The 230,686-nt window shown below is 41.7% G+C and carries 192 protein-coding genes and 6 tRNA genes (2 of these 198 only partly in view); 79 read left to right on the forward strand and 119 right to left on the reverse strand.

The window, feature by feature from the left end; genetic code table 11:
* Together QYC40_RS12925 and QYC40_RS12930 are read left to right on the forward strand one after the other, a co-directional pair.
* Positions 1–595, forward strand: partial view of a TatD family hydrolase gene (locus tag QYC40_RS12925; RefSeq protein WP_301990569.1) — the 3' portion only. It extends 200 nt beyond the left edge of the window; 595 of the gene's 795 nt are visible here — the last part of the coding sequence; its start codon lies off the left edge, out of view; it ends in the stop codon at positions 593–595.
* Between the two features lie 6 nt (positions 596–601).
* Complete coding sequence (locus QYC40_RS12930) at positions 602–1,624, forward strand: asparaginase (RefSeq protein WP_301990570.1); 1,023 nt, start codon at positions 602–604, stop codon at positions 1,622–1,624.
* Here the strand turns inward: QYC40_RS12930 and QYC40_RS12935 are convergent.
* The 10 genes from QYC40_RS12935 to QYC40_RS12980 all read right to left on the reverse strand — a co-directional run bounded on the left by QYC40_RS12935 (position 1,611) and on the right by QYC40_RS12980 (position 15,891).
* Complete coding sequence (locus QYC40_RS12935; RefSeq protein ID WP_301990571.1) at positions 1,611–2,912, reverse strand: folylpolyglutamate synthase/dihydrofolate synthase family protein; 1,302 nt, start codon at positions 2,910–2,912, stop codon at positions 1,611–1,613. The genes QYC40_RS12930 and QYC40_RS12935 overlap by 14 nt on opposite strands.
* A 15-nt stretch (positions 2,913–2,927) precedes the next feature.
* Positions 2,928–3,749 carry an energy transducer TonB gene (locus QYC40_RS12940; protein ID WP_301990572.1) on the reverse strand — a complete coding sequence of 274 codons (822 nt, stop codon included), beginning with the start codon at positions 3,747–3,749 and terminating at the stop codon, positions 2,928–2,930.
* 63 nt (positions 3,750–3,812) lie between these two features.
* Positions 3,813–4,220 carry a biopolymer transporter ExbD gene (locus tag QYC40_RS12945; RefSeq protein WP_301990573.1) on the reverse strand — a complete coding sequence of 136 codons (408 nt, stop codon included), beginning with the start codon at positions 4,218–4,220 and terminating at the stop codon, positions 3,813–3,815.
* Between the two features lie 30 nt (positions 4,221–4,250).
* Positions 4,251–4,949, reverse strand: a complete 699-nt coding sequence (locus tag QYC40_RS12950) for a MotA/TolQ/ExbB proton channel family protein (RefSeq protein WP_301990574.1) — start codon at positions 4,947–4,949, stop codon at positions 4,251–4,253.
* Between the two features lie 33 nt (positions 4,950–4,982).
* Entirely contained in the window at positions 4,983–6,059 is a 1,077-nt protein-coding gene (locus tag QYC40_RS12955) for a hypothetical protein (RefSeq protein WP_301990575.1), read from the reverse strand.
* Positions 6,060–6,095: 36 nt separating this feature from the next.
* A complete protein-coding gene (locus tag QYC40_RS12960; RefSeq protein WP_301990576.1) occupies positions 6,096–7,823 on the reverse strand; it encodes a TonB-dependent receptor in 1,728 nt (575 codons plus the stop codon).
* A gap of 12 nt (positions 7,824–7,835) precedes the next feature.
* Complete coding sequence (locus tag QYC40_RS12965; RefSeq protein ID WP_301990577.1) at positions 7,836–10,865, reverse strand: tetratricopeptide repeat protein; 3,030 nt, start codon at positions 10,863–10,865, stop codon at positions 7,836–7,838.
* Positions 10,866–11,165: 300 nt separating this feature from the next.
* Positions 11,166–12,104 carry an aspartate carbamoyltransferase catalytic subunit gene (locus QYC40_RS12970; RefSeq protein WP_286652249.1) on the reverse strand — a complete coding sequence of 313 codons (939 nt, stop codon included), beginning with the start codon at positions 12,102–12,104 and terminating at the stop codon, positions 11,166–11,168.
* Positions 12,105–12,132: 28 nt separating this feature from the next.
* Positions 12,133–12,678: a bifunctional pyr operon transcriptional regulator/uracil phosphoribosyltransferase PyrR gene (gene pyrR / locus QYC40_RS12975; protein ID WP_149526964.1), complete on the reverse strand. Its 546-nt coding sequence runs from the start codon at positions 12,676–12,678 to the stop codon at positions 12,133–12,135.
* 192 nt (positions 12,679–12,870) lie between these two features.
* On the reverse strand, positions 12,871–15,891 hold the full coding sequence (locus QYC40_RS12980; protein WP_301990578.1) for a DUF2723 domain-containing protein: 3,021 nt from the start codon (positions 15,889–15,891) through the stop codon (positions 12,871–12,873).
* A 258-nt stretch (positions 15,892–16,149) separates the two neighbouring features.
* Between QYC40_RS12980 and QYC40_RS12985 the strand changes: the two genes are divergently transcribed.
* Positions 16,150–16,220, forward strand: a tRNA-Gln gene (locus tag QYC40_RS12985).
* An 83-nt stretch (positions 16,221–16,303) separates the two neighbouring features.
* Here the strand turns inward: QYC40_RS12985 and QYC40_RS12990 are convergent.
* The 5 genes from QYC40_RS12990 to QYC40_RS13010 all read right to left on the reverse strand — a co-directional run bounded on the left by QYC40_RS12990 (position 16,304) and on the right by QYC40_RS13010 (position 24,829).
* On the reverse strand, positions 16,304–18,082 hold the full coding sequence (locus QYC40_RS12990) for an FG-GAP-like repeat-containing protein (protein WP_301990579.1): 1,779 nt from the start codon (positions 18,080–18,082) through the stop codon (positions 16,304–16,306).
* A gap of 1 nt (position 18,083) precedes the next feature.
* Positions 18,084–19,649 (reverse strand): RagB/SusD family nutrient uptake outer membrane protein, encoded by a 1,566-nt coding sequence (locus QYC40_RS12995; protein ID WP_301990580.1) that lies wholly within the window; start codon positions 19,647–19,649, stop codon positions 18,084–18,086.
* 2 nt (positions 19,650–19,651) lie between these two features.
* The gene (locus QYC40_RS13000; RefSeq protein ID WP_301990581.1) at positions 19,652–22,948 is read right to left on the reverse strand and encodes a SusC/RagA family TonB-linked outer membrane protein; all 3,297 of its coding nucleotides are present in this window, start codon (positions 22,946–22,948) and stop codon (positions 19,652–19,654) included.
* A gap of 143 nt (positions 22,949–23,091) precedes the next feature.
* Positions 23,092–24,108 carry a FecR family protein gene (locus QYC40_RS13005; RefSeq protein WP_301990582.1) on the reverse strand — a complete coding sequence of 339 codons (1,017 nt, stop codon included), beginning with the start codon at positions 24,106–24,108 and terminating at the stop codon, positions 23,092–23,094.
* 145 nt (positions 24,109–24,253) lie between these two features.
* Positions 24,254–24,829 (reverse strand): RNA polymerase sigma factor, encoded by a 576-nt coding sequence (locus tag QYC40_RS13010; RefSeq protein WP_301990583.1) that lies wholly within the window; start codon positions 24,827–24,829, stop codon positions 24,254–24,256.
* Between the two features lie 620 nt (positions 24,830–25,449).
* Here QYC40_RS13010 and QYC40_RS13015 point away from each other — a divergent pair.
* Positions 25,450–26,406: a ribose-phosphate pyrophosphokinase gene (locus tag QYC40_RS13015; RefSeq protein ID WP_301990584.1), complete on the forward strand. Its 957-nt coding sequence runs from the start codon at positions 25,450–25,452 to the stop codon at positions 26,404–26,406.
* A gap of 477 nt (positions 26,407–26,883) precedes the next feature.
* Complete coding sequence (locus QYC40_RS13020) at positions 26,884–27,480, forward strand: 50S ribosomal protein L25/general stress protein Ctc (protein ID WP_301990585.1); 597 nt, start codon at positions 26,884–26,886, stop codon at positions 27,478–27,480.
* A 168-nt stretch (positions 27,481–27,648) separates the two neighbouring features.
* Here QYC40_RS13020 and QYC40_RS13025 read toward each other — a convergent pair whose 3' ends face one another.
* From QYC40_RS13025 to azu, 5 genes are all read right to left on the reverse strand, one after another.
* The gene (locus QYC40_RS13025; RefSeq protein ID WP_301990011.1) at positions 27,649–28,458 is read right to left on the reverse strand and encodes an IS3 family transposase; all 810 of its coding nucleotides are present in this window, start codon (positions 28,456–28,458) and stop codon (positions 27,649–27,651) included.
* 35 nt (positions 28,459–28,493) lie between these two features.
* Complete coding sequence (locus tag QYC40_RS13030; protein WP_301990012.1) at positions 28,494–28,892, reverse strand: transposase; 399 nt, start codon at positions 28,890–28,892, stop codon at positions 28,494–28,496.
* Between the two features lie 455 nt (positions 28,893–29,347).
* Positions 29,348–30,070, reverse strand: a complete 723-nt coding sequence (ric, locus tag QYC40_RS13035) for an iron-sulfur cluster repair di-iron protein (protein ID WP_301990586.1) — start codon at positions 30,068–30,070, stop codon at positions 29,348–29,350.
* 1 nt (position 30,071) lies between these two features.
* Positions 30,072–32,312: a nitric-oxide reductase large subunit gene (locus QYC40_RS13040; protein WP_301990587.1), complete on the reverse strand. Its 2,241-nt coding sequence runs from the start codon at positions 32,310–32,312 to the stop codon at positions 30,072–30,074.
* A gap of 79 nt (positions 32,313–32,391) precedes the next feature.
* Entirely contained in the window at positions 32,392–32,937 is a 546-nt protein-coding gene (azu, locus tag QYC40_RS13045; protein WP_301990588.1) for an azurin, read from the reverse strand.
* A gap of 367 nt (positions 32,938–33,304) precedes the next feature.
* Here azu and pth point away from each other — a divergent pair, with 367 nt between their 5' ends.
* Entirely contained in the window at positions 33,305–33,868 is a 564-nt protein-coding gene (pth, locus tag QYC40_RS13050) for an aminoacyl-tRNA hydrolase (protein ID WP_149526975.1), read from the forward strand.
* 93 nt (positions 33,869–33,961) lie between these two features.
* Here the strand turns inward: pth and QYC40_RS13055 are convergent, their stop codons facing one another.
* Positions 33,962–36,094, reverse strand: coding sequence for a M56 family metallopeptidase (locus tag QYC40_RS13055; protein ID WP_301990589.1), 2,133 nt, complete (start codon positions 36,092–36,094; stop codon positions 33,962–33,964).
* 4 nt (positions 36,095–36,098) lie between these two features.
* Positions 36,099–36,461, reverse strand: coding sequence for a BlaI/MecI/CopY family transcriptional regulator (locus QYC40_RS13060; RefSeq protein ID WP_301990590.1), 363 nt, complete (start codon positions 36,459–36,461; stop codon positions 36,099–36,101).
* A gap of 300 nt (positions 36,462–36,761) precedes the next feature.
* On the opposite strand from QYC40_RS13060, the gene QYC40_RS13065 reads away from it, so the two are divergent.
* Entirely contained in the window at positions 36,762–38,048 is a 1,287-nt protein-coding gene (locus QYC40_RS13065; RefSeq protein WP_301990591.1) for a citrate synthase, read from the forward strand.
* 485 nt (positions 38,049–38,533) lie between these two features.
* Here the strand turns inward: QYC40_RS13065 and QYC40_RS13070 are convergent, their stop codons facing one another.
* Positions 38,534–38,989, reverse strand: a complete 456-nt coding sequence (locus QYC40_RS13070) for a T9SS type A sorting domain-containing protein (RefSeq protein ID WP_301990592.1) — start codon at positions 38,987–38,989, stop codon at positions 38,534–38,536.
* A 208-nt stretch (positions 38,990–39,197) separates the two neighbouring features.
* Between QYC40_RS13070 and QYC40_RS13075 the strand changes: the two genes are divergently transcribed.
* Positions 39,198–41,138, forward strand: coding sequence for a KUP/HAK/KT family potassium transporter (locus QYC40_RS13075; protein ID WP_301990593.1), 1,941 nt, complete (start codon positions 39,198–39,200; stop codon positions 41,136–41,138).
* A 123-nt stretch (positions 41,139–41,261) separates the two neighbouring features.
* Here the strand turns inward: QYC40_RS13075 and QYC40_RS13080 are convergent, their stop codons facing one another.
* Both QYC40_RS13080 and QYC40_RS13085 read right to left on the reverse strand, forming a co-directional pair.
* Positions 41,262–42,956: an amino acid permease gene (locus QYC40_RS13080; protein WP_301990594.1), complete on the reverse strand. Its 1,695-nt coding sequence runs from the start codon at positions 42,954–42,956 to the stop codon at positions 41,262–41,264.
* A gap of 43 nt (positions 42,957–42,999) precedes the next feature.
* Entirely contained in the window at positions 43,000–43,683 is a 684-nt protein-coding gene (locus QYC40_RS13085) for a hypothetical protein (protein ID WP_301990595.1), read from the reverse strand.
* Between the two features lie 92 nt (positions 43,684–43,775).
* On the opposite strand from QYC40_RS13085, the gene tyrS reads away from it, so the two are divergent.
* Positions 43,776–45,059 carry a tyrosine--tRNA ligase gene (tyrS, locus tag QYC40_RS13090; RefSeq protein ID WP_301990596.1) on the forward strand — a complete coding sequence of 428 codons (1,284 nt, stop codon included), beginning with the start codon at positions 43,776–43,778 and terminating at the stop codon, positions 45,057–45,059.
* 56 nt (positions 45,060–45,115) lie between these two features.
* Here the strand turns inward: tyrS and QYC40_RS13095 are convergent, their stop codons facing one another.
* Complete coding sequence (locus tag QYC40_RS13095) at positions 45,116–45,826, reverse strand: DUF4397 domain-containing protein (protein ID WP_301990597.1); 711 nt, start codon at positions 45,824–45,826, stop codon at positions 45,116–45,118.
* Positions 45,827–45,968: 142 nt separating this feature from the next.
* Between QYC40_RS13095 and QYC40_RS13100 the strand changes: the two genes are divergently transcribed.
* Both QYC40_RS13100 and QYC40_RS13105 read left to right on the forward strand, forming a co-directional pair.
* A complete protein-coding gene (locus tag QYC40_RS13100; protein ID WP_301990598.1) occupies positions 45,969–48,581 on the forward strand; it encodes a DNA translocase FtsK in 2,613 nt (870 codons plus the stop codon).
* A 2-nt stretch (positions 48,582–48,583) separates the two neighbouring features.
* On the forward strand, positions 48,584–49,225 hold the full coding sequence (locus QYC40_RS13105; protein ID WP_301990599.1) for an outer membrane lipoprotein carrier protein LolA: 642 nt from the start codon (positions 48,584–48,586) through the stop codon (positions 49,223–49,225).
* 631 nt (positions 49,226–49,856) lie between these two features.
* Here QYC40_RS13105 and uxuA read toward each other — a convergent pair.
* Entirely contained in the window at positions 49,857–51,026 is a 1,170-nt protein-coding gene (uxuA, locus tag QYC40_RS13110; RefSeq protein WP_301990600.1) for a mannonate dehydratase, read from the reverse strand.
* A 13-nt stretch (positions 51,027–51,039) separates the two neighbouring features.
* Positions 51,040–51,861 carry an SDR family oxidoreductase gene (locus QYC40_RS13115; RefSeq protein WP_301990601.1) on the reverse strand — a complete coding sequence of 274 codons (822 nt, stop codon included), beginning with the start codon at positions 51,859–51,861 and terminating at the stop codon, positions 51,040–51,042.
* A gap of 144 nt (positions 51,862–52,005) precedes the next feature.
* On the opposite strand from QYC40_RS13115, the gene QYC40_RS13120 reads away from it, so the two are divergent.
* Complete coding sequence (locus QYC40_RS13120; RefSeq protein ID WP_301990602.1) at positions 52,006–52,995, forward strand: sugar kinase; 990 nt, start codon at positions 52,006–52,008, stop codon at positions 52,993–52,995.
* Complete coding sequence (locus QYC40_RS13125; RefSeq protein ID WP_301990603.1) at positions 52,982–53,647, forward strand: bifunctional 4-hydroxy-2-oxoglutarate aldolase/2-dehydro-3-deoxy-phosphogluconate aldolase; 666 nt, start codon at positions 52,982–52,984, stop codon at positions 53,645–53,647. The genes QYC40_RS13120 and QYC40_RS13125 overlap by 14 nt, the downstream gene beginning before the upstream one ends.
* A 3-nt stretch (positions 53,648–53,650) precedes the next feature.
* On the opposite strand, the gene QYC40_RS13130 is transcribed toward QYC40_RS13125, so the two are convergent.
* The 16 genes from QYC40_RS13130 to QYC40_RS13205 all read right to left on the reverse strand — a co-directional run bounded on the left by QYC40_RS13130 (position 53,651) and on the right by QYC40_RS13205 (position 69,272).
* Positions 53,651–54,307, reverse strand: a complete 657-nt coding sequence (locus tag QYC40_RS13130; protein WP_301990604.1) for an MgtC/SapB family protein — start codon at positions 54,305–54,307, stop codon at positions 53,651–53,653.
* 193 nt (positions 54,308–54,500) lie between these two features.
* Positions 54,501–58,778 carry a DNA-directed RNA polymerase subunit beta' gene (gene rpoC, locus QYC40_RS13135; RefSeq protein WP_149526991.1) on the reverse strand — a complete coding sequence of 1,426 codons (4,278 nt, stop codon included), beginning with the start codon at positions 58,776–58,778 and terminating at the stop codon, positions 54,501–54,503.
* 72 nt (positions 58,779–58,850) lie between these two features.
* Complete coding sequence (rpoB, locus tag QYC40_RS13140) at positions 58,851–62,660, reverse strand: DNA-directed RNA polymerase subunit beta (RefSeq protein WP_301990605.1); 3,810 nt, start codon at positions 62,658–62,660, stop codon at positions 58,851–58,853.
* A 162-nt stretch (positions 62,661–62,822) separates the two neighbouring features.
* A complete protein-coding gene (gene rplL / locus QYC40_RS13145; protein ID WP_099365876.1) occupies positions 62,823–63,200 on the reverse strand; it encodes a 50S ribosomal protein L7/L12 in 378 nt (125 codons plus the stop codon).
* A 79-nt stretch (positions 63,201–63,279) separates the two neighbouring features.
* Positions 63,280–63,798 (reverse strand): 50S ribosomal protein L10, encoded by a 519-nt coding sequence (gene rplJ / locus QYC40_RS13150; protein ID WP_301990606.1) that lies wholly within the window; start codon positions 63,796–63,798, stop codon positions 63,280–63,282.
* A gap of 2 nt (positions 63,799–63,800) precedes the next feature.
* Positions 63,801–64,499 (reverse strand): 50S ribosomal protein L1, encoded by a 699-nt coding sequence (gene rplA, locus QYC40_RS13155; protein ID WP_149526994.1) that lies wholly within the window; start codon positions 64,497–64,499, stop codon positions 63,801–63,803.
* A 22-nt stretch (positions 64,500–64,521) separates the two neighbouring features.
* A complete protein-coding gene (gene rplK / locus QYC40_RS13160; RefSeq protein ID WP_149526995.1) occupies positions 64,522–64,965 on the reverse strand; it encodes a 50S ribosomal protein L11 in 444 nt (147 codons plus the stop codon).
* Positions 64,966–65,227: 262 nt separating this feature from the next.
* On the reverse strand, positions 65,228–66,226 hold the full coding sequence (locus tag QYC40_RS13165; RefSeq protein WP_301990607.1) for a glycoside hydrolase family 18 protein: 999 nt from the start codon (positions 66,224–66,226) through the stop codon (positions 65,228–65,230).
* A 215-nt stretch (positions 66,227–66,441) separates the two neighbouring features.
* Positions 66,442–66,987 (reverse strand): transcription termination/antitermination protein NusG, encoded by a 546-nt coding sequence (gene nusG / locus QYC40_RS13170; protein WP_149526997.1) that lies wholly within the window; start codon positions 66,985–66,987, stop codon positions 66,442–66,444.
* Positions 66,988–67,007: 20 nt separating this feature from the next.
* A complete protein-coding gene (gene secE, locus QYC40_RS13175) occupies positions 67,008–67,202 on the reverse strand; it encodes a preprotein translocase subunit SecE (protein ID WP_149526998.1) in 195 nt (64 codons plus the stop codon).
* A gap of 23 nt (positions 67,203–67,225) precedes the next feature.
* Positions 67,226–67,296 (reverse strand) — tRNA-Trp (locus QYC40_RS13180).
* Between the two features lie 245 nt (positions 67,297–67,541).
* Complete coding sequence (gene tuf, locus QYC40_RS13185) at positions 67,542–68,729, reverse strand: elongation factor Tu (protein WP_301990608.1); 1,188 nt, start codon at positions 68,727–68,729, stop codon at positions 67,542–67,544.
* 71 nt (positions 68,730–68,800) lie between these two features.
* A tRNA-Thr gene (locus QYC40_RS13190) sits at positions 68,801–68,872 on the reverse strand.
* 88 nt (positions 68,873–68,960) lie between these two features.
* Positions 68,961–69,033 (reverse strand) — tRNA-Gly (locus QYC40_RS13195).
* Between the two features lie 60 nt (positions 69,034–69,093).
* A tRNA-Tyr gene (locus tag QYC40_RS13200) sits at positions 69,094–69,174 on the reverse strand.
* Positions 69,175–69,199: 25 nt separating this feature from the next.
* Positions 69,200–69,272, reverse strand: a tRNA-Thr gene (locus tag QYC40_RS13205).
* 285 nt (positions 69,273–69,557) lie between these two features.
* Here QYC40_RS13205 and QYC40_RS13210 point away from each other — a divergent pair.
* The gene (locus tag QYC40_RS13210) at positions 69,558–70,727 is read left to right on the forward strand and encodes a BamA/TamA family outer membrane protein (protein ID WP_301990609.1); all 1,170 of its coding nucleotides are present in this window, start codon (positions 69,558–69,560) and stop codon (positions 70,725–70,727) included.
* A 642-nt stretch (positions 70,728–71,369) separates the two neighbouring features.
* Here QYC40_RS13210 and QYC40_RS13215 read toward each other — a convergent pair.
* From QYC40_RS13215 to proS, 11 genes are all read right to left on the reverse strand, one after another.
* Positions 71,370–72,602, reverse strand: coding sequence for an IS256 family transposase (locus QYC40_RS13215; RefSeq protein WP_301990610.1), 1,233 nt, complete (start codon positions 72,600–72,602; stop codon positions 71,370–71,372).
* Positions 72,603–72,962: 360 nt separating this feature from the next.
* Positions 72,963–74,282, reverse strand: coding sequence for a PAS domain-containing sensor histidine kinase (locus QYC40_RS13220; protein WP_301990611.1), 1,320 nt, complete (start codon positions 74,280–74,282; stop codon positions 72,963–72,965).
* A gap of 1 nt (position 74,283) precedes the next feature.
* Positions 74,284–75,639, reverse strand: coding sequence for a sigma-54 dependent transcriptional regulator (locus tag QYC40_RS13225; RefSeq protein ID WP_301990612.1), 1,356 nt, complete (start codon positions 75,637–75,639; stop codon positions 74,284–74,286).
* A 16-nt stretch (positions 75,640–75,655) separates the two neighbouring features.
* Positions 75,656–76,969, reverse strand: coding sequence for a TolC family protein (locus tag QYC40_RS13230; protein ID WP_301990613.1), 1,314 nt, complete (start codon positions 76,967–76,969; stop codon positions 75,656–75,658).
* 203 nt (positions 76,970–77,172) lie between these two features.
* A complete protein-coding gene (locus tag QYC40_RS13235) occupies positions 77,173–77,982 on the reverse strand; it encodes an IS3 family transposase (protein ID WP_301990011.1) in 810 nt (269 codons plus the stop codon).
* Between the two features lie 35 nt (positions 77,983–78,017).
* Positions 78,018–78,416, reverse strand: a complete 399-nt coding sequence (locus QYC40_RS13240; RefSeq protein WP_301990012.1) for a transposase — start codon at positions 78,414–78,416, stop codon at positions 78,018–78,020.
* Between the two features lie 70 nt (positions 78,417–78,486).
* Positions 78,487–79,104, reverse strand: a complete 618-nt coding sequence (locus QYC40_RS13245) for a hypothetical protein (protein WP_301990614.1) — start codon at positions 79,102–79,104, stop codon at positions 78,487–78,489.
* A gap of 173 nt (positions 79,105–79,277) precedes the next feature.
* Complete coding sequence (locus QYC40_RS13250; RefSeq protein ID WP_301990615.1) at positions 79,278–79,532, reverse strand: hypothetical protein; 255 nt, start codon at positions 79,530–79,532, stop codon at positions 79,278–79,280.
* A gap of 75 nt (positions 79,533–79,607) precedes the next feature.
* A complete protein-coding gene (locus tag QYC40_RS13255; RefSeq protein ID WP_301990616.1) occupies positions 79,608–80,756 on the reverse strand; it encodes a cystathionine gamma-synthase in 1,149 nt (382 codons plus the stop codon).
* A 29-nt stretch (positions 80,757–80,785) separates the two neighbouring features.
* A complete protein-coding gene (locus QYC40_RS13260; RefSeq protein ID WP_301990617.1) occupies positions 80,786–81,574 on the reverse strand; it encodes a GDP-L-fucose synthase in 789 nt (262 codons plus the stop codon).
* Between the two features lie 3 nt (positions 81,575–81,577).
* Positions 81,578–83,050, reverse strand: a complete 1,473-nt coding sequence (proS, locus tag QYC40_RS13265; protein WP_301990618.1) for a proline--tRNA ligase — start codon at positions 83,048–83,050, stop codon at positions 81,578–81,580.
* Between the two features lie 174 nt (positions 83,051–83,224).
* Between proS and QYC40_RS13270 the strand changes: the two genes are divergently transcribed.
* The 3 genes from QYC40_RS13270 (at position 83,225) to QYC40_RS13280 (ending at position 86,678) form a co-directional block, all read left to right on the forward strand.
* Positions 83,225–84,376 (forward strand): hypothetical protein, encoded by a 1,152-nt coding sequence (locus QYC40_RS13270; protein WP_301990619.1) that lies wholly within the window; start codon positions 83,225–83,227, stop codon positions 84,374–84,376.
* Positions 84,377–84,454: 78 nt separating this feature from the next.
* Complete coding sequence (locus QYC40_RS13275) at positions 84,455–86,017, forward strand: hypothetical protein (protein WP_301990620.1); 1,563 nt, start codon at positions 84,455–84,457, stop codon at positions 86,015–86,017.
* Between the two features lie 466 nt (positions 86,018–86,483).
* Entirely contained in the window at positions 86,484–86,678 is a 195-nt protein-coding gene (locus QYC40_RS13280) for a hypothetical protein (RefSeq protein WP_301990621.1), read from the forward strand.
* A gap of 50 nt (positions 86,679–86,728) precedes the next feature.
* On the opposite strand, the gene QYC40_RS13285 is transcribed toward QYC40_RS13280, so the two are convergent.
* Positions 86,729–88,081 (reverse strand): nodulation protein NfeD, encoded by a 1,353-nt coding sequence (locus tag QYC40_RS13285; protein WP_301990622.1) that lies wholly within the window; start codon positions 88,079–88,081, stop codon positions 86,729–86,731.
* A 38-nt stretch (positions 88,082–88,119) separates the two neighbouring features.
* Here QYC40_RS13285 and QYC40_RS13290 point away from each other — a divergent pair, with 38 nt between their 5' ends.
* From QYC40_RS13290 to QYC40_RS13300, 3 genes are read left to right on the forward strand one after another with little or no spacing between them, the layout of a single operon-like run.
* The gene (locus tag QYC40_RS13290; RefSeq protein WP_301990623.1) at positions 88,120–88,869 is read left to right on the forward strand and encodes a hypothetical protein; all 750 of its coding nucleotides are present in this window, start codon (positions 88,120–88,122) and stop codon (positions 88,867–88,869) included.
* Between the two features lie 9 nt (positions 88,870–88,878).
* Entirely contained in the window at positions 88,879–89,781 is a 903-nt protein-coding gene (locus QYC40_RS13295; RefSeq protein WP_301990624.1) for a LysM peptidoglycan-binding domain-containing protein, read from the forward strand.
* Positions 89,782–89,789: 8 nt separating this feature from the next.
* Positions 89,790–90,419: a uridine kinase gene (locus tag QYC40_RS13300; RefSeq protein WP_301990625.1), complete on the forward strand. Its 630-nt coding sequence runs from the start codon at positions 89,790–89,792 to the stop codon at positions 90,417–90,419.
* A gap of 200 nt (positions 90,420–90,619) precedes the next feature.
* Here QYC40_RS13300 and QYC40_RS13305 read toward each other — a convergent pair whose 3' ends face one another.
* Positions 90,620–91,846 (reverse strand): MFS transporter, encoded by a 1,227-nt coding sequence (locus tag QYC40_RS13305; protein ID WP_301990626.1) that lies wholly within the window; start codon positions 91,844–91,846, stop codon positions 90,620–90,622.
* Positions 91,847–91,957: 111 nt separating this feature from the next.
* Between QYC40_RS13305 and QYC40_RS13310 the strand changes: the two genes are divergently transcribed.
* The 8 genes from QYC40_RS13310 to QYC40_RS13345 all read left to right on the forward strand — a co-directional run bounded on the left by QYC40_RS13310 (position 91,958) and on the right by QYC40_RS13345 (position 100,690).
* Entirely contained in the window at positions 91,958–92,458 is a 501-nt protein-coding gene (locus tag QYC40_RS13310) for a hotdog fold domain-containing protein (RefSeq protein ID WP_301990627.1), read from the forward strand.
* Between the two features lie 10 nt (positions 92,459–92,468).
* Positions 92,469–92,897: a transposase gene (locus QYC40_RS13315; protein WP_301990628.1), complete on the forward strand. Its 429-nt coding sequence runs from the start codon at positions 92,469–92,471 to the stop codon at positions 92,895–92,897.
* 6 nt (positions 92,898–92,903) lie between these two features.
* Complete coding sequence (locus QYC40_RS13320; protein WP_301990629.1) at positions 92,904–93,545, forward strand: SCO family protein; 642 nt, start codon at positions 92,904–92,906, stop codon at positions 93,543–93,545.
* Positions 93,545–93,970 (forward strand): cytochrome c, encoded by a 426-nt coding sequence (locus QYC40_RS13325; protein WP_301990630.1) that lies wholly within the window; start codon positions 93,545–93,547, stop codon positions 93,968–93,970. Before QYC40_RS13320 ends, QYC40_RS13325 begins: the two co-directional genes overlap by 1 nt.
* Positions 93,971–94,406: 436 nt before the next feature.
* Positions 94,407–94,985: a TetR/AcrR family transcriptional regulator gene (locus tag QYC40_RS13330; RefSeq protein ID WP_301990631.1), complete on the forward strand. Its 579-nt coding sequence runs from the start codon at positions 94,407–94,409 to the stop codon at positions 94,983–94,985.
* A gap of 9 nt (positions 94,986–94,994) precedes the next feature.
* A complete protein-coding gene (locus QYC40_RS13335) occupies positions 94,995–96,326 on the forward strand; it encodes a TolC family protein (protein ID WP_301990632.1) in 1,332 nt (443 codons plus the stop codon).
* Positions 96,327–96,350: 24 nt separating this feature from the next.
* Positions 96,351–97,490, forward strand: a complete 1,140-nt coding sequence (locus QYC40_RS13340) for an efflux RND transporter periplasmic adaptor subunit (RefSeq protein WP_301990633.1) — start codon at positions 96,351–96,353, stop codon at positions 97,488–97,490.
* Positions 97,491–97,519: 29 nt separating this feature from the next.
* Positions 97,520–100,690, forward strand: coding sequence for an efflux RND transporter permease subunit (locus QYC40_RS13345; RefSeq protein ID WP_301990634.1), 3,171 nt, complete (start codon positions 97,520–97,522; stop codon positions 100,688–100,690).
* A gap of 473 nt (positions 100,691–101,163) precedes the next feature.
* Here the strand turns inward: QYC40_RS13345 and QYC40_RS13350 are convergent, their stop codons facing one another.
* Positions 101,164–101,631 carry a hypothetical protein gene (locus tag QYC40_RS13350; RefSeq protein WP_301990635.1) on the reverse strand — a complete coding sequence of 156 codons (468 nt, stop codon included), beginning with the start codon at positions 101,629–101,631 and terminating at the stop codon, positions 101,164–101,166.
* Between the two features lie 205 nt (positions 101,632–101,836).
* Positions 101,837–103,330 (reverse strand): WG repeat-containing protein, encoded by a 1,494-nt coding sequence (locus tag QYC40_RS13355; RefSeq protein ID WP_301990636.1) that lies wholly within the window; start codon positions 103,328–103,330, stop codon positions 101,837–101,839.
* Between the two features lie 439 nt (positions 103,331–103,769).
* Here QYC40_RS13355 and QYC40_RS13360 point away from each other — a divergent pair, with 439 nt between their 5' ends.
* Together QYC40_RS13360 and QYC40_RS13365 are read left to right on the forward strand one after the other, a co-directional pair.
* Complete coding sequence (locus QYC40_RS13360; RefSeq protein WP_301990012.1) at positions 103,770–104,168, forward strand: transposase; 399 nt, start codon at positions 103,770–103,772, stop codon at positions 104,166–104,168.
* Positions 104,169–104,203: 35 nt separating this feature from the next.
* On the forward strand, positions 104,204–105,013 hold the full coding sequence (locus QYC40_RS13365; RefSeq protein WP_301990011.1) for an IS3 family transposase: 810 nt from the start codon (positions 104,204–104,206) through the stop codon (positions 105,011–105,013).
* 62 nt (positions 105,014–105,075) lie between these two features.
* Here the strand turns inward: QYC40_RS13365 and QYC40_RS13370 are convergent, their stop codons facing one another.
* Both QYC40_RS13370 and holA read right to left on the reverse strand, forming a co-directional pair.
* On the reverse strand, positions 105,076–105,645 hold the full coding sequence (locus QYC40_RS13370; protein WP_301990637.1) for a hypothetical protein: 570 nt from the start codon (positions 105,643–105,645) through the stop codon (positions 105,076–105,078).
* A gap of 7 nt (positions 105,646–105,652) precedes the next feature.
* Positions 105,653–106,660, reverse strand: coding sequence for a DNA polymerase III subunit delta (gene holA / locus QYC40_RS13375; protein ID WP_301990638.1), 1,008 nt, complete (start codon positions 106,658–106,660; stop codon positions 105,653–105,655).
* A 288-nt stretch (positions 106,661–106,948) separates the two neighbouring features.
* Between holA and QYC40_RS13380 the strand changes: the two genes are divergently transcribed.
* The 6 genes from QYC40_RS13380 to QYC40_RS13405 all read left to right on the forward strand — a co-directional run bounded on the left by QYC40_RS13380 (position 106,949) and on the right by QYC40_RS13405 (position 112,367).
* Entirely contained in the window at positions 106,949–107,308 is a 360-nt protein-coding gene (locus tag QYC40_RS13380) for a type I restriction enzyme HsdR N-terminal domain-containing protein (RefSeq protein ID WP_367652281.1), read from the forward strand.
* 53 nt (positions 107,309–107,361) lie between these two features.
* Positions 107,362–108,060 carry an ATP-dependent Clp endopeptidase proteolytic subunit ClpP gene (clpP, locus tag QYC40_RS13385; protein ID WP_149525205.1) on the forward strand — a complete coding sequence of 233 codons (699 nt, stop codon included), beginning with the start codon at positions 107,362–107,364 and terminating at the stop codon, positions 108,058–108,060.
* Between the two features lie 5 nt (positions 108,061–108,065).
* Complete coding sequence (clpX, locus tag QYC40_RS13390) at positions 108,066–109,316, forward strand: ATP-dependent Clp protease ATP-binding subunit ClpX (protein ID WP_301990640.1); 1,251 nt, start codon at positions 108,066–108,068, stop codon at positions 109,314–109,316.
* Between the two features lie 66 nt (positions 109,317–109,382).
* The gene (locus tag QYC40_RS13395; RefSeq protein WP_301990641.1) at positions 109,383–110,204 is read left to right on the forward strand and encodes an AMP nucleosidase; all 822 of its coding nucleotides are present in this window, start codon (positions 109,383–109,385) and stop codon (positions 110,202–110,204) included.
* Between the two features lie 48 nt (positions 110,205–110,252).
* Positions 110,253–111,617 (forward strand): pyridoxal-phosphate dependent enzyme, encoded by a 1,365-nt coding sequence (locus tag QYC40_RS13400; RefSeq protein WP_301990642.1) that lies wholly within the window; start codon positions 110,253–110,255, stop codon positions 111,615–111,617.
* Between the two features lie 45 nt (positions 111,618–111,662).
* Positions 111,663–112,367, forward strand: coding sequence for an FkbM family methyltransferase (locus QYC40_RS13405; protein WP_301990643.1), 705 nt, complete (start codon positions 111,663–111,665; stop codon positions 112,365–112,367).
* A gap of 28 nt (positions 112,368–112,395) precedes the next feature.
* On the opposite strand, the gene QYC40_RS13410 is transcribed toward QYC40_RS13405, so the two are convergent.
* The 8 genes from QYC40_RS13410 to QYC40_RS13445 all read right to left on the reverse strand — a co-directional run bounded on the left by QYC40_RS13410 (position 112,396) and on the right by QYC40_RS13445 (position 122,034).
* The gene (locus tag QYC40_RS13410; RefSeq protein ID WP_301990644.1) at positions 112,396–112,698 is read right to left on the reverse strand and encodes a septum formation initiator family protein; all 303 of its coding nucleotides are present in this window, start codon (positions 112,696–112,698) and stop codon (positions 112,396–112,398) included.
* Between the two features lie 128 nt (positions 112,699–112,826).
* Positions 112,827–114,125: a phosphopyruvate hydratase gene (gene eno, locus QYC40_RS13415; RefSeq protein WP_260045409.1), complete on the reverse strand. Its 1,299-nt coding sequence runs from the start codon at positions 114,123–114,125 to the stop codon at positions 112,827–112,829.
* A gap of 343 nt (positions 114,126–114,468) precedes the next feature.
* Positions 114,469–115,569, reverse strand: coding sequence for a glutamine-hydrolyzing carbamoyl-phosphate synthase small subunit (carA, locus tag QYC40_RS13420; RefSeq protein ID WP_149525198.1), 1,101 nt, complete (start codon positions 115,567–115,569; stop codon positions 114,469–114,471).
* Between the two features lie 412 nt (positions 115,570–115,981).
* A complete protein-coding gene (gene rseP / locus QYC40_RS13425; RefSeq protein WP_301990645.1) occupies positions 115,982–117,292 on the reverse strand; it encodes an RIP metalloprotease RseP in 1,311 nt (436 codons plus the stop codon).
* Positions 117,293–117,311: 19 nt separating this feature from the next.
* The gene (locus tag QYC40_RS13430; protein WP_301990646.1) at positions 117,312–118,475 is read right to left on the reverse strand and encodes a 1-deoxy-D-xylulose-5-phosphate reductoisomerase; all 1,164 of its coding nucleotides are present in this window, start codon (positions 118,473–118,475) and stop codon (positions 117,312–117,314) included.
* Positions 118,476–118,485: 10 nt separating this feature from the next.
* Positions 118,486–119,274, reverse strand: a complete 789-nt coding sequence (locus tag QYC40_RS13435) for a hypothetical protein (RefSeq protein ID WP_301990647.1) — start codon at positions 119,272–119,274, stop codon at positions 118,486–118,488.
* Positions 119,275–119,421: 147 nt separating this feature from the next.
* Positions 119,422–121,542, reverse strand: a complete 2,121-nt coding sequence (locus tag QYC40_RS13440; protein WP_301990648.1) for a S9 family peptidase — start codon at positions 121,540–121,542, stop codon at positions 119,422–119,424.
* Positions 121,543–121,695: 153 nt separating this feature from the next.
* Positions 121,696–122,034 carry a DUF3276 family protein gene (locus QYC40_RS13445; protein ID WP_149525193.1) on the reverse strand — a complete coding sequence of 113 codons (339 nt, stop codon included), beginning with the start codon at positions 122,032–122,034 and terminating at the stop codon, positions 121,696–121,698.
* Between the two features lie 271 nt (positions 122,035–122,305).
* Between QYC40_RS13445 and QYC40_RS13450 the strand changes: the two genes are divergently transcribed.
* From QYC40_RS13450 to QYC40_RS13465, 4 genes are read left to right on the forward strand one after another with little or no spacing between them, the layout of a single operon-like run.
* Positions 122,306–123,187, forward strand: a complete 882-nt coding sequence (locus QYC40_RS13450) for a LiaF domain-containing protein (RefSeq protein WP_301990649.1) — start codon at positions 122,306–122,308, stop codon at positions 123,185–123,187.
* Positions 123,188–123,195: 8 nt separating this feature from the next.
* Complete coding sequence (locus QYC40_RS13455; RefSeq protein WP_301990650.1) at positions 123,196–124,233, forward strand: sensor histidine kinase; 1,038 nt, start codon at positions 123,196–123,198, stop codon at positions 124,231–124,233.
* On the forward strand, positions 124,230–124,970 hold the full coding sequence (locus QYC40_RS13460) for a LytTR family DNA-binding domain-containing protein (protein ID WP_301990651.1): 741 nt from the start codon (positions 124,230–124,232) through the stop codon (positions 124,968–124,970). The genes QYC40_RS13455 and QYC40_RS13460 overlap by 4 nt, the downstream gene beginning before the upstream one ends.
* A 53-nt stretch (positions 124,971–125,023) precedes the next feature.
* A complete protein-coding gene (locus tag QYC40_RS13465) occupies positions 125,024–126,427 on the forward strand; it encodes a serine hydrolase (RefSeq protein ID WP_301990652.1) in 1,404 nt (467 codons plus the stop codon).
* A 315-nt stretch (positions 126,428–126,742) separates the two neighbouring features.
* On the opposite strand, the gene purN is transcribed toward QYC40_RS13465, so the two are convergent.
* Complete coding sequence (gene purN / locus QYC40_RS13470) at positions 126,743–127,318, reverse strand: phosphoribosylglycinamide formyltransferase (protein ID WP_149525189.1); 576 nt, start codon at positions 127,316–127,318, stop codon at positions 126,743–126,745.
* 138 nt (positions 127,319–127,456) lie between these two features.
* On the opposite strand from purN, the gene QYC40_RS13475 reads away from it, so the two are divergent.
* Positions 127,457–127,954: a peroxiredoxin gene (locus QYC40_RS13475; RefSeq protein ID WP_301990653.1), complete on the forward strand. Its 498-nt coding sequence runs from the start codon at positions 127,457–127,459 to the stop codon at positions 127,952–127,954.
* Positions 127,955–128,104: 150 nt separating this feature from the next.
* On the opposite strand, the gene QYC40_RS13480 is transcribed toward QYC40_RS13475, so the two are convergent.
* Complete coding sequence (locus QYC40_RS13480; RefSeq protein ID WP_301990654.1) at positions 128,105–129,286, reverse strand: esterase; 1,182 nt, start codon at positions 129,284–129,286, stop codon at positions 128,105–128,107.
* Positions 129,287–129,505: 219 nt separating this feature from the next.
* Between QYC40_RS13480 and purH the strand changes: the two genes are divergently transcribed.
* The 7 genes from purH to rimK all read left to right on the forward strand — a co-directional run bounded on the left by purH (position 129,506) and on the right by rimK (position 136,941).
* Positions 129,506–131,032, forward strand: coding sequence for a bifunctional phosphoribosylaminoimidazolecarboxamide formyltransferase/IMP cyclohydrolase (gene purH, locus QYC40_RS13485; protein ID WP_301990655.1), 1,527 nt, complete (start codon positions 129,506–129,508; stop codon positions 131,030–131,032).
* A gap of 280 nt (positions 131,033–131,312) precedes the next feature.
* On the forward strand, positions 131,313–132,545 hold the full coding sequence (locus tag QYC40_RS13490; protein WP_301990610.1) for an IS256 family transposase: 1,233 nt from the start codon (positions 131,313–131,315) through the stop codon (positions 132,543–132,545).
* A 642-nt stretch (positions 132,546–133,187) separates the two neighbouring features.
* A complete protein-coding gene (locus tag QYC40_RS13495) occupies positions 133,188–133,763 on the forward strand; it encodes a hypothetical protein (RefSeq protein WP_301990656.1) in 576 nt (191 codons plus the stop codon).
* A gap of 8 nt (positions 133,764–133,771) precedes the next feature.
* The gene (locus QYC40_RS13500) at positions 133,772–134,251 is read left to right on the forward strand and encodes a DNA-deoxyinosine glycosylase (RefSeq protein WP_301990657.1); all 480 of its coding nucleotides are present in this window, start codon (positions 133,772–133,774) and stop codon (positions 134,249–134,251) included.
* Between the two features lie 98 nt (positions 134,252–134,349).
* The gene (locus tag QYC40_RS13505) at positions 134,350–135,528 is read left to right on the forward strand and encodes an AIR synthase related protein (protein ID WP_301990658.1); all 1,179 of its coding nucleotides are present in this window, start codon (positions 134,350–134,352) and stop codon (positions 135,526–135,528) included.
* A 7-nt stretch (positions 135,529–135,535) separates the two neighbouring features.
* Positions 135,536–135,967, forward strand: coding sequence for a RimK/LysX family protein (locus QYC40_RS13510; protein WP_286651956.1), 432 nt, complete (start codon positions 135,536–135,538; stop codon positions 135,965–135,967).
* A 38-nt stretch (positions 135,968–136,005) separates the two neighbouring features.
* Complete coding sequence (gene rimK, locus QYC40_RS13515) at positions 136,006–136,941, forward strand: 30S ribosomal protein S6--L-glutamate ligase (RefSeq protein ID WP_301990659.1); 936 nt, start codon at positions 136,006–136,008, stop codon at positions 136,939–136,941.
* Positions 136,942–137,174: 233 nt separating this feature from the next.
* Here rimK and QYC40_RS13520 read toward each other — a convergent pair whose 3' ends face one another.
* The 9 genes from QYC40_RS13520 to QYC40_RS13560 all read right to left on the reverse strand — a co-directional run bounded on the left by QYC40_RS13520 (position 137,175) and on the right by QYC40_RS13560 (position 147,662).
* A complete protein-coding gene (locus QYC40_RS13520; RefSeq protein WP_301990660.1) occupies positions 137,175–138,041 on the reverse strand; it encodes a glycerophosphodiester phosphodiesterase family protein in 867 nt (288 codons plus the stop codon).
* A gap of 22 nt (positions 138,042–138,063) precedes the next feature.
* Positions 138,064–138,660 carry a histidine phosphatase family protein gene (locus tag QYC40_RS13525; RefSeq protein WP_301990661.1) on the reverse strand — a complete coding sequence of 199 codons (597 nt, stop codon included), beginning with the start codon at positions 138,658–138,660 and terminating at the stop codon, positions 138,064–138,066.
* Positions 138,661–140,094, reverse strand: a complete 1,434-nt coding sequence (locus tag QYC40_RS13530; RefSeq protein WP_301990662.1) for an FGGY-family carbohydrate kinase — start codon at positions 140,092–140,094, stop codon at positions 138,661–138,663.
* Positions 140,095–141,543 carry an FGGY-family carbohydrate kinase gene (locus tag QYC40_RS13535; protein ID WP_301990663.1) on the reverse strand — a complete coding sequence of 483 codons (1,449 nt, stop codon included), beginning with the start codon at positions 141,541–141,543 and terminating at the stop codon, positions 140,095–140,097.
* Positions 141,544–141,545: 2 nt separating this feature from the next.
* Positions 141,546–142,556, reverse strand: coding sequence for a 2-hydroxyacid dehydrogenase (locus QYC40_RS13540; protein WP_301990664.1), 1,011 nt, complete (start codon positions 142,554–142,556; stop codon positions 141,546–141,548).
* 32 nt (positions 142,557–142,588) lie between these two features.
* Positions 142,589–143,821: an MFS transporter gene (locus tag QYC40_RS13545; protein WP_301990665.1), complete on the reverse strand. Its 1,233-nt coding sequence runs from the start codon at positions 143,819–143,821 to the stop codon at positions 142,589–142,591.
* A 199-nt stretch (positions 143,822–144,020) separates the two neighbouring features.
* Positions 144,021–144,950: an endonuclease/exonuclease/phosphatase family protein gene (locus QYC40_RS13550; RefSeq protein WP_301990666.1), complete on the reverse strand. Its 930-nt coding sequence runs from the start codon at positions 144,948–144,950 to the stop codon at positions 144,021–144,023.
* A 15-nt stretch (positions 144,951–144,965) separates the two neighbouring features.
* A complete protein-coding gene (locus QYC40_RS13555) occupies positions 144,966–146,360 on the reverse strand; it encodes an FAD-dependent oxidoreductase (RefSeq protein ID WP_301990667.1) in 1,395 nt (464 codons plus the stop codon).
* Between the two features lie 33 nt (positions 146,361–146,393).
* Entirely contained in the window at positions 146,394–147,662 is a 1,269-nt protein-coding gene (locus tag QYC40_RS13560) for an MFS transporter (protein ID WP_301990668.1), read from the reverse strand.
* Between the two features lie 151 nt (positions 147,663–147,813).
* Here QYC40_RS13560 and QYC40_RS13565 point away from each other — a divergent pair, with 151 nt between their 5' ends.
* The 4 genes from QYC40_RS13565 (at position 147,814) to QYC40_RS13580 (ending at position 154,874) form a co-directional block, all read left to right on the forward strand.
* Positions 147,814–148,578 carry a DeoR/GlpR family DNA-binding transcription regulator gene (locus QYC40_RS13565; protein WP_149525172.1) on the forward strand — a complete coding sequence of 255 codons (765 nt, stop codon included), beginning with the start codon at positions 147,814–147,816 and terminating at the stop codon, positions 148,576–148,578.
* Between the two features lie 298 nt (positions 148,579–148,876).
* Positions 148,877–151,918 (forward strand): TonB-dependent receptor, encoded by a 3,042-nt coding sequence (locus QYC40_RS13570; protein WP_301990669.1) that lies wholly within the window; start codon positions 148,877–148,879, stop codon positions 151,916–151,918.
* Positions 151,919–151,924: 6 nt separating this feature from the next.
* A complete protein-coding gene (locus QYC40_RS13575) occupies positions 151,925–153,685 on the forward strand; it encodes a RagB/SusD family nutrient uptake outer membrane protein (RefSeq protein WP_301990670.1) in 1,761 nt (586 codons plus the stop codon).
* Positions 153,686–153,779: 94 nt separating this feature from the next.
* On the forward strand, positions 153,780–154,874 hold the full coding sequence (locus tag QYC40_RS13580; RefSeq protein ID WP_301990671.1) for a metallophosphoesterase: 1,095 nt from the start codon (positions 153,780–153,782) through the stop codon (positions 154,872–154,874).
* A gap of 67 nt (positions 154,875–154,941) precedes the next feature.
* Here the strand turns inward: QYC40_RS13580 and rplT are convergent, their stop codons facing one another.
* The 4 genes from rplT to thrS form a co-directional block, all read right to left on the reverse strand.
* Positions 154,942–155,286 (reverse strand): 50S ribosomal protein L20, encoded by a 345-nt coding sequence (rplT, locus tag QYC40_RS13585; RefSeq protein WP_093098929.1) that lies wholly within the window; start codon positions 155,284–155,286, stop codon positions 154,942–154,944.
* A 103-nt stretch (positions 155,287–155,389) separates the two neighbouring features.
* Positions 155,390–155,590: a 50S ribosomal protein L35 gene (rpmI, locus tag QYC40_RS13590; protein WP_301990672.1), complete on the reverse strand. Its 201-nt coding sequence runs from the start codon at positions 155,588–155,590 to the stop codon at positions 155,390–155,392.
* 34 nt (positions 155,591–155,624) lie between these two features.
* On the reverse strand, positions 155,625–156,152 hold the full coding sequence (infC, locus tag QYC40_RS13595) for a translation initiation factor IF-3 (RefSeq protein ID WP_149525167.1): 528 nt from the start codon (positions 156,150–156,152) through the stop codon (positions 155,625–155,627).
* Positions 156,153–156,199: 47 nt separating this feature from the next.
* Positions 156,200–158,125, reverse strand: a complete 1,926-nt coding sequence (thrS, locus tag QYC40_RS13600; protein WP_301990673.1) for a threonine--tRNA ligase — start codon at positions 158,123–158,125, stop codon at positions 156,200–156,202.
* Between the two features lie 489 nt (positions 158,126–158,614).
* Here thrS and QYC40_RS13605 point away from each other — a divergent pair, with 489 nt between their 5' ends.
* Both QYC40_RS13605 and QYC40_RS13610 read left to right on the forward strand, forming a co-directional pair.
* On the forward strand, positions 158,615–159,238 hold the full coding sequence (locus QYC40_RS13605; protein WP_301990674.1) for a 7-carboxy-7-deazaguanine synthase QueE: 624 nt from the start codon (positions 158,615–158,617) through the stop codon (positions 159,236–159,238).
* Between the two features lie 32 nt (positions 159,239–159,270).
* Positions 159,271–161,169 carry an OmpA family protein gene (locus tag QYC40_RS13610; protein WP_301990675.1) on the forward strand — a complete coding sequence of 633 codons (1,899 nt, stop codon included), beginning with the start codon at positions 159,271–159,273 and terminating at the stop codon, positions 161,167–161,169.
* Between the two features lie 16 nt (positions 161,170–161,185).
* Here QYC40_RS13610 and QYC40_RS13615 read toward each other — a convergent pair whose 3' ends face one another.
* Both QYC40_RS13615 and QYC40_RS13620 read right to left on the reverse strand, forming a co-directional pair.
* Positions 161,186–162,256, reverse strand: coding sequence for a Gfo/Idh/MocA family protein (locus QYC40_RS13615; RefSeq protein ID WP_301990676.1), 1,071 nt, complete (start codon positions 162,254–162,256; stop codon positions 161,186–161,188).
* An 11-nt stretch (positions 162,257–162,267) separates the two neighbouring features.
* Entirely contained in the window at positions 162,268–163,527 is a 1,260-nt protein-coding gene (locus QYC40_RS13620; RefSeq protein WP_301990677.1) for a Gfo/Idh/MocA family protein, read from the reverse strand.
* Positions 163,528–163,643: 116 nt separating this feature from the next.
* Here QYC40_RS13620 and QYC40_RS13625 point away from each other — a divergent pair, with 116 nt between their 5' ends.
* The 4 genes from QYC40_RS13625 to QYC40_RS13640 all read left to right on the forward strand — a co-directional run bounded on the left by QYC40_RS13625 (position 163,644) and on the right by QYC40_RS13640 (position 169,007).
* Complete coding sequence (locus QYC40_RS13625; RefSeq protein WP_301990678.1) at positions 163,644–164,909, forward strand: DUF819 domain-containing protein; 1,266 nt, start codon at positions 163,644–163,646, stop codon at positions 164,907–164,909.
* Between the two features lie 220 nt (positions 164,910–165,129).
* Entirely contained in the window at positions 165,130–166,017 is an 888-nt protein-coding gene (locus tag QYC40_RS13630) for a TonB-dependent receptor (RefSeq protein WP_301990679.1), read from the forward strand.
* A gap of 30 nt (positions 166,018–166,047) precedes the next feature.
* On the forward strand, positions 166,048–167,925 hold the full coding sequence (locus tag QYC40_RS13635) for a TonB-dependent receptor (protein ID WP_301990680.1): 1,878 nt from the start codon (positions 166,048–166,050) through the stop codon (positions 167,923–167,925).
* A 20-nt stretch (positions 167,926–167,945) separates the two neighbouring features.
* A complete protein-coding gene (locus QYC40_RS13640; RefSeq protein ID WP_301990681.1) occupies positions 167,946–169,007 on the forward strand; it encodes a phytase in 1,062 nt (353 codons plus the stop codon).
* 96 nt (positions 169,008–169,103) lie between these two features.
* Here QYC40_RS13640 and QYC40_RS13645 read toward each other — a convergent pair whose 3' ends face one another.
* Entirely contained in the window at positions 169,104–170,906 is a 1,803-nt protein-coding gene (locus QYC40_RS13645; RefSeq protein ID WP_301990682.1) for a fimbrillin family protein, read from the reverse strand.
* A 1,118-nt stretch (positions 170,907–172,024) separates the two neighbouring features.
* Between QYC40_RS13645 and QYC40_RS13650 the strand changes: the two genes are divergently transcribed.
* From QYC40_RS13650 to QYC40_RS13670, 5 genes are all read left to right on the forward strand, one after another.
* Complete coding sequence (locus QYC40_RS13650; RefSeq protein WP_301990683.1) at positions 172,025–172,468, forward strand: thioesterase family protein; 444 nt, start codon at positions 172,025–172,027, stop codon at positions 172,466–172,468.
* Between the two features lie 63 nt (positions 172,469–172,531).
* The gene (gene rsmI / locus QYC40_RS13655; protein ID WP_260039474.1) at positions 172,532–173,197 is read left to right on the forward strand and encodes a 16S rRNA (cytidine(1402)-2'-O)-methyltransferase; all 666 of its coding nucleotides are present in this window, start codon (positions 172,532–172,534) and stop codon (positions 173,195–173,197) included.
* 39 nt (positions 173,198–173,236) lie between these two features.
* Positions 173,237–174,025, forward strand: coding sequence for a PH domain-containing protein (locus QYC40_RS13660; protein WP_301990684.1), 789 nt, complete (start codon positions 173,237–173,239; stop codon positions 174,023–174,025).
* 4 nt (positions 174,026–174,029) lie between these two features.
* Positions 174,030–175,637 carry an apolipoprotein N-acyltransferase gene (lnt, locus tag QYC40_RS13665; RefSeq protein WP_301990685.1) on the forward strand — a complete coding sequence of 536 codons (1,608 nt, stop codon included), beginning with the start codon at positions 174,030–174,032 and terminating at the stop codon, positions 175,635–175,637.
* A 37-nt stretch (positions 175,638–175,674) separates the two neighbouring features.
* Positions 175,675–176,808 (forward strand): cysteine desulfurase family protein, encoded by a 1,134-nt coding sequence (locus QYC40_RS13670; RefSeq protein ID WP_301990686.1) that lies wholly within the window; start codon positions 175,675–175,677, stop codon positions 176,806–176,808.
* 277 nt (positions 176,809–177,085) lie between these two features.
* On the opposite strand, the gene QYC40_RS13675 is transcribed toward QYC40_RS13670, so the two are convergent.
* Together QYC40_RS13675 and QYC40_RS13680 are read right to left on the reverse strand one after the other, a co-directional pair.
* Positions 177,086–177,502, reverse strand: a complete 417-nt coding sequence (locus QYC40_RS13675) for a copper resistance protein NlpE (RefSeq protein WP_301990687.1) — start codon at positions 177,500–177,502, stop codon at positions 177,086–177,088.
* 65 nt (positions 177,503–177,567) lie between these two features.
* Positions 177,568–177,900, reverse strand: coding sequence for a tetratricopeptide repeat protein (locus QYC40_RS13680; protein ID WP_301990688.1), 333 nt, complete (start codon positions 177,898–177,900; stop codon positions 177,568–177,570).
* A 292-nt stretch (positions 177,901–178,192) separates the two neighbouring features.
* On the opposite strand from QYC40_RS13680, the gene QYC40_RS13685 reads away from it, so the two are divergent.
* The 4 genes from QYC40_RS13685 (at position 178,193) to QYC40_RS13700 (ending at position 182,076) form a co-directional block, all read left to right on the forward strand.
* Positions 178,193–178,924: an electron transfer flavoprotein subunit beta/FixA family protein gene (locus tag QYC40_RS13685; protein WP_301990689.1), complete on the forward strand. Its 732-nt coding sequence runs from the start codon at positions 178,193–178,195 to the stop codon at positions 178,922–178,924.
* A 23-nt stretch (positions 178,925–178,947) separates the two neighbouring features.
* Positions 178,948–179,922: an electron transfer flavoprotein subunit alpha/FixB family protein gene (locus QYC40_RS13690; protein ID WP_301990690.1), complete on the forward strand. Its 975-nt coding sequence runs from the start codon at positions 178,948–178,950 to the stop codon at positions 179,920–179,922.
* Positions 179,923–180,025: 103 nt separating this feature from the next.
* Complete coding sequence (locus QYC40_RS13695) at positions 180,026–180,673, forward strand: bifunctional nuclease family protein (RefSeq protein WP_301990691.1); 648 nt, start codon at positions 180,026–180,028, stop codon at positions 180,671–180,673.
* A gap of 32 nt (positions 180,674–180,705) precedes the next feature.
* Positions 180,706–182,076 carry a nucleoside permease gene (locus QYC40_RS13700; RefSeq protein WP_301990692.1) on the forward strand — a complete coding sequence of 457 codons (1,371 nt, stop codon included), beginning with the start codon at positions 180,706–180,708 and terminating at the stop codon, positions 182,074–182,076.
* Between the two features lie 399 nt (positions 182,077–182,475).
* Here the strand turns inward: QYC40_RS13700 and QYC40_RS13705 are convergent, their stop codons facing one another.
* A complete protein-coding gene (locus QYC40_RS13705; protein ID WP_301990693.1) occupies positions 182,476–183,636 on the reverse strand; it encodes a hypothetical protein in 1,161 nt (386 codons plus the stop codon).
* A 70-nt stretch (positions 183,637–183,706) separates the two neighbouring features.
* A complete protein-coding gene (locus QYC40_RS13710; protein ID WP_301990694.1) occupies positions 183,707–186,445 on the reverse strand; it encodes a TonB-dependent receptor in 2,739 nt (912 codons plus the stop codon).
* Between the two features lie 176 nt (positions 186,446–186,621).
* Between QYC40_RS13710 and QYC40_RS13715 the strand changes: the two genes are divergently transcribed.
* From QYC40_RS13715 to QYC40_RS13725, 3 genes are read left to right on the forward strand one after another with little or no spacing between them, the layout of a single operon-like run.
* Positions 186,622–187,269 (forward strand): ABC transporter ATP-binding protein, encoded by a 648-nt coding sequence (locus tag QYC40_RS13715; RefSeq protein WP_301990695.1) that lies wholly within the window; start codon positions 186,622–186,624, stop codon positions 187,267–187,269.
* Between the two features lies 1 nt (position 187,270).
* On the forward strand, positions 187,271–188,752 hold the full coding sequence (locus QYC40_RS13720; protein ID WP_301990696.1) for an FtsX-like permease family protein: 1,482 nt from the start codon (positions 187,271–187,273) through the stop codon (positions 188,750–188,752).
* A gap of 1 nt (position 188,753) precedes the next feature.
* Positions 188,754–189,236: a hypothetical protein gene (locus tag QYC40_RS13725; protein ID WP_301990697.1), complete on the forward strand. Its 483-nt coding sequence runs from the start codon at positions 188,754–188,756 to the stop codon at positions 189,234–189,236.
* On the opposite strand, the gene QYC40_RS13730 is transcribed toward QYC40_RS13725, so the two are convergent.
* The 10 genes from QYC40_RS13730 to QYC40_RS13775 all read right to left on the reverse strand — a co-directional run bounded on the left by QYC40_RS13730 (position 189,233) and on the right by QYC40_RS13775 (position 198,661).
* Positions 189,233–189,946 (reverse strand): 16S rRNA (uracil(1498)-N(3))-methyltransferase, encoded by a 714-nt coding sequence (locus QYC40_RS13730; protein ID WP_301990698.1) that lies wholly within the window; start codon positions 189,944–189,946, stop codon positions 189,233–189,235. The genes QYC40_RS13725 and QYC40_RS13730 overlap by 4 nt on opposite strands.
* Before the next feature lie 12 nt (positions 189,947–189,958).
* On the reverse strand, positions 189,959–191,272 hold the full coding sequence (locus QYC40_RS13735; RefSeq protein WP_301990699.1) for a hemolysin family protein: 1,314 nt from the start codon (positions 191,270–191,272) through the stop codon (positions 189,959–189,961).
* A complete protein-coding gene (locus QYC40_RS13740) occupies positions 191,262–191,885 on the reverse strand; it encodes an inorganic diphosphatase (protein WP_301990700.1) in 624 nt (207 codons plus the stop codon). Before QYC40_RS13740 ends, QYC40_RS13735 begins: the two co-directional genes overlap by 11 nt.
* Before the next feature lie 8 nt (positions 191,886–191,893).
* Positions 191,894–192,436, reverse strand: a complete 543-nt coding sequence (locus QYC40_RS13745; protein WP_149525137.1) for an inorganic diphosphatase — start codon at positions 192,434–192,436, stop codon at positions 191,894–191,896.
* A gap of 6 nt (positions 192,437–192,442) precedes the next feature.
* Entirely contained in the window at positions 192,443–193,102 is a 660-nt protein-coding gene (locus QYC40_RS13750) for a DedA family protein (RefSeq protein WP_301990701.1), read from the reverse strand.
* 81 nt (positions 193,103–193,183) lie between these two features.
* Positions 193,184–193,594: an HIT family protein gene (locus QYC40_RS13755; protein WP_301990702.1), complete on the reverse strand. Its 411-nt coding sequence runs from the start codon at positions 193,592–193,594 to the stop codon at positions 193,184–193,186.
* A gap of 179 nt (positions 193,595–193,773) precedes the next feature.
* The gene (gene greA, locus QYC40_RS13760) at positions 193,774–194,247 is read right to left on the reverse strand and encodes a transcription elongation factor GreA (RefSeq protein WP_149525134.1); all 474 of its coding nucleotides are present in this window, start codon (positions 194,245–194,247) and stop codon (positions 193,774–193,776) included.
* A gap of 133 nt (positions 194,248–194,380) precedes the next feature.
* Positions 194,381–195,094: a response regulator transcription factor gene (locus QYC40_RS13765; protein ID WP_149525133.1), complete on the reverse strand. Its 714-nt coding sequence runs from the start codon at positions 195,092–195,094 to the stop codon at positions 194,381–194,383.
* Positions 195,095–195,110: 16 nt separating this feature from the next.
* Positions 195,111–196,769, reverse strand: a complete 1,659-nt coding sequence (locus tag QYC40_RS13770) for a sensor histidine kinase KdpD (RefSeq protein ID WP_301990703.1) — start codon at positions 196,767–196,769, stop codon at positions 195,111–195,113.
* An 8-nt stretch (positions 196,770–196,777) separates the two neighbouring features.
* Complete coding sequence (locus QYC40_RS13775; protein ID WP_301990704.1) at positions 196,778–198,661, reverse strand: S9 family peptidase; 1,884 nt, start codon at positions 198,659–198,661, stop codon at positions 196,778–196,780.
* Positions 198,662–198,757: 96 nt separating this feature from the next.
* Here QYC40_RS13775 and QYC40_RS13780 point away from each other — a divergent pair, with 96 nt between their 5' ends.
* Positions 198,758–199,051, forward strand: a complete 294-nt coding sequence (locus QYC40_RS13780) for a DUF4286 family protein (protein ID WP_301990705.1) — start codon at positions 198,758–198,760, stop codon at positions 199,049–199,051.
* 4 nt (positions 199,052–199,055) lie between these two features.
* On the opposite strand, the gene QYC40_RS13785 is transcribed toward QYC40_RS13780, so the two are convergent.
* From QYC40_RS13785 to QYC40_RS13810, 6 genes are all read right to left on the reverse strand, one after another.
* Positions 199,056–199,451 carry a DUF983 domain-containing protein gene (locus QYC40_RS13785; RefSeq protein ID WP_301990706.1) on the reverse strand — a complete coding sequence of 132 codons (396 nt, stop codon included), beginning with the start codon at positions 199,449–199,451 and terminating at the stop codon, positions 199,056–199,058.
* Positions 199,452–199,736, reverse strand: coding sequence for a hypothetical protein (locus tag QYC40_RS13790; protein WP_301990707.1), 285 nt, complete (start codon positions 199,734–199,736; stop codon positions 199,452–199,454).
* A 31-nt stretch (positions 199,737–199,767) separates the two neighbouring features.
* Positions 199,768–200,472, reverse strand: coding sequence for an RluA family pseudouridine synthase (locus QYC40_RS13795; protein WP_301990708.1), 705 nt, complete (start codon positions 200,470–200,472; stop codon positions 199,768–199,770).
* A 110-nt stretch (positions 200,473–200,582) separates the two neighbouring features.
* Positions 200,583–201,575: an MlaD family protein gene (locus tag QYC40_RS13800; protein WP_301990709.1), complete on the reverse strand. Its 993-nt coding sequence runs from the start codon at positions 201,573–201,575 to the stop codon at positions 200,583–200,585.
* A gap of 8 nt (positions 201,576–201,583) precedes the next feature.
* Entirely contained in the window at positions 201,584–202,360 is a 777-nt protein-coding gene (locus QYC40_RS13805) for an ABC transporter ATP-binding protein (protein WP_301990710.1), read from the reverse strand.
* Positions 202,361–202,366: 6 nt separating this feature from the next.
* Positions 202,367–203,125, reverse strand: a complete 759-nt coding sequence (locus QYC40_RS13810; protein WP_301990711.1) for an ABC transporter permease — start codon at positions 203,123–203,125, stop codon at positions 202,367–202,369.
* Positions 203,126–203,341: 216 nt separating this feature from the next.
* Between QYC40_RS13810 and QYC40_RS13815 the strand changes: the two genes are divergently transcribed.
* The 4 genes from QYC40_RS13815 to QYC40_RS13830 all read left to right on the forward strand — a co-directional run bounded on the left by QYC40_RS13815 (position 203,342) and on the right by QYC40_RS13830 (position 212,975).
* A complete protein-coding gene (locus QYC40_RS13815) occupies positions 203,342–204,871 on the forward strand; it encodes a DUF6600 domain-containing protein (RefSeq protein ID WP_301990712.1) in 1,530 nt (509 codons plus the stop codon).
* Between the two features lie 211 nt (positions 204,872–205,082).
* Positions 205,083–206,261, forward strand: coding sequence for a nicotinate phosphoribosyltransferase (pncB, locus tag QYC40_RS13820; protein ID WP_301990713.1), 1,179 nt, complete (start codon positions 205,083–205,085; stop codon positions 206,259–206,261).
* Positions 206,254–206,964 (forward strand): bifunctional 2-polyprenyl-6-hydroxyphenol methylase/3-demethylubiquinol 3-O-methyltransferase UbiG, encoded by a 711-nt coding sequence (locus tag QYC40_RS13825; protein ID WP_301990714.1) that lies wholly within the window; start codon positions 206,254–206,256, stop codon positions 206,962–206,964. The genes pncB and QYC40_RS13825 overlap by 8 nt, the downstream gene beginning before the upstream one ends.
* Positions 206,965–207,182: 218 nt before the next feature.
* The gene (locus tag QYC40_RS13830) at positions 207,183–212,975 is read left to right on the forward strand and encodes an alpha-2-macroglobulin (RefSeq protein ID WP_301990715.1); all 5,793 of its coding nucleotides are present in this window, start codon (positions 207,183–207,185) and stop codon (positions 212,973–212,975) included.
* Between the two features lie 117 nt (positions 212,976–213,092).
* Here the strand turns inward: QYC40_RS13830 and QYC40_RS13835 are convergent, their stop codons facing one another.
* The 5 genes from QYC40_RS13835 to QYC40_RS13855 form a co-directional block, all read right to left on the reverse strand.
* Complete coding sequence (locus tag QYC40_RS13835; RefSeq protein WP_301990716.1) at positions 213,093–215,333, reverse strand: sodium-translocating pyrophosphatase; 2,241 nt, start codon at positions 215,331–215,333, stop codon at positions 213,093–213,095.
* Between the two features lie 120 nt (positions 215,334–215,453).
* Positions 215,454–217,355 carry an ATP-dependent DNA helicase RecQ gene (locus QYC40_RS13840; protein ID WP_301990717.1) on the reverse strand — a complete coding sequence of 634 codons (1,902 nt, stop codon included), beginning with the start codon at positions 217,353–217,355 and terminating at the stop codon, positions 215,454–215,456.
* Positions 217,356–219,401 (reverse strand): ComEC/Rec2 family competence protein, encoded by a 2,046-nt coding sequence (locus QYC40_RS13845; protein ID WP_301990718.1) that lies wholly within the window; start codon positions 219,399–219,401, stop codon positions 217,356–217,358.
* Positions 219,398–219,967 carry a hypothetical protein gene (locus tag QYC40_RS13850; protein ID WP_301990719.1) on the reverse strand — a complete coding sequence of 190 codons (570 nt, stop codon included), beginning with the start codon at positions 219,965–219,967 and terminating at the stop codon, positions 219,398–219,400. Before QYC40_RS13850 ends, QYC40_RS13845 begins: the two co-directional genes overlap by 4 nt.
* Positions 219,968–220,003: 36 nt before the next feature.
* Positions 220,004–221,356 carry a helix-hairpin-helix domain-containing protein gene (locus QYC40_RS13855; protein WP_301990720.1) on the reverse strand — a complete coding sequence of 451 codons (1,353 nt, stop codon included), beginning with the start codon at positions 221,354–221,356 and terminating at the stop codon, positions 220,004–220,006.
* Between the two features lie 377 nt (positions 221,357–221,733).
* Between QYC40_RS13855 and QYC40_RS13860 the strand changes: the two genes are divergently transcribed.
* Entirely contained in the window at positions 221,734–222,396 is a 663-nt protein-coding gene (locus tag QYC40_RS13860; protein WP_301990721.1) for an NAD-dependent epimerase/dehydratase family protein, read from the forward strand.
* An 84-nt stretch (positions 222,397–222,480) separates the two neighbouring features.
* Here the strand turns inward: QYC40_RS13860 and gyrB are convergent, their stop codons facing one another.
* Positions 222,481–224,439, reverse strand: coding sequence for a DNA topoisomerase (ATP-hydrolyzing) subunit B (gene gyrB / locus QYC40_RS13865; RefSeq protein WP_301990722.1), 1,959 nt, complete (start codon positions 224,437–224,439; stop codon positions 222,481–222,483).
* 211 nt (positions 224,440–224,650) lie between these two features.
* Here gyrB and QYC40_RS13870 point away from each other — a divergent pair, with 211 nt between their 5' ends.
* Positions 224,651–225,259, forward strand: a complete 609-nt coding sequence (locus QYC40_RS13870) for an OmpH family outer membrane protein (protein WP_301990723.1) — start codon at positions 224,651–224,653, stop codon at positions 225,257–225,259.
* Between the two features lie 501 nt (positions 225,260–225,760).
* Positions 225,761–226,666, forward strand: a complete 906-nt coding sequence (locus tag QYC40_RS13875; protein WP_301990724.1) for a CorA family divalent cation transporter — start codon at positions 225,761–225,763, stop codon at positions 226,664–226,666.
* Here QYC40_RS13875 and tsaB read toward each other — a convergent pair.
* The 5 genes from tsaB to mscL all read right to left on the reverse strand — a co-directional run bounded on the left by tsaB (position 226,661) and on the right by mscL (position 228,863).
* On the reverse strand, positions 226,661–227,371 hold the full coding sequence (gene tsaB / locus QYC40_RS13880; RefSeq protein ID WP_301990725.1) for a tRNA (adenosine(37)-N6)-threonylcarbamoyltransferase complex dimerization subunit type 1 TsaB: 711 nt from the start codon (positions 227,369–227,371) through the stop codon (positions 226,661–226,663). The two genes, QYC40_RS13875 and tsaB, sit on opposite strands and share 6 nt — an antisense overlap.
* Before the next feature lie 7 nt (positions 227,372–227,378).
* On the reverse strand, positions 227,379–227,633 hold the full coding sequence (gene yidD, locus QYC40_RS13885) for a membrane protein insertion efficiency factor YidD (RefSeq protein WP_301990726.1): 255 nt from the start codon (positions 227,631–227,633) through the stop codon (positions 227,379–227,381).
* The gene (locus QYC40_RS13890; protein ID WP_367652282.1) at positions 227,596–228,024 is read right to left on the reverse strand and encodes a ribonuclease P protein component; all 429 of its coding nucleotides are present in this window, start codon (positions 228,022–228,024) and stop codon (positions 227,596–227,598) included. The genes yidD and QYC40_RS13890 overlap by 38 nt, the downstream gene beginning before the upstream one ends.
* A 39-nt stretch (positions 228,025–228,063) precedes the next feature.
* Positions 228,064–228,222: a 50S ribosomal protein L34 gene (rpmH, locus tag QYC40_RS13895; protein ID WP_301990728.1), complete on the reverse strand. Its 159-nt coding sequence runs from the start codon at positions 228,220–228,222 to the stop codon at positions 228,064–228,066.
* 233 nt (positions 228,223–228,455) lie between these two features.
* A complete protein-coding gene (gene mscL / locus QYC40_RS13900) occupies positions 228,456–228,863 on the reverse strand; it encodes a large-conductance mechanosensitive channel protein MscL (protein WP_301990729.1) in 408 nt (135 codons plus the stop codon).
* A 353-nt stretch (positions 228,864–229,216) separates the two neighbouring features.
* Between mscL and QYC40_RS13905 the strand changes: the two genes are divergently transcribed.
* On the forward strand, positions 229,217–229,861 hold the full coding sequence (locus QYC40_RS13905) for a response regulator transcription factor (RefSeq protein WP_301990730.1): 645 nt from the start codon (positions 229,217–229,219) through the stop codon (positions 229,859–229,861).
* Positions 229,862–229,900: 39 nt separating this feature from the next.
* Here QYC40_RS13905 and QYC40_RS13910 read toward each other — a convergent pair whose 3' ends face one another.
* Positions 229,901–230,686, reverse strand: partial view of a sugar phosphate isomerase/epimerase gene (locus QYC40_RS13910; RefSeq protein WP_301990731.1) — the 3' portion only. The gene runs 354 nt beyond the window's last position; only the last 786 of its 1,140 coding nucleotides appear in the window; its start codon lies beyond the right edge, outside the window — the gene reads right to left on this strand; it ends in the stop codon at positions 229,901–229,903.

Consider the following 230,686-nt stretch of genomic DNA (forward strand, 5'->3'; position numbering starts at 1 on the left):
TTTTGCGATGCTGGGCTTGCATCCCTGCAGCGTGAAAGAAAATTACCTGGATGAGCTTGCGACAATTCGTGAGGCCATCAAGGAGCATAAAATATATGCGATCGGCGAGATCGGTATTGACCTTTATTGGGACAAAACAACGCTCGCTATTCAGCAGGATGCTTTCGCACAACAGATCGAATGGGCTAAGGAAATGGGCCTACCAATCAGTATTCATTGTCGGGAAGCCTTTGATGAGGTCTTCGAGGTATTGGACAGCCATAAAGACGAGCGCCTGTTTGGTGTTTTCCATTGCTTTACGGGCGATGTGCAACAAGCAAACCGCGCGATAGACCTTGGCTTTAAATTAGGGATTGGTGGCGTTGTGACTTTTAAAAAGGCGGGCTTAGACCTGGTCTTGAAAGAGGTTGCTTTAGAGCATGTGATCCTTGAAACGGATGCGCCTTATTTGGCTCCTGTCCCCTATCGCGGTAAAGAAAACGAAAGCAGCTATCTATTGCATGTAGCACAAAAGGTAGCCGATATTTACGAGCGTCCATTGTCGGAGATCGCAGAAATTACAACACAGAATTCAAAAGATTTATTTAGTATATAAAAGTCCATGCATAATATCTTTATTATCTACACCGGGGGAACAATCGGTATGGTGAAAGACCCTGAATCGGGCACCTTTATTCCCTTCGATTTTGAGCTTATCGAGAAAAATCTACCTGATTTAAGTCGCCTTAATTATAAATTGACGGTGCATTCGTTCGAGCCTATTATCGATTCTTCCAATATGCGCCCTAGCATTTGGTTAGAAATGGCGGAGCTGATTAGAGACAATTATGAGCTATACGATGGTTTTGTTATTCTACACGGCTCGGACACAATGGCTTACTCGGCATCCATGTTGAGCTTCCTGTTGGAAGGTTTGCAAAAACCTGTCGTTTTATCTGGATCGCAGCTACCGATTGGCGAAATCAGAACCGATGCGCGTGAGAATTTGATGACAGCCTTGGAAATCGCATCGGCAAAGAAAGACGGGCGTTCGATTATCCAAGAGGTTTGTATCCTGTTTGATAATAAGCTGTTCCGTGGGAATCGTTCTTTTAAATACAATTCGGATAAATTTGAAGCTTTTAGGTCGCCAAATTATCCTGTACTTGCGGAAGCTGGAATACACATTCGTTATAACGAGGAAGTGTTACAGGATAACACTGGAAAAGAATTTATCAGCCACCATAATATCGACGATCGTGTAGGCGTATTGAAGCTATTTCCAGGCATTAACAAGACCACAATCGAGGCGGTATTGAATTCGGATGTGCGCAGCATCGTGATGGAAACATTCGGATCTGGTAACACGATGACGGATGAGTGGTTCTTGGATTTGTTGAAAAATGCGGTCGATAGCGGCAAGAATATCCTTGACATTTCTCAATGTAAGGTAGGGTCTGTTGAATTAGGTCGTTATGAGACCTCTCAGGGCCTTCAATCTATCGGCATACTCAATGGCTATGACATGACTTTTGAAACCGCTGTAACGAAGCTAATGTACTTACAGGGTGAATTGGAAAGTCAGGAAGAAGTGGCCTATTGGGTGCAGCAAAGTATTCGTGGTGAGCTAACTAAAAATGATTAGTTAGCACATCAGCGACTACAAAGGTACTTCCACCTATAAATATCAATTCCTTTTCTTTTGACGCTTCTTTCGCAGCTAAGAATGCTGCTGATATGCTAGGATAGCTTTGGCCTTGCAAGCCGAAGGTTGCTGCAAGTTCTTTGAGCTGATCTGCTGGCATGGCGCGCGGCATGTCCGGAGCCGCAAAATAGTATATGGCATCTTTCGGTAGCTGCGGCAAGATATGGGATAAATCTTTATCCTTCATGGCACCAAATACGAAGTGAAGTTTCTCGTAGGATAGGGTTGCTAAGTTGGCTAGCACCTCCCGAATACCATCCTCATTATGTCCGGTATCACATATAATCCATGGATTAGTGCTTAACGTTTGCCATCTTCCTCGTAAACCTGTAGAATCTTGTACATGGCTTAACCCATAAGCGACCTGCTCTTCGGGCAAGTTGAAACCCATCGCACGAAGCTGATCGATAGCACACAACACTCCTAGTATATTCTTTTGCTGATATCCTCCAGCAAGATCCAAATGCCAAGACTTCTCGCTGTTATCGGCTTTATTGGCAATGCTTAAATGCAAGCCATCAGCTCTTCTTTCTAAGCCATCGACTTGATAATAATCATTGGCGAAATAAAGCGGAGCATGACTTTCCTTAGCCTTCTCTATAAATACATGCTGTATGGACTCCTGACGTTCAGAGATTACTACAGGTGTATTCGGCTTAATAATTCCGGCCTTCTCCCCTGCAATCTCTTCTAGGGAATCTCCCAAAATATTCATATGATCCATACCAATGTTGGTGATCATACAAAGCTCTGGATTGATAATGTTGGTACTGTCCAGGCGACCGCCTAACCCCACCTCGATGATGGCTATGTCGACTTTTTCCTTCGCAAAGAAATCAAATGCCATCGCAACTGTGACCTCAAAGAATGAAGGTTTGATCTCTTCGATCAATGCTAAATGATCGTTGATAAATTCGATCACCCTTTGCTCCGGCATCATTTGCCCATCGATACGGATCCGCTCTCTGAAGTCAACAAGATGTGGGGATGTGTATAGCCCAGTCTTATAACCTGACGCGGCAAATACCGAGGCCATCATATGTGAAGTAGAACCCTTCCCATTTGTGCCGGCGATATGGATAGATTTAAATTGCTGTTGTGGATTCCCTAGCGCCTCGCAGAATAGCAAGGTTTTATCTACATCGGGATTGATAGCCGAAGCGCCATCACGAGTAAACATAGGTAATCGAGCATATAAATACTCGATTACCTCTGTAAATGTTTTCATATGAATAATGAATTATTATCTAACTCTGAATCTGAAGGTAAGTAATCCAGTTTGAGAATTCGGAGCATTTGGAAGCTCATTTAAACGTGCGTTTTGAACGGCGTTTATACATTTCTGGATTAATCGGTAATCGGCAATGGTTGTTCCCTTCGCTTGGCGCGCTCTAAGGACATTACCTTTGTTGTCTACCGTAAATTCGATTTTGACAACGCCAGTCTGCTGGCCATTATCCTCAATCTTCGGAGGCACTGTAAATCGTCTGTTCTCTAAAGAGAGCATCATATTACCAAATCCTGAACCGCCTTCACCGTAGTTGCTAGCCAATGGGTCACCTAGATTAGAACCTTGGTTACCTGGCGTAGATCCTGTACCATCTCCAGTACCCTGCGCGTTATTCTTCTTGCCTTTGTATAAAGCGTTCGGATTAACAGCGGGTGTTGCATTCTTTTTCTCGGCAGTTGTTTGCTCAGCTACAGCTTTAACAGGCTTCTCAGCCTTGTTTACAACCGGCGCATCTTCTACATCCTGCGTAGCTACAGCTTTGTCTGCTGTTTGTTGAGAGGGTGTAGGTATTGGCGTTGAAGTAGGATCTATTTTATCTGGACGGACATTGTTGGCATTTTCATCCATCGAAGGCTCATCGACACTCATGTAGTCATCGCCCATACCCTCCGGAGAAGTACCATAGTTTACAATAATTCCTCCCATCCCATATTCCGGAAGGTCTTGTGTAAATACAATGAAGAATCCGATAGCGAGAAGCCCCGCCATTACCAAAGACGATATACCTAAAGCCTTTGGTAGATTATTTTCTTCTTGATACTGATTGTAATACATATCCTTAATGCTGTCCTTTTTCGACCCTTATAAACTAGAAACGTTTAAATAGGCCGGGTTATTTTAGTCTTTCTTAGGTTCTGTTGCCAAAACCATCTTCACTTTCAATCTATTCGCGATGTCCATAACAGAGATAACGTTCTGAATAGGCACTGTGCTATCCGCGTAAAGCATGATCGTCAATTCCTCACCAGTAGCCATATTAGACTGTATCATCTGCTCCAAGGACTCCAACGGTACTGCTTGTTTGTCGACGTGATATAACAGATCACTCGTAATGGAGATGGTCATTGTTTTCTTCGCCACAGATTGCTCACCTGCACTGGATTTAGGTAAAAGCAATTTTACCACCTGCGGGTTAGATACTGCTGAAGCCAACAAGAAGAACAACATCAGAAAGAACATAATGTCATTCAGCGCTGCTGTATGTACTTCTGCAGAAGGTTTATTTCTTCTATTGCGTAAATTCATTTTTTGTTTTTCAAGGGTTTTCCAAAAGGATTACATACTTGGCTCATCCAATAAATCGATAAACTCGATTGCATCAGTCTCGATGCGAAGGATTAAGCGCTCAACCATCATGTTTAGAATGTGGTAGCCAATATAAGCTAAGATACCAATTGTTAAACCTGATGCCGATGCAATCATTTTTACGTATAGACCTCCTGATACCGAACCAATATCGATACCACCAGCAACTTCTACATCACGGAAGATCTGAATTACCCCGAAGATCGTTCCTACGAAACCAAGCATCGGTGCAATACCAGCGATAATCCCTAAGATATTGATGTTCTTTTCTAAGCGAGAAACTTCCAGTTTGCCCTGGTTTTCGATAGCGCCTTCGATATCCTTAATCGGACGACCAACGCGAGTCAAACCTTTTTGCAACATGCGCGATAATGCTGAGTTCGAAGAACGACATACAGCCATTGCTGCGTCCAATTTACCTGAAAGCACATTGCTTTTCACTTGCGCTAATAAACCACCCTCAGACTTTCCAGCCTTGCTAATGGTGATATAGCGTTCGAAGAAGATTACTAATCCTAAAAAGAACAGTAAAATGATCGGAATCATGATCCATCCACCTTTCATCAAAAGCTGAATTAGGTTTAAATCCTCCTGGGTAGCTAGGGCTACAGTTTGTTGTTGAACTTGATTTAAGGTATCAACGGTGATAGGGTTCTGTACTAATGACATAATTAAATAGTATGTATGCTGTTTTGATTGATTTTACTTATTTATAGGTCCTGACCATGCGTCAGAAACATATCGCTTCTGCACATAACGTAGTGCAGAGTCTGCTTGTTCTTTTGTTTCGTAAGAGTCCCAGATCACCTTTTTAAGGTTCTTAGCCAACTTACTAGGAATTACCCGAACAGAAGTAATGCCTGCTTTATTAAAAGATTCCGCTTGCTCATAAGCTTGCGCTAGTGTTCTATGTGAACCAATAACGACTTGATAGTGATGATTTGCAGGAATCAATGGTTTATTCGTTGTAGGTACAGTACGCTGTGCTGTATCAACAAGAGTCGTATCTGCAACTTGACTTAATGTATCTATACGTTGGTTTACAGCAGTATCAACATTCGATACAGGAGCATTCGCTAATGTACCTGTATCGGTGGATGGCACCTCCGCTGTTGTTTGTCCAGTGCGATTGATATAGAACAAGCTTCCGATAATGGCTAATGCCACTATCGCGGCAACCATATACCATACAGTCTTATTTGAGGATTTCACTTCTGGCTCTAGGAGAACTTCTTGTTCTTCAGCTTGTGTTGGCTCTTCTAAAATTGGAGACTCCTCTTCTTGAATTCGCGTTTCAGTTAGCTCTTCCTCGATTAATTCTTGTTCCTCCTGCTGAACAGGTTCTTCAGTAAGAATTTCAGCAGCAATAGGAGTTTCTAATACTTCCTCTTGCACGCCTTCAACAGGTTGCAAATGAAATCCTGAAAGATCTTCTGCTTTGAAAACTAAAGAATTTCCATGCTTGATGAACTGACCTAGGTGACTTAAAACACCGACGCCATGATCTTTGATTTCCTCCAGTAATTGAATTACCTGCTCTTCTACCTTTTGCTCAGCATCAGTCCGAGACAATTGAAGCGATTGCTGAACATAGTCGACAAAATCAACACCATCAGTAGACTTTGCATCGAATTCCAAATAAGTAACAGGCGGAAGATACATTGCTCTTCTCTCGTCATAGACGGAAGAAGTATGTATACGCTTAAAGGTACCTAAGCCTTTCACAAAGACTTCGTTCCTGCGTTTTAAAAGTTGATGAATGTATTTTCCTAAATCCATTATTGCACTAAAGCTGCAAAGTTAAAGTTTGTCTGCTTAAAACGAAAAATTAATACCGCCTAATATATTAAATCCTAGCTTCGGATAATATAAATAGCGAGAGTACTCCGTGTTAAAGATGTTATTAGCTTTCACAAAAATACCCAATTGTTTAGTCGCTTTATATTCTGCACCTGCGCTTAAATCGAAGAACGATGGAATTGAAGTCTTCGAGTAAGTTGCAGATGGCGAAGTTACGTTGGTAACCTGATCAGTCGTGTAGCTATATTCTCGAGCCGTAGCATTTCCATGGAACAGTGCCTCAGCGTCGATGTATAATTTCTCCGAAATATTGAATCTTGCATTAGCAGCTAAACGCATCTTTGGTAAATGCCAAGCTTCTTCTTGCGATACTGTTGTGTAGTTATCAATATTCAAACGACCACCCAAGTTAACCAATTCTGATAAACGAACGTTGATCTCTCCTTCGATTCCTACATGCTTCAATGCCTTATCGCCATCGCCATCATATACTAAATCAAATTGAAACGGACGATCTACATTATTAACAAACATTGGCAATCCTTCAACCTGTCTGTAGAAGGCTTTTACTTTATAACCAAAGGTCGCTCCTGCGTTTCCTTTAATACCACCATACACATTCATCCGTTCTACCGTATTCATGATGTTTGGCGTCAATCCTAAATATGGATTTGTTTTCGTGAAGCTTCGGAATGATCCTTTCTCCACACCGCCTTTCACACCACCAAAGATGTAAAAGTAGCCCGGTACCAGCGAGAAGTCAATCTCTGCAACAGGGAAAATATTAAATCTGGAACTATCGCCAAATTCTGATACGATATTCGCTCCTAAGGTAATATTGTAATTGTCTCCCTTGAATTTGATATAAGGATTCGCATTTACAATCGAATTATTCAAATTACCGTCAGGTGTATTAACTCCACCAATGCTATTGAAGTCCAATGCCACGTTCGCTCCGACATTGAACGTACGAAGGCGCTTATTCAGGTAACCTGATAAGGCGATCGAATTTTCTTTGCCATCAAACTTATCTTTGTATGTATAAGCATCCGCTTTAACAGAGTAGCTTAATGCATCCTCGTTAGCTGGATCAAAGTTGCTGGTCAGCTCTCCTGAGAAATAGATATCATTAAAGCGTTGCGCTTCGCGCGTTGGATTTAAGTTTTTATTATCAACGTCCATTGGGATACCGTAAAAACGAGTTCCAAAACCGTTATAACCAATTAATCCGTTCACAGTAAACATAGGGAATATGCGTCGACCGAAAACCCCAACCTCTTGTCTGGAGAACTTCTGATCATCCAAATTACCCTTTTGGTTCAGGTGTTTTACAAAACCTCCAAAACGTATATCCTCATAATCTTCAACTGCGAAATAAGCTTCACCAAGGATGGTACCTAAATTACCCACTCCCAACTTCACATAATTACTGTTATGGTCTACTATTCTAGAAAACGGAGTTTCCATTATTTTCAACTCACTTAAGCCCGTGTTGATATCCAATTTCTTATCCGGAACATTGCCATAATTCAACTTTGGCATATACTCTCGCTTGTTGGTCATATCAGGACTACGACGGATTTTTACCGCATCAGCAAGAATAGGACGGTAGTCACGAACAATATCAAATGAATCCAAGGTTACTGGGCGATTCGTGGTATCACGCTGCGCATATGCTTGTGATCCCATGGCCAATAACAGGGCTAGTAGTCCAGACTGTTTTACTATAGTTTTCAACTTCATCTTTTCCTATTCTTATTTAATTGTTGCTAATAGTTTCTTTGCTTCATCCAACACACCATCTGTTGTGTTTTCGTAGTTATCAATGATACTTTCTAAGGTTGACTTCGCTTGGAATTTATCGTCCTTGCCAATGTAAGCTTTCGCCATTAGGATAAATCCTTTTGCAACCCAATAATCGTATGATGAGAAAGAATCCGAAATATCCATTGCTGATTTGATAGCGCCGTCATAATTCTTGTTCTTCACCTGCTGTTCAGCAACAAGATAGCGTGCTTCCGCGCCAGTTTCTGTCTTCGATTTTAAAGCCGCTAAGTTCAGCTCTTTCATACCATCCGAACCTTTGCTCGTCGATAAATATGCTTTCGCTGCATACAAATGTGCTTTAGCAATATCCTCTTCTGAAGCTTTACCATACTTCTTGATGATATTCGCATAGTTCAGCGTCTCTGTATAATCGCCGATATTGTAATAACTAACCAGCAAGTTGTTCACCGCCCAGCCGTAGTTCTCTTTATATTCGGATGTCAACTCTAACTTCTTCAACACTTGAACAGCTTCGTTATAAGCCTTGTTGCGCAAGTGTAACTTCGCAACAGATACCAATGTACGCTCCGTATAAGCCGAAGTCCAGTCGTTCATAATGATGTTGAAGTCATGCATTGCTTCTTTATCTTTTCCTAAAGCCGCATTGGACTCCGCGCGCAAGAAACGAGCATGTTTCTCCTGTATAGGCTTAGGGAATTTATCGAAGTAAGCATTTACAGCCTCGACAGTCGCTTGGTGGTTTCCACGATCAAACAAGGTGCGTGCTACAGAGAATGCATGTGCATCCTGCTCCGCGGTACTTAAGTCGCCAATATTCGTGCTTGTTGCATAACGGATGTAGCCTGAAGCATCACCTTTATCCAAATAAATATTCTCGATAGAAGCCAAAGCTTGTTTCGCTTCATCCGTTGTCGGATACTGATTAACAACGCGTTGGAATGTCGCTAATGCGGCATCATTATCATCTTTATTGTATTGTACTAAACCGATTGTAGTCAGCGCTCTTGGTACATAAGAACTTCTAGGGTATTGCTCTACCATCTTCTGGAGACCAGTGATTGCAAGATCATGCTGCCCCATCAAGAAATACGTGTATGGCACTTCGAAAGCAACATCATCTGCATAATTTGATTTCGGATATTTCGACATCACCGAATTTAAGGTCTCGATCTTGCCTTGGTTGTTTCCTTGAAGACCCAACAAGATACCTTTTTGGAATAAAGCGTAATCCTGGCTCTGTGCTCCCGACGCAATTAAACGATCGTAATAATTTGCTGCTTTGCTGTAGTTCTTAATGGCTAAGTAAGAGTCAGCCGCACGTGCCATCGCATCGTTTCTTGTATTCAAATCGATGCCATCTTTACCCCCCCCGGATAAGAAACGTTCGAAATAGTTCGCTGCTGTACTGTAGTTATCCGCACGGAAAGCCGCATAGGCTAAAGCATAGTTTGCATAGTTATAAACATCCGTTTTACGTGCTGCTGGCAGTTGCAAGAACTTATTGAAGTTAGCAACCGCTTCTTTATACTTACGAACTTCATACATAGCTTCCGCTTTCCAGTAGGTTGCTAAAGCAAAAATCTCCTCATCGTGACGGTTCGCTTCCGAACGCATGAACATGGAAATCGCATTCTCAAATGCTCGTTCGTTATAATATTCCAAACCGCGGTAGTAAGTTACCTTTTGGTATGCCGCGTTCGCTTCTTTACTTCTTCTATCAAGATCTTCTAACACGTCCACCGCTGCACGGTAGTTCTTCGTGCTCAGCAACACCTCCGCTAATAGCGTCTTCGCTTCTTCATTGCGTTTCGATCTTGGATACGTTTTAATATATTCCTGAACCGCATCCAAAGCCACTTGGTGGAATTCCAAATCATACGAAAGCTTCGCATAATTGAATAACCCCTCCTCTTTCAATTGTGGGTCAAAATCTAATTTCGAAGCACGGAAGAATGCATTTCTAGCGCTTTGCTTGTTGCCCGTTTTCAAGAATGAATCACCCAGCGTAATCATCGCACTTTGGAAGTACGCATCCGGCTCTTCCAATTTCTCTAGCTCCTGAATTGCCTTTTCATAGTTACCCAACTTATAATTGATATAACCGATTTGGTAGCTATCTTGATTATTCTGTGTCTTCCCTTGATCCTGCGCTTGGAATCTATCGTAGTATTCTTTTGATTTTGCTAAATCACCTTTGATAAAGTATGTAGCCGCAACGATGCGGAACATTTCCGTCTCGCTCTCTTGTTTTGTACTCTGCAGCTTCGGAAGTGCATAGGCCAAAACATCATCATAGCGCTTATCTAAGAAATACAAGGCAGTGATGTAATAAGGATATGAATTCTCGTATGTTTTTGAACCTTCTAAGCGCTCAAATTCGTTCAACGCAGTTTTGTATTCCTGATCTAAGTAGCTTAAGTAAGCATAGTAATAAATCGATGCCTCTTGATACTGTCCGGACTTATCTTTCAACTCGGTAAATACCGGTTTTGAAGCCGCATAATCACCTGTCATAAATTTAGCGTAGGCAAGCTTGAAACGGTACTCCGTATTCTCTGCTCCTGCTAAGTTTTTGCTATCGATTTTTTCAAACCATTCAATCGCTTTAGCATAATCTTGCTTCGCATAGTATGACTTACCAATTTGGAAGTAAGCAGCCTTTGAGTTCGCCGAAGCCGGGTAGTCGCGAATGTATTTTAAGAACCTGTTTTCAGCGTCCGACTCACCAAGCTCTAAAGCACAAACCGCTTGAAAGAAACGAACGTTTTCTTTCAATAAACTTAACTCTTCGGTTTCATCCAATTGCAAGGTAGATTTCGTTCTGATTTCCTCTACTTTATCAAACTGCTTTGCCGCTGAACTGTATTTCCCGCGCTCATAAAGCTCTAAGCCTTCTTTATAAGCCTTATTCACCTCCTGCCAAGCCGAATGCTGCGCGAATACAGGTGTACTCAATAAGGTCAAAGCCACACCTACCTGGTAAATTTTTTTATACATACGATCGATTACTCCTTTTTTATGAATGCTTCCCAATTTTAAAAATATGTGTCAAAAACCTTCGCTTTGTGATACAATATCTTCAACCTACGAAATTAAAAGATAAGTTCAATGTTTTCCTCAAAAGTTGTTAACACCTGTTAATAACCACGGTATTTTAACAATGTTTAACATTATGAATATCTCAAATAGATAACAATAGAATGTTAGGCATTTATGAACCTTTTATAATATATTTTTCCAAAAGCAAAGGGCTGCCCAAACAGACAGCCCTTCGCTATATTTTTATCATGAAAATGATTAGCTTCCTCTTTGTCCGGCCAATAAATATAGAACGGCCATACGCACCGCTACACCATTCTCCACCTGATCCAAAATAATGGAATGACTACTATCGGCTACATCCGAAGTGATCTCCACCCCTCTGTTGATCGGGCCCGGGTGCATGATGACAATCTCTTTATCTAGGGAGTCTAAAATCTCTTTGTTCAAACCGTACAACATTGAGTATTCGCGAAGGGATGGGAAATAAGCGATATCCTGACGCTCCAACTGTATACGAAGCATGTTTGCCACATCACACCAGTTTAAAGCTTTCATTAAGTCATGCTCAACTTTCACACCCAATGAACGGATATATTTTGGAATCAATGTCGTCGGACCACAAACCATTACCTCGGCACCCTGCTTTTGCAAACAAAGAATGTTGGACAAGGCAACACGCGAGTGAAGAATATCACCAATAATAGCTACTTTCTTTCCAGCCACATCGCCCAAGCGTTCGCGAATAGAGAAAGAGTCTAGTAGCGCTTGCGTCGGGTGCTCATGCGCGCCGTCGCCCGCATTCACAATTTGCGCATCCACGTGACGGCTCAAGAAAACTCCAGCCCCAGCATAGGGATGGCGCATCACGATCATATCCACCTTCATTGCCAGGATATTGTTAACCGTGTCAATCAAGGTTTCGCCTTTACTTACCGACGAAGATGATGCTGCAAAATTAATGATATCTGCAGAAAGACGCTTTTCTGCTAATTCGAATGATAATCGCGTACGCGTCGAGTTTTCAAAGAATACATTCGCGATGGTAATATCTCTCAAAGAAGGCACCTTTTTAATCGGGCGATTCAATACATCTTTGAAATTTGCAGCCGTATCCAAAATCAATTGGATGTCGTTGCTATTTAAATCCTTGATACCTAACAGATGGCGGGTACTAAGTTGTTCGGATGTTGACATTTGTTAAATGTTAAACAATAAAAAATCACTATTTCTTCTCGGTGATCAGCACAATGCTATCGCTGTCATCTACTTCTTTCCAGCTAACGATCACTTTCTGCGAGTCGATTGAATCGACCTGAATACCGATGTAATCCGGTTGGATAGGAATTTGTCTGGAGAATCGGCGATCCACCAAAACCATCAATTCAATGCGCTTTGCTCTACCGAATGCCTGAATCGCATCCATTGCAGATCGGATGGTACGTCCAGTCCAAAGCACATCATCCACAAAGATGACATCCTTGTCGTCTACAATAAAATCAATATGGGTACTGTTGGCTAATAATGGTGATTGACCTTTCATACGGAAATCATCACGATAAAAAGTAATATCCAAAATACCAAGCGGTACTTCGACTCCAGTCATCTCCTTAATCTCCTGAATCAAACGCTCCGCCAGATACGTCCCGCGGGGTTGAATACCAATGATTACGGCATTACTGAAATCTCCATGATTTTCAATTAATTGTTGAGACAATCGCTTAAGCGTAATCTGAAACTTGGGTCCATCTAATAATATCGATTGTTTCATTTATGGATTTATTTAGGCAAACTTAAGGCATTTTTTCGAAAAATCGTAATCATCAGGCCTGAACTTCGCACATAAAAACTTTCATCGCTTTCTGGAAACAGCCTCAGGAATAAAAGTTCTTTATGGCCTTTGAAAACAAAAAAATTATAAAGAAAAAGCAGCTTAAAATCTAAGCTGCTTTTTATCAAATATTTAATTCCCTTCGAATAGTGGTCGGTAAACTTCGAAAATCTTGTTCACCTCATCCAGCAATTCTTTCTGGTTTGCATCAGTCAGAACACGCTGATAGTTTTGGATAGATGCCAAACCGAAGCGCATATTTCTATATTCCAAGTTAGGCTTCGATTCTGCAATCGCAGTGTAATAAGCCATATTCTCGCGCAAATACTTCAGATTACGTTTTGTAATCTCGTTTGCCTTATCCTTCTCACCCACCTTATACATCGCATCGATCAAGCTGGCATAGCTAAATACCTCAGCCATCTGATAAACGCGCTTAGGCATATTCTCATAAGCATTGTTCACCAATTTCTTCGCCTCCGTTGTTTTGCCCATCGCTAATAAGTTCTGTGCCGTTTCACCAAACAGTGAACCTACATACATGGAAATATAGCGGTACGAATCCGGATCTAAGTATTTAGAGTGCGCAATATTGCCCCATTGGAACTTGTTTATAATATTATTGTAAGTACCTTCCACATCGGAGATAGGCTCATTGTTGCTTGCTGAGTCCGCAGCCAAGGCTACAGGCATCAAACGCAAAGCAAAACCTTCAGAAACCATATACTTATTCAAGCCGATCATATTCTCATCTGGCGTAGTCGTCGTGAAATAGATCGGGCGTTTCCAGTTATTATTTGCTAAGATCGAAAGCAATGATAATTCCGCACGGCTTACAATGTTCATACTGTAATTCCATTTCATAGTATCAACAATTGCATCTTCCCATTCCTTAGGAACAACCTTGTTCGCGATAACCGCCGCTTTATCTACGGTGTATTGCATTTTCTTCGTTGGCAATACGTTTGCATATTCGCCACTTTGCAATTGCACCATGTTCTGTTGGTTGTCCGACAACATGATATCTAACAAAGTCTTGATTTCGATATTTTCAGGAACGTTGAAGTCATTATAATAGATCACATCGCGTACCCCATCTTTAATTTTCTCTGGATCGATGTTAATCGGCAATGCATCAGCTTCATTCACCTTATGCATCATCTGCTTCATGTACCAGTCTGCGCTCAATAAACTCAAGTTCACTACACGTACGTCTGGGCGGAAGTTTTCGACCTCCTGCACATACCATAAAGGGTAAGTATCGTTATCCCCGTAGCTGAATAAAATGGCATTTGGTGCACAAGACTCCAGATAGTTCTTCGCCATATCACGAGCCAACGATTTTTCCGAACGATCATGATCGTCCCAGTTCTGGCTAGCCAGCAATACCGGACCTGCCAAGAACGAAACTGCCGTCGCAGCAATCGCCGCATTCTTCGCATTGATCTTGCCACTCAATTTCTCCGCAATCCATATCACGCCCAGACCTATCCAAATACTAAAGGCATAGAACGAACCTACATAGGCATAATCACGCTCGCGCGGCTGCATAGGCGTCTGATTCAAATACAAAACAATCGCCAGACCGGTAAAGAAGAACAATAACGCAACAACAGCAGCGTCACGGTTCTGTTTTTTAAACTGCCATAAAGCTCCTAAAACTCCCAGGATCAAAGGCAAGAAGAAATAGGTATTACGACCCGCATTTTCTTTCTCGCTAGTCGGCAACACATTTTGACCGCCCAAACGAATATTATCTATAGGTTTGATTCCCGAAATCCAGTTCCCTTCCGTAAAAGATCCATGTCCCTGCTGATCGTTCTGACGACCAACAAAGTTCCACATGAAATAACGGCTATACATATGCCCAATCTGATAGGTAAAGAAGAAGTTCAAGTTATTGCCCATCGAAGGCTTATCACCCGCCCCCATACTCAGCCAATCACGATAGAAGCCTTCATGCTTATCCGAGTAAACACGAGGGAATAAGGTCGTATGATCGAAGGTATAATCGTATTTCTTTTTAGCAACGACATATTTATTACCATCCTTACGGTAAACATTGCCTGTTTCAAAAATATCCGTAGGCTTCGCATCAAAGTAACGCCCGCTCAATAAAGGTTCATCGCCATATTGCTCACGGTTCAGGTAGCTTAAGAATGTGAAAGCGTTGTCCGGATCCGAGTTATTTAAGGTTGGGTTTGCCTTCGCACGGATCAAGATCATCGAGAATGAACTATAACCGAAGATGATAAAGGAAACACTCAATAACGCTATATTTAAGATAGGCTTCACATGCTTGATCGAATACCATAAACCGAACAACAACCCACCCACAACTAATAAAGCAAAAAATGTAACGCCTGTACCGAAACCTAGTCCTAACGTGTTCACAAAGAATAAATCAGTATACGCAGCAAACTTGATCAAGTATTGGATAATACCCCATAATACCAATCCTAAGACTACAACACCGATACCTAAAGCTTTGAAAACACCAACGGAAGTAACAGTTTGTGCTCTGCGGAAGTAAACAACTAAAGCAATTGCCGGAATAACCAACAAGTTCAATAAGTGGACTCCAATCGATAAGCCCATAACATAGGCAATTAGTAGTAACCATTTATCTGCACCAGGCTCGTCTGCGCGAACCTCCCACTTTAATATCGCCCAGAATACTACCGCCGTACATAAAGACGACATCGCATAAACTTCCGATTCTACAGCCGAAAACCAAAAGGTGTCGGTAAAGGTATAGGCTAAAGCACCAACAACACCGGCGCCCATAATATTAATCAATGCTGATTGAGAAACCTCTGCGGTGCGAGAAAACTTCACATAAGCCTTGCGAGCCAATGCGGTAATTGTCCAGAACAAAAACAAAATGGTCATACCGCTACATACAGCAGACCCTATATTCATCCAATAAGCAATTTGCGTTCTATCGCCCATCGCCAGGTTCGAGAATACGTTTTGGATCATTAAGAATAATGGAGCTCCCGGTTGGTGAACAATCTGCATCTTATAAGCAGATGCAATAAACTCACCTGTATCCCACCAACTCGTGGTCTTCTCTGCCGTTAAAACATAAACCAAGGTCGCTATTATACCACAGGCCCATCCCAACAGATTATTCAGTTTCGTATAATTCATACTAAATGATAAGGTTTTCAAAAATCTGCTTCGAAAATAAGGATTCCTGAGTACATTCAAACAAATAGTTTCGCTTTTTACAAGCAGATTTTCACGATTCCCCTTAACAGAACGCCTAGAGCACGATTCTCTAAAAAAATATTACACTGAAAATCAGTATATTTAATAATAAACGTCATTTTTTATTTGCAGAATAGAAAAGTCGACGTATATTTGCATCGTCAAAAGGGAACAAAACCGGATGACAAACTGAAAGATTGCCCAATAGTATAATGGTAGTACGACGGTTTTTGGTGCCGTTTGTCTTGGTTCGAATCCAGGTTGGGCAACTCTCCAAAATAAAAGGACTGAAGAAATTCAGTCCTTTTTTTATGCCCTTTTTTCAACACGAAATTGATTAATATAACCGTTTTTATTTTGCATTAGCTAGCAAGTCTAAATAGTATTCCTTAATGACGTAGGGTAAATTAACAATATCCTGCATCTTGACGTCCCATGCTTTGGTCTGTCCGTTATGGAATCGAATAAGCTTAGCCTCGGGATCAAAAACAGCAGGCTGTACTTTTCCTTCGGCAAAGTAGTCTCCAGGAATTGGCAGATCTCCTTTTTTACCCAATCTTACACTTTGCTCCCCACCAAGAATTAGCCATTCGCCTGTAGAAGGTCGCCAAACGGCTATCTCTGCACGTCCATCTCCGTTATAATCAGCAGGTACAGGCACGTCTCCTTTCTCTCCAAACGGCACATTGCCTACCTCCTGTATATACCAGGTATTGTTTTGAAAACGCCATACGGCAATTTCAGCAGCCCCGTCACCATCGTAATCCGCCGGAACAGGCAAAGACTGTTCCCAACCATGCGTCAGCAACTCTTTTCCCGCGATGTTCCATTGCGCCGTCTTTGTGTCCCAAACCGCCAAGTCCGCGATCCCATCCCCGTCATAATCTGCCGGAACCGGAACCTCTCCAGCTTTCCCAAACGCTAATGTAACACCATCCTTCGCTATAAAGTTTCCTTTATCCAATTGATAAACCAAAGGCTCTGTTCTGCCATTCCTATTTCTATAAGTCGCAACAGCTACCCCCTTCGCATTCCAATTCGAGAATTTCAATTTGTTGTCCAAATTCATCCAATTCCCATTTTCATAGCTGAATAAATCCGATTTTCCGTCGCCATCAAAATCGAAAATGCGACTACCCGAGGGATTCCTAAAGAGTGGCACTTCAAATCGTGAATCATCGTCGGTTTCTTCATAGTCATGATATGGCGAAAAAGTCTTTATCGAAATTTTATCCTGATCCAGATCAAACGTCATTAACCGCATCATCCCATTACCACCCATTGCACGACTTTGATAGTCCGACAAGTAACTACGCACGGTATTTCCAGCATAGGTATCCTGCCTATATCCCTCTCCATTATCACCAACATGGCCTCCAAGCATAGCCACAAGATTCGGATACACTTTCAGTCGGTTATAGATGCGGCTGGCCTGTTTACCAAACGGCGCCATTTCCCCTTGGTTGGTTCCTGCCGTCTTGTTCAAAAACAGCGTATAATGACAAACTACAATCGCTTTATGATCGGCGTATTTTTCCAAAAGATCAGCCGCCCAATCGTTCATTTGGTCTTGCTGCTCATCAAATGCATCATATTCTATATAAATCACGATGAACGCTTGTCCATGCGCCTTAAACAAGTCGTAATGGCTATCATTATCCGAACCGAAATGTCCGGCGTAGTAGGATTTGTTCTTGAAATGATCAACCCCAAAATATTTGTTGTATCCGTCTGTACGTCCGGATTTGGCAAACTGGCTAGCCACTTGATCATGATTACCGATCGCTAGTCCATAGGGCATCCCATCGGCTAGTCCAGGCAACGGAGCCTCTAGTGCATACATTGCTTTTGCGGCTAATTCCCACTCTCTGGGCTTATGATCGCCGTGATCCGTAATATCTCCTAAATGAATCGTGTAAGCAATATTCTCCGCTTTAGCGTTTTCACGAATCCACTTGATTTGCGATTCGAACAGGCTAATATCGGCGCCTTGACTCTCGGCCGTATAATATTGTGTGTCTGGCAAGACAGCAATAGAAAACTTTTTAGGCTGTTTTTGTTGTGCTTGAGTCAAGCTGAAGGTTGACAGCGCACAAGCAATTATTAATGATATGGAAAACTTATTTTTCATATTAATATCCTGGATTCTGTTCTAATTTAGGGTTTACGCCTATTTCAGAAAAAGGAATAGGCAAGAGCAATTTGTTCGCATTGATATCATAAGAAGTGCTAGATAGATACGGATAATTTGCCTTCATCCAAACCGCATTGGCCTTCATGATTTCCACGGCCTTGCCACTGCGGAGCAGATCAAACCAACGATGATTTTCGAAGGCTAATTCCACACGACGTTCATGAAGGATAATATCTTTCAACTGCGCTTGATCAGTAACCGCAATCGCAGGAGCCGAAGGCATAGCACGCAATCTAACCTTATTTAAATAGGGTAAAGCGGCTTGTGAATTTCCCATTTCATTGTAAACTTCTGCCATCAACAATAGCGCATCCGCATATCGAAATACTGGCCAGTTGTCATTTGTGTTGTTAGGATTGACATGTGGATTAAGATATTTTTTAATATAAGGTACACCCACCTTACCTGCTGGCGCCTTGTAGCCGGTCACCGCTTTATTAGCTTCCAACTTAAAATAGTTGCTGGCGTCGTAAGTTCCTTCGGCGATACCGATAGAGGCCTCCAGTCTTGAATCGCCCGCCTCATATGCGGCAATCATCTCTTTGGTCGGCGTATTCCATCCTCCTCCGGTGTTCGAGGTGTTATTGGATGCTACCCCAAACGTAATCGGAGCCGTATTGTAACATCGTGGGAGAAAGGTATAGATAAAATCACTCTGCATACCATCTGTTAAACCTTCCTTAAACTGAACTTCGAACAAGGACTCTTTGCTATTTTTATTGCTGGTTTTGAAAACATCCTCATACTTCGGAAGAAGTTCATAGCCCATCGTTTCTATTGATTTCAATAGGGAAATTGCTTTTGCATATTCCTTACGTGTCGCGTATACTTTCGCAAGCAACATACTGGCAGCTCCTTTAGTCGCCTCGCCCGTTTGTGGAAATTTCTTCGGCGCATCTAATAGTTCGATTGCTTTTTCGGCATCAACAATAATTTGCGCATAGACATCATCTACCGAACTCTGCTCCTTGAATGCATCCGGTTCATTGACAACCTCAGTCAAGTAAAGCGGAACTCGACCAAAGTATTGGACCAATTTGAAATAATAGAACGCTCTCAAAAATCGAGCTTGTCCTTCAATCGATCGCTTAGCCTCCGCGGCAATATCAGCACCTTCCATTCTCCCAATAACAATATTGGCGCGAGAGATCCCCTGATAACTTTTCGTGTAAATCGAAGCACTATAATCGTTGCTCGAATTGTAAGTAAAATCTGCAATATCCTGCCGCATATAGATGGCTGTACCTTGATTTCCTGGATTATATTCATAATGCGTATTGTCGGACCGCATCTCTGAAGTGTAAAAATCAGGCCCCACTACGCGCAAGGGATTATATGCTGCATATAAAGCTTGACGGAAGTCATTCTCTGTTTTGAAAAATGTTTTCCCCGACATCTGATCCGAGGGAGATAACTCTAAAAACTGATTACAAGAAGTAATAAAGATCGTACTTGTGCATATTGCAAGGCGTATGATGGATTTTGTTGATATCAACAGTTTCATAATTATTTGATTGTTAGATTAAAGCCAAAAGAATAGATTCGCGGAACAGGGTAAGCATTTTCATCAATACCGATTCCCATCCCTTCCAGTCCATTAAGACTGATCTCCGGATTCATGCCCGAGTAATTCATGAGGTAAAAAATATTTTGAACAGAAGTATAGGCGCGCAGATGCTGCAAAGCCTTACTCTTTAGCGGAATGGTATACCCTAAGGTAATATTCTTGATTGCCAAATATGAACCATCCTCTATCCATTGATCGTTGACATTACGCCCCCAAGAAGTACTTCCCGACAATGTACGCGGAAATTTCCCTGAGCCTGGATTTTCCACCGACCGCCAACGGTCTGCTGCTTCTGCCAACACATTTCGCGCGCCGTCCATATTGGTTAAGTATGCCCATTTCGCAGGAAGGATTAGTTTACCTCCATAAGAGCCAGCAAAGGTGAAGCTCAAATCAACTTCCTTATACTTGAAATTATTGATAAATCCATACAAGAATTTTGGATTAGGATTCCCGATAAACGTACGATCGTTCTCGTTAATAACGCCATCTCCATTAAGATCTTTAATTTTTATGGTGCCAATATTAATCTTATCATATTTGCCCGCAGCCTGCAAGTCTGCTTCATCCTTGATCAGTCCTTCATTGATAAAACCAAAGAACATCCCTAAAGGATAACCCTCCTGATTCCGATAATAGTCAGCAGAAATATTGTTAAAGCGGCGGAAATAGCCGGGGCTCACCAATTTTTCGATTCTATTTCGATCGAACGTCATGTTGAAATTACTATTCCATTGTACTTCGCCAAATTGAAAATTAGCACCAAGACTAAACTCATGGCCCCAAAACTTAACCGAGCCGACATTAGACATTATGCTCGTAAAACCAGATGCTTGGTCGATGGGACGGGATTGGATTAGACCGTCCGACAATTTATTGTAATAGTCATAGGTAAACGTTAGCTTATTATCAAAAAGCTCCAAGTCCAAACCAATATCTAGCTGTTTGGTCTTTTCCCAAGCCAAAAAGTCGTTACCTAGCGACACAACCGTGCTTCCTGGTACCAACGATCCATTAATGATATAATTCGACGCACCTATTTGTTGAATATGCGTGTAATTACCAATGTTGTTATTTCCGGTTACCCCGTAGCTACCCCTAATTTTAAGCAGGTTAATTGACCTGATTGGCGACATAAAATCTTCCTTACTTGCTACCCATCCGGCCGATATTGCCGGGAAAGTTCCGTAGCGCTCATTGGCACCAAATCTGGACGATCCATCACGGCGGATAGAAAGACCCAATAAATATTTACTATCGTAATTATAGTTCAACCTGCCAATCGTGGATAGCAAAGCATAGCTTGCTGAGTTGCTTGTTCCGCCAGTTATGTTCGTTGCAGCATTTAAGTACGGAACGTCATCAGAAGTATAGTTTTGACCATTAACGCGATTCGACATCTGTTGAAAGGATTGTGCGGAGTAGCCCGCTAACAGCTCGAGATTGTGCAAACCAAACGATTTATTATAGCTCGCATTTAATTCTGCCGTATAGCTGTAATTCTCTACCGCACTGCTGATACCTGTAGCGATTGTATTCGTATTTAATATTGATGGTGCAAAAAACTGCCGCATTTCTTTCCCCATATCAACGCCGGCTAAACCCTTGATACTTAAGCCTGAGATGATTTCATATTCCGCAAAGGCATTCCCTAAAATGCGAGTGGTGTTATAGTCGTCAACCGTCAATTCATACCGTGCCAAAGGGTTTATATAACTCACCATTCCCGGAGAGCTCACAAAACGCGTATAGGAACCATCTTCTTGATAAGGGCTAAACAAGGGACTGGCTTCCGAAGCCTTCTGAACAATACCTTGAATACCATCGTCTAATCGATTATTATGATCTTTACGGTAGCTTGGCGCCAAGTTTACCCCGAGTTTCAATTTGTTATCGACCATATTGTAGGTTTGATTTAATCGTAATGAAAATAGCTTTGTCCCGCTATTCACAACAACCCCCTGCTGATCCTGGTATCCTGCAATAACTGTCGTGGATGATTTTTCGTTTGCCGTGCTTAAACTGATATCATAATTCTGCTGTGGAGCGGTGCGGGTAAGCACGCTGAACCAATCAGTTCCCACCCCATACTGATCTGGATTTTGATATTCATCAGGAATCTTACCGGTAAATTTCTCATACTTAATCATGTCCTCAAAGCGCTCCTTCATAAACGTAGCATACTGATGCGCATTCATCATAACCGGTATGCCACGTTTAGGGATTTTTTGAATGGCATAGTTGCCTGAAAAATCAATCTTCGTCCCTTCCCCCGCCTTTGCCTTTTTCGTTGTGATCAAAATAACGCCGTTTGAAGCTCGCGACCCATACAGTGCGGTCGCAGAAGCGTCTTTCAGAATACTGATTGCCTGAATTTCAGCTGGATTAATGTTATTGATACTTCCTGTTATGGGCATCCCATCGACCACGAATAAGGGATCCGAGCCCGAATTTAAAGATGCCGCACCGCGAATACGCCAGGACATCCCTCTACCCGGCTGTCCCGATGTCTGAAAAATCTGAACGCCTGGGGTTCTTCCTTGCAATTGCTGGGCAAATTGACTGACCGGCATATCTTGAAGCTCCTCGGTCTGTATCTGTTGAATGGAACCTGTAACTTCGTTTCGCTTTTGTTTTCCATAAGAAACGTTGATTTCATCGAGCAAATTCCCTGTAGCCTGTAGTTCAATCGATAAGTTTCGAACTTTATCACCGCTCATTTTAAGGGAAGTTTGATAACTATTGAAGCCCAGATAGGAGACTTTAAGTTCCACATTTTTGGTCGAAGAAACTGAAAATGAAAAATGTCCTCCTTCATCAGTTTGTGTCTGAATTGGCGTACCTAAAACTCGAATGGATGCGCCATCAATAGGATTTCCTTTTTCATCCACTACGGTGCCCTGAAATTTAACGGGCGCAGGTTGAGGTTTGAGATAAATATTTTTACCTTCAATTTGATAAACTAGACCTAAATCATCTTTTAGATAGCTCAGAACTTGTTGAAGGGAATTAAATGTTGTTGTTCTTATCGTTCTTTTACTCGAAATTTCTTTCGGATTGAACATAAAGTTATAGCTGGATTGCGATTGAACTTGTTCTAAAAAATTCTCCAACGTACTATTTGCCGCGGGAATACTTAGACTCGTATTAGCAATCACTTGGGCTTTTATATGAGAAGCATGAGAATATTGCAACATAGCGTAGCAAATAACACAGGCTAGAAAGTGCTTTGTCATAGCGTATTTAAAAGGAATATTATTTTTTCATGTGATAGATATGGACTATCGCTCTTTACGAGCGTTACGACTTCAACGGAAGCCTTCAGAAGCATGGTCAGCAAGTTTCAACGCGCTACTTCCACTTGATTTCGAAGACGAGCTTATTCGATATAAACCTCCTTCCCCTTAATCCTAAATCGGAAGCTATTAATTTGTTGTAATGACTTCAGCACATTTTCTAAAGACTCGTCTTTAAACTGTGCCGTGAAGAGTTGATCTGGAAAACGAGGAGTATCCATATTCACTTTCACCCCATACCAATCTTCTAATTTTTGGATTAGTACCGGCCAATTTGCTGCTTTGAAGCTAAGTATATTGGAAGTCCAAAGGTTCCAGTCGTTATCTTTTAAGCTGATCATGGAAACTTTTTTGTCTTTCAACGAATAGACAGCGCGCTCGCCCTTACTGACAAGCATTTTCTGAGATCCTATGCCGTTATTAGTTGTTAACTCAACAACTCCCGATAACATCGACAAGGCGTAGTTTCCATCGGCGTCTTTCAATTGGATATTGAAAGCGGTCCCTACGACTTTATTTTCAGCAAATTCGGTGTGCACGATGAAGGCGCGGGACGTATCTTTAGTCACATTAAAGAATGCTTCCCCTCGCTCCAGATACACATCGCGAGATGGTCCGGTAGAAAAGGAATCCTTATAACGTAGCGTGGAATTGGAGTTGAGCCAAACGATCGTTCCATCCGGAAAACCAACCTTTAAACGTTGGCCCGCTTTGCTGCTCACTTCCTTCCACTGAAAAGTCTCGTTGAGGCTAGCCTGTGTGTTTTGATGGGAAGGCGAAGAAAACTGTTGAAACAGCACCCAAGAAGCAACAATCAAGATGATAGCGGCGGCTGAAATCCACCTATACAAATATTGCTTTCCACCCGCTCTTTTTGTCCTAATGATAGGCTGATGGGCAGACAAGGCTTGCTCAATTTTGCTGTAAATCGTCTGTTGAATTCTTTTTTTCTGAAGCTCCGAGTAGGTCTCAGCTTGCGGATCGACGCGATCCAGCCATTTTTGAAGCCTCTCTTTCTCAGCTGTCGACAATTTGTCGTCCTCATAATGCTGCAGAAGTTTGGCAAGTTCGGATTCTGAATATTTTCTTTTTTCACTCATACACCTAGAAGAGCATAAAAAGAGGAATCAGTACTATACCATGTTCGTTAGCAAATGATTAAGAAATTGTGAACTGCTGTAATCGGCCTAAGCAAACCAACACAACGCAGTGTTGGTTTGCTTTTAACTACCTGTATTCGGCTGATTAACGAAAGAGATAGGCTATTATTTGCGCATAGGCAAGTCCTTCGATCAGAACTTTCAATCTTCGCTTTGACAATACCAATTGATTTTTAACGGTTTGCTCAGCAATAGCAAGTTGGGAAGCGATTTCCGCGGAGGACTGACCTTCAACATAATACATCAAGAATATTTCTTTTTGCTTGGGAGAAAGCTTGTTGATTTCTTTGTCCAATTGGCCTTCCAGTTCTTTCGTCAAAACGATATCTTCCATGTTTTCAGCAAGATCTTGAAGACTAAAGGCATAGCGCTCTTTCTTTTGTTGCAATTCAAGTGCGTTCCGCAGCCTTCGAACAACTTCGTTGCGTAGCATGACACGTAAATAAGCACTAGGATTGGACGCAATCACAATAGCTTCACGTCGCTCCCACAGCCGAATATAGAGGTCTTGGACAATATCTTGTGCTTCAGCTTCATCACGGGTCTTTGATAGAGCTGTCTGAAAAAGTGGGAACCAGGTCTCATTGTAAAATTTTTCAAAGGCATCTTTATCTCCGTACCTGATCGCTTCAAATAGTTCCAAAATATATTGATCGCGCATTTCCCAATCTTTAGCAAACAAAATTACCGTGTTAATATCAAGAAATGATAACCATAGTATTAGCTTTAAGTTAACCACTCCTATTGCCTATTATACTTTGATTAAAGCTGCCCTAATTCTTCCGGATGGGCGACAAGAAATATCGCGTCCACAAGGTAAACCCTATTGCTTTCCTTGTATGGACTAAAATACAACCATGCAAAAACATACTTCAAGAGTCCTCTACCGAGTTTCAAAAGAGCTCATTCGTGGCTTCTCCCTAGCCGCTACCGCTCAAACCCCTTTCAGACCCCTTTCAAACCCAATGTATAACCCTTTCAAGGCCGCTCAGAAAGGGCTATACATTGGGTTTGAAAGGAGAGACTAAAGGCAATGATCTGATGCATGTTGCTGCTGCTTATTTCGAGGATATGGATCGGTCTATGAGTGGATTTCGACACTTTTCTGTTGGAAACCGGGCAAAAACATAGGCTTATAAAACAGCAGTTTATATATTGTTTTAAATTCTCAAACATTTACCTAACTTTGCGGCAACATTAGGTTAAAAGCAAGCTAATGTTGGAGTAAGGAAAACAGTAATTGAAAATTCTTTAAATAAAAACCCCAAAAAATACCTCACCATGCCTTTGCAATTCAACACGGTAAAACTATTTGCTGGTTCTGGCACCCTAGAATTAGCAGAAAAAATTTCGAAAGCATACGGAAAACCCCTTGGCGACAAGACTCTTTCTAAATTTTCAGACGGAGAAATCCAACCTTTCTACAACGAATCTGTTCGTGGTAGCGACGTTTTCCTTATTCAGTCTACCAATCAACCTACAGACAATCTGCTAGAGTTGTTATTGATGATTGATGCTGCAAAGCGTGCTTCTGCCCACTACATCACTGCTGTAGTTCCTTATTTTGGTTTCGCACGTCAAGACCGTAAGGATAAGCCACGTGTGGCAATCGGCGCTAAGATGATCGCTAATCTGATCACCGCAGCTGGTGCTAGCCGCATCATGACGATGGACTTACACGCTGCCCAAATCCAAGGATTCTTCGATATCCCTGTTGACCACTTAGATGGTGCGATTATTTTCGTTCCTTACATCAAATCATTGAACTTAGAAAACTTGATGATTGCTTCGCCAGATATGGGCGGTTCATACCGTGCCCGTACGTTCGCAAAATTCTTCAATGCAGAGGTTGTCATCTGTGATAAACGCCGTAAACGTGCTAACGAAATCGAATCGATGTCGATTATTGGTGATGTAACAGGTCAGGATGTGGTATTGATCGATGATATCTGCGATACAGCAGGTACCTTATCAAAAGCAGCAGCCTTGATTATGGAGAACGGTGCTAGATCCGTTCGTGCGGTTTGTACACATGCCGTATTATCCGGAAAAGCATACGAGACAATCGAAAACTCGGTATTATCTGAAATGATCGTCACAGATACGATTCAGCTAAACCCTGAGAAAGCAGCAACATGCAGCAAAATTAGAGTATTGTCTACTGATAAACTTTTCGCTAACGCTATCAAAAACGTAAATGAACATGGTTCAATTTCGGATTTGTTTAATGTTGATTAGTATTTAGTAGTTAGTATTTAGTATAAAGACCTATGGCGGCCAATTTGGTCGCCATTTTTTTGTAGGTTTTTTGAGAGGAAGAATTCCTTGTTTTGAAATGATGCGTATTGTTTTGAAAAGGAGGATGCGTGTTGTTTTGAAAGGGAGGATGCGTATTGTTTTGAACCAGGAAAAAATGGATTTAAGGATTAACAGGATCTTGCTCATCTTTTTATCCTTCCTTTCCTGGTTCAGACAACCAAATTATCTTGCTCATCTTTTTATCCTTCCTTTTCTGGTTCAGACAACCAAATTGTCCTGCTCCTCTTTTTATCCTTGCTTTCCTGGTTCAAGACAAAGGCTCTAAAATCTAATGTCTTATATCTAACGTCTATTCCCGCCATAGGTCTAACTACTAACTACTAAATACTAACTACTACTTTGTTTTATAAAACAAAGTAATTATCTTTGCACCTCAATTTATAATAAATTCATAACATGAAATCAATTGCTATTAGCGGTTCTGCAAGACAGAACGTAGGGAAAAGAGATTCGAGAGAATTGCGTTACGAGGGTCAAGTCCCTGCAGTTCTTTACGGTGGTAAAGAACAAACACATCTTTCGGTATCCGCAGCTGATTTGAAATCTGTTCTATACACTCCAGAGGTGATCTTCGTAGAATTGGATATCAACGGCAAGAAAACAAAAGCTATCGTTCAAGATGCGCAGTTTCACCCATTGACAGATTTAGTTACTCACGTTGACTTTTTAGAGTTATTTGATGACAAAGAAGTGTCTATCAATATCCCTGTAAAATTAACTGGTACATCTCCAGGTGTTAAAATGGGGGGTAAATTAGTTCAGAAATTACGTAGCTTACGTATTAAAGCATTACCTAACAACTTACCTCAAGAAGTAGAAGTTCCTATGGAAGGCTTAGAAGTTGGTAAATCATTCCGCGTAGGTCAAGTGAAACTTGAAAACGCTGTTGTATTAAACAACGCTGACGATACGATCGTTTCTGTAATCATGTCTCGTGCTTTACGTCAAGCAGAACAAGAGGCAGCGAAAGCAGCTAAAGGCGGTAAAAAATAAGGAATACACAATTCCAAGACAAAAAAAAGAGGTAATCTTTCGATTACCTCTTTTTTTTGTCTTGGATATGAGCTGTGAGATGTGAGATTTTAGACGTTGTCTTTAGATATTAGATATAAGACATTAGATTTTAGACATTTGTCTGTCCCTGAATAGTGTTGACCGTTTTTACAATTTATCAACTTGATCAAATATAGTTATTAGTGGTTTAGGAGACAATATCTCCCTAAACCACTTTTCTTCGAAACTCTCTGGCGACATCCTATGTAATGAGTTGTGCAGTCTTCGTTTATTGTACTGTTTGACAGCTCTATTGACCATTTTTTTTAAGCTTTCGAACGTCTTGGGCTTCCAATAATCCAGATACTCATTCTTGATGGTTCCATTGATCCGCTCAGCGTATGCATTGTCCTGGGCACTCTTGCCCATGCTCACCCTGCAATTATTCTCTTTCAACAGCTGCAGATAAGCTGTCGCATGATATTGGGCACCTCGGTCTGAATGATGATATTGGGGTGCCCCGTTATTCTTAAGGGCCATTCGTAGTGCCTTAAGATTAGCTGTTGACTGCATATGATTGGATACTTGATATCCAACGATCTTTTTGGTGTAAACGTCGATAATGAACACTCCATAGTAGAACCTATCGCCCACGTAGAAGTAGGTGATGTCCGATTGCCAAACCTGATTGGGAGTCCCTACAACCAAGCCATTGATCAGATTAGGGTAGGCTGTGGAAAGCCCGCGAGTCGTCCTGCGATAGTTCTTCTTGACCTTCAATCGATATCCTAAAGACATCATGGTCTCTATGAAACGATCTCTCCCCACAAAATCCGGACGGAGCATATAATACAGTTTTTCCACCCCACAACCGGGATGTTCCTTACGCACTTTATCCGCTTTTTCGATCAGCTCAGCGAATTGAACCTGATAACGGGAATGGCGAACAGCGCGCTGATGCACCGCCTGTTTGCTCATACCAACGGTTCTATAAAGCTGATTGAGGGAATAATCTATTTTTCCTGCGTGTTCCCGGAACCATCCGATGGTGGGGTGTTGAAATTTTTTCTGATATCGACCTTAAGATCCTCTCCAGCGATGTCGATCATCTTCTCCAAGAAATCGATCTTGATCTGCTTCTGGCCGATCATCCGCTCCAGTTCACGGATACGCTGTTCCATGGCTTTTACTTTGTGGGTGCTACTTGATTTCATCTCCATTATACGTTGTCCTTTCTCATTAAAGTTAGAAAATTTATAGATCCAATTATAGATCGTGGGATTACTTATTCCATAAAGCCGCTCTAACTGTAGAACACTCAACTTCCCACTCTCAAATAGGGAAACTATTTCCCGCTTAAAATCATCAGAATAAACCCGTGATTTCCTGATTAACCGCAAATTTGTTTGCATTTAGTACCTCCATTTTGTGGTCAACCTATTTCAGGGATGGACAATTTAGCGCTTTGTCTTTGAACCAGGAAAGGAAGGATGCAAGGATGAGCAGGATCGGGTATAGTGTTGGTGTTGGTTTGCACATCGTAATCGTGCGTTTTAGGAGACGTTAGTGAAACGTCTCTATGCGGTTCGTCAAGATTACCGCCTATATAGTTCAAAATTGTATAGAAGCCAATTGGACGCCAATGCGTAGAGACGTTTCACTAAACGTCTCCAACATTACCAATCCTTACACACTTTCTTTCCACCCGATCCTGATTATCCTTGCATCCTTCCTTTCCTGGTTCAAGTCAACGCATCCTTCTTTCTTCAAAAAACGATACTTCTCCCCTTCCCATCAAAAAAAATATGGCGAGCAATGCTGGCCGCCATATTCTAAAATCTCATGTCTAATGTCTCACATCTCACATCTAATTTAACGCCTGTTGTAAGGCAATAGATTTCGGGAATAAGATGTTATTTTCTAGATGTATATGTTTATGCAGATCATCTTCAAATTCTTTCAACATTTCGTAGGTTACGCGGTAGGTGCTGCAACCATCTGCAGGCACAGCGTAGTTATCGGTTAACTTAGCAATCTTTTCGAAACGTTCGCCTTCGGCATCATGTTCATGTTCCATCATGTGAATCGGATTTTCGATTGATCCGAATGGTGCCGCTGCCAATTGGGTATGATCGATTTCTGAATTGATCATTTGGACGATGTATGGGAACAATATCCTTTCTTCCTTTAACAGGTGCTGTAAGAGTTCTTTCGCACACTCTTGAAACAGTCTGTTCACTTCTAAGAGTTCGGGATGGCGACTTCCATGTACCTGGCACAACTTGTTTAAATAGGCTAAGATCACTGGTGCTTTCTCGCGTACATAGCGGTGATGTGTTTTCTCGATGTACGAAGCGAGAAGATCTGCCGGCCACGCTGCATAGTCAATATGCGTTTCGTTAGGCTCGCTCAGTACAGCTTTAAGTTCTTCGGTTAGTTTCTCCAGGTCAACGGATTTCTTTGTCGCTGCCTCTTGTACGGATTTTCCGCCACCGCAGCAAAAGTCTAAACCATATTTACTGAATACTGCTGCAGCATGAAAGTTCTTCGCTACAATATCTCCTATTTTTTCATTCACTAGATTTTCCATATCAGTTTTTAATTTTATTTTTCAACGTTAAATCGAATACGAACCATGCGCAGGCGAATACACCTATGGCGAAGATTACATCGCCCGGCGTGCGCATCCATTTCAGGAATACCATTCCTGGTTGTTGCATTAACTCGGCAGAGCGCGCATACCACATGCCTTCTTTAATACTTGCTATGGCTTGCCATACGCCTACCGGCAAGAGACTAAACAATGCCATCGCCAAGAGGCCGATGTTCAAGCTCCAAAACCCGATCTTTAAGATTTTCTCGTTCCACTGCACATCGCGATATAGGCTGCGCAATACGAACAGCATCAATCCGATCCCCAACATACCATACACCCCAAATAAGGCAGTATGTCCGTGCAATGGCGTCGTATTCAACCCTTGCACATAATATAGGGCGATTGGCGGGTTGATAATAAATCCGAACACCCCCGCGCCGAGAAAGTTCCAAAACGCCACAGATATCAGGTAGTATATTGGCCATTTATAATCCTGCAACCATTTCGTTGATTTGGATAGTTTATAGTTATGGTAGGCTTCAAATCCGATAATCGTCAGCGGCACAACTTCCAATGCGCTAAAGGTTGCTCCTAAGGCCATCACCGCTGTCGGTGTTCCTGAGAAATACAGGTGGTGGAATGTTCCGAGGATACCTCCCGAAAGGAAGATAATGGTCGAGAACAGTACACTGGCGGTTGCCGACTTCGGTTTTAACAGACCTAATCGTACAAACAGGAACGCCATGACCACCGTTGCGAATACCTCGAAGAATCCTTCAACCCATAGGTGCACGACCCACCATCTCCAATATTCGGCAATGGCTAGGTTGGTTTGTCTTCCCCACATTAGCCCTGCGCCATAGAATAATGCAATTGCAGAGCAGGAAATCAGGAACATGATGATTAGGTTCTTCTCTTCGCCGCCTTTTTTCAATACCGGGATCAATGGACGAACCATGAGTGCCAGCCAAACGAAGAGACCAACGAATAGGAACAACTGCCAGAAGCGGCCTAGATCTACATATTCATAGCCTTGATGCCCGAACCAGAAGTTTTGTACCAGGTCTAATTTTTGCATCACCCCGAACCATTGTCCGATCATCGAACCTGCAACGATAATCAGCAGGGCAATGAATAAGAAATTGACGCCAAAGCATTGGAATTTAGGGTCTTTGCCCGACACGGCCGGTGCGATGTAGAGTCCGGTTGCCAACCAAGCTGTTGCGATCCAGAAGATGGCCAGCTGCGTATGCCAGGTACGGGTTACTGAATAGGGCAGAAATTGATCGAGCGGAATACCATAGAGACCATCGCCTTCGACACCGTAGTGTGCAGTAACGATTCCCAATCCGACCTGAACGAGCATCAGCAAGCTAACAATCCAGAAATACTTCTTCGTTAAGCGCATGGATGGGGTTATGCCTTGGCGCAGCAAAGGATCTTGAGCCGGGTAGAGCAGCTCGTCATTTTCGCCCGATTTTACTTGCCAAAGCACTAATGCGCCCACACAGAAGATTAACAGGATAATACTCACGCCAGACCAGGCAAGCAGGTCCATCGTCATCTCATTGCCAACTAGTTTTTCATTTGGCCAGTTGTGCGTATAGGATACTTGGTCGCCGGGGCGCTCGGTGACGGTTGCCCAAGTTGCCCAAAAGAAAAAGGCATTTAGCTTGTGCAAACGTTCAGGATCTTTAATTGCGTTCTTTGGAATTGCATAATCTTTACGCAATTGGTCGAATTGAGGATCGTCTGTAAAAAGGCCGGAATAATAGGCAGATAATTCGTTTACTGCCTTTACGCGGTCCGCATCTATCGTAAGGGTGTTAGTTTCTTCATTAAACGTATTCTTTCGGATGTTATTTTTCAAGCGTGTCTGTAGCTTCGCTCGATCCTCATCGCTTAGCTCGGCATATGCACTGGAGAACTCCTGCTGCGCATAGCTATCTAGGAGGATGAGTGCCTCGCGGTGAAGCCAATCTGCGGTCCAATCAGGAGCCACGTACGCGCCGTGACCCCATATTGTTCCAACTTCCTGACCACCGATACTTTGCCAAACGTTCTGACCGTCTTTGATCTCTTGGCCGGTGAATAATACTTTTCCATCAGCATCGACAACCTGTTCGGGTACAGGAGGCGATACCTGATATATTTTGTAGCCATAGTACAGGAGCACGCTAAAAGAGATCGCTACTACCAGTATAAATGACCACCATAATTTTTTTTCTCTACTCATGTCTGTTTCATTTTGGCATCGAGATCTAAATCGCAGGATATCCCGATGCCATGTTATTTGTTATTGTTACTATTAATCGCTATTCAGCAATGATTTTACCTTTCATAATTCCGGCATGTCCGGGGAATGAACAGATGAAATCGTAGCTACCCGGGCCTGGAAGGGTAAACTCGATTGCGTCCTGTTCGCCGCCGCCAATTACCTTGGTATGCGCAATCACATCTTTCGATTCCGGAATGTAGTCTGTATCCTTAGCGTTCATTGCTGCCGTTGTGAAAGCAGCTACATCGGCGCCAACCTTCAATACTACGAGGTTGTGTCCCATGACGTCTTTTTTCATAGTCCCAACATGTTTTAGTGTTAACTTAACAGGATCTGCAGCTTTCACCTTGATTTCACTCAGGTTGTACTTCATCTGGTCATTACTTTCGATAGTGATATCGTTGCTAGCAGCATTAGACGTTTCTGGCTCAGCTGCAGCCGCAGGTACTTCGGTCGCTGGAGTTTCTGTTTGATGAGCACTGTGGTCTACCGCTTCATTGCTCGACTGACTTGAGTTGCCACAAGAAGCAGTGAACAGGCCAAAGGCTAATGTTAAGATTCCGAAGGTATTTATTGTTTTCATGATTATGTGTTTCTATTTAAGACAAAAGTGTCGTAAATAGATTGCAAAAAAAATGATGAGACGCATTTTTTTAAGTGATGCTGTTGGGATTAGATAATAGACATTAGATTTTAGACATTTAGAGTATGGGGGGATATAGTTGATAGTATGTAGGGTTTTGACCTTTGGTTTAGAAAAAGAAAGGTTGTTTTGAAAAAGACAGGAAGGAAATATTGTCTGAACCAAGAAAGGAAGGATGAAAAGATTGACAGGATCAGGCGAACCTCCTTTCTTGTTTAAACCAAAGGTTCAAGACAAAAAACCTGCATTGCTGCAGTTCTGAAATCTAATGTCTCACATCTAAAATCTAAACACTATTTTTGCCTTTATGAATTTTTTAATTGTTGGATTAGGGAATATCGGCAAAGAGTACGCCGATACACGACATAATATAGGTTTTATGGTTGCGGATGAGCTTGCTAATCAGGCCGGGACAACTTGGTCTACATTGAAACATGCTTACTATACTGAATACAAGCAGCGTGGGCATAACGTGTATGTGATCAAGCCGACGACATTTATGAACTTAAGCGGGAAGGCAGTAAACTATTGGATGCAGGAGCTAAAAGTTCCTGTTCAGAATATTCTGGTTATTGTTGATGATCTGGCGATTCCATTCGGTTCCTTGCGCGTAAAGCCGAAGGGCTCTGCAGCAGGACACAATGGTTTGCGATCTATAGAAGCTTCTATTGGAGGTCAGCAATATCCAAGATTGCGCTTTGGCATTGGCGACAACTTCTCCAAAGGTCGGCAGGTAGATTATGTCTTAGGCCCATTTGATAAGGAGGAACAACGCGAATTGCCGGCATTGATCGAGCATTCGGTGAAGATGGTCAATAGCTTTATCAATATTGGGATTGAGCTGACGATGACCAACCTAAATACTAAATAGGTTTCTGATGGAAATTGTGAAGATATTAAATAAGAAAAAGCATCGGGGAGATGCTTTTTCTATTATCTAAACAACAAACTTAAAAGTTTCAAATTAATCTTTAGCTTTGCGGGTGGTAATCATGATAACACCGTTCTTGGCTTTATCACCATAGTCTTTTACGGCTTTATCGCCTTTAATAACCTTCACCGTTTTAATTTTTTCGCTCTTTAAACTATCAACCTCTGCTTTCGTAGCTTCCTTATCATCGATAAAATAAATCGCGTTATTTGGGATGTCTTTTGCCGATGTAGAGACCGTGATTTGCCCATCCATTTTCGGACGATTAACCGCCAGCGGAGAGTCTTTTGTGATGATCTTGATTACTCCTTCAACATCATCGCCGTAGGCCGCTGTGGTAGCTTTGCTTTTTTGCACATCGATGGAGAAGATATCGTTTGGATTCAAATTGCTGGCTTCATCGCCTTCTACCACTTTCTCGTTCACTAACCACACAATCTTGCCTTTTTCCGCGTTAGACCTGAAAGTTAGCTTTCGGTTCTCACCACTTGGGTTAACTTTTATCCCTACCCCATTAAATCGACCTCTTAACGAATCCTGCGTCGGAAGGTTATGCTCCTTCGCGTACGCCTTCGTGAAAACCTTCATGAGATTGGTTTTCTTTTCTTTCCCATCTTCCGTTTTGCCGCTTTCTACCCTCAAGTCGATCGAATGGATGTCCTCGTGTTTTATCGCTTTAAATGTTTCCTCGCTTACCTTCTTCCCGTCGATCTCGTAGCTCATGTTCTTCCCCTCATGCGATAAGCCTAGCACTGATACGCCTCTTCCGGTCACTCTCAGATTATTCTTCGTTGGCGACATGCTGTTATCTTGAATTGTCCATACCCTAGACACTGGGTCTCCTTCTTTTCTGGTTTTGATAGAGATTACTCCGTCTTTGGCTTTTGGATCGATTGCAAGAGCGTCTTTCCCGGTTAATATCACAACGTTATCAACACGGCGATCATCAATTAAAGAGAGGTCAAAGTCCTTAGGCATCACTTTACCGTCGATAACAATGATTTTGTCTTTATTGGCGCCCTGATCGATAAGCTGATTAAATGAGCGCGCCTTGAAGCCTCTTACTACTTTGACTTCGTTAATTTTTCCTTTCAACGTATCGCTTTGCTCTGCATTAAAGGTTAATCCGGATAGTTCTTTGACATTGGCATCATCAGATCGGAATCCGGTAACCACGACCTCCTCGGTCTGCTGTGAACTAGCCTTTTTCTTCGTTGTATCTTGCTGAATTATGTTTTCGGATAGTTTGTGTCCAATTTCTGAAACATTCGTTTCAGCGGCTTTAATTACAACCGTTTCGATCTTTGCTTCCGCCTTGTTCAAGGTGAAAGTTGCTCCGGCCAAAATAAAGACCGGCAGTAGGAATGCATACTTGCTGAGTTCCAACTTGGATGAGCGTTTCTTGTTCATCATCATAATGCGCTTTTTTAAGGTTTTAAAGTTAAACTGATTGCTGATGCCCACCGAAGCACCCTGCTTGGTGACATGCAGCAAAGAGTATTGATAAGTCTGGCGGTCGACACCTTTATCTAACACTTGTTGATCGGTCAAGTATTCAAGATTTTGACGTACGGCTTTGCGCATTAACCACACGAAAGGATTATACCAACAGCTTACCAATACTATTTCAAACAACAAGACATCCCAGGTATGATGGCCCTCAACATGGACATGCTCGTGTTTAAAAATATCGTGGAGTTCTTTTTCCAGATGCTGCTCTTTATGAACATAGATCTTATTGAAAAAAGAAAATGGTGCAATAGGGAAGATTACATTGCGAAAAAGGTATTCGCGCCATGCGGAAGGTTCAGAATGCAAATGTATCCGCAAAAGGCTAAACAACTGTATCAGCAACTTTGTAAACAAAACGATAGCGCCTACAGATGCTATCATCAGCATTAAATCACTTAGCGAGAAATAACTTTCCTTTTCCTCAAATACGAAGGGAATGTAGCTCAATACCTCGCCCATAGGAAGTTCAACCTGCTTTGCGAACCAAGATTTGATGTCTAAAAATGGGTAAATAAATGCATATATCGTCGCTACAAGGAAGTAGATACGGTTGAGCAAATAAAAGGTTAGCCCCTTCAAAAGAAACTGATAGCCCAGAAAGATAATGATGATGAGCAGGTTTACTTGCAGCAAATAGGTTAGTAGGCTTTCCATGGCGCTATGATTTATTGTTTCGAATCATGTCCATGATCTCTTCAAGTTCATTCGGACTAAGCTTCTCTTCTTTCACGAAAAAAGAAACCATTTCTTTATAGGAATTCTTGAAATAATCACCGACAAAAGAGTTCATGAATTTCGCCTTATACTCCTCCGAAGTTATCAAAGGTTCATAGCGTTTTGCATTGGCATATTTCACCGCTTTTACATAGCCTTTTTTTTCCAAATTCCGGATGGTTGAGGCCAAAGTTGTATAAGGCATTTCATCGGATTTTAGGTTGTCTAGGATGTCGCGAATGAAGCCACCCTCTAATTGCCAAATAGATAGCATCGCTTCTTCTTCCTGTATTGTTAACTTCTCCATACATCTACTGATTTTTCACTAATTTACGAGTTTTTCGTAGATGTCCAAATATTTTAACATTTTTTGTTGTTTTTCTTGACTTAACTGACTCGTTTTATGCTAGATAATGGCTATTAAATTTTCCAAGAAAGAAAACAATTAAATTGTAATGACTTTTTGCATGAATAAGTCAATAAATCGTTCCTAAAATGACGAGATTGTGTCATTTTGATGTGGCGGGCAGTTAGATTTTATAAATCAATTTCATACATTTGTGTATACGACTTTTAGTAATACTACAATTAATACAAGAAATTGACTATGTCTGAAACAGCATCTATTAACTTAAATGGCTCTTCTTATGAGTTCCCAGTGATTACGGGTACTGAAAATGAGAAAGCAATTGATATTTCAAAATTAAGAGATCAATCGGGTTACATCACATTAGACCCCGGTTATAAAAATACAGGCGCGACAAAGAGTGCCATTACCTTCTTAGATGGTGAAAAAGGTATCCTTCATTATAGAGGATATGCTATTGAAGAATTAGCAGAAAAGTCAACTTTCTTAGAGGTTGCCTATTTATTGATTTACGGCGAACTTCCTTCGAAAGAAGTATTAGAGAAATTCCGCGCTGATATCCGTGCGCAAATGATGATCCATGAAGACATGAAAAACTTCTTCACCGGATTCCCATCAAAATCTCACCCAATGGGTCAGTTATCATGTTTAGTAGGTGTTTTATCATCTTTCTATCCTGAATCACTAAACCCGAACCAATCTGATGAAGAAGAGGATAAAATGATCATCAACTTACTAGCTAAGATGCCAACGATCGTTTCTTGGATTCAGAAGAAATCATTAGGTCATCCGGTTGTTTATCCTAAAAACAACTTCGGTTATATCGAGAACTTCCTGAACATGATTTTTGGAGAAGTTAATCAAGAGAAAACGTTCGATCCATTAGTGATCGAAGCAATGCACAAATTATTGATTTTACATGCAGACCACGAGCAGAACTGTTCAACATCAACTGTACGTATCGTAGGATCATCAAATGCAAATATGTATGCTTCTATCTCTGCTGGTATTAATGCCTTATGGGGACCTCTTCATGGTGGTGCTAACCAAGCGGTAATCGAAATGTTGGAAGCGATTAAGGAAGATGGTGGTGATGCTGAGAAATACTTAGCAAAAGCAAAAGACAAGAACGATCCTTTCCGTTTAATGGGATTCGGTCACCGTGTCTACAAGAACTTCGATCCTCGTGCGAAAATCATCAAGAAAGCTTGTGATGACGTGTTAGAGAAATTGGGAGTTAATGACCCTGTTTTAGAGATCGCTAAGAAATTAGAAGAAGCAGCATTAAGCGACCAGTACTTCATCGACCGTAAATTATATCCAAACGTTGACTTCTATTCAGGTATCATCTACCGCGCATTAGGATTCAACTCTGATATGTTTACTGTATTATTTGCGCTAGGTCGTCTTCCAGGATGGATTGCACAATGGAAAGAAATGCGTGATAATAAAGAGCCTATCGGTCGTCCAAGACAAGTATACACTGGTGCAACATTACGCCCTTACGTAAGCATCAAAGATAGATAAGAAAACACTTTTCAATTTTATAAGGAGAAGGGATAGTCGAGTAACATTGGCTATCCCTTTTTTAGTACTTAGTAGCTAGTATTTAGTAGTTAGTAGTTAGACCTATAGTGGGATAGCCTACGCTAGTGAGTATAATGCACAAAAAAAGGCGTCCATCTATTGGCGCCTAAGTCTTTATACTAAATACTAGTTAGACCTATAGTGGGATAGCCTACGCTAGTGAGTATAAGGCACAAAAAAAGGCGTCCATCTATTGGCGCCTAAGGTCTTTATACTAAATACTAGTTAGACCTATAGTGGGATAGCCTACGCTAGTGAGTATAATGCACAAAAAAAGGCGCCCATCTATTGGCGCCCTAGGTCTTTATACTAAATACTAGTTAGACCTATAGTGGGATAGCCTACGCTAGTGAGTATAATGCACAAAAAAAGGCGTCCATCTATTGGCGCCTAAGGTCTTTATACTAAATACTAAGTACTAACTACTATCTCACTGATATTCGTTTCACGACTGTCTCTGAACCGCTCATCACCCTTACGAAGTAAATACCTTCTTTCAGTTTGGCACTGGAGTCGAAGTTTACGTTTTGAGTTCCTGCGTCTAAATCACCATTGTGTAAAGCTAAGACTTCATTACCAAGCGCGTCCATGACCTTGATTGACACATGGCTGTTTTTGCTTAATTTGAAATTTACTGTTACTTGATCAGCGATAGGATTGTAATAAACTTTAACGTTATTGATTAATTTATCAGACTCTTCCGCAATAACTGCTACACGATTAGCGTTTCTATTTTTAGCGGAGATCAAACTTTGTTTAGTTGCGCCAGTTTTAGTCGTATCGGCTTGGAATGTATTTGCTTGGGCAAAGCCAATAAACATCCATAATACCAGGGTATTCATGATGCTAATACGTGCTATTTTACTCCATTCAAAATTCATTCTATCCTTTGGATTATTAACGCTAGGTTATGGTTTAATCAAAAGTAATAATTAATTCCATACTTCCTATTACAAAAGTACATCTTTTTTCATTTTTTGACAGACGAAAACTACAGTGTTTAACAATTTTTAACAGGAAATTACGTTGTCGCATAAAAAGTTGTAATTTCGAACGTTTTTTAATCATTAGATCACATAAATAACAGCTATGTCCACAGATCACAAACACGCCCTTCACAGGGTCAGTATGGGCGGTTTATTAATAAGTTTAGGGATCATATTCGGCGACATCGGGACCTCTCCTCTTTACGTTTTCAAGGCAATTTTCAATAAAGGTGAAGTCCAAGAACTAATGGTTTATGGGGGGCTTTCCTGTATTTTCTGGACCCTGACGTTACAAACCACAATCAAATATGTATTGATTGTGTTAAATGCGGACAATAAAGGTGAAGGTGGGATTCTTTCTCTTTTCTCGCTTGTTCGAAAAAGAGCGAAATGGCTCATCATCCCGGCTATTATCGGAGCGAGTACTCTACTCGCTGATGGTATGATTACCCCAGCCATCACGATATCTTCGGCCGTCGAGGGTTTAGCCATCAAAAATCCAGGCTTGCCGACCATCCCCATTGTGGTCTTGATTATCTCCTTGCTGTTCCTTATCCAACGTTTTGGAACCAATATCGTAGGCCGTGTATTCGGTCCTTTAATGTTCATCTGGTTCAGCACTATTGGGGTTTTAGGGCTCTCCTATTTGGGACATTCCCCGGAGATCTGGAAGTCTATAAACCCATATTACGCTTATCAATTATTAGCAAACTACCCGAATGCTTGGTTTATTGTGGGAGCAATCTTCCTTTGTACGACCGGTGCGGAGGCCTTGTATTCTGATATGGGACACTGCGGAAAGAATAACATCCGTATTAGCTGGATCTTCGTCAAACTGATGTTGATCTTCAATTACTTCGGACAGGGAGCATGGCTATTGGAGAATAAAGGTCTTGTCTTAGGCGAGATCAACCCTTTTTATGCTATTATGCCAGATTGGTTTGTCGTATGGGGTGTAACCATCGCTACGATTGCGGCCGTTATTGCCAGCCAGGCGATGATTTCCGGCTCCTTCACGCTGATTGCCGAAGCCGTTCGATTGAATATATGGCCAAAGGTTGCCATTCGTTATCCCAGCGACCATAAAGGGCAAATTTATGTTCCTTCGGTCAACCTGATACTCTATCTAGGCTGTATGCTCATCATTGTTATTTTCCGAGAGTCTAGCAATATGGAGGCCGCTTACGGTCTGTCTATCAATATGACCTTCATCATGACCACCATTCTGATGGCTGCATTTATGCTTCGGAAGAAAATCAACATTGCCCTTGTTGCTTTGTTTACAGGTGTCTATATGATTATCGAGCTTGCCTTCCTGATGGGTAACATTAGTAAAATTGCCCATGGTGGATGGTTGACCTTGTTATTGGCGGCAACCCTGTTTGTTGTTATGTACGCATGGTTTGGTGCAAGAAAAATCAAGAATCGCTTTGTGAAGTTTGTCAATGTGAAAGACTATTACGACATCCTTGCTGAGTTGAGCGAAGACAAGTCTGTTCCACAGTTTTCATCGCATCTTGTTTATTTAACCTCTGCAAACAATATCCATGAGGTGGAGTCTAAGATTACCTACTCGATCATCAACAAGAAGCCTAAGCGTGCCGATGTTTATTGGTTAGCTCACGTGGACGTCATGGACAACCCTCATACCCGCGAATATAAAGTGACTCAACTGATTCCTGGAAAACTGATCCGAATAGATTTCCACCTAGGGTTCCGTGTGGAACAGAAGATCAGTTTGCTATTTCGCAAGGTCGTTGAAGAGATGGTTAAAAATGGAGAAATTGATATCACCAGCCATTACGATACATTGAGAAAACATAACATCCCAGGCGACTTCAACTTCGTTGTCTTGGAGAAAGTAATCTCTAAAACGCACTTCCTGAAGTGGAATGAAAAAGTAATACTAGAAATCTATAAGATCCTAAAGAAATTCAGTCTATCCGAAGAGAAAGGATTTGGACTAGATAGTAGCTTTGTCACCTTGGAACGCGTCCCACTGACGATTCCAAACACAGAAGATGTACAGTTAAAACGACTATAATAAAAGCATACATATTTCTATCGAAACACCAACCGGAGTGAATTTCTTGATGGATTTTGAAAACAGATACTTTCATAAAAAAAAGCCCCATCACGGAGGGCTTTTTTTTATGATGTATAGAGATTAACTTTCCGTCGCTCTCTTGTTAAGTTTCGAATGCTTATAACCATAAGCGAAGTAAATGATCAAACCGATCAGCAACCAAATCACGAAGATAATCCAATTGCTTGCGCCTAGTTCGGACATTAAATAAAGGTTGATCAAAACCCCGATTACAGGCAATAGGGAAAAATTGTACTTAAAACTCATCACACTCATGACCGCCCAAGTAAGCCAGAAGATAATGACAAGTGATTTGTGAATCAGGATCTTTGCCGAACCCATCTCTAACCAATGCGAAAGGTTTTCATCGCTGTACTTATAGGTCAAGATCAATGCAACAATCATCCCCAACCCTACGATGTACTTGCCGTTGATATAAGGCACTTTAAACTTCGACTTCTCCGAAATACCCGCATGGTCCATATACAACACGCCGGCACAAACCAGAATAAATGCAAAGAAAGTACCTACGCTAGTCAGGTCTACGAAAAAGTCCATCTTAAAGAATAAGGCCGGAATAGCCACCACAAAACCCGTAACTATAGTCGCAAAGGAAGGGGTCTTGTATTTCGGGTGTATCGTTGAAAACTTCTTCCACAACAAGCCATCTCTACTCATGGTCATCCAAATTCTTGGTTGAGCCAATTGGAAAACCAACAATGCCGAAGTAATCGCAATAACCGAGGTTACTGAGATAATACCGGCCATATGGTCAAATCCAACATACGAGAAGACGTAAGCCAAAGGATCTTTAACATTCAATTCTTTGTAATTCACCATCCCTGTCAACACCAAGGTAATCGCCACATAAAGCACCGCGCATATCACCAAACAATAAATCATTGCCCGTGGAAGATCGCGTTGTGGATTCTTACACTCTTCAGCCGTAGTAGAGATCGAGTCAAAACCAATGAACGCAAAGAACACCGCTGCAACCCCGCTCATGACACCCGCCAAACCATTCGGCGCAAAAGGCGTCCAGTTCTCCGGTTTAACGAAAAAAATACCACCAATGATAACAGCGAGGATAATCCCCACCTTAATCATCACCATGATATTACTAGCGCGTTGCGATTCCTTGATTCCTATATAAACCAGCGCCGTCACCAATACCGTGATCAAACCTGCAGGCATATCAAAAATTATAGGGATGTCTAAGAATCGTGGTGCTGTTTCGTATGCCTGTAGGGCTACTTTCTCAATATTTTCCAATTGAGCCGCCCCTACTTCTAAGGATTTCGCATGGGCCTCCAGCGCATAGCCCGGAGCCATCGTCATCCATTTCGGGAGATGTATACCAAATCCCTCCAGCATGGAAACAAAATATTGCGACCATGAAATGGCCACAACCATATTGGAAACCGCGTATTCGAGTACCAAAGCCCAGCCGATGATCCAGGCGAATAGCTCACCAAAAGCAACATAAGCATAGGTGTAAGCACTACCTGATACGGGAACTGTACTCGCAAATTGTGCATAAGACAGTGCGGTAAACACACATGCAAATGCCACGAATACAAAAAGAAGTGAGACCGCAGGGCCTCCGTTATAACTTGCTAAGCCGATAGTAGAGAAGATTCCAGCTCCAACTATCGCCGCAATGCCTAATGAAATTAAATCTCGAACGCCTAGTATTTTTGCTAGGCCTGAACCGCCATGTTCAGCATCGGAAAGTATCTGATCTACGCTTTTCTTGCGGAACAGTCTATTTGCCATATTTTAGTAAATTATTGGAGTGAGAAAACAAAAGTCTAAAAAATTATGATAAATATGTCATATTATCCTGAATATATACATAGATATCTCTAAAGTTCTGAAGATGATCAGCCTCGTATTCCATTAGCACTTTGCTCAAATTCTGATGATATTCAGGTGTGGTTTGAAAATCCCAAACACGCTTAGAAATGTTGAAAAGCGGTTTGGAGATATGCTCTATATATTTATAGTCGAAAATATAGCGTGATTCTATAAATCGATCGTAAAAATGATAAAAGCCCTCAATGTCGGTTACACCGATAGTCAATAGATAATTCTTCAGAACTGTTCGATTCACATGTTCCAAATGCTCATACAAACGACCTACATTAACCAAGTTATGCTTGATCAACAAATGATCGAGTAACAGCTCTATTGCTATATGCGCTAGGAAAGAAGCTCGGATTGGGAGGCCCTCCAGCACAGGCTCCAGCTTCTTGCGCAAATTATGACAATGATCCAGAAAAAACTCACTACTATGGAAAAGCTTATCTACTTCAACATGCCGATACCAACCTTCGGATATCGCCATACTAAGCGGGTGTATAAAAAGCTCTTCTTCGAAACGCTGCGGATGGAATACATATGTTTTATCCACATTCTTCAGTAAATCTGGAAGCAAAGATCCCAGCACACGTTCCGATTGAGTGGCATATCGTTCGAAATAGAAATGAGAAAGAAAGTTCATCCTATCCTGGTCATTATCCTATAAATTATCCGTAAGATACAGTAATATCTCGTATCTTTGCAACTTAATTAAAAAATATTAAGGGCTAAACTATGAGCTTTGTAGAAGAATTACGTTGGAGAGGCATGCTCCAAGACATCATGCCAGGCACAGAGGAATTGTTGAATAAAGAACAAGTTGCTGGCTATATAGGATTCGATCCTACAGGAGATTCACTACACGTAGGCCATTTAACCCAAATCATGACCCTAATCCACTTCCAACATGCTGGACACAAACCAGTAGCGCTTGTTGGTGGCGCAACGGGAATGATTGGCGACCCTTCATTTAAATCAGCTGAAAGAAATCTTTTAGACGAAACAACACTGAATCACAACGTAGCATGTTTGAAAAAACAGCTCGCGAAGTTCTTAAACTTCGGAGAATGTGAAACCGACGCAAAGATGGTCAACAACTACGACTGGTTTAAGGATTTTAAATTCTTAGATTTTATTCGTGATGTGGGTAAGCTGATTACCGTGAATTACATGATGTCCAAAGATTCTGTTAAGAAACGTTTGGAGGGTGACAATGGTCTATCTTTTACCGAATTTACCTATCAACTAATTCAAGGTTATGATTTCTATTATCTATGGAAACACCACAACTGTAAAATCCAAATGGGTGGTTCCGATCAATGGGGAAATATTGTAACAGGTAGCGAGATGATCCGTCGTCAGGACCAAGGAACTGCCTATGCATTGACTACGCAATTGATCAAGAAAGCAGATGGTCAGAAGTTTGGTAAAACAGAATCGGGTGCTGTGTGGTTAGATGCTAAGAAAACATCGCCATATAAGTACTATCAATTCTGGTTGAACACCTCTGATGATGATGCTAAAAACTGGATCAAGATCTTTACCTTACTTCCTAAGGAAGAAATCGAGGCAATCATTACAGAGCACGATGCTGCACCGCACTTACGTGTGGTTCAAAAGGCATTAGCAAAAGATATCACAATCAGAACGCACTCGGAAAAAGATTATGAAACGGCTGTAAAAACTTCAGAATTCTTGTTCGGAAACGGCTCATTAGAATTCTTAGCAGACCTGGATCATGAGGCTGTGTTAGAAGTATTCGACGGAGTTCCGCAGTTCGATCTGGCAAAAGACAAGTTAGCTGCAGGCATCAATGTATTGGATCTGTTAGCAGTTGATACGGCTGTGTTCCCTTCAAAAGGAGAAGCTCGCAAAATGCTACAAGGTGGTGGAGTATCTTTGAACAGAGAAAAACTTACCGATATCGAGCAAGTTGTCAACGAATCAAACTTGATTAATAACAAGTATTTGGTTATCCAACGTGGTAAGAAAAACTACTACTTGGTAACTGTTGCTTAGTCAAGGTATACGATATAAAAAAGGGCCGATCGATGATCGGCCCTTTTTTATATGGTTTAATTATGTTCAATGATTTGGATTTCATAATCTGGCATGGTCATCCCATCCACATTGAAAACAATCCTTGGTATCAAAAACACCGTATAAACGCCTCTATCCTTAGGTCGGAAAGAAATAGACATTTGTGAGAGCTCGCTATCGTTCTCAAACTGAAACCGCACTTGCGCGGTCTCAAACTCGTAAAAACTAGTCACCTCCTGTGCAGAAAGCACTCTATCTCCCGCGCTTGCGGTTTGTCCTTCCTTCACTTTGAAGTCAATACGATGGTTATTCGCGAAGTTTGCTATCCTAATTTTAGCTTTCCCAACCGGTGGAGCAATCATATCATCTTCCACCACTTTCATCTGTACATTATCCTTACCGTAAAAAAACGCGGAATAAATCTTCCCCGGATCAACCAAATGCTCGCCTCGGAAAACCTCCACTTTTTTATCTTTATCATAAAGACTGATGGTTCTTCTGCCTGGGAAAACGCTTTTATGCTTCACCGCACCGCCCATATCAAAGTATTCTCCAGAATTGATTACGCGGTCGTCAATCTTCATATCCAGCCCCAAGCTGCGATATATCGCATTGAATCCTGCAACACCCGAAAATGATTGACCATCCAACGGAGCATCACTCAAGCTATCTTTCTGACAACTAATCAGGAGGAAAGCAGACAACAGAGCAAGGGAAAATAGCTTAGCGTTTCTTAGAAAATTCATATCAACAAAAAAGAATTATTATTTATTCTATCTAACGAGTTTGGAAAGCTTATTGCTACAAGGATAGATAAATCAAATCAATCAACGCAAACAATTCTGTCATTTTTTTTTAAGTTTGTAGAAGAAAAATAGCGTCATTTACATGGCTAAATTAAATACATTTAAAAACGGTAGTGGATCGACAGGGACAAAGAAGGCTAAGAATACTACTTTATCCTATCAAAAACGAAGCGCACGAAAATCATTTGACCAAATAAACTTCTCTGAGGGACAGCGTAAAGCGTTGAAGATCTTAGGATTATTTCTTTTGTTACTTGCTGGACTTTTCGCAGTTGCTTTTATATCTTATTTATTTACTTGGAAAGCAGACCAAAGCTATATCGCTGCCACCAATGGCGGATGGAGCACATTACTCAATACGGCAGATGAGCTTCATGATGAAAACACAGAAATACCTTTGGTAGAAAATAAACTCGGAAAGTTTGGGGCATTATTGGCGAATCAATTTATTTATCAATGGTTCGGCGTGGCTTCTTTTCTTTTTATCGTCGTGCTATTCGTTATCGGTTATAAATTCTTGTACAAGAAATCCATCCTCCCGGTTTGGAAGACCTTATTGTATTCCGCAGTAACGATCCTGTTTCTTTCGGTAACATTCGGCTTTATTCAAGATTTCATATACGATACACCGCATATCCTGGAAGGTAAATTTGGCTTCTGGACAAACCAAATCCTAAAGTCACAAGTGGGTGTTGTCGGAACTGCAGGGCTATTGATCTTTATTCTTTTGACGGCGCTGGTGCTGCTTTATAACCTCGATCTGAAATGGTCTTTCCAGAGCAATAAAGGCGAAGTGGAAGAAGACGAAGAGGAGGATGAGGAATTTATTGAAGACAGCCTGACAAGCCACAGCAATACCATCAATAAGCAAAGGACGAACGAGGTCGCGACGCATACTTATTCGCATCCTGTTGAAGAGCCGAGCGCTCGCAATAGTTTCACAGAGAAAGAAGAAATCCAAGAACCGGAAGATTTAACCGTTTCGTTACCACTCTCTGTCAACACGCCCAAACCGACGCCTGTTGCCTCTGTGGTAGAGTCAGATGAAATTGCATTCAGTATCGAAGAACCTGAATTTGAAGAGCCAGAAGAAACCGCAGTTGGACCTGACCTGACCGTAGCCAAAGTGGTCGAGGAAAAAGCCATTTCGGCGAATGATTTGGTTGAAAAGTTCGGCGAATACGATCCTAAGCTTGACCTATCGGGATATAAATACCCTACGCTAGACTTGCTAAAGGAATACGGCACTGGAAAGATCACCATCAACCAGCAAGAGTTAGAAGCAAACAAAAACAGAATTGTCGAAACGCTGCGTAACTATAGTATCGAAATCGAACATATCAAGGCGACTATTGGTCCAACCGTAACGCTTTACGAGATTATCCCGAAACCGGGTGTCCGTATTTCGAAGATCAAAAACCTGGAAGATGATATCGCCTTAAGCTTAGCAGCGCTCGGTATCCGTATTATTGCGCCAATGCCGGGTAAAGGTACTATCGGTATCGAAGTGCCGAACAGCAGTCCGGAAATGGTATCCATGCGCTCTATCCTGGCGACTGAGAAGTTCCAAAAGACAGAGATGGATTTGCCTATTGCATTAGGTAAAACGATCTCCAACGAGGTGTATATAGCCGATTTAGCGAAAATGCCTCACTTACTTGTGGCTGGTGCTACCGGACAGGGTAAATCGGTCGGAATTAATGCCATCTTGACTTCCCTCCTATTCAAAAAACACCCTGCAGAGTTGAAGTTCGTATTAGTCGACCCGAAGAAAGTGGAGCTCTCGCTATTTAAGAAGATCGAAAGACACTTTTTAGCAAAGTTGCCGAATGAGGACGAAGCCATCATCACCGACACTAAAAAAGTAATCAACACCCTCAATTCCCTATGTATCGAGATGGATCAGCGTTATGATCTATTAAAGAACGCCCAAGTAAGGAATTTGAAAGAATATAATGCAAAATTTATCAATCGTCGATTAAACCCTGAGGAGGGTCATCGATTCTTACCGTTTATAGTTCTTATTATTGATGAGTTTGCCGATTTGATGATGACGGCAGGGAAAGAAGTAGAAACTCCGATTGCTCGATTGGCGCAGTTAGCCCGTGCGGTAGGTATTCACTTGGTTATTGCAACGCAAAGACCTTCAGTAAATATCATTACCGGTACAATCAAAGCTAACTTCCCGGCGCGACTAGCATTCCGCGTATTGTCTAAGGTCGATTCACGAACGATCCTCGACAGCGGTGGTGCAGACCAGTTAATTGGTCGCGGAGATATGCTACTGGCCACAGGATCTGACCTAATTCGTATCCAATGTGCGTTTGTGGATACACCGGAGGTCGATGAGGTTTCTGAATTTATTGGCTCCCAACGCGGATACCCATCTGCCCATTACCTACCGGAGTATGTAGATCCGAATGGCGATGGCGAAGGAATATCCGACTTCGACCCGGCTGACAGAGATCAGCTATTCGAAGAGGCTGCACGCCTGATCGTTATGCATCAACAAGGCTCAACATCTTTAATACAGCGTAAGTTAAAATTAGGTTATAACCGCGCTGGACGAATTATCGATCAATTGGAAGCTGCAGGTATCGTAGGTCCATTTGAAGGCAGTAAAGCCCGCGAGGTGCTATACCCTGATGATTATTCGTTGGAACAGTATTTGGAAACGTTAAGAAAAGACAATTAAAGATGATTAGATTTTTGTATGTATTATTAGCATTCTTCTCGGTGAGCACAGCTTTTGCGCAAGACCGTTATGCTAAATCATTATTAGACGAGGTATCAAAAAAATACGATAGCTACCGAACAATTCAGTCCAATTTTACTTTTAAAGCTGTACAAGCGAAAGGCGAAAGCTATTCGGACAAGGGCCAAATGTTTATGAACAAACCTGCGCAGCAGTATAAAATCGTATTGCCCGAGCAGGATTTGATCTCCGATGGTAAATCCGTATGGTCGGTTTTAAAAGAAGATAAAGAAGTGCAAGTATCAGAAGCCGATAACAGCAATGAATCCATCGGTCCCAACAATATCTTCACCTTCTATCGCTCCGGGTTTAAATACATCAGCATGGACGATGAAAGCGTATCTGGCGCTGGTAAAGTAAAAGTAATTGAGCTGTCTCCGGAAGATACCAAACGCAACTATTTTAAGATCAAATTGCGCATCAACAAGAATAACCACATCCACGATGTGACGATTTTCGACAAGTCAGGATCTCGTTATACCTATACCATCAATACGCTGTATGTTAACAATCCTATCCCTGCAAGTACCTTTCAATTCCAAAAAGCCAATTACGCCGGCTTTGAAGTGGTGGATTTGAGATAGAGGCTCAGAATTCAGATATAAGATATTAGACGTTAGATTTTAGAATTCAGATATAAGATATTAGACATTAGATTTTAGAATTGTAGAAGCTGTCCTTTTCGGGACAGCTTCTTTTTTTATTGAAATTTATTTGAGTTAAGTGCTGTTTCGTACGAGGCAAGTATAGGACTTGTTCTGCTTAAAGCCCTTTCAAACCCAATACAAACCCAATATAAACCCCTTTCATTCCCAATTGCGATTGGGAATGAAAGGGGTTTATATTGGGAGAACATTAGTCTTGTATGGAGAGACACATAACTGAGCTCTGTTTTACACTTTAACCGTAAGAAAGAAGGGTTATTTTGAAATTTTGGATTGGAAAGAAAGTTTGTCTTGAACCAGGAAAAAAAGGATACGAGGATGAACAGGATCCTGCTGATCTTTTCATCCTTCCTTTCCTGGTTCAAGATAATACTATCCTGACAACCCTTAAATCCTTCCTTTCCTGGTTCAAGACAATACCATCCTGACAACTCTTAAATCCTTCCTTTCTTTCTTTCAAAACAAACTTCCCTCCTTTCCCAGTTCAAAACAAATATCCAAAAAAAAGGCGCCTATCCGGCGCCATACTCTGATATCTAATATCTAAATTCTAATATCTATTCGACCTGATAATCCCCAACTCCAGACCGCGAAGTTCTGCAAGGCCTCTCAAGCGTCCGATGGCAGAATATCCTGGATTGGTTACTTTGTTTAGATCGTCTAACATTTGGTGTCCGTGATCTGGGCGGAAAGGAATAGGTTGTTCTCTTTTTTGATTTTCTGCAACTAAGGCTTCCATCACTTTAAACATATCCACATCCCCATCCAAATGGTCGGCTTCGTAGAAACTTCCGATCTCTTCGCGCTTCACGTTTCGTAGGTGTACGAAGTTGACACGATGTTTCACCTGATCAAATATAGCGGGAAGATCGTTCTTTGGCCCCGCTCCTAGCGAGCCCGTACAGAAACAAATTCCATTAAACTGCTTCTCTTGTTCGCTGATGATGTAGTTCAGATCTTCTGCATTGCTAACAATACGTGGAAGTCCTAATATCGGATATGGAGGATCGTCGGGGTGGATCGTCATCAAAATGCCGTTCTGCTCGCAAACCTCAGCAATGCTGTTTAAGAAGTATAGCAAGTTTTTGCGCAAGCCATCGAAGCCTATTTCTTTGTATACCGAGATACTATTTTGCAGGGAATCTAGGGTAATATCGCTTTCGCCGGGAATCCCCATCAATACCACTCGTTCTAATTCGTTTAGTGCATCCTGATCTAAGGTTGCAAATTTCTCCTCCGCTGCTTGTTGAACGTTTGCTGGGTAGTCAGCCTGAGCATCCTGACGCTTTAGAATATAAATATCAAAAATCGCCAGGTCTATCCAATCAAAATATAAGGCTTTGGAGCCATCCTTCATGGTTAGATCCAACTGCGTACGCGTCCAGTCCAAAACAGGCATAAAATTATAGCATACCGTTTTGATGCCGCATGCCGCCAGGTTTTTCAACGACTCCTTATAGCGTTCTAAATATTCATCGGCATTTGCCGCGCCCGTCTTGATCGCCTCGTGAACCGGCACACTTTCAACAACCGACCAAGTCAGTCCTGCTTCCTCAATAATGCGCTTGCGTTCCTGAATATCTGCTAATGGCCATACTTCGCCATGAGCTATATGATGTAGTGCCGAGACAATGCCCGTCGCACCAGCCTGTTTTACGTCTTGTAAGGACACCGAATCGTTCGGGCCATACCATCTCCATGTTTGTTCTAAAAATTGCATATACGCCTTTAAATTAAACGCCACACCATGTATTGAAGCCTCCATCCACAAATACGGTCTCTCCGGACACGAATTCGGAAGCATCGCTAAGCAAATACACCAAGGTACCTTCAAGTTCGCTAGGATCGCCTAGACGTTGATAAGGTGTGCCGTTGATGAATTTCTGTGCTCTAGGGCTATAAGTCCCGTCAGGGTTGGTCAATAAAGTTCTGTTTTGTTCCGTCAAAAATACGCCCGGTGCAATTGCATTGACGCGTACTTTATCGCCATAACGAAGCGCCAACTCGGTAGACATCCATTTGGTAAACCCGTCGATACCGTGTTTTGCTACCGTATAGCCAAGCACGCGGGTCAGCGGACGGCTAGCGGCTAGGGAAGAAATATTGATAATCGCTCCTGCGCCCTTCTCAGCTATCACCTGGCCTAAGATCATGGTCGGGATAATCGTTCCATATAGGTTCAGTTCGATCGCTTTGATGGTATCTTGAATCTTATTGTCAAATATATTTTGCTCATCGCCAATTGTTGCTCCTGGTATATTGCCACCAACTGCGTTGACAAGACCATCAATAGTTCCGAAAGCTTTGAGGATGCTATCCTTCGCCTCTTTGACCGACTGCTCATCCATCACATCCGCAACAACGCCCAATGCTTCCGCACCTAATGCTTTTGCCTGGTCAACACGCTCATCGATTTTCTCTTGATTGCGACCAATGACGCAAACTTTAGCGCCAGCTTCGGCAACCGCATGGACAAAGGATTTACCCAAGATACCGGTACCACCAGTGATTACAATAACCTTATCTTTTAGGGAAAATTTGTCTAGAATACTCATAGTTTTTGGTTAGATTATATTTTCAATAATAAGCAATTTATCCATAATATAGCGGTATTTAATGGAGTATAATTACGTAATCGTTTGCGAAGATTATCCTTGAGAAGCCACTTAAAAGCATTATATTGCATTATTTAACAACCTATGCCACACGTTTTATCATTTGGAGAAATACTCATCAGACAGCAAAGTGTCGGAGATAGTTTCTTTGGAAATCAAGAGAATTTATTACGGATTTACCCCGGTGGATCAGAAGCCAATGTGGCCTGTTCGCTTGGACAAATGGGAACCCCTGTGCAATATGCCAGCGCCTTCCCAAACAATAAGCTTAGCGAAGAGATATTGGCAGTTTTGAACCGTCACCAGGTCGATACATCGAAATGTCTTCAAATTGGCGACCGCATTGGTTCTTATTTTCTGTTATCGGCAAATGGATTGACGAAAGGTGAAGTAATTTACGACCGCAAATACTCCAGTTTTTCGCAATTGAAGGCTGATGACCTTGACTTCGATGTCCTGTTTGAGGATGTAGATTGGCTGCATTGGACGGCATTGACACCAGCATTGAACCAGGAAATGGCCGATGTGATGTTAAAGGTATTGCAAGCGGCTAGCGAACGCAATATTTATATCTCTGTCGATTTAAACTACCGCAATAGACTTTGGCAGTATGGCAAAAACCCATTGGAGATTATGCCAGACTTATTGGCTTATTGCCATGTTATTATGGGAAATATTTGGGCTACGCATACCATGGTTGGAATCGCTGTTCCCGAGGGTTTAGACAGGAATACGGAGAAAGAAGTTTTGGTAGAAGCCTCAACAGTATCCGCTGCTGCTTTGTTCGAAAAATATACTAGATTGGAACATATTGCCAATACCTTTAGGTTTATGGATAATCCTACGCATAATTTGTTTTTTGGCACCTATCATTCCCGAACGGATAATGCCGTATCGCAGACTTATGAAACCAATGCGATTGTCGATCGTATCGGTAGTGGCGATGCATTTATGGCTGGGTTGATTCATGCATTACGAAAAACCCAGCAGGCGCAGGAAATAATAGATATCGCAACGGGCGCAGGCTATGAGAAGCTGTTCGTAGACGGCGATTTTGGAAATGGAAAATACTAAGAAGATGCAGATCGATCAAATTATAGAGAAAATCAAAGCATATCCCGTGATCCCGGTATTTTATCACGATGATGTGGAAGTATGTAAACAAGTACTCAAAGCTTGTTATGATGGCGGCATACGAGTTTTTGAATTCGTTAACCGTGGCAAAAACGCTGAGGCTAACTTTAAAGCTTTGGTAGACTATAAGAAAGATGCAATGCCGGAATTGACATTGGGTATCGGCACCATCCTCGACCGTGCGGCTGCAGAAAGTTTTCTGGCGCTGGGTACTGAGTTCTTAGTAAGCCCGATCTTTGTCGCAGAACTTGCAGAAATAGCAAAAGCAAACAATTGCTTATGGATTCCCGGCTGTATGACGCCCACAGAAATTGCAAATGCCATGTTCGCAGGTTGCGGATTTGTCAAGCTATTCCCGGGTGAAACTTTAGGTACTGGATTCTTAAAAGGTATCAAGCCTCTATTCCCCACCATGAAGTTTATGCCGACCGGTGGTGTGGATGTGGAAGAGAGCAATATTAAGAATTGGTTCGCAGCAGGTGTTACCTCGGTAGGTATGGGCTCCAAATTGTTTAAACAACAGGATGGAGAATATAATCTCGAAGAAATTAGTGCAAACTGTAGAAAGGTTTTAGGCTGGGCAACAGCCTAAAACTTATAAAGATACTTCGGAGATAGAATGATGCGCCATGATGACGTTTTCGAAGTTTCTGATATTTCCCTTATCAATCAGAACCTCCAATACCAACACCAAGCCTTCCTTGTTCAAGGTCTGTGATTTGATCTTTAACTGTTTGGTCAGCGGACGAATATCGTTGATAAAGCTATCCTTCTCAGAGAGTTGATGTGCATCAAACTTAACGGTCACAATCTTCACTAAATTCCGTAACACATAACGATTTAAGATGGGGCCGGAAATAATGATCGAGAAGCAAGCGCCTAAGAACAGAATCGCCGTGATGAACATGCCGAATCCTATTGCCATCCCCACTGCTGCCGACATCCAAATAATACTTGCTGTTGTCAATCCATTAACATTAACGCCATCTTTGAAGATAACACCTGCCCCCAAGAAGCCAATACCCGAAACGACATAGGATGCTATCCGGGTCGCGTCTTCAGAGTCCCCTGCGCCAAGCTTCATCGATAATATCGAGAATAAGGTACTTCCCAAACAAATAATAGAAATCGTCTTGAATCCTGCGGACTTATCTTTCCATTCGCGCTCAAAGCCTAACAGGAAGCCCGCCCCCAACGATAAAAACGCTTTGAACAAATCATTCCAGTCAAAAATAAATTGATCTGTGATCATTTCAATATTCATATATAGTCTTACCCTTCTATTTAATTCCAAATCTACTTAACATTAAATAAATATTAAATACATATTGTTCTGTACAAGCTAGATTTAGATGTGATTTTTTTATAAAAGAAAATGGTCTGGACTCCAAAGGAATCCAGACCATTATTTCTTGTCATGCCTAAGGCATGTCTATTGTTAATTACTAGTCTTCTTCTTTCGAAGCTAATAATTGATCATACTCTTCACGAGAACCTACGATGATGTTGCTGTACTGACGCAAACCGGTACCTGAAGGAATCAAGTGACCAACAATTACGTTTTCTTTCAAGCCTAACAAGTTATCGCGTTTACCTGCGATCGCTGCCTCATTCAATACTTTCGTAGTTTCCTGGAAGGAAGCTGCTGAGATGAATGATTTAGTACCTAGGGACGCTCTTGTGATACCTTGTAATAAAGGACTTGATGTTGCAGGGATAGCATCACGTACTTCCACTAACTTCATATCCTGACGTCTTAGGCTAGAGTTTTCCTCACGCAATTTACGTAAAGTAACGATCTGACCCGGACGTAATGTTTTAGAATCACCCGCTTCAACAACAACTTTTTTGTCGTATAATGAATCGTTTTCTTCCATGAAGTCCCATTTGTTTACTGCTTCTTTTTCTAAGAAACGTGTATCTCCTGGATCCTCGATATTCACTTTCTGCATCATTTGGTGAACGATAGTTTCAAAGTGCTTATCGTTGATTTTTACCCCTTGAAGGCGGTAAACCTCTTGGATACCATTTACGATATATTCTTGTACTGCCGCAGGACCTTTGATCGATAAGATGTCTGAAGGAGAAATCTGACCGTCAGATAATGGCATACCTGCTTTAATAAAGTCGTTATCTTGAACTAAGATGTGCTTAGAAAGTGGTACTAAGTATTTCTTAACCTGACCGTCACGAGACTCGATAGAAATCTCACGGTTACCACGTTTAACACCACCTAAAGAAACAACACCATCAATTTCAGTTACAACAGCTGGGTTTGAAGGATTACGAGCCTCGAACAACTCCGTTACACGAGGAAGACCACCCGTAATATCTCGGGTCTTACCTGTAGAACGAGGGATCTTAACCAATACCGCACCTTCTTTAACTTTCTGTCCATCAGAAACTGATACGTGAGCTCCTACCGGGATATTGTATGAACGAATGATCTCGCCTTTGTTATCCAATACCTTGATTGTAGGGTTTTTCGTTTTATCACGTGTTTCGATAATTACTTTCTCTTTGTGACCTGTTTGTTCATCAGATTCTTCACGGAAAGTCACACCTTCGATAATCGCATCGAATTCTACCTTACCCGCAAACTCAGAGATAATTACCGCGTTATATGGATCCCAGTCAACTAGTTTAGTACCTTTTTCTACGTTCTCACCTTCTTTAACGAATAAGTTCGAACCGTAAGGGATGATTTGTTGGTAAAGTACTTTGTTGTCAGCATTTACAACTTTAATCTCACCTGAACGACCTAATACTACTTGGTATGGACCATCTTCACCTTCTTTTTCTACTGTACGTACGTTTTCAAATTCGATACGTCCGTCGTATTTAGCGATGATAGTAGATTCAGCAGCAATGTTCGAAGCCGTACCACCGACGTGGAACGTACGAAGTGTTAACTGCGTACCTGGCTCACCGATTGACTGTGCAGCAATTACACCAACAGCCTCACCTAATTGAACACGCTTACCTGATGCTAAGTTACGACCGTAACAACAAGCACATACTCCACGCTTAGATTCACATGTTAATACCGAACGAATTTCTACACCTTCGATACCTGCATTTTCAATTGCTTCCGCAACTTCTTCTGTGATATCTTCATTTGCAGCAACAATTACCTCGTTAGTAACAGGGTCGATAACATCGTTCAGCGGCGTACGACCTAAGATACGGTCATATAATGGCTCAACGATATCGTCGTTATCTTTAAGTGCTGTAGTGTAGATACCACGTAAACCGTTACAATCTTGTTCTACAACAATCATATCTTGTGCTACGTCATGTAAACGACGAGTTAAGTAACCCGCATCCGCCGTTTTTAACGCCGTATCCGCAAGACCTTTACGCGCACCGTGGGTAGAGATAAAGTACTCTAATACCGATAATCCTTCTTTAAAGTTAGATAAGATAGGGTTTTCGATAATCTCACCACCTGAAGTACCAGACTTCTGAGGTTTCGCCATCAAACCACGCATACCACATAACTGACGGATCTGCTCCTTAGAACCACGAGCTCCTGAATCCAACATCATGTAAACTGAGTTGAAACCTTGGTTGTCGTTCGAAAGGATATCCATTACGTGTGCTGTCAAACGGTTGTTGATACGAGTCCAGATATCGATAATCTGGTTGTAACGCTCGTTGTTTGTAATGAAACCCATGTTATAGTTGTTCATTACTTCCTCAACTTCGTTTGTAGCTTGAGTAATAAGGTCTGCTTTAGCAGCAGGAATATTTAAGTCTTGCAAGTTAAATGACAAACCGCCTTTGAAAGCCGTTTGGAATCCTAACTCTTTCATATCATCTAAGAACTTCGCTGCACGAGCCATACCTGTGCTCTTCACGATCTCTCCGATGACATTACGCAATGACTTCTTAGTCAACAATTCATTGATGTAACCTACTTCTTCTGGTACGATCTGGTTAAAGATTACACGTCCAACAGTAGTATCGATGATTGCTTCTTTGATTTCACCTTCTTTTGTTCTGATGTTCGTCTTAACCTTGATGAACGAGTGAAGATCTACTTTCTTCTCATTTAAAGCGATAATAACCTCTTCTGCTGAGTAGAATGTACTTCCTTCACCGTGCATTTTACGGCTGTCATCCGATTTACGGCCTTTAGTAATATAGTAAAGACCCAATACCATGTCTTGAGATGGTACTGTAACTGGTGAGCCGTTTGCAGGGTTAAGAATGTTGTGTGCTGCCAACATTAAGATTTGGGCTTCCAAGATCGCAGCATTACCTAATGGTAAGTGAACCGCCATCTGGTCACCGTCGAAATCGGCGTTGAACGCTGTACACACTAATGGGTGTAATTGGATCGCTTTACCCTCTACTAACGTAGGTTGGAAAGCTTGAATACCCAAACGGTGAAGCGTAGGAGCACGGTTTAGTAATACAGGGTGACCTTTCAATACATTCTCAAGGATATCCCATACTACAGGATCTTTACGATCAACAATTTTCTTAGCAGATTTTACGGTCTTAACAATACCTCTTTCAATCATCTTACGGATGATGAACGGTTTGTATAACTCAGCTGCCATGTCTTTCGGAAGACCACACTCGTGTAATTTCAAGTGAGGACCAACGACAATTACCGAACGAGCAGAGTAGTCAACACGCTTACCTAATAAGTTCTGACGGAAACGACCTTGCTTACCTTTCAAGATATCTGAAAGTGATTTCAACGCACGGTTTCCTTCAGTTTTCACTGCATTCACCTTACGCGAGTTATCAAATAAGGAGTCAACTGCTTCTTGAAGCATACGTTTTTCGTTACGTAAGATTACTTCAGGAGCTTTGATTTCGATCAAACGTTTCAAACGGTTGTTACGGATAATCACACGACGGTATAAGTCGTTCAAATCGGAAGTCGCAAAACGACCACCATCCAAAGGAACTAAAGGACGTAACTCTGGTGGAATAATAGGAACGATTTTCACGATCATCCATTCCGGACGGTTCTCGATGTGATCATTAGCTCCACGGAAAGCTTCTACAACGTGCAAGCGTTTTAACGCTTCGTTTTTACGTTGTTGAGAAGTTTCATTGGCAGCTTGATGACGTAAGTCGTATGATAACTGATCAAGGTCTAGACGTTTTAACAGATCTTCTAATGCCTCAGCACCCATTTTAGCAACGAATTTCTGAGGATCAGTATCATCTAGGTATTGGTTTTCTTTTGGAAGAGTATCAAGAATATCTAAGTATTCTTCTTCTGTCAAGAAATCCATGTAAGAGATACCATCATCTTCTTTGATACCTGGTTGGATAACCACATATCTTTCGTAGTAGATGATCATATCTAATTTCTTCGTAGGAAGACCTAATAAGTAACCAATTTTGTTAGGTAATGAACGGAAATACCAGATATGAGCAACAGGAACCACCAAGTTGATGTGTCCCATACGCTCACGACGTACTTTCTTTTCCGTTACTTCAACACCACAACGGTCACAAACAATACCTTTATAACGGATACGTTTGTATTTACCACAGTGACATTCGTAGTCTTTTACTGGACCGAAAATACGCTCGCAGAATAGACCATCACGTTCCGGTTTATACGTACGGTAGTTGATAGTTTCTGGTTTAGTAACTTCACCACTTGAGCGCTCCAAGATAGTCTCTGGAGATGCTAAGCTGATCGTAATCGATGTAAAGTTACTTTTGATTTTATTATCTTTTTTGTAAGACATACTTCGTAAAAAGTTATAGCTGTATGTAAAAGCTTAAGAGGAACGAGTCCTCTTAAGCTCTGTATTGCTTGATTAATCCAATGTGATATCTAAACCTAAGCCGCGTAACTCATGTACCAATACGTTAAACGATTCTGGTACTGATGGAGTTGGTAAGTTATTACCTTTAACAATCGCTTCATAAGTTTTAGCACGTCCGACAACGTCATCCGATTTCACGGTCAAGATCTCTTGTAGGATGTTGGAAGCACCGAATGCCTCTAACGCCCAAACCTCCATCTCACCAAAACGCTGACCACCGAACTGTGCCTTACCACCTAATGGTTGTTGCGTAATCAACGAGTAAGGACCAATAGAACGTGCGTGCATTTTGTCATCAACCATGTGACCTAATTTCAACATGTAGATCACACCTACCGTAGTAGGTTGGTCAAAACGCTCACCTGTCAAACCATTGTATAGGTAAGTACGTCCGGACTTAGGTAAACCTGCTTTCTCTACCCACTCTTCCACCTGATCCATCTCTGCACCGTCGAAGATTGGAGTAGCAAATTTCACACCTAATTTCTGACCTGCCCATCCTAAAACAGTCTCATAGATCTGTCCAAGGTTCATACGCGAAGGTACACCAAGTGGGTTCAACACGATATCAACAGGAGTTCCGTCTTCTAAGAATGGCATATCTTCATCACGTACGATACGTGCCACGATACCTTTGTTACCGTGACGACCAGCCATCTTGTCACCTACTTTCAACTTACGTTTCTTCGCCACGTAAACTTTAGCCATCTGAACAATTCCTGATGGAAGCTCATCACCCACAGAGATCGCAAATTTTTCACGTTTGAATGCACCTAACTCCTCATTAACTTTAATGCTGTAGTTATGTAATGCATACTTGATCAATTCGTTCTTATCCTCGTCAGTAGTCCATCCTGTTGGATTTACACTGTTATAATCGATATCTGAAAGAATCTTCTGCGTGAATTTAGCACCCTTAGCAACGAATAACTCTTTGTAGACATTGTAAACACCTTGACTAGTCTTTCCGTTAACGATGTTGAATAACTTGTCAACTAAGCGCTCTTTAAGACCTCTAAGATTCTTCTCGTGTGCTGTCTCCAATTTCTCTAAAGCTTTACGCTCAACTTCTTTGGACATTTTCTTCGCACGAGAGAATAACTTCGTATCAATAACTACACCTTTGATTGAAGGAGGAGTTTTTAAAGACGCATCTTTAACATCACCTGCTTTATCACCGAAGATCGCACGTAATAACTTCTCTTCTGGTGAAGGATCCGACTCTCCTTTCGGAGTAATCTTACCGATCAAGATATCGCCTTCCCCAACCTCAGCACCAACACGGATAATACCATTCTCGTCAAGGTCTTTCGTCGCTTCTTCAGAAACGTTAGGGATATCTGCAGTTAATTCCTCTTCACCACGTTTCGTATCACGAACCTCTAACTCGAATTCCTCAATATGTAACGAGGTAAACAAGTCTTGTGATACAACACGTTCAGAAATTACAATCGCATCCTCAAAGTTGTATCCTTGCCAAGGCATGAATGCTACTTTTAAGTTACGGCCTAATGCTAATTCTCCGTCTTCAGTTGCATAACCCTCACACAATACTTCACCTTTTTGTACCTTTTGACCTTTTCTTACGATAGGCTTCAAGTTGATACAAGTATTCTGGTTGGTCTTTTTGAACTTCGTTAATTTGTACACCTTAATGTCGTCGTCAAATGATACTAAACGCTCATTATCGTTACGGTCGTAGCGGATGTGGATTTCTTGTGCATCTACATACTCTACAGTACCCGAACCTTCGGCATTAATTAATGTACGCGAGTCGCTGGCAACACGTGCTTCCAAACCAGTACCTACAACAGGTGCTTGCGGACGCAACAATGGCACAGCTTGACGTTGCATGTTCGATCCCATCAACGCACGGTTGGCATCATCATGCTCCAAGAAAGGAATCAATGAAGCCGCAATTGATGTAATCTGGTTAGGCGCAACGTCCATATAGTCTAATTTCTCAGGCTCAATAATCGGGAAGTCACCCTCGTATCTAGCTTTAACCTTAGGGTCTAAGAAATTACCTTTATCATCGTAAAGCGCATTTGCTTGCGCGATAGTCTTACCGTCTTCATCCTCTGCCGACAAGTAAACAACAGGTTGGTCAACTACTACTTTACCATCTTTAACTTGACGATAAGGCGTTTCGATGAAACCTAAGTTGTTGATCTTCGCGTGTACAGATAATGATGAAATCAAACCGATGTTTGGTCCCTCAGGAGTTTCGATAGTACACAAACGACCGTAGTGCGTGTAGTGAACGTCACGAACCTCAAAACCAGCACGTTCACGAGAAAGACCACCAGGACCTAAAGCTGAAAGACGACGCTTGTGCGTAATCTCCGCTAATGGGTTCGTCTGGTCCATAAACTGCGATAACTGGTTTGTTCCGAAGAACGAGTTAATAACAGATGATAATGTACGAGCATTGATCAAATCTGTCGGTGTGAACACCTCATTGTCACGAATGTTCATACGCTCGCGGATTGTACGAGCCATACGAGCCAAACCAACACCAAACTGAGCGTACAATTGTTCACCAACAGTACGAACACGACGGTTTGACAAGTGGTCGATATCATCCACCTCTGCTTTAGAGTTGATCAAGTTGATCAAGTACTTCACAATAGCGATAATATCTTCGCGCGTTAAAACTTTTGTATCGGAATCCGTACCAAGTTTCAATTTACGGTTGATACGGTATCTACCCACATCACCTAAATCATAACGCTTGTCTGAGAAGAATAAACGATCGATGATACCACGTGCAGTTTCCTCATCAGGTGGTTCAGCGTTACGTAATTGACGATAGATATGCTCTACCGCTTCTTTCTCAGAGTTAGAAGTATCCTTTTGTAAAGTATTGTATATAATGGAATAGTCCGCATTGTTAGACTCATCTTCCTTCGCAAGGATAATCGATTTTACACCTGCTTCAATGATTAAGTCAATGTGGTCTTCTTCTAAAACTGTTTCACGTTCAAAGATGATCTCGTTACGATCGATAGATACTACTTCACCAGTATCCTCATCTACGAAATCCTCTGTCCATTTATTTAATACCCTAGCCGCTAAACGACGACCAACGTATTTTTTCAAGCCCGACTTGCTAACTTTAACTTCGTCAGAAAGGTCGAACAATTCTAAGATATCTTTATCTGAATCAAATCCGATCGCACGTAATAACGTAGTAACCGGGAATTTTTTCTTACGGTCGATATATGCATACATCACGTTATTAACGTCTGTTGCAAACTCGATCCAAGATCCTTTAAAAGGAATAACCCTAGCAGAATAAAGTTTAGTACCGTTTGTATGTCTACTTTGACCGAAGAACACACCAGGTGAACGGTGTAGCTGAGAAACGATTACACGCTCTGCTCCATTGATCACGAATGTACCTTTTGGAGTCATGTATGGAATTGTTCCTAAGTACACGTCTTGTACTATGGTTTCGAAATCTTCGTGTTCCTCATCATTACAAGACAACTTCAATTTAGCCTTCAAAGGTACGCTATAAGTCAAACCACGCTCTATACACTCTTGGATATCGTAACGCGGCGGATCAATGAAATAATCCAAAAACTCTAGCACAAAGATGTTTCTTGAATCAGAAATAGGGAAGTTTTCGGCGAAAACCTGATAAAGCCCCTCCTGATGGCGGTTGTCAGAAGTAGTTTCTAGTTGAAAAAACTCCTTGAAAGACTCCAATTGCACATCCAAGAAATCTGGGTAATCAATTACCTTCTTACTTGTCGCAAAATTTACTCTTTCTTTTTGCATATTATTGTTTGCCAAGGGAATAAGAATTTAGTTTAAAAAAACTGAGCTAACGTCTGTTGATTTCTTCTTCCGATCACACCTCAACAGGCGTGTGATCCGTGGTATTTGTTATAAACAGGAATAGACTCTGATAGATTATACCTATCAGAGTCTAAGTTTTTGGTGCTTTATGCGAGATTATTTAATCTCAACAACAGCTCCAGCTTCTTCTAATTGTTTTTTCAAAGCTTCAGCTTCGTCTTTAGAAACACCAGCTTTTAATTCTTTAGGTGCTCCGTCAACTAAATCTTTAGCTTCTTTCAAACCTAAACCAGCTAAGTCTTTAACTAATTTAACTACTGCTAATTTCTGACCACCAGCTTCTTTCAAGATTACGTCGAAAGAAGTTTTTTCTTCAGCAGCAGCAGCGCCGTCACCAGCAGGTGCAGCAGCAACAGCTACAGCAGCAGCAGCAGGCTCGATACCGTACTCATCTTTTAAGATGTCAGCTAATTCTTTAACTTCTTTTACTGTTAAGTTCACTAACTGTTCAGCAAGTTGTTTTAAATCTGCCATTTTATTTTGAATTTTTGAATGTTCTTTAAAAAATATTGTTAATTAAATTGTAACGAACGATTGTTTAATTGAGGGTTCGTTAGCCTCTTTCTTCTAATGCTTTTACTAAGCCTGAAATTGTATTTCCACCCGATTGAAGAGCAGAGATAACATTCTTCGCAGGAGATTGTAATAAAGCGATAACGTCTGCAATAAGTTCTTCCTTAGATTTAAGAGTTACTAATGCTTCAAGTTGGTTGTCACCTACGAATGCAGTTTCTTGAATGTAAGCTGCTTTCAATACAGGTTTTTCACCTTCTTTACGTAATTGCTTAATTAATTTCGCTGGAGCATTTCCGGTCTCCGAGAACATCATTGTAGATGCACCCTTTAACACGCCGAAAAGTTCTTCTGAATCAACACCTGCTTCTAATAAAGCTTTCTTAATCAAAGTGTTCTTAACCACTTGGATCTCGATGCCTTGCTCGAAACATTTGCGACGAATGTTGTTCACTTTTTCAACAGTTAAATCAGCAGTATCAGTAATATAGAAATTACCGTAGGATTTAATCTGCTCTGCTAAAGCTTGAACAATGTCTTGTTTTAGTTCTTTTCTCATGATTAAATTCCTGCTACTGATTTAGTCTCCACATGAATACCAGGACTCATGGTTGAAGAGATGTGAATACTCTTGAAGTACGTTCCTTTTGCTGCAGACGGTTTCAAACGAGAGATAGTTTGTAATACCTCTAATGCGTTGTCATAAATCTTGTCTGCGTCGAAAGACACTTTACCAACTGAAGTATGGATGATACCGGTTTTATCAACTTTGAAATCGATCTTACCACCTTTAACCTCTGTTACAGCTTTACCTACCTCAGTAGTAACTGTACCAGTTTTAGGGTTAGGCATTAAGTTTCTTGGACCTAAAATACGACCCAATTTACCTACTTTCGCCATAACACTAGGCATAGTGATGATAATGTCAACGTCAGTCCAACCACCTTCGATTTTGCTGATGTAGTCGTCAAGACCTACGAAATCGGCACCTGCTGCTTTAGCTTCTTCTTCCTTGTCAGGAGTACACAATACTAAAACGCGAACAGTTTTACCAGTTCCGTGAGGTAATGTTGCAATACCACGAACCATTTGATTTGCTTTACGAGGATCTACGCCCAAACGAACGTCGATATCCACTGAAGCATCAAATTTGGCTGTTGTAATCTCTTTTACTAAAGCCGCAGCTTCTTTCAAAGAGTACGCTTTACCAGCTTCAATTTTGGATAGTGCCGCTTTTTGATTTTTTGTTAATCTAGCCACTTTCTTAAACTGATTTCGTTAATTAATTTTTCCAAGGAGCATCACCGGATACAGTGATACCCATACTACGCGCAGTACCTGCTACCATTTTCATAGCAGATTCTACTGTAAATGCATTCAAATCTGGCATTTTATCTTCCGCGATAGTCTTTACTTGATCCCAAGTAATTGACGCTACCTTCTTACGGTTTGGCTCTCCAGATCCGCTTTTAAGCTTAGCAGCATCTTTTAATTGAACTGCAACTGGAGGAGTTTTGATGATAAAATCAAAAGATTTGTCGGCATATACAGTGATAACAACAGGTAATACTTGACCTGGTTTATCTTGCGTACGAGCGTTAAATTGCTTACAGAAATCCATGATGTTCACACCCTTAGCACCTAATGCAGGTCCTACTGGAGGAGATGGATTCGCAGCACCGCCCTTCACTTGTAATTTTACTAACGCACTGACTTCTTTTGCCATTTTGTTTTGTTATTTAATTTGTTAAATGTTTGTTAGTAAGTTGGAAGCAATAACGTAACATTTACTTTTTCTCGCCGTAACAAAACGGAGTTTTGCATACAAACGAGGTGCAAAGATATATAATAATTCTGAGAAACTAAAAGAATTTTTACTTTTTATCTGAAGAAGTACTTGGTACTTAGTAGTTAGTAGTTAGACCTAGATTTGACAATCCAAAAAACAAACAGCGTGTCATGTGATTTAATTCCTGACAAATATACCATTAATTTAAAGATTCATAAAGTGCCTTACTCATCGACAACTGATCATCATCGCCAGAAAACTCCCAGTACATCGCTCCAAGGAGACCTTGCGCTTTGATATAGGCAGCTTTCAACTTCAAGGATTCCACATTCTCAAAGGTAAAAACCAAAGTTCCTGTGTCATCCTGCAGATAGGGAACCTTCGCCACATCATCCCATTTCTCCTCGAAACCCGATAGCTTCGCGTAGTCTTTAAACATGACATAATCCGGAGTTTGCTTTTTATTGCCTCGACCATAAAACGGAATCCCCATGACCAGCTTCTCTTTCTTCACGCCGGCATTCATATGCGCTTCCATCGCTTCAACCAACGTGACCCGACCCGAGCGCTCCGATCGATACAAACTATTATGTAGAAATGGTGGCAAAGTCACATCATACATCATCACATTTACAAAGTCAATGTAAGGATCGATCCCCTTAAAATCTATATACTTGGCGTCGGCAAGCGTAGCCAGCGTCAATAACTTCTTTTTCCCGATCGCCTTTCTGATCTCCTGCATGAGTAGCGTGAAATTATCAATATCATCCGGCGAAGAGGAAATTCCCGACTCACTGCTGCTCGGATATTCCCAGTCCAAATCAATACCGTCCAGATCAATAGTTTTAACAATACGTTGGCAGTCTTTGGCAAAAGCTCTCCTATTTTCGGCCGTTGCTGCCATCTCGCTGAAGCGACCACTCCCCCATCCACCAATAGAAAGCAATACTTTCAAATGCGGACTTTTCTTTTTCATGGCTACTACCTCACGCAAACGCGGCTCATTCGAAATCATGACCCCGTTGAACGTCTTATCTACATGACCAAATGCATAGTTAATATGCGTAATCAAGTTCGGATCCGGCAATGCCTTCGATCCGGCGGTGACATACGAAATAATAAAAGGCTTTTGTTGCGCCTGCGACAACAAAGATGCGCAGACAAAAAATGCGAGCAGAATGGTTCGGTAAAATTGCATAATGTTTAGGTTGAAAATTATACAGTAAGATATACAATAAATAATTCCCATCCAATAACAGCAAGTAATGAGTATGTTCCACATAAATAAAACAAACCACCTGCCCATCCCATCGCCACTATGCAACAAAAAAAAGGCGCTGCAATTGCAACGCCTAAGGTCTTTATACTAAATACTAAGTACTAACTACTAGATAATAAGTACTAAATACTAGATTATTCTTTCTCTACTTGCATGTAGTTCAATTCAAGAGGAGTCTTACGACCGAATACTTTAACCATTACAGTTAATTTCTTCTTATCTTCATGTACCTCTTCAATTTCACCTGTAAATCCGTTGAAAGGACCGTCACTTACTTTTACAGTTTCACCTACGTAGTAAGGAACATTGATGCTTTCACCTTGCTCAGCCATTTCATCAACCTTACCTAAGATACGGTTAACTTCTGACGGACGTAAAGGAATTGCGTTTCCGGCTTTATCACCTAAGAAACCAATTACGCTATTTACATTTTTGATTGCGTGTTCAATCTCACCATCCAATGCGGCTTCGATCAAAACGTATCCTGGGTAATAGTTACGTTCTTTAGCCACCTTTTTACCATCACGCATTTGGTAGTATTTCTCCATAGGGATTAATACTTGCGTAACAAGGTGTTGAATGCCTAAGCGATTGATTTCTGCCTCTAGATATTGTTTTACTTTCTTCTCTTTCCCGCTTACAGCACGTACCACGTACCATTTTAAACTTTGATCTGCCATACTAATATTGGATTAGAAAATTAAGCTCCCGTACCGTACAACAACTCCATCACATTACTTGAAGCCTTGTCCATAATTAGGATAACGATCGCAATAATTAGGGAAGCAACAAGCACGACTACAGCGTGACTTTGCAATTGAGACCAAGTAGGCCAAGTCACTTTTTCAGTAATCTCTGTATAAGAGTCTTTAATAAAATCAAGTACTTTTGCCATTTATAATTTTTCTAAGTTAATTGCACGGGCACTAGGATTCGAACCCAGATCGAAGGTTTTGGAGACCTCTATTCTACCTTTGAACTATGCCCGTGTAGCTTTTTATTTAACGTTGCAAATATAGGTTTTCAACCCCATTACAACAAATATTATTTCAATTTATTATCAAAAAAACAGCCTTCTTTTGATACGAAGAATACAAACCAATTCTATTGAATTACAATAAAGAAAAAGCCCATCCTCCGACCATCTAAAAATCAGATGGTTTTGAAAAAATAAGCTAACCGACTTGCATCGGTTAGCTTAATTTCTATGTTTTAGAGATAATCTCTTTCGAGATTACGCTAAGATTTCAGTTACCTGACCAGCACCTACTGTACGACCACCCTCACGGATAGCGAAACGTAGACCTTTTTCCATAGCGATAGCGTTGATCAACTTAACAGTGATTGTTACGTTATCACCTGGCATAACCATCTCAGTACCTGCTTCTAGAGTGATCTCTCCAGTTACGTCTGTTGTACGGAAATAGAATTGAGGACGGTATTTATTGAAGAATGGAGTGTGACGACCACCTTCAGCTTTTGATAATACGTAAACCTCAGCTTTGAAATCTGTGTGAGGAGTTACTGAACCTGGTTTACAGATTACCATACCACGACGGATATCAGTTTTCTCAATACCACGTAACAATAAACCTACGTTATCACCAGCTTCACCGTAATCTAAGATTTTACGGAACATCTCAACACCTGTTACTGTAGATTTCAAGTTCTCAGCACCCATACCTAAGATCTCAACTGGATCACCAGAGTTGATTACACCTCTTTCGATACGACCAGTTGCAACTGTACCACGACCTGTGATCGAGAATACGTCTTCGATAGGCATTAAGAAAGGTAAGTCTGTCAAACGTGGAGGAATTGGAATGTAGTTATCTACAGCGTCCATTAGTTCCATGATTGAATCAACCCATTTCTCTTCACCGTTCAATGCACCTAATGCAGAACCTTGAATTACTGGAATATCATCACCTGGGAATTCGTAGAATGATAATAATTCACGAACTTCCATTTCAACTAAGTCTAATAACTCAGAATCATCAACTAAGTCAACTTTGTTCAAGAATACTACTAACGCAGGAACACCTACCTGACGAGCTAAAAGGATGTGCTCGCGAGTTTGAGGCATAGGACCATCTGTAGCAGCAACAACGATGATAGCACCGTCCATTTGAGCAGCACCAGTTACCATGTTTTTAACGTAATCGGCGTGACCTGGACAGTCAACGTGTGCATAGTGACGGTTAGCTGTTTGGTATTCTACGTGTGAAGTGTTGATTGTGATACCACGCTCTTTTTCTTCAGGAGCTGAGTCAATTGAATCAAATGAACGAACTTCTGACAAACCTTTATCAGCTAATACTTTAGTGATAGCAGCTGTTGTAGTCGTTTTACCGTGGTCAACGTGACCAATAGTACCAATATTTAAGTGCGGTTTACTACGGTCAAATTTCTCTTTTGCCATGTTTATGCGAATTAGTAATTATAAAATATTTCTTTTAATTATGTTACAAAGTTAAAAAAACTTTTGTGTCGAGCCAAAGATGGGATTTGAACCCACGACCTCTTCCTTACCAAGGAAGTGCTCTACCCCTGAGCTACTTCGGCTTACAAAAACCTTATTTACAGCTATAAGCCTCTAGTCTTTACATAAAAATATCAAAGAAGACAGAGACTTGTTTTGTTTTATAAATTGAGCGGAAGACGAGGTTCGAACTCGCGACCTATAGCTTGGAAGGCTATCGCTCTACCAACTGAGCTACTTCCGCTTTTTTTGTTTACGCTTTGAGAAAACTGCAAGCAGCTAAAGCGTAAACAAAGAGTGTGTGTGGAGGGAGAAGGATTCGAACCTTCGAAGCCGAAGCAACGGATTTACAGTCCGTCCCATTTGACCGCTCTGGAACCCCTCCAGACCTGTAACTAAAGTTACGTTTGAGCCTCCTATCGGAATCGAACCAATGACCTACTGATTACAAGTCAGTTGCTCTACCAGCTGAGCTAAGGAGGCGTATATAAATTTAATAAAACTTTCTTAAAGAACGGCTACCTGTAGATAGCGAGTGCAAAAATCTGATATTATTTTGACTTCTGCAAGTTTTATTTTTATTTTTTTTCACTTAAAGAACTCATCAAAACTTTCTTCGTTATTTCCCCGTTTTGATGATGCAAAGATAGCTACTGAAAGCACATTACAAAATATATTTATCCTTTTTTTTACGCTTCAAAAATCATTTACCTGATACGCAAGTAAATAATTTTTATTTTCAATTCTTCAGAACCCCTATATTTGCGCATGTTTAATACCAGATTATACAAACTTCTACCTCTTGCAGCCTTAACATTAGGTTTGCATCTGAATGCAACAGCGCAGAATAGCAGCGCGGACTCTACAAATTTCATCAAAAAAATCATCAAAAAATTCGTCTCCTCGGAGAAAGATTCCTCCCGATCGGCAAGCTTTATGGTACTCCCCGCTGTTGGATATGCACAGGAAACGGGGTTTGAATACGGTATCGCAAGTACCTATAACTTCTATATTGACAAACAGGACCTCAATAGCCGAACGTCAAACTTAACCCTCATCGGAACCCTGACGACGAAAAAACAAAAAAATATTAAACTCATCTCCGATATCTGGACCAAAGGAAATGAATACCACATCCTTTCCGAGCTGCGCTATCGCGACTGGCCATTTAATTTTTACGGTATCGGGAATGATACTTGGAAAGCAGATGAAGATTACCTCGACCAGAAACTATACCGCATCAAACTGGATGGCGAAAAAAGATTCGCCCCCAACTTCTACGCCGGACTAAATGTAAACTACGAGCATCTAAAATTTAAAGACATCGAAACAGGCGGTATTTTCGAAGAACCAACGGTCTATGGAAAGTCTGGAGGACAGTACCTCGCATTCGGTGCATCGGCATTGTACGACAATAGAAATAACACCACCTATACCACTCGTGGTTTTTACGGACGTGCCAAATATAGCTATGCGCCAAACTTCTTCGGCAAAGACAACTTCATCGGTTCCCAAGTTGAAGTCGATGTACGCGGCTTCTACCCCATCAGCAATACCCTGACCGTCGCCGCCCAAGGTCTATTCCGCGGAACCTACGGCGACAAAGTCCCATTCTACGTGCTCCGTGATCTAGGTGGCGATATGACCATGCGTGGCTATTACCTCGGCCGATACAAAGACAATAATTATGCTACCGCCCAGGCAGAACTGCGCTATAGATTTCACCCCCGCGTCGGAATCAATGGATTCCTCGGAACCGGCAGCACCTTCTCCAAAGAAAATGATATCCGATTACTCCCAAGCTACGGCGCCGGACTGCGCTACTTCTTTAGCTTAGAACATAATAGCAGCATCCGGTTCGACTACGCCTTCGGCGAACAGCGCCCCGGCGAAAAAAGACAGTCAGGCTTTTATTTGAGTATTAGTGAAGCGTTTTAGAGTAGTAGTTAGTATTTAGTAGTTAGTATTTAGACCTAGGGCGGGATTAGATCTTAGACGTTAGATTTAAGATATTAGAGCAGGCGCCGATTAGGCGCCCTTTGCTGTCTAAAGGGTTGTCTGATCCTTTGGTTTAAATAAGAGGGTTTGTCTTGAACCAAGAAAGGAAGGATTTTAGAATTTTCAGGATCGGGTGTTGTGGCCGATGAATGGACAGCATAGGTCTAACTACTAACTACTAAGTACTAACTACTATTCTGAACCAGGAAAGAAAGGATTTTAGGATTTACTGGTCTATAATCTAATGTTTGTTATCTAATATCTAATCTGAAAAAGAACACGACAAGTATGTTCCCTACTATAGCCCTTTCACACCCATTTATTAGCCCTTTCGAAGCGTTTCTGAATGGGTTATACATTGGGTTTGAAAGGGCTTTGAAAGGGTTTTAAGCGGATGAAGGGTTAATCGTATTTAGGGCGGAAAATCGTGTTGGATACAGGGATGGCATTCGTCATAGGAGACGTTTAGTGAAACTGCGCTACGCTTGAAAGATACTGACAATTAATACCGTGAATATGTATTTTTTCTGAACCAAGAGGGTTGTGTAACATGAACTGTGTCAATGGGGAATTAACCTAAACCTAAAAGCTCTTATCTAGCCTGATTCTATCACCAAATTTGATATAGAGTTGGGATATTGTCAATGCCCAGTTATGTGCGGGCATTGTCCATTTTTTGGAAATATCCCTGATGATCAAATACATTAGTTTTAAGAGCGCCTGTTCTGAGTTGAAAGCTCCCTTTGTCTTGGTTATCTTTCTGATCTGTCGATGCATCCCCTCAATGGGGTTAGTCGTATATATAATCTTCCGTATATGCTGGTCATATTCGAAGAAGGTGGAAAGATTTACCCAATTTTCCAGCCATGACTTAACTGCTAGTGGATATTTCTTCCCCCATTTTTCCTCGAACAGCAGCAGGTTCTCATAACCCATTTCTTCATTGACCGCTCGGTAGATTGGTTTCATGTCGGCTATTACTTCTCTTTTGTCCTTATCTGTCACATAGCGTATGCTCGAACGGATCTGATGAACAACACAGAGCTGGATCCTAGTCTTTGGAAATATGGCCTCTATAGCTTCAGGGAAGCCTTTAAGCCCGTCAATACAGGCAATCAGGATATCCTCAACACCGCGTTGCTTTAGGTCTGTAAGAACCGAAAGCCAAAATTTAGCGCCCTCATGTTCTGAACTATAAAGCCCGATCAGGTCTTTACGACCATCCATACCTATACCCAATATATTGTAGATGGCTCTTGATTCTACCGTTCCGTTCTGACGAACCTTATAGTGCATGCAGTCCAGGAATACAAAAGGATAAACAGCTTCTAAGGGGCGACTTCGCCATTCATTGACAGCAGGCATGACGCTTTCGGTAATCCGAGAAATCTCTGTCGCGGAAATCTCCATAGCATACATTTCACGGATGAAATCGCTGATACCACGCATGCTCATACCTTTGGCATACATACTCAAAACATGACCTTCTAACTGTTCTGTAATGATTAATTGGCGTTTGGGGACAATCTTAGGCTCGAACGTTCCAGATCGATCGCGGCTCGTTTCCAACTCGAAGGTGCCCGTATGCGGACCCCGGACCGTCTTTTTGGTCTTGCCGTTCCTACGATTACTATTGCCTGAGGCTTTTTCTTCTTCAAGATGGTTGTCCATCTCGCCCGAAAGCATCGATTCCAATAGATGTTTCATCAGGGGCGCCAGAACGCCGTCATTGGGAGATAGGCTCTTGCCTTCGGATAATCCTTGAAGCGCTTCTGCCTTGAAGCGTTCAAAGTCAAATGGGGTCTGTTCTTTCATGACCGTATCGTTTGAATAATTGAATATAATGAATTACATCTAATTATTCCCCTGACACAGTTCAGGTTACAGTCTCACCAAGAGAGAAAGGATGAAACGATTTGCAGGATCCTGTCAATCCTTGCATCCTTCCTTTCCTGATTCAGAATAGTAGTTAGTACTTAGTATTTAGTAGTTAGACCTATGCTGTCCATTCATCCTAACCATCCTTAAATCCTGTCAATCCTTCCTTTCCCCGACAACTCCTTTAGACAGCAAAAGGCGCCTAATCGGCACCTGCTCTAATATCTTAAATCTCACGTCTAAAATCTAATCCCGCCCTAGGTCTAAATACTAACTACTAAATACTAACTACTACCCTCAAAACTGCAAAGTAAACACACTTCCCTCCCCTTCTTGGCTGTCTACCAGGAGGTTTCCGTTGTGCATCAGCATAATTTGCTTACTGAGGGTAAGTCCTACGCCGGTTCCGGTTTTTTTGGTGGTAAAGAATGGGGTAAAGATCTGTTCTTGGATGTCGGGCGACATGCCGACGCCGTTATCTTGAATCTTGATCTGTATGCGGCCGTTGCTCTCGATACCAGAGAGGCTGATATAAGGTTCCGGCTGATCTTTGACGGCTTCAATGGCGTTGAGCAGCAAGTTAATTAATACCTGCTCGACCAAGCTGATATCTGCCAGGAGGACCATCCGTGTATTTTTGATGATGATATCTACGTCGATATTCTTCTGTAGGAGCGTTGGCTCCAGGAGCTGATAGATGTTTTCGAAGAGTTGCACCAGCAGAATTTCTGCCACTTGTGGCTGATCGACTTTATTGATCAGGCGATAGCTCTTCGCGAACTGCAAGAGCCCTTCGCTGCGGCGTTTGATCGTAAATATCCCGACTTTAAGGTCCTCGATATCCTGATCACCCTCCCATTGTTCCAAACGGCTATGCAGGGTTTCGGCTAGGGAGCTGATCGGACCAATAGAGTTCATGATTTCATGGGTCAATACGCGGAGCAGCTTATGCCAAGCTTTTGTTTCTGTTTCGTCGATTGCTTCGTTGATGTTTTGGTACACCACGATGCGAAACTGCCCATCCTGGGTTTCAAATTCCGAGCATTGCAGGAGCACTTTGATCTTTCCCGAGGCGGAATTGGTGGTTTCCATCTGTTGCTTCCCTACTTTCAGCTGCATGGTCTTTTCATACAGATCGGCATTTCTGCGCTGCAAGCCTGCGATATTGCCAAGATGGGGGACCTGAAAGAGGGATTTAAAGGCATCGTTTACCCAAATAACTTTACCGGTATCGGCATGGAAGAATAAGATGGCGGTATCCAGCATATTGATCACCTTGTTGAGATACTGATGCTGAAGCGCCTGGTCGATGCTTATGTTCTTATAGATTTCGTTGATTTGGTTGAAAGCCTGAAAAAGCTTTCCCTCCGTCGATCGGTTATTCTTGACCACGAAGCGGCGAGTGAAGTCTCTGTATTTTACCGCTTCGGAAAATTCGAGCAATTGTTTCACGAGAAACCGATGGCTGGCAACAAAGCGATAGGCTAAATAAAAAGAAATCAGAAAAAGTAAAAGCGCATAGCTATAGTAGCCTAAGAAAATTAAATAGGCGATACCCACTGCCAGCGACAGGAGTGCCAGCACTTTAAAAAAATCAGCAATCGCTATTCTCGACATTTTATAAATTATATTTCTCTAGGCGTCTGTATAAAGCGGCTCGTGTCAGACCCAATTCCTTCGCAGCCTTGCTGATGTTTCCATTGTAACGGTCAATGGCTGACTTAATCGCCTTCCGTTCCATCTCTTCCAGGTTATGCGAAGAAAAGTCGGCACTTGAGCTCGTTGTTTCAGGAACAGACTCAATGGGAGAAAAAAGAATATCATCAGCACAGAGACTTGATTGATCAGACATAATCACTGCCCTTTCAATACTGTACTGCAATTCGCGGACATTTCCCGGAAAGTGGTACTGCTTCAGTTTTTGTATGGCATCGGCTTCTAAACCGGCAATGTTTTTATGGTATTTCTTATTGTAAAAATCAAGGAAATGGTTCGCCAAAAGAGGGATATCATCTGTTCGCTCACGCAGTGCGGGCACCTGTATCTCCAAGGTGTTGATTCTGTAGATCAAGTCTTTTCGGAACCTTGACTCATCTGCCAATGATTTCAATGGAACATTCGTCGCGGAAATTAAACGTATATCCACTGCAACCGGCTGGCTTGAACCCAAAGGAACAACCGCGCGATTCTGCAATACACTCAATAGCTTCGCCTGTTGTTGCAGGTTGATATTTCCGATCTCATCCAGAAAAAGCGTACCAGTGTCGGCATTCTCAAAACGGCCTTTTCGATCTTCCCGGGCATCCGTAAATGCTCCTTTCTTATAGCCAAACAGTTCACTCTCAAATAGGGTTTCCGTTAGTGAACCTACATCGACTTTGATAAATGGATTTTTATTGCGCAAGGAACGTTGATGGATAGCATTTGCTATGAGATCCTTTCCCGTTCCGTTTTCTCCGAGGATAAGGATATTGGCTTCGGTAGGTGATACCTTGTCGAGCTTGTAAAACAGGTCGTTCATAATGGCCGACTTGCCTACAATACCCTGATCCGTAACCAAGGGCTTCGACTTCACATTTGCCTGAGCCGGTTTATGCTCGTCCATCAATCCCTGTAGGGTGCTCAATAATTGTTCGTTCTGCCAAGGCTTCACGATAAAGTCCGCGGCGCCTTGTTTCAATGATTTCACCGCTAAATCTACCGCGCCATAAGCCGTAATCATCACGACCTGCACCGCAGGAAAATTCTCCTTCACCTTGCCCAACCAGTATAAACCCTCGTTACCGGTATTGATGGCACTCTTAAAGTTCATATCCAATAAGAGGATATCAACCGAATGCTTCTCTAATATATTCAGTAGTTTCTCCGGGTTATGTTCTACAATAACCTCTTTAACTTTCGGTCTTAACAGGATACGGGTGGCGGTTAATAAATCCTGATCATCATCTACAACAAGTACGGTTGCTTTCTTCATGCTAGGTCTAAGTTAATTATAAATCCAATGCACCTGCATAGTAATCGTTAATATATTTTTGAAGCAACCACTCGTATTGTTTGATCACCAACTGACTACGCGTGTTGTCCAATTTGTTTTTCGCAGTCAAATAGATGACCGAATTACTATTGCCCGCTTCGAAATGTACATTAGCTATCCGGAAAGCTTCCTGATAGCTTTTCTCCTGTTCTTTCAAATTCTGGACATTCGTCTGTGCCGTCCGCAAGTCGAATACGGCTTTTGCGGTGTTCATCCGGAGTTCGTTTTCACGAATACTTTTATTCAGCACTGCCTCGTTGAAATCAACCTGCGCCATGCGCACATTCGTACGAGTTGCAAATCTGTTGAAAATCGGGATGGTTAAGCTTAATGACACGCTTTTTCGAAGGTTATTCTTAATCTGGTTAAACGCTTCGCCCCCATCCTTGCTGTAGTTAGATCCTAAGCCAGCACCGAGGGATAGCGATGGATAATATTCTGACTTCATCAGTTTAATATTTTCCTCCATCTCCTTCATCCGCCAATCCAAAGCGCGATACTCAGGGAGCACCGTCAAGGAAGAACGAAAGAGATCCTCGGCGTTGTATACCCTGCTCGCTTGCTCGGTCTCCAATTTTTCTAATGCGGGCAGTTCGGTAACAGGGATGTTTAAAAAAGTCGCAAGTGTTAATTCTGCATCATTCAAAGATTGCTTCGTCTGCTCCAACAAATTCAGATCGCTATTGTATTGTCCTTTGATATCGTAGAGGTCGCCCGGAGCAACCGCACCTTCTCTGTTCAAAACCTCGTGTCTATGCAACTGTTCTTTCGTTACAGCAATTTGCCCTACAATCTGAGTCAGCATATCCTGCGCCGTTAGGACTTTCAGATAAGCCTCGATGACATCCAGTTTCAGCTCATTTCTCGCACCCTCAAACTCCAACTTCCCTGCCTCCTTCGCATTCGCCCTACGTCGGATATTATGCAAGATCGCAAAGCCATTGAATATGGGAACATTCGCACTTAGGTATTGATTTCCGTAGCTATTATAGCGGTCTACATACTGGTTGGTCGTCGGGTCAATACTTCTACCCTGACTAAGTTCATGCGATAATCCAGCATTAACCTGCGGCAAGCGATCGTAGCGCGCCTGTTTATGTTGTAAATCCGCCCGGTCTATATTCAGTTCCGAACGCAATAAAGTAGGATTATTCGTTATTGCCATGCGAATGCAATCCGAAAGGGACAAGGTTTTTGTTTGCCCCTTAAGATTGCTAACTAAACAACAACAAATTGTTACGATATATAAATAGATGGTTAAGTATTTCATGTATGCAATTTCTCATTGCATTCCATAGCCTATGCCAATTATATGAATCACTGATTATCAACATCTTAATGTAGCTTTGGAAAAAGGGATGTTCGGAGACGAACAACAAAGTGTTCGGTAGTGGACAATTGGTTTTTTTAGATGTGAGATATTAGATGTGAGATTTTAGATGTATGTCTGTCCCTGAATAGTGTTGACCGTTTTTACAATTTATCAACTTGATCAAATATAGTTATTAGTGGTTTAGGAGACAATATCTCCCTAAACCACTTTTCTTCGAAACTCTCTGGCGACATCCTATGTAATGAGTTGTGCAGTCTTCGTTTATTGTACTGTTTGACAGCTCTATTGACCATTTTTTTTAAGCTTTCGAACGTCTTGGGCTTCCAATAATCCAGATACTCATTCTTGATGGTTCCATTGATCCGCTCAGCGTATGCATTGTCCTGGGCACTCTTGCCCATGCTCACCCTGCAATTATTCTCTTTCAACAGCTGCAGATAAGCTGTCGCATGATATTGGGCACCTCGGTCTGAATGATGATATTGGGGTGCCCCGTTATTCTTAAGGGCCATTCGTAGTGCCTTAAGATTAGCTGTTGACTGCATATGATTGGATACTTGATATCCAACGATCTTTTTGGTGTAAACGTCGATAATGAACACTCCATAGTAGAACCTATCGCCCACGTAGAAGTAGGTGATGTCCGATTGCCAAACCTGATTGGGAGTCCCTACAACCAAGCCATTGATCAGATTAGGGTAGGCTGTGGAAAGCCCGCGAGTCGTCCTGCGATAGTTCTTCTTGACCTTCAATCGATATCCTAAAGACATCATGGTCTCTATGAAACGATCTCTCCCCACAAAATCCGGACGGAGCATATAATACAGTTTTTCCACCCCACAACCGGGATGTTCCTTACGCACTTTATCCGCTTTTTCGATCAGCTCAGCGAATTGAACCTGATAACGGGAATGGCGAACAGCGCGCTGATGCACCGCCTGTTTGCTCATACCAACGGTTCTATAAAGCTGATTGAGGGAATAATCTATTTTTCCTGCGTGTTCCCGGAACCATCCGATGGTGGGGTGTTGAAATTTTTTCTGATATCGACCTTAAGATCCTCTCCAGCGATGTCGATCATCTTCTCCAAGAAATCGATCTTGATCTGCTTCTGGCCGATCATCCGCTCCAGTTCACGGATACGCTGTTCCATGGCTTTTACTTTGTGGGTGCTACTTGATTTCATCTCCATTATACGTTGTCCTTTCTCATTAAAGTTAGAAAATTTATAGATCCAATTATAGATCGTGGGATTACTTATTCCATAAAGCCGCTCTAACTGTAGAACACTCAACTTCCCACTCTCAAATAGGGAAACTATTTCCCGCTTAAAATCATCAGAATAAACCCGTGATTTCCTGATTAACCGCAAATTTGTTTGCATTTAGTACCTCCATTTTGTGGTCAACCTATTTCAGGGATGGACATATCCCGTTAGTATATTTATTGAGTTATTAGCGCATCCAATTAAGGTGAAACTCATTTACCATCCATCTATCGTTTATTTTACTGAGTTGAAATAACCAACCCATTCCACAATCAATGCAATGCTGATCTAAGCGAACTACCGCTCTGTCTTTATTTTTGTTTAAGATGGGTAGACAAAATTCGTATCGTCCCTGGTATTGCTTTGGATTCCTGTCCCCAGATAATTTTGGCATAATGGGGTATTTTTGCTTCAACCAGGGCGGCATGCGGGTCGTGGAGGCTAAAGCGCTTTGCACAACAATACCTATCGAATCCTGTTCTTCTGCGCCCATCAATCTGATGATCTTTCTAAGTGGCAGGATATTTCCGATTATTAAATCGTTGTTTTCATTTATAGCTTCCGCTAAATGATAAGCCTCGAGCGAGTCGACAATGTATGCATGTGGAACTCCCTCTCTGATGAACTCAAATTCAATGGAATCTGATTCAATGATGGCATCGATAATTTTAGCGTGCTCAAACTCCAAATCGAATTGCGTTAATTCGCCCATCCAAACAGCGGTCGCTTTGTGCCTAATTCCCGTTTCTTCTTTACAGCTTATAAACGAAAGAAGAACACTCGCGATTAATAGTAGATTCTTCATAATTCAAAGTGTTATATACTTCTATGATGCAGAAAACCTATTATTCCATAGCGAATGAATGAAGAATAAATTAAGGAAGTGGCATATCCATCGGCTTTATATTTTGAATGAACATAAAAAAAGCGTCTAGATTAATCATCTACACGCTTTCAATATTTTAAAGTTCTAAAGAACTATTTTTTACTGAATCCTAAGATACCAAATACTACTTTGAAAGCTAAGAAAGAAGCAACAAGTACTAAAATGTTAGCAATCCAAGAGAATACTGATGCTAATTGATCTAATGAAGTGATCACATCAGGTACAAAACGAATAAATACGCCAACTAATCCAATAACGATGGCAATAGTTAAAGAAACATAATATTCTGTACGGTTTGCATTATTATCCGTATGTTTTGCTGGTCTTTCTACAGTTGTATTTTCCATAATTGTTAAATCCTTATTAAAGCTGCACAAATGTACAAAGTTCTATGTGCTAAATAAAATAATAATTACAATAAATTAACGCGACAGTGCTTGTTCCAAGTCAGCGATCAAATCTTCGGCATCCTCTACTCCAACCGATAAGCGCAATAAGTTGTCAACAACCCCTACTTTCTCACGTGCTTCCTTCGGAATCGAACCATGCGTCATCGTTGCTGGATGATTAATCAATGATTCCACCCCACCAAGTGACTCTGCTAAAGTGAATACCTTAAATTGAGAAGCGATACGGAAGGTTTCGTTCAGATCAGCACCTTTCAGTACGATCGATACCATCCCGCCAAAATCGCGCATTTGCTTTTTCGCGATCTCATGTCCCGGATGGTCTGTAAATCCCGGCCAGTAAATCTTATCTACCTTCGGGTGATCTTTCAAGTACTCCGCTACTTTACGACCGTTTTCACAATGCGCTTTCATACGCAAATGAAGCGTTTTTATACCACGCAATACTAGGAAAGCATCTTGTGGACCCGGTGTTCCACCACATGCATTATAGTAAAACCATAAGTTCTTATACAGCTCTTCATCGTTCATCAACAATGCGCCCATTACGACATCGGAATGTCCCCCTAGGTATTTCGTTACGGAATGCATAACGATATCAGCACCTAAGTCTAACGGATTCTGTAAATAGGGAGAGGCAAAGGTATTATCAACGACATAAAGCACCTTTTTCTCTTTTGCTACCTCCGCAATCGCTGCGATGTCAGCAACCTTCAACGTCGGATTTGTCGGCGTTTCTACCCAGATCAATTTCGTTTTATCGGTAATTGCGTTACGAACGGCTCCCACATCCGAAGTATCCACGAACGTAAATTTAATCCCCATAGGTTCATAAACTTTCGTAAAGATTCGGTATGAGCCACCATAAAGATCATCACCCGTTACGACTTCATCACCAGGTTTCAACAATCGAAGAACACAATCGGTCGCTGCCATTCCGCTAGAAAAAGCTAAACCGAATTTGCCATTTTCTAAAGCCGCCATGCAGTCCTCTAAGGCTTTGCGCGTTGGGTTAGTTCCACGTGAGTATTCAAAGCCCTTGTGATCGCCTGGAGCTTTTTGTTGATAAGTCGATGTTTGGTATATAGGAGTCATTACGGCACCCGTGGTCGGATCAGCTTGTTGTCCGGCATGGATTGCCTTGGTTGCGAATTTGTAAGCCATAATAAATTTGTTTTGTACTCGCTAAGTTATCAAAAATCTAGCGGAGAGGGGTATTTAAAAGTGTAATTGAGCAATAGCGGAAGCTTTTCACCGATGACAATTTTCTGAAAACTGTCCTTCGGTTCAAACCCTGCCGGATAGGATAAGATATATTTCTCAGCGGATTTCATGATCACCTCCTTCTTCAAAGGGTGCTCAGGACATACCAAATTATAGATACCATTAGGGATTTGCCTATCGATTGCCCCTTCGACAAGACCCAATACATCGTCTAAATGTATAAAGTTGGCAGGCTGATCGCCTGTAGTAACGATTTTATCCTGGAAGTATTTGGCAAAAATCCGTTGCTTTCCAAAAAGCCCCCCAAGTCTGAACACGCTGGTATCGGGCAGACTTTGCATCCGTTTTTCAGCGAATCTTAATTTCGGCATCAGCTTATCTTCTTCACTATAGGTTTCATCGAAAGTTCCGTCGATATCCGGATAGACGCCTACTGAGCTTAAGAAATAGTGCTTATCGTAAGCTATTGCACTCAGTGCTCGAAAGACCTGATAGAAACGAAATCCCAAATCTTCCAAACTATTCTTCGCTGTTGCGGGAACTGAAGTCACCACAGCATCGAATCGCACTTCCAGCGGAAGATCCAGTTCCTTCTCATGGTCGAAGTTGTGGACATAAGCAAAAATACCATCGCTTTTAAGGCGATGGTATTTTTCTTCCTGGGTCGTTGTCGCCCAAACTTGCCACCCCTTGCTTTGGTATAGCTTTGCAAGCTCCTCGGCTACCCAGCCACAACCTAATATCAATAGGTGCTTCATATTTTAGTATGCTTTTGCAAACAATACACGTTGTTTAGAAGGCTTGCCTGTAAAAATACAAACTCCTTCCTCTTCCTTCGCATCCAAAGGAATACAACGGATTGTTGCTTTCGTTTCTTCTTTCACGCGTTTCTCAGTTTCCACTGTACCGTCCCAGTGACAGCTCAAGAATCCACCTTTTTCTTCTAATAAAGTTTTAAATTCATCGTATGAGTTAACTTCGGTGATGTGTGAATCTCTGAAGTTTAACGCTTTCTGATAGATATTATCTTGGATCTCGTCTAATAAGGCATGAATTCTATTAGCAAGGCCTGCTTGTTCTACTGTTTCTTTGGTCTGTGTATCGCGTCTCGCCAATTCTACCGTACCGTTTTGCATATCGCGTGCTCCAATCGCAACGCGCAATGGAACACCTTTCAATTCCCATTCTGCAAACTTAAAGCCAGGACGTTGTGTATCGCGGTCATCATATTTAATCGATATACCTAAGATCTTCAACTCTGCGCTCAATCCATCGACATAAGCATCAAGATTTGCTTTTTCTTCGTCTGTTTTATAGATAGGAACGATTACCACTTGTATTGGCGCCAGTCTTGGAGGCAATACTAGACCTTGGTCATCGGAATGCGCCATAATCAACGCGCCCATCAAACGTGTGGAAACGCCCCATGATGTTGCCCAAACATGCTCTAACTTACCTTCTTTCGAGGTGAACTTCACATCAAATGCTTTCGCAAAATTCTGACCTAAGAAGTGGGATGTTCCTGCTTGCAAAGCTTTACCATCTTGCATCAAAGCCTCGATACAATACGTATCCAACGCACCTGCGAAACGTTCGTTCTCCGTCTTACGTCCGCGTACTACCGGCACAGCAAGAATCTTCTCCGCAAATTCAGCATATACATCTAACATTTGTTCCGCTTCTGCAATCGCCTCTTCAGAGGTTGCGTGCGCAGTATGGCCTTCTTGCCAAAGGAACTCTGCAGTTCTTAAGAAAAGACGCGTACGCATTTCCCAGCGGACAACGTTTGCCCATTGGTTTACCAATATAGGAAGGTCACGGTAAGACTCGATCCATCCACGGTAGGTATTCCAGATGATGGTTTCCGATGTAGGACGAACAATCAGTTCCTCCTCCAACTTCGCCTCTTCATCGACAACGATATTACCATTGCCATCGTTCTTTAAACGATAGTGCGTTACTACAGCACATTCAGTGGCAAAACCTTCCACGTGGGATGCTTCTTTTGAGAAGAATGATTTGGGAATAAAAAGGGGGAAATAGGCATTCGAGTGACCGGTTTCTTTAAATCTTTTGTCCAGAATGGCTTGCATTCTTTCCCAAATTCCATATCCGTATGGTTTTATCACCATACATCCCCTTACAGCAGAGTATTCTGCCAGATCTGCCTTAATGACTAGATCATTGTACCACTGCGAATAGTCTTCGCTACGGCTCGTAATTCCTTTACTCATTCTTTAATACTATTTTATCTAAACAAAAGGGCGTTTGCAAGCCCTAGAGAAGGGTTGATGTACCTTTACGAAAAATTATTTGTAAATTTGATTGGCAGATTAAACCCCAGGCGTTATGCCGGGTCTAAGATAATAATTAAAGACGTAAAATCGAATTTTAACTGTTTTAGCATCATGAAAAACAAGAAGATATTATTAGGAGGAGCAGCACTAGGATTACTAGCGTTGATAAGCTCTTGTTCTACAAGTAGCCGCACCGTATACCGGGACGATGTCTACAATAATCGTGATGCGGGACAAGTATACCAAAGCCCAGACTATTATTATACTGATGGGACAGCAGAAGGTACAACTACAGATGCAGAATACTATGCAGATGACTATACTGATGAAGCTTATGCAGAAGGTGGCTACGAGCCATTGAATGATTTGGAATATGCAAACCGCATTAACAGATTCTACTATAACTCGCCAGGAATGATGTACTACGACCCATGGTTTGATCCATGGTACGGGTATAGCGGATTCGGCTTCGGCTGGAATTCCGGCTGGGGATGGTCTATGGGCTTCGGCTGGGGCAGTCCTTACTGGAGCATGGGCTGGGGTAGTCCATATTACGGCTACGGATATGGCGGCTGGCCATACTACGGCGGATACTGGGGTTACAACAGCTACTATAGCCACTGGGGCAACCCATACTATGGCTTGGGCTATGGAGGCGGATACTACAATAATTATTACAACAGCAACCGCCGTGTAGCATCCAATCGTAATGACGTTGCAGCACGTCAGCGCGCCAACTCAGGACGTTCATATGTAACTAGAGATGCGAGCGGTCGTTATGTAACTGGCCGTGCAGCAAGTACTCGTAATACGGTAAACAGAACAGGAAGCGACCGTAACTCGGGACGCGTGGATCGTGGATCTACTATTGATAGAACATCATCAGGTAGAACGAATACATCAAGATCGCAAGGAACGATCGACAGAACTGGATCTGATCGTAACAGAGGTACAATCTCTAGAAACCCAGCGACACGTTCTCAAGGAACTATAGAAAGAAATCCTGCGACACGTTCTCAAGGTACAATCAACAGAGCGCCAAGCAGCAGAACACCGAGCAGCAGAAACCAAGGTTCTGTACGCGAAACGCCATCTCGTTCTAGCGGAAGCTTCGACAGAGGGTCATCATCAAGCCGTCCATCATCTAGTAACGGTGGATTCAGCAGAGGATCATCCGGTGGTAGCAGCATGGGAACTAGTGGTGGTGGCGGAAGTCGCTCAAGCGGTGGCTCATCAAGAGCTTCCGGTGGATCTAGACGTTAATTAATATAATTATATTTATTATAGCCAATATAGAACTCTTTATATTGGCTATATCTTTTAGAAAGATTCTGAAATCGTATGAAGAAAACCTTACTAACGCTTAGCCTGCTAGCTCTAAGTGCAGGAATTTCCAATGTATTTGCCCAATCGACCTTAGACTACGTTTATGACGTATCAAAAGATGTAAGTTCAGGATCTGCCCGCTTTAAATCGATGGGTGGTGTCAACACCGCTTTAGGAGGTGACATCAGCTCCATTAGCGGCAACCCTGCCGGACTTGGATTCTATGGTCAATCCGACATTTCCGTTTCGCTCAATTATTTGAACAACAACAATAAAGCGAATTATTTCGGAACAAATACGGATCACAACCATGGGAAGTTTGGACTGGAAAATGTGGGTATTGTTTTGCACATGCCTACTGCCAATGGCGGCTATGGCTGGCAGAATTTCAATATGGGTATTAGTTACGACCGCTCAAATAACTTTGCTAATCAGATTGTCTATTCCGGCGTCAACAATGCCAATACAATCGTTCAATATTTAAGCGATCAGATGTTCGAATTCCCTGATTTCTCCTCTGATTTTGCTAAGTCTAATCTGGTGGAAAGCTTCAGCAATCCGGCAGACGGATTTTTTCCAATCGTGCTAGAAGCGGATCCCAAGTCGCAACAGATTGACGTGTTGACGAAAGGATATAAAGCGAAAACCACCTTATCTTTCGGTGGAAATTACAACAATAAATTCTATCTGGGCGGTAGCCTAGGTTTAGTGTCATTCAAATACGACCGTACTTACAGTGTATTTGAGAGTGGATGGACAAAAACTGCCGATGAAATCAGACCGGATGCCAATCCCAACTCTGGCTTTCTAAATCCTTCAAATCCAAAACATCAGTACACGGATATCAACTACGAGCTAACCGACTATGAAGATAACAAGCTTCGCGGGACAGGCGTCAATGTTGCTTTGGGTATGATCTTCAAACCGACATGGGATTGGAATATCGGTGTAAATATCGTCTCCCCTACTTGGACCACAGTAAATGAGGAGAAAAACCTCGAAACCGTTGCAAATTACTATAAGGATGAAAATGCAAGCAACACGTTCTTGCCCACTTATAACTCCACCCCCTCATTGGCGTCTTATGATTATGGCGTAATCTCTCCGTTAAAAGCTTCAGTAGGTTTAACAAAGTTTTTCGGACGCGGTTTAGTTTCCGCTGATCTGGAATTTGCCGATTACAGCAGCATCAAATATCGTGAGACATCTGCCGCAGTGGTAGATTTCACGGAAGAAAATGAAATCAACGCGAGTATTAAGAAAGAATATAAAAGTGCTGTGAATTTTCGCGTCGGCGGGGAATTGCTATTTACCGACCGTTTAAGCGGCCGCGCGGGATTTAGCTACTACAGCAGTCCTATTAAAGGAATAGACAGCGGAGACCACATGACGAGCGTTGGATTAGGCTATATCATCAATCAAAACTTGTATGTTGATCTAGCAGCAATCCAATATAAAAAAGAGACTTATCATAGCTCTCCTTACTCCCTAGCAGGATTATGGAATAGTCCTGCCCCTACCGCAGAAGTGAAAAACTCCAAAACAAACGTTGTTCTAACACTGGGAGCGAAGTTCTAATTACAAAGATTAAACTATCGACATAAGTGAGCCTGTTCTAAAAGAAAGAACAGGCTTTCTTTATTCATATCAAACCCCAATCAAAGCCCTTTCCGAGCGGGCTTGATTGGGGTTTGTATTGGGTTTGTATTGGGTTTACAAGGGGATTGAGTAGTAGTAAGTATCTCTATTAGATGTTAGACATTAGATATAAGACATTAGACTTTGTCTTGAACCAAGAAAGGAAGGATAAAAGGATGACCAGGGGCGGGGCAAAAATCTGATATCTAATGTCCAACATCTAGGTTGAACCTTTGCAGTACGCCACGCTATAAAATCTGATATCTAATGTCCAACATCTAAGTTGGCCCTTCGCAGTACGCCACGCTCTAAAATCTGATCTCTAATGTCTTATATCTATGAATTATAACTATAATTCATTAACTTTAATCATTAGTTATTTATTTATCACTAATTGACCAATGTTATGAAAAAAGTATTGATTAATGCTATCGGGGCAATTGTATTGTTCGGAGCGACTTGGTATCTATATGACAGAAAGTACCCTGCTGATGCTTTCTATTTGAAAGCATTATACTGTCTATTTATCACCTTTATTTTGGGTGTTTTTATTCTGTTTTTCGGGGCTAAATTAAAGAAACGGCAACAGAAGCGATCTTAATGTCTTGTAAAAAATAATGGGTTGAATATGTTATTCAACCCATCTTTGTTTTATGCTTTGCGCTCAGAGAGTTTCCGGACAAATAAGTTATAGTTTTCATGCTTTTCGACATAAATCTGTTCTCCAGCGTCGATAAAACCGTCTAATGCAACGGCATCATACCATACATTGTCAATCTCTATTTTTCCCCCGGGGCGGAGTACCGTCTTAGCAATTCCTTCTTTATTTATCAGATTGATCTTTTGCACCGAAGAAGTATATCCTACATCAGCGCGTTGTTCATCCTCCAGTACCAGTTTCTTGAATCCTGAAGATTGAAGTATATTTTTTCCAAAAATTACGGCTAGAATGATCGCTCCGACCATCGCGCCTATTACAATTATAAATGAGTTCATTAAGAGCCCTGGTTGAGCAAGTTTAAAATCAAAGTAATCATTAGCAACCATTGAGAATGCTAATCCGCATAATATCAGAATAATTCCGGATATGCCGGCGACACCAAACCCTGGTATCACGAATATTTCCAAGGCTATCAGTATGACGCCGAGGACAAATATCGCAATCTCCCAATGATCTGCAAGGCCCTGCAAATACAAGGGTGCGAAAAATAAGGTCGCACAGACTAAGGCAACGACCAGTGCAAAGCCAATACCCGGAGACTGCATTTCAAAATAAATACCGCCAATAATACCTATGATCAGAATACCACTGACTAAAGGATTAATAAGGAACCCAATGATCATATCGATTAAAGTGGTCTGATGTGCTATTACATCGGGACTGCTGATTTGCAGGTCAGAGAATATATTGGCTTGACTTTTCACTTCTTTCTTTGCGAGGCCTATCTTCACGGCTTCTTGTGTGGTCAGTGTGAGCAGTTTACCATCCTCCTTCAATGTCGGTATAGAGATACTTGGGTCGACAAAGGCTTCGGCCAGCTTTGGATCTCGCCCCTTAGCTTCGGCAGTGGCGCGCATTAAGCCGCGCATATAAGACTGATATTTCTCAGGGAGCAGTTCTCCGCTTTGGTTGACGACGGATGCTGCACCAAAACTTGAACCGTCTTGCATGTAGATGTAATCGGTCGCCAAAGAGATCAACGCACCTGCGGACGCCGCGTTGTTATTTACGTATGCAATGGTCTTCATGGGAGCTGCATTTAAGAGTGCAGTCCGCATCGAATCGGCAAAATTTAGGGCTCCTCCGTAGGTATTTAGCTCCAATAATAAATAATTTGATTTATTGGCTTTTGCTTCTTTAACTGCGTTTTTCAGGGTTCTCCAAGCATTAGGACCGATATCGTCCTTTATTTGTACAGAATATACCGATTGTGCCTTGCTATTCAGGATGGTCAGCAAACAAATGACGATAATACCTAAAATGTATTTTGTAAATTTGTTCATAGAAAATGATTTTATCACCGATCAGCATATTTTATCGGATGACTAAATATACAATAAATAAAATTTTTGAACGAAGCTTTCCAGCCAATATCTGGAAAATCGAGATTGACCCGGTACAGTCCTTGGTCGCGGTGGAAACGCGTGACTTGGATTCTACCGTTGCTTCGTTTTCGGTGTTCGATTTTACGGGTAAAGTTGTAAAAGCGCCCTGCACTGCCGAGGCCAAGGAGTGGACTCTCGACGCCATTCAGGATGGATTCCTGATCCTGAAACGAATCGGCGAGCATCGCCCTATCCAAGAAGGCATACAAATTATTGAGATTGCGACCGAGCAGGTCGTATTTTCCAGCTATGAGTTTATCCTGTTAGACGTATTCGAGGATGTGGTGCATGCGCGACATCGCTCCATCTCATCCGGGGAGACTATCCTGATCGATATACGGACTGGAAAATATGCGCCGGCGAGCGATCGCAACTTCCGTTTTGCAAGTAATAAAATTCAATATCCTCTCACCTACCCAAACAAGCCCGAATTCCTCAGCAATGAGGCTATTGAGGGTCCTTTATGGCTTAGTAAGTGTTGTCAGCATTACATTTGGTGTTACCACGTTAAGAATAAAGATAATTTAAATCTCATTTTAACGTTAAGTGATTTAAACCACAAACTGGACCGACAAGTCATATTGGAAAATATGGATAAATTGATTCCGCAACCTTATTTTCAGATTGACAAACAATTATTCTTTATGTCATTCAATAAGCGGGATATTATTTCATATTTAGTATAATTGCATAAAATGAAAAAACAAGCATTCAAATTTCAGTCTTTGAAAAAGACTTTTATTATATATTCTTCGTGTTTTGTATTGATGGGGGTCGCAACGGCACAGGCACAGACAAACACAAGTCAGAAAACAGAAACAATCAACGGAAAGACATTTATCATACATACCATTGCTGCCAAGGATACCTATTATCAATTGAGCAGACAATATGGCGTACCGGTGAAAACAATTATGTCTGCGAACAATCAGAAGAACCTTCGTTTAGGTGATGTTGTTCGTATCCCGACTACCGCAGCAGCTCCTGCTGAGAATGCAGCAGCGAAGAAAGACAGCACGAAAGAGGTGATCAATAACGTTATAGCGGAACAATCCGGACAAGTATTAACACAGTATAAAGTTGGTCCTAACGAGACCTTATATTCCATCGCGAAGCGTTTTGCTACCAATGTAGAGAGTATCAAATCGATGAATAACTTGACTAGTGACATCGTGCGCGAAGGACAAACGCTAAAAATTCCTGATGGAAAAATTGCTATCCAGGAACCCGCTCCTTCGGAGCCCATCGAGTTACCTATTCCAGATGTAAACCGTCAGCAAGAGATTGAATTCGAGACAAATCGCTATGGCATTCGCGAGAAAAAAGAAAAGGGTATCGGTATTTGGATGGACAATCTAGAATCAAGTGGAAAGAGCAATCTAGCGCTACATCGCACCGCTCCTGTAGGAACAATCTTAAAGATTACGAATCCTTTGACGAAAAATATTACCTTTGCGAAAGTTGTAGGAAAATTTTCTGATACGGCCGATAGCCGCGATGCAATCGTTATTCTCTCGAAATCGGCAGCATCCAATATTGGTGCTTTCGACAAACGTTTCTTAATAGAAATTACCTACGGCGCTCCAATCGAAAATTAAGAGTAAGCATGGACAAACCTTACGTAATAGGTATAGCAGGAAGTAGTGGGTCGGGTAAAACCTTTTTCTTAAAAAGCTTCTTAGATCATTTTTCCCCTGATGAGATCACCTTGATTTCTCAGGATGATTATTATATCCCCGCGAACACGAAAACGCAAGAGGAAAACAGATTATATAACTTCGATTTACCCACTTCCATCGATAGAAATGCATTCTACTCGGATATCAAAGATCTATTTGATGGGAAAACGGTATATAAAGAAGAATACACTTTTAATAATCCAGCATTAACACCGAAGATGTTGGAAATTAAACCCGCGCGTATTTTGGTGGTCGAGGGATTATTTATTTTCCATTACGATGAAGTCAATCAGCTATTGGATTATCGGATCTTCCTTGATGCCGAAGAATCCATTGCATTAAGAAGACGTCTTCGAAGAGATTTGTTAGAACGTGGATATGACCATGACGACGTGATGTATAAATGGATTAACCACGTGGTGCCATCTTACAACGAGTACTTGTTACCATTTCGCGAAACTTGTGACCTCGTAATTCAAAATAATACAGACGAGCCGGCGGTTATACAAAGCTTTACGAACGATATCGCATCAGAATTACGTAAAAGAATCTGCTAGTTATTTTTAATCAATCTAAATTACCTATATTTGTAGCATGTTTGAAAACATGATACGTCTACAAGTGATTGATTCAACGCCTTTTGACAGCAACAAAGGACATCATCCGTTTCAGGATCATGGTGAAATTGTTTTTAAAAAGTGTTGTAAGAAATACAAGCGAGGCAAGCGCTGCAAAAAGTGCCCTGATCGCTAGCATATTATTCCTCGATAAAATTTAAATCCTTGTCAAAGCTCTCCTTCAGACGGCTCAGGGCAAAGATTGCTATTCCCGAGAGTAGCACAATCATGATGATTGCTGCCGGGAGTATCCCCACCCAGTTGACAAAAACGCCATAAAGTATTGTTGATGGAATCAGTGCCCCGCGCACAAAGTTAGGCGCTGTCGTCGTTACGGTCGCTCTTATATTGGTGCCGAATTGCTCTGCTGCAATCGTGATAAAGGTCGCCCAATAACCAACTCCCAATCCCATAAAGAAGGCAAGCCATAGGAACTCAGTTTCCGTGATACCGTAACGCGTGAGGTAGATACAGGAGAATAAAAGAATAACCAACTGGTAAACCAATACGACTTTCTTTCTAGACTTAAATATTTGCGCGATTAGCCCCGCGAGAAAATCGCCAAGCGATATTCCTAAATAGGTAAACATAACGCCCTTTCCTGCGCTCAATACCGTTTCCGCATGCAAGGCCTGCCCTATCTCTGGCGCTTGAGTAACCAGCACACCGACAACAAACCATATCGGCAGTCCGATACATAGGCAGTAGAGATAGCGTTTAAAGCGCGCTTTATCGGTAAATAGCATCGAGATCTTTCCCTTTGCAACCTTTTTGTCGCTTATTTGATTGAACATCCCTGATTCGAATACGCCTACGCGCATCAGAAGCAACAGCAATCCCATTCCTCCACCCACAAAACAGGCTGTTCTCCAGCTGTACCATTCAGAAATATAATAGGCTAAAATAGCCCCTAGAACACCTACACCAGCGACAATCATCGTTCCATATCCACGCTTCTTCCGATGCATCGTTTCACTCACGAGCGTAATACCGGCCCCCAGCTCCCCGGCTAAACCTATACCCGCAATAAACCGTATGATGCCATACGTTGTGACATCTTGTACAAAACCATTTGCAATGTTTGCGACGGAATACATCAGTATCGAACCAAAGAGTACTTTAATGCGTCCATATTTATCGCCTAGAACGCCCCAAATTATCCCACCGATAAGCAGCCCTCCCATTTGCATATTCAACACAAACTCTCCTTTAGTCCGCATCTCCTCAACAGGGACACCGATATCCGTGAAAGATTGAATTCTAACAATAGAAAAAATAATGAGGTCGTAGATATCGACGAAGTATCCGAGCGCCGCCACGAATACCAATATCCACACATTCTTTGTGTTAGGTTCTTGATTAGTCATAATACTAAAATAAGCATGATCCGCGTTTTTAAAAGATATTATTACAATTAAAAGGGATATATTCTTGTAAATAAGCGTTATTTTTGGGCCATGAGATTATCTCCGAAAACCATGAAATGGGCGCTAAGAATTTATCCGCCCTTCTTCTTCCAGCGGATTTGGGTGAAAAACATCTTGGACAATTACCTGGGTGCCGACCTGAAGATCTTCAAGAGTATTTTCAATATCAATTCGAACAATACTATTTTCGGAGGAACGATCTTTTCTGCCATTGACCCCTTCTATCCCATCCTATTAGATCAGTATTTTAAGCATCAGGGTATCCTCCGCACCGTTGCCTGGTTAAAGACGGCTCATATTGAATATAGAAAACCCGGGCGAACGAGCATGAAGTTCAGCATACGTTTGGATGAGGAAGTACTGAAGGAGGCTTTGGAAACCATACAAACGCATGGTAAAGTCGTGAAGACTTTTGCGACACATGTCTACGACAAGAACGGTACGCTTTGCGCGGTTGCGCATAATGAGATCTACATTCGAAATCTAGACTTTGATTTCGACTCCTACTACAAACAAAAAGCTTCTCAGGAAGCGAATTCTATACAACAATAAATTATATCACATGAAAAATTTAGCTTTTATTACATTAGGAATCAGCATGGCTATGGTATCTTGCCAAAACAATACTGATGAAACCAAAAACCAAAAGCTAGGCGCTGAAGCCATCAGAATACATGATGAAATCATGCCTCAAATTTCTACGTTTGATAAAACGACGGTTAAAATTGATTCCATCCTTGCCAATCTTGCTGAAATCAAATCAGCAAAAGCAGATTTAGATACTGCAGCTGCGCGCGTTGAATTGACGAATCTGCAGGATAGCATTGAAGCGGCAACTGATAACATGATGACCTGGATGAAGGATTATGACGCTGCTAGCACCGATGATGCTTATCAACAAAAAGAACTAGACAAGATTACGGCAATGCAAAAACAGTTTGAAAGTGTTGCTAATCAAATCAATAAATCATTAACTCCATTTAATCAATAAGATAGTATGAATAGACTATTCAGTTCAGCCATCCTAGCAGTATTTCTAAGCGGTATATTCGCTTGTTCATCATCGGACAGGAAACTGCCAATCTATGGAGAAAGAACGCCTGTGGAGAAAGAAATAGATGGTAAAAAGGTAGTTGACACGGTTTATCAAACTATTCCTGACTTCAGCTTTTTAAATCAGGATAGCGTTCAACTAACGCAGGACTTTTTTAAAGGGAAGATCTATGTTGCCAATTTCTTTTTCACACATTGTCCGAGCATCTGCCCGACGATGCAGCGTAATCTGTTGAAGGCCTACGAGAAATATAAAGGGAATGATAAGATCGCTTTCCTTTCGCACAGCATCGATTTTAAATACGATCAGCCTTATATCCTAAAGGACTATGCCAACAAACTAGGCGTTGATAACGATCAATGGCAGTTTGTGAATGGTTCAAAGGCGGATATCTATGGTATGGCGGATCGCTATCTAGTTTATGCGAAAGAGGACGCGAATGCTCCCGGAGGCTATGACCACCAAGGCTATTTAGTAATCATTGACCCTGACAAAAGAATTCGCGGCGCCTATGACGGAACCGATCAAACACAGGTCAACAAGTTGTTAGAAGACTTAGATGTTATATTAAAAGAGTATAAGTAATGCTCCGACGATCTACCTATTTCATCTTGAGTCTTGTCTTTGGGTTATATTCGTTATTCTCCTGTCAGTCGGGATTAAGCGTCGAAACCATGCAATATGCCACCAATGGGCAAAAAGTCTATACGACGCATTGTCAAAATTGCCATGGAGCAAACGGTGAGGGATTGGGAAAACTTTATCCTCCTCTAACGGACACGCTGTTTCTAAATGTTAATCGCGACAAACTAGCTTGTATCGTTAAGAATGGTATGACTGGGGAAATAACCGTTAATGGCGTTAAATATAACCAAGAAATGCCAGGTGTGCCTCAGATGAACTCAACGGACATCGCATACGTGTTGACTTACGTGACGACGTATTTTGGAAATAGTAAAACACATTTTACCAAAGAACAAATAGAAAAGTACTTGGCAACCTGTGAATAGATTTTACCCAATAGCAATAAGATTTTAGACCTTTGAAGAAATTCAAGGGTCTTTTTGTTAAAAGGCAATATAGTCGAGGCAAAATTTGCCGCATAGCAAAAAATAATTGGAATCTTTCAGAGACCCGCACTAGCTATCAGGCGTGGTAATTGTGATTAATCGATATTAAGAAGAAATATTGCTTTAAAGGCTTAAAAACGTGGTTTCTATAAAAAGATAAAGGTTTTCAAACGGGGAGAATGAAAACCTTTAATAACCAATTATAAACCTAAATTATGATACTACAAAGGTAAGTGTAAAACATACACATGTCAAGTCTTTTTGTGAAATTTAACAATTTATTAACATTGACTCCTACGACTGCTCAATCGCTTTAGCACTTTATAACGATTATTTGACAAATGCGCCTACCAAAAATGCCTACATTTGCAACCGAATGAACATTCAATTGACAGAAAAAAAAGAGCAAATCATCCTTAGTACGCTTAACTTAATCCATCACTATGGATTTCATGGGACTCCTATGAGCAAGATTGCGAAGGAAGCCAATGTGGCTGTAGGCTCTATTTACCATTACTTCCCTTCAAAGGAAGATTTAATTATTGAACTGTATTGGTATTGCAAGGAGAAATTGAATTGCGATGTCTTTACGGGACTCACGCAGGAGCAATCCTACGAATATCGATTTAAAACAATCTGGAAGCGTTGGATTGGCTTTTACCAGCAGAACATAGAAATCTTCGGATTTCTAGATCAGTTTTATGGTTCTCCTTTTTACGAGGAGGTCCGAAACAATGTGTTGGGACAAAAAGCAGAACGAAACAAATTAATTCATTTCATCGACGAAGGAATTCGAGAAAAACATTTGAAAGATCTAAATGTTCGTTTAATACTCTCGATCTATCTGGGAGGCGCTATCTCCCTCTTTCGCAACTGTTTAGTATCGAAAGAGGACATTCTGGAAGAGGAAATGAATCAATTAGTAGAAATTATTTGGAACGGCGTTAAAATATAAGTTAGAAACATGAGATTAAAATTTAAGGAAATCGTAGTATACCTATCGGTAGCTTGTACTACCATCGGTATTAGCCAAGCGCAACAAGCTGGTTCTTTGAACAGCAATGCCACGCTTGACGAGCTAATCAACTATGCATTAAGCAACAAGATCGAGCTAAAGCAAGCACAGATCGACAAGGAAATTGGAGAACGTGAAATTGCATCAGCACTATCAGGCTGGTTTCCACAGATTAACGCTAATGGAAATTACACGCATAATATACAGCTTCCTACCGCGAACATCAATGGTCAGAATATCAACATGGGACAAAAAAACACCGCATCATTGGTATTTCAAGCTGACCAAGCGATCATTAACCCGGGATTGTTTCAAGCATCCAAGGCCTCAAGATTTATTCGCGAACAAAACAATTTGAATATAGAAGACACACGCATTAACACCGTGGTCGACGTTAGCAAAGCTTACTATGATATCCTTACTAGTGAGGAGCAAATAAATATCATCAATGAAAACATCGCTCGCTTACAAAGACAATACACTGAAGCCAACGCACGCTATGAAACAGGTCTAGTCGATAAGACAGATTATAAACGTGCGCAGATTTCATTGAACAATGCAAATGCAGAACTTAAATCGGCAAACGAGTTTCGCCGTTATAAATATGATTACCTGAAGACCTTGTTGGGACTAAACCCATCAGCCCCGGTTAGCTTATCATTCGAAAACCAAAACATGGAGTCGAACATCCTTTTAGATACCACCGAGCTATTGCAATATGCAAACCGTGTTGAAATTAAACAATTGCAGACCTTACAAAATCTGCAAAAGTTGAATACACAGTATCAAAAATGGAACTACCTTCCACGATTAGGTGCATTCGCAAACTACGGTCTAAACTATAGAAACAATCAATTCGGTGATCTATTTCAAGACAACTTCCCGAACTCCAGCGTAGGATTGAGCCTATCTATTCCGATCTTCCAAGGAACGAAACGCGTTCAGGAAATCCGCAAGTCGGAGCTTCAAGAGTCTAGACTGGATTTAGAAATGGAGAATCTGGAGAATCAAATTGGCGCACAGTATTCCGCTGCTATGGCATCTTACCGTGCCAACATGAACGAATGGAGAAATGCAAAAGAAAACATGGACTTGTCTGAAGAGGTGTACAACACCATCAAACTTCAATACGACGCAGGTGTAAAGACTTACTTAGAGCTTATGACTGCAGAGACCGATCTGAAGACCAGTCAATTAAATTACCTGAATGCACTTTATGCGGTATTATCAAGCAAACTAGACATTCAGAAAGCATTAGGAACAGTAAACATTAGCAATTAATCAACCACAAGCAATCAAGATATAATGAAGACAAATCACATATTAACAGCACTTCTATTAGGAACAGGATTATTTCTACAATCATGTGGAAATAAAGAAGCTGGGAAACAAGGCGCAGGGCCTGGCATGCAAGCACCAGCGACCCCAGTAACAACCGCTACAGTTGGCAAAGAAGTCGTAACGGGCATCCGCTCCTACCCTTCCAATGTTGTTCCTTTACAAGAGACAGAAATACGTGCTGAAGTATCCGGATATATTACAAATATTTATGTTGCCGATGGTGCTTATGTAAGCAAAGGACAACGCCTATACGAGATTGATCGCGTGCGTTATGCTGCTGCTGTTGATCAAGCACGTGCAAATATGGAAATCGCAAAAGCGAACCTTGCTCGTGTTGAAAAGGACTTGCAACGCTATGAGAAACTTGCTGACCAGGACGCGATTGCTAAGCAGACTTTAGACTATGCTTACACCGACGTCAACAACCAAAAAGCACAAGTACAAGCTGCTCAAGCAGCACTAACAACGGCCAGAACAAACTTACAACGCTCGGTTATCGTTGCACCGTTCTCAGGAAATATCGGTATTTCTCAAGTACGTACAGGTGCTTTAGTGAGTGCTGGAACAACGCTTTTAAATACTGTGAGTTCAACAAACCCGATTGCTGTTGAGTTCCAAATCAACGAAAAAGAGATTGCTGAATTTACCGGACTTCAAACTGGCAAGTCATCTACTAAGATTAACCTGACTTTACCTGACGGAAGCACCTACGGATCATTAGGCCGCATCTCTACAATCGACCGCGCTGTCGATCCTCAAACAGGAACGCTAAAAGTACGTGCTTCATTTGATAATCCTGCAAATACCTTACGCGCAGGCTTAAACTTAACATTGAATGTAGAAAGTACAACAGCACACGAAGAAATGGTTATTCCATATCGTGCGATATTCGAACAGTTAGGATCATTCTCAGTGTACACAGTAAATGATAGTAGCGCAGTAGACTTGAAGCAAGTTTCTTTAGGTCAAAAACTTGGAGATAAGGTTGTAATTACCAATGGTCTTCAAGTCGGTGAGCGCATTGTCGTAGACGGTGTTGCCGCATTGAAACAAGGAGCTAAGATTGTTGAAAACAACAATGCGAACGCTCAACCAAAGAAATAATTTGCTAAGTCCCAACATATTCATAGATAATGATTTCAGAAGTATTTATAAAGAGACCGGTAACCGCGATGGTTATCTCCATATTGATCACGATCATTGGAGCTATTTCCATCACGACCTTACCTATCAGTCAGTATCCCAATATTGCGCCGCCTACGGTATCCGTAATGGCGAACTATACCGGTGCTGATGCACAGACAGTAGAAAAGACAGTAACAACCCCGATTGAGAGCCAGATCAACGGTACGCCGGGGATGATTTATATGAGTTCGAACAGTACCTCTGACGGTGGTTCTCGTATTACGGTAACCTTCGAAGTAGGTACAGATATCGATATCGCAACGCTCGACGTTCAAAACCGTGTAAGTATTGCTGAACCCGTATTGCCAGAGGCCGTACGTCGTTTAGGGGTAACCACACGTAAAGTGAACACGGATATCTTGATGATGATATCACTAACCTCACCTGACGGATCACGCGATGCGAACTTCTTGGCAAACTATGTCAACCTGTATCTGAAAGACGCCTTATTGCGTGTTAAGGGTGTGGGTGATGTGCAAGCCTTCGGACAGCCGTTCGCTATGCGTGTATGGTTAGATGCCAACAAACTAACGAACTTAGGACTTACCCCATCTGATGTGAGTACAGCAATTGCTGAGCAAAACTCACGTATGGCAGGGGGTAGCGTTGGTGCTCGTCCGCAAGAGAATGCACAAGTATTCGAATACCCGATTGTACTTGACTCCGATTTAGAAGAAGTTGAAGATTTTGAAAATATTGTCGTAAAAACAAACACAGACGGTTCCATCGTTTTATTAAAAGATGTTTCACGAGTAGAGCTAGGACAATTTAACTACGGTATCACGACGAAAGTAAACGGTGAGACAACATCCGGAATGATGATCTCGCAAACACCGGGAGGAAACGCCGTTGAGACTGCAGATGGTATTTACAAGGCTTTAGAGGAATTGAAAAAGTCCTTCCCTAAGGGCGTAGACTATGTGGTCGCTTATGAAACAGTTTCTGTTGTTAATGCATCCATCAGCTCGGTAATCCATACTTTGATCGAAGCATTGATCTTAGTAACCTTAGTTGTATTCTTCTTCCTTCAAAGCTGGAGAGCAACCCTGATTCCATTGCTAGCGATTCCAGTGTCCATTGTCGGTACCTTCATCTTCTTCACGCTATTCGGATTCTCGGTAAACAACTTAACGATGCTTGCCTTTGTCCTCGCGATCGGTATTGTGGTGGATGATGCTATCGTTGTGGTGGAAGCCGTGCAGCACTATATCGACCATTATAAGATGGACGCCAAAGAAGCTACGCGAAGAGCCATGCAAGATATTACGGCGCCGGTTATTGCCATCGCCCTTATCTTGGCGGCGGTATTCGTGCCGGTAGGCTTTATCCCTGGTATGGTGGGGCAGCTGTATCAACAGTTTGCTATTACGATTGCGGTATCCGTAATGTTATCGGCATTTATCGCGCTTTCATTGACACCAGCATTATGTTCCATCATGTTGAAGCCTACAGCAATCCACAAAGATTCAAAAGGCCTAAACAAGTTCTTCTACAAGTTCAACATATGGTTCGATAAAGTAACTTACCGCTACTCAAAAGGCGTTAAGAAAGCGATCAAAGCGGCTCCATTAGCGTTAATTCTCTTGCTTTGTATTTTTGTAGGAACAGGACTAATGTTCACCAATAAGAAAACAGGCTTTATTCCTGCCGAAGACGCTGGTATCTTCTTTATGGGGGTCAACCTTCCAGAGGGGGCATCAAGTGCGCGTACAGAGGCTGTATTACAGGAATTATCGGATGATTTGAGAAAGACCTTCCCAGAAATACAATATGTGACGGCAATTAACGGTATGAACTTATTGAACAGATCGGCAAAACCTAACGGTGCCAGTTTATTTGTTTCACTTTATCCATGGGAACAGCGAGAGAAAACAGTAACAGATATTACCGGAGCCATCATGGGCAAATACCGTGGATATACGAAAGCATCTGTTATTGCTGCAACGCCTCCTCCAATTCCAGGTCTTGGATCATCGGGTGGTTTCACCATGGAAATCCAGGATAGACAAACGGTGGATATCAAGCAGTTTGAAGGGATGATCGGCAGATTCTTAATGGCGGCAAATCAACGTCCAGAAATCGGAATGGCCTATACCCTATTTAATAGTAATTCACCGAACTACAAACTGAATGTAGATCGTGAAATGGCGAAAAGAATGGGTGTACCATTGACCAATATCTACAGTACTATTTCCGCCTATATGGGTAGTAGTTACGTAAATGACTTTACAAAATATGGCCGTAACTTCCGCGTAGTAACGCAGGCAGATACCAGCTACAGAATGCAAATTGAGGATTTAAACAAATTATACGTCAAGAACGTAAAAGGACAACCTGTCCCATTGACGAATTTAGTGCGTTATGATTTGATTACAAATCCTTCCATTGTGAACCACTTTAACATCTTCCGTTCGATCCAGATATCTGGGGAGGCGGCTCCAGGATACTCTTCAGGGGATGCTATCGCAGCACTAGAAGAAGTGGCAGCACAAACCTTGACGGATGGATATTCATACGAGTTCTCGGGAATTTCTTTACAGGAGAAACAATCGGGTAGTAAGACCATACAGATCTTTGCGCTCTGTATTTTATTCGTATTCTTGCTGTTAGCATCGCTATACGAAAGTTGGTCTGTACCATTCTCTATCCTATTATCTGTTCCTCTTGGTGTATTCGGAGCAATCCTTGCCCTGACTTTATTACCGCAGCTGGATAACAACATCTTTGCGCAAATTGGTTTAGTAACCATCATTGGTCTTGCTGCGAAAAACGCGATCCTGATCGTGGAATTTGCAAAAGAACGGGTGGATATCGGGATGAACTTGTTGGATGCAACGCTTGACGCCGTAAAACTTCGTCTACGTCCGATTATCATGACATCCTTAGCGTTTATCTTAGGTATTATTCCTTTGATGTTGTCAACCGGTGCGGGTGCTGTTTCACGCCAAACAATCGGCTGGACAGTATTCGGTGGGATGACCGCAGCAACATTCTTAGCTATCTTCTTCGTACCAGTGCTATTCGTTGTGATTACACGACTAGCCTACGGTAAAAAGAAACTCGCCGAATTGGAAGCGAATTTCGATGAAGAAAAGAAAAAGAACTTGAGCGCCCATTAGGGAGTAGTTAGTATTTAGTACTTAGTAGTTAGACCTATGGCGGCTACTGATGAAATATTAGTTAGTAGTTAGTAGTTAGTACTTAGTAGTTAGACCTATGGTGGCTACTGATGAAATAGTATATAGTAGTTAGTACTTAGTATAAAGACCTATGGTGGCTACTAAAGAAATAGTATAATCTTAGTATGATGAAGAAGCTGTTCGAAAGGACAGCTTCTTTTTTTGAAGCTTTGTTTTAAGTAAGAGAGTTAGTCTTGACGCAGAAAAAAGGATGAAAGTATTGGCAGGATCATTCACCATAGGTCTTTATACTTAGTACTAACTACTAAACACTATTTAGCGTCTAAAATCTAATGCCGCAATAGGTCTTATTACTAAGTACTAACTACTAGCTACTATCAAAAAAAAAAGGCTCTCCGATTTGGAGAGCCCTAAAAACTTGTAATCTGCATTAGGAAAAACATATATTTCGATCACAGTTTTTGACCCATATTTATATCCTTGAGGATTTTTGTATAATCATATTGCAAACCTCTCGGTAGCTTCTGAATTGCTTTCTCTACTTCCGAATGCTCTTTTTCTGAACGATTGATTTGATATTGAAGAAGCGCCAAGTTGACTTTATCTTCTTCTTTATCGCTTGCTTTAAATGCATCTTTACTCCATTGATGAATTAGTTCAACAAACTGCTTATCTTTTTTCTCAGCGTATTTAGCAACATCTGAAGCATATTCTATCTTTTTTCTATCACTGATTGTTCCTGCATATTTAGTGATATAAGTCTGTAGCGCAGGATAATACTTATCCCATTGAAACGCTACTCTATAGAAGTTCAACTTCGTATAATCCATTAAATCTTCCACTCGATTAGCATATTTATCTTTAAACACAGCTTCATAGACAGACCAATCTGGATTGGGATTTAGTATATAGTACCCCATAGCACTCCTTCTCCCTACATTGGATTGAATTTCTTCGAAATAAATAATTCCGCGGATGCTTCATAATATAGTGATAGTCTATGTGGATGCTACTCCTATAATCAGTTAACTACAACATATCCCTATATAGATTATAAAATTTTTTTTTATAAAAAAAGGGCATAGTTTCCACTATACCCTCTTGTTTATTGATGATCAGTCTCTCCTATTTGACAAACTCAACCTTACCAGTTGCATCGATTAACACTTTCCCTCCCATCACACTCTCGCCAGAAGGAAGCACATTGCTTATATCGGAAGGTAAACTCATGCTTAGTTTATTTTCAACGACCGTAAAATTAGTATCCGACAATTTCAAATCTTTTAAAATAAAATCCTCCGGACCAAACATCACCTGTACGGTGTATGACCCTTCCGAATTCCGATAAGCTGTAGTAATAATCGGCTTTCCACCTTCCAAATCAAAACGTTCAACTGCTTGTGCCGCACGGTACCCGGATAATACTTTTCCGTCTGTATTTAACAACATGACCCAATCGCGGTTATCTCCATTTGTGACTTGCGGATCGATCACAGATTCGACACGAACAAATCCGGGTTTCCCTTTTAGATATTCGATACGTGTCATTCCCTCGATGTGCGGAAGACCATCTATCAGCATTTTAGGCTGGCTCATATCAAAAATATAGTATTTCCCATCAGCATTGTATCCCCCAACGAACGGAAAATTATCCTTATACATTAAATTTTCTAACTGATACTTCTCTTCTACCAGCAACTTATTATTATGCACGATGTTGACCAAACTCTTATCATTACGGCTGATATTCACAAAAAAATAATCCGTAGAATCGATCGGACTCTTCATTATCGCGGAAACGTGCCGTACTTCTAATTCAAAAGGCAAGATTAATGCCTTTGCATTACCGTCATAAACCCCCGAAGCTCCATTCTTCTTTACTTCATAAAGATGATTGGAAATTGGTCTCGCATCATCATAAGAATAGGGTACTATTTCTCTTTTCTCTAGCAAACTGTATAAACCAAAACCTTTCCCATCATTGGACGCTAAAATAGTATTGCTAGAAATTACATTTATGTTTATATGCCGATCTCCATGGACAAAACGCTGCCCTAAAAAATTTTGCCCTTTCGTATCGATTAGAAAATATTCCTTGTCATCGACAATCAAATACGAAATTGTATTATCTTTTATAAACTCAATAGATTTATTCTTTGGCTCCAGTACAATCTCCTCCGACTTATTCATCGCCCCAAAGCGATCTCCTTTTCGAAATACGATTAGTGCGTCACCATCGTAGGGTAGGACGCGAATGTTGAAATCAGCTTTCTGTGTTGTATTGGTTGCGAGATCAATAATGTCGATATCTTGAAACTCATTCCATACAAATCCTCCGCCGTCGTTAAATCCATTGATCGAATTTGCGACATACGCTTTTCCCTTAGAAGAAATGAATATGAGCGGACGTTTTTCATTCAAAGTTGCTACTTTTTCGCCTGCTGCATTAAGGATAATCTTGTCATAGTAGTTCTTCTTAGAAGTCAGCAAAAGGAAGCTTTGTATCTGCTCTCCGTCATATTTCTTTTGATATTCCTTCGGTATTTCTTGCCCCAAAGAAATTGTCGCCCAAAGACTAGCTCCTAAAATTAATGCCCCTGTTTTTAATTTACGTTTCATGTGATTCTTTAATTTTTAATAAAAGTAAAAAAAACAGAATAAATATTACCCATCAGTGAGAAATATTATTAAATAAAAAAGGTAAAAAATAAATTGCAATAGAACCTTAGACTCGTCAGTTCTTTGACAAGCTCGAATTGCGCTTAAGATTTATTAATAAAAGGGAATACAATATATTTCAAGCCTGATCGAATGGCTTTTAGGGCTTATGTTAGGTTCGCTTCAACCGTTTTTTTCGGCAATCTCCAGTTCCCTTGCGATTTCTTGGGCGATAATTTGTCTGAATCAGGAAAGGAAGGAACTAAGGATGAACAGGATTCTGCCAACCTTTAAATCCTTCCTTTCCTGGTTCTAAATAATAGACAATTCTGTTTCCAGTTTGCCTCTTACGCTAATTGTCCATCCCTGAAATAGGTTGACCACAAAATGGAGGTACTAAATGCAAACAAATTTGCGGTTAATCAGGAAATCACGGGTTTATTCTGATGATTTTAAGCGGGAAATAGTTTCCCTATTTGAGAGTGGGAAGTTGAGTGTTCTACAGTTAGAGCGGCTTTATGGAATAAGTAATCCCACGATCTATAATTGGATCTATAAATTTTCTAACTTTAATGAGAAAGGACAACGTATAATGGAGATGAAATCAAGTAGCACCCACAAAGTAAAAGCCATGGAACAGCGTATCCGTGAACTGGAGCGGATGATCGGCCAGAAGCAGATCAAGATCGATTTCTTGGAGAAGATGATCGACATCGCTGGAGAGGATCTTAAGGTCGATATCAGAAAAAATTTCAACACCCCACCATCGGATGGTTCCGGGAACACGCAGGAAAAATAGATTATTCCCTCAATCAGCTTTATAGAACCGTTGGTATGAGCAAACAGGCGGTGCATCAGCGCGCTGTTCGCCATTCCCGTTATCAGGTTCAATTCGCTGAGCTGATCGAAAAAGCGGATAAAGTGCGTAAGGAACATCCCGGTTGTGGGGTGGAAAAACTGTATTATATGCTCCGTCCGGATTTTGTGGGGAGAGATCGTTTCATAGAGACCATGATGTCTTTAGGATATCGATTGAAGGTCAAGAAGAACTATCGCAGGACGACTCGCGGGCTTTCCACAGCCTACCCTAATCTGATCAATGGCTTGGTTGTAGGGACTCCCAATCAGGTTTGGCAATCGGACATCACCTACTTCTACGTGGGCGATAGGTTCTACTATGGAGTGTTCATTATCGACGTTTACACCAAAAAGATCGTTGGATATCAAGTATCCAATCATATGCAGTCAACAGCTAATCTTAAGGCACTACGAATGGCCCTTAAGAATAACGGGGCACCCCAATATCATCATTCAGACCGAGGTGCCCAATATCATGCGACAGCTTATCTGCAGCTGTTGAAAGAGAATAATTGCAGGGTGAGCATGGGCAAGAGTGCCCAGGACAATGCATACGCTGAGCGGATCAATGGAACCATCAAGAATGAGTATCTGGATTATTGGAAGCCCAAGACGTTCGAAAGCTTAAAAAAAATGGTCAATAGAGCTGTCAAACAGTACAATAAACGAAGACTGCACAACTCATTACATAGGATGTCGCCAGAGAGTTTCGAAGAAAAGTGGTTTAGGGAGATATTGTCTCCTAAACCACTAATAACTATATTTGATCAAGTTGATAAATTGTAAAAACGGTCAACACTATTCAGGGACAGACAAATGTCTAAAATCTAAAATCTAACGTCTAAAATCTACTTCAACCAAATCCCCACCGACAAATTCACACTCTGGTGGTTCATTTTTTCGCGGAAGCTCACATAAGTAAGCTGTTGGTAGGCATAGGTTGCGGAGACTGTAAAGTTCGTACGCTTAATATCATCGTAAAGATAGAAAAGTCCGATTTTTCCCATGGCGCCTTTATCATATATCCCTCCTAGTCGAACGGAATACCCGGCATTTGCGACGGCACCCACACGTGAAACATCACCGATATAGGCGAAGGGCAAACGTGCGTCAATGAAAAGCGGAAACAGATTACGATCGTATTTAAAATTACCTTCTTGTGTTTCGGTTGGATTGGCGAATTTATAGTCGCCGCGCAAAACTTCGTTTCCTAGTCCTATACCTACAAAGGCGCGTTCGTCGAAGTTACGGCCGAAGATAAAGTGCAGGCTATAACCATTAAATGTACCCTCGAAACCCGGATTGTTCACGCCGAGGCTTCCACCGCCTTGCAGTAAGGTATAATACTCGCGTTGGGCAAAGCTGTATGTAGAAAATAAAAGCAAAAAGGTGCTGATCGTAAAAAGTCGCTTTAGCATCGTATGGTTAGTTAAGTATCTTGTAGATTAGTTCGCTCATTAAATCGCCATGACTTGTCAGATGGCCAACATTCATACCCTTCGATTTTAAGTCGTATTCTTTGATCAAATGGATGATATCAAACGTTTTACGTCGATTAAAGTTTCTCGCGGCATACTCATATTCTTTCACGAAGAAAGGGTGCACACCTAAGGCTTTCGCTGCCGCCGCCGAATTCTTATCCGGCAAATAGTGATATTTAAGAATCTTCGTAAAGTAGGTACCTAGCGAACCAATAACGACCGGTATAGGGTTAGATTTCGGATTGGACGCAAAATAGTTAACAATTTGAAACGCCTTGAGGGAGTTTCGCTTCGAAAGTGCCGTATTCAATTCGAACACATTGAAATCTTTACTGATACCAATATTACGCTCAATATCCGCCGGCCCTATCTCCTGCTCCGCCGATACGTTGAGCATCAGCTTCTCGATTTCATTTGCCACCTTCGATAAATCAGTACCCAGGTAGTCGGCCATCATTGCCGCTGCTTGCGGATGAATTTTACGTCCGCTGGCAGTTAATTGCTCGGAGATCCAACCAGCAACCTTATCATCGTAAAGTTTATTGGATTCCAACACAACCCCCACCTTATCCATTGCTTTATACGACTTCTTACGCTTATCAAACTTGCCGTATTTATGCGCGAAAACCAGTACCGTGCTTGGCGTAGGTTGTTCTAAATATTTTTGCAGCAGATCATCGTCCTTCCATTTCAAGTTCTGCGCCTCTTTCACGATAATGACTTGATAGTCGCTCATCATGGGGTAGCGCTTCGCCATACTGATTAAAGTGGAGAAGTCAGTTTCCTTACCATATACCACCGACTGGTCAAAACCTTTTTGCGCTTCTTCGAGCACCTGATGTTCAATAGCATCGGAAATTAAGTCGATGAAATAAGGCTCCTCACCATGTAATAAATAGATAGGGCTAAGCTTTTTCTTCTTGATGTCAGCTAAAATGGATTGGGTATTCATGTCCCACGAAATTACGAAAAATCTTTTAGCATTCCGCGTCGAGAATGCGATAGATGAAACCCAATGTACAACCCAATCAATCCCCTTTGGGAGCGGGTTTGATTGGGTTATACATTGGGTTTACAAGGGTTTTGAAAGGGAAGTGTCTCATAGAAGTTTTATGCTAAATATTTCGTAATTTTGTAAATGTTTAGGCCAGTCCCACTGAATTTACCTCCCTTTCCAGCAAAAATAATAAAGAAAGCCAATCAGTATTTTATTTTTGATGAGCTTCGGAAAAAGCATTTAATGCTAACGCCAGAGGAATGGGTAAGGCAACATTGGGTTCATCACCTGCACAAAGAGAAAGGTTACCCGCTGTCCTTAATGAAGATTGAAGGAGGATTGCTGCTCAACAGTTTACAAAAACGCAGTGATCTTGTGATCTACAATACTTCAGGCGAGCGTATTCTTTTGGCAGAGTTTAAGGCGCCGACTGTCAAAATTACCGAAAACACCTTTCGACAAATCGCGAATTACAATACAATTTATAAAATTCCGCTGCTTTTAGTCAGTAATGGACTTGAGCACCATTATTGTAGTATAGATTTCGATCATGGGAATTTCACATTTCTGGCGGATTTACCAACATTCGCCCATGAGCAATAGGAGAATTTAAAATAAGTATTATATTAGTAAGTCAAAATTAGAAGGAACAAAACATGGATATCAATAAAGACGAATTCAGAAAATACGCGATTAAGCACCATAGAATTGGAAGTCAACACGTTGATGGCTATATTTCTCGCTTACAGCAACAAATTCCATCCAACCTTACGCCGTACATTATCGAGGAGCGTCAATTGAACGTTGCACAGATGGATGTGTTCTCGCGTTTGATGATGGACCGCATCATCTTTTTGGGTGATGGTATCAATGATCAAGTAGCAAACATCGTACAGGCACAGTTATTGTTCTTACAATCTACTGATGCTCAGCGTGATATTCAGATTTACATCAACTCTCCAGGTGGTAGTGTGTATGCAGGTTTAGGTATCTACGATACGATGCAGTATATTTCGCCAGATGTTGCGACAATCTGTACAGGTATGGCCGCATCAATGGGTGCTGTATTATTAGTAGCTGGAGCAAAAGGGAAGCGTGCAGCATTAAGACACTCGCGCGTGATGATTCACCAACCGTCGGGTGGTGCACAAGGTGTTGCTTCAGATATGGAGATCAACCTTCGTGAAATGTTGAAATTGAAAGAGGAATTGTACACGATTATCGCTGAGCACTCTGGCCAGACTTATGACTGGGTAGAGAAATCATCAGATCGTGATTATTGGATGCGTGCTGCGGAGGCCAAAGAATTTGGTATGATCGACGAAGTATTGCTTCCTAAAAAGGAAACAAAATAAAGAAAATGAGTAAATCGAACAGTAGAGACATCCATTGCTCTTTTTGTGGCATCAGTAAGAATGAAGCCCAAATGCTTATTGCAGGCGATGGTGCCCACATCTGTGACAGATGTGTTCAACAAGCTGGAGAGATTTTGGCGGAGGAATTAAAGCAGAGAAAGAACAAGTCTTTACAGACGACTTTGAAGCTTATTCGTCCTAAAGAAATCAAAGAACATCTAGATCAATATGTTATTGGTCAGGATGATGCTAAGAAAGTAATTTCTGTGGCGGTTTACAATCACTACAAACGTTTAAATCAACGTGTTGACAATGATGAGACGGAGATTGAAAAATCAAACTTGATTATCGTTGGCGAGACGGGTACTGGGAAGACCTTATTGGCGAAAACCGTTGCCAAGATTCTAAATGTTCCGTTTTGTATTGTAGACGCAACTGTACTAACTGAAGCAGGCTATGTGGGTGAGGATGTGGAGAGTATTTTGACGCGTTTGTTGCAGGCAGCGGATTACGATGTCGCAGCGGCAGAGCGTGGTATCATCTACATTGATGAGATTGATAAGATTGCCAGAAAGAGCGATAACCCTTCAATTACCAGAGATGTGTCAGGAGAAGGTGTTCAGCAAGCTTTATTGAAAATCTTAGAAGGCACGAATGTCAATGTTCCACCGCAGGGCGGTAGAAAGCACCCCGATCAAAAAATGATTACGGTAAACACGAATAATATCCTGTTTATTTGTGGTGGTGCATTTGATGGTATTCAAAAGAAGATTGCTAACCGATTGCGCACGCAAACTGTTGGTTACAAAATGAACGATGAGGAACAAGAGATCGATTTAAATAATCTTTACAAGTACATCACTCCTCAGGATTTGAAAAACTTCGGTTTGATCCCTGAGTTGATTGGTCGTCTACCGGTATTGACACACTTAAATCCATTGGATAAGGAAACCTTATTGAGCATTTTGACCGAGCCTAAGAATGCGTTGGTTAAACAATACAAGAAGCTTTTTGAATATGAGGGTGTTAACCTGAAATTCGATAAGGCGGTATATGATTTTATCGTTGATAAAGCTTGGGAATTTAAATTAGGAGCTCGTGGTCTTCGAAGCATTTGTGAAGCAATTATGCTTGATGCGATGTTCGAGATACCGACCAGCAAGGAGCAAAGCAACGAGAAGGACTTGCACATTACGTTGGACTACGCGAAGAATAAGTTCGCAAAGACGGATTTCAAGAAGCTTCAGGTTGCATAAGAATTTAACCCTCGCCCATCGGCGGGGGTTTTTTATAAAATGTAAAATTTAAAGAAAGGAATAAATATGACAAAAAAGAATGTAAAGGAAGTAGATTCACCTGTAAAAGCAGGTTTAAAGACAAAAGAGGATATTGTTAACAATTGGTTACCGAGATATACCGGCCGGCCGCTGGATGAGTTTGGCGAATATATTTTGTTAACAAATTTCTCGAACTATGTGAAGTTGTTTTCGCAAATGCACGACGACGCCCCGATTATGGGCGAAGACAAGCCAATGCAAAGTTGTACGGCTGAAGGCATCACGATCATCAATTTCGGAATGGGGAGTCCGATGGCGGCGACGATTATGGACCTCCTATCGGCCATTGCGCCAAAAGCGGTGTTGTTCCTTGGAAAAACCGGCGGTTTGAAAAAGAAAATCGGTGTTGGCGAGTTGATCCTACCGATTGCTGCCATTCGTGGAGAAGGAACCTCGAATGATTATTTCCCTTCCGAGGTGCCCTCGCTACCGGCCTTCGCTTTGCAAAAAGCAATTTCAACGACCATTCGTGATCATTCCAGGGACTATTGGACAGGAACGGTTTATACGACCAACCGACGCGTTTGGGAGCATGATAAAAACTTTAAGAAGTATCTGAAAACCATCCGTGCAATGGCGGTGGATATGGAAACTGCAACCATCTTTAGTGTTGGTTTCGCAAATAAGATTCCGACTGGCGCATTATTGCTCGTCTCGGACCAGCCAATGATTCCTGAGGGCGTAAAGACTGAGGTGTCGGATGTGTCTGTTACGAAGTCTTATGTGGAGCAGCATTTGAAAATTGGGATCGATGCATTGAGTCAATTGAAAAATAACGGCTTAACGGTGAAACATTTGAAGTTCTAAAATTTGGCTACCTTTGTGGAAGAAAACAAACAGCACAAACTTTCACCTATGTGGTACAACAACATCTTAGAAACCATTGGGAACACCCCTTTGGTTAAACTAAACAAAGTTACCAAACCCCTAAAAGGAACCATACTAGCGAAGATAGAGACGACCAATCCCGGGAACTCGATCAAAGATAGAATGGCCTTAAAAATGATTGAGGATGCCGAGCAGGCAGGCCTATTAAAACCCGGAGGTACCATAATCGAGGGTACTTCGGGTAATACCGGGATGGGATTGGCAATGGCAGCCGTAGTAAAAGGCTATCGTTGTATCTTCACCACGACCGACAAACAATCCAAAGAGAAAATAGATGCCTTACGCGCTTTTGGTGCGGAGGTTATCGTATGTCCGACGAACGTTGATCCGGAGGATCCTCGCTCCTATTATTCGGTTTCCAGCCGTTTAGAAAAGGAAGTACCAAACGCGTGGAAGGCGAATCAGTATGATAACCTTTCGAATACGCAAGCACATTACGAACAAACCGGCCCGGAGATTTGGGAGCAGACCGAAGGAAAGATTACGCACCTTGTTGTAGGTGTGGGTACCGGTGGAACCATCTCGGGTACCGCGAAATACCTTCGCGAGAAAAATCCGAATATTAAAGTCTGGGGAATCGACACCTATGGTTCCATCTTCAAGAAATACAAGGAAACCGGCATTTTCGATAAGAATGAGATCTATCCCTACATCACGGAGGGCATTGGTGAGGATTTTCTCCCTCAGAATGTCAACTTTGACCTGATCGACCTGTTCGAAAAAGTAACAGATAAGGATGCAGCCTTGATGACGAGGGAATTAGCACGCAAGGAAGGTATCTTTGCGGGCAACTCGGCGGGTGCAGCCGTTGCCGGCTTGTTACAATTAGGCGCAGAACTGAAAGACGAGGATGTCGTTGTTGTGATTTTCCATGACCATGGCTCACGCTATATGGGCAAGATGTATAATGAGGATTGGCTTCGTGAGCGTGGTTTCCTGAAGGATGAGAAACTCACGGCGAAATCCATTCTGAAGAAACGTGCCAATCAAGACATTATAACCGTCGATGTTAAACAGTCGGTTCTTGAAACTTTCAACGTCATGAAGTCGTTAAATATTTCTCAAATACCACTGACCCAACAGGGTATGGTCGTGGGCAAAGTAACAGAAGCCGATATCTTGAATGCGCTGTTGGATAATCCATCGCTCAAATCGGCCGAAGTTGAAACAATTGCTTCGAAACCATTCCCATTTGTGGATCTAAATATGTCAATTGATAAGATCTCCACTTTAATCGACAAGGATACACAGGCGGTATTGGTGGAAGATGAACTGGGAAGGATAAATATCATTACGCAATACGATATAATTAACGCTATTTCTGAGGTATAGTTTTCCTATATTTTTCGTTATCTTTAATAAGATGGCTTAAAAATAATGGAAAGAAACAATACTTTAAAAAGAATTGAATATTGGATAAAAGCTAGGTTAGGAAAAATATCCTTTATAGATATAGAAGAAAAGCGGGATAAACAATGGTACGGCAATGGCTACGGTGGATTTTATGTGGATCCGAGCCTAGTTCCGGAAAATGCCATTGTTTATTCTTTTGGTATTGGTGAAGACATTTCTTTCGACCGCGATATCATCAAAAAGCATGGAGCGCAAGTATTTGGCTTCGACCCTACCCCCAAGTCCATCAACTGGATTGCCAAACAGGAATTACCTGCAAATTTTCACTTCCACCCCTTCGGCATTGGCGAAAAGACTGGAATCGTTACTTTCCATCTACCTAAAAATCAGGATCATGTTTCGGGCTCCGTATATGAGCACAAGCTCGTGGATGAGACGAACGCCGTAGACGTTCTTTTAAAAGAGTTTAAAGAGATTGTTCAGGAAAATGGGCATACGGCTATCGATGTGCTAAAAATGGATATAGAAGGCTCTGAATATGCGGTAATGGAAGGAATACTAAACAGTGGGATTGCAATCAAGCAGATTCTAGTGGAAACCCACGAACGTTTCTTTACAGACGGCAAAGCCAAGGGCGATCTATTCTTTAAGCAGCTCTATCAAAAGGGTTATCGCATCTTTGCGATCTCAGATACCTATCAGGAAATTTCTTTAGTGAAAGCAAAATAATAAAGCCGTCTTTGTTGACGGCTTTATTTTATTTTTTGGCAGGTTCTACTTCTGTAACGATGTAGACGTCTTCATGATCTTTTTTCATCTTATATTTTTCGCGCGCAATTCTTTGTATTTCGCTCGGGTTGTATTGAACATCTTTAATGGAATTTTCGATGTTCTCAATCTCTGCCGTATAATAGGCTTTCTCTTCCTCAAGCTTTGTCTTTTCCTGCTGGAAGCTGTATTGCGTTGCAAAATCATACCGATCAAAGAATACCATCCATACGACAAAGGCAACCCCTGCGATAAGGTATTTATTTCGAATAGTATTGATAAAGCGTTCCATAGAATTGAATTGTTAAGCTAAAACCTCGATAAAGATAGTTATTTTCCCGGGAAGATTACAAATGGGAATTTTGAAGAAAATATAGGGAAATAAAAAAGGGAACCTTGCGGTTCCCTTTTTGAATTTGATTACTTCTTAGGAGCGTATTTGAACTCCTTGCCAATGAACTTGGCATTGCTACCCAATTCTTCTTCGATACGAAGCAATTGGTTGTATTTCGCGATCCTATCAGAACGGGAGATTGATCCTGTTTTGATTTGTCCACAGTTCAATGCTACCGCTAAGTCAGCGATTGTATTATCTTCAGTTTCTCCAGAACGGTGAGACATTACGGAAGTATAGCCATTCGTTTGTGCCAAATGCACCGCGTTGATAGTTTCCGTTAATGAACCGATTTGGTTTACTTTTACTAGGATTGAGTTTCCAGTATGAGTGTCAATACCTTGTTGAAGACGTTTTGTGTTAGTAACAAATAAATCATCACCTACTAATTGAACGCGGTCTCCGATTTTCTCTGTTAATAATTTCCAACCTTTCCAGTCGTCTTCTGCCATACCATCTTCGATCGAGATGATTGGGTATTTCTCCGTTAATTCTGCTAAGTAAGCTACTTGCTCTTCTACTGTACGAACAGCACCGCCTTTACCTTCAAACTTCGCGTAATCGTATTTTCCTTTCACGAAGAACTCCGTTGAAGCACAGTCTAATGCTAGACAGATATCTTTTCCTGGTTTGTAACCTGCTTTTTTAATTGCCTCAAGGATAGTTTCGATAGCGTCTTCCGTACCTTCGAAAGTTGGAGCGAATCCACCTTCATCACCTACTGCTGTAGATAAGTTACGGTCGTGAAGGATTTTCTTCAAGTTGTGGAATACTTCAGCACCCCAACGTAAAGCTTCAGAGAATGATTCAGCACCTACTGGCATAATCATGAACTCTTGGAAAGCGATCGGAGCATCTGAGTGTGCACCACCATTTACGATGTTCATCATCGGCAATGGTAATGTGTTTGCATTTACTCCACCGATATAACGATATAATGGCTGGCGGCTTTCTTGTGCTGCCGCTTTAGCTGCTGCTAAAGAAACACCTAAGATTGCATTTGCACCTAATTTACCTTTGTTCTCTGAACCATCAAGATCGATCATGATCTTGTCGATAGCATTTTGCTCGAATACATCAACACCTTCTAATGCTTTTGCAATTTTAGTATTCACGTTTTCAACAGCTTTCAAAACACCTTTACCTAGGTATTTCTTTTTGTCGCCGTCACGTAATTCTACTGCCTCGTGTGCTCCTGTAGAAGCTCCAGAAGGAACTGCTGCACGGCCTACAAAACCATTCTGTGTCGTTACATCAACCTCAATGGTTGGGTTTCCTCGCGAATCTAAAATCTGACGCGCATGTACATCGATTATCAAGCTCATTTTTTTCTTTGGTTTATTTTTCTCTTGTCTATACTTAGTGTATTCAGAACACTAATATAGTAAAATATATATCTTAATCAAAAATAGGAAAAAACTATAATGTTAATGCTAAGCAAGAGGAATTTTAATTGAGCATGGATAAAGAATAATTCATTAAAATCCTACTGTTGTACGGACGGGCATGTGATTTCTAAGGAATGTATAAGGATGGATAGAACATCACACTTTCATATTCTATGGGGAGAGAAAAAAGCATGAAAGTATGTGATAGTTTTGAAAACAGACGTTTCGAAAGAACAAAGCCTCAGAAGAAATTCTGAGGCTTTGCTATTATCGTTTTTGTTTATGCTTTGATCATGGCAACGAAGTCGTCGAACAAGTAACGTGAATCGTGTGGACCTGGAGATGATTCTGGGTGATACTGAACCGAGAATGCTTTCTTGCCTTTCACACGGATACCTTCGATCGAATTGTCGTTTAAGTTGATGTGTGTAATTTCTACTTTGTCTGAGTTTTTGATATCTTCCGCTACCACACCGAAACCATGGTTCTGTGATGTGATTTCACATTTGTTAGCAATGATATTTTTTACCGGGTGATTGATACCGCGGTGACCATTGTGCATCTTGCTCGTACGAATATCATTTGCCAACGCCAGGATTTGATGTCCTAAACAGATACCGAACATTGGTTTATCTGCTGCTAAGATATCTTTGACTGTTTGGATCGCGTAGTCCATTGCTGCCGGGTCGCCAGGACCATTCGAGATGAAGTACCCATCAGGATTCCATTCTTCCATCTCCGCAAATGTTGTTTTCGCCGGGAATACCTTCGCATATACCTGACGAGAATCGAAGTTGCGCAGGATATTCTTCTTAATACCTAAGTCTAGTACCGCAATGCGTGTTGGAGCAGACTCTTCACCGTAGAAATAAGGTTCTGTTGTAGATACTTTAGAAGATAACTCTAGTCCGTCCATCGATGGCACCTTTGCTAGTTCTGCTTTCAGCGACTCTTCATCAAGATTTTCGGATGAGATAATAGCGTTCATTGCACCTTTGCTACGGATGTGGCGTACTAATGAGCGAGTGTCAATATCCGAGATACCTACTAAGTTGCCGTCTTGAAAATAGTTTTGAATGGATTCATCGGCCATCTTGCGGCTATAGTTGATATTGTAATTCTTACAAACTAAACCTGCAATCTGAATCTTATTCGATTCCGCATCCTCTTCGTCGATACCGTAGTTTCCGATATGTGCATTGGTTGTAACCATAATTTGCGCATAGTACGAAGGATCGGTAAAGATTTCTTGGTAACCCGTCGTTCCGGTGTTGAAACAGATCTCTCCCGTCGTGGTACCAATTTTACCTGCTGCTTTTCCATGAAAAACAGTTCCATCCTCAAGGACTAAAATTGCTGGCAATTTGCTGTAGTTGGTCATTCTTATTTCGAGTTAAATTAATTCATTCCTTTGTGAAACCATTTTCCCGCCCGAGCACAAAAAAAGCCCAAACGGGCTATTATATCAATTTATGAATTGATCTGATTTACAGATGCGATTTGTGACGATATTGGGTAGAAGGTCTCTTTCATTTTATTGGGAGACAAAGGTACAAATAAAAACAAAACACTTCTAAATTTTTGAATAAAAATTTAGAAGTGTTTTGTTTTAGATATTCAGTATTTAGTAGTTAGTCGTAAGACCTATGGTTTGTCAGGGGGATCCGTGAGAAAGTTGAATTGCCCATTTATTCTTTAAACAAGATTTGAAGGATTAGCTAGCATTAGGTCTAAATACTAACTACTAAATACTTAATACTAAAAAAGGCAGCCAATCGGCTGCCTTTTTATCGTTATTTCGTTAATTTAAATATATCGTTTCCGAAGACAAATATCATGAGGGCTACGAGAATAAAGAAGCCGACCATTTGTGCTCTTTCAAGGAATTTCTCGCTGAGTGGCTTACCTTGAATCATTTCGATCAATAGGAAGATGACGTGTCCACCGTCTAGTGCTGGGATCGGGAGGATGTTCATAAAAGCTAATGCCATAGAAAGCATACCTACAAGTCCCCAAAAGCGAACCCAATCTACCTCCGTACCAAACATAGTTGCTATACCTACAGGCCCAGATAAGGCTTTATCAGCACGTACTTCACCTTTGAAGATTTTTCCAAACCCTTTTATGTTATCCGTGATTACGGAAAATGCTTTTGCAGCACCAATTGGTAAGGATTCTAGCAAGCCATACTGATGTTGTACGAGTGGTAAGTTAGCAAATCCTAAGATCGAGGTAGTATCGGCTGCTGCCTTCAACTCCACAGGAGCACCATTACGGATAACGCCTAACACTATTTCTTTGCCCTTATTAGCTTCAATCTGATTCTTGAACTCTTCCAACTGAACCACCGGCAAGCCGTTAATCGATACGATACTATCCCCTACCGCTAATCCCATCTTGTCGGCACGCGAGTCTTTCTCAATTTTTGATACAGGAAGCATCTTGAACATAGGTTCTACGAACTCGTTCTTCTTATGTTCTGAAACATCGTTTAAGATGTCAGCAGGCATCTTAATCTTGACCTCCTGCCCTGCACGTTCTACGGTTAGCTCGGCATCGCCCATGAGGACTTCCGATGCCATGATATCAGCGTAAAACAAGTTAGTCTCTTTACCATTGACAGCAAGGATTTTATCCCCATCCTGAAGACCTACCTTCTGCCCGATAATTCCAGGTTTAACACCGTATAGCTGTTTTGTGTTCAGATCTGTTGTCCCGTAGCTAAAGGTTAGCATCCAGAACACCACAATACCGACAATCACATTGACGATAATACCGCCTAGCATAACAATAAGTCGCTGCCAAGCTGGTTTTGAACGGAATTCCCATGGTTGTGGCTCACCTTTCATTTGCTCCGTATCCATCGACTCATCGATCATACCAGCTATCTTCACATACCCTCCTAGTGGTAACCAGCCCACACCATACTCACATCCTTTATAATTGAACTTGAATAACTTCACGCCCCAGGCATCGAAGAACAAGTAAAACTTTTCTACTTTAATACCAAAAGCACGAGCAGCAAGGAAGTGTCCTAACTCGTGTAATATGATTAATAATGACAGGCCAAGAAGAACCTGTAATACCATGATGATAATTCCCATCTAATTTAATTTATTGTAATTAATATCTTCGTTCTATTAAACTTCGTGCCACTCTTCTACTTTCCTCATCATAGTGCAAATAGTCCTCTAAAAGAAGGTTTTCCTTCTGATCAACCTGACACATTGTCTCTTCGATGATGTCGCTCATCCCTAAGAAGGACACCTCATCGTTAAGGAAAGCTGCAACCACGACTTCATTAGCTGCATTCAAGACACAAGGTCTATTTCCACCTTCGCGAAGTGCTTGATAAGCTAGCTCTAAATTGCGGAAGGTCTTCATATCGGGAGTTTCGAATGTTAAACTCGGATAGTTCGCAAAGTTGAAACGTTCGAAATTGTTCTGAATTCTATCAGGATAGGTCAATGCGTATTGTATAGGCAATTTCATATCAGGAAGTCCCATCTGTGCTTTCATCGAACCGTCTTGAAATTGCACGAGTGAGTGCACAATAGATTGCGGATGAATAATTACATCCACTTGCTCCGCCTCTAAATCGAATAGCCATTTAGCTTCAATTACTTCCAACCCCTTATTCATCAAAGATGCCGAGTCTATCGTAATCTTCGCGCCCATTGACCAGTTCGGATGCTTTAAAGCTTGCGCTTTGGTCACATGCTCAAGTTCTTCTCTGCTCTTTCCGCGGAACGGACCTCCGGATGCTGTTAATACAATCTTCTCTATAGGGTTCGATTCTTCACCCGGCAAACATTGAAAGATGGCTGAATGTTCCGAATCAACTGGCAGCAAACGAACTTTATATTCTTCAACAAGTTTTTTAATCAATTCCCCCGCGACAACCAACGTTTCCTTATTCGCTAAGGCAATATCCTTTCCTTTTTTTATTGCAGCAATGGTTGGCTTCAGGCCTACCGATCCCACAATAGCAGTTAATACGATGTCAATCTCTTCGAGCTGTACCGCATCAACCAACGCCTCTTCTCCGTAAGCTACTTCGATATCCGTACCTGCCAAAGCCTCCTTCACGTGCTTGTAAGCCTGTTCTTCCGAAAGCACCACTAACTTTGGCTGAAACTTGATAGCCTGTTGAATCAACAGATCTGCATTACGTCCAGCAGTTAATACAGAAATTTCAAAGCGATCCGGAAAACAAGCGACAACCTCCAGCGTTTGAGTCCCTACGCTTCCTGTTGAGCCCAATACGGCTAAATTCTTTTTTTCCAAGGTAATGTATTTATATGATATTATCCATCAAGGTTGGCTCGGAGCCTCCTTTGAAAGCCTTCATCATATCGATATATACGACAGACATGACAATGCTAACCACTGGTATAATAATAAATGAATTTACTAAACTTAATATTCTCGATACTAACGTATATCCTAGGTATTCGGTTCCAATCTGCAATAAATGAGTCGAAGCGATTGCTAAAATAATAACCAATAAGCGAAACACATTGCCCTTAGTCATGGCTAAGCTAAACTTATAGGACCGTATGGTATTAAACCCATGTTCGATAATAAAGAATGGGTAGAAAGTCGTTCTTATCAGCACAAAGAGCATAACCACACCTGTTAAAAACGGGTGTACCTCATAGCGAACCGTATCCATACTGAGACCTACGAACAAGAGCGGAAAGCACAGCACATACATAACCATGTAGATTACGAACGCAATTAAGCTATAGATAATCAAACCGAAGATGTAATTGACGAATTGCGAAAAAGACGGAACGAACCCCCAAAAGCCGGGCTTCTTTTCGCCCTTTGCCAAGACGACAGCATTCTTCAACAACACCAATTGCAAACTAAAATATAGCCCCACAAAGGCGAGCAATAAGATAATCTTGATGAAATAGTTAGAAGAATCAAAATACAGCGCTAGGAACGTCGATAGATTCGACGTGACGAATAATAAAAAGCATAAACCAGCAATCGAAATATAATTACGCAATAAAATATCAATCGCTCTAACTACAACATCATTCGCTTTAAAAGTAATGTCTTTCAGAAATTCCAACATGGCCATATTATTAATGCAAATATGGTGATTTTTTTGGTCTAAGCAATTTTTTTAGCCTGATAAATCAAAAATATCCAGCGGTGTAAACAGCCTTACCACACAGTCATTTGCATAAAAAAGGCTAGGATTTCTCCTAGCCTTACTCTATTATTTTAAATTTTCTGGAATTGGTTTCTCCAGTAAATATTGATAGTAAAAACGAACGCGTTCTTTGAAATCGTATGCTTGTTTAGAACGTCCGAAACCGTGTCTACTTCCCGGGTAAATCATCAACTCAAACGGAACTTGTCTATCTGTCAATGCATCCACCAATTGGATCGTATTCTGCATATGCACATTATCGTCTAAATCACCGTGCATGATGCGTAATCTTCCCTTGTACTGGTCAACATAAGGCAATATCGAACCATTCTTGTAGCCTTCAGGATTTGCTTGAGGCGTATCCATCCAACGCTCCGTATAATGAGTATCATATAATTCCCATCCTGTTACAGGCGCACCAGCAATACCAAAATCAAAGTAATCCGCACCTTTGGTTAATGCTAAACAAGTCATATAACCACCGTAGCTATGTCCGGTAATCAATAACTTATCTTTGGCTACCCAAGGTTTAGCCTTCAACCATTTTGCGATCGTGATGTAGTCTACCAGCTCCCAGTTACCTAAGTTTCTGTGCATCCAAGCCACGCCTTGCTTGCCGAAATGTCCGGAAGCTCGGTGATCACATTCAATTTGAATGACACCTTCATTCGCCCAATACTGTCCATTCACACCTTTCCACGTATTCTTTACAGTACCCGCATCCGGACCGCCATAGATCGACATGATCACAGGATATTGCTTAGACTCATCAAAATCTGTAGGATAAGTAATGATCACTGGCAAATTAAACTTGCCGTCATCCGAAGGAATCGTAAAATACTCACGCTTTCCTACATTGTAGTTAGCAAACTCAGCAGACTTGCTATCAGCCAATTCTTTGATGACTTTGCCATTGTTGTCTACTAAAGCAACTTTCGGCGGTGTATGAATATTGGAATATGAAGTAATGAAATACTTTCCATCAGGAGATACTTTGACATCATGTGTATAATCGCCAAATGTTAGTCTTCTAAAATTCTTTCCATTAAAGTTTACACGGTACAAATCGATAGTCGCGGAGTTTTCTTTTCTAGCTGTAAAGTATAGAACCTTTGCCTTTTCATCGATATGAGCAATCTCTTTTACTTGCCACTCACCCGAAGTCAATGGATTGATCAGCTTACCTGATAAGGTGTATAGGTAATAATGCGCCCATCCTGTCTTATCCGATTTTAAGATGTAATGCTTATTATCTGCTAGGTAAGTAATTCGTTCATCATGATCTAAGTTGATCCATGTAGGTTGTTCTTCGTTGTATATCTCAGACTTAGAACCATCATTTGGGTTCACCGCATAGAACTTCAAGTTTGTTTGATCGCGATTCATCCATTGGACCATGATCGATTGGCTATCGAAGCTCCAATAAGGCTGGCCGAAGTACTGATCATCCTTTTCATTGAAAGAAGCCCACACTACTGGAGAGCCTTCCGCTTTCACAAAACCAACCTTCACCTCCGGATTCGGATCACCTGCTTTTGGATAGCGTGTCTCTTCCAAATAACCGTGCTGTCCCTTCGAAACATAAATCGGGAACATCGGCACGTTTGTATCGTCGAAACGCATGAAAGCTAGTTGCTTGCTATCCGGAGACCACCAGAACGCTTTATAATTAGTCGGGCGACCAAGAATCTCTTCATAATAAACCCAAGATGACCAACCGTTGTAGATAACGTCGGTGCCATCAGTTGTATATCTTATTTCTTTACCAGTACTTACATCTAAACTATATAGATCGCTCTTGCGTGTAAAGGCCACATATTTTCCGTCGGGCGACAAAGTCGGGTTTTGCTCATCAATCTCCGGCGACTGTGTCAGCTGTTTAGCTGGGCTGCCCGGATATTGGATATAGATATCTTTATCCTTTACAAAGACCTCTGTAGAGGACTTCGTAGGATACGTATAGCCCTTCTTCTCTCCAGTTTTAACATTCACCTGGAAAAGCTGACTTCCATTGCTCTCAATATAGTTTGATTCATCGGCCCATCCTCTGAAACTACTGATCGGCTTGGTTAATGAAGGAGCTTGCCCCCAAGATTGTTCAAATGTTAACTTCTTAGTTTGCGCATTTGCTCCATCCACTGCTACAAACAGCAAGGCTGTAAAAGCAACAGGTAAAATTCTGTTCATAAATAAAATTACTTAGTGAAGTCCCGAAAATAAGAAAAACAAATCGTTCTTACTCGCAATCCGTGTAACTTATTTAGTTAAGAAGAAATATTACCTAAAAGAAAAGAATAAAAAAAGCCACTATTCAGTGGCTTTTATCTTTTTATGGACAACTTAGAAGGAGAAATTGTCTTTTTGTATTAATTCTCCGTTGCTCTCGTAGTTTGAATCGTCTTGGTTCGGTTCATACCTTTTTTCAACTACTTCTTGGTTCGATTTGATATATTCTACCACATCTTGCAATCCTTCAGCAAACTTTTCAAAGTCCTCTTTATATAAGAAAATCTTATGTTTAATGAATTGTCCGTCTTCGAAGCGTTTTTTGCTTTCCGTAATTGTCACATAATAGTCGTTTGAGCGAGTCGCTTTTACATCAAAAAAATAAGTACGCTTACCTGCTCTCACCTTTTTTGAAAATACCTCTTCACGCTCTTTGTTATCAAAATCTCCCATTAGATTAGTATAAAATTTAAGTTTAACCCTCTATTTTCAGTCATAAATATATAATAATTAATTTCAATCAACCAAATTTTATTAAAAAAAAATATATTTATATTAAGGCGTTAATCTGCATGAGGTTCAAACGTTTGAGGCGACCTAAAACTATTTCACCGATTTTTTACAGCATTTCACCGAAAAAAAGACTCCGAAGACCTATTTGCTATGGGCATATCCTTATATTCGCTCTACTTTTGGGTTATACTTAATTAAATGACGCAAGGCTATGAACACACAACAAACAAACAAGAACAACGGCGAGAAACCACCAAGAAACAATAATTCGACCACGATGGCCGGTATGTTCATTGTTTTCTTCGGGGTAGCTATCTTGTTGAAAAACATGAACATGGGAAGCATTGTTCCCTCCTGGATTTTCGGATGGGAAACAATCCTTATCATCATCGGTTTAGTGATCGGAGTAAACTCAAAATTCGAAAAGAAATCATCGATTATTCTTATCGCTATCGGTAGTATCTTTCTATTAAAGAACGAATTGGACTTATCATTCGGACGCTTTATTATCCCTGTAGGTGCTATTATTCTAGGCATTTACTTAATCAAGCGTAATCGCGAAACTCCAAAACTACCTCCAACAACACCTACAGACGACGAATACGACTGGGATAAGCGTGTTGGCTACGGTGATCCAGCAACTTACGAGGGAAACCCATCAGAATCCCATACCGCAAACCCTACAAATTCCTATGCTCAAGCAGACCGCGTTGAGCATAGGGATGCTTCCTATAGAAGCTACCGTCCTGATTTCGAGAATTACCTCAAAGTAGACAACTTTTTCTCAGACACTAAAAAGATTATTCTATCAAAGAATTTCTTAGGAGGAAATATTACCTCCGTTTTCGGTAGCACCAACTTGAACTTCCTTCAGGCAGATTTGAAACAACCGGTCGTTATTGATACCTTCCAATTGTTCGGTAGTACAAAAATTATTGTCCCTACCAACTGGCGTGTATCTTCCAATGTTGCCTCCGTATTTGGCGAGCTCGATGACCGCAGACCCATGATTGAAGTGACAACAGACGAAAACAAGAAAATCTACATCACGGGGACATCAATCTTCGGCGGCTTGACCATCAAAAACAGCTAACATACGCTATGAGAAAACCGCTCAACGAACAAAGCAAACGCTCTGTAATCCACGCCTCGTCATGGATTATTTGCGTTTTATACTTCCTGATTGTCTACAGTCTATTATGGTGGTCGAAAGTTGCAAAAGATGCAGCAATATACGATGCGACCATCTCAGCATTGTCAATCACGGGAATCACCTATTTAGTTTATAGCTCATTACAATATTACCTTCCGAACAACAAAAACTTCTGGAAGCTTTTTTCTATAGCGGCCATCTTCACCCTGATTAGTATTCTCATCACCCGTTTCCTAATTATTCAATTCGTACCGGACGAAAATCTTCTTTATTTAACCTTCAGTCTACCCTTCCGTTTCGTTATCAACTTCTTGATCATCACTTGCGTCATGATTATCAACATTTTTTGGAACATACAGGAGGAATTGCTGGAAAACAAAAGAAGAAAGGACGAAAGCGAGCGCATGGTCCGCGATGCTGAGCTGTATAACCTGCGACAACAGCTACAACCCCATTTCTTATTCAATAGCTTAAACTCCATAATCGCACTCATCGGCAGCAAACCAACGGAAGCACGCAACATGGTATTCCAACTGTCCGACTTCCTGCGCGGAACAATGCGTAAAGACGATCGGCAATTTAGCACCGTAGAAGATGAACTCAATCACCTGAAACTGTATCTGGATATTGAAAAGGTGCGTTTTGGACACCGCTTATCTACGGAATTCGATTATAACGATGAGGTATTGGCTGGAAAGATCCCGGTGATGATCCTGCAACCTTTGGTTGAAAATGCAATCAAATTCGGATTATACAATGTCACCGAACAAGTTTTAATAAAAATACACTTAACTTTAACAGATAATATACTGACTATACAGATCAGCAATCCATTTGAGTCGGATCAAACCGAACAGAAGAAAGGCACGGGATTCGGACTATCGAGCATTCAACGTCGCTTATATCTACTATTCGGACGCACAGATTTATTGCTGACAGAAACACAAGACCAAACGTTTATATCTACATTAAGAATACCACAATGATAAAGACTATCCTAATTGATGATGAACCCCTAGCACGCAGCATGGTTTTAGAATACCTTCAACAGCACCCTGAATTCCAAGTATTGGCGGAATGCAACGATGGTTTTGAAGGCGTAAAAGCGATACAGCAACATCAACCTGATTTAATCTTCCTCGATATACAGATGCCGAAATTAACCGGTTTCGAAATGCTAGAACTTCTCGATAGCCACCCACATATCATCTTCACTACGGCGTTTGATGAGTATGCCTTAAAAGCATTTGAAAAAAACGCGATAGACTACTTATTAAAGCCTATCCGTCCGGATCGTTTTGAGAAAGCAATTGACAAGTTCAAAGCATCTTTTCAAAGCAATGCCAATCCGAAACTGGAAACAGAGAAGCTTCAGGAAACATTAGAGGAAGAGTCTTTAGAACGTATCGTCGTAAAAACAGGTGCTCAAATTAAGATCATCCCTGTACAACAGATTAATTACTTGGAGGCCTATGATGATTATGTAAAAATACATACCAATGATGGGATGTACCTGAAGAATAAGACCATGAGCTCCTTCGAGAAACAGCTCGACGGCAAGCAATTTGTCCGCGTTCACCGTTCTTTTATCGTTCGTGTGGATTTGTTACAGAAGATCGAACCCATGGAAAAAGACAGTTATATCGCGACCTTGAGTAGCGGAGGTAAAGTGAATATCAGCAAATCCGGATACGCCCGATTGAAACAGGTAATCGGTTTATAATTTGTTTTGTAGATTTGAGGATGACAATCAAAAAGATAAGCATATGTTTCGTTATGCTGTTCGTCTTGCTGCAAAGCACATTTGCTCAATCAGAAGACGAACGAAAGAATCGCGCAGTCTATAACAGAATCGAATTCTTGATCAATACCCAGCAAGCAGACTCCATCTACTCGCTCGCGGCACCATCTTTCCAACAAGCAATCAGTAGGGAGGACTTTATCAAAACCTCCGAGAAGCTGTTTTCGTTAGGGAAGATTCAAAACTCGGAGCTCGACAAGTTTAACAAAGGAACTGCACTATATCGCGTTTCTTTTGGCAGTACCGAACTTGGATTGGCATTGGCAATCGACTCGACGATGAAGTTTACAGGATTGATGTTTCAACCGATAGACCCAAAACAGGGACCGAAGAAAGAGACTGTTATCTCGCAAGTAGAAACCAAAAACCCTTTAGACTTCTTTGTAGACTCGCTTGCACGGACTTATGCAGAACAACAAAATGCACAATCGCTGGCAATCGCTGTCATCCACAAGAACAAGCTAAACAGCTTCTTCTACGGCGAAACCGCAAAGGGAAACAATACCCTTCCCGACGGCAATACCCTATATGAAATTGGATCTGTAACAAAGACATTTACCGCATCGCTTCTCGCAGACCTAGTCAACAAAGGGACGATCTCATTAGACGATACGATCACGAAATTTCTGCCCGATTCGGTCGCTATGAACCCAGCGCTGCAGAAAATTACGTTTAAGACCTTAGCGAACCACACTTCCGGACTGCCACGATTAGCCGATAATATCGACAAGAATCCAAAGTTCAATCAAGCAGACCCTTACGCTCTATACGACCGTAAAGCATTATTCTCCTTCTTAAAGCATGTAAAGCCAGCACGCCAACCCGAAGAAGAGTTCGAGTACAGCAACATCGGCTATGGACTTTTGGGCGAGTTGATCAGCATCATCAGCAAAAAGCCCTACATGCAACTGATGAAGGAGCAATTGCTCACGCCATTAGAAATGACCAACACCAGTGATAAAATTGATCCTAAGAACAAAAACATCGCTAAACCATACGATAAAAACGGCAAAGAGGTTGGCTACTGGCATTTCCAAGCACTCACAAGCACTGGAGGCCTCAAATCATCATTGAATGACCTGCTCCGCTATACCATCGCGCAATTGACTTTCCCAGAAACCGACATACAACGCGCAATGCACCTCACCAAGCAATTCACGTTTTTCATTCCACCAAATACCGACATCGGACTAGCGTGGCGCATGAATATGCTCGATGACCAAATCTATTTCCACCACACCGGAGCAACCGGCGGTTTCAATGCCTTCGTAGGCTTTGTCCCCGATGAAAAAGCTGTAGTCATAATGCTCGCAAACTCCGAATTAAGCGTCGCAGATTTAGGAAAGAAATTATTGGAGAAGGTATTGACGACGAAATAAGTTTAGATATTAGATGTGAGACATCAGATATTAGACTTTAGATGTTGAGAGTATTGTCTTGAACCAGAAAAGGAAGGAGAAGATTGTCTTGAACCTTTGGTTTAGAAAGGGAGTTTGTCTTGAAACAGGAAAGGAAGGATTAAAGGATTGACAGGATCCTGCTCATCCTTACATCCTTCCTTTCCTGGTTCAGACAATCCATAAAAATAGCGCCTATCTCTAGGCGCCATATGTCTTATATATAAAATCTAACGTCTAATGTCTAAAAAGAAACTAGCCCCTACGCTCTTATATCTAATGTCTCAAATCTAACATCTAATTGTACTTCTTAAGCAAATTCTCAATCACTTTCGGATAGTGCAAATGCTCCAATTGTTGACCATTGAATTTAATCACTTCTAAGGTATCGCCTGGTTCCACACGGAACTTCGCTTGGTAAATTACTTCACCTTCATCGAAGTTTTCATTCACAAAGTGGATCGTAATGCCGTGCTCTTCTTCTCCTGCTTCTAATACCGCTTTGTGGACACGATCGCCATACATTCCTTTTCCGCCGAATTTAGGAAGTAGTGCCGGATGTATATTGATAATCTTATTTGGGAATGCTTTCAACAAATTGTCGGGAACTAACCATAGGAAGCCAGCAAGAACGACAAGGTCAATATCTAATCTTTTCAAAAGATCGACAACTTCATTACTTTCATAAAAATCATGTCTATCGAAAACATGCGTAGGAATTTCAAAGTTATCAGCGCGCTGCAACACGAAGGCTTCCGGGTTGTTGCTAAGCACTAAGGCTACTTCGGCACCGTCAGAATATTTGAAATGCTCCATAATCTTTTGAGCATTTGAACCAGAACCTGAAGCAAAAATAGCGATGCGTTTTCTCACAATGTTTCTATGATTGATAAATAAATAAATGAAATCAACCCAAATATAGAGGTTTTTTTGAAAAGTAGGGGCAAAACGGCGCGCAATTGAACCGAAATCGGTAGATTTAGCTAAGTTAAAAGCGGATTTTACAAGATTATGAAGAATTTTATATATAGCCTCCTCCTATTTCTGATGATGCTGAGTACGGCACATGCGCAGGTTCCCGATACACTACCGGCTTTTAAAGGCATGTTCAAAATGGAGAACAATCAAGCTTTTACGTCGGATTCGCTATCCAAAAAAGGAACTAACATTTTAATATTCTACGATCCAGGATGCGGACATTGTCAGGAATTGGCGTCCGAGGTCGGAAAATCTTTAAATAAGTTTAAAGAGCATACCGACTTTTATTTTATTGCGATGCAGGAAAAAGGTCAGGTTGAAGGCATGCTAAACATGTTTGCCAAAGAACTCATCGGCAAACCCAATGTACATTTCCTCCACGACCCCACAGGTCAGTTTATATTGGCCTTTAACCCAAACAATTTCCCCTTTGCATATATCTATAACGCAGAAACCGGAAAAGAAATTAAGCATTTTAATGGCGAAGGAAAATTGAAGAAACTTATGCCCTATCTGGATATTAGACATTAAATTTTAGATGTGAGATTTTAGAGTGTTGTCTGAACCAGGAAAGGAAGGATGTAAGGATGAACAGGATCGGGCGTCTGGTCTAATTATCTAAAATCTAATGTCTTACATCTAATATCTCACATCTAATATCTCACATCTAATATCTCACATCTACTCCCTAAACAACAACCCACTAAACTTCACCAAATAATCTCGCCAGTTCGACCAGGTGTGTCCACCTTCGGATTCATAATAGGTATATTTCATTCCGATATCGTCTAGTTTCTTGCGGTAGGTTTCTCCGGTTTTATACAGAAAATCTGTCTTTCCCATTCCGATCCAATAGAGGGCAGTCCCATTTTTCTTTTGTTGCAAAAGGTTTTGGTCGAAATTGTCGTAAACAGCAATGTTAGCGGCATCCGATAAGCGGTAGGCTGCGGAGAATAAACCGACATAGTCAAATGTATTGGCGTAAGTGGCGGAGATCACCATGGTATGCGACCCACCCATTGACAGCCCTGCGATGGCTCTATTCTTTTTTCCTTTCTTTATGCGGTAGTGCTTCTCTGCAAAGTTTATGATTTCCTTAAAGTTTGATTCCATCTCCCCTGTCCCAACATCTGGCGTACGGAATTCGACAGCGTACTCCCCTTTTTCGGAATTGCCAGGTGCCGCAGAGTTCGAAGTATGCCCGTTTGGCATCACCACAATCATCGGCACGATCTGTCCGGCAGCAATCAGGTTATCCATGATCTGAGTCACGCGTCCTAAACTTGGCCATGCTTCCTCATCGCCACCCATACCATGCAGAAGGTATAATACCGGGTATGACTTTTTAGAGCTTTCGTATCCTGGCGGCGTATAAATGCTCATTCTTCGCTCCGCATGATTAATTGCAGATGGATACCATACTTTGGTCAATGTTCCATGCGGAACAGCATGGGTTTTATAAAGCTCTGCTTGCGCCCCATTGGTGATAAAATAGTTAAACACATTGCTCACGTCGCGAATCTGATATACATTTAAAGGGTCAGTGATCCGCACCCCATCAACCAAAAAATTATACAAGTATAGGTCGCGCCCCATAGCGTTCTGCGTAGCGGACCAAAGGCCATCGGCATTCTTCGTCATCTTTAGCTTATCGCCTGTCGGAGAGTCGGCAGACAACCAATTCCCTAACACAAAAACCTCCTTGGCCTGCGGAGCAATAAGATTAAAAGTGACCGTATTATCAGCCGCAACTTCGGGCGAGCGTACATCCGCTAGCTTTTTACCAATATTTTCTTGTCCCTCCGCGGAATGGCTAAGACACAGAATAAATAAAAAGAGTGAAATCAAAGGAGCTATTCTCATGGCGTAGAATTATCGGTTTAAATTGTAGACTCTAATATAAAAAACTTTTATGATTCCCCTGATACAGCAACAGGATGAAAGCAGGTCCAACCCGCTAAATATATACAATATCAAAAAAAACCTAAGGGCGACGATTTCCGATAACAATGATAATTAATCGACATTATTAGACAAATAATCTATTTAAATATTTATCTTTGCGGCTCCAAACAAAATACAATGAATCATCCTGTTAAGATAAAAAATGCATTGGTTTCAGTTTACTACAAAGATAACCTTGCGCCTTTAATTCAATTATTACATACTTACGGTGTTACATTTTACTCAACTGGCGGTACAGAAGCGTTTATCCGCGACTTGGACATCCCTGTAGAGCGTGTTGAGGACCTTACAGGTTACCCTTCAATCTTAGGGGGCCGCGTAAAAACGTTACACCCGAATGTATTCGGAGGTATTTTATCCCGTCGCCCATTGGCAGAGGATAAACAACAATTAGATCAATATGAGATTCCAGAAATTGACTTAGTCATTGTTGACCTATATCCGTTTGAAGAAACTGTAGCTTCTGGTGCTGCTGAGCAAGATATTATTGAGAAGATTGATATCGGCGGAATTTCTTTGATCCGCGCTGCTGCAAAAAACTTCAACGACGTGGTGATCATCTCTTCAAAAAATGATTACACAGAATTAGAGGAAATCTTAAAAAATCAGGAAGGTGCAACAAGTTTAGAGCAACGTAAATCGTTTGCAAAACGCGCATTCAATACTTCTTCGCATTATGACACGGCGATCTTCAACTACTTCAACCAAGAGGAGCCAATCGAAGTGTTCAAACAATCGGAGCAAAAAGCACAAACGTTGCGTTACGGCGAAAACCCACACCAAAAGGGGGTATTCTTCGGAAACTTAGATGCAATGTTCGATAAATTAAACGGTAAAGAACTTTCATACAACAACTTAGTAGATGTTGATGCGGCAGTTGCTATTATCGATGAATTCCAAGAGCCAACATTCGCTATCTTGAAACATACCAATGCTTGTGGTGTTGCTTCCCGCAATACCATCAAAGATGCTTGGTTAGCAGCCTTAGCATGTGACCCTGTATCTGCATTTGGTGGCGTTTTAATCTGTAATGCTGAAGTCGATAAAGAAACAGCCGAAGAAATCAACAACCTATTCTTTGAGGTGTTGATCGCTCCTTCATACAGCGAAGATGCTCTTCAAGTATTGACAGCTAAGAAAAATCGCATTATCCTTCGTCGTAAAGAAGTAGCATTGCCTTCACAACAGTTCAAAACCTTGTTGAACGGTGTTATTCTTCAAGACAAAGACAATACTGTTGAAGGCCCTAAGGAAATGACTGCTGCTACCGAGGTAAAACCTACGGAAGAGCAACTAAAGGATCTTTACTTTGCCAATAAAATCGTTAAGCATACGAAATCAAATACGATCGTATTTGCTAAAGATGGTACCCTAATCGCTTCTGGCGTAGGTCAAACGTCACGTGTTGATGCTTTAAAACAAGCAATCGAGAAAGCACAATCTTTCGGTTTCGAAATCAAAGGCAGTGTGATGGCATCGGATGCCTTCTTCCCATTCCCTGACTGTGTCGAAATTGCTGGTGACGCTGGTGTTGTTGCCGTATTGCAACCAGGTGGATCCATCAAAGATCAATTGTCAATTGATATGGCTAACGAAAAAGGAGTTGCTATGGTGACTACAGGCGTTAGACATTTTAAACATTAATTAGATATTAGACATAAGACATTAGATATAAGACGTATGTCGTCTAGAAAAGGGTCGCTTTCGCGACCCTTTTCTTTTGGAGTGTTGGGATCGGTTGTTTTTGGAAGAAAGAATGGAAAGTTTGTCTCGAACCAGGCAAGGAAGGGTGGGTTGTCTTGAACCAAGAAAAAAAGGATTGTAGGATTGGCAGGATCCTGTCTATCCGAGACTGTAACCTGAACTGTGTCAGGGGAATAATTAGATGTAATTCATTATATTCAATTATTCAAACGATACGGTCATGAAAGAACAGACCCCATTTGACTTTGAACGCTTCAAGGCAGAAGCGCTTCAAGGATTATCCGAAGGCAAGAGCCTATCTCCCAATGACGGCGTTCTGGCGCCCCTGATGAAACATCTATTGGAATCGATGCTTTCGGGCGAGATGGACAACCATCTTGAAGAAGAAAAAGCCTCAGGCAATAGTAATCGTAGGAACGGCAAGACCAAAAAGACGGTCCGGGGTCCGCATACGGGCACCTTCGAGTTGGAAACGAGCCGCGATCGATCTGGAACGTTCGAGCCTAAGATTGTCCCCAAACGCCAATTAATCATTACAGAACAGTTAGAAGGTCATGTTTTGAGTATGTATGCCAAAGGTATGAGCATGCGTGGTATCAGCGATTTCATCCGTGAAATGTATGCTATGGAGATTTCCGCGACAGAGATTTCTCGGATTACCGAAAGCGTCATGCCTGCTGTCAATGAATGGCGAAGTCGCCCCTTAGAAGCTGTTTATCCTTTTGTATTCCTGGACTGCATGCACTATAAGGTTCGTCAGAACGGAACGGTAGAATCAAGAGCCATCTACAATATATTGGGTATAGGTATGGATGGTCGTAAAGACCTGATCGGGCTTTATAGTTCAGAACATGAGGGCGCTAAATTTTGGCTTTCGGTTCTTACAGACCTAAAGCAACGCGGTGTTGAGGATATCCTGATTGCCTGTATTGACGGGCTTAAAGGCTTCCCTGAAGCTATAGAGGCCATATTTCCAAAGACTAGGATCCAGCTCTGTGTTGTTCATCAGATCCGTTCGAGCATACGCTATGTGACAGATAAGGACAAAAGAGAAGTAATAGCCGACATGAAACCAATCTACCGAGCGGTCAATGAAGAAATGGGTTATGAGAACCTGCTGCTGTTCGAGGAAAAATGGGGGAAGAAATATCCACTAGCAGTTAAGTCATGGCTGGAAAATTGGGTAAATCTTTCCACCTTCTTCGAATATGACCAGCATATACGGAAGATTATATATACGACTAACCCCATTGAGGGGATGCATCGACAGATCAGAAAGATAACCAAGACAAAGGGAGCTTTCAACTCAGAACAGGCGCTCTTAAAACTAATGTATTTGATCATCAGGGATATTTCCAAAAAATGGACAATGCCCGCACATAACTGGGCATTGACAATATCCCAACTCTATATCAAATTTGGTGATAGAATCAGGCTAGATAAGAGCTTTTAGGTTTAGGTTAATTCCCCATTGACACAGTTCATGTTACACAACCGTCTATCCTACAATCCTTTTTTTCCTGGTTCAGACAAAGTTCATCCTGATTATCCTACAATCCTTTTTTTCCTGCTTCAGACAAAGGTCATCCTGTCTATCCTCTCATCCTTCCTTTCTTGGTTCAGACAAAGTTCATCCTGATTATCCTTACATCCTTCCTTTCTTGGTTCAAAAAAACACGAATCTTCGTCTACTCAGAACCCTTTCACTTCCCTTTCAAACCCAATGTATAACCCAATCAAAGCCGCTCGGAAAGGGCTATGATATGGGTCAGCAAGGGAAGTGAAAAAGTAATCAATAAATAATCGTTAAACCCAATCCTTTCAAAATAGTATTTAGTAGTTAGTACTTAGCATTAAGTCCTATTGCGTAATATCCTATTCATCCTTAAATCTTTTTTTTCCTGGTTCAGACGAACCTCCTTTTGTGGTTTAAACCAAAGGTTCAAAACAACGCATCCCACCAATCCCTTCAGACAACATGTTTCAAAAACCAAATTTATAACCGCCATACGTCTTATATCTAACATCTCACATCTAACGTCTAAATCAAAACATTCCCCCCTCCTATTCGTTACTATACACAAATATCAACAATATGAGAGCTTTAGCATATTTAACTTTGGCGATTGTTATCTTGGCAGCCGCTTGTCAGGGAAACAATAACAATCAGCAAGATACCAAAACGGATAGTATTGAGCTCGATACAGGTCTAATTACCGAAGTGAAAGTCGATACCATACAGCGCATTCGGGACAATTACGAGCGGATCCATGCGATCAAGGACTGGGATAAAATCGATTCGGCGGAGGTGTTGGGCGAATCGACTGAGGGTGGAATTGCTTATTTCTATTACAAGAATAATGTCATGGAGAAGATGGATATCGAATATTATGGCGAGGGTGGTTACACCAATGACTATTATTACTTCAAGGACAATCAAGTTTCTTTCGTTCTGGAGGAAATCTATCGTTATAATGCCCATATGTATTCGCCTGAATTCGACTATGCTAAGACCAAAAAGGCGGAGGAATTTAGGTTCTACTATTTTGACGGGAAATTTGTAAAAGGACTTCCTGAGCAAGCGGATCCGAAATGGCAGGTTGAGCTGGCAGATCGTGCGGCAGTTTTACTTCAACAAAAGGAAAAGATTAGTAAATTGAAAAGATATTAAGCGATCGAATGGAATTTAAGTCTTCTTTTCCACCTATTATTTCTGCTGATGCGAAGGTCCTTATTTTGGGGAGTTTGCCCGGCGACCTCTCTCTGCTTCAACAACAGTACTACGGGCATCCGCAGAACAGGTTTTGGAAATTGATGCATCTGCTGTTTGAGGAGGAGCTCAGTGGTCAGTATGAGGATAGAAAGCGCCTTCTGTTAAAGCATGGCGTTGCCCTGTGGGATGTCTGTGCAAAGGCGATCCGTCCGGGAAGTATGGACTCGGATATTTCGGAAGTGCAGGCGAACCCCATTCCTGAATTGCTGGCGACCTATCCGGGCATTAAACGTGTTTTTTTCAATGGGCAGAAAGCGATGTCGCTTCACGACAAGCTATTAAGTCGCGTTGAAGGGGTAGAATATATTGGTCTGCCGAGTACCAGTCCGGCGAATGCACGCTTCCATTTAACCCTTTTGAAGGAGCATTGGACACAGATTCTTTAACCTATCTGTGCAATAAATTTATCGAATTGGATTTAAAGCTGTTTGCTGGTGAAAAACTTTCGCATTAATCAAGTGGTTTGTTTATTTTTGCAAGCAAGATGTCAGATTTAAAATACAACCAAAGAGGTGTATCCGCTGGTAAAGAGGATGTGCACAATGCGATTAAGAACATTGATAAAGGATTATTCCCACAAGCTTTCTGTAAGATTATCCCTGATATATTAGGTTCCGATGAGGAATGGTGTAATATCATGCATGCAGATGGTGCGGGTACAAAATCTTCCTTAGCCTATGTTTACTGGAAAGAGACTGGCGATGCGTCGGTTTGGCGCGGTATCGCGCAGGACGCTATCATCATGAATGTGGATGATCTACTTTGTGTTGGTGCAATCGATAACATCTTATTATCTTCTACGATTGGCCGTAACAAGAACCTGATTCCGGGTGAAGTTATTGCAGAAATCATCAATGGAACGGAAGAAATTCTTGCGGAGCTTCGTGAGCTGGGTATGGGTATCTACTCTACGGGTGGCGAAACTGCTGACGTAGGCGACCTAGTAAGAACTATTATTGTCGACAGTACCGTTACTTGCCGTATGAAGCGCGAAGATGTGATCTCCAACCACCGTATTCAGGCTGGCAATGTGATTGTAGGTTTGGCGTCTTACGGACAGGCAACTTATGAGAAGGAATACAATGGCGGTATGGGATCCAATGGATTGACTTCTGCACGCCATGATGTGTTCAGCAAATATATCTCTGAGAAATATCCGGAGAGCTTTGACCCTGCAGTGCCATACGATTTGGTATTTGCTGGCGGAAAGGCATTGACGGATAAGATTAAAGTGGAAACTGGCGAGGAGATTACGGCAGGTAAACTGGTATTATCAGCAACACGTACCTATGCACCAGTAATTAAACAGATATTGGATAAGTACCGTTCGCAAATCGATGGTATGGTTCATTGTTCTGGTGGTGCACAAACGAAAGTATTGCATTTCGTAGATGCTGTCCACGTGATCAAAGACAACTTGTTCCCGATTCCAGCGCTATTCGAGTTAATTCAAAAAGAGTCGAATACCGATTGGCAAGAAATGTACAAGGTATTCAATATGGGACACCGCATGGAACTTTATGTTCCTGAGGAGATTGCTGCCGATATTATCGCTATATCGGAGTCTTTCAACATCCCAGCACAAATCATCGGTCGCGTAGAGGCGGCAGATACTAAGAAAGTAACTATTCGCTCTCCATACGGAGAATTTATTTACGAATAAATTTGACGTGGACGGCAAGAAAATTATAGGTAGAACAGAGATCATCGATTTGCCCGAATTGGGGCTCTACGATATCGACGCTAAAATAGACACCGGCGCCGAAACTTCTGTTCTACACTGTGAACAAATGGAAGTAGTCAATAAAAAAGGGCATCTCTATGTGATCGGGCATATCCGTCCGAACCTCGATAGCGATAAGGTTTTGAAGTTGACTTTCCCTGTCCATCGTGAAAGAACGATTAAGAGTTCTTTTGGGCAGTCAGAAATCCGCTATATATTTCTAACAAAAATCCGGATGTTCAATGAGCTGTACGATATTAAACTCTCCTTTCGCGACAGATCAGCAATGTCCTACCCCATGCTTTTAGGGCGTAATTTTATCACTCGAAAATTTTTAGTGGATGTGGCTAAGAAAAATCTAGCATCCAATTTGATATAAAATATAAAAGCCCATTTATCTGTTAAAGAACTAAGAAAGTGAAGATAGCTATATTATCGACAAACAAGTCAATTTATTCGACCAAGCGTTTGGTTGAAGCTGCCGTTGCTCGCGGACATGAATGTGTGGTGATGGATCACAGCAAATGTTATGTGGGCATACAACAGGGCAAACCATCCATACATTATAAGGGCCAAGATATCGGCGAGATTGACGCCATCGTACCTCGTATCGGTTCATCCGTTACGTTTTACGGATCGGCAATCGTCCGTCAGTTTGAAGTAATGGGAGTTATTTCTGCCAACCCGAGTCAGGCGATCACGCGTTCGCGCGATAAACTGCGTTGTATGCAAATCCTTTCAGGTGCAGGCTTAGGTCTACCGATTACAGGTTTTGCGAGAACGGCATCTGATGTGGACGACCTGATCAATATGGTGGGCGGAGCACCACTGGTTATTAAATTGCTAGAAGGAACGCAGGGAATCGGTGTGGTATTGGCAGAGACTAAGAAAGCGGCATCTTCGGTAATTGAGGCTTTCTATGGCTTAGGGAACAACATCTTGATTCAAGAATATATCAAAGAGGCAAAAGGAACGGATATCCGTGCTTTTGTTGTCGACGGTAAAGTAGTTGGCGCCATGAAGCGTACCGCGAAAGAAGGCGAATTCCGCTCGAACCTGCACCGTGGCGGTACGGCGGAAGTCATCAAATTGACGCGTAAAGAAAAAGAAACTGCTATCGCTGCAGCACGCGCAATGGGACTTACCGTGGCAGGCGTAGATATGCTGCCTTCATCCCGTGGCCCACTTATCCTGGAGGTAAACTCATCTCCTGGCTTGGAAGGTATAGAACAAGCTACAGGTAAGGATATCGCCGGCGAAATTATTAAATATATCGAAAGGCAATATGAGGCTAAGCAACTCGCTAAGCCTGCAACGATAAGAACAAAGATTAAGAAACAGAGTAATCTGTAGAAATAGCCTGCTAAAGCAGGCTATTTTAGTAGTTAGTACTTAGTACTTAGTAATTAGACCTATGGCGGTAAAGATTTTCGTTAAGATTGACGTTTCTGTCTGAACCAGGAAAGGAAGGATTTTAAGATTAATAGGATATTACGCTATAGGTCTTTATACTAACTACTAACTACTAAATACTATTTCTTGGTTCAAAGACAACACATTCTGCCAATCCTTCCACCCTTCTTTTCTTATTTCAGAGCTTGGCTTACTTCAATTGGTAAATCTGATTCTAAAATAGAGGCTCCGTCGGCAAAGACTGCTCTAAATTTTTCGGCGCGTTCTTCTTTGGTTAGAAGTTTATCGTAGGTAGGTGCTGATGAAATCATGCACATGACGCCTTTTTCGTGAAAGAATTTGTACATGTCTTGATTGGCGGCTTTAATCTCCGGACCAATATAAACGATCATCCGATTAAAGGGCAATCCCGATTGAACGAACTTGTCTAAATCCTGTTGTGTTTTGATATGCATAGATAGATACTGCTTTGGGTTCTTCTCCAGGTAGAATCTTGCTTGTTCGACATTGTGCACTGTTACCCATACCCATGCATAGGCATCGTGCTTTCTGATGATTTCAGCAGTCATCTCCATCGGAAGATCCTTTTTATCCAGGTTTAGGATGGTCTTTCCCTTCGCCCAGATAATCATCTCGTCTAATGTATTGATCTTATATTTTGTTGCTTGCCCTTGCTTATCCTTCAGCTTCAGCTTCTTCAAGTCTGCCCAAGTGTAGTCGATTACTTTTCCGGTTCCAGTAGTCGTACGGTCGAGTGTCGCGTCATGCACCATCACAGGGATACTATCTTTCGTCAAGCGAGGGTCGATCTCAAAGATGGCTACCGTATGCTTCAGCACTTCCTTCATGGAAGGGATGGAGTTCTCAGGCATATGATTCTCAATCGTTCCTCTATGTCCGGATATCACTTTCTTGTCCGAAGCATATTCGAAGTACTTGTACATCTCATCTACGGTTTTGAAGTTTAGCTTATGAAGCTTTTGGGCTGAGGCTTGAAGCGATAGCATCAATATAGCGCCTGCAAAAAATAGTTTTTTCATTAGGATTTAATTGTATGCGAAATTAAGCATTCAGCTTTAACAAATTAAAACCTTTATGTTTATCCAATGTTATCAGCGTGAGTGCAGAATTCTCTTGAACGATCTTTCTGTAGTTCTTCAAAGGCATTCCAAGTTGGCTCGACATGAATAAACGGTTGACGCCGTTGTGTCCAACAACAAGGATTGTTTTGCCATCATATTTATCCATCAACTCGTTATAGAAACTATTTAAGCGTGCAATGACTTGCTTGGCTGTTTCTCCTGTGCGACCTGCCGCATGTTCTTCGGGATTGGAAAGCCAATTGTCCCAAGACTCCGGGTCTTCAGCAATAAATTCGTCGGAACGCTTCCCTTCCCAGTTACCGAAGTCTACTTCGATAAGGCGTTCGTCGGTTACAACGCGTGCTTCTTCGCCGGAAGCGATAGCTGCTGTATGCTTAGCGCGTTTTAACGGCGATGAAAAGATATGGTCGAAGCTAAAGTCTTTCAACAGCTCATTCATACGATTGGCCTGCTGAAGTCCTTTTTCAGTAAGTTCTATATCTGTTCTTCCGCAGTATTTATTTCCGTCGGCATTGTATGCTGTCTCACCGTGACGTAATAGGCAAATAGTAATCATCTATAAATAATTTAAATCGCTAAGTTTCTGTTTAAATGCTAGGTATTGCTCTTCATAGGCGGCTAGCAATGTCGTGTCGGGCTGAACTTCCTTCTCAATTTGAGTCATGGCAGATGCCGCTTCGATCAAGGAAGCATAATAGGTATTGGATGCCGCCATGATTGCTGCACCAAATGCACCGCTTGCTTCTTTACACTTGAAAATAGGCACATTCATCACCGAGGCTCTAATCTTCAGCCATACATCGGAGTTACTGCCTCCACCGGCCGAATAAACCGCCTCCACTTTCTCTCCAGACAGGTCTTCGATGATCTCATAAGCCAGGCGCTCGATAAAAGCGACCCCTTCTAAACCTGAGGTAAATAGTGCCGCTCTGCTCGCGTTTTCCGGAAAGAATGCTCTTGCCTGAGGCGCCATAATAGGATATCTTTCACCTTCTTGTTTCAAAGGCCAGGCAAGAAGTCCCGTTGGGATAAGTTTTTCTGCTTCTACATTTAGTTCTTGCAGATTTTCTGCGAAATCTAAGGATATCCAGTCAGCGCCGGTATTGCTTGCCCCTCCGGGCATCCAATATCCTTCCGGATGACGGTGACTATATAATCTTCCTAATGGATCGACCACATTGTTTTTCGTTACTCCCTTGATGACCAAGGTGGTTCCTATCGTCGTATTCCATGTACCTGGTCTAACAGCACCCGACGCCATTTGCGTGGCACATCCGTCTGTCATCCCAACAACAACGTCTATACGCGGGATTCCCCAAGTCGCTGCTAGATCAACATCGAGTTTGCCCACTACTGTGCCGGAAGGTACTACTTCCTGAAGCCAGCTAGGCTTTAAGCCTATCTCTTGAGTAACAAATGCTGGCCACTCTAGCTTTTCAAGATCATATGCCGACTTTAAAACGTTGGTATAATCGGTCGTATGGTAATTGCCGCTAAACTTGCCAACGATATAATCCGAAGCATGGATCCAAAGGCTAATTTGTTCGGCCTTTTCTGGATAGGTTTCAACAAACCATAGCATCTTAGAGATGCCCGATGAGGCATTGAACCCTGTATATCCATCCTTCACATATTTGCTGGCAATTTCCTTGCAGCGCTTGCCCTGTTCTACCGAACGAGGATCGCTGTACATAATCGCATCATGCAAAGGTTTTAAGTCCTTATCCAGTGGGATAACCGTGCCTGAGGTCGATGTAACAGATAGGGCGAGGATATCGGATTTGTTGATATGCGCAGGCAAAGAACTAATCAGATCAGCCATCATTTCCCTGCAATCCTGCCACCATAAGTCTGGAGATTGCTCCTCTCTGAATCGTTCGTCTAAGTCGAACTTACGCGCATCAGATGCGATCAGTTTACCTTGTTGATCTACCAATACAATTCTTGCTCCCTGCGTTCCGACGTCTACTCCGAAGAAATATTTGTTCATCTATGCTCCTACTTGTTTAAAGGTTTTACGCGCATTTTTCCACTCCAAATACAATTGCTCGAATTCTTCATGGTCTTGCGGATGAATTTCTTCCAACAGCTCAGGGCTGATGTTCGGTACGTGCAAGGCGTCATTACATACGAATACGCCTCCAAGTACAGAAGCCTGGCGGAATGTATCGCGTATTTTGATGCTCTTGCCGAATAGATTGGCGATAAACTGACGTAGCTTGCGGCTTTCTACTCCACCGCCACATGCCCAGATATAAGATTCGTTATGCGGCGAAACCGCGCATAAGAACTTGTAGTTTTCGTAGATGCTGCATGCGATATCCCAAAGAATAGCGAATACAAAGCTGCCACGCGTTAATTGATGGGAAACTGGCGCATTGAAAATAAAACCACCTTTGGTCAAGGGTTCTTCCTCATCGGCAATTAGTGACCCCAAGGAGGCAACACATTGCGAATAGGTAGCATCCTCTAATTCACGCTCAATAACATCATAACCTTCGTTTGGATAGAAGATTTCCTTCAGGCGCTGATAGTTCAATCCGGTAACACCGGCATTCGCTTCCAGGATGAAGTTATGCTCGTCGATATGACGGCTTGTCCAAGTGCGCTGATCCTCATCTTTCTCATAGGTATCGACGATCTTGATGATCGGAGTCGTCGTTCCTGAAACAATGACTACGTCGTTTGCAGAAGGATCCATACTACGGATTGCCAGCTGCGTATCTCCTCCCCCAACAACAACGGCAGCTTCCGCGTTGATAGCTAAGGTATTTGCCACCTCTGGAAGGATAGTTCCAAGAACAGAGGTAGCATTTTTCAATTGTGGCAATATGTTAGCTGGAAGTTGAAACAAATCCAGCAAGATGTTACTCCATTGTTTTTTCTCTACATCGTAAAGCAACGTTTCGGATGCTTGAGAATGCTCGTAGCATGTAACGCCCGAGAACTTATACTGAATCCAGTCGCTAATGCTCATCACGCAAGCGATTTTATCGAATAGATCCGGATAGACTTCCCTTACGCCAACTAATTTAAAAGCGGAGAACAGCGAAGTCGGATAGCGCCCTGATAAGTTGTAAACTGTATCCTTATCTGTCAGGTCTTTTTCCCATTTACGCCCTCTATGATCGATATTAGGCATCCCAAGTAGGGAGTTACCCTCGGCGTCAATAACAACTATTCCTTCGCGTTGGCTGGTCGCTGTAATGGCGTTAATTTTAACATCACCCGCTTCAGCCAGTGCATCTTTTGCAAGATGCAGGATCTGATCCCAAAGCTCATTTGGATTAAAGAAGATGGATTCTTCGTAGTTCGTATCGGACTCGTAATGAACATTCTCGCGTTTGATACTCAAGATTTCCCCGGTCGGAGTTGCTACCCCAACACGAGCATTACCCGTACCAATATCTACTATTAAATAGGCTTCTTTTTGTGCCATGATTATTGAATCGTTGTTTTATCTAAAACTGCTTTGTTAACCAGTTGTTTTATCGATTTATTGCCATTGATAAAGAACTCACGCAAGTTATTGTTCATAATAAATGCATGGTGATCTTCCACCTCATGCGTTGCACCGGCGATATGCGGTGTTGCCAACACGTTTTTGTTCAAGATCATTTTATAGTCGATCTCATCAGGTGGTTCGTTGTAGAATACATCCAACACAGCTCCTCTGATTTTACCATTCTCGATGATGTCCAGCAAATCCTCACGATTAACAACCGTTGCACGTGCCGTATTGACGAAGATCGCTTCAGGTTTCATCAGTGAAAGGTATTTCTTATCGATCATACCTTTCGTCTCATTAGTTACCGGCAAGTGGATACCGACTACGTCGCACTCCGCAAATAACTCATCCAATTCTACCTTTTTGAAGTCTGTATTTTCATCCGTGTAATATGGATCAAAGTAATAGATTTCACATGGGAAATTGACAAGCATACGCGCAATGTGCTGTCCGACCGCTCCGAATCCTACCATACCAACGCGCTTGCCAGCCAATTCATTGCCCTTAAATTGCAAGTATGAGGTATGTGCGCCTTCGCCCCAGTTCTTTCCTTCCAACCAGTTGATACCTGGGATGGTATTACGCATTAAGGTGATCACATTAGCAATAAACATCTCGGCAACCGCTTGCGCATTTCTTGCCGGCGTGTTAAATACCGGAATCCCTAATTCTGTAGCAACCGCTAGATCGATATTGGAAGGTGTACCGCGGCAAATTCCTACGAATTTTAATTCAGGATTCGCACGTAATACATCAGCTGTTATTTCATCGTGTTCAGAAATCAAAGCATCAACTCCCGTTTCCTGGATCAATGCAGTTAACTCTTCAGGATTATATGCACGTCCATGAGGTTTCCATGAACGGTAAACAACTTCATCAAAAAGGCCTTCCAACTCTTTCAAAGCTTTCGCATTCTCGTAAGGCGCTGTAAGTAATACTTTCATAATTATTCTATACTATTCTAAACTATTTATTGTTAATTGTGTGATTCTACTTCTTTTGGAATGGTGATAAATTTGGTCAATACAGCGCTGACTAAATACAGTCCTGCCAAAACCCAAATAACGCCCGCACTTCCAATGGTGCTAATTAATAATCCGACGATTGCCGGTCCGACAAATACCGGTAGACCTGCCCCTAAATTGAGGATAGCCATCGCAGCTCCCTTATCTTCTTTGACAAGCGAAGGAACAAGTGCTGATAATGGAACATATCCTGCGAGCAACGCTCCCCATGCGATACCAGCGGCCATTACCGCCCAATAACTCCCCCCAAACCAAATCGGTGAATAATAAAACAAGACTGTCGTGATAGCGCATCCTACGCCACCAAACCACATGATGGTATTCTGCCATCCTAAGCGGTCGCCAACAAATCCGAAGATCAGATTGAAGATGATGTTACTGGTGAAGATGGTCCCCCATATCTGCAACCATTCTTTCGTGTCGAAGCCATGCTCTGCCATATATAGCGGAAGGAATACGGGAAATGCAAATTGCGCTGTCGTGTTGATGACACGCACAATTCCGCCGATCAATACCTTTGGTTCCTTCTTAACGATGGTTAATCCGTTGCTCAGTTCTTGCATCTTAGAACCTTTGGAAGCTTTTGTTTCGAACTTATCACGGTTTAAAACCAATGCAAAGAACGCCCCTACCAATACCCATAAGATTGAACTCCATAAGGTATTTTCATATCCCCATCGCTCCAATGCCCAACTGGAATAATAGGCTCCCAATACATTTAATCCACCTGTAAATACAAACCAAAACCATCCGACTGCCCGACCTAAGATATCTTGTGGCGCTTTATAGGTTATCCAAACCATGAACGAATAAGCAAACAACGGATATCCAAATCCTCTGATTGCGTAGAAAAACAACATGGATGTGTAGTCTAATTTCGCCATCCCCATACCCACAAAACCTATCGTACCGATGATGTAAAGTAGAAGTCCCATGGCCATCGCCTTCCTTGGTCCATAACTTTCGGCTAATACGCCGGAAAACCAAGAAGAGATTGCTATGGTAATTCCATACACCGTAAATAGTAGCGAGGATTGTTCGATGGACATGCCATGTTCAATCAGATAAGGACTCAGCCATCCCTGCTCGACGCCGTCCCCCATCATAAAAATCAGAATACCTAGGTATCCCCACTTTAAATTGCTAGGTATCCCCAGCCTGTTCATTAAATTGTCTTGTGCCATTAGGTTTAGTATTGTAATTGGTTGATGTAAATATGCTATCTAAAATAAATAAAAATTAACAAAATATAATATTTTAAAAGTAATCAGACCCAAAAAAAGGAAAAGTGGGCTATTAAGAACGCTTTTCCGTTTATTTAATTCAAGTAGTTTACAAAATAAAACCTACTCGCTGGGTCACTACATCAACCTCAGTTCAGGACTAGATATAATTAATATCTGCTGACAAAAACCAATGGTCACTAGGCACAATATTCTTCCATCGATCTTTTATGATAACCGACTTCGACGCACTCAATTGACCTTTAATGAATATGAAATCGATCTTCTTCGCTTTGGCATTTCGTTCAGCATCATCCGGACGGAATGCATTGGTCGTTCCTTCAGGTTTTGCATCACCATTGCTCAATACGTAGCTATCTTTCCATCCCGCATTGATGATCTCGGGATAAAGACCGGCGCCATATCCATTGTTGAAATCTCCGGTAAGTATCTGCGGAAAGTCATCTTGATATTGCGCTGCTTCCTCTAGTACTACTTTGATCTGACCTAGCTTTGCTTCATTACTAACATGATCCAGATGTAAGTTAATCAGTCGGATTTCTCTGTTCGTTTTTTTATCCAGCAGTCGCACCCAGCTACAGTTTCTCGCTCTCGCACTTCCCCAGGAGATACTTCCTGCAATCAGTGGAGTTTCGGATAACCAATACCCCCCTGCTGTGATCAATTCAAAGCGCTTCTTGGAAAAAAGAATAGGGTTTTTCGCAATTCCATGATAGCCTTCTTTGAACTTATCCATCTCCGGACCGTCAAATCCAAAAGCAAAATAGTCTTTTAGATCATTCTTTAAATCTAAGAACTGATTTCTAAGAACTTCCTGAAAACCGATCAAGTCGGCTTGCTGTTTCTTGATTACCTGAATACAGGCTTCACGTCGATGTTGCCAACCCAGTCCTTTCTCGTTATCTTCCGGTAAATCCACACGGATATTGCAAGAAAGAACGCGGATACCAACATTTGCTTTCTGCGAATCCAATGCAAGCACCTGGCTAGAGCCTAGCAAAGGCAGGCTTGCCAGAAGGCCCGCCTGCTTTATAAAGTTTCTCCTTGAAGAGTTATTAAAATCATTCATAGGATGTTGTATTTTTTATGCGTTTGCTGCAGTTTCTTCGCCTAAGTAAGCACCTGAGTTGATAAGTTCTGCACGTAATTCTGCCACATCTACTTCCGATGGTGATACGCCCTTACGAACAGCTAATTTCGCTGCACGGCCTGCTGCCTCACCCATGGCCATACATGGCGCCATTACGCGAATTGCAGACATCGCCTCATGTGTAGTCGAGATTGAACGACCTGCTACTAATAAGTTCTTCACTTTTTGCGGAACCAATGATCTGTATGGGATATCATAGCTATCGCCACACCAAGTCAATGTACAACCGCCACCTTCGGGATGGTGAATATCTAATGGGTAACTCGCTACAGCCACTGCATCATCAAATCTGCGGCAACCTAAGATGTCATCCGCTGTCATCACGTAGTTTCCTACAATGCGACGAGATTCACGAATACCTAAGAAAGGCGCCATTTTAGTAAAATGCGAGTTCTCAAATCCTGGAACATACTCCTGCAAATAGCGTTGGATCTCTTCTACTTGCTTACGGCCTTCAATTTCACCGAAAGTCAAACTTTCCGGATTAGTACCATCTACACCGTTGATACGCGACATATTCACCCATACTTCGCCCTCACGCAAACCTGTAATCAGGATCGTACGCTCAACTGGAAGATGGTATCCTGCCTGACGAGCTTTTTCCATCACACTGCGAAGACCTACCACGATGAACTGATGATTCTGTCCGAAGTATTCCGCAGGAATGAAATCCGTTAAATATGTTCTAGGTTCTTCAGCGATAGACATACGCAATTTGTCGGTATCCACATTCGCCATACAGAACATCAAGGTCGGTGGCTGCGCACCTCCAACTTCATTCCCTTGCTCACATTCTACACCGGCTTTGTAAGCAACATCCGCATCACCTGTACAGTCAATAACCGTTTTAGCCAATATCACTTCTCTACCTGATTTGCTTTCAATGATTACACCTTTCAGCTCATCACCTTCCATCACAACTCCCGCCGAGAATACATACAGCAATACTTTAACGCCTGCTTCCTCCAACACTTTCAGACCAACATTCTTTACCGCTTCGGGTTCAACTAAAGTTAAACTCATGTGCAAAGGACATGGACGGTGCTCCGAAGCAGCATCAACTTCTTTCAATCTGTCGATAAACTTCTGTGGCAAACCTTTAATGATCTGATTTCCTTTCTGACCAAGGAAACCTAGAATAGGTAAACCAATCGTCATATTGCCACCCACAAAACTACGGTTATCGATTAATGCAACCTTCAAACCATCAGATGCGGCCGCTTGAGCTGCAATGATACCTGCAGGTCCGCCACCAACAACCAATACATCCACATCCATACGAACCGGCGTCTCTCTCGCGGGCTCAAGAATAGTCTTTACTTCTCCCATGTCGAATTATAAATAATATTTTAAATCTTTTAATTACGCTTCTATAGCTGCTTGATGCTCTTCCGGCTTCTCTTTCTTAACCATCGTCCACAGAATCAAAACAGCAATTGGATGCATAAAGGCCATTGCAATAAAGATGGTTCCAGCACCCAATGAACCCATCATTTGACCTACGAAATAGTTGAACAATACAGCACCTAATGCGCCAAATCCTCCTGCGATCCCCAGTACCGAAGCCACGTTCTTCACCGGAAATGCTTCAGCAATTACTACACTGATAGTAAACAACCAGCTTAAACAAGCTACCGCCACCAACGCAAAGATAAAGATCGTCAAATAAGGACTCGTTACATAGGTTGTTAAACAACACAAAGGAGCCAACACCGCGATACTGCTCAACATAATCTTACGAGCAAGCAACGGTTCCTTACCATTTCTCACCATCTTATCAGACCATGCAGACGTTCCAATTGCACCGATATCAGCAACTAAGAACGGTATCCAGCCGAACATGCCAATCTGAGCTAATGTCAACCCACTTTCCTCCTGCAGATAGCCAGGCAACCAGAATAAACAGAAATACCAAACCGGATCACTAACAAAACGGATAAGCAAGATACCCCATAAGGTCTTTCTGCTCCATAACTGACCCCAAGTGAAGGCTGTTTCTTCCTTTTGATCGACCTGCGCACCTGTAGCCTCCGCTCTGATTTCCGCAGGCGGCTCCGTATAGATTAAGAACCAAAGCAACGCAATGATTAATCCGACTACCCCTGCAACGATAAAAACCGTATGAAAATTATAGCGCATTGCTAACCAAGCCACCAATGGAGGCGCAATGATGGCTCCGATCGAACTACCTGCCACACATAAACTATTTGCTGTGGCGCGAAGCTTGCCGGAAAACCAAACGGTTACTACCTTTAGTTGTGCCGGAAAATTAGTAGGCTCTGCCGCTCCCAACATCCCTCTAAAAAATAAGAAAGAACCGAACGTTCTCGAGAAGCCGCCACCCAAACAAGCGATCGACCATCCCAAGATACCGCCAAGCATCACCTTGCGCTCGCCAAACTTATCAACAAGCCATCCGGACACAGGATACATCAGCGCGTAGAATACGGTAAAAACATTCAACACCAACGCATAACCATCATCTCCCAAATCAAACTCCTCCTTCAGCATAGGTTTCAATATCGAAACTATCTGACGATCATAGTAGTTAAAGACGATAGCCAGAAAGATGACGAATATGATAAACCAACGACGTTTGTGAGCTGGAATCGGCAGTATAAATTTTGACATAAGGTATTTTGGTTATTGCTGAATCTAAATCTAACAAGTCAAATGTAGAAAAAAAGATTAGAAATAAAACATTTTTAAATAAAAAAAAAGAAAGCCACAAATAGGAAAAGTCGTTTATATTTGTTAAACTTATTAACTGACACAATGAATTATGAGGAATATAACAGATAGACACGAATTCATTCTAAAAAGCTTAAAAGAAAAAGGAAAGATTACGATTGACTGGCTATGTGAAACCATGAAAGTTTCCAGCGTAACGATCCGTAAAGATCTTAAGCTTTTAGAAGACAAAAACTTGTTGTTCCGCATTAAGGGAGGTGCCTCCAGCAGTAACCCTTATGCCATTGACCGTCCGATATTAATTAAAGAAACGATTAATAGTGACGAAAAACAACGCATCGCAATTGCCGCTTTACGCCTGATTAAAAACAACGATTCCATTATGATTGGATCTGGCACTACGGTCTTCGCTTTAGCCAAGAACCTAGAGTCCACTCAGGGATTAACTGTGATCACACCAGCGCTAAAAGTAGGTTTAGAACTTAGCGGAAAGCCGAATATCGAGGTTTTACAACTCGGAGGACTCATCCGCTCCAACAGCTCGTCCGTAGCTGGACATTATGCCACGCGCATCTTAGAAGACATCAGTTGTGGAATCTTATTCCTAGGTGCCGATGGCATCGACTTGGAATTCGGGATCTCCATTTCTAATTTGCCGGAAGCTACGCTGAACCAAAAGATGTTACAAACATCACAAAAGGTAGCTATACTAGCGGATAGTTCGAAGTTTGGAAAACGCGGCTTAGGTAAGATCTGCGAACTGATCGATGTAGACTACATTATTACTGACCCAAAAGTATCGCCTGATACGGTCAAAGCTATTGAAGAATTAGGTATTAAAATGATCCTTGCCTAATCAATCTACCCTCATTTTATTCATCTACCTCAAAAAAAGATTTTTAAACGCTTGTGTTTAAAAATCTTTTTTTTAATTTCGAAACATTGTTTCAAAAACAATAACCAATACCAATTTGTGGTAAAACCCATGTTATATGTTATATTATCTTACGATTTAATAAGAATACAATATAGCCTTAACATAATGTTAATATTATAAATCTAGTTTCGAAACATTATTTAAGAAATAAAAACACGCTCCGTAAGGAAAACATTACTTATTACATTTTTACCTTCTATCATTAACAAACATCTAAATGAAAAAACAATTACAACTCATTTTAATGCTGTTAATAATGCCATTGGGAATGGTATTAGCTCAACAGCCATTACAAATAATGGGGAAAGTGACCAACACAGAGGGGGAACCTGTGCAAGGTGTCTCTATCAGCATCAAAGGTCGACTTAACGCCATTACCGCAACGGATGACGCTGGAGCCTACTCTTTACAAGCTGAAAAAAGCGATGTGTTAATCTTTAAAGGCATCGGTTTCAAAACCGTAGAAAGAACCGTATCCGGACAAACTACGATCAACGTGACGTTAGAGAGTGACCTAACCAACCTAGACGAAGTTGTCGTTGTCGGCTATGGTACACAAAAGAAAACAAATCTTACGGGTGCAGTTTCAACAATCAGCGCGTCTCAACTGGAGAATCGTCCTGCTGTATCTGCCTCTACGGCATTACAAGGTCTGGCACCAGGTGTAACCGTGACTTCACAAACAGGCGCACCGGGCGGCGACCAAGCATCGATCCGTATCCGCGGTGTAAACTCCTTCTCTTCCGCTAGTGAGCCATTAGTAATCATCGACGGTGTTGCAGGCGACTTAAACTCGATCGACGCGAACTTAATCGAGTCAATGTCAGTGTTGAAAGATGCTGCATCAGCAGCTATCTACGGTTCTCGTGCTGCAAACGGTGTTATCCTAGTGACTACAAAACGTGCAAAAGATGCGTTCAACTTAACCTACAAAGGCTATACAGGCTGGCAAGACGCGACCTTCATCCCTGAGGTGACAGACGGCCGCACCTTTATGCGTGTATTCAATGAAGCAAGTATCAATGATGGTGGTAAAGAAATATACACACAACAAAACTTCGATGAATTCGATCAATTATATGCAGAGAACCCAGACAACTACGATTGGCAGAAAGCGATCTTAAGTGGTTCAGGATTCACGCATAACCATTTTGCATCCTTATCTACAGGGTCAGGCGTTATTCGCGTTAATCCCTCTTTAAGCTATGTTAAACAAGATGGTTTAATCAAGAATACAAACTACCAACGCTATACCTTCAGAAATAACATGGATATCAACCCGAATGATAAATTGAATATCAAGGTTGACTTATCGGTTATGAACGGCGACCGCTTACAGATTGCCAATGAAGGAACCGTCTGGAATTACCTGGGTCGTATGCCTACGAATATTCCAATCCGCTATGGCGATAAATGGTCTGAAGGATGGGTTAAGAATAACCCTGTAGGCTTTATCGAAGATGGTGGAAACAGAAAAGTAAATAACATCGAGTTAATCGGTAATCTATCCCTAAACTACAAACCAGTTAACTGGTTATCCATTACTGGTTTAGTTGCTCCTCGCTATCGCACGAGAAATATTCACAACTTCTCTAAAGCGTTGATGACTTATTACTCGGGCGGAGCAGAAGCAGGTGCAGCAGCAGAGTCAACAGAATTAACAGAATCTGCTTACCGTTATTTCTACGGAAACTACCAATTCCACGCTACTGCAGCAAAAACATTCAACGACCATAGCTTAAGCTTAATGGTAGGTACTTCACGTGAAACGTACGACGAAAAATACCTAATGGGTTACCGTCGTGACTACACTTACGATACCTACGAAGTATTAAATGCAGGTGCAGACACCGAGAAAAAACGTAATGATGGTACACAAGACCAATGGTTATTAGTATCGGCTTTCTCACGTTTCAACTACGCTTACAAAGACCGTTACTTGTTCGAAGCTAACTTACGCTACGATGGTACATCCCGTTTCCTAGGCAGCAATCGCTGGGCAACATTCCCTTCGTTCTCTGCAGGATGGAGAGTAGAGCAAGAGCCTTTTATGGAAAACCTACGCTCTAAGATCAATCAATTAAAAGTCAGAGCTTCTTGGGGTATCCTTGGAAACCAAAATATCGGTAGCACTTACCAACCATTCTCGGAGAACTTAGCCCTAGGCGGTATCTCAATGGGCGGTGCAATCAGCCAATTGGTAACTTTAAATACGCTTGCTAACCCTGACCTTCGTTGGGAAGAAACAACAGCAACAGGCGTAGGTTTAGACGCGACCCTATTCGATAAATTCAGCTTTACATTCGACTGGTATAAAAAACACACGAATGGTATCTTAATGACGCTTCCAATCTCGGCATTATACGGATTGAACGAGCCATACCAAAATGCTGCGAAAGTAGAAAACTTAGGCTGGGAAGTTGGTGGTCGTTATGACAACCAATGGAGTGACTTCAAATTCGGACTAGGCTTCAACTTCTCGGATGTAAGAAACAAGATTCTTGACATGAGAAGCAGACCAGTAGGAACATTGCTTCGCCAACAACAAGGCTACGCAATCAACTCCATCTATGGATATGTTTCTGATGGCTACTACCAATCTCAAGAAGAAATCGACAATGGCCCTACTCAATTCGGAACATTGAAACCCGGAGATATCCGTTTCAAAGATATCGCTGGCGCATTTGATGCAGACGGAAATGCAATCCCTGATGGAAAAATTACTGATGCTGACAAACAGATCATCGGTAATACAATCCCTCGCTACACGTATGGTGTTAACTTAGACTTAGGTTATAAAGGATTCAAATTTAGTGCATTCTTACAAGGCGTTGCAAAAGTAGATGGCTACTTAGATTCACACTACGTAATCCCGGCAGTTAACTCATCAGCAATCAAGCCTTGGCAATTGGATTACTGGACAGAAGACAACAGAAATGCTTCACTTCCACGCTTATCCGTTACTTCGACAAACAACACACAGAACTCTGATTTCTGGTTGAAATCAGCATCATACTTACGTCTTAAGAACATCCATTTAGGATACCAATTCCCGACCGAATGGTTCCAAAACGCGAAGATCGGAGGAATCTACATCTACGCAAATGGACAGAACTTATTCACCAAAACCAACTTCTATGAAGGCTACGACCCAGAGATCAATTACAATGCGGGCGCAGCGCAAAACGTATCGCTAGGTGCCGGTAACTACTACCCACAAGTTAAAGTGTACACATTTGGTTTAGACATTAAATTTTAAGACATCATGATTAAGCATACAAAAAGAATATTAGGAATTAGCATGTTATGCGCAGCATTGATGACATCATGCGAATTGGATCGTTTGAACCTGAACGGTCCATCCACAGAAAACTTCCCATTAGACGCTAAAGAAGCAGAACTTGGACTATTAGGAGCATATAAAGCATTGACGCTGATCGATGCCTCCAGCACGCCGATATGGCACGTCATGGACAATATTACCGATATTGGCTATGCGCGTCCGGGCAATAACTATACATCCCCTATCACGAGTTCAATCACTACGGATAACGCATTAGCAACAAAGCCTTGGTCGGCACACTACAAGACCATCGCTCGCGTGCACCTGGTATTAGATAATCTAGAGCCCTTGAAAGCCAGCATGGGTGAAGAACAGTACAACAAAACCAACGCTGAGTTGCGTTTTATCCGCGCGTATTGTTACTCGCAATTAGTTGAACTATATGGCGACGTCGCATTATTAACTAAAGCATTAAAGCTAAATGATGAGCTACCGGGGCGAACTGATAAAAAGCAAGTCATTGATTTCATCATCAAAGAATTGGAAGAAACGGCAGAATACTTACCGGTTTCACAAGCAACTTCAGGCAATGTTCGCGCATCACGCGTTGCTGCTTACATGTTGCAAGCGCGCGTAGCCCTAAACTATCAACGCTACGATGTGGCTGTAGCGGCTTCGAAAAAAGCATTGGATCTAGCAAAAGGTCAGCACGCCCTTACACCATTTGACGCAACAATCGCATACGTAGGGAAAGGGCATGCAGACGGCGAGCCACAATCGGCAAACATCTATGGACACGCAGGTTATAAAGATAGCAAAGAATGGATCTGGGTGGCAGAATACAACAAAGCCATCAATGCCAATACGCACAACCAAACTTACTACATGGCATCACGCTTGGGTAAGGGTGTTTGTTACTGGGGGCCAACTCAAAACTTCATCGACTCGTTCCAAGACATCCAAGGAAAATACATCACCGAGTCAACTATCTACAACGAGGCGAAGCCATTCGAAAACCGCGACCCTCGCTTAGATATGTACACCGCACGCCCAGGCTCGCGTTACTTCGGTTTCCAATTCGAACCGAACGCAAAGTTTGCGAAAGTAAACAACTACTGGCCGGTGATCAACGGAACTGGCACAAAACCAACTTCTCAAAATAACACCGATGCAACAAATGCGTACCGTTCGTTCTCTGGTTATTTATGGAGAAAACATACGGACTTAAGCGAATATGCAACCACATCTGTATCGGGAGAATCAGACCTTAACGTAGGTATCTTCCGTTATGCTGAATTGCTATTGATCTATGCAGAAGCAAAAATCGAAAGCGGAAGCATAGACCAGTCGGTTTACGATGCCATCAACGAAATCCGCTCACGCGCGAAGATGCCGAACCTTCCTCAAGGTTTATCACAAGCACAGATGCGCCAAGCGTTGCGTTACGAGCGCAAAGTAGAGCTTGCAAACGACGGATTACGTTGGTTCGACTTACGCCGTTGGAACATCGCTAAAGACGTGATGAACGGATACATCTATCTAAACAGAGATGCAAACGCATGGACGAAAGCAGCGATCCAAAGAATCGATGAAAATGCTAACCCGGTTTACAACCATAGTGTAGCAATAAAATCGTTCGGCACGCAAGAAGTAAAATTCCAGGTGAACAAAGATGAATACTGGCCAATTGACATCAAAGAAATAGATGCAAACCCAGCGATGACTCAAAACCCGGGATATTAATAATGGATTTGTTTAAATCACAATAGTATGTAAATATCAGCAAGCGTGGCCCCCTCCAGGTCACGTTTGTTGTTTCTAATCAAAATCAACGCTTATGAAACCATACCACAAATTTCTAGCACTCGCCCTAGCCTGCTTATTCTTAAAACCGATAGATAGTAAGGCACAGGAGCAGGTTAAATTCAAACAGCCTAGTCTGGAGAATCAACAATCTTGGACCATGATTCTGCTACCAGACATACAGAACTATGTCAAGTTCAAAAGAAACCAACCCATTCTGGATGTCATGATGAACTGGATCGTGGAAAACGAAGAAAAAATGAACATCAAAATGGTGATGTGTACCGGCGACCTGGTCGAACACGATGATATCATCAACCCGGATCCGAAGAAGATGGACCAAACCGGCAAACAACAATGGGAAGCCTCCGCAAAAGCCTTTGGAAAGCTCGATGGAAAGATCCCCTATATTACCGCAACAGGGAACCACGATTACAATATTTTCAGCTATACCCACAAACCCAAAACCACCCATTTCCCGCAGTACTTCCCTGCTGACAAAAACAGCAAGAACCAAAGACTGCTGCGCGAGGTGACCGCCAATGTGTATGGAAATCCAAGCTTGGAAAATGCATCCTATGAATGGAAATCACCTCATGGCAAAGACTTCTTGTTCCTATCGCTAGAATTCGCCCCTAGAGACACGATCTTACGCTGGGCAAACCAAGTGGTCAACCACGAAAAATATGCTAACCACAGCGTTCTTTTGCTTACCCATGCTTACCTAAACTTCAAGAACGAACATATCGAGACTGCGAAATACGACCTTCAGGATGCAAACTACGGAACGTCTGTGTTCAACAGACTGGTGAAGCCATCCAAAAATATTGAAATGGTATTCTCCGGGCACATTGGATCGCCGAATGATGTGAAGAAACATTTAGGATTTAGAATCGATAAAAATGCTGCCGGAAAGAATGTGAGCCAGATGACTTTTAATGCACAAGCTTTAGGTGGCGGGACCTACGGAAGCGGTGGCGACGGCTGGATCAGAATACTAGAATTCCTGCCGGATGGAAAGACCGTAAAAGTACGCACCTTCTCCCCTTTCTTTGCGCTATCCTCCAATACCCAAAACATGGCCTGGCGCACAGAAGACTACGATGAGTTTACGATTAAGCTAAACTAGCGCACAAAAAAAACCACTCTTACGAGTGGTTTCTTTATATCTAACAAATTGATAGCGGTTTAAAACTCTATTTTACTGCGTCTACAACTGCTTTGAAAGCATCCGGATTGTTTAAAGCTAAGTCAGCTAATACCTTACGGTTTAAGCCAATGTTTTTAGCATTTAATTTACCGATTAATTGAGAATATGAAATTCCGTGTTGACGAGCTCCAGCGTTGATACGTTGGATCCATAAAGCTCTGAACTCGCGTTTTTTGGTTTTACGGTCGCGGTAAGCGTACTGTAAACCTTTTTCTACTGTGTTTTTAGCAATAGTATAAACTTTGCTGCGTGATCCATAATAGCCTTTCGCTAATTTAAGGATTCTTTTTCTTCTTCTTCTAGAAGCTACTGCGTTAACCGAACGTGGCATAATTTGTAAATTTTTGTTTGGTATAAGGTGTTACGTTTTTCAGCAATCTTACTACCTGATACCCGGTTAAAAAATATTGTTATTAAAAAAAATGGTATAAAACTTATTTACCGAGTGCAAGCATACGTTTAACGTTGCCCATATCGGCATCAGAAACATAACTAGTTGTAGTTAAGTTACGTTTTTGTTTCGTAGTTTTCTTTGTCAAGATGTGGCTTTTGAAAGCGTTCTTTCTTGCAACTTTACCTGTTCCAGTCAATTTAAAGCGTTTTTTCGCGCTGGAATTGGTTTTTACTTTTGGCATAATACTATAAATTTTATATCAATCTGTTAGATGCTTATTTTTTTGGAGAAGCTTTTGGCGCTAATGTTAAGAACATACGCTTACCTTCCAATTTCGGCAATAATTCAACCTTACCATACTCTTCCAAAGCCTGAGCGAAACGTAATAATAAAATTTCACCCTGCTCTTTGAAGACGATCGCACGTCCTTTGAAGTGTACATAGGCACGAACCTTCTCGCCACTTTCTAAGAAACGCATCGCATGTTTCAATTTGAATTCGAAGTCATGCTCACTGGTATTCGGTCCAAAACGAATCTCTTTGATTACCGTTTGCTTCGCATTGGCCTTGATTTCCTTTTGCTTCTTCTTTTGCTCGTAAACGAATTTACTGTAATCTATAATTTTACAAACAGGAGGCGTCGCATTAGGAGAAATCTCTACTAAATCCAACTCCAACTCATCAGCAAGTTGTAAAGCCTGTCTTGTAGGATAAACTCCGGTCTCTACGTTATCCCCAACTAAACGTACTTCTGGAACGCGAATGTGCTCATTGATACGGTGTTCAGGCTCCTTTTTTCTCATAGGACCTCTGTTACCGAAATTGTTACTTTTTGCCAAATGTTTTTAAATTAAACAGTTACTTCTTTTATTAATAATTCTTTAAATGCTTCTGGCGACATTGACCCTAAGTCAACCCCCCCGTGTTTACGAATCGAGATTGACCCACTTTCCATCTCTTTCTCGCCCACGATTACCATATAAGGCATTTTCTTAACCTCGGCATCGCGGATTTTGCGCCCAACCTTCTCATCACGCAAGTCAATCAGACCGCGAATATCGGAATTATTTAGCGATTCCAAAAGTTTTTGCGCATATTCTTCATATTTTTCTGATACTGGCAAGACGATAAACTGCTCAGGAGCAAGCCATAACGGAAACTGTCCGCCGCAGTGCTCAATCAGAACGGCAACAAAACGCTCAATCGATCCGAATGGTGCGCGGTGGATCATCACCGGGCGATGCTTCTGGTTGTCAGAACCTGTATATTCCAGTTCAAAACGCTCCGGTAGGTTATAATCCACTTGGATCGTACCTAACTGCCATTTTCTGCCCAATGCATCCTTCACCATGAAGTCTAATTTAGGACCATAAAATGCAGCCTCGCCATATTCAATAACCGTCGGCAAGCCTTTTTCCTCAGCCGATTCTATAATCGCTGATTCTGCTAATGCCCAGTTCTCATCAGAACCAATATATTTTGTTTTGTTCTCCGGGTCACGTAACGAAACCTGCGCTGTAAAATCGTTGAATCCTAACGCATTGAAAACATAAAGTACTAAATCAATTACTTTCTTAAACTCGTCTTTTACCTGATCCGGACGACAGAATAAGTGTGCATCATCCTGCGTAAACCCACGAACGCGCGTTAATCCGTGCAATTCGCCCGACTGCTCGTAACGGTAAACTGTACCGAACTCTGCAAAACGAACTGGTAAATCCTTGTACGAACGAGGTTTTACTTTGTAAATCTCACAGTGATGAGGACAGTTCATTGGCTTTAACAAGAACTCCTCGCCTTCTACCGGCGTTTTGATCGGCTGGAAAGAATCCGCACCGTATTTCTCATAGTGCCCGGAAGTGATATACAACTGCTTATGTCCAATATGTGGAGTTACCACCGGCTCATAACCCGCTGCAATCTGCGCACGCTGTAAGAAATCCTGTAATTTCTGACGAAGTGCGGTACCTTTAGGCAACCATAGTGGTAAACCCATGCCCACCTTTTCCGAGAAAGCAAATAATTCAAGCTCCCTACCTAATTTACGGTGGTCGCGTTTCTTCGCTTCTTCAATAAAACGTAAATATTCAGTTAGCTCAGATGCTTTAGGGAAAGTAACACCGTAAATACGGGTCAACTGCTTGCGCGTTTCATCGCCTCTCCAATAAGCTCCAGCTACGTTTGTCAATTTAATAGCCTTGATAAATCCAGTATTCGGAATGTGTGGACCACGACATAAGTCTGTAAAGTTCCCTTGCGAATAGAACGTAATCTTTCCATCTTCCAGATCCTTGATCAAGTCTAATTTGTACTCGTCGCCTTTCTCTGTAAAGTATTCCAATGCCTCTGCTTTGGAAACTGCTTTGCGCTCGAATACCTCTTTTTGTTTCGCTAGCTCCAACATCTTGTCCTCGATTTGCTTGAAATCGTCGGATGAGAACTCACGATCGCCAAAGTCTACATCATAGTAGAATCCAGTTTCAATCGATGGACCAATACCAAATTTAACCCCCGGATAAAGCGCCTCTAAAGCTTCCGCTAAAATATGCGCTGAGGAGTGCCAAAAAGTAGATTTACCCTTTTCGTCGTTCCAGGTCAATAATTTCACGTTTGCGTCCGCTTCAATCGCGCGTGATGCATCCCATACCTCTCCATTAACTTCCGCTGCTAATACATTTCTTGCTAAACCTTCGGAAATTGATAGCGCAACCTGCATAGCAGTTGTGCCTTTTTCATACTGACGAACCGAGCCGTCGGGTAGTGTAATGTTAATCATGTACAACTATGATCTTTAAATTGTGTATAAATTTGCAACCTAGCCAATGTTTACAATTACATTGATTTTTAAAGTGATTGCCTTAATTAATCGAGGTACAAAAATACGGAATATTTATGTGTAATAAAAACTTTCATGCGCTCATTAAAACAGCAAAACTTATTAGCGTCCTGGATGGACGCTAAACATGCACCAACACGGATATCAAAGAGACAGGCGTCGGAACTGCTACAGTTTAAACCCAATGTAAAGCCCTTACAACCCCAATGTATAACCCTTTCAACCCCGCTCCAAAAGGGCTTTGATTGGGTTTTGATTTAGGCTTGATAAAGCGGATAGCAGAGCAAGCCTCGACTGTATAGTGAAAAATGCTCCGCCTTTTTCGAAAACGGTCTGGATTTAATGATCCTCAAGAACTCCAATTGCGCCGACGCATGAAATGGAATGCTGAAAGTTTTTTCTTACTTTTGCACTTCTATTTACTGCATTATGTCAAATCAAGTTCCGGAAGATGGCACCATGCTTCCTTTAATGGAAGAATTCTACACGATACAAGGCGAAGGATATCACACAGGAAAAGCGGCTTATTTTATCCGTTTGGGCGGTTGTGATGTAGGTTGTCATTGGTGTGACGTGAAGGAAAGCTGGGATGCATCCCTGCACCCTTTGACCTCCGCGGAGCAGATCGTAGCGAACGCCCTGAAGTATCCGGCAAAAACGGTAGTGATTACCGGTGGCGAGCCCCTACTTTACAACTTGACTTATTTGACACAAAAATTACGCGAAGCAGGAATTCAAATTTTCTTAGAGACCTCAGGTGCGTATCCGTTAACAGGCTATTGGGATTGGATTTGCCTTTCACCGAAGAAATTCAAAGGTCCACGTCAGGATGTCTTGGCTGCGGCGGGTGAATTGAAAGTGATTGTTTTTAATAAAAGCGATTTCCAGTGGGCGGAAGACCATGCAAAATTCGTCGGCAAAAACTGTAAGCTTTATTTACAACCTGAATGGTCAAAAGCGGCAGAAATGACCCCTTTAATTATCGATTACGTAAAAGATAATCCGAAATGGGAAATTTCTTTGCAAACACATAAATACCTGAACATTCCTTAATATTTATGAATAATGCTTAGTTTTAAACTGCTATGCAGAACAAGAAACTAGGTATTTGTTTATTGATCCTATTTCTTTTTGGTTTAGGGAATCTCTCGTATTCGCAAGTTGATTCTAAAAACCGAAAGGCACAACAGGCTTATCAGGAAGCAGGAAAAGCCATCAGTCAAAATCAGCTTCTGCAAGCGATATCCTGGTTGGAAAAAGCAACCCAGGAGGATCCGACTTTTGCCACTGGCTTTCAGACTTTAGGTGATATACAGCGTAGTTTAGAGCAGTATGAGAAAGCAATATCCGCGTATGAGCAAGTACTTATCTTAAACCCTTCTTTAACCGCACTCACTTACTTTGGTCTCGGCGAGGCTTATTTGGGAGTTGGCGATTATCAGCAAGCCAGCAAAAATCTATTAAACTATAAGGAAAAAGGAAAACTCTCGGAGAAGAGCCAGCTGCTCGTCGATAAATATCTTGCCGACTGTGCTTTTTCCTTGCAGCATATAAAGGCTGGAAATAGCGGTTTAATTGCGCTTCCAGCTAGCATCAATACCGATAAAGACGAATACTATCCTAAGCTAACGGCCGACAATGCGAGCATCATTTTTACCCGCAAGGAGAACAATCAGGAGAATTTTTACGAAAGCTTTCTCGTCGATGGTAAATGGACGGAAGCGGTCAGACTGCCAGAACCGGTAAATTCATCTCGTTTTAATGAGGGCGCACATTGCATTTCGCCGGATGGGAAATACCTGTTTTTTACGGGATGTAATCGGCCCGACGGCTTGGGTAGCTGTGACCTCTATGTTTCAAAGAAAGAAAATAATACTTGGAGCGAGCCTTTCAATTTGGGTCCGGGGATAAATACACGAGGTTGGGAATCACAACCTGCAATCTCTGCGGACGGAAAAACGCTCTACTTCGTAAGTAACCGCTCAGGGGGGCAAGGCAGCTATGATATTTGGAAAGCCGAATTAGAAGCAGACGGCAAATGGTCGACGCCGGAGAATTTAGGCCCCGATATCAACTCGCCCTTCGATGAGGGTGCCCCCTATCTGCATGCCGATAATAAAACCTTGTATTTCTCTTCCAATGGCTGGCCCGGTTTCGGCAAGAACGATATCTATAAAACTGTCCGCACAAAAGACGGTAAATGGAGCAAACCCGAAAATCTAGGCCCCGCCATCAATAATCATTTAGATCAGCGCAGTTTCCATGTCAGCCTGGACGGCAGTATTGCGCACTTAGCCTCGCAAGACAGCGAACGACAATGGGATATCTATCGTTTTACATTCCCTAAGGAACAACAGCCCCCGGCTATTGCCTATATAGCAGGTTTGGTTTTCGATAAGTCCAACCATCAACCGCTGGATGCAAGCATTCGCGTGACCAATACAAACAGCAAAGAGGTAGTCTTTGAGAAAAAGAGTGATTATATAGACGGCGGTTTTATCGCGGTTTTGCCTGTTGGTGCAAACTATGCCGTACATATACAGAAGGAAGGCTATTTATTCGACTCCAAACAATATGCATTGGACAAACCGGAGTTTGCCAATAAGCGCTATCAGGACAGTATTTTCTTAGAGCCTATAAAAAGTGGCGCCATTGCGACGCTCCGCAATATTTACTTTGACGTCAATAAATACGAGATCCTCCCAAGCTCGGAAAGCGAATTGAATCTGTTACTGGGACTACTCCAAGCGAACCCAAAATTGCAGATCGAGATTGCGGGACATACAGATAATACAGGAAATAAGGCAGCCAATCAGACTTTATCGGAGAACCGGGCGAAAGCAGTTTCTACCTGGCTGATTTCGAAGGGCATTTCTGCTGGACGATTGAGCGTGAAAGGATATGGAGATGAAAAACCTATTGCGTCAAACAGTTCCGAAGAAGGGAAACAACGCAATAGGCGTACAGAATTTATTGTGAAATAAACCTGCTTGTATATTTTTATAGCTGAACGGTTTGTCCAGTCTTTACGGACTCATCGCAAGCAACAGCAATCTGCAAGCTATTTAAGGCATCTTGCATGGATTTCGATAAGTCCAGATCCTCATTTATTGCTTTCAGGAAGAAACGTTGTTCGCGATTACAAAGTTCCTGATGGTCCGGCTCGTCTGCCAGATCTATCCATTCGTCCGCACGTGTAAATTCGTTCTTCGCGTCGATATCTGCATAATGCACTTTCAAAGACTCCGCTTTAGAATGCGCATCAATGGAATCTGAATTACCCGCTTTACTAGCTTCTTTCGCAACAATCGATACACAACCTTTTGGGCCTATTACATCTTTGACGAAAAAGGCAGTCTCGCTGACCATCGGTCCCCAGCCAGCTTCATACCAGCCCACACTGCCGTTATCAAATCGAATCTGCAACTGTCCGTAATTGTAATTATCTGCAGCAATGTCATCGGTTAGGCGAGCTCCAATAGCCGACACAGAAACAGGCTTTGCTTCTGTCATCTGGCACATGACGTCTATATAATGCACACCACAATCGACGATTGGACTCAGGCTCTTCATCAGATTGCGATGAACATCCCACATGTAGCCATGGCTTTGCTGATTGAGATTCATGCGCATCACTAATGGACTTCCCATCGTCTTCGCAACCTCGATAAACTTCATCCAGGAAGGATGATGACGCAGGATATAGCCCACCACTAATTTTTTATTAGCCTTCACAGCAGCGTCGATCACGCGTTGAGCACCTGCGACGGTATCCGCCAAGGGTTTCTCGATAAAGACATGCGCGCCAGCCTCGAGAGCTTTCACGGCATAATCTTCATGCGTATCTGGATAAGTAGAGATACATACCGCATCGGGCTGAGTGGCCGATAGGGCCTCCTCGAATTCATTATAAAGCGGATAGTCTGCTCCTAGTTTTTCGTTCAGCTTATTCTTTGAATCGCCTCTGGACACTAGCCCTACGATTTCAAATCCGTCCATTTCATGATAAGCAAGCGCATGAGATGCGCCCATATTCCCACATCCTACAACAAGGATTCTTATTTTTCCCATCCTAACTCCTCTTAGCTCGTATGCCCTGGTCTTGGAATTCGTGCATTATCAATCTCCATCGCCCAATCGTAACCTTCTGAATTTGGTCCATAGGTCTTCGTCGAGTTCATGATTTCATCTAAGCTAATGGCTTTACCGGTATAGGCCGCTTCACGGGCCCAAATGGCAAGCATAGTCGAATCCGCCATCGTATCGCCATCGTTGATGACCTGTTTATTGCGAATGGCTGCGAAGAGCTCATCATGCTGCGTTTGGTACATGTTGTTCATCTTGCCTTGGAATTTCCATGGGTTCTGTCCATTGATCACATAGCTGCTCAGCATGCCTACCTGAAGATTTCCTTTGGTTCCGATCGCTTCCACCGAGTTTCGGTTCTGCGTTCCGTTTTGTTGTCTTCCGAAGTGGAAGCCCTTTAATCCGTCCCCATAATCGAATTCTATGGCAAAATGGTCGTAGACATTTCCAAATTCCGTCCAAGGTTTGCTTTGGCGGCCACCCGTTCCGGATACCGTTTTCGGCAATTTATCGTTTAGCATCCATGACATAAAGTCGATGCTGTGTATGGTCTGTTCTACGATGATATCTCCGGAATAGCGCTGGTAGTAGAACCAGTTGCGAAGTTGATCTTGAAGATCGGTCCAGGATGCTTGTCGAGGTTTTTGTGTCAATTCGCCTCCTAAGCGGAAGGTGCTCAATCCATAGATATCACCAATACTACCGGCATGTACAAGTTTTGCTAACTCGCGATTTGGAACGGAGTAGCGGAAACAAAATCCTGCCACGATATTTAGTTTCTTTTCTTTCGCTAATTTTACGCTCTCGCGTACCGAGTGCACCCCGGGAATATCCACTGCCATCGGCTTTTCACAGAAGATGTGTTTTCCCTTCTTTACAGCCTCGGCAAGATGGTCAGGTCGAAAACAAGGTGGCGATGCCAATAAAACCACGTCTACATCGCTTGCGATTAGCTTTTTATAAGATTCGAATCCTACATATTTACGGCTTTCATCGACTTTAACCTTATCCTTATGCCCCTCTTTGAGGGCCGCTAAAGCCGTTTCAATTTGATCGGGAAAGATGTCGGCCAAAGCAACAAGCTCCGTGTCCGGATCAGCCTGCAATGCTTGGAATGCCGCGCCCGTTCCCCTACCGCCACAACCGATAAGGCCAACTTTTATTTTTTTCTTGAGTTCGAATTGCGGGGTTGGAAGGTCTAGTGTAGAGGTTCCTAGTAGCACACCGCTACTTTTGAGAAAATTCCTACGGTCCATTATATATTATTTATGTAGATCTAGATGATAATTAGAAATTGTTAATTAAGATTTTTTGAACGATTACTCGGTAGAATTATCTAATTTCACAGCAAAATAACAATTATTACAAATTTATGCAAATTTCTACCCCTGAAGCAGAACCGCTAATCAGCAACACGACCGTAGTATTTGGTTTGTTGATGACCATCTTAGGACTTGTATTTTACAGCTCTAGTTTGTCCAACAAATATGTAAAAGGATTTTACAATATTATCCCGCCCCTGTTGTTGTGTTATTTTCTTCCGGGCTTATTGAATTCATTTGGAGTAATTGATGGCGAAAACTCGCCGCTTACCTCTATTGGTAGCCGCTACTTCCTGCCTGCCTGTTTGATCCTATTTATCATCAATTTAGATTTGAAGGAGATGTGGGCGTTAAGGAAGCGTGCAGGACTGATGTTTATTACGGGTACCGTCGGTATCCTTCTTGGTGGACCATTAGCGGTTTACTTAACTTCGCTAGTTGCTCCGGAAGTGGTTGGCGGCGCCGGCCCAGACGAAGTATGGCGCGGACTTGGGGCGCTTGCAGGCTCCTGGATTGGAGGATCGGCCAACCAAGTAGCATTAAAAGAAATATTGAAACCATCGCCGAATCTATTCTCATCGATTATCGCTGTAGATGTATTTGTTGCCTATATCTGGATGGCGTTTCTTCTTTATGGCGCTAGCAAAGCAGATAAGTTCAATGCATTTTTCAAAGCGGATGCGAGCGATGTGGAACATTTGAAAGAGAAAATGGACGCTAAAGCAAAGGCGAACAGCCGAATCCCGGAGACGAAAGATTTAATGCTTATGATCGCGATCGCTTTTGGTGGAACGGGTCTAGCGACTTTCCTTGCAGAGCCACTTGCCGCTTTTATGAAAACGAATTATCCACATCTGGAGACATTTTCCTTAACGAGCGATTTCTTTTGGATCGTGTTCTTCGCAACGGTTATTGGTATAGCGATGTCTTTTACGCCAGCCAAGAAATTAGAATTCGCAGGTGCTTCCAAGCTTGGAACAGTTTTATTGTATGCCTTGATCACTACGATCGGCATGCAGATGAATATCCTTGCAATCTTGGATAACCCAGGACTATTTATTGTCGGAATTTTGTGGATTTCATTCCATGCGCTGCTATTGATAATTGTTGGAAAGATATTTAAAGTTCCGTTTTTCTACTTCGCAGTCGGGAGTATGGCAAATGTTGGCGGTGTTGCTTCTGCATCGGTTACTTCTGCAGCATTCCATCCTTCGCTTATCTCGGTAGGCGTTATCTTATCGGTGTTCAGTTATGCTATCGGAACTTATGCCGGTTGGCTGACGGCGATTTTGATGCAAATGGTATCTCCAATTTAGAAGCACATAAAGCGTATGCGATAAAACATAAAACAGGCCTATCTTGAAAGAGATGGGCTTTTCTATTTATTTAATACAACTTCTGATAATTCCTTAACTATTTAGAGAATAAACATAAACTTAATATCGAAATTGGGTAATTAACAATTTTATAATCTTGTATTAATTAAGTGATTACTGTGTCGTTTTATTTTTGCGCATAGATTTAATTATTACTTATATGAGATTATTATTACTAATTGTATTTAATTTAACATGTTTATTTTCGTTCGCCCAGACTACCATCTTAAAGGGTAAGATCATGGACGGAAATGACAATTTTTCGCTTCCGGGAGCTACTTTAAAGATTTCGGATGGCAATCGATTTACCGTATCAGATGTCAATGGTAATTTCGAGTTTCTAAACCTTCCTGCAGGTACTTACACGCTAACCGTTGATTACTTAGGCTATGCGCATTATTCAGAGACTGTCACAGTGAGACCTGGTCAGGATGCTATTGAAGTTTTGCTATCGTCATCTTCGCGCAGCATTGATGAAGTGCATGTGATGGGCGATTTAGCGAGAGGTCAAGCGAAGGCCTTGAACCAACAAAAGAACAACAGCAATATTTCCAATATCATTTCTTCGGATCAAGTGGGTCGTTTCCCGGATCAGAATATTGGTGATGCTTTGAAACGTGTTCCGGGTATCACAATGCAGAATGACCAAGGTGAAGCGCGTAACATTATTATTCGCGGTCTATCGCCAGAATTGAACTCCGTTACGTTGAACGGGGACCGCATCCCTTCTGCAGAGGGAGACAACCGTAATGTGCAGATGGATTTGATTCCGTCGGATATGATCTCGACAATCGAAGTCAACAAGACGTTAACACCGGATATGGACGCTGATGCAATTGGTGGTAGCGTGAATTTGATTACGCGTCCTGTTCCAAACAAACAACGTATTTCTGCGACATTGGGTGGCGGCTACTCGCCAGTTCGTGAGAAGGGAATTTACAATGGTTCAGTGATCTATGGTAACCGTTTTATGGACAATAAAATGGGCTTGGTATTGAGCGGAACGCTTCAAAGCAATGACTTTGGCTCGAACAACATCGAAAGTTAGTGGAAGAAAGATGATAAGGGTAATGTTTTTATGAAAGATATGCAAATCCGTAAATATGATGTACATAGAATTCGTCGATCGGTGTCTGCGGCCTGGGATTTTGATTTCAATACGAGAAACAAGATTGCTTTAAATGCGATGTACAACTGGCGCGATGATTTGGAAAATCGCTTTGCCGTTTCATATAAAGACATGGAATGGAATGCCGACGAAAATGCTTACATCGGAAAATTGACTCGTCAGACGAAAGGCGGAATTAGCAATGACAAGAACAAAGGGAAACGCCTAGAGCGTCAGGACGTATTGAAACTTTCGATGAAAGGTGAACATTTATTGACATCGAAACTGGACTTCGATTGGACAGCTTCTTATTCTAGAGCCGATGAACACCGCCCTAACGAGCGCTATATTTCCTATGACTTGAAGAAGGTCGGATTCGGACAGGATCTATCGAGTACCTATCTACCATTCGTAAATGATCCACATACAGACTATGCTAAGCTCAAGTTTAATAAAATAACCGAAAACGAGAATAAGACAAATGAGGATGAATTTGGCGCAAAAGTGAACTTACGCTTTCCTTTCTCGGTTATTTCTGGTCAGAAGGGCCGTCTGCGCGTTGGTGCTCGCATACGACTGAAATCAAAGGAGCGTAACAACAACTTCTTCGAATACAAGCCTACTGACAAATTTGGTGATATGACTACCCATCCTCTACAGGTGTGGGATGCAAAACATTGGGATCAAGGCGAAAGATATGCTGCAGGTGGTTTTGTAAGTAAAGATTACTTGGGTCAACTAGACCTTTACGACAACTCTAAATTTACGCCAAAGGATAAACCTGATGAATATTTAGCTAAAAATTACCATGCTAAGGAGCGCATCGTCGCGGAATACCTGCGTTGGGATCAAAATATTACCAAGCGTACGGCTGTTATCTTAGGTCTTCGTATCGAACATACAAGCATTGACTATACCGGTAATAACGTTCTTGAAGAAGAAGAATTAATTGGCGAGATCCGCAATAAGAATAGCTATACCAATTTCCTTCCTAGCATCAATGTGAAGCACAACTTCAATAATAATTTTATTCTACGCGCTGCAGTGACTACAGGTTTGGCACGCCCGAATTACTATGCGCTCGCTCCATACGTGAATACCATATCGGAAGATAAAAAGCTGTTTGCTGGTAACCCGAATTTGAAGTCTACTAACGCGACTAACTTCGATTTAATGTTGGAGAATTACTTTCAAAATGTGGGTATCATCTCCGGAGGGGTTTTCTATAAGAATTTGAAGAACTTCATTTACATGTACAATGATCAAAGCTTCAATACCCAGGGTTTCAGCAAGGCATTCCCAGACTTAAAGAACCCGATTGCAGCTGGCGAAACTTGGAAATTCACGCAGTTCAGAAATGGTGAGGAAGTAGATGTGTATGGGTTTGAGGTTGCTTTCCAACGTCAATTAGACTTTTTACCGGGCAAATTCTTAAAAGGATTCGGTATTTATACAAACTATACCTACACAGGTTCTAAAGCAAAAGGTATTGCAGGAGAAGATGGAGTATTGCGTGAAGGATTAGGCCTTCCTCGCACGGCACCACATATGTTCAACGGTTCATTATCATGGGAGAACAATAAATTTTCAGCACGCGTATCAGCGAACTATACAGCAGCATACTTAGACGAGATCGGTGACGACGCTTTTACGGATGCTTACTACGACAAGCAGCTCTTCTTAGATGCGAATGCTTCTTACAAAGTGACTAAGCAATTCCGCGTCTTCGCTGAGGCTAACAACTTAACAAACCAACCCTTGCGTTACTACCAAGGTCAGGAGAATTTGATGCAACAGTTGGAATATTACAAGCCTCGTTACAACCTAGGTATCAAATTCGATTTATAGCATACATAAACTTTTTACAAATGAAACAATCCATCATCATATGCGGGCTCGCTGCAGCAATTCTTAGCTCATGTAATTCGGGCTATAAGTTAGCTGCAGTAGCTGAAAATGCTGTGAAGCCTACGGTTATCACAGAAGTAGTACCCAACGATACGGATGACCCGGCGATCTGGGTAAATCCGAAAGATAGTTCCGAAATATTTGTTATCGGAACAGACAAGCACGAAAAGACTGGCGGTCTATATCTATATGATATGGAAGGCAAGATCGTCAATCAAGTCACACCATTGGATCGTCCCAACAACGTGGATATTGCCTATGGTTTTAACTTGGACGGACGCATCGTCGATATCGCCGTAGTTACGGAGCGTGGTACAGACAAGATCAGAGTATTTACATTACCGGATCTTAAACCAATCGACAATGGCGGAATCCCGGTCTTTGAGGGTGAGAAAGATCGCTCTCCTATGGGTATCGCTTTGTACACAAAAGCAGATTCTACAGGCAATAAAATCCAAGCGATTGTAGGTAGAAAAACCGGAGAATCGGGAAGATACTTATTCCAATACGATTTAGTCGATGACGAAGGAACGGTAGTTGGTAAGAAAGTCCGCGAGTTCGGTAAATTTGAAGGCGGCAAAGAGATAGAAGCTATCGCTGTCGATAATCAACTAGGTTATGTCTATTATTCCGACGAAGGCTTTGGTATACATAAATACTATGCAGATCCCGCGAATGGAAATCAAGAGCTTGCCGTATTCGGGAAGACAGATTTCAAAAGAGACCATGAAGGGATTGCGATCTATCAATCTTCGGATAGCACCGGATATATCATCGTGTCAAATCAGCAGAATAATTCTTTCAACATCTATCCACGAGAAGGTGTTGCAGGGAATCCAAACCAGCATCAGCTGATTACCGAAGTTCCAGTATCTGCGGTAGAGTGTGACGGTGCGGATGCGATATCGCTTCCTATTGACAGCAAGTTTCCAAAAGGAATGTTAGTAGCAATGAGCAACGGGATGGTGTTTCATTATTACGATTGGCAGATCTTCCAAGATAGCATCAACGCAAAGAAATAGTGGATTTTATTTAATGAAACGCGATTCGCGATCTAAGCGATTATTTAAGAATAAGTTTAAAGAGTCTTCCGGATAGGGAGCCTCTTTTTTTGCTGCTTAGCTTATGTTTGGTGCAACTTTGCGGACGCAGCGGATGGGGGCGGCAATAGGTTGATACAAAACATTTGTAGAACCAACAGTAAATTTAGGAGATAGGTCATACCCTCCTGTTCTATATTCCATCATGAAATAGGTATTGGCGACATTTGTCCTAAAATAACCTATGTCTGAAGAACTAAACAAATGATTGAGCCAGCCCATGTTTGGATTTCCAGCTTTATATACGTAGTGTAGGATTTCCCCATTAGCGTTCTTATAGCCTAACGCTGTAAATACAAGATCCTTATGAGGATGCGTTGGCGGACCGATATGAGCTGCATCCTTCCATTTTATATACCAGCCCTCACGATTTAGTTGGTCTTGCTTTTCAACCATCGGATTTGTAGAGCTGATTAGTGCATTATATTCATCAGGCGTTGGAAGCCTCCAAAGTCCTTCAGGATAAACGAACTTACAAGGATCACTCTGCCCATCAGGACGCAAGTGAGGCATAGCCCCTCCATACCAGTAATCGCTATCAGCAATATTAGAAATCCCATTGTTTACCTTTCGGATATGAGGATTATCATATCGAAATCGATACTGATTCCTTTCGACGCTTTCGTCGTAGTATAAATTTCCCCTTGCCCAATAAACATCACCGCGCTGTATAGGAGATTCCAACAATTCTAATACTGCTTGATACCGATGTCCGGGTTTGGCAATAAAATCTGGAAAAGTGAAATCGACATTCTGAAAGGTACGAGGTATTAAACTTTTTGTGTCAGGAGCATTATCGTTTATTCGCTCCGAAGTCACTTTAATTTCATTGATCTTGAGTTTTAGACGCAAGACGGTAGAGTTAGCGATAGTGTAGAAATCACGATAGACTGCCCAGTCCACTGGGATGCTGTCGCTGACAATGGTATTCCATGTCCTAAATCTCAGCATATTTGTGTTGTTTGTACTGCTATAACTGCCGTTCAATAAAGAGAATAGCCCATCTTGGGGACCTGTATTAGATGCCAGAACATCGATATTTGCGGAGGTGATTTTTGCAAATATTCCTCTTGCATTAATTTCTAAGCGTATTTTTGCTAGTTGCCGGCTAAAGGTAATGCTGATTGGATTTTCTCCATCCACTATATCAGACGTTTTGATGAGCCCCGTACTGTAAAGAAAGTCGTTTTCTTTATCATGTAAGTTCGCAATCACCAGAATATGATAGTCTGTAGAATTGATATCAGGAATATCTTCTTCTCGGTTGTAGGAATAGGCAAACCACCTATAGTTCTTATTGCGATAAACTGGAATCTTCAGAGGTGATCCAACGACACCTTGTGATTGATTCACGTAGGTTGTAGCTTCTCCAGCAGCATTCGTATTGAATACGACAACTCTATATTTTTTCTGCGGGCTCATGTTGCTAACAGCACGCTTTTCAACAGGTCTAGATATGGCGCTTTTCGTTTGAATACGCAATTTGTCAGACTTCACCGTACTATGTTCCAATGGGAGCTCTTCCATGATTACGCGAGCTTCAAGTCCTTTGAATGCTGTAGTTTTACTTGCTATTATCGTTTTTTTACCGAGGCATTGATCAGAGGAAGATCCTTTTATATGTTTTATGCCTGTGGATTGGTGCTTTGGCTTTACAATAGGCTCAACGGCTTCGGAAGCATCCAAGCCTTCGACAGAAAAAGATAAACTATAGTCGCCATTTCGTATTTCTTCCTTTAAATGAGGAGGCTTTTCGCAGGCAACTATCACGAGTATTGATATAAGAAATGGGGCGAATAAATATCGTCTAATAGCATTCATAATTAATAAGGTTTTATTTGGGAATCCTCAGAATTCCATCCTATAGTTAGGCCCTTCATCTTCAACCCAATCTTCCACCTGAGGAGTGTGATGATTTTTCTCAGAAGTAAGGAATGAAGAAGTAGTGGCAAGATTGCCCTCCATATCAACAACAATCATCGATATGGAAGGTCTTATGTAGGGTAATTTTTTTAGATTTTTAATTTCGACATGACGGCGTTTACAATTCATTATTTAAATATCCTTTTTAATAGTTGACAATGTCCTTTCTTTCGATTTATTCGATGACATTGAGTGAGTAAGTGATCTTGGGATATTCAAATATAGTAAATTTTCATTAAAAGAATAATTATTTCTATTCAAATCATTAATTTAACAATTTAAATAAGTTAAAAAAGCATCTTAGCCAGGTTTTGTAGTAACCATTGCATGTAATTAGTTTTTATTAATTTAAAAAATTAATATATTAATTTTCACTTAATTAATTAAAGAGAATAGTGTACGTAGTTTTGTTTTGACCGTTTATCAATATTTGAAAATATGGGGATGATTTTATTTCCTATTTAACCTAAATTCCTGTCGATTTATTGTCTCTGCTTAGGCAACAAACACTACTTTTTATTCCTTTTGCAGGTAAACTCCTTTAGATAAAGTTTGATTAGGGATGAGAGGGTAGTTTTATTGGTCGCCGGATTGGAGGACGTGGGTCAAATTGGCGATTGCTGACGCTGCGTCTCTTGCATAGTAATCTTAGGACTCGTGTAGGGAAGCTTCTTTTTATCATTCGCTTGGCCTCCTGCTTTCTCATTCTTCATAACAAGTGAAATTAAATAAATTGGTAATAATATTTCCAGTTAAAGGATATTATTAATAATTGTGCTTGCAAAAGTTGGTTGACAGCGGTAAATATAGATTTATTGAATTTAATTTTATAATTTAAATTAAATTTATTTCATTAAAAAACATCAATGAAAGCAGCAATCTTCTGGGAATCCAACCTTCTTTTAAATGATCGCTATACAACTTTTAACATTCCATCAAAAAAGTTCTCAATTTAATAATTCAACTTTGATTGAAACTATTGCTATTTTAGACATTCAATTTAGTAAAGTTTTTTTATGGAAAATAAAGTGTTTTATGAAGGCCAGGTTCTTTGGTCGCAGATTGATGCGAATGTTCATTTAAGACATTCCGCATATGCGGATTTCTGCGCACAAGCGCGAAGCAATATGCTCAACCAACTGGGGCTTTCGCTGGCAGAGTTCTCCAAAATGAAAATTGGTCCTATTCTGTTTCGCGAAGAGCTCAACTACCATCGTGAAATCAGTTTAGATGAATATATCAAGGTTACTGTGGAAATCAGCAAATTCAACCGCAAAAACTCTCGTTTTTCTTTTCGGCATGAGATTTTTAAGCAGAACGGTGTCAGAGCGGCAGTTGTGGTAGTGGATGGTGCGTGGATGAACTTAGTAGAACGCAAGCTAACAGCAGTCCCTGAGGCATGGCTCCCCGTATTAGATAAAATCCCTCGAGCGGATGATTACGTGGAAGTTGATGAATAGTGACACGCTAGCATTAGCTAAAGCAAAACAAAATTCTAAAGCATTATTCCTTATCTTTGGCATATGTTATATATAGTCCCTACACCGATTGGAAACTTGGAAGATATGACTTTCAGGGCTATCAACGTCTTAAAACAGGTCGATATCATACTGGCCGAAGATACTCGAACAAGTGCTCCTTTATTAAAGCACTTTGGCATTGAGAAGAAGGTATTTGCTCACCACCAACATAACGAACATAAAGCTGTATCAGAGATCATCCGACTGATGAAAGAAGGACAACAAATTGCCTTAATCTCTGATGCTGGCACCCCAGCAATCTCAGACCCAGGCTTCCTATTGGTTCGCGAAAGCATAAAAGAGGGGTTGGAAGTACAATGCCTACCGGGCGCCACAGCTTTCGTTCCAGCGCTGGTGAACTCGGGACTTCCTAATGACCGCTTCTGTTTTGAAGGATTTCTTCCTGTTAAAAAAGGTAGACAAACACGCCTTAAAGCATTGGCGGAAGAAAAGAGAACCATGATATTCTACGAGTCACCTCATAGAATATTGAAAACCATCGAAGAGTTTATGCTGGTGTTCGGTGAAGAGCGTCAGGCTTCTTTGTCTCGCGAGATCAGTAAGCTCTACGAGGAGACTGTTCGTGGAACATTGACCGAATTGAAACAACATTTTGAACAAAACCCTATCAAAGGCGAATTTGTATTTTGTGTCGCTGGGGCAGAATAATATTAGAAACGCGTATTTATTTTATTAAATCTTGAATCAATGGAAAATTACCAAATTGATAAGTACATACAAGACGGCCAAGATCCGAAAGTAGTAGAAAAGATTCATGGAAAGATTCTCGACATGCTAACACCTGGCGAATCGATCAATTATATTGCTTTGCAAAAGAAACCAGCTGTTACGTTATTGCCTGATAGTATCACGGTGAGTAATAAACGTCTCTTCCTTTGCGAATTCACTAAGTTAGGTTTGGCAACAAACTTCGAAATATTTGCATGGCAAGAAGTGAAAGACATCGCATTTAAAGAAGAAATATTCGGATCTAAAGTTACGGTAATTCCTTTCACGGGGGAGAATCTGACCATAGATTACATTCCTAAAACACAGGCTCGCAAGCTATATCAATTAATCAAAGCCGCTTTAGATAACCTTCAAAATCAAAAGCAAGAGCCTAAGGAGAGTAAGATTGTGATTGAAAATAAACCAGTATATGGTTCCCCTACTCCAGCTCCTAAGCCAGAAGTAGAAAAAGCTTTCGTACCTACAGCATCTGAAGAAGCGCAACCCAGCGCCATAGAAGAAAAGAGAGAGGAAAGACCGATCCCTGCACCGACATTGAACGAGACCTTCCAAAGACAGGAGCAGCGCCCGAGCAGCTTTCAATCGCCCTCTAGTCCAACTCCATCTTACGCTGCTGCAGCGCCAAAAGCTGAAGAGGAAGATGAGATCACGCAGAAACTAAAAAAGCTTAAAACACTTTACGACAAACAACTGATCACACAGGCAGAATACGAAACTAAAAAAGCGGAGATCTTAAGCACACTATAAGTTCATGAAATCAAACTATCTGTTAGCTTTACTATCAACTTTCTTGTTGTGGCTGGCTTGGCCACCGATTCCCTACACCGCTATTCTTCTTTTAGTTGCCTTTGTGCCCTTACTTATCGCGGTGGAACAAACCATTCGTAGCGATTATAAAAACAAAGGTCGCAAAGTATTTGCATTAGCCTTCCTGACAGGAGTCGTTTGGAATACTGCCTCTATTTACTGGGTCTATAATGCCATGAACGCATTTTTAGATGCCATGCCGTCCTTGTTAATATCGCTCATCCCGTATACACTAGCACCATTGCTCATGGGACTTGCGTTCCGCCTTTACTATCAGATGCGGAAAAGAAACAGCATCCTGATTAGTTTTATGGGATTAATCTCTTTTTGGGTCGCTTATGAGTATCTACATCAATCCTGGGAGCTTTCTTTCCCTTGGATGACACTAGGCAACGGATTCGCAAATAGTCACCAATTAGTACAATGGTACAGTATCACCGGCGTTTATGGCGGTACACTTTGGATTTGGTTAGTAAATATCGCACTGTTCCTGTTCGTTTGGCAAAAGCGTAATAAGATCGAAGCGTACAGCAATAAAATCTTAATTAGTACGGTAGCAGGTTTAATCTTAATACCCTCTATTGCCTCCCTTATTTGGTACAGCCAATACGAGGAACATGTGAATCCGTCTGAAATCGTCACAGTACAACCTAATATCGATCCATTTGGAAAATGGGGTCCAATTACTCCGGAAGATCAGCTTAAGGTATTGACGGATCTTTCCCAAAAGGTCGCTAAACTGAATACCGAGTTTTTTATTTGGCCGGAAACCGCAATTTCCGACCGCAACGGCATCAATGAAGAGGAATTCAGAGAATATCCACAATACCAAAAAGTACTGCAATTCCTCGAACCATATCACAACGGTAATGTGTTATCAGGTATAGAGAGCTATGTTCTATACGCCGATCAGCGTACGCCGACTGCAAAACCTATCGGAAACATGTTTTACGATAGCTTCAATGCCGGCGTGTTGGTGGATGGAAGCAGCAAGCTGCAGTTCTATCACAAATCTAAGCTAGTTCCCGGAGCAGAACTGATGCCTTTTGGAAAGGCGTTAAGCCTTTTGAAACCCTTCTTCGCACACTTTGGAGGAACAACTGGTGGTTATGGAAGCCAAGACAAACCTAGCGTATTCTATTCCGCTAGTGGTATTGGTGCTGCGCCGGTTATTTGCTATGAATCGATCTGGGGCAATTACGTTGCTGAATATGTGAAAATGGGCGCCCAGTTCATTGCCGTGATCACCAATGATGGTTGGTGGGGAGATACCTCCGGAAAAGATCAGCACCTGCAATATGCGAAATTACGCGCGATTGAGAACCGTCGATGGGTCGTACGTTCGGCGAATACCGGTATCTCGGCATTCATTAACCAGCGTGGGGATATTGTGCAGAAATCATCTTGGTGGGTTCCAACTGCTCTTTCTCAAGAAATCAACTTGAACGAAAACTTAACATTTTATACGCGTTCGGGTGACCTCATCGTCTACCTCTGCCTCTTAACAGGTTTGATATCAATTGGTTTAATATTTGTCAGAAAACGAAATTAATCTGATTTTTTATTCTCCTTTATTTATATTTGCCGCCATGCACGTATATTTTGATAATGCCGCTACAACTGCTTTAGACAAAGCAGTTATCGACGTAATGGTACAAACAATGAACGATAATTTTGGAAACCCCTCTTCCATCCATGCGCATGGCAGAGAGACCAAAACAATCGTTGAGAGAGCTAGAAGAACCGTAGCTAAATTATTAAATGCTTCTCCCGCTGAAATATTCTTTACCTCCGGCGGAACGGAAGCCGACAACATGGCGATCGTTCGTGCGATTGAAGCCTATGGAATTACACACGCCATATCCTCTCCTATTGAGCACCATGCTGTGCTACATACCTTGGAAGAGATGCAGAAAGACGGAAAAATCCAATTGGATTTCCTACGTCTTGATCAGAAAGGAAACATCGATTTATCCCACTTAGAAGAGTTGCTTGCAAAGAACCCGAGAACATTTGTTTCCATCATGCATGCCAATAACGAGCTTGGCAATCTCACCGACATTCAGAAAGTAAGTGAAATCTGCGAACAATACAATGCTGTTTTTCATTCGGACACCGTGCAAACGATGGGGCATTATGTTCATGATTTATCGAAGTTAAAAATCGACTTTATTACCGCTGCGGCACATAAGTTCCACGGACCGAAAGGCGTTGGTTTTTTATATATCAACAGCAGAAACAAAATAAAACCTTTGATCCACGGTGGTGCGCAAGAGCGCAATATGCGTGGTGGTACTGAGAATGTCTATGGCATCGTTGGTCTTGCAAAAGCAATGGAAATTGCATACGAAGAGATGGAAGCTCATCAACAACAGATCCAAGCATTGAAAGACTACATGAAAGAACAACTGGTTCAACATATTCCAGATGTGACGTTCAACGGAGAAACGGATGCCAACAAATCTTTGTATACGGTATTAAACGTTTCCCTGCCTTGCACGGATATGGGTGATATGTTGTTATTCAATCTGGATATCAAAGGTGTATCCGCGTCGGGTGGTTCTGCATGTAGCTCCGGATCAGACATCGGTTCTCACGTATTACGTGGAATTGGAGCAGACCCTAGTCGTCCATCTGTACGCTTTTCATTCTGCAAAACCAACACAAAAGAGGAAGTGGACTTCGTCGTGCAAGTGCTGAAGGAAATTTGCACAAAACACTAAATTGTATAAAACAAAATAAAGAAAGAGCTACCTAATTTTTTAGGTAGCTCTTTTTTTTCTATGGGTATATACTTTTAACGGGCGTCAAGAACTTTAATGACCCTCGCGGCTTCTGTGCAAAAATGAAACGTTTTTCTGAGGGTGCCTATATTAAATTGCTTTCAAAAACGCTAAACCCCGTTGCAGTTCCCGTGGAAAAATAGGTGTATTATTCAAAAGGCTAAAAACAAAAGGGCCGTCATACGACAGCCCTCTATTTAAATCGGAAAAAATCCCCTTACTTAATCTTCATCAACGTATATTTATCAGCAAGATCGCCTTTGATCTCTTTCCCTGACAAATCCAACTGATTCAATTGATTATCGAGAATTTTGTAATTGTAGTCTACATTTTCTAATGACAAGATATCTTTATCAACCTGCCATTTACCAGTACGCTCAAACACTTCCTCGCTCTTTCCAACATACACATAACGTAAATGGTAGTTTTTATTTTTGTCAAGGCTCAGCAATGTACTAATCATCGTACAATCGGCACATGGTAAGTTACCTTCGTAAGTCCCTAACAAGCCGATTCCCTTCAGCGCGTTGTCTTCAGACGCAGGCAACTGATTGACATTCGTCTTGTTGTTTATACAACTTATGGCAAATATCAGTCCTATGACTACGATTAATATGTAAGATAACTTTTGCATAACCTTTAACTTCTATGCAAAACACAAAAAAAATACCACAAATGGTATTTTAAGAAAATTTAACATTATTCATCTTCGTCGAGCAAACCAGTAGCCGCCAGATGAGCGTTCCGAAGTTCGCCCAAAGCATGGAAATTGCGCTTCTGTTGGGCAATCTGTATGCCTTTTTCATAAATTTCAATCGCGCGATCTTGATCGTGTTTAGACTCTAAAAATTTTCCGAAATGGTAATAGGTACCTACGTAATCTTCATGCGCCGAAAGCAAATCCTCAAAACCAGCTAGCGCTTGATCCTCCTCCCCTAACTTCACGTATTCCATCGTTAAAGCATATTTCAAAAAAGGATCATTTGGACTCTCCTTCAAAAACTCTTGCAATTGTGTTAATCTACCTTCCATAACACAAAAATAAGCATTATTCCGCAGCGCATAGAAAAATACAATGAAAATGGCATTTACTATGCTAGCATAGAATTGACAATACAATGACAATTGACGTTTCAGATAAAATAAATGAAATTATCGTAATAAAAATCTAATTCAACCCGATTTAAATTGACAATTATCAAAATAAGACATGAATTATTAACAAAATAATATTCTAACCACTTTGTTTATGGCAATCAAATTCGCCTGTCGCTCCTTTGAAATGCATGGCAAAAAATGTAGGTTTGTGTAAAACGCTAGATTTATGAAGATATTAGTATGTATTAGTAATGTCCCAGATACGACATCGAAAATAACGTTTACCAATGATAACACCGTATTCAATACTGCGGGTATCCAGTACATCATCAACCCTTACGACGAAATCGCACTTTCTAAAGCTGTAGAGCTTGCTGAAGGCGGAAAAGGAACCGTAACGGTAATTAACGTAGGCGATGCTTCAACTGAACCTACCATCCGTAAAGCCCTAGCTATCGGTGCTGATGATGCAGTACGTGTAAATGCACAGCCTCGCGATGCTTGGTTCGTAGCAAATCAGATTGCAAACTACGCAAAAGGCCAAGGATTTGATTTAATCCTAACGGGCCGCGAATCTATAGATTACAATGGTGCACAGGTAGCTGCTTTATTGGGCGAGCTATTAGACCTGCCATCAATTTCCATCGCGAAGAAAGTTGATATTCAAGGAAACGAAGCAACAGTAGACCGCGAAATTGAAGGCGGTAAAGAAGTGTTATCTGTTTCGTTGCCAGTCGTTATCGGAACTGCAGAAGGCGTGGCGGAACCAAAGATCCCGAATATGCGTGGTATTATGGGTGCTCGCACGAAACCTTTACAGGTGGTAGAACCTATTGAAGTGGCAGAACTTGCTTCGATTGCTCGTTATGAAAGCCCTGCTCCGCGTGGAACAGTGAAATTAGTAGAAGATGTTGATCAACTTGTTCAATTACTTCACGGAGAAGCTAAAGTTATCTAATCATTTTTAAGCAAGAAAAACACATGGCAATATTAGTTTATATAGAAAATACAGAAGGCGTTCTTAAGAAATCAGCATTTGAGGTTGCATCCTATGCAAAAGCAATTGCTGATCAAAAAGGAGATACCGTAGTCGCTCTTTCCATCGGAAATGTAGCGGATGCCGAATTAGAGAAATTAGGCAAGTACGGGGTTTCTAAAGTATTGAACGCTAGTCAAGATAATTTAAAGAACTTCGTAAATAAAGCCTACGCTTCGATTATCGCTTCAGCAGCGAAGCAAGAGCAGGCTTCTATCGTTGTTCTTTCCAATTCGTTCAGCGGTAAAGGATTGGCACCGCGCGTAGCAGCGAAGTTAGACGCAGGTCTGGCGGATGGCGCAATCAACCTACCGACCTGGAATGGCGACAGCCTGGAAGTGAAGAAAACAGCTTTCTCGAACAAAGCATTTGCGACGGAAGTCATTTCTTCTGCCAACAAGGTAATCGCATTAAATCCAAATGCTTTCGAATTAAAAGAAGCAGCAACGAGCTCAGAAATCGTAGCCTTTACGCCAGACGTTAATGCGAACGACTTTGCAGTAATGGTAAAAGACATCGTACGTGCAACCGACAAAGTTTCTCTTCCAGAAGCAGAAATCGTTGTATCAGCAGGCCGCGGGATGAAAGGTCCGGAGAACTGGGCGATGATCGAAGAGCTAGCAGATGTGTTAGGTGCTGCTACAGCATGTTCTAAACCAGTTTCTGACGCCGGATGGCGCCCGCACTCGGAGCACGTTGGACAAACTGGTATTGTGGTAAGCCCGAACCTATACATCGCTATCGGTATCTCTGGCGCTATCCAACACTTGGCGGGCGTGAGCTCGTCTAAAACTATCGTCGTTATCAACAAAGATCCCGAAGCGCCATTCTTTAAAGTGGCAGACTACGGCATCGTGGGCGACGCGTTTGAGATTGTTCCTAAACTAACGGAAGCAATCAAAAACTTAAAACACAACTAGTAAAAACTAAACAATGAACGGGTGGCCTTGGATAAAAATAACAAGGTCACTTTTTTTTTGCTCCGAATATTAGCATCTTTGTAATTCCGTTAACGATTTGTCAATGAAGAAAATCAAGTTAGATATTGTAGGATTATCGTATAGCCAAACACAATCTGGAGCCTATGCGCTAGTGTTGGGGGAAGTAGCAGGAAACCGTAGACTACCTGTCATTATCGGAGGATTCGAAGCGCAGTCTATCGCTGTCGAAATCGAAAAAATGACGCCGAGCAGGCCATTGACACATGATTTATTCAAAGCATTTGCTGATACATTCAACATCAAATTGGAAGAAGTATTGATCTACAACCTCGTAGACGGAATATTTTTCGCCAAATTAATCTGCAATGATGGCGATAAGACCGTAGAGATAGATGCCCGCACCTCAGATGCTGTTGCATTGGCGGTACGCTTCGAAAGCCCAATCTACACCTATGATTTCATCATGAATACCGCCGGAATCGTGATCGAAGGCAATGATTTTGCATTCCTGGAGAATATCGAAAACGTCGGATCGTACAAACAAACGGAAACAACGACTCCCGAGGCTGAGCCAACGCCAGAACCAAAAGAGCCCGCAAAAAACAAACCCTCTCCATATGCATCACTCACGATGGAACAACTGGAGAAAACCCTAGAGAAAGCGATTGAGAACGAACAGTACGAAACCGCAGCCAAAATCAGGGACGAAATTGAGAAACGAAAATCTTAATTCATAGCTTTTAAATAATCTCACCTATAAGTATGTCTATTAAACTTAGGTTGACCATAATGAACTTCCTGCAATTCTTTGTGTGGGGAGCCTGGTTAATCACTATTGCCAACTACTGGTTTGGCACTAAACAATGGGACGGAACACAATTTGGCGCAATCTTTTCAACCATGGGGATCGCATCGCTTTTCATGCCGACCCTAATGGGAATCATTGCCGATCGTTGGGTAAATGCCGAGCGATTGTATATAGGTCTACACTTCCTCTATGCAGTCTGCTTAATCTACCTCGCACAGGTGCAAGACCCCGGAGGTTTTTTTAATGTGATGCTCTTGGCCATGTGCTGTTACATGCCAACCCTCGCATTATCCAACTCCATCGCCTATACTGCGCTTACGCAGGGCAATTACGACCTCATCAAAGCCTTCCCTCCTATCCGTGTTTGGGGAACCGTAGGCTTTATCGCAGCCATGTGGATCACCAACCTGACGGGCAGCAAAGCAACCGAAGGTCAGTTTTATATAGCCGCAGGTGGATCTGTCCTCCTCAGCGTTTATTCCTTTTTCAACCTACCTAAGTGTCCTCCGCAACATCATCTGAAAGAAAATGCTAGTCTAGCGCAAATGCTCGGACTGGAAGCCTTTAAATTGTTTGGCAATTTTAAGATGGCTATGTTCTTTATCTTTTCGATGTTCCTGGGTGCAGCCTTACAGTTAACCAATGCCTATGGTGATGTATTCTTAGATGAATTTAAGTTCTTCCCGAAATGGGCGGATTCTTTCGTTGTCGAATACTCCACCATCATCATGTCGATCTCGCAGATTTCCGAGACCCTATTTATCCTCGCTATCCCTTTCTTCCTGAAAAGATTTGGTATCAAGCAGGTCATGCTAATTGCCATGGTCGCTTGGGTATTGCGTTTCGCATTATTTGCATACGGAGATCCATCCGCCGGCTTATGGATGATCATCCTTTCCTGTATCGTCTATGGTATGGCATTTGACTTTTTCAATATCTCCGGATCCCTATTTGTCGAAACCACGACGAACAACCAGATTCGCTCATCAGCGCAAGGTTTATTTATGATGATGACCAATGGTTTTGGCGCTGTACTAGGTTCTCGTGTGTCGGGATGGGTGATCGACAAGTATTACACCCTTTCTTTCAACGATACAAGCTCGCTGGCGAGCTTTTTAGATACAACCCCAGACAACCAATCACTATTGAATTTTATTGGCTCTCGCGGCGTAGAAATAACAAATGGTGTGTTTGATAAAGTGATCCATCTAAAAGATTGGCAACATATCTGGATTGCTTTTGCCCTGTACACGCTTGTTGTAGCGATTTTGTTCGCTATCCTCTTCAGACATAAACATCAAGCAGATACCCCTGTTAAACACTAACAGAGTTTTCACAAAACATATTACAAACACCCGTTGTGGCTCTATCTATGCCCAGCGGGTGTTTTTATTTGCAAGGTATTCTACTGTACATTTCGAAATACCTAGCTGCTTGCATTTTCCCTTTATTAAGATGCCCTCGAATATAGGAGATATTTCCTTCAGCTCACTTCCCTTTCAAAGCCCTTTCAAAGCCCTTTCAAACCCCATGTATAACCCAATCAAAACCCTTATGGAGCGGGTTTGATTGGGCTATACATGGGCTATGGTTTGGGAATTATTCAAAGAAGGTTGGAAAAGGGCTAGACAAGATGATCGAATTGCTAATACAAAAAAGCCTCCAATTGCTTGGAGGCCTTAAAATATGTACTATGATTAATATTTTAGAATTTGAGAGTCGGCTTAGAACTTGTAACCAGTCCAAGAGAATGCTGATGCATCAGCACCTTTTAATCCGTCTTTCTTCGTGATTGTTGCATTCACGTCGTTTTTGATCTTAGCTTTATCTAATCCGTTTGCAGGATCGATTGTGTACTCAATTGACGTTCCGCCGTTACCAGCACCTTTACTATCTGTTAAGTCGATTAAATCAGCTACAGTAGTACCAGCTCCGAATTTAGCATAAGCGTTTTTGATTGTCGCTTTTGCACCTCTACGGATTTTGAATACATCATGCATCGTTAAGTTTGCATCAGCACCTGGAGCATTGTTTACGATCGTGATACCGTTGATAGTGAAATCTGATTGGTTAATGTCTGTAGGAGTTGCTCCATCTAAGTTACCGTCAGCTTCAACACCACGAGGATCTTCCGTTACAGGTAAGTATTTCGCTTCTCTGATACCGTAAGCATTTGTAACAGTACCTCTATATCCTTGAGAGAAATCGAACATATCGTCTGTACAGTTTACTACTAAAATGTTCGTTGCATCAACTGTTCCACCGAAGAACTCGATAGCATCATCATCACCGTAAGAAATGTAGATGTTGCTTAATTTTGTTCCTTTACCAACGCCGTTCAATGTTAAACCATTGTGTTCTGCTGTTTGGTCGATACGAGCACCTGTATATTCGATTTTTACGAAGTTTAATACACCTGAGTTATCATTTACATCATCGCCACCAAATTTGATTTTGTTGTTGATTTCTGTACCTGCATCACTTGCTGCACCTTCTTTTCTTGAAAGAGGAGCTTTACCGTTTAGGATGATACCGCCCCAGTCACCTTGTTTCGGAGACGCTGCATTCGATGTAAATACAATTGGTTTGCTAGCTGTACCGTCAGCGATTAATTTACCGCCTTTTTCTACAAGGATGTAGATATCTGTACCATTAGCCGCAGCTTTGATCGTAGTACCTGCAGGGATTGTTAATGTCGCTCCTGAGTTTACTAAAACTGTTCCCGATAATGTGTACTCAACGTTTGCATCTAATGTTGTGTTTGCGGAAATATTTCCTTTTAATTCAGCTTTACCACCTGGAGTTGGTTTTACTGGTTCATCATCTGAACATGCTGTGAATGCGAATGCACCTGCTGCTAAAATTGCTAATAACTTTGTTTTCATAATCATTTAATTTCTATACAAAAGAACCACGTTAACATAACTTACAAGTTATCTGTATGTTAACTTTACATTAAAACTTATAAGATAAACCTGCGCTGAAATCCATACCGCGCTTGTAGCGCTCCACCATCAATTGAGGGGCTCCATTCGAGAAGTCCATCGACAGTTCACGATAAGGGTTGATGATGTTTTCAGCTTTAACCGAGAAGCCAATCTTCTTATTTACAGTACCTCTCAAATTGAAATCCAATGTTGGAACACCTTTCTCCATGATGTTACCGAATCCTCTAGTACCGATTGAGAAAATACGATCTGAGAAGTAATTGAACACCACCGTTGGCATCAATTCCACACGGTTTAGGTTTAACTTATACGTTAAATCTGCATTAACCATTAATGGTGATGCGCCTTCTAATTTGTCCGACTCCTTCGTGAATTGCGCTAATGGATTTTCTAACTTTTGCTTAGAGTGTAAGTAAGATACGTTCAAGCCTGCAGACAACACGTTTTCACCATTTGCTGTTGCCGTTTTGATTAGGTCTTTCTTGATTTCCATTTCCGCACCTAATACATCTGCCGAACCACCTACGTTCAGGAATGTTAGGGTATTACCTCCCGAAGGAATGGTAGATCTGCCGATTGGGTTTTTAATGTGCTTGTAGAATACACCGAAAGAGATCAACTCGCCGCCTTCCGGGTATAATTCCCACTTCAAGTCTGCGTTGTAAGTCTCTGCAGGGATCAAGTCGGAGTTACCTTCCGTATTGTTATTTTGTCCGGCGTAACGCATTGGCGCAATTTCAATAAATTGAGGCAAGGTATAGGTTTTACTACCCGATGCGCGAAGGATCATCGCTTCACCTAAGTTATATTTCAAGTTAACACTTGGCAATAAGAATGACTTATCAATTTTCGATGGACCGATAATCTCACTTTGCGTTACGTTGGTATAGAAATCAACATCTTGCGTCACCTTCTCGAATCTTAACCCTAGCATTGCGGTAAAGTCTGCATTGAATTGGTAAGTCGCGTTTGCTACCGCAGCGTGAATGTTCTTTTTACCGTTATAGTAGAAAGGAAGGAAAGCAAATTCATCGCTCTTACCTCTCAAAGTAACCAGATTAAATATACTGCCTAACTTTTCTGTATTGAAGTATTGGTCTGGATTAGCAATATCGATGTCGCTACCATATGGTGGCAAAAGTTCATGATTGAAGATCGTCGCATTGAAGTCTCTTTTGGTTATATTTCCGTTGTATCCAAAATCGATTTTTCTATCCAATCCCTCTTCGTTATTCAATTTATAAGTTACGATGGCACGGCTTACGATTCCTTTTTCTGTCATATCAGAGAAATAACGCTCATTGTTTCCGGACGAATTGGTACTGAAGCGGTACTTGCCTCCGTTTTCCAAAAATCTGTTTACTCTTCTATCCGGTTCGTTTCCGACAACATAGTTGAAACCAACGGCAACATCTGTACTCCAATTCTGATTGAACTCGTATTTTCCTAAGATCTGAGATACCGAGATGTGGTTGTCATTGATTTGCTGTCTTCTAGCAAACTCGCGGTCTCCTTCTACTTCATTTGCGTTGAATCCAAAAAATTCAGAGAAATCTTGTACTTGGTCATGGATATATAGGGAGTTAAAGCTTAGCATTCCTTTGTCAAAAGCATAACGAAGGTTCACCATCGCGTTCTGCGATACATTGTACTGATTTCTGATGTATGTTTGATCCTGGTAAACTTGACCGATGGTCGTCGCTGCTCCAACAACACCTTCCGCAAACCTGTATTTGGAATCCATCCCTCCGGTGAAGAACAAGCTTAATGTCTTGCCACCTAGATCAAAACGACGGTTTCCTAAGATCTTAAAGTTGGAGTTGATCAAATTATCAATTGGTTTAGCAACCCAGCTGTTTTTGAATGAGTAGTCGTTTAACGTATTGATATGATGTTTTGAACCTCCATTTAAAGATCCGAACCAGCTTGTTCCATCAATTCGCTTAAAGTTATCTTTTCCAATTGTTTGGGAGTTCGCCCCGCCTGATACGGCAACCTCTAAACTATTTCCTGTTGCTTCTTTTGTAAAAATGTCCACATTGGCACCCGCAACGTCTCCACCAATTGTAGGATTAAACGTTTTGTTAACATTGATGCTCTGTATAACATCTGAACTGAAGAAATCTAAGGAGATATTTTTATATAATGGGTCCTCAGAAGGTAGTGGCAAACCGTTAAGGGATGAAGAATTGTAACGATCGCCTAGTCCACGTACGAATACGTTTTTAGCACCTTCTTGTCTGGATACACCAGCCATTTTAGTAAGGGCTGCGCGCGCGTCGCTTACGCCTTTTCTTGATAATTCTTGTGTACCGATAGACTCGACCATTAGGTTAGATTTGCGTCTTTCCTCCAAAAGCGCAAGCTCTGTAGCCTTCTCTCTGCGTCTCGTAACCACAACCTCTTCAATGACAGCATCCTTGTTCTTTAAAGCAAAAGATACAAACTCTGTGTCTGAAGCACTTAGCGTGAAAGTAATCTCTTGTCCGTCGTACCCCATAATGCTTGCGCGAATAAGATATTCGGCAGGTTTGTTACTTGGTAGTGGGATGTAGAACTCGCCTTTTTCATTGGTCGTTGTCCCTAATTGAGAGTTAGCAATCGTAATGGTTGCCCCTTTTAATGGCTCGTAGCTTTCAACGTCAACTACAACCCCTTTTACACCGTATGCTACTTGTTGTGCATTGGCAACTAGCGTCGCAACACATAATAGCATAACCGTAAACAATGTTTTAATACAATTCATAGTATGTTAATATTATGTTGCAAAACTATAAGCTAGTTGTTATGTGAATATTAACGTTCCATTATCTTAATATAAGCGGTTCGTTAACGAATTGTTAAGAAGTAGATGGCCCAGATTAATGGTTTTTATATTGGGAGAAACGGGTAATTAGTGTTAAATTGCAACAAAGTAACATTATGAACGATTTTGTGCTACACACAGAAAGTTTGTCCTATCAATATCCTAAAGGATCCAAACTTATATTTGAAAATCTTAATATCCCGAAACAGCAGCATACGCTTATCTTAGGCGAATCTGGCTCTGGAAAATCAACGCTGTTGAACCTGATTGCAGGTTTTTCGGCACCCACAACGGGAAAAGTCTATATACAAGGCCAAGATATCTACCAATTACAAGAGACCAACTTGGATAAGTTCCGTGCAAAGAACCTAGGATTTATCTTTCAAGAAGCACACTTATTAAAGAACCTGACGGTTGCCGAGAACATCAAGCTTGCACAGTCGCTTGCTGGTTTCCCTGTCAACGAGTCGGAAGTAGCTAACTTGTTAGAAAAGCTACAATTATCCACTTTATCTAATCGCAAGCCGAATGAGCTCAGCCGCGGACAGGTGCAGCGTGTTGCAATCGCCAGAGCATTGATCAATAAACCTGCCTTGTTGATTGCCGATGAACCTACTGCTTCTTTAGATGATAAGAATACTTTCTTGGTTATTGAGCTCATCAAAGCATTGGCGGACGAACAGGGTAGCACCTTGATTATCTCGACGCACGACAAAAGATTAAAAGACGAATTCAACAATAACTATCAACTATCGGCATTATAAGATGAATATATTTCAACTAGTCTGGAAGAATATCACGCAGCAATGGGGTTCGACCTTCTTGAGTATTATTTTAACGGCCTTCGGTGTAGCGATATTGGTCAGTATATATATTACAAGCGATACGTTCGAAAAGCAATTAGACAATAATAGTAAGCAGGTTGATTTGGTAGTCGGTGCGAAAGGGAGCCCGCTGCAACTAATCCTGAGTACTTTATATCATATTGATAACCCAACGGGGAATATCAAGCTTGCGGAAGCCGAAAAACTAAAGGAGAACCCTTTCATTGAAACGGCCGTGCCGATTTCCTTAGGCGATAACTTTAAAGGACACCGCATTATCGGAACTGACACCAGCTACATGGGGCTTTACGAGCTTTCATTGGCGGAGGGGAAATTATGGGCGAAGAGTTTCGAAATCGTATTAGGTAGTGAGACCGCGCGCAAGCATCAGCTGAAACTAGGCGATCAGATTCATAGTGCGCACGGCCTGGCGGAGAATGCGCATGTGCATGACGAGCATCCTTTTACCGTAGTGGGAATCTTAAAACCATCCGGCTCGGTTGTTGATAATTTGATACTTTGCGACTTGCAAAGTGTGTGGGACGTGCATGGAATCAACCATGATGATCATGATCATGAGCACGAAGGCCACGAGCATGCGCATGATGACCATGATCACGATCATGCGGATCATCAGCATGAAGAACATGCACATAACACAGCGGCTAGCTCAGAAGCACACGACCATGAGGGGCATGACCATGAAGGACATGATCATGAAGGTCATAATCACGACGCACATGAGCACGAACATGCTGCCCTAAGCCCTGCAGATGCAAAACAAGCGGCAAGCAGCGAGCAAACAGACAGCATCGTTTCCGAACGCCCTAGAGATAATGTCTTTGTTAAGAGCATTGCCGATGATGTGATTCAGGATCACAGCTTGGAGATTACCGCATTATTGGTGAAATACAGCTCTCCTGCTGCGATTGGCGTGGTACCGAAGTTGATCAATCAATCGACCAGCATGCAGGCGGCATCGCCCGCATTGGAGACTGCTAGGCTGTTTTCTCTATTAGGCGTGGGTATCGACTCCTTGGAAATATTGGCCTATGTGATCATGATTATCGCCGGCTTAAGCGTATTTATCAGTTTATATAACGCGTTGAAAGATAGAAAGTACGACTTGGCCATCATGCGTGCATTGGGCGCTTCGAAGGTTAAACTATTTGCATTGCTTTTGGTCGAAGGATTGGTGATCACCACGATTGGTGGATTGCTGGGATTGTTATTCGGACATTTAGGCTTGTACTTTATCAGTACGCAGACCAGCCAAAGTGCAGATATCATCCAAGCGTTTAGTATTTATAGCAAGGAATGGTTAATTTTGCTGACGGCTTGTCTAATCGGCGTCATCGCTTCGGTTATTCCGGCGATAAAAGCATACAACACAACCATATCGACGATATTAGGGAATAAATAAGATGAAGAGAATATTATTAACAGTATTATTAATCACATTAACTGTCACTTTTTCGAAAGCACAGATTGGGAATTATAACCAAAATCAGGTACCTGATCATACACCAATGATGAACAGCACCTGGGAGGCGATTGATAAAATGATGTATAAGGTGTCAACGGTTGGTAACAAAAAGGTGTACACGCCTAGCTACCCTGCGCCTTTGAAGAAATTAGAAAACACGATTGTCGAGCTTCCTGGATATATCGTCCCGCTGGTAAGCGGTAGAAATCACAGTACTTTTATGTTATCCGTATTACCAATTACGCAATGTCAATTCTGTGGTACGAACGGTATCCCTCCGATGGTGGAGATCTTCATGAAGAAAGGTACAGTGAAGTTTTCGGATGAGCCTATTAAATTGAAAGGAAAGATGAAGTTCAATCCGGAGCCTTTAAAAGGGAATGCCGAGATTCAGATCTTTGATGCTGAGTTAATCAATTAACGATTCAGGAGCGCAATCTCCAAACAGGCGTAGAGGGCAGCAGTTTCTGTTCGCAACCTTGCCTCGCCTAAAGATATAGGATGGAATCCAGCAGCTAAGGCTTGCTGGATTTCTTTTTGAGAGAAATCGCCTTCTGGCCCGATCAATACAAGATAGCTTTGGTTCTTAGGAAATACTTGGTTTAAGTATTTCTTCTCATCATCTACGCAATATGCAATGGCTTTCAAGCTTTCGGAGTCCTTTTGCTGAGCGAGGAACTTATCGAAGCTTATAGCCTCGTTTATGCGCGGCATATAAGCCTTCAGCGACTGTTTCATCGCCGAGACAACTACTTTGTTCAGTCGATCTACTTTGACTTCCTTACGCTCCGAATGCTCGCTTATTAAAGGAGTAATTTCTTGTATACCGATTTCTGTTGCCTTCTCTAAGAACCATTCGATTCGATCGATATTCTTGGTCGGTGCAACAGCGATATGCAAATGATAGCTTGGCTTTTGGAATTCGAATGTTCTGGAAAGAATCTGAAGCGTGCAGCGCTTTGGATGAGCATCAATAATCTCCGCCTCATACATGCCCCCACTCCCATCGATCAACTGTACAGTATCCGTAACTGCTAATCGCAACACGCGTACAGCATGTTTGCTCTCTTCCTCACTTAACTGATAGTGAGAAGCCTGTGTATCAATGTCGGGAGTATAAAATAAGTGCATGCTTAAATCGTCTTATTCCTCGTTGTCGTCGTTTGCTGTTTCCACCAGATCAAGCTTCACAAACTCGATATTCTGTTGTGTTTTCTTCATGATCGTGAAACAGTAGCCCAATGCCTCAGTGCTGTCGCCCACATCGGGGATACGCTCAAAGACATGGCTCACCAAGCCTGCGATCGTATCGTAGTCTGAACTTTCCGGAAGCTCCAATGGCAGGTAGCCATTCGCATCATGAACGCTTGCTCCGGCATCCACCATGAACTCTGTTTCCGAGATCTGCTCCACTACTGGAGTTTCTTCATCATACTCGTCCTGGATCTCTCCAACAAGCTCTTCAACGATATCTTCCAATGTCACCATACCGGCGGTTCCTCCGAATTCATCCAATACAAAAGCGATTTGGATGCGCTTCAACTGAAACTCTGTCATTAAATCATTGATTTTCTTCGTCTCAGGAATGAAATAAGGCTTGCGCATGATGTTTTTCAACACAACTTCCTTACCCTTTACTAACAAAGGAAGAATGTCCTTCGTATGCACAACACCAATAATTTGGTCAATATTATCATCGTAAATTGGAATACGAGAGTATCCCTCTTCCGTTACGGTCTCGATAAAGTCTTCTGCAGTTTCGTCTTGTTCTACGGCTACAATCTTCGTACGTGGAACCATGATATTCTTTACGATACGTTCGTTGAAATCAAATACGTTTTTGATCAACTCATGCTCGGAATTGTTCAAAGCACCGCTTTCTTTTCCTTTTTCCAAAAGATACTGCAGTTCTTCCGACGAGTGACTAGCTTCATGTGCACTCACTTGAATTCCGATCAATCGTAACAAGAAATTAGCGAATCCGTTCAATAAGTAAATGATCGGTCTAAATACGTAATAGAAGAATTGCAATGGAATTGCCACTTTCATCGTCGTTGCCACCGGCTTCTGTATCGCAATCGACTTTGGTGCTAATTCACCGAATACAATATGCATAAAGGTGATGATACTGAAGGCCAACACATGACCTAAGTTAGTCGCCAATTTACCGGACAGCTCAACATTGAACCATCCAAAAATTTGATGAACAATCTGGGTCATAACCGCCTCTCCGACCCATCCAAGGGCAAGAGACGCGAGCGTAATACCTAACTGCGTAGCAGCAAGATAACCATCCAGATGTTCTGTTATATTCTTCGCGATTTGCGCTACTTTACTTCCTGATTTAGCCTGGAGTTCTATCTGAGAAGCTCGAACTTTCACAATTGCAAATTCAGCTGCAACAAAAAAACCATTAGCCAGCACTAAAAAAATAGTCCAAAAAATATCAATTGCCATTAGTTAGGTCTTTATTTCCGAATTGTGTTTTGTATAGTTCTAAACTCTCTAATATAACATTTTGGGCATCAGTTTGCCCAGAAATATTTTCAATTTTTATCGACTTGTTATCGATGGATTTATAGGTCTGAAAGAAATGGGTGATTTCTTTCATGCTATGAGGGGGAAGTTCTGAAAGATCATTCAGATAATTTAGGCTTGCGTCATTCTTGGCGACAGCAATGATCTTGTCATCTTGCTCGCCAGAATCAAGCATGCGCAAAACACCGATAACCTTCGCATCAACGAGCGAATACGGTTCTAGGTCTTGCGAACATAACACTAAAATATCTAGGGGATCTTTATCACCACAGTAGGTTTGTGGGATGAAACCATAATTAGTTGGATAGAATACCGAAGCATTCAGTACCCTATCCAACTTTAATAGACCCGAGGTCTTATCAATTTCGTATTTCGCTCTAGAACCTTTACTTATTTCAATGACAGCAGTTACTACTTTCGGAGCTTCATTGCCCGGAGAAACCTGATGCCAAGGATGTTGCTGAGCATTTGCAGAACTAATTCCGACAAACAGCAACAGTATTATGGTCCAGAGCCTATCGACGTCGTCCATATTGATGGTTATTTGTTTCGAATCTCCTTATTGTACAATTCAACGCTTTCTAAAATAATGTTTTGCGCGTATGAACGTCCATATAAGTTTTCAATCGTCACGTTTTTACCTTCAAGGGCTTTATAGTCCTGGAAGAAACGAACGATCTCTTTCATAGTATGTGGAGGAAGTTCTGATAAATCGTTGATGTAGTTAACCGACATATCGTGCTTTGCAACCGCAATAATTTTATCATCTTGCTCGCCATTGTCGATCATGTGCATAACACCGATAACTTTAGCCTCGATTAAGCTCATCGGATAAACATCAACTGAACATAAAACAAGAATATCCAAAGGATCCTTATCATCACAGTAAGTCTGTGGGATAAAGCCATAGTTGGCAGGATACATTACGGAAGAAAATAGGACGCGGTCCAACTTGATTAATCCACTATCTTTGTCGATTTCGTATTTCGCTTTTGAACCTTTAGGAATTTCGATAATAGCATTCACGGAATTAGGCAAGTCTTCTCCGGGAGAAACTTGATGCCAAGGATGTTGTGTACTCATTAAAAATTACTGTTTGTTTATGTCGTCTTTCTTTGTTTTTCTATTTTTCAACCAACGCTTCAATAAAGCAATTACGATAGGCAAGAATGCAATAACAATCAATGCCACGATAATATACTCTACATAGTTGATAATTTCTGGAAACTTAATACCCAAATAGTACCCTGTCAATGTCAATAAAGAAACCCATAAAAAGGCTCCAAACACATTGTAAAATACGAATTTGCGGAAGTTAAGTTGCACTACACCAGCAAATATGGGTGCAAATGTACGAATAATAGGGACAAATCGACCAATTATTAATGCTGTTCCGCCATATTTTTGAAAAAACTCCTCCGCCATGATGACGTATTTCCGTTTGAAAAGCAGGGAATCCTTTCGTTTAAAGAGCATGGGTCCCGTTCGATATCCAAACCAATATCCCGCAAAATTCCCGAGAATACCGGCGGAAAGAATACCAAAATAAAGCGTTACAATATCAACATCAATCTTATTCGCTGCACAGAACAGTCCAGCTAAGAAAAGTAAATAATCACCAGGCAAAAAGAAACCGAAGAACAAACCGGTTTCCGCAAAAACAATAAGGCAGACGATGTAAAAACCACCGTGACTTAATAGATATTCAGCATCTAGCAATTGTTGAAAAGACAACAAATATTCTTGCATAATATATTCAATAGTTCCTTCTAAACCTTAACCCAACTACAATAGTGAAAACACACTATCGGAACCGTTCAAGTCAAATTATTATGGATTGGTAATCGACGAAATGGCCTCGCGGATATTCTCGGCGATAGACTCCATTACATCTTTTTCCAATGTCAGCTTCGGTCTTTCAAAATTCATGTCCTGCACATGATTCAACGGAATCAAGTGAATATGTGCATGCGCTACTTCAAGTCCTACAACAGCAACACCTACTTTTTTACATGGAAATGCTTTTTTAATCCCTTGTGCTACGATTTTCGCAAATACCCACATACCCATATAGTCGTCATCTTCGATGTCGAATATATAATCAGTCTCCTTTTTCGGGATAACTAATACGTGACCTTCAGTTAGTGGATTTACATCTAAGAATGCTAAATAATCATTGCTTTCGGCTACTTTGTAGGCTGGCACCTCTCCAGCAACTATCTTAGAAAATATTGTAGACATAAACTAATTGTTCAATCGTGAGAAACAAAGATAATAAAATTCTACACATATGCACGTCCAAAGAAGGTATATTATCGGTCATATTTTAGAGGAATAGGCAAAAGAAAAGCCCCAATTTCTTGGGGCTATATAGGGTAAGGATGTGCGGTTATGGCATCCCGCACATAACCTAATATCACTTATCTACTAATCTCTAGGACTTCTAATTCCATCTGACCCGCCGGCACTGCAACCGAAGCTACATCACCAACTTGTAAGCCTAATAATCCTTGAGCAATCGGCGACTTCACAGAGATTTTCCCTGCTTTCAAGTCCGCTTCCGTCTCAGAAACTAGTTGATAGGTCATTACTGCACCTGTCTTCTTATTCTTGATCTTTACAAAAGATAAAGCCAGAACTTTAGATGTGTCTAGATTAGACTCATCAATGATTCGTGCAGATGCTAACACCTCTTCTAACTTTGCAATTTTTGCCTCGTGAAGCCCTTGAGCCTCTTTCGCGGCATCATATTCTGCGTTCTCCGATAGATCGCCCTTATCTCTTGCCTCTGCAATAGCCTTTGCTATGTTTGCACGTCCTTCTGTTTTCAGGTATTGAAGCTCTTCTTTTAATTTAGTCAATCCTTCTTCAGTGTAATAAGTTACTTCTGCCATAATATGAACCTTTTACGCGTTACTATAATTTTAATTTATAAACAAAAAAAAAGAACAAGACCATACCATCCAGAGGGACAACATGGTCTTGTACTTCTTACGAAGTTAAAAAATATTTTCTAATAAAACAAATTTACGAAGCGCCTTCTTCTTCCTCCTCTTCACTGATAAATCGGTATCCAAGACCTCTTACAGTTTGCAGATAATAAGGCTTATCCGGATTCGTCTCGATCTTCTTACGTAGGCGAACCACGTGCATATCCAAGGTGCGGGTGTTCACATTGGAACTGTAACCCCAAACAACTTCCATCAACTCTTCACGAGTAATATCTTTCCCTTTATTTTGCAAGAAATGAAGCAAAATACGGTTCTCCAATATCGTAAGCTCGATCTTCTTACCATCTCTGATCAACGAATGCACATTAGGATGATGCTCCGTATCACCGAAGTAATACACTTCGTTTTGAACTTTCGGCACAAAGAAGCGCACTTTGTTCTCGATCATAGCCACCAATACATCCATATTGAACGGTTTGGTGATATAATCCGTCACACCGTAGCTATACGCGTCGATCTTATCAATATCCTGTGATTTTGCAGTCATCATGATAATGATGTTTTCAAATCCGGCTTTGCGGATTCCCTCGCAGACTTCGATCCCTTCTTTGCCAGGGAGCATCCAGTCGAGCAATACAATATCAGGAGACGATTCTAAGATCAACTTTTCAGCCTCCAAACCGTCGCTACATTGGATCACATTGTAGTTCTCAGTTTGAAGTCGATGGCTTACAAGAAAACGCAAATTATCGTCGTCCTCTACAACTGCAATAGTTATTTCTTTGTTCATAGTTAAATACTAGGGTTTATCTTGGAAATATCAATGTAAATACGGTTCCTTCACCTTCAATGCTACTTACTTTAATCTCTCCGCCCATAAATTCAGTAATTTCTTTACAAAATGCCAGTCCTAATCCTACACTGCCGCTTTGATTGAACTGGTTCTTAACTCTATAAAATTTCTTAAATATATTCCTAAGCTCGTTTTTATTAATTCCAATTCCTTTATCCGAAAACTGAATCACAAAATTCTTCTTATTTTGTTCTACACTAATATCTATAAATTTTCTTGAAACTTCGGAATATTTATAGGCATTATCAATCAAGTTTTGGAATACCGAATTTAACAAAATCGGATCGGTATACATACTGCTATCCACGTCGATTTTGGAAGTTAAATTCAAATCTGGATATTTAATCTTCGTCGCTGCAAATATCTCCTCGCAAAAACTGTTCAAATCAACGTATTCTCCCTTAAATTTAAGCGATTTATTTTCTATCTGCGTGAAAGACAGTAGTTTATTCATCAAATTATTTAACTTATCCGCTTCCTGATCCAAGATTTTACCATACATATGTCGTTCCTGATCAGAAATCTTATCCGCACTTTTGATGTTGTTACCAGCAATCTTAATCACGCTAACAGGCGTCTTAAATTCGTGGGTCAGGTTATTGATGAAATCATATTGCAATTGAAACAACCTGCTATTGATCGCAATATTTCGATAAATCAAGTAAACAATTAATAGCAAAATCGCATACAGCAACGAAACGCCTAACACCACCGGAAAGAACTGTCTATTAATCTCTCCACGCAAGAACTGTTCCGATGAATCAAATTGTAGCTTATATTCTGATAATGCGCCCGCCAGCGGCATCTCTGTACTGATAAAACCTTCCTCTTCGGTCAGGTTAGGATCAGCAATCGCCAAGACGCTTATTTTCTCATATAAACGTGGCTGAACGTTCTCAATCTTGATCTTTGCGGGGTTTATCTTGTAAACGAACAAATCCTGATCATAGGCAACATCGTTCGTCACGGTATCTTCCATCAACGTTTTATACGCTCGCAACGTACTCACACGAGGGATATTCAAATAAGTGACTTTTCCGGGCACTGTATTATAAAATATACGATAAATATCATTCTCCGTCAGCGAAGTCGAGTCGTCCAACACGTCCAAAAAGTTCACCATCTTAATAGCCATATTGTTAAAATCGTCCGAAGTCGGTCGATTTTCCGTTTCATCTATCCGGTTCCGAAGCAATTTATGACCCTCGTCCAATTTGAAAGAGTAAATCGACTGCGGGAAAATCAACAGGTTCTGAAAACGAACACCTCTAACGGCACTATTCTGATTGGTGAAAAGGACGTCGTAAAACACAACCTCATCAACAAAAGGATTTTTTCGAAGTATCTTTTCAGCATAGGTAACAGCATGTACAGAATCTAGATAGCCCTGATAGTTAGAGACCTCCGAAATGCTATTGTTAAAGAAATTATTGAATGGTTTAAGGGTTGCATCGAAAACATCGACCTTGCGGTTATAAAATTCAGATTCGACGTAATTTGACATCATCACACGAGCCAAGAATACAGCGATGATGTAAAGAATGGTCAGGAAGGCCACAAAGGCAACCAACAAACCCAAATTTTTCCGGTATCTACTCGTTTTTTTGATCATGCCGAAGGCTATTTCAAATTCTCAGCTAAAAAACGCTCTATCTCTTGGTAGTATTCAACGACATTTTCTTCGTTTCTAAAACGCTTACCTTCGTCTTTCTTAAAGATGTATCGCACAGGAACCTGGTTGCTTTTCAATTTGCTGACGAATTGATTCGCATCCGTAACGGATGTGTACTTATCTTTCCCTCCCTGGAAATATAAAATCGGAATACGCACCTTGTCTGCATGGAAGATTGGCGAAATCGCCTGGAACAACTCCGATTCCTTCTCCGGATTTCCTATGATTCTATAATAAAGTTGCACATAATGCTTTAAATGCGGTGGGATTTCCCTGAAATAAGTAAATAAATTACTATATCCGGAGGATGAAATAGCACAACGATACATTGGATTAAAGACCGACGCATACAATGCGGAGTAGCCTCCGAAGCCAGCGCCCATGATCGCGATCCTGTCCTTATCGGCTATTCCCTGATGAATCAACCAGGCAACACCATCCGATATATCCGATTGTATTTTTCCGCCCCATTCTTTGAAACCCGCGGCCCAAAACTCCTTGCCATAACCAATAGACCCTCTATAATTTACTTGGAACACTGCGTAGCCACGATTCGTCAGAAACTGAACCTCAGCATCAAATCCCCACTCATTGCGGCGATTGGGTCCATCATGAACTAGCACCACTACCGGGCAGTTCTTTTTTCCTGATTTTGGATAAGTAATGTACGCATGAATGGTTTTGTTATCCCGAGACTGGTAGCTCACCTCTTCCATCGCGTTGAGCGGCAAATCCTTAAGCTTCGGATTATCCTCCGAAAGCAATTTCAACTCCTTATTACTTCTATTGAAATAATAAAGCTCGCCAGGATGTACATCGCTATAGGCTCTTATGATAAAACCATTCAAAGAAGTATCATTATCAAAGAAATCAATCTCCATCTCCGGAAATTGAGACTTCAAATACTCATAAGCCTCTTTGAATGAAGGGTTGATCATCGACTTCTTATTTCTATTGACAAATGAACTGGTATACAAAAGCTCTTGTAGATTACTCGAATACCCCTCCACATTCAAATCGGCTAATTTATCCTCATATAAATTGCGTATTTCCTTCCCTTGCGATGCGTCAAATTCCACTAGAGACATCTTATCTCGCTGGTCGTTGGATAGCGCGTATATCAGCGACTTCGAACCCTTCACAAAGCCCATCGGAATAAATGTAGTCTCGAAATCATTGCGCATCACCTCGCGGAATGGCTCTGCCTCCGACGCTCGATAGAGAATAGACTCCTGCACGCTATCACTAGTCAGTGCCAGACGAACCACACCATCCGGTGATCCGATCCAATTGACAACATTTCCCGGATTTTTATAAATCATCTCGCTAGGGCGACCATCCAGATGAACGCGGTACAAATCAAAAAGTGAGGAATCACGCTTGTTCATCCCTACGACCAAGCTTCCATTGCTGCTTCGCAGTGGACCAATCCAACGCAGCTTCACATCATCCGTTTCTACCAACGGATGTCGCTCCTCGGTGTGTACATTGATACGAAACAAACGCAAGCTATCGCTGATCGATTGTGTATTCGAAAAAATTATCTGCTCATCATCTGCCCAAAAGAATCCTTGCACGTTAAGGCTGGACTGATAGGTAAGCTGTTTGGAAGAATCGGGCTGAATTAAATCAAGAACAAAAATATTCTTACAATGATCGTGCACCCCTAAGTATGCAATCTTACTGCCGTCGGGCGACAGTCGGAAATTACTCTTGTCGGGTTTTACAAAGAAGTCCTCCACAGGTATGATTTCATCGCGTTCATTTTTTGACTTACAGGATGCTGCAGCCAACAAAACACTCACAAGAAAAATCAAAATTCTAAAATTCATATAATTAACCAGTCTCTTTATCAAATATTAGAAAAAAATGTCGGAAAGTACGTTTTGCAACCTTATTTTTACAGCGCAAAACAACCCTACAGCATTATGTTTTTATACAATGTTTCTATTATTATCGAAGACTCTGTTCATCAGTCCTTACTTGATTGGATAAAACAACAACTATTAACTAACGGTGATCCAGCATTAAAATTGTTAAAAATGCTTTACTCTCCTCACGAAGGACAAACCTATTGTTTACAGATAGTAGTGGAGGATGAGCAGGCAATTGAAGACTTTAAAGCTGGACTTATTCAAATGCTACAGGAGCATATCGCAAGCAACTATCAAGATAAAGCTTTTATTTTCGATAGTGTGATGCAATACATCCCACAGCAGTAAGTTCTTAGAGCTTATTTTTAACTCCCGCGTATTTTGGGTTAAAAGATACCTTTGGCGATAAATAATGCAAAAGGACTAATCTGGAATAGCGGTAGTTAAAGGGCGCAAAAAGTACAATCGTCGTGAAAAGAACGATGATATAGGTCCAAGGCGATTCGCTCTTTGTTGCTAAGGCGGTTACCAAGGCCATGCATAGCACCTCTCCTACTGAAAAGGCATAACTTACGTACATCGCTGCATAGAAATAACCCGGCTCTATCTCAAATTTGAATCCACAGTGCGGGCAATGCTCGTGCATTTTCTGCCTAGAAAGTCCATATGCAGAGCCGGAGAACATCTTACCTGTTCTACAACGTGGACATTTCGATGAAAGTACTGCTTGAAATTTTGAAATAGACATCTATTCTTCCACTCCCTTTGCTACCGTAAAAGAATTGGAAGAACCGGTATGGCGGAATTTTTTATACCATAGCAATCCAACACCCGCCGCAATGAGAAAAGGCATCGCTAAAAGGAATAAGATTCCATCATTAAGCCCTTTGCCTTGGGTATTGCCGTCTTGCGTACTATTCTCTGCGTTTAGAGAACACATTGCACATTGAGCTGAAGCCGTAGTGCTATAACCGACGCCAGAAAACGTCAGGAACAATACGAACAACAATCTAAAGGAATGTTTACGAATCATGCTACAAAGTTAAGGATTTAATCTAACAATCTTATACCTTATCGTTTAGCAGGACATTGAATTTCTCCCAAAACCCATCCACCGGAAGCGGTGCTTTGATCAGCGTAGCTTCTTCTTTAATAGGATGTTCAAACGCGAGGGAACGAGAATGTAGACAAATTGTACGCTTTAAACTGCCCCGTGGATATCCGTATTTATTATCTCCGACTATAGGACAGCCCATATAGGCCAGCTGACTACGAATCTGATGTGTGCGGCCGGTCAGAGGATTTACTTTTAACAGGTAGAAACCATCTAAATGACCGATCACCTCGTAATCAAGCTCGGCAAAACTTCCGTTCTTAACCTCACGGTCATAAGCCTTAGTAATCATTTTCTTCCGATCGCGAAGCAACCAGTTCTTCAATGTGCCTTTCATATGCGGTGGCTTTTCGCGAACAACCGCCAAATAAGTCTTTTTTACCTTACGATCATGAAACAAGCGGTTCATACGATCTAATCCCTTACTAGTCTTTGCGAATAAAATCATACCGCTAACCGGACGGTCCAAACGATGGATCACCCCGAGAAAAGCGCCATTAGGCTTCTGATACTTCTCGGCAACAAAGTCTTTGACCATTTCTTCCATCGACCTATCGCCCGAGGTATCGACCTGTACGATATCGCCGCCACGCTTATTGATCGCTATATAATGATTGTCTTCGTATAAAACATCAGTTTCCGTAATATTTGCCATTTCTTGTCCTTCTGGTTTACAATACAAACCTATTGTATTTAAATAAAAAAAGCGACCCATGGCCACTTTTTAATCTTTTTTATTGGAGCAGCGTGCTGCTCCATGTTTACTTAATTTTTTAACGTATCCTGTGCAGCTTCTTCTTTTGCTTTCTTCTTGAAGAATCCTCTTAGGAGGAAGTTACTTTGTAAAGCTTCCATATTTTGATCAAGTTTCTCTGTTCCCATGTTCAGGTTCTTCAAGATCTGCTTAATCTCATTAGCGGCTTCCGCATCATTGGTAAGCACACCAATAGCATTGTTCTTATCGTTCAAACGCGCTGTTGTCTCGTTCAGGTTCGCCATTAATGCCGAAGCAGTTTGCGTTACGCCCTGCAACTGTGCTGCAGACTCGCGTAAACTTGCAAACACTTGCGTATCGGTCGATAAATCATGAATTAAACCCTGATTCGAATTCAATTTATTGGTCAATGTCACCAAATTATTGACAGCAACATTCGCTGTACTCATCGTTGAATTTAGCGAATTAACAGACTTTCTCAAGTTATTGGCTATTTCTTCATCGGTCATTAATGCCCCAACAGCCCCTTTTCCTTCCACCATCTGCTGAGATAGGGTCGCAAAGTTCTTTGTAATTTCTAACAAGTTTTCATTATTTACTTGCAAAGTAGAAAGCATCGCTTCCATACCGCCAGAAACACCCGATTTAATCACATCCCCATCCTGTACGGCAGGAATATTTTCGCTACCCCCAACCAAACTGATGATTGCATTACCGATCAAACCGTCTGAACTCAACGTCGCAATAACGTCCTTGCGGATAAATTGGCTAGATTTCTCCTCCACGCTCATCATAACTCGCACATTCTCGACGCTCTCAAACTTAATTTCTTTGATGATACCAACCTTGACACCGGAGAACCAAACGTTGTTACCAACCTTTAGGCCCTTCACATCCTTGAAATAAGTTGTCAATGCCAGATTCTTGCTAAATTTATTTTGTTGTGTACCCAACACTAAAATACCAGCCACCAAAATAACTAATCCTATCAAGGTAAATAAACCTACGATAATCGATCGTTTTCTCTCTTCTGTTGTTGCCATAAATTGTATTATACAATAAAATTATAATCATAGAAAGGCTTAACCCTTTCATCATTTGTATCAAATATCTCGTTGAATTTACCTACGCGCTCAAATCGCCCATCTAATAACATCGCTATGCGATCGCCCACCATCTTCGCACAAGCTAAATCGTGCGTGATAATAATGGATGAAGTTTTATATCGTTCCTGCACCTCATTAATCAAGGTGTTAATATCTAAACAGGTAATCGGATCCAAACCTGCAGTCGGCTCATCATACATCATAATATCAGGGCGCAAAATCAATGTTCGCGCAATACCGATACGCTTACGCTGACCACCAGAAAGCTCCGATGGCATTTGGTTAATTGCAGTAAGCAAACCAACACCATCCAACACGTCTTCCACTTCGCGATTGATCTCTGCTCTTGTCAGATTACGCTTATTGCGAACCAAAGGAAATTCCAGATTTTCCCGAACTGTCATACTATCGTATAACGCTGAGTTTTGAAAGGAAAAACCGATGCGCAGGCGTAGCGCACGTAGTTCTTTTTCGCTCAATTCGTTCACCGTTTCGCCAAGCACGTGGATGCTTCCCGAATCTGGTTTCAAAAGTCCCGAAATCAACTTGATCAATACCGATTTACCAGTACCCGAACGCCCTAGTACAACCAGGTTTTCACCATTATAAAGCTGCAAATCCACATTACGCAACACGTGCAAATCACCAAATGATTTACTCACGCCATCGACGTGGATAACAACGTCATCGTAATTAATCTGAGCTACTTTTTTATCTTCCATACCTGATTACCCCACTAAAGCTAAAATTTGAACAATCAGTAATTCTTCAATAAAGACAATAAACATCGAGGCGACAACGGCGCTATTGGCGGCCTTTCCTACTCCCTCTGTTCCTTTTGAAGAATAATAACCTACGTATGTACTCACGAAGCCAATCGTAAATCCAAAGACAATTGCTCGGAATACCATTGCAAAAACGTCTTTTGGAGCGATCGCTTCAAAAACTTGCGTTATATAACTTAATACGCTGAGTTGGTCTTTCGATATAATACTCAGGTAGCCCCCAGCTAAACCAATACCGGATACATAAAAACACAGTACCGGAATCATGATGGTTGTTGCAAGAATACGCGTGCTAATCAAAAATTTAAATGGATTGGTACCGGAAACCTCCATCGCATCAATCTGCTCCGTAACGTTCATCGAACTTAATTCGGCACCGATCTGCGAACCAACCTTTCCGGAAGCAATCAAAGCCGTAACCAAGGGAGCCAAGGCCCGAACAATAGCGATAGAAATTAAATTAGGAAGCCATGATGCCGCACCAAATTCTTCCAAAGAGGGTCTGGATTGTTTCGTGAATACAAAACCTACGATAAATCCTGTTAAACTGATTAATGGGAAAGACTTCCAACCCACTTCATAACACTGCCTAACAATCTCTTTGAATTCATAGGGTGGACTTACTACCTCGCGAAAAAAACGTATCAGAAAACGATGCAACTTTGCAAATTCCAGTAGTAAAGATTCTATTTTCTTCGCCATTAAAATCGTATAGTTAAAATGATAAGCCGTCTCTCCTACGGCAAACAACCTGCCAAAGGTACAAACTTTTATGAATACACTTAAGGCAAGTTTAAATATTAACTCCAACAATTCAATAAGTCAAAAAGTTTTACAAAAAAATTATATAGTTAAACCTTTTGCAAAAAACCACTGTCATAGAATTAAAATTGGTTGTAAACTTTAACAATTAAGGAAATGAAAAACATAAGGACATACAGCTTTCTAGCATCCCTGATCTTAATGATCGTTGGGGTCTTTAAATCCAGCGAAGTATCTGCACAAGGATACGATGATGTCACCTTTGATGACTTCTATTATGAGCTGGATCCTTATGGTGATTGGGATAATGACCCAGAATATGGGAATGTATGGTATCCTGATGTCGAAAGAGACTTCAGACCCTACGGAACCAACGGGTATTGGTCAATGACCGAATATGGAAACACTTGGGTTTCCAATTACGATTGGGGTTGGGCACCCTTCCACTATGGCCGTTGGGTTCACTCCTCTCGCCGCGGATGGGGCTGGGTTCCGGGATACGAATGGGGACCAGGATGGGTGAGCTGGAGATCCGGTGGTGGATACTACGGATGGGCACCAATGGCGCCTGGAATAAGCGTGAATGTATCGTTTAATTTGCCAATAGATTTATGGGTATTTATCCCTACAGCGCGCATCTATGACCCTTATATGCACAGACACTGGTCGTATGGTTCTAGATACCGCAATATCTATAACAGAACAACCGTTATTAACAATACGTATATTGTCAATAACCACCATTACTACAGTGGACCATCGCGTCGCGATATTGAACGCAATACTGGTCGCCGCGTAGATGTACGTAACGTACGTTTCGACAACAACAGAGGCGCAAGCCGTGCCGACCGTCGCAACGTATCGATCTTCCGCCCGAACCGCGACAACATGGAGCGTATCAGAGGCGAGCGTGGCAACAGCAGCAGAAATGGTCGCGTAGAAAACAGAGGCAACTCCCGCGTAGAAAACAGAGGCAACTCCCGCGTAGAAAACAGAGGAAATGCGCGTGTAGATAATAACAGAAACTCGCGAATTGAAAATCGCAACGATAGCCGCACAAACCGTTCAAATGAAAGCCGTGTAAACCGCAACGATCGTTCGAACAGCGATTACACGATCAAACGTAACGAGCGTGGGCAACGTGAAATGCACATCGGAAACTCAAACGGAAGAAACGAGCGTTCTACCGTAACTAGACAACCAAACAGCACACGTACAGATCGTGAAGCGGGAAACATTCGCAACGAAAACAGATCGAACAGAGAAAGCAACCGTCAGATTCAAAGAGAGCGACCAACTCGTCAGATTGGTACTTCTGAATCTCGTCAGCCACGCTCTTCGAGCCAGGAACGTACAGCATGGGATCGCGGCGCTTCATCTAGACCATCTAGAAGCGAAGCAGCTCCACAACGCATGGAACGTAGCCCACGCCAATCAGCGCCTAGCTCGCGTGAGCAACGTGCGCCGCAACAACGTGAACAACGTGCGCCACGCATGCAACAACAAGAGTCGCGTCAGCCGAGCCGCGTTTTCCAAGCGAGCAACACACAACGAAGCAGCATGGAAAGACCATCGCGTTCATCTCATGTTGAACGTAGCTCGTCTAACGTAAGCCGCGAATCGGGAAACCGCTCAAACGGCGGTAGTGCACGCGTAGAACGTGGAAACGGACGCGGAAGAAACTAGTATTCTATTTAGTTGAAATAAATTTTCAGAAAGAGCTGCCTCAAGGGCGGCTCTTTCATTTTTACGGCTATCGCTATCCCCTTACCTTTGGTTAAAGCCTATTTTAATAATTGTTTTTCATCGCTGCCGACAGTTTTTTGTTTGCTAGAAAACCTGCACATTTGTATTTATTTTTTGTTAACTTGATATTTAGCACTAATTGATTCGATATATGGCGAGACTCACTTCAATCTTAGATAACGACTTCTATAAGTTTACCATGCAGTATGCCGTGGTCAAACTATTCCCGAAAGCTAAAGCGCGCTATCAATTTATCAATAGAGGAAAACATGAATTCCCGGAAGGTTTCGCTGAAAAACTGCGCGTGGCGATCCATCATATGGCTGAGCTAAAACTAAGCAAAGCAGAGAAAGAATTCTTCGCCAAAACCTGTCCTTATATAGACCCTACTTATTTCGACTTCCTACAGGGCTATCAGTATGATCCTGAAGAAGTGAAAATCACGCAAGAAGGAAGCAACCTCGAAGTACATATAGAAGGCTATTGGTATAGAACGATTCTTTGGGAAGTTCCGGTAATGTCACTGATCTGTGAATTATATTACGAAGAAACCGGACAAGAACGTGTATCTGACGCGGAGGTAGCCCAGATTGTTAACGACAAAATGGACAAATACGATAAGCTAAATATCACAATAGCCGACTTTGGAACCCGAAGAAGACATTCTTATGCGGTGCACGACTTGGTAATCAAAGCACTGCGCGCCCATGATTCCAACACATTCATCGGAACCAGCAATGTGCATTTCGCGATGAAGTACAAAACAAAACCAATCGGCACCCATGCACATGAATGGTTTATGTTCCATGCCGCCAAATACGGCTATAAAATGGCCAATCTATTGGGATTGGAGCATTGGGCAGATGTGTATCGCGGTGACCTCGGAATTGCCCTATCGGATACTTATACGACCGAGGCTTTCTTTAAACAATTCGACAAGAAATTGACAAAATTATTTGACGGTGTTCGTCATGATAGTGGAGATCCGATTGAGTTCGCGAAGAAAACCATTAAACATTACGAAAGCAAAGGGATCAACCCGCTAAATAAGACCATCATCTTTTCCGACGGTCTGGACTACGATAAAGTCGTCAAAATTGTGGATTTCTGTAATGGAAAGATCGGGCATTCTTTCGGTATTGGAACCGACTTCACAAACGATGTTGGTTTGAAACGGATGAATATCGTATTGAAAATGACCGAAGCCTACCCTGACGAAGGCGAATGGACACCTGTAATCAAGCTATCCGATGAGCCCTTAAAACATACCGGCGACCCGGAAGAAATCAAAATGGCGAAACGCTTTTTAAATATTCCAGACCATGCATAGAGATGTTTACGGCGAGGCCCTTTACGATTTTCAAGAAAAGGGCGAATTAGCGGAGCCCCTACTCCTGCACAGCAGCTATGGCGATATCGAAGAGATGCCCGTGGAAGTGTTCTATCGTGAAGAGGATGACCTTCCTGAGATGGAGTTCATCGCCCTTTCCTTATGCGACGGCAAGGTGTTGGATGTGGGCGCGGGTACGGGAGTGCACGCCTTATATCTGCAAGAGAAAAATTTCGATGTCACGGCGCTTGAAGTCTCTGAGATTGCCTGCAATATTATGAGAAACCGCGGCGTACAACAGGTAAAACATGAGGATTTCTTCAAGTTTCATGGGGAACAATACGACACGCTTCTCTTTCTTATGAACGGTATCGGTATTGCCGGAACCTTAGCTGGTTTCAAGGCATTGCTACAGCATGCAAAGACCCTGATGACCGATCGCGGGCAGTTGCTATTCGATAGCTCCAACATCGAATACTTGTACGAGGAATACCACATTAAACGCCCTGACCACTATTACGGTGAAATAAGCTTCCAATACGAATACAAAGGCCAAAAAGGCGAACCTTTCAAATGGCTATATATCGATCAGCAAACCTTGATCAAAATAGCACATGAGGAAGGCTGGGTCGTGCAAATCCTATTCGAAGATGAAAACGATCAGTATTTAGTAAGGATGGAGCCTAGAAAAAAAGATAGCTAGTACCAGTCTCATCTTAATCAAAGCCATTACAAAGCCCAATCATAGCCCTTTCGAAGCGGCTTTGATTGGGCTTTGCATTGGGTTTGAAAGGGAACTACAAGGGCTTTAACTCGAAGCATTTCTAAATAAATTTCGAGTAGGATATGGAATTCTATGCTATATTGCATCTGTTAGGTAAAACTTTCAATATGGCTTACCGACACGCAAAACAAACCAATATGAAACGACTCTATTCACTTGTCCTCATGCTGATACCGGCATTGCTATGGGGACAAACTAAACAGGAAACTTCATCAATTATGAATAAATGGAAAGAGGTAGATCGCTTGATCTCCATAAAGAACTATGAACAAACAAAACCCTTACTAGCAGATATCAAAGCCTATGCGCTAAAACATCAAGACGACCCGATGTTTGTGAAGGCTTTTCTTGCCGAGTCGAATGTGTATAGAATAAATAACGAAGAGGAGAAGTTTTTCGAGCTAGGGCAAGCGCATTTTGAAAAGAGTATTGCAGCGAGTAAGAGCACATTGGTCAAAAGCGTGTTGACCAATTTTTATGCGCAGTATTTGCAATCCATGCTTTATCTAAATTATAGCGAGCCAAAGAACGTCTTTTTGAAAAAAAGTCGCAAGGAACGTATGCTCTTCATCGATTCGCTATACGCAAGCTCTTTGAAAAACAAGGAGAGACTAACCCAGGAAAACCTTTCGAAATGGGCGGCGATCTTCGCTGACAAAGAAAATATATCTCTTAGCCCGACGATGTATCATTACCTCGCTTATTTCTATATTTCATTTTTGAATTCAAGCGATGCCCCAAATCCGAAATTAAAAGCTCAACTTGTCGAAGATCTTTTGCAGCAAAGTAGGGCTTTGAAATCCGCAGATGCAATTTCCTATTTACTATATCTTCAACTAGACCGTTCGAAATTCACAACGCTAAAAAAACAAGCGGATGCTTACTATAAATTAATTGAAAGCAACAAAAGCGATTATAATGCCTACCTCTATTTTGAGCTGGCGAGTGCATACGAATCCGGACGCAAGTATACAGAGGCGTTGCAAATTATAAAAAAAGCAAAAGAAGAGTACCCAAAGAGCAAATGGATCAATTCGGTAAAGAATTTGGAAAATGAGATCCTACGCCCACAGATCGGGATCAGTCATAAAAAGTTTGAGCCCTCCGAGTGGTACACTCCTTTTAAATTGAATTTCAAAAACTTGGAGAACTTATACATTCGCGTTTATAAAGCACCCTATTCGCCAAAGGACTTAACCGATTATCAAGTTAATCGCGACAGTTTATCGCAATTAGTGAGTGTAAACTCGACTGTGGTTTATGAAGATCAGTTAGATCTGAAAGCATGGAATGACTTCAATGAACATTCGACTATTTATAAAATCAATCCCCTCCCCTTTGGGAAGTATATCCTCCTCTACTCCAATAATGCTGAATTTAAAGACGATGGTATTCTTTCAAAAGTTGTTAGCACTAGCATACAAATCAGCGACTTAGATATTTCAAATGTGCAAATGTTGAGCACCTATGAAGTACGCAAAATGCAAGCGCTCTTACTGAACAAGAAAACGGGGCTTCCTTATGCAAATAAAGAATTAGCGTTTTATGATATTGTCGATAAACAAGCTAAGCTTTTCAAACAATTAAAGACAGATAAAAACGGTTTAATTGATTATTCAACCAAAGGGTCAGTCAATACGATGAGACTCAAAGACTATGTGTTTTATATCCCGGAAGAAAATCAATTTATCGACATCCATTCGCTTCAATATGGTAGGGATGGATTCGAGGAAAACAAAGATGCTGAGGAAGAGAACTCAAAAACATGGGCAACGATATTGACCGACCGGGCAATGTATCGTCCTGGACAGGAAGTTCAGTTCAAAGCAATCGTGTATAATAACAACCCGCGGAAAGGCCATACGCTGGAAAACATGAAAGTAGAAGTATCGCTGTTAGACGCCAATCGGCAAATCGTCGACTCGATCAAGTTAACGACAAATGCTTTTGGCTCAGTGCACGGCAAATTGAATATTCCGACAAGCACATTGAATGGTCACTTCATGATCAGGATAGGAACCAAAGATGAAGATTTCGGTAAGCAATACGTTCGTGTCGAAGAATACAAGCGTCCAACTTTTAAAGTTACGCTGGATACCAATAAAGAGACCTACAGCAAGAAAGACACTGCCGTTTTCAAAGGAAATGCAGCAATGCTTTCGGGAGCTCCGTTGATCGATGCAGAGGTTAAATATAAGGTACAAGTTAACACCTACCAACGACGATATCGACAATTTGAAATAGCCGATACCAGCACATTTACCGATGAGCATGGGAATTTTGAATTTAAAATTCCTTTAATGGATACTGCTTTGGCCGAGCTAACGAACTTTACGCTTTCTTATACGGTAGACGTCGCTAACCAAACTGGCGAAATGCAGTCTATATCGGCTGCATATACCTACGCGGATAAGCCATGGAACTTAGCCATTGAAGTTCCTTCGCCGACCGTTGAAGGAAAATGGAAGGAGATCAAGATCAACAGCACAAATCCGAACAATCAATTTCTGCCCATGAAGGGCACTGTAAAGATTTACAAGACTACTGATCCCGATAAGGTAATTTCGGATAAGTTCATCCAGTATTTTAACGAAGTCGAGCGTCTGGTTTTAAGTTATGCAGATTATGAGCGCTATTTCCCTCATTATTTCGACAAGAAAGTATTGAACAAGGAGGTTCGGCAAGAATTGGTAGCGACTTATGATTTTAATACTGCGGACACCAACTTAGTTCGAATCGATAGCCAGCTGTTCACAAAGGGCATCTACCGCATCGTCGCGAGCAGTAAGCCCGACGCAGATAGCATAAAAGCGGAACGAACAATTTTTGTGATTGATGAGGATACGAAAACCCATTCCGACAAAACCTTCTTCACTGTATATACGGACAAGCCAGTTTACAATACAGGCGATAAAGTTACCATACATGTAGAATCGAAGAAACAGGATGCAAAGAACGTTGTTCTTCTTTCGCTATCAGGCGATAAAATGAGAACGCCAATTCATTTGGCATTAAAGGATGGAAAAGCAAGCTACTCGTTTACACTTGATGAAAATGCGCTTCTTGTACCATTAAGATGGAGAGCATTGTTTATGATGGATAATCAGTTAAGCTATCAGGAAATCCCTATCTACGTCAACAGAACGGATAAAACTATTGTAATCAAAACTGCAACGTTTAGGGATAAGATTATACCGGGGATGAAAGAGAAATGGAGCTTTACGCTATCATCAAATAACAAAAAGCTAGAAACGGAAATTTTAGCGAGTATGTATGATGCCTCATTGAATCAATTTGGAGAGCTCCATTATCCATCAGCTTTCCAATTGGCCTATACTTACTATTATAATGACTATGATTACATTCAGAGCGGTTTTAACATGTTGAATTACCAAATGGGAAGATTTCCTTTAACTACTGCTTTTCCTTCAGTTCACAACCACTTACCTGTAGTCAAAACTTACCATTTTTGGGAAAACGACGGGATTCCTTTCCCTAGCGCCATCGTTTTCGAAAATGAAGGTATTGTGGGTCGTGCGCCTGTTGAAGGAAGTATAACGGGATCGACAAAGGGAGTAGAAGGTAGAGGTTCTAACAATGTAGCCTTATACGACGAACTACGAAACCCTAACTTACGAAGAGAGGTTGCGGAACAATCAGCACGTATGAAAGCCCCTAATGGTGAATTTGGTCCTAAAAAGTTAGAAGATCTCGATCAGGTTAAAGCTCGCACTAATCTACAAGAAACGGCCTTCTTCTACCCTACGCTATATAGCGATGCGGAAGGCAATGTATCCTTTGCATTCGACTCTCCGGAAGCATTGACCCAATGGAAGCTCCTATTGTTTGCACATGGTAAGAATTTAGAGGCTGGTACAGCTAGCTTCTATGCACAGACGCAGAAAGAACTGATGGTTCGTCCGAATCTTCCGCGCTATTTCCGCGAAGGTGATGAAATGACCATCAAAGCGCAAGTTCAGAATCTATCGGATAAGCAGCAAGATGGGCAGGCGAAGATCCAGTTGATCAACCCGGTCGACAACAGCGATGTGACGACAGCATTCTTGCAGGAGGATGCGACGAAGTCTTTCGTGTTGGCGAAAAAGAATAACCAAATTGTAGAATGGCGGATTAAAGTTCCGGCAAATTACCCAACCATTCAGGTGAAAATAGTAGCTGCATCGGCTGAGTTCTCCGATGGAGAGATTCAAGAGTTGGCTGTATTGCCAAACAAAGTCTTGATCTTGGAGAGCGAGAAGGTCGTACTTAAAGCCAATGAGGCGAAAGAATTTAAGCTGGAGAGCGCTGCGAAAGAGAACTTGATGGCGAAGGTACAGGTGCAGAGCAATCCGATCTTGGAGATTATATCCGCACTAGATTATTTGAACCATTACCCATATGAATGTACAGAACAGAGCAGCAGCCGCTGGTTTGGGTTGAAGATGGTGCAGTATATTGGCAATCATTATCCGGCCATTGCTGACTATTTCAAAGAAATCAAAGCGAAAGAAACGAAGAGCAGACTGGAGGAGAATGCGAGTCTGAATGAGCTGAAAATGCAGGAGATGCCTTGGCTTCGCGATATTCAGGGCGATGAGAAAAAGTTGCAGGCTATTGCGGATCTATTCAATTCGAATATAAATGCTGAGTTGCAGCAACTGGAAAGTAAATTGGCGAATGCACAATTGGCTAATGGGGCTTTCCCTTGGTTCGAGGGAGGGAACTCGAATACCTATATCTCTATCCGTATTTTAGAGGTATTCGGTAAAGTTCTTTATCTTGATAAATCACTGATCAATGCGCCGATTCAAGATCAGATGAAGCGATTGACCAATTATTTAGATGTGGATACCAATATTTATAAGGAAAAAGCGTCGGCTGAACTTGCCTTGGACTATCTGTATGCACGTCATTTCTGGAATGGTTATTTTAAGCTTTCTAAGGCGACTTCTGATAAATTGAATAAGAAGATTGCGACGGCACCAATGATTACGGCTGAAGGCCCGGCAGGCTTGGCGGCGAAGGCTTGGATTGTTAACCAACTGTATGGTTCTGGCAAAGAAGCGAACGAGTTGAAGAACAGAATACAGCAGGAGGCGATTTTCGACAAGGACAAAGGGACCTATTGGCCATCGAATGAGCGCTATAATAGCATCAGTTTGCAGACCTATTTGGTGGAAGCTTTTAAGAGCTATGACCCGAGCAAACTGATGGATATTACACAATGGTTATATTATAAGAAAGAGGCTAACTCCTGGAGAAGCACCTGGATGACCGTTGATGCGATTTACGCCTTACTGTATGCGAACAATCCGAAGGACTTTGCCATGGAGAATACGGTGAATGTTTTGGTCGATGGAAAAACTGCGGATATGAACAGTGCTGTTCTGGGACAGGTCAGCAAGACGTTTAACATTTCGGAATTAGCGTCGAACAAAACTATTCAGATTACCAATAACAACGATAGAACGATTTATGGTGCTGTTTATCATCAATACTTTTTGCCTGTGGAACAGGTCAAGGCGAATACGAATGAGCTACGCGTGAGCAAACAATATTTGGTAGAGCGCAACGGCAAATGGGTAGAAACGAAAGAAGCGAAGCTGGGAGAGCGCATCAAGGTTAAGATTACGGTAGTTAATGATAAACCTTTGCAATATGTGCATCTGAAAGACAGCCGACCTGCTGGTGTGGAGCCTGTTTACAGACCTTCGGGATATCAATGGCGCGGAAGTTTCTACTTCACGTTGAAGGATGCCTCGACAAACTACTTCTTCGATTACCTGCCAAAAGGAACTCGAGAATATGAGTATGAAGTTAAAGCCAATAATATTGGTTTGTTCAATTCGGGCTTAAGTACCATAGAATGCATGTATGACCCGACCGTGAATGCAAGATCGGAGAATATAAAGCTTACCATTGTTGAATAGCATATAACAGCAAAGGCCGCCCGTTAGGGTGGCCTTTACTTTTTATTTGTATGTGTTTGATGCAATAGCGATCGTAGAAGCTATTTCCACCAGTGATGGGTTGCCAAGAAGAAAGTATTATTGAATTTCTTTATTGACTTCCTTCATCACAATTACCTTTTCCTTCAGCTCTTGTTTTTGCTTTTTAGCCTGTTCGGCAATATGATGTCCTCCCAAGATTGGAGCGATCACCAAGCCTACCAGACAGGTTAATTTAATCAAGATATTCATGGATGGTCCAGAAGTATCTTTAAATGGATCTCCTACGGTATCTCCGGTTACTGCGGCTTTATGCGCATCAGAACCTTTGAAGGTCATCTCGCCATTGATCATGACGCCGGCTTCGAAGGATTTCTTAGCGTTGTCCCACGCACCACCAGCGTTGTTTTGGAAGATAGCCCATAATACCCCTGATACCGCAACCCCGGCCATATAAGCTCCCAAGGCCTCTGCCCCCATCACAAAACCTACGATAATAGGTGTGATAATCGTGATAGCGCCTGGCAACATCATTTCACGCAATGCGGCTTTGGTCGAGATATCTACACATTTACCGTATTCCGGTTGTCCTGTGCCTTCTAGGATTCCTGGAATTTCACGGAACTGACGTCTAACTTCGTTTACCATATCCATCGCAGCTTTACCTACCGATTGCATAGCAAGCGCAGAGAAAACTACTGGTATCATCCCGCCAATAAACAATGCGGCTAATACGTCAGCTTTAAAGATATTGATACCGTCGATTCCTGTGAAGGTGACATAGGCTGCGAAAAGCGCTAATGCGGTCAACGCCGCTGATGCAATTGCGAATCCCTTTCCTACGGCTGCCGTCGTATTACCTACGGAGTCTAACACGTCGGTTCGCTGACGCACTTCCTTCGGAAGTTCACTCATCTCCGCAATACCTCCAGCATTATCTGCAATCGGACCGAAAGCATCAATTGCTAACTGCATTGCCGTCGTTGCCATCATTGCTGACGCAGCGATTGCTACGCCATAGAAACCTGCTAATTCGTAGGATCCCCAGATCGCTAATGCAAATAATAATACCGAAGAGAAGGTAGACTTCATCCCTGTCGCCAAACCAGCGATGATATTAGTAGCTGCACCGGTAGATGAGTTCTGAACGATATTTAAGACTGGCTTTTTACCCAATCCTGTATAATACTCAGTGAAAGATGAGATCAACCCTCCTACGGCAAGTCCAACGATAGTCGAGTAGAATACATTCATCCTTGCGATCTCTTTATAGCCTTCTCCAAAAAACTTCATGTGGATAGTCTCTGGGAGCATGTATTGAATAAGGAAGAAACAAGCGATTACCGTTAAAATAATCGATGCCCAGTTTCCTGTATTCAATGCTCTTTGCACCTGTGCTTCTTTGGCATCATTGCTACTGACCTTTACTAAAAAGGTCCCAATGATAGAGGCAAGAATACCCACACCGGCAATAACAATCGGTAGAAGAATAGGTCCCATACCATTAAAGGCATCCGTATAAGCAGTGCCTGTAGCCTCCGACATATCCTTGATGATGTAATTACCAAGCACCATGGAAGCGAGCACCGTCGCAACGTATGACCCGAACAGATCGGCTCCCATACCTGCAACATCCCCGACATTATCTCCAACGTTATCCGCAATCGTAGCCGGATTACGAGGATCATCTTCCGGGATGCCGGCTTCTACTTTACCTACTAAATCTGCACCCACGTCGGCTGCTTTGGTGTAAATACCACCACCAACACGTGCGAATAAAGCAATGGATTCAGCTCCCAGCGAGAAACCCGCTAGGGCTTCCAATACGACGGTCATCTCATTATAAAAAGTCGAAGTATTGGTAACAAACATTTTAAGGAACAAAAGAAAAAAGATACTAAGACCTAATACGGCCAATCCGGCAACACCAAGGCCCATAACAGTTCCACCAGTAAACGACACTTTCAAGGCCTGTGGCAAAGAAGTACGAGCCGCCTGCGTGGTTCGCACGTTAGCTTTTGTCGCTATACGCATACCTATATTTCCGGCTAACGCTGAGAAAAAGGCTCCAAAGATAAAAGCAACGACAATAATCCAATGTGTTGTCTCTACCAATGTTGATACGACGAATAAAGCGACAGAGGCAATTACTACGAAAATTAAAAGAATGCGGTACTCCGCTTTTAAGAAGGCCATCGCGCCCTCTTGGATACTTTTGGAAATGAATTGCATTCGGCTTTCTCCCGCATCCTGCTTCCCAACCCAACTCGCTTTCGAAAGCATAAACAGTAACCCCAAAACAGCGAGCACTGCAGGTAGATAAATGATAAATTGTTCCATATAAAGTCTATTTGGTTTACTTTAAAGGTATCATTTTTTTTACATCAAAAAAAATGCGCTAAAGTACATTTTTATATGATATTTAGACAGTTAAGCAAATGTAGAAGCTATAGCCTAGGTTTAGAAGACAGGCCAGGAATATAGGTTTTCTTTCAATAGCACCTGCTCTGTATCCAGCAATTCGCGAAGTACTTCCAAACGTCGATCCTCTTTCCCAATTGTCAGTGTGTCCATCAGCTCATGTAGCGTCATTGCTCGAGAAAGCAATACCTGTTGAATCTCCTGTTCAATTTTCCTACGTTCATTCTTACGAAAATCTCTGGTCACACATAGGTCACATACGCCGCAAGGCTCATTTGTGTCCTCTCCGAAATACTGCTGCAGGGCTATGCTACGACAATCTTTGGTATCCAGATAATGGTAAATTGCCTTCACTTGCTCTTGCTTAAAAGCCTTGCGAGTCGCAATAAATTGCATATCGATATATAAATTCTTATAATCAACTCTTGCTTGTAGGAATTGCAATTGCGGTTTATCAGTCTTTGCGAGATAAGTTCCCATCTCATATTGCTGCATCATTTTAAGCATATGGATGACCTCATCAACGGACTTCCCGATTTTACGCGCCAGTTCGAATTCATTGATGGGAACAAAGTAGTCAAACACTCCGCCGTAAAGTCTCAATATGGCCTTCACAAGGTTATCATATGCCACACTGCTTACTTGAAACTTATAGAGCTCCTGAAAGCCTACCTCGAACTTAAAACGAGCAGGGATATAGACCGCTTCTGACAAACTTAGCCACTTATCACGTTCTAAAAACTTCAGCGCACTAAGCGTCTTTGCTAACTCTAGCTTATATTTCTTTGCAAACTCGACAACATCAAAATCAAATGTCAAGCCTTGTCCCGCGCCTATAGCGATCTGGAAATGATTGCATAAGTAATGGTAGCATTGTTGAATGAAAGCAAAATCTGGAAAGCTAGATTCGACGTTTTCCCAAAGGTCATCTCGATCGGCTTGCTGATAGAGCAAGACCGGATAGGCTTTCTTTTCATCTCTTCCCGCCCGTCCGGCTTCTTGATAATAAGCTTCTAAGGAATCTGGAAGATCAAGATGGATAACAAATCGTACATCGGCTTTATCGATCCCCATCCCGAAAGCATTAGTAGCAACAATAACTCTCGTGTGGTTCTTTGTCCAATCCTCCTGCTTCTTATTTCGAACTGCCATTTCCAGTCCAGCATGATAAAAGTCTGCCGGGACGCCATGATTAAGTAAATAGCGAGCAACCTCTTGTGTTTCGCGCCTATTCCTCACATAAACGATTCCCGTTCCTCCCATCTTCTTGATGACGCGCAACATCCTTCCCATCTTATTCTCTTCGTCGAAAACCATATAGCCTAGGTTTCCTCTCCTAAAACTTTTCGAGAGCACATTCTCTTCTTTAAAGCCTAGCTTTTCTTGGATATCTGTAACCACCCTCGGGGTAGCGGTTGCAGTCAAAGCTAAGAAAGGAACATTGCTATGCAGTTCGCGCAGCTTGATTAGCTCCAGATAAGAAGGTCGAAAGTCGTATCCCCATTGAGAAATACAATGGGCTTCGTCGATGGCAAAGAGATTCACTTTCATATGGCGAATCCGTTCCTGTACTAAATCCGAGTAGAGGCGTTCTGGTGCAAGATATAAGAATTTGATATTACCAAAGATGCAATTGTCGAGTGCGATATCAACCTCTCTTGCTGACATCCCGGAGAATATGGCGATAGCAGGGATATTTCTTTTGCGGAGATTCTCCACCTGATCTTTCATCAGCGCAATCAAAGGGCTGATTACGATGCAAATTCCACTTTTCAACATACTAGGAACCTGAAAGCAAAGGGATTTTCCCCCTCCGGTAGGCATCAAAGCAAGCGTATCCTTTCCTAACAGTACCTCATGGATAATCTCTTCCTGTAAAGGTCGAAACTTCTCATATCCCCAGTATTGTTTTAATATAGAAAGGCTCGTTTGTTCCATCATTTATATGTCCCAAACATACGCAAAATTCTCTTTCAAAATGTAGTAGCGACGCCCAAGAGCATCTAATTCCGTCGTCTTTTCGTTAATAAATGACCAAGAATTGCTTCCATCCAGAATGATAACACTTTGCGTATTAGTATTCGTCGGTGCGATGTTGTTTCGTAATAGAACGAAGGCGGCATCCGTCGTGCAAGCTTTATTACAGATGGCTATCATCTCCACTCCTTCTTTGAGGATAACGCGGTTACTATCCTTAGGCAACTTCACAAAAATTACCTCCTGAAGGGCTGAAAACCTCGTGAGATCATTATGGATACTAAACTGTAAGTTCTTCTGCGACAATGAATCTGCGGAGCTATAGACATATACTGCCGACCTTTCAATCATGGCAATAGCGAATTCTCTTCCCAGCTGATAGAATCGTAATCCTTCATACGACTTGAGCACTACTTCCTTTCTAAACTCATAGGCGATGAACAGAAATAAGCTTAGAACACTAACCCACAACACGCGCTTTTCTTTAAATCGAAATGCTATCAGGAGGCCAAGCAATATGATATGCATCAGAACCATTTCTTGCCAACTCCAATAAATGCCTTGAATAGACGAGCATGGTAAAGCCTCGACCTGCTGAAGCGCGATATAACTATAGGCTAAAGTCTTTTGGAGTATTATCCCGACAAGTTCATTAACAACATCAACAGGACATAACATCAATATTATACCGCCTATCATAATAATACTAGACGGTATGGCCATAATGAAATTCCCAAGTAAGAAGTAAGTCGGAAACTGATGAAAATAGAATAAAGCCAAACTGGTCGTACTCACCTGTGCGGCAATACTCATATAAATCATATCTAGGGTCTGCCTTATGCCAAACTTATAGGAATAATACATCCGCTGCAGGATCGGCATGACGGTCATAATTCCGAACACCGCTAAATATGATAATTGAAACCCCATATCCAACAACATTAACGGATTGATGCATAGTAGAATTAAAGCAGAACCTGCCAAAGAGTTCAAACCAATCAGATCTCGTTTGAGACTTAAAGAAAGCAGATATAGACTGAACATAAGCGTTGCGCGCAGAACAGCAGGCCCCAGCCCACAACAAACAGCGAATAGCCAGATGCAAGCCAACGAAATCCAGATACTCAGAAGCCTAGTCCGTCGAACGAAGCGTAGAGGAGATAACAGAAATGTTATCACAGCGCATACGATTGCTACATGCATGCCGGATACACTCAAGATGTGAATAGTACCCGTCTTTGAGAAGGTCTGCATTAGTTCAGCGCTGAGTTCTGCTCGGTATCCGAAGGTAATTGCCGATGCCAATGCGGCATAACTTTGTTCGGGGATATACTGATGAAAGCGATCGTTTAATAACTGTCTATTATTTTCAATCAATAGCGGTAAATAATTCTCTTTATTTCTAACAATTGTTCGAAAAGATTTAGCAGTAAACCAAATCTGATATTGGATCGCCTGACTTTTCAAGTAAGCCGAATAATCGAAAGCATGAGGATTTCGCGCCGGAGTGGTCTGCGTTATTTTTCCGCGAATCAGTAGCGTATCGCCCAGACCAAAAGATACCGACAGGCTGCTATCTTTCCACAACAGCCCCTGGACTAATACCTCTTGATTCAACTCTTTAAACTCCTTAGCCTCCTGTCGTCCCATTACTTTTAAGGTCATCCGATAAATCTTATCCCGCTCCACGGGCGATTCATCTATTAGAGCCACCCACACATGTTCTGAATCGCGAAGATCTTCATCCAAGGCCGGAAGGCAATTCACAGTCAACTGTATTCCAAACATTAGAAAACAAAGGAATAGATAAGCAGAAACCACAAAGCTTTTCACCCTGTTCCTTACGATAAATAGAATTGGCAAAAGGCCAGCGAGGTATATAAATCCATAATGAACAACAACTTGTTCAATAGGTAGGAAATAAGCGATCGCTATTCCCAAACAGAAAGGAACAAGCGCTTTAATACAGGGCGCTTTTGAAACATTCAGTTTAAAATCATACGTACTCACCAGCGGAACCTCACCTGCAAACGAATCTCACTTCTATGATTTTTGTCTATTCGATCTAACCCAGATCCCAAATGCGCTACATCAAAATACCGACTATAGCCATATTTGGTCCACAGCGTCCATTGGCTATTGATGTTCCAGCGCTGATTGAAATAAAAACGACAGCCATGATTATAGAAGAATGGAAATGAAAACGAATAAAGCATATCCCTTTCAAAACTATAGATTCGAGCATTAAAGCTATCAATATTGAAATAAACCAGTCGGCCGCTTGCCTTCCAACGCCGCGCAGTTCCTGTCCATTGCAGGTCTTGATAAGCCAATACTCCATACTGAGGCGGCTCGCCAGATTTTAAAAATTGAACAAATTCAAGGCGGTTCCCTATCTCCCAGTTATTAGAAAGTTGGTATCGAAAATTAAGTCGCATCTGATCCTTTCGAACTTCGGCAAGTTGATCCCGGATCTTCAACTCCGCTAGGTAGTTCTCTTCATAAAACCTATACTGATACCGCAAACTAAGTTCGCCTTTCTTATGCCAAGTCCGTTTTAGCTGACTGAAAAACACGATACCCTTGCTTGGAAAGTCAGCTCTAAAACGCAGTCAAGGAAATCGATGAACATCGAAACTTGTTGCCCATTCCCAGTTCCGAGAAAGACGATATAAAAGCCCTAAATAGATTCCCTCTTCATTCCCGAGCGACGACAATCGACCATAACCCTTCGCATAAAACTGATGGTAATCACGTTGGTAATTCCTGTAAGCGATAGAAGTCGAAAGCTTTGGACTTAAGGATGCGATAGCTCCGTAGGCATGCGCCCATCCCGAATTAAAACTGTGCGCAGACTCGCCAAACGTAAAAACATTACGCCAGGTAAAATGTGCATAGGCGCCCGTTTGCTGAAGTTGTCTTCCTCGAAAACGATAGGCGTTGTAATCCCGTTCTGCCGGTGAAAAGTAGTCTTTAAAATGGGTACTAAGGTAATTGAGCCCTAGCCTCAAGCTTTTCATTTCATATTCTGAATTCAAGCCATATAACCATTGCTTCACCGTTTTTCGATTGCGCTGTTCGGATGGCGTTCGATGCAACCCAGACCCGTTGATACTGGAAACAACAAGGGTATCCCCTTTGAATCTTAGCGTTCCTGTCAATTCGTTGAACGCTGCATAGGGCGTGAACTTAAATCGACCTTTCTCGGCGGTAAATGCCATACCTCGTAAGAACCCCGACTCTCGCATGCCGCTATGTTGCCGAATCCCAGCGCCTATATTTGCTACTTGCAGGACCGGATTCCCTCGCCCGAATTGCCCACCGGTCCAAATCGCAAGGCCCTGCCCAAACTGAATATGGTAATCTCCGACGATAATACGTTTGAAAATGCCATTATCTCTAATCAGAAGGGATCCTGAATTATAATCAAAACCATAGCGCTGTGCCAATTTAAAGAATGGTTCTCCAGCATCTTTAGCTGCATTGAAAGTGAGATAGTACTGCTTCCTATACTCCTGCCGGAGGCGAAGCCTAAACTTATCGGCCGTCCCCAAATATCGCGACCGCGAAGGCTCATCTATCTTAAAACCTCTTTTCTCTTCCAATTGTCGAAAATAACTGCCCATCACATATCCCTTCCCCTCTTTGACCATCATAGCAAATTCTGGCGTCAAAGCTTCACTCACTTTCACAAAAGGAAGGACTGCCTGAATAGTCCCCAGATCAAAGCCGCTAATTCCCTGCAACTCATAAACTGATGTGAATGCTCCAACCTTTTCCCGATGGTATAGAAACTGCTCAATCTGAAAGGAACTGAGAAAATAAAGCTGGTCCAAATCAGCTCTATCAGCTTTATTTAAGTCAAGTTGCCTCCTCCGCAATGCCTCTAGCTGCTCTATTCGCTCCGAAAGCTCCTCATCTGTACCTTCCTCATCGACAATATTATCGCTGATTATGCTGTTCAAATCAACCTCCCTTTCTTGGCAGAGACTTTCCAAACTGAGAAAGATTAATAGGAATAAACCAACGATTACGCGAGAAAACATACAGCTAAACTTGTTTATGCTAATCTATAAAATCATATTTCCTGTTGCGATATATATTTTCTTATTTAATAATTTAATGATATGGATTTAACTGTCCGGTGGCCGCGATATTCCGTAAAAATATTGATTTGCAGTACTTTGGCTACAGATATTTAGGAATTCTCAGGAAAACCTTTGCCTCGCCATGATTCTAGTACAACTTTTGATATGGTAAAAATCATACATATACTATTAAAATAACAAGCTAGATTGACTGCCAGCAAAACCGCCAAGCTACGCTCTAAAAAATATCAACGATGAAAATAAAGGTTATCATTACGGGCGCAACAGGCATGGTCGGAGAAGGCGTATTACAAGAGTGCTTACAGAATGATCAGGTCGAAAAGATTCTTCTCATCAATAGACGATCGGCAGGATACCAACACAGCAAACTTGACGAAATATTAATAAATGATTTTTTCGACTTAGAGGCAATTAAAAATAAAGTGGCTAACTACGATGCCTGCTTTTTCTGCTTGGGTATATCGTCGATCGGTATGAAGGAGCCGGAGTATACCAAAACAACTTACGATTTAGCATTAAATTTTGCGGGTTTATTAGCAGAAGTAAATCCAGGAATGACCTTTTGCTACGTCTCGGGCGCAGGGACCGACACATCCGAAAAGGGAAGATCCATGTGGTCACGGGTTAAAGGGAAAACAGAAAACGACCTGCAAAAGCTGTCGCTAAACGTTTATAATTTCCGTCCGGCATTTATGAAACCGTTTAAGAATGCAAAACATATAAAACCTGCATTGAAGCCGATAATCAGCATATTTTCCTTATTCCGCCCATTTAACCCGACTTATTTTTTAACGCTGGAAGAAGTTGGAAAAGCGATGATCAATGTGACAATCCACGGTTACTCGAAACATGTGCTCGAAACAAAAGACATTGCTTTTATGTCCAGTACCAAGTAATAAAAAAGGGAAGTCAAAAAATGACTTCCCTCTTTCTTTACACAGATTCTATTTCTAAAATCTCATGTTTATCTAATATCTGAATTAAATATCAATTTTTGCGTATTTAGCATTGCGCTCGATAAATTCTCTACGCGGAGCTACTTCATCGCCCATTAACATAGAGAAGATACGGTCGCTTTCTGCCGCATTCTCAATGGTAACTTGGCGCAATGTGCGTCTTTCAGGATCCATTGTTGTCTCCCATAACTGTTCCGCATTCATCTCACCAAGACCTTTATAACGTTGAACATGCACGCTATCTTCTTTACCGGCACCTTTCAGGCGCTGAATTGCTGCTAAGCGTTGGTCTTCGGTCCATGCATATTCAAACTCCTTACCTTTCTTAACCATGTATAAAGGCGGGGTTGCTATGTACACATAACCACGCTCGATCAATTCCTTCATGTAACGGAAATAGAATGTCAACAATAAGGTTGCAATGTGCGAACCGTCGACATCGGCATCCGTCATGATGATTATCTTATGGTAACGAAGTTTGTCCGTATTCAATGCCTTCGAATCTTCGGCAGTACCAATGCTGACACCAAGCGCCGTAAACATATTCTTGATCTCCTCATTTTCATAGATCTTATGTTCCATTGCTTTCTCCACGTTCAAAATCTTACCACGCAATGGCATAATCGCTTGAAACATACGGTCGCGACCTTGCTTCGCTGTACCACCCGCCGAGTCTCCCTCGACAAGGAACAGCTCACATTTTGCCGGATCATTATTAGAACAGTCAGCCAACTTACCCGGAAGACCTGAACCACCCATTACCGTTTTGCGCTGCACTAATTCGCGCGCTTTGCGGGCAGCCGCACGTGCTTGTGCCGCTACGATTACCTTCTGAACAATTAACTTAGCCTCTTTTGGGTTCTCTTCTAAGTAAGAACTTAAAATCTCCCCCACCGCTACGTCAACCGCCCCCATTACTTCGGAGTTCCCTAATTTCGTTTTAGTTTGTCCCTCGAACTGAGGCTCTGCAACCTTAACGGAAATAACGGCAGTCAACCCCTCGCGGAAGTCATCCCCCTGAATATCGACCTTCAGGTTTTTCAATAAACCAGAATCATCCGCATATTTCTTCAACGTACGTGTCAGACCGCGACGGAAACCAGCAACGTGAGATCCGCCTTCGATGGTATTGATGTTGTTCACATAGGAGTGAACATTCTCCGAATAGGTATCATTATATTGGAAGGAAAGTTCTACAGGAACGCCTTGCTTAATTCCCTCTACATAAATTGGTTCTGAGATAATAGATTGACGGTTACCATCCAAGAATTTAACAAACTCCTGCAAGCCGCCTTCAGAGAAGAACTCGTCTTTCTTAAAGCTTCCATCCTCTAAAATTTCGCGCTCATCGATTAACGTCAAGCGGATTCCTTTATTCAAAAACGCTAGCTCACGCAAACGGTTCGCTAATGTATCGTAGTTGTAAACCGTAGTGGTCGTAAAGATTTCGGGATCTGGATGAAAGGTAACGATTGTTCCGTTCTTCTCGGATGTACCGATTTCTTTGACATCAAACTGAGGCTTCCCTTGTGCATATTCCTGCACAAAGATCTTACCTTCACGATGTACTTCTGCACGTAATTTAGTTGATAAAGCATTCACACAGGATACACCCACCCCGTGCAAACCACCAGACACTTTATAGGTGTCCTTATCGAATTTACCCCCTGCGTGCAAAACCGTCATCACCAGCTCTAAAGCCGATTTATTTTCTTTCTTGTTGATACCCGTAGGGATACCACGACCATTATCGCTAACAGAGATGGAATTATCTTGATAAATTGTGACAATGATATCATCACAATATCCCGCAACAGCTTCGTCGATAGAGTTATCTACGACCTCATATACCAGGTGATGTAAACCTTTAACACCGGTATCACCAATGTACATGGAAGGGCGCTTACGCACTGCTTCCAGACCTTCTAATACCTGAATATTGTCTGCTGAATACGTAGATGCATTTTTATTTTCTTCGCTCATGAAAATACCTTAAAATTACGTTGATTAACTTTCAAAAATACGAAATTTTAAGCTAATTATCAAACCGTAAAGCGTTAAAAACAAACCCAAAAACAGGCGCTTTTTTTGCACATATCAACATAGTTTTTTAACGGCTTTTAACCTAAACGACTAGAATATTTAAAATTTTTATCTTAGGTTTGTCGTTTATAAAATTGAAATACACATTAGAATGAATAAAATAGCAAAATTGACCCTAGGCCTAATCGCTACAGCATCGGTAGTGGCTTGTAACCAACAAAGCGAAACTAAAACTCCAGCAGCAACGACGACGACAACAAATGCTGTCGCTGAAGCGAAAGAAGAGAAGATCGTTTATGTAAATTCTGACTCCCTTTCTGAACAATACCAATACTTTAAAGATATTCGTACGAAACTTGAAAATAAAGTAAAGAAAGCACAAAACGATTTGCAAGCAAAAGGTCAAGCTTACCAACGCGAAGTAGCTGAATACCAACAAAAGGCGGCTACCATGAGCGCAACAGATCGTCAAGCTACTGAAGAACGCTTGGTAAGACGTCAGCAAGAAATCCAACGCCTAGATCAAAATGCTTCTCAGTCTATCGCACAAGACGAAACTACTGAGTTTACTAAAGTATATACAACAGTAACAGATTACTTAAAGAAACACGCAGAAGAGAAAGGCTACAAATTTGTATTGACTTACTCGAAAACTAACCCTGCTGTTCTTTACGCTGATCCTGCATCTGACATTACAAAAACTGTAATCGACGCGCTGAATAGCGAATATAAAGCTACACAGACTTCAGAGAAGAAATAAGCTGGAAAAACCTAGCAACAAAAAAAGCCGCTAACTTTGTTAGTGGCTTTTTTTGGTTAGTAGTAAGTATTTAGTAGTTAGTATTTAGACCTATGGCTACTTTTAGAGGTTAGATGTGAGACGTTAGATTTTAGACCAGATAGCGGCAGGACCAACCATGCGATAAATCAGTACTTAACATGAGGCTATTCTAACCCATATCAAAGCCCTTTCCAAGCGGGTTTGATTGGGTTATACATTGGGTTTGAAAGGGAAGTGAAAGGGTTTTAAGCAGATGAAGGGTCGTTGTTGTGACGGAGAGGATTTGTCTTGAACCAAGAAAGGAAGGATTTTAAGATGACCATGATCCTGTCAATCCTTTTATCCTTTTTTTCCTGGTTCAAGACAATGCACCCTGTCAATCCTTTTATCCTTCCTTTCTTGGTTCAAGACAAACGTCTAATGTCTTAATACTAAATACTAACTACTAAATACTTACCCAACAATTTGCTACATTTGACTATGGTAAAACAGATTTTGAGCAAGGCACAACATGGATTTGATTGGTTTGATATCAGCAATCCTGCTATCGAAGATTTTGCAGATTTAAAAGACCGTTACAGTCTAAATGATGCATCGATCAAAGATTGTTTGGAAACGGGGCATCTTCCGAAGATTGAAGAGTTTGATAGCTATCATTTCCTCATTATCCGTTTTATCGCTGAAAACTTTCCTGAAAACTCCGATCATCTGATTGAAGTAACGAATAGGATTTCTATTTTTTATGATGAGGATTTCGTTATCACTGCCCACCGCTATGATATCCCTGTTTTGCAGGAGCTCATTGATATGGATAAAAGCAATAAGCGCTTTAAGTCGAGCAAAAGTCTGATCAATACCTTGGTATCGCTGTCTATCAAATCGTTTGAAAATTTGGTGGTCAATAGCTTGGCAACAAAGCTTGACCTTTATGAGGAAATTGTTTTTCTGCACAACCGTAGAAAACCATTCTTACGCAAGTTATACTACCTGAAGCGGCAGATTGACCTTATCCGAATTATTCTAACCTTCTATAAGGATATCGTTGAGTATTTCCATATGCCGGAATACCAGAATATCTATACACAAGATTTGAGGGATCTGTATTCCAGGACGAATACGCTTTATCGGAATATTGGTGAAAATACCGCACAATTGCTGTCGATTTATTTTAACATTGAGTCCAATCATACCAACGAAATCATGCGGACACTGACCATTATCTCGGTCTTCTTTATGCCGCTAACTTTTATTGTGGGTGTCTATGGCATGAACTTTAAGCACATGCCAGAACTCGAATGGTATTATGGATACGCCGCTGTAATGGCTGGTATGGCCATTCTATCGATCATTATCTATATCTGGTTCAAAAGAAAACGCTGGCTATAACAGGGGCGATTTCTTCGGCGCAGTTACCATGAAATCTTTCAGGTAGTAAGGTTCAAAATAAGCGACATCTTCAAAATCTCCAGCTTGGAATTTTTCGTAAGCTAGTGCATCTTGAAAACTTGCCTTGGCATCGAAGCCCAATGCAACTTGAATGGAGGCATTTTCTTTGAACTGCTCGTCAAATTTGTCTGCTCCTGAACCGAAAAAGATGAGGTGATGTCCATCTGCTAAATAGCTATCAAAAATTCCTGCATCAACAATCAACGCTTTTGTAGACTCGATAATTTGACCTTCGCCAGTTAATACCTGCGTGTACACTTCCTGACGTCGAGCATCAATCATCGGAAGCAGCAATGTCTTGTCTGATACTTGGGGAGAACCTGCCATAAAACCGCGATACATAGCGTCTAAGGTATTATTAGCAATCATAGGTATATCTAAGGCATAGCACAGTCCTTTGGCCGCAGACACGCCGATTCGCAATCCCGTGTATGATCCTGGCCCCTTACTCACAGCGACAGCCGAAAGATCATTCATCGTCAAAGAAGTTTCTTGAAGCAGGGATTCAATAAACAAGGTAAGGGATGAAGCATGCATGTTGGCCTCCTCGCCCACTATTTCATGTAGCGTTACACCGTTTTTTGCTAAAGACACTGAGCACAGCGGAGTTGCTGTTTCTATTGAAAGGATATAAATATCTGACATAGTAATTTTAAGGAACAGGGTCGTGGCCATGGCCACCCCATGGATTACAGCTTACAATACGTTTAATCGTTAACCAGCCTCCTTTGAAAGGTCCATGCTTCATAATTGCCTCCTTGCCATATTGCGAGCAGGTCGGCGTATACCGACAGTTAGCCCCCAGAAAGGGTGAGATAAAAAGCTGATAGAAGCGGATGATAATTAAGAACACCCATTGCAGGGGCAGCTTAATTCCTTTTTCCCAAAGTAGACGCAGCAAGTTCATGTGATAGTTTTTCTAGCAACAACTTCATTTTATGATGAAGATCAGTAAAAGGTATCTCCTCTTTACCGATGTATTGTATAGCTAATAACAAATGTAGGGAATGTTGGTTCAAATAATCATAAAGATTATGTTTTTCTAAACGATAGCACTCACGTATCAACCTTTTTAGGCGATTACGTGTGACAGCATGTTTAAAACGGCGTTTAGAAACGGAGGTAATTACTTGAACCGGGAAAGGTAGTGCGACTTCAGTGCGCGAAAATATCACGCGATAGGGATACACAACAAAAGAAGAACCATTATGGAAAAGGCCGTCAATTAACCTTTTGCTGCATAATCGTTCTTCTTTTGAAAATGTATATTTCTTCATCTCGATGAATAGATCCGGCATATTAGCGCTCGGCTCGTGGATCACCGGAGACCGAATAGATTACCCTTTGTGACGACCTTCGTCAGAAACAGTAAGACGTTTTCTACCTTTAGCTCTACGAGAAGCTAATACTCTTCTACCATTTGCAGAGCTCATACGCTCTCTGAAACCGTGTTTATTTCTTCTTTTTCTTTGTGAAGGTTGGAATGTTCTCTTCATGACGCTTTTATGCTTGTTTTAATACTTTGATTCAATTTCTCCCTCCGAAGAGGAATGCAAAAATAAAGTTTATTTCACAATTCCGCAACACTGAAATAATAATTAATAAAACTTTCAATGAAAAACAACACTCAGAAGTTCCTGAGCGCCATTAGGAAGGGGAAATAGCCAATAAAAAAGCAGATTATTTCGACCTCTAGTCTCTATAATCTGCTCTACGATAGAATCCTATCTTATTTATTTCTTAAGATATCGCGAATTTCAGTAAGCAATACTTCTTCTTTTGTAGGAGCCGGCGCTTCTTCTGGAGCTGCTGGCGCTTCACGTTTCAATGAATTGATGCCTTTGATCACCAAGAAAATACAGAAGGCAATAATGATAAATTGAATCAATACGTTGATGAATTCGCCATAACCGATTGCAACCTCTTCTACGCCTGCTGCCGGGTTAGCCTCTTTCAACACATATTTTAAGCTTGAGAAATCGATACCACCGGTTAACATCCCGATTGGCGGCATAATGATTTTATCAACTAGGGCAGTAACGATCTTCCCGAACGCTCCACCGATAACCACACCGACTGCTAAGTCGATTACGCTGCCACGCATGGCAAACTCTCTAAATTCTTTAAAAAACCCCATAATTTTATTTTTGTTTTAGTGCGAAAATTGCCGGCCAATTCCTAAGCCAACGCTTTAACAAACGCAAAAAAAATGCTTTAACACCACAATCTAAAATATTTTTTAGAATATATAGTAGATATTCGATAGAATTATTGGCAAATTGAAAAATAAATACAACATATGATAAACAAATATCAGAGAAACCGTTATATTTATAGCGTAAATATATAGTCTTAGTCATTAAATGACCTTAAGATATTTACGTTTTAAAATAATTTTTTCGTCATAATAATAAACTCGAGCTCGAGATTTTGTTAGACAAATTTATTAAATTACAATACAACAAAGTCTACTAAAGTAACAGCAGATACATGAAAAAAATACTAATAGCTGATGACCACATCATTGTTCGGTTAGGAGTATCTACAGCCATTAAGGAAACCCTAAAGAACACCGAAATTGTACATGCTGAAACCTATGATGAGGTCTATGACAAATTATCAAAAAGCCGATTTGACCTATTATTGCTCGATATCAATATGCCCGGGGGCAATAATATCAAAGTAATCAAAGAATTATTGGACATACAGTCTGACCTTAAAATCTTGGTATTTTCGTCTTACGATGAGAGCCTTTACGCGCTACGTTATATTGAAGCGGGCGCTGCGGGATATGTTAATAAGACCACTAGCATGACGGAATTCACAAATGCGATTAACAGCATTTTCGAACGCGGAAAGTACATGTCAGATGCGATCAAGGATCTTTATGTACAAAAGCTAACAACCAGCAAATCTAAAATTGATAGCCTGAATCCGTTGTATAAATTGTCTAACCGCGAAATGGATGTGGCAAGACATCTTATTGAAGGCTTAGGAATTATTGAAGTCTCCAGTCGTTTGAATTTAAGTTCCTCGACCGTGAGTACCTATAAGAGTAGAATATTCGAGAAATTAAATGTGCATAATATACCAGATTTGATTTCACTGTTTAAGATACATGCAGAAAAGGAGTAGTTAAACTACTCCTTTATTTTTACCGCCGTTTTTGGGTATCTAGCTAAGCAATTGTGCCATATCCACGACCGGTATATCTTTACGATCTACCATCTTTAATTCCTGTTGATTCCTAAATGTATAACCATCTTCATTTAGATTCCACAGAAGAGGCGCCAAGAAATTGATACAAGCTTTTGCGCCTTGATTTATCGCCCCCATGTTCTGCGTATCTTTAGAATTCTTAGCCTCATTTTCAATTTCGAACGGACCGCTAAATTGTAACTCATGCAATGCTCCGACAAACGCATTCCAGTCCATATCGTCTGTACCACCGAAGCCGGGCATCATGGCGGTATAATGATGTCTATCCCAATCGTGTTGCGGAATGGCCACACCGGCGGATGCTGCAAGTTCCGCATCAACATGTTGCATGGGATACATCCCTCCCCACTCTACTCTTGCTTTTCCGTGGTTCATCTTGGTCGTTTTTACATGGATGCGTTTTAGGCGGCTAATATCCATCGCTTTGATGACATCAACCGGGTTTACATTCTGCCATATATCATGCGAAGGGTCATAGATCTCTCCATGCGCCTTGCTAGGAATCATTGCATACATGAGCTTACGAGCAGCCAGAACGGCAGGCAAATTATTGTATGTACTTGAATAGCGCGAAGAACGCCAGCCCTCCATCGGGCAGTTTTCATATACCACTGTTACCCCCAGGTCCTCGGCATATTTAATGATCGGTCCAAAGATTCGCTTATACTCGTCTAAGTTCTTTTGGAAGCCATCAATCTCGTTTCCTAAAGTATGGTTATATCCGACGAAAGTTCCTACTTT

This window comes from Sphingobacterium sp. BN32, assembly GCF_030503615.1.
Classification (GTDB): domain Bacteria; phylum Bacteroidota; class Bacteroidia; order Sphingobacteriales; family Sphingobacteriaceae; genus Sphingobacterium.

Coding starts and splice junctions, on each gene's coding strand:
- QYC40_RS12930 (WP_301990570.1), top strand. CDS start 602: ATGCATAATATCTTTATTATCTACACCGGGGGAACAATCGGTATGGTG.
- QYC40_RS12935 (WP_301990571.1), bottom strand. CDS start 2,912: ATGAAAACATTTACAGAGGTAATCGAGTATTTATATGCTCGATTACCT.
- QYC40_RS12940 (WP_301990572.1), bottom strand. CDS start 3,749: ATGTATTACAATCAGTATCAAGAAGAAAATAATCTACCAAAGGCTTTA.
- QYC40_RS12945 (WP_301990573.1), bottom strand. CDS start 4,220: ATGAATTTACGCAATAGAAGAAATAAACCTTCTGCAGAAGTACATACA.
- QYC40_RS12950 (WP_301990574.1), bottom strand. CDS start 4,949: ATGTCATTAGTACAGAACCCTATCACCGTTGATACCTTAAATCAAGTT.
- QYC40_RS12955 (WP_301990575.1), bottom strand. CDS start 6,059: ATGGATTTAGGAAAATACATTCATCAACTTTTAAAACGCAGGAACGAA.
- QYC40_RS12960 (WP_301990576.1), bottom strand. CDS start 7,823: ATGAAGTTGAAAACTATAGTAAAACAGTCTGGACTACTAGCCCTGTTA.
- QYC40_RS12965 (WP_301990577.1), bottom strand. CDS start 10,865: ATGTATAAAAAAATTTACCAGGTAGGTGTGGCTTTGACCTTATTGAGT.
- QYC40_RS12970 (WP_286652249.1), bottom strand. CDS start 12,104: ATGTCAACATCCGAACAACTTAGTACCCGCCATCTGTTAGGTATCAAG.
- pyrR (WP_149526964.1), bottom strand. CDS start 12,678: ATGAAACAATCGATATTATTAGATGGACCCAAGTTTCAGATTACGCTT.
- QYC40_RS12980 (WP_301990578.1), bottom strand. CDS start 15,891: ATGAATTATACGAAACTGAATAATCTGTTGGGATGGGCCTGTGGTATA.
- QYC40_RS12990 (WP_301990579.1), bottom strand. CDS start 18,082: ATGAAAAATAAGTTTTCCATATCATTAATAATTGCTTGTGCGCTGTCA.
- QYC40_RS12995 (WP_301990580.1), bottom strand. CDS start 19,649: ATGAAACTGTTGATATCAACAAAATCCATCATACGCCTTGCAATATGC.
- QYC40_RS13000 (WP_301990581.1), bottom strand. CDS start 22,948: ATGACAAAGCACTTTCTAGCCTGTGTTATTTGCTACGCTATGTTGCAA.
- QYC40_RS13005 (WP_301990582.1), bottom strand. CDS start 24,108: ATGAGTGAAAAAAGAAAATATTCAGAATCCGAACTTGCCAAACTTCTG.
- QYC40_RS13010 (WP_301990583.1), bottom strand. CDS start 24,829: ATGCGCGATCAATATATTTTGGAACTATTTGAAGCGATCAGGTACGGA.
- QYC40_RS13015 (WP_301990584.1), top strand. CDS start 25,450: ATGCCTTTGCAATTCAACACGGTAAAACTATTTGCTGGTTCTGGCACC.
- QYC40_RS13020 (WP_301990585.1), top strand. CDS start 26,884: ATGAAATCAATTGCTATTAGCGGTTCTGCAAGACAGAACGTAGGGAAA.
- QYC40_RS13025 (WP_301990011.1), bottom strand. CDS start 28,458: ATGAGCAAACAGGCGGTGCATCAGCGCGCTGTTCGCCATTCCCGTTAT.
- QYC40_RS13030 (WP_301990012.1), bottom strand. CDS start 28,892: ATGCAAACAAATTTGCGGTTAATCAGGAAATCACGGGTTTATTCTGAT.
- ric (WP_301990586.1), bottom strand. CDS start 30,070: ATGGAAAATCTAGTGAATGAAAAAATAGGAGATATTGTAGCGAAGAAC.
- QYC40_RS13040 (WP_301990587.1), bottom strand. CDS start 32,312: ATGAGTAGAGAAAAAAAATTATGGTGGTCATTTATACTGGTAGTAGCG.
- azu (WP_301990588.1), bottom strand. CDS start 32,937: ATGAAAACAATAAATACCTTCGGAATCTTAACATTAGCCTTTGGCCTG.
- pth (WP_149526975.1), top strand. CDS start 33,305: ATGAATTTTTTAATTGTTGGATTAGGGAATATCGGCAAAGAGTACGCC.
- QYC40_RS13055 (WP_301990589.1), bottom strand. CDS start 36,094: ATGGAAAGCCTACTAACCTATTTGCTGCAAGTAAACCTGCTCATCATC.
- QYC40_RS13060 (WP_301990590.1), bottom strand. CDS start 36,461: ATGGAGAAGTTAACAATACAGGAAGAAGAAGCGATGCTATCTATTTGG.
- QYC40_RS13065 (WP_301990591.1), top strand. CDS start 36,762: ATGTCTGAAACAGCATCTATTAACTTAAATGGCTCTTCTTATGAGTTC.
- QYC40_RS13070 (WP_301990592.1), bottom strand. CDS start 38,989: ATGAATTTTGAATGGAGTAAAATAGCACGTATTAGCATCATGAATACC.
- QYC40_RS13075 (WP_301990593.1), top strand. CDS start 39,198: ATGTCCACAGATCACAAACACGCCCTTCACAGGGTCAGTATGGGCGGT.
- QYC40_RS13080 (WP_301990594.1), bottom strand. CDS start 42,956: ATGGCAAATAGACTGTTCCGCAAGAAAAGCGTAGATCAGATACTTTCC.
- QYC40_RS13085 (WP_301990595.1), bottom strand. CDS start 43,683: ATGAACTTTCTTTCTCATTTCTATTTCGAACGATATGCCACTCAATCG.
- tyrS (WP_301990596.1), top strand. CDS start 43,776: ATGAGCTTTGTAGAAGAATTACGTTGGAGAGGCATGCTCCAAGACATC.
- QYC40_RS13095 (WP_301990597.1), bottom strand. CDS start 45,826: ATGAATTTTCTAAGAAACGCTAAGCTATTTTCCCTTGCTCTGTTGTCT.
- QYC40_RS13100 (WP_301990598.1), top strand. CDS start 45,969: ATGGCTAAATTAAATACATTTAAAAACGGTAGTGGATCGACAGGGACA.
- QYC40_RS13105 (WP_301990599.1), top strand. CDS start 48,584: ATGATTAGATTTTTGTATGTATTATTAGCATTCTTCTCGGTGAGCACA.
- uxuA (WP_301990600.1), bottom strand. CDS start 51,026: ATGCAATTTTTAGAACAAACATGGAGATGGTATGGCCCGAACGATTCG.
- QYC40_RS13115 (WP_301990601.1), bottom strand. CDS start 51,861: ATGAGTATTCTAGACAAATTTTCCCTAAAAGATAAGGTTATTGTAATC.
- QYC40_RS13120 (WP_301990602.1), top strand. CDS start 52,006: ATGCCACACGTTTTATCATTTGGAGAAATACTCATCAGACAGCAAAGT.
- QYC40_RS13125 (WP_301990603.1), top strand. CDS start 52,982: ATGGAAAATACTAAGAAGATGCAGATCGATCAAATTATAGAGAAAATC.
- QYC40_RS13130 (WP_301990604.1), bottom strand. CDS start 54,307: ATGATCACAGATCAATTTATTTTTGACTGGAATGATTTGTTCAAAGCG.
- rpoC (WP_149526991.1), bottom strand. CDS start 58,778: ATGTCTTACAAAAAAGATAATAAAATCAAAAGTAACTTTACATCGATT.
- rplL (WP_099365876.1), bottom strand. CDS start 63,200: ATGGCAGATTTAAAACAACTTGCTGAACAGTTAGTGAACTTAACAGTA.
- rplJ (WP_301990606.1), bottom strand. CDS start 63,798: ATGAGAAAAGAACTAAAACAAGACATTGTTCAAGCTTTAGCAGAGCAG.
- rplK (WP_149526995.1), bottom strand. CDS start 64,965: ATGGCAAAAGAAGTCAGTGCGTTAGTAAAATTACAAGTGAAGGGCGGT.
- QYC40_RS13165 (WP_301990607.1), bottom strand. CDS start 66,226: ATGCAATTTTACCGAACCATTCTGCTCGCATTTTTTGTCTGCGCATCT.
- nusG (WP_149526997.1), bottom strand. CDS start 66,987: ATGGCAGATCAAAGTTTAAAATGGTACGTGGTACGTGCTGTAAGCGGG.
- secE (WP_149526998.1), bottom strand. CDS start 67,202: ATGGCAAAAGTACTTGATTTTATTAAAGACTCTTATACAGAGATTACT.
- tuf (WP_301990608.1), bottom strand. CDS start 68,729: ATGGCAAAAGAGAAATTTGACCGTAGTAAACCGCACTTAAATATTGGT.
- QYC40_RS13210 (WP_301990609.1), top strand. CDS start 69,558: ATGTTTAATACCAGATTATACAAACTTCTACCTCTTGCAGCCTTAACA.
- QYC40_RS13215 (WP_301990610.1), bottom strand. CDS start 72,602: ATGAAAGAACAGACCCCATTTGACTTTGAACGCTTCAAGGCAGAAGCG.
- QYC40_RS13220 (WP_301990611.1), bottom strand. CDS start 74,282: ATGTCGAGAATAGCGATTGCTGATTTTTTTAAAGTGCTGGCACTCCTG.
- QYC40_RS13225 (WP_301990612.1), bottom strand. CDS start 75,639: ATGAAGAAAGCAACCGTACTTGTTGTAGATGATGATCAGGATTTATTA.
- QYC40_RS13230 (WP_301990613.1), bottom strand. CDS start 76,969: ATGAAATACTTAACCATCTATTTATATATCGTAACAATTTGTTGTTGT.
- QYC40_RS13235 (WP_301990011.1), bottom strand. CDS start 77,982: ATGAGCAAACAGGCGGTGCATCAGCGCGCTGTTCGCCATTCCCGTTAT.
- QYC40_RS13240 (WP_301990012.1), bottom strand. CDS start 78,416: ATGCAAACAAATTTGCGGTTAATCAGGAAATCACGGGTTTATTCTGAT.
- QYC40_RS13245 (WP_301990614.1), bottom strand. CDS start 79,104: ATGAAGAATCTACTATTAATCGCGAGTGTTCTTCTTTCGTTTATAAGC.
- QYC40_RS13250 (WP_301990615.1), bottom strand. CDS start 79,532: ATGGAAAATACAACTGTAGAAAGACCAGCAAAACATACGGATAATAAT.
- QYC40_RS13255 (WP_301990616.1), bottom strand. CDS start 80,756: ATGGCTTACAAATTCGCAACCAAGGCAATCCATGCCGGACAACAAGCT.
- QYC40_RS13260 (WP_301990617.1), bottom strand. CDS start 81,574: ATGAAGCACCTATTGATATTAGGTTGTGGCTGGGTAGCCGAGGAGCTT.
- proS (WP_301990618.1), bottom strand. CDS start 83,050: ATGAGTAAAGGAATTACGAGCCGTAGCGAAGACTATTCGCAGTGGTAC.
- QYC40_RS13270 (WP_301990619.1), top strand. CDS start 83,225: ATGAAAAACAAGAAGATATTATTAGGAGGAGCAGCACTAGGATTACTA.
- QYC40_RS13275 (WP_301990620.1), top strand. CDS start 84,455: ATGAAGAAAACCTTACTAACGCTTAGCCTGCTAGCTCTAAGTGCAGGA.
- QYC40_RS13280 (WP_301990621.1), top strand. CDS start 86,484: ATGAAAAAAGTATTGATTAATGCTATCGGGGCAATTGTATTGTTCGGA.
- QYC40_RS13285 (WP_301990622.1), bottom strand. CDS start 88,081: ATGAACAAATTTACAAAATACATTTTAGGTATTATCGTCATTTGTTTG.
- QYC40_RS13290 (WP_301990623.1), top strand. CDS start 88,120: ATGACTAAATATACAATAAATAAAATTTTTGAACGAAGCTTTCCAGCC.
- QYC40_RS13295 (WP_301990624.1), top strand. CDS start 88,879: ATGAAAAAACAAGCATTCAAATTTCAGTCTTTGAAAAAGACTTTTATT.
- QYC40_RS13300 (WP_301990625.1), top strand. CDS start 89,790: ATGGACAAACCTTACGTAATAGGTATAGCAGGAAGTAGTGGGTCGGGT.
- QYC40_RS13305 (WP_301990626.1), bottom strand. CDS start 91,846: ATGACTAATCAAGAACCTAACACAAAGAATGTGTGGATATTGGTATTC.
- QYC40_RS13310 (WP_301990627.1), top strand. CDS start 91,958: ATGAAATGGGCGCTAAGAATTTATCCGCCCTTCTTCTTCCAGCGGATT.
- QYC40_RS13315 (WP_301990628.1), top strand. CDS start 92,469: ATGAAAAATTTAGCTTTTATTACATTAGGAATCAGCATGGCTATGGTA.
- QYC40_RS13320 (WP_301990629.1), top strand. CDS start 92,904: ATGAATAGACTATTCAGTTCAGCCATCCTAGCAGTATTTCTAAGCGGT.
- QYC40_RS13325 (WP_301990630.1), top strand. CDS start 93,545: ATGCTCCGACGATCTACCTATTTCATCTTGAGTCTTGTCTTTGGGTTA.
- QYC40_RS13330 (WP_301990631.1), top strand. CDS start 94,407: ATGAACATTCAATTGACAGAAAAAAAAGAGCAAATCATCCTTAGTACG.
- QYC40_RS13335 (WP_301990632.1), top strand. CDS start 94,995: ATGAGATTAAAATTTAAGGAAATCGTAGTATACCTATCGGTAGCTTGT.
- QYC40_RS13340 (WP_301990633.1), top strand. CDS start 96,351: ATGAAGACAAATCACATATTAACAGCACTTCTATTAGGAACAGGATTA.
- QYC40_RS13345 (WP_301990634.1), top strand. CDS start 97,520: ATGATTTCAGAAGTATTTATAAAGAGACCGGTAACCGCGATGGTTATC.
- QYC40_RS13350 (WP_301990635.1), bottom strand. CDS start 101,631: ATGGGGTACTATATACTAAATCCCAATCCAGATTGGTCTGTCTATGAA.
- QYC40_RS13355 (WP_301990636.1), bottom strand. CDS start 103,330: ATGAAACGTAAATTAAAAACAGGGGCATTAATTTTAGGAGCTAGTCTT.
- QYC40_RS13360 (WP_301990012.1), top strand. CDS start 103,770: ATGCAAACAAATTTGCGGTTAATCAGGAAATCACGGGTTTATTCTGAT.
- QYC40_RS13365 (WP_301990011.1), top strand. CDS start 104,204: ATGAGCAAACAGGCGGTGCATCAGCGCGCTGTTCGCCATTCCCGTTAT.
- QYC40_RS13370 (WP_301990637.1), bottom strand. CDS start 105,645: ATGCTAAAGCGACTTTTTACGATCAGCACCTTTTTGCTTTTATTTTCT.
- holA (WP_301990638.1), bottom strand. CDS start 106,660: ATGAATACCCAATCCATTTTAGCTGACATCAAGAAGAAAAAGCTTAGC.
- QYC40_RS13380 (WP_367652281.1), top strand. CDS start 106,949: ATGCTAACGCCAGAGGAATGGGTAAGGCAACATTGGGTTCATCACCTG.
- clpP (WP_149525205.1), top strand. CDS start 107,362: ATGGATATCAATAAAGACGAATTCAGAAAATACGCGATTAAGCACCAT.
- clpX (WP_301990640.1), top strand. CDS start 108,066: ATGAGTAAATCGAACAGTAGAGACATCCATTGCTCTTTTTGTGGCATC.
- QYC40_RS13395 (WP_301990641.1), top strand. CDS start 109,383: ATGACAAAAAAGAATGTAAAGGAAGTAGATTCACCTGTAAAAGCAGGT.
- QYC40_RS13400 (WP_301990642.1), top strand. CDS start 110,253: ATGTGGTACAACAACATCTTAGAAACCATTGGGAACACCCCTTTGGTT.
- QYC40_RS13405 (WP_301990643.1), top strand. CDS start 111,663: ATGGAAAGAAACAATACTTTAAAAAGAATTGAATATTGGATAAAAGCT.
- QYC40_RS13410 (WP_301990644.1), bottom strand. CDS start 112,698: ATGGAACGCTTTATCAATACTATTCGAAATAAATACCTTATCGCAGGG.
- eno (WP_260045409.1), bottom strand. CDS start 114,125: ATGAGCTTGATAATCGATGTACATGCGCGTCAGATTTTAGATTCGCGA.
- carA (WP_149525198.1), bottom strand. CDS start 115,569: ATGACCAACTACAGCAAATTGCCAGCAATTTTAGTCCTTGAGGATGGA.
- rseP (WP_301990645.1), bottom strand. CDS start 117,292: ATGGGAATTATCATCATGGTATTACAGGTTCTTCTTGGCCTGTCATTA.
- QYC40_RS13435 (WP_301990647.1), bottom strand. CDS start 119,274: ATGTTGGAATTTCTGAAAGACATTACTTTTAAAGCGAATGATGTTGTA.
- QYC40_RS13440 (WP_301990648.1), bottom strand. CDS start 121,542: ATGAACAGAATTTTACCTGTTGCTTTTACAGCCTTGCTGTTTGTAGCA.
- QYC40_RS13445 (WP_149525193.1), bottom strand. CDS start 122,034: ATGGGAGATTTTGATAACAAAGAGCGTGAAGAGGTATTTTCAAAAAAG.
- QYC40_RS13450 (WP_301990649.1), top strand. CDS start 122,306: ATGAACACACAACAAACAAACAAGAACAACGGCGAGAAACCACCAAGA.
- QYC40_RS13455 (WP_301990650.1), top strand. CDS start 123,196: ATGAGAAAACCGCTCAACGAACAAAGCAAACGCTCTGTAATCCACGCC.
- QYC40_RS13460 (WP_301990651.1), top strand. CDS start 124,230: ATGATAAAGACTATCCTAATTGATGATGAACCCCTAGCACGCAGCATG.
- QYC40_RS13465 (WP_301990652.1), top strand. CDS start 125,024: ATGCTGTTCGTCTTGCTGCAAAGCACATTTGCTCAATCAGAAGACGAA.
- QYC40_RS13475 (WP_301990653.1), top strand. CDS start 127,457: ATGAAGAATTTTATATATAGCCTCCTCCTATTTCTGATGATGCTGAGT.
- QYC40_RS13480 (WP_301990654.1), bottom strand. CDS start 129,286: ATGAGAATAGCTCCTTTGATTTCACTCTTTTTATTTATTCTGTGTCTT.
- purH (WP_301990655.1), top strand. CDS start 129,506: ATGAATCATCCTGTTAAGATAAAAAATGCATTGGTTTCAGTTTACTAC.
- QYC40_RS13490 (WP_301990610.1), top strand. CDS start 131,313: ATGAAAGAACAGACCCCATTTGACTTTGAACGCTTCAAGGCAGAAGCG.
- QYC40_RS13495 (WP_301990656.1), top strand. CDS start 133,188: ATGAGAGCTTTAGCATATTTAACTTTGGCGATTGTTATCTTGGCAGCC.
- QYC40_RS13500 (WP_301990657.1), top strand. CDS start 133,772: ATGGAATTTAAGTCTTCTTTTCCACCTATTATTTCTGCTGATGCGAAG.
- QYC40_RS13505 (WP_301990658.1), top strand. CDS start 134,350: ATGTCAGATTTAAAATACAACCAAAGAGGTGTATCCGCTGGTAAAGAG.
- QYC40_RS13520 (WP_301990660.1), bottom strand. CDS start 138,041: ATGAAAAAACTATTTTTTGCAGGCGCTATATTGATGCTATCGCTTCAA.
- QYC40_RS13525 (WP_301990661.1), bottom strand. CDS start 138,660: ATGATTACTATTTGCCTATTACGTCACGGTGAGACAGCATACAATGCC.
- QYC40_RS13530 (WP_301990662.1), bottom strand. CDS start 140,094: ATGAACAAATATTTCTTCGGAGTAGACGTCGGAACGCAGGGAGCAAGA.
- QYC40_RS13535 (WP_301990663.1), bottom strand. CDS start 141,543: ATGGCACAAAAAGAAGCCTATTTAATAGTAGATATTGGTACGGGTAAT.
- QYC40_RS13540 (WP_301990664.1), bottom strand. CDS start 142,556: ATGAAAGTATTACTTACAGCGCCTTACGAGAATGCGAAAGCTTTGAAA.
- QYC40_RS13545 (WP_301990665.1), bottom strand. CDS start 143,821: ATGGCACAAGACAATTTAATGAACAGGCTGGGGATACCTAGCAATTTA.
- QYC40_RS13550 (WP_301990666.1), bottom strand. CDS start 144,950: ATGAATGATTTTAATAACTCTTCAAGGAGAAACTTTATAAAGCAGGCG.
- QYC40_RS13555 (WP_301990667.1), bottom strand. CDS start 146,360: ATGGGAGAAGTAAAGACTATTCTTGAGCCCGCGAGAGAGACGCCGGTT.
- QYC40_RS13560 (WP_301990668.1), bottom strand. CDS start 147,662: ATGTCAAAATTTATACTGCCGATTCCAGCTCACAAACGTCGTTGGTTT.
- QYC40_RS13565 (WP_149525172.1), top strand. CDS start 147,814: ATGAGGAATATAACAGATAGACACGAATTCATTCTAAAAAGCTTAAAA.
- QYC40_RS13570 (WP_301990669.1), top strand. CDS start 148,877: ATGAAAAAACAATTACAACTCATTTTAATGCTGTTAATAATGCCATTG.
- QYC40_RS13575 (WP_301990670.1), top strand. CDS start 151,925: ATGATTAAGCATACAAAAAGAATATTAGGAATTAGCATGTTATGCGCA.
- QYC40_RS13580 (WP_301990671.1), top strand. CDS start 153,780: ATGAAACCATACCACAAATTTCTAGCACTCGCCCTAGCCTGCTTATTC.
- rplT (WP_093098929.1), bottom strand. CDS start 155,286: ATGCCACGTTCGGTTAACGCAGTAGCTTCTAGAAGAAGAAGAAAAAGA.
- rpmI (WP_301990672.1), bottom strand. CDS start 155,590: ATGCCAAAAGTAAAAACCAATTCCAGCGCGAAAAAACGCTTTAAATTG.
- infC (WP_149525167.1), bottom strand. CDS start 156,152: ATGAGAAAAAAGGAGCCTGAACACCGTATCAATGAGCACATTCGCGTT.
- thrS (WP_301990673.1), bottom strand. CDS start 158,125: ATGATTAACATTACACTACCCGACGGCTCGGTTCGTCAGTATGAAAAA.
- QYC40_RS13605 (WP_301990674.1), top strand. CDS start 158,615: ATGTCAAATCAAGTTCCGGAAGATGGCACCATGCTTCCTTTAATGGAA.
- QYC40_RS13610 (WP_301990675.1), top strand. CDS start 159,271: ATGCAGAACAAGAAACTAGGTATTTGTTTATTGATCCTATTTCTTTTT.
- QYC40_RS13615 (WP_301990676.1), bottom strand. CDS start 162,256: ATGGGAAAAATAAGAATCCTTGTTGTAGGATGTGGGAATATGGGCGCA.
- QYC40_RS13620 (WP_301990677.1), bottom strand. CDS start 163,527: ATGGACCGTAGGAATTTTCTCAAAAGTAGCGGTGTGCTACTAGGAACC.
- QYC40_RS13625 (WP_301990678.1), top strand. CDS start 163,644: ATGCAAATTTCTACCCCTGAAGCAGAACCGCTAATCAGCAACACGACC.
- QYC40_RS13630 (WP_301990679.1), top strand. CDS start 165,130: ATGAGATTATTATTACTAATTGTATTTAATTTAACATGTTTATTTTCG.
- QYC40_RS13635 (WP_301990680.1), top strand. CDS start 166,048: ATGAAAGATATGCAAATCCGTAAATATGATGTACATAGAATTCGTCGA.
- QYC40_RS13640 (WP_301990681.1), top strand. CDS start 167,946: ATGAAACAATCCATCATCATATGCGGGCTCGCTGCAGCAATTCTTAGC.
- QYC40_RS13645 (WP_301990682.1), bottom strand. CDS start 170,906: ATGAATGCTATTAGACGATATTTATTCGCCCCATTTCTTATATCAATA.
- QYC40_RS13650 (WP_301990683.1), top strand. CDS start 172,025: ATGGAAAATAAAGTGTTTTATGAAGGCCAGGTTCTTTGGTCGCAGATT.
- rsmI (WP_260039474.1), top strand. CDS start 172,532: ATGTTATATATAGTCCCTACACCGATTGGAAACTTGGAAGATATGACT.
- QYC40_RS13660 (WP_301990684.1), top strand. CDS start 173,237: ATGGAAAATTACCAAATTGATAAGTACATACAAGACGGCCAAGATCCG.
- lnt (WP_301990685.1), top strand. CDS start 174,030: ATGAAATCAAACTATCTGTTAGCTTTACTATCAACTTTCTTGTTGTGG.
- QYC40_RS13670 (WP_301990686.1), top strand. CDS start 175,675: ATGCACGTATATTTTGATAATGCCGCTACAACTGCTTTAGACAAAGCA.
- QYC40_RS13675 (WP_301990687.1), bottom strand. CDS start 177,502: ATGCAAAAGTTATCTTACATATTAATCGTAGTCATAGGACTGATATTT.
- QYC40_RS13680 (WP_301990688.1), bottom strand. CDS start 177,900: ATGGAAGGTAGATTAACACAATTGCAAGAGTTTTTGAAGGAGAGTCCA.
- QYC40_RS13685 (WP_301990689.1), top strand. CDS start 178,193: ATGAAGATATTAGTATGTATTAGTAATGTCCCAGATACGACATCGAAA.
- QYC40_RS13690 (WP_301990690.1), top strand. CDS start 178,948: ATGGCAATATTAGTTTATATAGAAAATACAGAAGGCGTTCTTAAGAAA.
- QYC40_RS13695 (WP_301990691.1), top strand. CDS start 180,026: ATGAAGAAAATCAAGTTAGATATTGTAGGATTATCGTATAGCCAAACA.
- QYC40_RS13700 (WP_301990692.1), top strand. CDS start 180,706: ATGTCTATTAAACTTAGGTTGACCATAATGAACTTCCTGCAATTCTTT.
- QYC40_RS13705 (WP_301990693.1), bottom strand. CDS start 183,636: ATGAAAACAAAGTTATTAGCAATTTTAGCAGCAGGTGCATTCGCATTC.
- QYC40_RS13710 (WP_301990694.1), bottom strand. CDS start 186,445: ATGAATTGTATTAAAACATTGTTTACGGTTATGCTATTATGTGTTGCG.
- QYC40_RS13715 (WP_301990695.1), top strand. CDS start 186,622: ATGAACGATTTTGTGCTACACACAGAAAGTTTGTCCTATCAATATCCT.
- QYC40_RS13720 (WP_301990696.1), top strand. CDS start 187,271: ATGAATATATTTCAACTAGTCTGGAAGAATATCACGCAGCAATGGGGT.
- QYC40_RS13725 (WP_301990697.1), top strand. CDS start 188,754: ATGAAGAGAATATTATTAACAGTATTATTAATCACATTAACTGTCACT.
- QYC40_RS13730 (WP_301990698.1), bottom strand. CDS start 189,946: ATGCACTTATTTTATACTCCCGACATTGATACACAGGCTTCTCACTAT.
- QYC40_RS13735 (WP_301990699.1), bottom strand. CDS start 191,272: ATGGCAATTGATATTTTTTGGACTATTTTTTTAGTGCTGGCTAATGGT.
- QYC40_RS13740 (WP_301990700.1), bottom strand. CDS start 191,885: ATGGACGACGTCGATAGGCTCTGGACCATAATACTGTTGCTGTTTGTC.
- QYC40_RS13745 (WP_149525137.1), bottom strand. CDS start 192,436: ATGAGTACACAACATCCTTGGCATCAAGTTTCTCCCGGAGAAGACTTG.
- QYC40_RS13750 (WP_301990701.1), bottom strand. CDS start 193,102: ATGCAAGAATATTTGTTGTCTTTTCAACAATTGCTAGATGCTGAATAT.
- QYC40_RS13755 (WP_301990702.1), bottom strand. CDS start 193,594: ATGTCTACAATATTTTCTAAGATAGTTGCTGGAGAGGTGCCAGCCTAC.
- greA (WP_149525134.1), bottom strand. CDS start 194,247: ATGGCAGAAGTAACTTATTACACTGAAGAAGGATTGACTAAATTAAAA.
- QYC40_RS13765 (WP_149525133.1), bottom strand. CDS start 195,094: ATGAACAAAGAAATAACTATTGCAGTTGTAGAGGACGACGATAATTTG.
- QYC40_RS13770 (WP_301990703.1), bottom strand. CDS start 196,769: ATGATCAAAAAAACGAGTAGATACCGGAAAAATTTGGGTTTGTTGGTT.
- QYC40_RS13775 (WP_301990704.1), bottom strand. CDS start 198,661: ATGAATTTTAGAATTTTGATTTTTCTTGTGAGTGTTTTGTTGGCTGCA.
- QYC40_RS13780 (WP_301990705.1), top strand. CDS start 198,758: ATGTTTTTATACAATGTTTCTATTATTATCGAAGACTCTGTTCATCAG.
- QYC40_RS13785 (WP_301990706.1), bottom strand. CDS start 199,451: ATGTCTATTTCAAAATTTCAAGCAGTACTTTCATCGAAATGTCCACGT.
- QYC40_RS13790 (WP_301990707.1), bottom strand. CDS start 199,736: ATGATTCGTAAACATTCCTTTAGATTGTTGTTCGTATTGTTCCTGACG.
- QYC40_RS13795 (WP_301990708.1), bottom strand. CDS start 200,472: ATGGCAAATATTACGGAAACTGATGTTTTATACGAAGACAATCATTAT.
- QYC40_RS13800 (WP_301990709.1), bottom strand. CDS start 201,575: ATGGCAACAACAGAAGAGAGAAAACGATCGATTATCGTAGGTTTATTT.
- QYC40_RS13805 (WP_301990710.1), bottom strand. CDS start 202,360: ATGGAAGATAAAAAAGTAGCTCAGATTAATTACGATGACGTTGTTATC.
- QYC40_RS13810 (WP_301990711.1), bottom strand. CDS start 203,125: ATGGCGAAGAAAATAGAATCTTTACTACTGGAATTTGCAAAGTTGCAT.
- QYC40_RS13815 (WP_301990712.1), top strand. CDS start 203,342: ATGAAAAACATAAGGACATACAGCTTTCTAGCATCCCTGATCTTAATG.
- pncB (WP_301990713.1), top strand. CDS start 205,083: ATGGCGAGACTCACTTCAATCTTAGATAACGACTTCTATAAGTTTACC.
- QYC40_RS13825 (WP_301990714.1), top strand. CDS start 206,254: ATGCATAGAGATGTTTACGGCGAGGCCCTTTACGATTTTCAAGAAAAG.
- QYC40_RS13830 (WP_301990715.1), top strand. CDS start 207,183: ATGAAACGACTCTATTCACTTGTCCTCATGCTGATACCGGCATTGCTA.
- QYC40_RS13835 (WP_301990716.1), bottom strand. CDS start 215,333: ATGGAACAATTTATCATTTATCTACCTGCAGTGCTCGCTGTTTTGGGG.
- QYC40_RS13840 (WP_301990717.1), bottom strand. CDS start 217,355: ATGATGGAACAAACGAGCCTTTCTATATTAAAACAATACTGGGGATAT.
- QYC40_RS13860 (WP_301990721.1), top strand. CDS start 221,734: ATGAAAATAAAGGTTATCATTACGGGCGCAACAGGCATGGTCGGAGAA.
- gyrB (WP_301990722.1), bottom strand. CDS start 224,439: ATGAGCGAAGAAAATAAAAATGCATCTACGTATTCAGCAGACAATATT.
- QYC40_RS13870 (WP_301990723.1), top strand. CDS start 224,651: ATGAATAAAATAGCAAAATTGACCCTAGGCCTAATCGCTACAGCATCG.
- QYC40_RS13875 (WP_301990724.1), top strand. CDS start 225,761: ATGGTAAAACAGATTTTGAGCAAGGCACAACATGGATTTGATTGGTTT.
- tsaB (WP_301990725.1), bottom strand. CDS start 227,371: ATGTCAGATATTTATATCCTTTCAATAGAAACAGCAACTCCGCTGTGC.
- yidD (WP_301990726.1), bottom strand. CDS start 227,633: ATGAACTTGCTGCGTCTACTTTGGGAAAAAGGAATTAAGCTGCCCCTG.
- QYC40_RS13890 (WP_367652282.1), bottom strand. CDS start 228,024: ATGCCGGATCTATTCATCGAGATGAAGAAATATACATTTTCAAAAGAA.
- rpmH (WP_301990728.1), bottom strand. CDS start 228,222: ATGAAGAGAACATTCCAACCTTCACAAAGAAAAAGAAGAAATAAACAC.
- mscL (WP_301990729.1), bottom strand. CDS start 228,863: ATGGGGTTTTTTAAAGAATTTAGAGAGTTTGCCATGCGTGGCAGCGTA.
- QYC40_RS13905 (WP_301990730.1), top strand. CDS start 229,217: ATGAAAAAAATACTAATAGCTGATGACCACATCATTGTTCGGTTAGGA.